Annotated in this window: 181 protein-coding genes and 7 pseudogenes (2 of these 188 only partly in view); 90 read left to right on the forward strand and 98 right to left on the reverse strand. The window is 60.5% G+C overall.

The annotated features are described in order from the left end of the window. From JBE38_RS04555 to JBE38_RS04565, 3 genes are all read left to right on the forward strand, one after another. Positions 1-382: the 3' end of an ATP-binding protein gene (locus tag JBE38_RS04555; RefSeq protein WP_090371414.1), read on the forward strand. It extends 923 nt beyond the left edge of the window; 382 of the gene's 1,305 nt are visible here — the last part of the coding sequence; the start codon falls outside the window, past its left edge; it ends in the stop codon at positions 380-382. A 35-nt stretch (positions 383-417) separates the two neighbouring features. Beyond that, entirely contained in the window at positions 418-1,188 is a 771-nt protein-coding gene (locus JBE38_RS04560) for a class I SAM-dependent methyltransferase (RefSeq protein WP_205343676.1), read from the forward strand. Between the two features lie 91 nt (positions 1,189-1,279). Continuing rightward, positions 1,280-2,065: a sulfite exporter TauE/SafE family protein gene (locus tag JBE38_RS04565; RefSeq protein WP_060757067.1), complete on the forward strand. Its 786-nt coding sequence runs from the start codon at positions 1,280-1,282 to the stop codon at positions 2,063-2,065. Positions 2,066-2,275: 210 nt separating this feature from the next. On the opposite strand, the gene JBE38_RS04570 is transcribed toward JBE38_RS04565, so the two are convergent. Further along, positions 2,276-3,520, reverse strand: a complete 1,245-nt coding sequence (locus JBE38_RS04570; protein WP_205343677.1) for an acyl-CoA dehydrogenase family protein — start codon at positions 3,518-3,520, stop codon at positions 2,276-2,278. 266 nt (positions 3,521-3,786) lie between these two features. On the opposite strand from JBE38_RS04570, the gene sfnG reads away from it, so the two are divergent. Beyond that, positions 3,787-4,872, forward strand: a complete 1,086-nt coding sequence (sfnG, locus tag JBE38_RS04575; protein WP_060757065.1) for a dimethylsulfone monooxygenase SfnG — start codon at positions 3,787-3,789, stop codon at positions 4,870-4,872. On the opposite strand, the pseudogene JBE38_RS04580 reads toward sfnG, so the two are convergent. Next, positions 4,868-5,317: pseudogene (locus JBE38_RS04580) on the reverse strand (GNAT family N-acetyltransferase); the annotation flags it as partial. The gene sfnG and the pseudogene JBE38_RS04580 overlap by 5 nt on opposite strands. A gap of 94 nt (positions 5,318-5,411) precedes the next feature. Between JBE38_RS04580 and JBE38_RS04585 the strand changes: the two are divergent. Next, positions 5,412-6,998 carry a RimK family protein gene (locus JBE38_RS04585; protein ID WP_240202420.1) on the forward strand — a complete coding sequence of 529 codons (1,587 nt, stop codon included), beginning with the start codon at positions 5,412-5,414 and terminating at the stop codon, positions 6,996-6,998. 127 nt (positions 6,999-7,125) lie between these two features. On the opposite strand, the gene map is transcribed toward JBE38_RS04585, so the two are convergent. Further along, the gene (map, locus tag JBE38_RS04590) at positions 7,126-7,881 is read right to left on the reverse strand and encodes a type I methionyl aminopeptidase (protein WP_090371402.1); all 756 of its coding nucleotides are present in this window, start codon (positions 7,879-7,881) and stop codon (positions 7,126-7,128) included. Next, entirely contained in the window at positions 7,881-8,081 is a 201-nt protein-coding gene (locus JBE38_RS04595; protein ID WP_060757061.1) for a ParD-like family protein, read from the reverse strand. Before JBE38_RS04595 ends, map begins: the two co-directional genes overlap by 1 nt. 272 nt (positions 8,082-8,353) lie before the next feature. On the opposite strand from JBE38_RS04595, the gene ilvA reads away from it, so the two are divergent. After that, positions 8,354-9,376 (forward strand): threonine ammonia-lyase, biosynthetic, encoded by a 1,023-nt coding sequence (ilvA, locus tag JBE38_RS04600; protein WP_081087100.1) that lies wholly within the window; start codon positions 8,354-8,356, stop codon positions 9,374-9,376. A gap of 250 nt (positions 9,377-9,626) precedes the next feature. Then, positions 9,627-9,896 (forward strand): DUF1652 domain-containing protein, encoded by a 270-nt coding sequence (locus tag JBE38_RS04605; protein WP_205343680.1) that lies wholly within the window; start codon positions 9,627-9,629, stop codon positions 9,894-9,896. 123 nt (positions 9,897-10,019) lie between these two features. Here the strand turns inward: JBE38_RS04605 and JBE38_RS04610 are convergent, their stop codons facing one another. The 10 genes from JBE38_RS04610 to JBE38_RS04655 form a co-directional block, all read right to left on the reverse strand. Further along, a complete protein-coding gene (locus JBE38_RS04610) occupies positions 10,020-10,301 on the reverse strand; it encodes a DUF2790 domain-containing protein (protein WP_205343681.1) in 282 nt (93 codons plus the stop codon). Positions 10,302-10,384: 83 nt separating this feature from the next. Further along, a complete protein-coding gene (locus JBE38_RS04615; RefSeq protein WP_205343682.1) occupies positions 10,385-11,326 on the reverse strand; it encodes a carbohydrate kinase family protein in 942 nt (313 codons plus the stop codon). 12 nt (positions 11,327-11,338) lie between these two features. Beyond that, entirely contained in the window at positions 11,339-12,820 is a 1,482-nt protein-coding gene (gene xylB / locus JBE38_RS04620; protein WP_205343683.1) for a xylulokinase, read from the reverse strand. A 135-nt stretch (positions 12,821-12,955) separates the two neighbouring features. Beyond that, entirely contained in the window at positions 12,956-14,437 is a 1,482-nt protein-coding gene (locus JBE38_RS04625; protein WP_205343684.1) for a mannitol dehydrogenase family protein, read from the reverse strand. A 16-nt stretch (positions 14,438-14,453) separates the two neighbouring features. Beyond that, the gene (locus JBE38_RS04630; RefSeq protein WP_060757055.1) at positions 14,454-15,557 is read right to left on the reverse strand and encodes an ABC transporter ATP-binding protein; all 1,104 of its coding nucleotides are present in this window, start codon (positions 15,555-15,557) and stop codon (positions 14,454-14,456) included. Between the two features lie 37 nt (positions 15,558-15,594). Then, entirely contained in the window at positions 15,595-16,425 is an 831-nt protein-coding gene (locus tag JBE38_RS04635; RefSeq protein ID WP_060757054.1) for a carbohydrate ABC transporter permease, read from the reverse strand. A 10-nt stretch (positions 16,426-16,435) separates the two neighbouring features. Then, on the reverse strand, positions 16,436-17,326 hold the full coding sequence (locus tag JBE38_RS04640; RefSeq protein ID WP_060757053.1) for a carbohydrate ABC transporter permease: 891 nt from the start codon (positions 17,324-17,326) through the stop codon (positions 16,436-16,438). A gap of 91 nt (positions 17,327-17,417) precedes the next feature. Then, entirely contained in the window at positions 17,418-18,701 is a 1,284-nt protein-coding gene (locus JBE38_RS04645) for an ABC transporter substrate-binding protein (RefSeq protein WP_446731243.1), read from the reverse strand. Between the two features lie 216 nt (positions 18,702-18,917). Continuing rightward, positions 18,918-19,823 carry an AraC family transcriptional regulator gene (locus JBE38_RS04650; RefSeq protein ID WP_060757051.1) on the reverse strand — a complete coding sequence of 302 codons (906 nt, stop codon included), beginning with the start codon at positions 19,821-19,823 and terminating at the stop codon, positions 18,918-18,920. 72 nt (positions 19,824-19,895) lie between these two features. Next, positions 19,896-21,185: a glycosyltransferase gene (locus JBE38_RS04655; protein WP_090371394.1), complete on the reverse strand. Its 1,290-nt coding sequence runs from the start codon at positions 21,183-21,185 to the stop codon at positions 19,896-19,898. Positions 21,186-21,341: 156 nt separating this feature from the next. On the opposite strand from JBE38_RS04655, the gene tpx reads away from it, so the two are divergent. The 7 genes from tpx (at position 21,342) to JBE38_RS04690 (ending at position 34,239) form a co-directional block, all read left to right on the forward strand. Further along, positions 21,342-21,842, forward strand: coding sequence for a thiol peroxidase (gene tpx / locus JBE38_RS04660; protein ID WP_205343686.1), 501 nt, complete (start codon positions 21,342-21,344; stop codon positions 21,840-21,842). A gap of 231 nt (positions 21,843-22,073) precedes the next feature. Next, complete coding sequence (locus JBE38_RS04665; RefSeq protein WP_090371390.1) at positions 22,074-23,381, forward strand: MdtA/MuxA family multidrug efflux RND transporter periplasmic adaptor subunit; 1,308 nt, start codon at positions 22,074-22,076, stop codon at positions 23,379-23,381. Further along, on the forward strand, positions 23,378-26,479 hold the full coding sequence (locus JBE38_RS04670) for an MdtB/MuxB family multidrug efflux RND transporter permease subunit (RefSeq protein ID WP_090371387.1): 3,102 nt from the start codon (positions 23,378-23,380) through the stop codon (positions 26,477-26,479). Before JBE38_RS04665 ends, JBE38_RS04670 begins: the two co-directional genes overlap by 4 nt. Continuing rightward, a complete protein-coding gene (locus JBE38_RS04675) occupies positions 26,476-29,583 on the forward strand; it encodes an efflux RND transporter permease subunit (protein ID WP_060757046.1) in 3,108 nt (1,035 codons plus the stop codon). Before JBE38_RS04670 ends, JBE38_RS04675 begins: the two co-directional genes overlap by 4 nt. Continuing rightward, on the forward strand, positions 29,580-31,055 hold the full coding sequence (locus tag JBE38_RS04680) for an efflux transporter outer membrane subunit (RefSeq protein WP_090371384.1): 1,476 nt from the start codon (positions 29,580-29,582) through the stop codon (positions 31,053-31,055). Before JBE38_RS04675 ends, JBE38_RS04680 begins: the two co-directional genes overlap by 4 nt. Positions 31,056-31,342: 287 nt before the next feature. Next, the gene (locus tag JBE38_RS04685) at positions 31,343-33,439 is read left to right on the forward strand and encodes a putative bifunctional diguanylate cyclase/phosphodiesterase (RefSeq protein WP_090371382.1); all 2,097 of its coding nucleotides are present in this window, start codon (positions 31,343-31,345) and stop codon (positions 33,437-33,439) included. A 53-nt stretch (positions 33,440-33,492) separates the two neighbouring features. Next, positions 33,493-34,239: an SDR family oxidoreductase gene (locus JBE38_RS04690; RefSeq protein ID WP_060757043.1), complete on the forward strand. Its 747-nt coding sequence runs from the start codon at positions 33,493-33,495 to the stop codon at positions 34,237-34,239. Positions 34,240-34,251: 12 nt separating this feature from the next. Here JBE38_RS04690 and JBE38_RS04695 read toward each other — a convergent pair whose 3' ends face one another. The 4 genes from JBE38_RS04695 to JBE38_RS04710 all read right to left on the reverse strand — a co-directional run bounded on the left by JBE38_RS04695 (position 34,252) and on the right by JBE38_RS04710 (position 38,526). Further along, positions 34,252-34,716, reverse strand: a complete 465-nt coding sequence (locus JBE38_RS04695) for a hypothetical protein (protein ID WP_235863271.1) — start codon at positions 34,714-34,716, stop codon at positions 34,252-34,254. 93 nt (positions 34,717-34,809) lie between these two features. After that, entirely contained in the window at positions 34,810-36,219 is a 1,410-nt protein-coding gene (gene mapR / locus JBE38_RS04700) for a GntR family transcriptional regulator MpaR (RefSeq protein WP_205343687.1), read from the reverse strand. A gap of 472 nt (positions 36,220-36,691) precedes the next feature. Then, a complete protein-coding gene (gene ccoG / locus JBE38_RS04705) occupies positions 36,692-38,101 on the reverse strand; it encodes a cytochrome c oxidase accessory protein CcoG (RefSeq protein WP_060757041.1) in 1,410 nt (469 codons plus the stop codon). 185 nt (positions 38,102-38,286) lie between these two features. Further along, positions 38,287-38,526 (reverse strand): DUF3203 family protein, encoded by a 240-nt coding sequence (locus JBE38_RS04710; protein WP_205343688.1) that lies wholly within the window; start codon positions 38,524-38,526, stop codon positions 38,287-38,289. A 123-nt stretch (positions 38,527-38,649) separates the two neighbouring features. Here JBE38_RS04710 and JBE38_RS04715 point away from each other — a divergent pair, with 123 nt between their 5' ends. Beyond that, the gene (locus JBE38_RS04715; RefSeq protein ID WP_205343689.1) at positions 38,650-39,144 is read left to right on the forward strand and encodes an MgtC/SapB family protein; all 495 of its coding nucleotides are present in this window, start codon (positions 38,650-38,652) and stop codon (positions 39,142-39,144) included. Here JBE38_RS04715 and JBE38_RS04720 read toward each other — a convergent pair. Further along, positions 39,122-39,298, reverse strand: a complete 177-nt coding sequence (locus JBE38_RS04720) for a hypothetical protein (protein WP_205343690.1) — start codon at positions 39,296-39,298, stop codon at positions 39,122-39,124. The genes JBE38_RS04715 and JBE38_RS04720 overlap by 23 nt on opposite strands. 208 nt (positions 39,299-39,506) lie before the next feature. On the opposite strand from JBE38_RS04720, the gene JBE38_RS04725 reads away from it, so the two are divergent. From JBE38_RS04725 to JBE38_RS04740, 4 genes are read left to right on the forward strand one after another with little or no spacing between them, the layout of a single operon-like run. After that, a complete protein-coding gene (locus JBE38_RS04725; RefSeq protein WP_090371368.1) occupies positions 39,507-41,495 on the forward strand; it encodes an alpha-1,4-glucan--maltose-1-phosphate maltosyltransferase in 1,989 nt (662 codons plus the stop codon). A gap of 47 nt (positions 41,496-41,542) precedes the next feature. Then, a complete protein-coding gene (gene treS / locus JBE38_RS04730; protein ID WP_205343691.1) occupies positions 41,543-44,896 on the forward strand; it encodes a maltose alpha-D-glucosyltransferase in 3,354 nt (1,117 codons plus the stop codon). After that, complete coding sequence (gene glgB / locus JBE38_RS04735) at positions 44,893-47,130, forward strand: 1,4-alpha-glucan branching protein GlgB (protein WP_205343692.1); 2,238 nt, start codon at positions 44,893-44,895, stop codon at positions 47,128-47,130. The genes treS and glgB overlap by 4 nt, the downstream gene beginning before the upstream one ends. Positions 47,131-47,181: 51 nt before the next feature. Beyond that, positions 47,182-48,363, forward strand: a complete 1,182-nt coding sequence (locus tag JBE38_RS04740) for a GGDEF domain-containing protein (RefSeq protein ID WP_205343693.1) — start codon at positions 47,182-47,184, stop codon at positions 48,361-48,363. Between the two features lie 3 nt (positions 48,364-48,366). Here JBE38_RS04740 and JBE38_RS04745 read toward each other — a convergent pair whose 3' ends face one another. The 6 genes from JBE38_RS04745 to JBE38_RS04770 form a co-directional block, all read right to left on the reverse strand. After that, entirely contained in the window at positions 48,367-50,553 is a 2,187-nt protein-coding gene (locus JBE38_RS04745) for an ATP-binding protein (protein WP_205343694.1), read from the reverse strand. 167 nt (positions 50,554-50,720) lie between these two features. Then, positions 50,721-51,575, reverse strand: a complete 855-nt coding sequence (locus JBE38_RS04750; protein WP_060757033.1) for a CAP domain-containing protein — start codon at positions 51,573-51,575, stop codon at positions 50,721-50,723. Between the two features lie 81 nt (positions 51,576-51,656). Next, complete coding sequence (locus tag JBE38_RS04755) at positions 51,657-52,982, reverse strand: MFS transporter (RefSeq protein WP_205343695.1); 1,326 nt, start codon at positions 52,980-52,982, stop codon at positions 51,657-51,659. A 58-nt stretch (positions 52,983-53,040) separates the two neighbouring features. Continuing rightward, complete coding sequence (lhgO, locus tag JBE38_RS04760; RefSeq protein WP_205343696.1) at positions 53,041-54,234, reverse strand: L-2-hydroxyglutarate oxidase; 1,194 nt, start codon at positions 54,232-54,234, stop codon at positions 53,041-53,043. Positions 54,235-54,337: 103 nt separating this feature from the next. Continuing rightward, positions 54,338-55,048, reverse strand: coding sequence for a FadR/GntR family transcriptional regulator (locus tag JBE38_RS04765; protein WP_090371356.1), 711 nt, complete (start codon positions 55,046-55,048; stop codon positions 54,338-54,340). A 54-nt stretch (positions 55,049-55,102) separates the two neighbouring features. Continuing rightward, positions 55,103-56,284 carry an MFS transporter gene (locus JBE38_RS04770; protein WP_205343697.1) on the reverse strand — a complete coding sequence of 394 codons (1,182 nt, stop codon included), beginning with the start codon at positions 56,282-56,284 and terminating at the stop codon, positions 55,103-55,105. 113 nt (positions 56,285-56,397) lie between these two features. Between JBE38_RS04770 and JBE38_RS04775 the strand changes: the two genes are divergently transcribed. After that, positions 56,398-57,303 carry a LysR family transcriptional regulator gene (locus tag JBE38_RS04775; protein ID WP_205343698.1) on the forward strand — a complete coding sequence of 302 codons (906 nt, stop codon included), beginning with the start codon at positions 56,398-56,400 and terminating at the stop codon, positions 57,301-57,303. A 21-nt stretch (positions 57,304-57,324) separates the two neighbouring features. Continuing rightward, complete coding sequence (locus JBE38_RS04780; protein ID WP_205343699.1) at positions 57,325-57,993, forward strand: GNAT family N-acetyltransferase; 669 nt, start codon at positions 57,325-57,327, stop codon at positions 57,991-57,993. A 28-nt stretch (positions 57,994-58,021) separates the two neighbouring features. On the opposite strand, the gene JBE38_RS04785 is transcribed toward JBE38_RS04780, so the two are convergent. After that, positions 58,022-58,618 carry a TetR/AcrR family transcriptional regulator gene (locus tag JBE38_RS04785; protein ID WP_198761676.1) on the reverse strand — a complete coding sequence of 199 codons (597 nt, stop codon included), beginning with the start codon at positions 58,616-58,618 and terminating at the stop codon, positions 58,022-58,024. Positions 58,619-58,701: 83 nt separating this feature from the next. On the opposite strand from JBE38_RS04785, the gene JBE38_RS04790 reads away from it, so the two are divergent. Next, positions 58,702-59,301 carry an NAD(P)H-dependent oxidoreductase gene (locus JBE38_RS04790; RefSeq protein WP_205343700.1) on the forward strand — a complete coding sequence of 200 codons (600 nt, stop codon included), beginning with the start codon at positions 58,702-58,704 and terminating at the stop codon, positions 59,299-59,301. Position 59,302: 1 nt separating this feature from the next. Here the strand turns inward: JBE38_RS04790 and JBE38_RS04795 are convergent, their stop codons facing one another. Next, on the reverse strand, positions 59,303-59,692 hold the full coding sequence (locus JBE38_RS04795) for a hypothetical protein (RefSeq protein ID WP_060757024.1): 390 nt from the start codon (positions 59,690-59,692) through the stop codon (positions 59,303-59,305). A gap of 33 nt (positions 59,693-59,725) precedes the next feature. Then, positions 59,726-60,982, reverse strand: a complete 1,257-nt coding sequence (locus JBE38_RS04800) for a 3-phosphoshikimate 1-carboxyvinyltransferase (protein ID WP_205343701.1) — start codon at positions 60,980-60,982, stop codon at positions 59,726-59,728. Between the two features lie 358 nt (positions 60,983-61,340). Between JBE38_RS04800 and JBE38_RS04805 the strand changes: the two genes are divergently transcribed. Continuing rightward, entirely contained in the window at positions 61,341-61,970 is a 630-nt protein-coding gene (locus JBE38_RS04805) for a lytic polysaccharide monooxygenase auxiliary activity family 9 protein (protein WP_205343702.1), read from the forward strand. Between the two features lie 6 nt (positions 61,971-61,976). Here the strand turns inward: JBE38_RS04805 and JBE38_RS04810 are convergent, their stop codons facing one another. Further along, entirely contained in the window at positions 61,977-62,531 is a 555-nt protein-coding gene (locus JBE38_RS04810; protein ID WP_060757021.1) for a UPF0149 family protein, read from the reverse strand. Between the two features lie 61 nt (positions 62,532-62,592). Further along, positions 62,593-63,861, reverse strand: a complete 1,269-nt coding sequence (locus tag JBE38_RS04815; RefSeq protein WP_205343703.1) for a chloride channel protein — start codon at positions 63,859-63,861, stop codon at positions 62,593-62,595. Between the two features lie 192 nt (positions 63,862-64,053). Between JBE38_RS04815 and JBE38_RS04820 the strand changes: the two genes are divergently transcribed. Together JBE38_RS04820 and nudC are read left to right on the forward strand one after the other, a co-directional pair. Next, positions 64,054-64,866 (forward strand): crotonase/enoyl-CoA hydratase family protein, encoded by an 813-nt coding sequence (locus tag JBE38_RS04820; RefSeq protein ID WP_060757019.1) that lies wholly within the window; start codon positions 64,054-64,056, stop codon positions 64,864-64,866. Positions 64,867-64,871: 5 nt separating this feature from the next. Next, positions 64,872-65,705, forward strand: coding sequence for an NAD(+) diphosphatase (gene nudC / locus JBE38_RS04825; RefSeq protein ID WP_060757018.1), 834 nt, complete (start codon positions 64,872-64,874; stop codon positions 65,703-65,705). Here nudC and JBE38_RS04830 read toward each other — a convergent pair. From JBE38_RS04830 to JBE38_RS04840, 3 genes are all read right to left on the reverse strand, one after another. After that, positions 65,673-66,452, reverse strand: coding sequence for a TSUP family transporter (locus JBE38_RS04830; RefSeq protein WP_060757017.1), 780 nt, complete (start codon positions 66,450-66,452; stop codon positions 65,673-65,675). The genes nudC and JBE38_RS04830 overlap by 33 nt on opposite strands. Positions 66,453-66,566: 114 nt before the next feature. Next, positions 66,567-67,286 (reverse strand): phosphatidylcholine synthase, encoded by a 720-nt coding sequence (gene pcsA, locus JBE38_RS04835; protein WP_060757016.1) that lies wholly within the window; start codon positions 67,284-67,286, stop codon positions 66,567-66,569. A gap of 149 nt (positions 67,287-67,435) precedes the next feature. After that, positions 67,436-68,350 (reverse strand): class I SAM-dependent methyltransferase, encoded by a 915-nt coding sequence (locus tag JBE38_RS04840; RefSeq protein WP_205343704.1) that lies wholly within the window; start codon positions 68,348-68,350, stop codon positions 67,436-67,438. Positions 68,351-68,541: 191 nt separating this feature from the next. Here JBE38_RS04840 and mdeB point away from each other — a divergent pair, with 191 nt between their 5' ends. Next, complete coding sequence (gene mdeB / locus JBE38_RS04845) at positions 68,542-71,220, forward strand: alpha-ketoglutarate dehydrogenase (RefSeq protein ID WP_205343705.1); 2,679 nt, start codon at positions 68,542-68,544, stop codon at positions 71,218-71,220. A gap of 114 nt (positions 71,221-71,334) precedes the next feature. On the opposite strand, the gene JBE38_RS04850 is transcribed toward mdeB, so the two are convergent. Both JBE38_RS04850 and JBE38_RS04855 read right to left on the reverse strand, forming a co-directional pair. Continuing rightward, positions 71,335-71,823, reverse strand: coding sequence for a DUF1289 domain-containing protein (locus tag JBE38_RS04850; protein ID WP_090371333.1), 489 nt, complete (start codon positions 71,821-71,823; stop codon positions 71,335-71,337). Between the two features lie 9 nt (positions 71,824-71,832). Further along, complete coding sequence (locus JBE38_RS04855) at positions 71,833-73,083, reverse strand: ribonucleotide-diphosphate reductase subunit beta (protein ID WP_205343706.1); 1,251 nt, start codon at positions 73,081-73,083, stop codon at positions 71,833-71,835. 301 nt (positions 73,084-73,384) lie between these two features. Between JBE38_RS04855 and fae the strand changes: the two genes are divergently transcribed. From fae to JBE38_RS04875, 4 genes are all read left to right on the forward strand, one after another. Then, positions 73,385-73,897 carry a formaldehyde-activating enzyme gene (fae, locus tag JBE38_RS04860; protein WP_060752763.1) on the forward strand — a complete coding sequence of 171 codons (513 nt, stop codon included), beginning with the start codon at positions 73,385-73,387 and terminating at the stop codon, positions 73,895-73,897. Positions 73,898-73,907: 10 nt separating this feature from the next. Next, positions 73,908-74,942, forward strand: a complete 1,035-nt coding sequence (locus JBE38_RS04865; protein WP_060752764.1) for an aldo/keto reductase — start codon at positions 73,908-73,910, stop codon at positions 74,940-74,942. Next, positions 74,939-76,372, forward strand: coding sequence for an NAD-dependent succinate-semialdehyde dehydrogenase (locus JBE38_RS04870; RefSeq protein ID WP_090371327.1), 1,434 nt, complete (start codon positions 74,939-74,941; stop codon positions 76,370-76,372). Before JBE38_RS04865 ends, JBE38_RS04870 begins: the two co-directional genes overlap by 4 nt. A gap of 72 nt (positions 76,373-76,444) precedes the next feature. Beyond that, positions 76,445-77,815 (forward strand): MFS transporter, encoded by a 1,371-nt coding sequence (locus JBE38_RS04875; RefSeq protein ID WP_205343707.1) that lies wholly within the window; start codon positions 76,445-76,447, stop codon positions 77,813-77,815. A gap of 26 nt (positions 77,816-77,841) precedes the next feature. Here the strand turns inward: JBE38_RS04875 and JBE38_RS04880 are convergent, their stop codons facing one another. The 8 genes from JBE38_RS04880 to JBE38_RS04915 form a co-directional block, all read right to left on the reverse strand. Continuing rightward, positions 77,842-78,717, reverse strand: a complete 876-nt coding sequence (locus JBE38_RS04880; protein WP_090371324.1) for a LysR substrate-binding domain-containing protein — start codon at positions 78,715-78,717, stop codon at positions 77,842-77,844. Positions 78,718-78,857: 140 nt separating this feature from the next. Beyond that, positions 78,858-80,027, reverse strand: a complete 1,170-nt coding sequence (locus JBE38_RS04885; RefSeq protein WP_205343708.1) for a hypothetical protein — start codon at positions 80,025-80,027, stop codon at positions 78,858-78,860. An 85-nt stretch (positions 80,028-80,112) separates the two neighbouring features. Further along, entirely contained in the window at positions 80,113-81,750 is a 1,638-nt protein-coding gene (locus JBE38_RS04890; protein ID WP_205343709.1) for a dipeptide ABC transporter ATP-binding protein, read from the reverse strand. 2 nt (positions 81,751-81,752) lie between these two features. Beyond that, on the reverse strand, positions 81,753-82,589 hold the full coding sequence (locus tag JBE38_RS04895) for an ABC transporter permease (protein ID WP_060752770.1): 837 nt from the start codon (positions 82,587-82,589) through the stop codon (positions 81,753-81,755). Beyond that, positions 82,586-83,539 carry an ABC transporter permease gene (locus tag JBE38_RS04900; RefSeq protein ID WP_060752771.1) on the reverse strand — a complete coding sequence of 318 codons (954 nt, stop codon included), beginning with the start codon at positions 83,537-83,539 and terminating at the stop codon, positions 82,586-82,588. The genes JBE38_RS04895 and JBE38_RS04900 overlap by 4 nt, the downstream gene beginning before the upstream one ends. A gap of 57 nt (positions 83,540-83,596) precedes the next feature. After that, positions 83,597-85,231, reverse strand: a complete 1,635-nt coding sequence (locus tag JBE38_RS04905) for an ABC transporter substrate-binding protein (RefSeq protein ID WP_205343710.1) — start codon at positions 85,229-85,231, stop codon at positions 83,597-83,599. A 293-nt stretch (positions 85,232-85,524) separates the two neighbouring features. Then, positions 85,525-86,751, reverse strand: a complete 1,227-nt coding sequence (locus JBE38_RS04910; protein ID WP_090371311.1) for a M24 family metallopeptidase — start codon at positions 86,749-86,751, stop codon at positions 85,525-85,527. Between the two features lie 51 nt (positions 86,752-86,802). Continuing rightward, positions 86,803-87,684, reverse strand: a complete 882-nt coding sequence (locus JBE38_RS04915) for a HalD/BesD family halogenase (RefSeq protein WP_205343711.1) — start codon at positions 87,682-87,684, stop codon at positions 86,803-86,805. Positions 87,685-87,789: 105 nt separating this feature from the next. Between JBE38_RS04915 and JBE38_RS04920 the strand changes: the two genes are divergently transcribed. Continuing rightward, entirely contained in the window at positions 87,790-88,704 is a 915-nt protein-coding gene (locus tag JBE38_RS04920) for a LysR family transcriptional regulator (RefSeq protein ID WP_205343712.1), read from the forward strand. Here JBE38_RS04920 and JBE38_RS04925 read toward each other — a convergent pair. Further along, a complete protein-coding gene (locus tag JBE38_RS04925; RefSeq protein ID WP_205343713.1) occupies positions 88,642-89,874 on the reverse strand; it encodes an MFS transporter in 1,233 nt (410 codons plus the stop codon). The two genes, JBE38_RS04920 and JBE38_RS04925, sit on opposite strands and share 63 nt — an antisense overlap. 284 nt (positions 89,875-90,158) lie before the next feature. On the opposite strand from JBE38_RS04925, the gene JBE38_RS04930 reads away from it, so the two are divergent. The 5 genes from JBE38_RS04930 (at position 90,159) to JBE38_RS04950 (ending at position 96,869) form a co-directional block, all read left to right on the forward strand. Next, positions 90,159-91,088: a LysR substrate-binding domain-containing protein gene (locus tag JBE38_RS04930; protein ID WP_081086943.1), complete on the forward strand. Its 930-nt coding sequence runs from the start codon at positions 90,159-90,161 to the stop codon at positions 91,086-91,088. Positions 91,089-91,203: 115 nt separating this feature from the next. Continuing rightward, positions 91,204-92,628, forward strand: a complete 1,425-nt coding sequence (aldA, locus tag JBE38_RS04935) for an aldehyde dehydrogenase (protein ID WP_205344004.1) — start codon at positions 91,204-91,206, stop codon at positions 92,626-92,628. Positions 92,629-92,703: 75 nt separating this feature from the next. Beyond that, positions 92,704-94,014 carry an MFS transporter gene (locus JBE38_RS04940; RefSeq protein ID WP_205343714.1) on the forward strand — a complete coding sequence of 437 codons (1,311 nt, stop codon included), beginning with the start codon at positions 92,704-92,706 and terminating at the stop codon, positions 94,012-94,014. A gap of 1 nt (position 94,015) precedes the next feature. Further along, entirely contained in the window at positions 94,016-95,233 is a 1,218-nt protein-coding gene (locus JBE38_RS04945) for a mandelate racemase/muconate lactonizing enzyme family protein (protein ID WP_205343715.1), read from the forward strand. A gap of 25 nt (positions 95,234-95,258) precedes the next feature. Beyond that, entirely contained in the window at positions 95,259-96,869 is a 1,611-nt protein-coding gene (locus JBE38_RS04950; protein WP_205343716.1) for a GMC family oxidoreductase, read from the forward strand. A 66-nt stretch (positions 96,870-96,935) separates the two neighbouring features. Here JBE38_RS04950 and JBE38_RS04955 read toward each other — a convergent pair whose 3' ends face one another. Genes JBE38_RS04955 through JBE38_RS04965 form a run of 3 tightly spaced genes read right to left on the reverse strand, consistent with a single transcriptional unit; the run spans position 96,936 to position 99,443 of the window. Beyond that, on the reverse strand, positions 96,936-97,628 hold the full coding sequence (locus JBE38_RS04955) for an ABC transporter ATP-binding protein (protein ID WP_240202437.1): 693 nt from the start codon (positions 97,626-97,628) through the stop codon (positions 96,936-96,938). A 20-nt stretch (positions 97,629-97,648) separates the two neighbouring features. Then, positions 97,649-98,476 carry an ABC transporter permease gene (locus JBE38_RS04960; protein WP_205343718.1) on the reverse strand — a complete coding sequence of 276 codons (828 nt, stop codon included), beginning with the start codon at positions 98,474-98,476 and terminating at the stop codon, positions 97,649-97,651. Positions 98,477-98,486: 10 nt separating this feature from the next. Further along, positions 98,487-99,443: an aliphatic sulfonate ABC transporter substrate-binding protein gene (locus JBE38_RS04965; protein ID WP_205343719.1), complete on the reverse strand. Its 957-nt coding sequence runs from the start codon at positions 99,441-99,443 to the stop codon at positions 98,487-98,489. 314 nt (positions 99,444-99,757) lie between these two features. Between JBE38_RS04965 and JBE38_RS04970 the strand changes: the two genes are divergently transcribed. Further along, positions 99,758-99,973, forward strand: a complete 216-nt coding sequence (locus JBE38_RS04970) for a TOBE domain-containing protein (RefSeq protein ID WP_060752785.1) — start codon at positions 99,758-99,760, stop codon at positions 99,971-99,973. A gap of 50 nt (positions 99,974-100,023) precedes the next feature. Here the strand turns inward: JBE38_RS04970 and JBE38_RS04975 are convergent, their stop codons facing one another. Genes JBE38_RS04975 through JBE38_RS04990 form a run of 4 tightly spaced genes read right to left on the reverse strand, consistent with a single transcriptional unit; the run spans position 100,024 to position 102,727 of the window. Then, a complete protein-coding gene (locus JBE38_RS04975) occupies positions 100,024-101,169 on the reverse strand; it encodes a MalY/PatB family protein (protein WP_205343720.1) in 1,146 nt (381 codons plus the stop codon). 58 nt (positions 101,170-101,227) lie between these two features. Beyond that, positions 101,228-101,821 carry an FMN-dependent NADH-azoreductase gene (locus JBE38_RS04980; RefSeq protein ID WP_104993536.1) on the reverse strand — a complete coding sequence of 198 codons (594 nt, stop codon included), beginning with the start codon at positions 101,819-101,821 and terminating at the stop codon, positions 101,228-101,230. After that, a complete protein-coding gene (locus JBE38_RS04985) occupies positions 101,818-102,258 on the reverse strand; it encodes a GNAT family N-acetyltransferase (protein ID WP_205343721.1) in 441 nt (146 codons plus the stop codon). Before JBE38_RS04985 ends, JBE38_RS04980 begins: the two co-directional genes overlap by 4 nt. After that, positions 102,251-102,727 carry a carboxymuconolactone decarboxylase family protein gene (locus JBE38_RS04990; protein ID WP_126844935.1) on the reverse strand — a complete coding sequence of 159 codons (477 nt, stop codon included), beginning with the start codon at positions 102,725-102,727 and terminating at the stop codon, positions 102,251-102,253. Before JBE38_RS04990 ends, JBE38_RS04985 begins: the two co-directional genes overlap by 8 nt. 131 nt (positions 102,728-102,858) lie before the next feature. Between JBE38_RS04990 and pdxR the strand changes: the two genes are divergently transcribed. Continuing rightward, positions 102,859-104,244, forward strand: coding sequence for a MocR-like pyridoxine biosynthesis transcription factor PdxR (gene pdxR / locus JBE38_RS04995; protein WP_205344005.1), 1,386 nt, complete (start codon positions 102,859-102,861; stop codon positions 104,242-104,244). A 76-nt stretch (positions 104,245-104,320) separates the two neighbouring features. Further along, complete coding sequence (gene ggt / locus JBE38_RS05000; protein ID WP_198762963.1) at positions 104,321-106,045, forward strand: gamma-glutamyltransferase; 1,725 nt, start codon at positions 104,321-104,323, stop codon at positions 106,043-106,045. Positions 106,046-106,432: 387 nt separating this feature from the next. On the opposite strand, the gene JBE38_RS05005 is transcribed toward ggt, so the two are convergent. From JBE38_RS05005 to JBE38_RS05015, 3 genes are all read right to left on the reverse strand, one after another. Continuing rightward, positions 106,433-106,951, reverse strand: a complete 519-nt coding sequence (locus JBE38_RS05005; RefSeq protein ID WP_205344006.1) for an AAA family ATPase — start codon at positions 106,949-106,951, stop codon at positions 106,433-106,435. Next, entirely contained in the window at positions 106,948-107,511 is a 564-nt protein-coding gene (pnuC, locus tag JBE38_RS05010; protein ID WP_060752793.1) for a nicotinamide riboside transporter PnuC, read from the reverse strand. The genes JBE38_RS05005 and pnuC overlap by 4 nt, the downstream gene beginning before the upstream one ends. Before the next feature lie 159 nt (positions 107,512-107,670). Beyond that, positions 107,671-109,305 (reverse strand): methyl-accepting chemotaxis protein, encoded by a 1,635-nt coding sequence (locus tag JBE38_RS05015; RefSeq protein ID WP_205343722.1) that lies wholly within the window; start codon positions 109,303-109,305, stop codon positions 107,671-107,673. Between the two features lie 228 nt (positions 109,306-109,533). Here JBE38_RS05015 and JBE38_RS05020 point away from each other — a divergent pair, with 228 nt between their 5' ends. Continuing rightward, the gene (locus JBE38_RS05020; protein ID WP_060752795.1) at positions 109,534-110,364 is read left to right on the forward strand and encodes an undecaprenyl-diphosphate phosphatase; all 831 of its coding nucleotides are present in this window, start codon (positions 109,534-109,536) and stop codon (positions 110,362-110,364) included. Beyond that, positions 110,361-110,744: a DUF1294 domain-containing protein gene (locus JBE38_RS05025; protein ID WP_060752796.1), complete on the forward strand. Its 384-nt coding sequence runs from the start codon at positions 110,361-110,363 to the stop codon at positions 110,742-110,744. Before JBE38_RS05020 ends, JBE38_RS05025 begins: the two co-directional genes overlap by 4 nt. Here the strand turns inward: JBE38_RS05025 and JBE38_RS05030 are convergent. The 3 genes from JBE38_RS05030 to JBE38_RS05040 are packed head-to-tail and all read right to left on the reverse strand — an operon-like array spanning position 110,733 to position 113,433. Continuing rightward, on the reverse strand, positions 110,733-111,089 hold the full coding sequence (locus JBE38_RS05030) for an MmcQ/YjbR family DNA-binding protein (RefSeq protein ID WP_205343723.1): 357 nt from the start codon (positions 111,087-111,089) through the stop codon (positions 110,733-110,735). The two genes, JBE38_RS05025 and JBE38_RS05030, sit on opposite strands and share 12 nt — an antisense overlap. Continuing rightward, positions 111,086-111,994, reverse strand: coding sequence for a LysR substrate-binding domain-containing protein (locus tag JBE38_RS05035; protein ID WP_060752900.1), 909 nt, complete (start codon positions 111,992-111,994; stop codon positions 111,086-111,088). The genes JBE38_RS05030 and JBE38_RS05035 overlap by 4 nt, the downstream gene beginning before the upstream one ends. A 59-nt stretch (positions 111,995-112,053) precedes the next feature. After that, positions 112,054-113,433 carry an NAD-dependent succinate-semialdehyde dehydrogenase gene (locus JBE38_RS05040; protein ID WP_205343724.1) on the reverse strand — a complete coding sequence of 460 codons (1,380 nt, stop codon included), beginning with the start codon at positions 113,431-113,433 and terminating at the stop codon, positions 112,054-112,056. 159 nt (positions 113,434-113,592) lie between these two features. Here JBE38_RS05040 and JBE38_RS05045 point away from each other — a divergent pair, with 159 nt between their 5' ends. The 3 genes from JBE38_RS05045 to JBE38_RS05055 all read left to right on the forward strand — a co-directional run bounded on the left by JBE38_RS05045 (position 113,593) and on the right by JBE38_RS05055 (position 116,491). After that, positions 113,593-114,519: an AraC family transcriptional regulator gene (locus JBE38_RS05045; RefSeq protein ID WP_205343725.1), complete on the forward strand. Its 927-nt coding sequence runs from the start codon at positions 113,593-113,595 to the stop codon at positions 114,517-114,519. Positions 114,520-114,623: 104 nt separating this feature from the next. Next, positions 114,624-115,235: an FMN-dependent NADH-azoreductase gene (locus JBE38_RS05050; RefSeq protein ID WP_090371274.1), complete on the forward strand. Its 612-nt coding sequence runs from the start codon at positions 114,624-114,626 to the stop codon at positions 115,233-115,235. Between the two features lie 206 nt (positions 115,236-115,441). Beyond that, the gene (locus tag JBE38_RS05055; protein WP_205343726.1) at positions 115,442-116,491 is read left to right on the forward strand and encodes an alpha/beta hydrolase family protein; all 1,050 of its coding nucleotides are present in this window, start codon (positions 115,442-115,444) and stop codon (positions 116,489-116,491) included. Here the strand turns inward: JBE38_RS05055 and JBE38_RS05060 are convergent. The 3 genes from JBE38_RS05060 to JBE38_RS05070 all read right to left on the reverse strand — a co-directional run bounded on the left by JBE38_RS05060 (position 116,485) and on the right by JBE38_RS05070 (position 120,915). Next, on the reverse strand, positions 116,485-117,660 hold the full coding sequence (locus tag JBE38_RS05060) for an MFS transporter (RefSeq protein WP_205343727.1): 1,176 nt from the start codon (positions 117,658-117,660) through the stop codon (positions 116,485-116,487). The genes JBE38_RS05055 and JBE38_RS05060 overlap by 7 nt on opposite strands. Positions 117,661-117,947: 287 nt before the next feature. Then, positions 117,948-119,534 carry an ABC-F family ATPase gene (locus tag JBE38_RS05065; protein ID WP_205343728.1) on the reverse strand — a complete coding sequence of 529 codons (1,587 nt, stop codon included), beginning with the start codon at positions 119,532-119,534 and terminating at the stop codon, positions 117,948-117,950. Positions 119,535-119,676: 142 nt separating this feature from the next. Beyond that, positions 119,677-120,915, reverse strand: a complete 1,239-nt coding sequence (locus JBE38_RS05070; protein ID WP_205344007.1) for an MFS transporter — start codon at positions 120,913-120,915, stop codon at positions 119,677-119,679. A 152-nt stretch (positions 120,916-121,067) separates the two neighbouring features. On the opposite strand from JBE38_RS05070, the gene JBE38_RS05075 reads away from it, so the two are divergent. Beyond that, on the forward strand, positions 121,068-121,880 hold the full coding sequence (locus tag JBE38_RS05075) for a class I SAM-dependent methyltransferase (protein ID WP_205343729.1): 813 nt from the start codon (positions 121,068-121,070) through the stop codon (positions 121,878-121,880). A 135-nt stretch (positions 121,881-122,015) separates the two neighbouring features. On the opposite strand, the gene JBE38_RS05080 is transcribed toward JBE38_RS05075, so the two are convergent. Next, positions 122,016-122,402 (reverse strand): TIGR03067 domain-containing protein, encoded by a 387-nt coding sequence (locus JBE38_RS05080; RefSeq protein ID WP_205343730.1) that lies wholly within the window; start codon positions 122,400-122,402, stop codon positions 122,016-122,018. 336 nt (positions 122,403-122,738) lie between these two features. Between JBE38_RS05080 and JBE38_RS05085 the strand changes: the two genes are divergently transcribed. Both JBE38_RS05085 and lpxO read left to right on the forward strand, forming a co-directional pair. Next, positions 122,739-124,082: a Wzz/FepE/Etk N-terminal domain-containing protein gene (locus tag JBE38_RS05085; protein ID WP_205343731.1), complete on the forward strand. Its 1,344-nt coding sequence runs from the start codon at positions 122,739-122,741 to the stop codon at positions 124,080-124,082. A gap of 256 nt (positions 124,083-124,338) precedes the next feature. After that, positions 124,339-125,238, forward strand: a complete 900-nt coding sequence (lpxO, locus tag JBE38_RS05090) for a lipid A hydroxylase LpxO (RefSeq protein ID WP_060752807.1) — start codon at positions 124,339-124,341, stop codon at positions 125,236-125,238. Positions 125,239-125,257: 19 nt separating this feature from the next. Here the strand turns inward: lpxO and ligD are convergent, their stop codons facing one another. Together ligD and ku are read right to left on the reverse strand one after the other, a co-directional pair. After that, positions 125,258-126,793, reverse strand: a complete 1,536-nt coding sequence (gene ligD / locus JBE38_RS05095) for a DNA ligase D (protein WP_205343732.1) — start codon at positions 126,791-126,793, stop codon at positions 125,258-125,260. 23 nt (positions 126,794-126,816) lie between these two features. Next, entirely contained in the window at positions 126,817-127,650 is an 834-nt protein-coding gene (gene ku, locus JBE38_RS05100) for a non-homologous end joining protein Ku (protein WP_060752809.1), read from the reverse strand. A 184-nt stretch (positions 127,651-127,834) separates the two neighbouring features. Here ku and JBE38_RS05105 point away from each other — a divergent pair, with 184 nt between their 5' ends. Beyond that, entirely contained in the window at positions 127,835-128,149 is a 315-nt protein-coding gene (locus JBE38_RS05105; protein ID WP_205343733.1) for a hypothetical protein, read from the forward strand. A gap of 12 nt (positions 128,150-128,161) precedes the next feature. Then, on the forward strand, positions 128,162-129,319 hold the full coding sequence (locus tag JBE38_RS05110; RefSeq protein WP_205343734.1) for a PQQ-dependent sugar dehydrogenase: 1,158 nt from the start codon (positions 128,162-128,164) through the stop codon (positions 129,317-129,319). A gap of 179 nt (positions 129,320-129,498) precedes the next feature. On the opposite strand, the gene JBE38_RS05115 is transcribed toward JBE38_RS05110, so the two are convergent. Both JBE38_RS05115 and JBE38_RS05120 read right to left on the reverse strand, forming a co-directional pair. Beyond that, a complete protein-coding gene (locus tag JBE38_RS05115; protein WP_205343735.1) occupies positions 129,499-129,978 on the reverse strand; it encodes a nuclear transport factor 2 family protein in 480 nt (159 codons plus the stop codon). 45 nt (positions 129,979-130,023) lie between these two features. Continuing rightward, positions 130,024-130,596 (reverse strand): TetR/AcrR family transcriptional regulator, encoded by a 573-nt coding sequence (locus tag JBE38_RS05120; protein WP_060752813.1) that lies wholly within the window; start codon positions 130,594-130,596, stop codon positions 130,024-130,026. A 124-nt stretch (positions 130,597-130,720) separates the two neighbouring features. On the opposite strand from JBE38_RS05120, the gene pssA reads away from it, so the two are divergent. Together pssA and JBE38_RS05130 are read left to right on the forward strand one after the other, a co-directional pair. Continuing rightward, on the forward strand, positions 130,721-132,064 hold the full coding sequence (gene pssA / locus JBE38_RS05125) for a CDP-diacylglycerol--serine O-phosphatidyltransferase (protein WP_205343736.1): 1,344 nt from the start codon (positions 130,721-130,723) through the stop codon (positions 132,062-132,064). Positions 132,065-132,216: 152 nt separating this feature from the next. Beyond that, complete coding sequence (locus JBE38_RS05130; protein WP_240202422.1) at positions 132,217-135,888, forward strand: hypothetical protein; 3,672 nt, start codon at positions 132,217-132,219, stop codon at positions 135,886-135,888. 47 nt (positions 135,889-135,935) lie between these two features. Here the strand turns inward: JBE38_RS05130 and efeO (JBE38_RS05135) are convergent, their stop codons facing one another. Genes efeO (JBE38_RS05135) through efeU form a run of 4 tightly spaced genes read right to left on the reverse strand, consistent with a single transcriptional unit; the run spans position 135,936 to position 140,157 of the window. Further along, positions 135,936-136,754, reverse strand: a complete 819-nt coding sequence (gene efeO, locus JBE38_RS05135; RefSeq protein WP_104993549.1) for an iron uptake system protein EfeO — start codon at positions 136,752-136,754, stop codon at positions 135,936-135,938. 25 nt (positions 136,755-136,779) lie between these two features. Beyond that, a complete protein-coding gene (gene efeB, locus JBE38_RS05140; RefSeq protein WP_205343737.1) occupies positions 136,780-138,084 on the reverse strand; it encodes an iron uptake transporter deferrochelatase/peroxidase subunit in 1,305 nt (434 codons plus the stop codon). A 14-nt stretch (positions 138,085-138,098) separates the two neighbouring features. After that, complete coding sequence (gene efeO / locus JBE38_RS05145; RefSeq protein ID WP_205343738.1) at positions 138,099-139,301, reverse strand: iron uptake system protein EfeO; 1,203 nt, start codon at positions 139,299-139,301, stop codon at positions 138,099-138,101. Positions 139,302-139,311: 10 nt separating this feature from the next. Further along, the gene (gene efeU / locus JBE38_RS05150) at positions 139,312-140,157 is read right to left on the reverse strand and encodes an iron uptake transporter permease EfeU (protein ID WP_198763115.1); all 846 of its coding nucleotides are present in this window, start codon (positions 140,155-140,157) and stop codon (positions 139,312-139,314) included. Between the two features lie 169 nt (positions 140,158-140,326). Here efeU and JBE38_RS05155 point away from each other — a divergent pair, with 169 nt between their 5' ends. Then, positions 140,327-141,349: an AraC family transcriptional regulator gene (locus tag JBE38_RS05155; RefSeq protein ID WP_205343739.1), complete on the forward strand. Its 1,023-nt coding sequence runs from the start codon at positions 140,327-140,329 to the stop codon at positions 141,347-141,349. A gap of 212 nt (positions 141,350-141,561) precedes the next feature. Further along, positions 141,562-141,942, forward strand: a complete 381-nt coding sequence (locus tag JBE38_RS05160; protein ID WP_205343740.1) for a hypothetical protein — start codon at positions 141,562-141,564, stop codon at positions 141,940-141,942. A gap of 60 nt (positions 141,943-142,002) precedes the next feature. On the opposite strand, the gene JBE38_RS05165 is transcribed toward JBE38_RS05160, so the two are convergent. The 7 genes from JBE38_RS05165 to JBE38_RS27795 all read right to left on the reverse strand — a co-directional run bounded on the left by JBE38_RS05165 (position 142,003) and on the right by JBE38_RS27795 (position 151,073). Continuing rightward, positions 142,003-142,527 (reverse strand): hypothetical protein, encoded by a 525-nt coding sequence (locus JBE38_RS05165; RefSeq protein ID WP_126870620.1) that lies wholly within the window; start codon positions 142,525-142,527, stop codon positions 142,003-142,005. Between the two features lie 204 nt (positions 142,528-142,731). After that, positions 142,732-143,919 carry an MFS transporter gene (locus JBE38_RS05170; RefSeq protein WP_205343741.1) on the reverse strand — a complete coding sequence of 396 codons (1,188 nt, stop codon included), beginning with the start codon at positions 143,917-143,919 and terminating at the stop codon, positions 142,732-142,734. Between the two features lie 373 nt (positions 143,920-144,292). Then, complete coding sequence (locus JBE38_RS05175) at positions 144,293-145,708, reverse strand: efflux transporter outer membrane subunit (RefSeq protein ID WP_060752820.1); 1,416 nt, start codon at positions 145,706-145,708, stop codon at positions 144,293-144,295. Further along, positions 145,705-148,884, reverse strand: a complete 3,180-nt coding sequence (locus JBE38_RS05180) for an efflux RND transporter permease subunit (protein WP_205343742.1) — start codon at positions 148,882-148,884, stop codon at positions 145,705-145,707. Before JBE38_RS05180 ends, JBE38_RS05175 begins: the two co-directional genes overlap by 4 nt. Positions 148,885-148,899: 15 nt before the next feature. Further along, a complete protein-coding gene (mexE, locus tag JBE38_RS05185) occupies positions 148,900-150,141 on the reverse strand; it encodes a multidrug efflux RND transporter periplasmic adaptor subunit MexE (protein WP_205343743.1) in 1,242 nt (413 codons plus the stop codon). Between the two features lie 238 nt (positions 150,142-150,379). Continuing rightward, a complete protein-coding gene (locus JBE38_RS05190) occupies positions 150,380-150,907 on the reverse strand; it encodes an ester cyclase (RefSeq protein WP_205343744.1) in 528 nt (175 codons plus the stop codon). Positions 150,908-150,941: 34 nt separating this feature from the next. Then, the gene (locus JBE38_RS27795; protein ID WP_268876211.1) at positions 150,942-151,073 is read right to left on the reverse strand and encodes a hypothetical protein; all 132 of its coding nucleotides are present in this window, start codon (positions 151,071-151,073) and stop codon (positions 150,942-150,944) included. A 382-nt stretch (positions 151,074-151,455) separates the two neighbouring features. On the opposite strand from JBE38_RS27795, the gene JBE38_RS05195 reads away from it, so the two are divergent. Then, complete coding sequence (locus tag JBE38_RS05195; protein WP_205343745.1) at positions 151,456-152,358, forward strand: LysR family transcriptional regulator; 903 nt, start codon at positions 151,456-151,458, stop codon at positions 152,356-152,358. A 42-nt stretch (positions 152,359-152,400) separates the two neighbouring features. Here the strand turns inward: JBE38_RS05195 and JBE38_RS05200 are convergent, their stop codons facing one another. After that, complete coding sequence (locus JBE38_RS05200) at positions 152,401-152,928, reverse strand: sterol desaturase family protein (protein ID WP_205343746.1); 528 nt, start codon at positions 152,926-152,928, stop codon at positions 152,401-152,403. A 421-nt stretch (positions 152,929-153,349) separates the two neighbouring features. Here JBE38_RS05200 and JBE38_RS05205 point away from each other — a divergent pair, with 421 nt between their 5' ends. Next, a complete protein-coding gene (locus tag JBE38_RS05205; RefSeq protein WP_162843554.1) occupies positions 153,350-153,667 on the forward strand; it encodes a hypothetical protein in 318 nt (105 codons plus the stop codon). 91 nt (positions 153,668-153,758) lie between these two features. Here JBE38_RS05205 and JBE38_RS05210 read toward each other — a convergent pair whose 3' ends face one another. The 8 genes from JBE38_RS05210 to JBE38_RS05245 form a co-directional block, all read right to left on the reverse strand. Further along, positions 153,759-155,171, reverse strand: a complete 1,413-nt coding sequence (locus JBE38_RS05210; RefSeq protein WP_205343747.1) for an aldehyde dehydrogenase family protein — start codon at positions 155,169-155,171, stop codon at positions 153,759-153,761. A gap of 4 nt (positions 155,172-155,175) precedes the next feature. After that, the gene (locus JBE38_RS05215) at positions 155,176-156,225 is read right to left on the reverse strand and encodes a homoserine dehydrogenase (protein WP_090371236.1); all 1,050 of its coding nucleotides are present in this window, start codon (positions 156,223-156,225) and stop codon (positions 155,176-155,178) included. Between the two features lie 177 nt (positions 156,226-156,402). After that, positions 156,403-156,840, reverse strand: coding sequence for an Lrp/AsnC family transcriptional regulator (locus tag JBE38_RS05220; protein ID WP_060752834.1), 438 nt, complete (start codon positions 156,838-156,840; stop codon positions 156,403-156,405). Between the two features lie 22 nt (positions 156,841-156,862). Continuing rightward, entirely contained in the window at positions 156,863-158,242 is a 1,380-nt protein-coding gene (gene thrC / locus JBE38_RS05225; protein WP_161548924.1) for a threonine synthase, read from the reverse strand. Positions 158,243-158,258: 16 nt separating this feature from the next. Further along, positions 158,259-159,149 carry a LysR substrate-binding domain-containing protein gene (locus tag JBE38_RS05230; RefSeq protein WP_060752836.1) on the reverse strand — a complete coding sequence of 297 codons (891 nt, stop codon included), beginning with the start codon at positions 159,147-159,149 and terminating at the stop codon, positions 158,259-158,261. 56 nt (positions 159,150-159,205) lie between these two features. Then, positions 159,206-160,636, reverse strand: coding sequence for an amino acid permease (locus JBE38_RS05235; RefSeq protein ID WP_060752837.1), 1,431 nt, complete (start codon positions 160,634-160,636; stop codon positions 159,206-159,208). 111 nt (positions 160,637-160,747) lie between these two features. Further along, positions 160,748-162,004, reverse strand: a complete 1,257-nt coding sequence (locus tag JBE38_RS05240; protein WP_205343748.1) for a cystathionine gamma-synthase family protein — start codon at positions 162,002-162,004, stop codon at positions 160,748-160,750. A gap of 168 nt (positions 162,005-162,172) precedes the next feature. Then, a complete protein-coding gene (locus tag JBE38_RS05245) occupies positions 162,173-163,930 on the reverse strand; it encodes a sigma-54-dependent Fis family transcriptional regulator (protein WP_205343749.1) in 1,758 nt (585 codons plus the stop codon). Between the two features lie 269 nt (positions 163,931-164,199). On the opposite strand from JBE38_RS05245, the gene JBE38_RS05250 reads away from it, so the two are divergent. The 3 genes from JBE38_RS05250 to JBE38_RS05260 all read left to right on the forward strand — a co-directional run bounded on the left by JBE38_RS05250 (position 164,200) and on the right by JBE38_RS05260 (position 167,516). Then, positions 164,200-165,675, forward strand: coding sequence for a benzaldehyde dehydrogenase (locus JBE38_RS05250; RefSeq protein WP_205343750.1), 1,476 nt, complete (start codon positions 164,200-164,202; stop codon positions 165,673-165,675). A gap of 44 nt (positions 165,676-165,719) precedes the next feature. Beyond that, a complete protein-coding gene (locus JBE38_RS05255) occupies positions 165,720-166,487 on the forward strand; it encodes a coniferyl-alcohol dehydrogenase (RefSeq protein WP_060752841.1) in 768 nt (255 codons plus the stop codon). An 81-nt stretch (positions 166,488-166,568) separates the two neighbouring features. Continuing rightward, on the forward strand, positions 166,569-167,516 hold the full coding sequence (locus JBE38_RS05260) for a SphA family protein (RefSeq protein ID WP_060752842.1): 948 nt from the start codon (positions 166,569-166,571) through the stop codon (positions 167,514-167,516). Here the strand turns inward: JBE38_RS05260 and mhpT are convergent. Continuing rightward, entirely contained in the window at positions 167,494-168,726 is a 1,233-nt protein-coding gene (gene mhpT / locus JBE38_RS05265) for a 3-(3-hydroxy-phenyl)propionate transporter MhpT (RefSeq protein ID WP_205343751.1), read from the reverse strand. The two genes, JBE38_RS05260 and mhpT, sit on opposite strands and share 23 nt — an antisense overlap. A gap of 305 nt (positions 168,727-169,031) precedes the next feature. Here mhpT and JBE38_RS05270 point away from each other — a divergent pair, with 305 nt between their 5' ends. Beyond that, complete coding sequence (locus JBE38_RS05270; protein WP_104993568.1) at positions 169,032-170,348, forward strand: OprD family porin; 1,317 nt, start codon at positions 169,032-169,034, stop codon at positions 170,346-170,348. 1 nt (position 170,349) lies between these two features. Here the strand turns inward: JBE38_RS05270 and JBE38_RS05275 are convergent, their stop codons facing one another. After that, on the reverse strand, positions 170,350-170,841 hold the full coding sequence (locus JBE38_RS05275; RefSeq protein WP_126870718.1) for a MarR family winged helix-turn-helix transcriptional regulator: 492 nt from the start codon (positions 170,839-170,841) through the stop codon (positions 170,350-170,352). 213 nt (positions 170,842-171,054) lie between these two features. Here JBE38_RS05275 and JBE38_RS05280 point away from each other — a divergent pair, with 213 nt between their 5' ends. From JBE38_RS05280 to JBE38_RS05300, 5 genes are all read left to right on the forward strand, one after another. After that, a complete protein-coding gene (locus tag JBE38_RS05280; protein WP_060752846.1) occupies positions 171,055-171,885 on the forward strand; it encodes a p-hydroxycinnamoyl CoA hydratase/lyase in 831 nt (276 codons plus the stop codon). 77 nt (positions 171,886-171,962) lie between these two features. Beyond that, positions 171,963-173,411, forward strand: a complete 1,449-nt coding sequence (locus JBE38_RS05285; protein WP_205343752.1) for an aldehyde dehydrogenase — start codon at positions 171,963-171,965, stop codon at positions 173,409-173,411. 62 nt (positions 173,412-173,473) lie between these two features. Next, the gene (locus JBE38_RS05290; RefSeq protein ID WP_205343753.1) at positions 173,474-175,357 is read left to right on the forward strand and encodes an AMP-binding protein; all 1,884 of its coding nucleotides are present in this window, start codon (positions 173,474-173,476) and stop codon (positions 175,355-175,357) included. A gap of 9 nt (positions 175,358-175,366) precedes the next feature. Then, positions 175,367-177,109 (forward strand): acyl-CoA dehydrogenase, encoded by a 1,743-nt coding sequence (locus JBE38_RS05295; protein ID WP_205343754.1) that lies wholly within the window; start codon positions 175,367-175,369, stop codon positions 177,107-177,109. A gap of 99 nt (positions 177,110-177,208) precedes the next feature. Next, complete coding sequence (locus JBE38_RS05300; protein WP_104993573.1) at positions 177,209-177,922, forward strand: GntR family transcriptional regulator; 714 nt, start codon at positions 177,209-177,211, stop codon at positions 177,920-177,922. 6 nt (positions 177,923-177,928) lie between these two features. Here the strand turns inward: JBE38_RS05300 and JBE38_RS05305 are convergent, their stop codons facing one another. Both JBE38_RS05305 and JBE38_RS05310 read right to left on the reverse strand, forming a co-directional pair. Next, complete coding sequence (locus tag JBE38_RS05305; RefSeq protein ID WP_205343755.1) at positions 177,929-178,879, reverse strand: PDR/VanB family oxidoreductase; 951 nt, start codon at positions 178,877-178,879, stop codon at positions 177,929-177,931. Positions 178,880-178,906: 27 nt separating this feature from the next. Then, a complete protein-coding gene (locus tag JBE38_RS05310) occupies positions 178,907-179,968 on the reverse strand; it encodes an aromatic ring-hydroxylating oxygenase subunit alpha (RefSeq protein ID WP_205343756.1) in 1,062 nt (353 codons plus the stop codon). Positions 179,969-180,241: 273 nt separating this feature from the next. On the opposite strand from JBE38_RS05310, the gene JBE38_RS05315 reads away from it, so the two are divergent. The 3 genes from JBE38_RS05315 to JBE38_RS05325 are packed head-to-tail and all read left to right on the forward strand — an operon-like array spanning position 180,242 to position 199,332. Further along, a complete protein-coding gene (locus tag JBE38_RS05315; protein WP_090371204.1) occupies positions 180,242-181,963 on the forward strand; it encodes a ShlB/FhaC/HecB family hemolysin secretion/activation protein in 1,722 nt (573 codons plus the stop codon). A gap of 33 nt (positions 181,964-181,996) precedes the next feature. Further along, positions 181,997-198,898 carry a two-partner secretion domain-containing protein gene (locus tag JBE38_RS05320; RefSeq protein ID WP_205343757.1) on the forward strand — a complete coding sequence of 5,634 codons (16,902 nt, stop codon included), beginning with the start codon at positions 181,997-181,999 and terminating at the stop codon, positions 198,896-198,898. Continuing rightward, positions 198,898-199,332: a hypothetical protein gene (locus JBE38_RS05325; protein WP_205343758.1), complete on the forward strand. Its 435-nt coding sequence runs from the start codon at positions 198,898-198,900 to the stop codon at positions 199,330-199,332. Before JBE38_RS05320 ends, JBE38_RS05325 begins: the two co-directional genes overlap by 1 nt. Before the next feature lie 462 nt (positions 199,333-199,794). On the opposite strand, the gene JBE38_RS05330 is transcribed toward JBE38_RS05325, so the two are convergent. Then, a complete protein-coding gene (locus tag JBE38_RS05330; RefSeq protein WP_060752854.1) occupies positions 199,795-200,127 on the reverse strand; it encodes a DUF6124 family protein in 333 nt (110 codons plus the stop codon). Positions 200,128-200,490: 363 nt separating this feature from the next. Here JBE38_RS05330 and JBE38_RS05335 point away from each other — a divergent pair. From JBE38_RS05335 to JBE38_RS05360, 8 genes and pseudogenes are all read left to right on the forward strand, one after another. After that, positions 200,491-202,541, forward strand: a pseudogene (locus tag JBE38_RS05335) (DUF637 domain-containing protein); the annotation flags it as partial. Between the two features lie 324 nt (positions 202,542-202,865). Beyond that, positions 202,866-203,147 carry an HNH/endonuclease VII fold putative polymorphic toxin gene (locus JBE38_RS27620; protein ID WP_240202438.1) on the forward strand — a complete coding sequence of 94 codons (282 nt, stop codon included), beginning with the start codon at positions 202,866-202,868 and terminating at the stop codon, positions 203,145-203,147. Continuing rightward, positions 203,137-203,772 carry a hypothetical protein gene (locus JBE38_RS05340; protein WP_126870616.1) on the forward strand — a complete coding sequence of 212 codons (636 nt, stop codon included), beginning with the start codon at positions 203,137-203,139 and terminating at the stop codon, positions 203,770-203,772. The genes JBE38_RS27620 and JBE38_RS05340 overlap by 11 nt, the downstream gene beginning before the upstream one ends. Before the next feature lie 114 nt (positions 203,773-203,886). After that, a complete protein-coding gene (locus JBE38_RS27910; protein ID WP_435530825.1) occupies positions 203,887-203,964 on the forward strand; it encodes a hypothetical protein in 78 nt (25 codons plus the stop codon). A 353-nt stretch (positions 203,965-204,317) separates the two neighbouring features. Continuing rightward, on the forward strand, positions 204,318-204,782 hold the full coding sequence (locus JBE38_RS05345; protein WP_205343759.1) for a hypothetical protein: 465 nt from the start codon (positions 204,318-204,320) through the stop codon (positions 204,780-204,782). 154 nt (positions 204,783-204,936) lie between these two features. Beyond that, entirely contained in the window at positions 204,937-205,230 is a 294-nt protein-coding gene (locus tag JBE38_RS05350; RefSeq protein WP_060752858.1) for a hypothetical protein, read from the forward strand. 28 nt (positions 205,231-205,258) lie between these two features. Next, positions 205,259-205,543, forward strand: coding sequence for a hypothetical protein (locus JBE38_RS27625; RefSeq protein WP_240202424.1), 285 nt, complete (start codon positions 205,259-205,261; stop codon positions 205,541-205,543). A 197-nt stretch (positions 205,544-205,740) separates the two neighbouring features. Then, on the forward strand, positions 205,741-206,373 hold the full coding sequence (locus JBE38_RS05360) for a hypothetical protein (protein WP_205343760.1): 633 nt from the start codon (positions 205,741-205,743) through the stop codon (positions 206,371-206,373). A 29-nt stretch (positions 206,374-206,402) separates the two neighbouring features. On the opposite strand, the gene JBE38_RS05365 is transcribed toward JBE38_RS05360, so the two are convergent. Further along, positions 206,403-207,593 (reverse strand): IS4 family transposase, encoded by a 1,191-nt coding sequence (locus JBE38_RS05365; protein WP_205343761.1) that lies wholly within the window; start codon positions 207,591-207,593, stop codon positions 206,403-206,405. Between the two features lie 268 nt (positions 207,594-207,861). Here JBE38_RS05365 and JBE38_RS05370 point away from each other — a divergent pair, with 268 nt between their 5' ends. Further along, a complete protein-coding gene (locus tag JBE38_RS05370; RefSeq protein ID WP_090371194.1) occupies positions 207,862-208,218 on the forward strand; it encodes a hypothetical protein in 357 nt (118 codons plus the stop codon). 94 nt (positions 208,219-208,312) lie between these two features. Here the strand turns inward: JBE38_RS05370 and JBE38_RS05375 are convergent, their stop codons facing one another. Together JBE38_RS05375 and JBE38_RS05380 are read right to left on the reverse strand one after the other, a co-directional pair. Beyond that, positions 208,313-208,702, reverse strand: a complete 390-nt coding sequence (locus JBE38_RS05375) for a RidA family protein (RefSeq protein WP_205343762.1) — start codon at positions 208,700-208,702, stop codon at positions 208,313-208,315. Then, positions 208,692-209,828, reverse strand: a complete 1,137-nt coding sequence (locus tag JBE38_RS05380) for a DSD1 family PLP-dependent enzyme (RefSeq protein ID WP_205343763.1) — start codon at positions 209,826-209,828, stop codon at positions 208,692-208,694. Before JBE38_RS05380 ends, JBE38_RS05375 begins: the two co-directional genes overlap by 11 nt. A 94-nt stretch (positions 209,829-209,922) precedes the next feature. Here JBE38_RS05380 and JBE38_RS05385 point away from each other — a divergent pair, with 94 nt between their 5' ends. Beyond that, a complete protein-coding gene (locus tag JBE38_RS05385) occupies positions 209,923-210,807 on the forward strand; it encodes a LysR family transcriptional regulator (RefSeq protein WP_205343764.1) in 885 nt (294 codons plus the stop codon). Positions 210,808-210,866: 59 nt separating this feature from the next. Here JBE38_RS05385 and JBE38_RS05390 read toward each other — a convergent pair whose 3' ends face one another. Continuing rightward, positions 210,867-211,808 carry a cupin gene (locus JBE38_RS05390; RefSeq protein WP_205343765.1) on the reverse strand — a complete coding sequence of 314 codons (942 nt, stop codon included), beginning with the start codon at positions 211,806-211,808 and terminating at the stop codon, positions 210,867-210,869. Between the two features lie 271 nt (positions 211,809-212,079). Between JBE38_RS05390 and JBE38_RS27915 the strand changes: the two are divergent. The 9 genes and pseudogenes from JBE38_RS27915 to JBE38_RS05425 form a co-directional block, all read left to right on the forward strand. Next, a pseudogene (locus JBE38_RS27915) lies at positions 212,080-212,355 on the forward strand (PAS domain-containing protein); the annotation flags it as partial. Between the two features lie 300 nt (positions 212,356-212,655). Continuing rightward, a pseudogene (locus JBE38_RS27920) lies at positions 212,656-213,645 on the forward strand (methyl-accepting chemotaxis protein); the annotation flags it as partial. A gap of 378 nt (positions 213,646-214,023) precedes the next feature. Next, positions 214,024-215,106: pseudogene (locus JBE38_RS27925) on the forward strand (cache domain-containing protein); the annotation flags it as partial. A gap of 345 nt (positions 215,107-215,451) precedes the next feature. After that, positions 215,452-215,967: pseudogene (locus JBE38_RS27930) on the forward strand (methyl-accepting chemotaxis protein); the annotation flags it as partial. A gap of 217 nt (positions 215,968-216,184) precedes the next feature. Next, a complete protein-coding gene (gene gcvA / locus JBE38_RS05405) occupies positions 216,185-217,090 on the forward strand; it encodes a transcriptional regulator GcvA (protein WP_090371181.1) in 906 nt (301 codons plus the stop codon). Between the two features lie 74 nt (positions 217,091-217,164). Then, a complete protein-coding gene (locus JBE38_RS05410) occupies positions 217,165-217,992 on the forward strand; it encodes a DMT family transporter (RefSeq protein WP_060752867.1) in 828 nt (275 codons plus the stop codon). Positions 217,993-218,020: 28 nt separating this feature from the next. Then, positions 218,021-218,782: an SDR family oxidoreductase gene (locus tag JBE38_RS05415; protein ID WP_205343768.1), complete on the forward strand. Its 762-nt coding sequence runs from the start codon at positions 218,021-218,023 to the stop codon at positions 218,780-218,782. Between the two features lie 894 nt (positions 218,783-219,676). After that, positions 219,677-219,997 (forward strand): hypothetical protein, encoded by a 321-nt coding sequence (locus tag JBE38_RS05420; protein ID WP_205343769.1) that lies wholly within the window; start codon positions 219,677-219,679, stop codon positions 219,995-219,997. A 314-nt stretch (positions 219,998-220,311) separates the two neighbouring features. Next, positions 220,312-220,524 (forward strand): annotated as a pseudogene (locus JBE38_RS05425) (IS3 family transposase); the annotation flags it as partial. Positions 220,525-220,621: 97 nt separating this feature from the next. Here JBE38_RS05425 and JBE38_RS05430 read toward each other — a convergent pair. The 4 genes from JBE38_RS05430 to JBE38_RS05445 form a co-directional block, all read right to left on the reverse strand. Next, positions 220,622-222,091 (reverse strand): P-loop NTPase fold protein, encoded by a 1,470-nt coding sequence (locus tag JBE38_RS05430; RefSeq protein ID WP_205344009.1) that lies wholly within the window; start codon positions 222,089-222,091, stop codon positions 220,622-220,624. Further along, a complete protein-coding gene (locus JBE38_RS05435; RefSeq protein ID WP_205343770.1) occupies positions 222,039-222,518 on the reverse strand; it encodes a P-loop NTPase fold protein in 480 nt (159 codons plus the stop codon). Before JBE38_RS05435 ends, JBE38_RS05430 begins: the two co-directional genes overlap by 53 nt. A 56-nt stretch (positions 222,519-222,574) precedes the next feature. Further along, on the reverse strand, positions 222,575-222,868 hold the full coding sequence (locus JBE38_RS05440) for a DNA/RNA non-specific endonuclease (RefSeq protein ID WP_342592903.1): 294 nt from the start codon (positions 222,866-222,868) through the stop codon (positions 222,575-222,577). Positions 222,869-223,355: 487 nt separating this feature from the next. Continuing rightward, entirely contained in the window at positions 223,356-224,270 is a 915-nt protein-coding gene (locus tag JBE38_RS05445; protein WP_104993745.1) for a LysR family transcriptional regulator, read from the reverse strand. Positions 224,271-224,538: 268 nt separating this feature from the next. On the opposite strand from JBE38_RS05445, the gene JBE38_RS05450 reads away from it, so the two are divergent. From JBE38_RS05450 to pgm, 4 genes are all read left to right on the forward strand, one after another. Further along, positions 224,539-225,561, forward strand: a complete 1,023-nt coding sequence (locus tag JBE38_RS05450) for a zinc-dependent alcohol dehydrogenase family protein (protein WP_060752890.1) — start codon at positions 224,539-224,541, stop codon at positions 225,559-225,561. Positions 225,562-226,266: 705 nt separating this feature from the next. Continuing rightward, complete coding sequence (locus tag JBE38_RS05455; protein WP_205343771.1) at positions 226,267-227,685, forward strand: hypothetical protein; 1,419 nt, start codon at positions 226,267-226,269, stop codon at positions 227,683-227,685. 36 nt (positions 227,686-227,721) lie between these two features. Then, positions 227,722-229,128: an aminotransferase-like domain-containing protein gene (locus tag JBE38_RS05460; RefSeq protein ID WP_205343772.1), complete on the forward strand. Its 1,407-nt coding sequence runs from the start codon at positions 227,722-227,724 to the stop codon at positions 229,126-229,128. A gap of 104 nt (positions 229,129-229,232) precedes the next feature. Further along, positions 229,233-230,686, forward strand: the 5' portion of a protein-coding gene (pgm, locus tag JBE38_RS05465; protein WP_205343773.1) for a phosphoglucomutase (alpha-D-glucose-1,6-bisphosphate-dependent). It continues 190 nt past the right edge of the window; only the first 1,454 of its 1,644 coding nucleotides appear in the window; its start codon is at positions 229,233-229,235; its stop codon lies beyond the right edge, outside the window.

Here is a 230,686-nt window from a genome sequence, read left to right on the forward strand (position 1 = left end):
CGTCATCGATGTAGCGCTCGACTGTGCTGTCGAGCGTTTCGCCCTCGACCCACGCCTCACCGCCCGCGCGTTGCAGAACCTGCTGCGCAACGCCACGCGTTATTGTGAAAAGCGCATTCAGGTGGGGGTGAAGGTGTGCCCCAAGGGCTGTGAGATCTGCGTGGACGATGACGGTATCGGCATCCCGCTGGACCAGCGCGAGCGCATTTTCGAACCGTTCTATCGCCTGGACCGCAGCCGCGATCGCGCCACCGGCGGCTTCGGCCTGGGGTTGGCCATCAGCCGGCGCGCCGTTGAAGCCCAGGGCGGAACATTGACCGCGTTGGCCTCACCCTTGGGCGGCGCACGGTTCAGGTTGTGGTTGCCGGCGGCAGGCGCATAATCAGGCTCCCCGATTCGACTGAGGAGCGTTCGACAATGACCGATGTTCACGCGTCTGCCCAGCAGGGCTTCTCGACCCAGGCCGCCACCTACGTCCAGGGCAGGCCCGACTACCCACGGCAACTCATCGGCTGGCTCGGCGAGGCGCTGGGGGTTGAGCCGCAGTCGACGGTGATCGACCTGGGCGCCGGTACCGGCAAGTTCACCCGCTTGCTCAGCACCTTGACGCCTGCGCTGATCGCCGTCGAGCCGATTGCGGCGATGGCGGCGCAGTTGGCCAAGTCGCTACCCGATGTGCGCCTGGTGGAAGGCACCGCCGAATCGATCCCGCTGGGGGACGCCACCGCCGACGCAGTGGTCTGCGCCCAAGCGTTTCATTGGTTCGCCACGCAAGCGGCACTCGCGCAGATCCACCGTGTACTTAAACCCGGAGGGCGCCTGGGGTTGGTGTGGAATGTGCGTGATGAGTCGGTGGACTGGGTCGCCGCCATCACTGCAATCATCACGCCTTATGAAGGTGACACGCCGCGCTTTCATACCGGGCGTTGGCGCGAAGCGTTCAACGGCAAGTATTTTTCCGCGCCTGAACTTACCTGTTTTCCCTACCAGCATGTGGGCAGCCCGCAGGAAGTGATCATGGATCGTTTCCTGTCGGTGAGCTTTATCGCCGCGCTGCCCGATGCCGAAAAGGCCAAGGTCAGGGCGCAGTTGCAGGCGCTGATCGACACTCACCCCGCATTGCAAGGGCGAGATAGCGTGGCGTTCCCGTACCAGACTCAAGCGTACGTGTGCCACCGACTAAGCTAAAAGGCATAAAGTCAGATCATATTGGTATAAGTCGTTATAAGAAAAATCGCTATCCTGCCGCCAGAAATTTATAAGGCCATGGGTAGCTGTAATGGATGTGGGTAATCTGGGGTTTGTCGTCGCTGGCCTGATCGTCGGTTTTATCGTGGGCATGACCGGTGTCGGCGGTGGTTCGTTGATGACGCCGATCCTGCTGTGGTTCGGCATCAACCCGGCGACGGCCGTGGGCACTGACCTGTTGTACGCCGCCATTACCAAATCCGGTGGGGTGTTGGTCCACAGCAAGAACCGCAATATCGACTGGAGCATCACTGGCTGGCTGACCCTGGGCAGCGTACCGGCGGTGTTGCTGACCCTGTGGTTCCTTGCCAGCCTGCACACCGATCCCAGTGCGATGAACGCGGTGATCAAACAGGCTCTCGGCGTGGTGTTGCTGCTGACGGCCCTGGCGATTCTGTTCAAGAAAAGCCTGTTGGCCTTCGCTCAACGTCATGCCGGCGATGATTACCACATGAGCCCGCGCAACCTGAACGGGCTCACGGTGGTGACCGGCGCCATCCTCGGCACCATGGTTGCCCTGACCTCCATCGGCGCCGGCGCCCTGGGCACCGTTGCGCTGTTTATCCTCTATCCCTTTCTGGCCACCCGTCGCCTGGTGGGCACCGAGATTGCCCACGCCGTGCCGCTGACCCTGGTGGCGGGCCTGGGCCACGCCAGCATGGGCAACATGGACTGGCACCTGCTGGGTTTCCTGCTGATGGGCTCGCTGCCCGGCATTTACCTGGGCAGCCACATGACCGGCAAAGTCCCGGACGGCGTGCTGCGCCCGTGCCTGGCGATCATGTTGATGAGCATCGGCTACAAGCTGGCTTTTTAAGATAAGCACCGGTCAATGTGGGAGGGGGCTTGCCCTAATGCCTGTCAGTTAAGCGATAAAGCGGACGATGAATAAATTGTGGGAGGGGGCTTGCTCCCGATAGCGGTGTGTCAGGTTCAGAAACCGTGACTGACACACCGCCATCGGGAGCAAGCCCCCTCCCACAGTGACAGCGTTAAGCCTTAACTGACTGGCATTAGGGCTTGCCCCTTACTTTTTAAGCCCCGCCGGGCCATTGCCGATCTGCCACACAAACGGCGGCTCGGTGCCATTGATCACCCAATCGCCGACAATCCGCGCCTTGTAGATCACCGGGTTGTGGGACGACACGGTGCGCGCATTGCGCCAATGCCGATCAAGGGCTTTGCCCTGGCGTACGTCCGACGCGCCCAGCGCGTTGAACAATTCAGTGGTGGCGCGCTGGATCAATGCCGACACCACCACCTGCGCCGTCGCCGATTCAATTTCAGCCGCCACATTGGCTTCGCGTTCTGCCGCATCGTCTCCCGCAAAGCGCGCCAGGTAGGCCCGTTGCGCCGGTACGGCAGCTTTCAAGGCACTGGCTTTGGCGGCATACACCCACGCGGCGACTTCACCCACCACCTGCTGAACCTGCGCGTCCTGGCTGACATGTTCGGCATTGCCATGGCTGTAGATACGCTTGCGGCTACGCACTTGATGGGCCACGTCATTGAGTGCCGCCTGGCCAATCCCGGCCAGGCTCGCCAGCAACACCAACTGGTAGAACGCCGTCTGGTATTTGAAGCGGGTGGAAAAGTCGATGACGTTTTCGGCTTCCACCTGCGCCTCGATAAACCGTGTGGTGCCACTGCCGGTGGTGCGCTGGCCAAAGCCGTCCCAGTCGTCGCTTTGCACCACGCCGGGCTGGTGCGTGCGGGTGGCGGCGATCACATCGGCGCCGGTGTCGCTGCGCTGGGCGTAGACGTCGATCCAGTCCGAAAACAGGCTGCCGGTGCTGTAGAACTTTTCACCGTTGAGCCGCCATTTATCACCGTCGGGGCTGACCTGCGTGACCACCTCACCGATGGCGACATTGCCGATTTCGGTCCAGGCACAGCCGACGAGGTCGCCGTCGACAAAACGCTTGAACCACAGGTCGCGCCCGGCACTCGGTGCTGCATTCAAGCGGTCTTCGGCAAAGGCAAAATGCCCGCGCAGGGCTTGGGGGACGTTTGAATCGGCTGCGGCGAGCTCGATCAACAGCTCGAACAACTGGGGCAACGAGGCACCGCCACCGCCGTATTCCACTGGGACCCGCACGGCGCCAAAACCGGCTTGCTTGAGCCACTCGATCGGCTCGTGGGGCAGGGTGCGGGTATGTTCGCGTGCAACCGCGCCCTCGGCGATACGCTGGAAGATCGGCCGGAACCGTGCGGCCAAGGTGGCGTAGTCAACGCCGACGGACAGCGGGTTGATGATGTGTTGCTCAGTCATGGGGAACAGCTCCTCGGCAGTGATCAAGTCCTGAGGCAATTGCACAGTCCGTGCCGGGCTTGCGGGCCAGTGTTTACGGGGCAAGCGCGGCGGCGCACTGTTGCTCCAGCAACAGCGGATCGACAAATAGACAGGTTGCGCGCCAGCCGCCGCCCGGCGTGCCAACCTGCTTTATTCGCCGCAGCGCCTGTAGTACGGGCCTTTGCCTGAGCCTGGCATGCTTGCTGCTCAAGCCCTCGTACATCCCTTGTGTGAGGTACAGCCAGATGAGTCAGCAAGCCGTGAAATTCGCCTATTGGGTGCCCAACGTCAGCGGTGGGCTGGTGGTCAGCAAAATCGAACAACGCACCCATTGGGGCATCGACTACAACCGCAAACTGGCGCAATTGGCCGAAGCGGCGGGCTTTGAATACGGCCTGACGCAAATTCGCTTTACCGCAGGTTACGGTGCGGAAAACCAGCATGAATCCGTGGCGTTCAGCCATGCGCTATTGGCGGCGACCACCAAGCTCAAGGTCATCGCCGCGATCCTGCCGGGGCCCTGGCAACCGGCGCTGGCGGCCAAGCAGTTGGCGACCATCGACCAGCTCACCAACGGCCGTATCGCGGTGAACATCGTCAGCGGCTGGTTCAAGGGCGAATTCCAGGCCATTGGCGAGCCCTGGTTGGAGCACGATGAGCGCTACCGCCGTTCCGAGGAGTTTATCCGCGCCCTCAAAGGCATCTGGAGCCAGGACGACTTCACCTTCAAGGGCGACTTCTACCGTTTCAACAACTACACGCTCAAACCCAAGCCCCTCGGCCAGCCGGAAGTGTTCCAGGGCGGCAGCTCGCGGGCCGCGCGGGACATGGCGGCGCGGGTGTCGGACTGGTACTTCACCAACGGTAATACTCCCGAAGGCATCAAGGCCCAGGTCGATGATATTCGCGCCAAGGCCGCAGCCAATCACCATGCGGTGAAAATCGGCGTGAATGCCTTTGTGATCGCCCGCGACACCGAAGAAGAAGCCCAGGCCGTGCTGGCGGAGATTATCGACAAGGCCGATGCACAAGCGGTGAATGCCTTTGGCGATGCAGCCCGACAGGCCGGCCAAGCGTCACCGGAAGGCGAGGGCAACTGGGCCAAGTCCAGCTTCGAGGACCTGGTGCAGTACAACGACGGCTTCAAGACCAACCTGATCGGCACGCCGCAGCAAATCGCCGAGCGCATTGTTGCGCTCAAGGCCGTGGGAGTGGACCTGGTGCTGGCCGGCTTCCTGCACTTCCAGGAGGAAGTCGAGTACTTCGGCCAGCGCGTATTGCCGCTTGTACGCGAGCTGGAGGCCAGGGCCGGCGTCAAACAGGTGGCCTGAGCAGCGGTTTTTCCAGGCGCAGGGCGGCGGTGTGGTCGGCATAGTAGTCGTTGATCAGGGCGAAGCGCCGATAACCGTTGCGCTCATACAAGGCGAGGGCAACCGGGTTGTCGGTGCGCACTTCCAGGCGCAGGGCGGCGCAGCCCTGCTCCCGTGCGCGGGCCTCCATATGCGCCAGCAATTGCACACCCAGGCCGCAGCCGCGCGCAGCCTGGGTGATCGCAATCGAATACAGGCGGGCCAGGGCGCTGCCGCGCCGCAACAGCAGCAGCGCATAGCCGAGCAACTGCCCGTCACGTTCAGCGACCCACAACTGCCCATGCGCTCGGCTGATCATCCACTGAAAACTGCGTAACGAAAGCCGATCGCTGGTGAAACACTGCTGTTCCAGTGCCATCAATTCGGGCACGTCCGCCAAGGTTGCAATGCGCAAAGAAAGAGCCATATGACCGCCGTAAAAGTTGCGTAACGAAACGGGACTTCTCTAAAAGATCGTGCTTAATAGAAAAGGTCGAGTTCTCTAAAGCGGATCAAATATTATGTCGGCGGTAAACAGTCATTGGCGTGAAGTATCCGAGCAAACTGTCGCGGCGACAATAACCTCCGAGGGTTATTTTTCCAGCGTGGCCAGACGTCCAAGCCAAGTTGTGATCATTGTCGAACGCAAGGAAGACTGGGCTTCCTACTTTCCCAGCGAAGACATCGTCACTGCCCAGGAATACCTGGAACAAACCCGCGAAAGCGAGCCGGGCAAGCGCGTGCAGGTCATCAACCTGTGTCGCAGCTACAAGTACCTGGGGCACGGTTACTATTGCTCGTTGCTGGCCGAGGCGCGCGGGCACAAGGTGATTCCGTCGGTGCGCACCATCAGTGAATTGACCCGGAAGTCGCTGTATGGTTTGTCCCTGGATAACTTGGATAAAACCCTCGATAAAGCCTTGAGTCATCATCTTTACAGCAATACCGAAGGGTTTACCCTGACCCTTTACTTTGGCCGAACGCATATAGACGCGTTGCAGGAATTGGCCCGCCAGTTATTTGAAACGTTCCCCTGTCCGATTTTGTTAGTTGAGTTTCGCAAACATAACGGTTGGCATATCGAAGGGGTCAAGTCCGGCGTATTGCATAAGTTGCGCGATGATCAGGAAGACCAGTTCGCCCATGCCCTCGACAACTACAGCCGCAAGATCTGGCGCCAACCGCGCTCCCGTCGATTGGCGCGTTATGACTTGGCCATCCTGCATGATCCCCAGGAGCAACTGCCACCGTCCAACGCCCGCGCACTGGAGAATTTCGTGCGGGTCGGCAGGGGCCTGGGGATTGATGTGGAACTCATCGAGCGCAAGGATTACTCACGCCTCGCCGAATATGACGCCTTGCTGATCCGCGAGACCACCAGCGTCGACAACCACACGTATCGCTTCGCCAAAAAGGCCGAGAGCGAAGGGCTGGTGGTGATGGACGATCCGGCATCGATCCTGCGCTGCACCAACAAGGTCTACCTCACCGACCTGCTCAACAGCCATCAACTGGGCATGCCCGCCACCGAGATCCTCTATAAGGAACGCCCGCAGGATTTCGAGCGAGTCGGCGAACGCCTGGGCTTCCCGCTGGTGTTGAAGATCCCCGACGGTTGTTTCTCCCGTGGCGTGATCAAGGTGGAAAGCCAGGCGGCCTTGCTCAAGGCCACTGCCGAGTTGTTCGAACATTCCGTACTGTTATTGGCCCAGGAGTTTTTCTACACCGAGTACGACTGGCGCATCGGCGTCCTCAACCGCAAGCCGATTTTTGCCTGCCAGTACTTCATGTCCAAGGGCCATTGGCAGATCTATAACCACAAAGCCATCGGCCAGGACATCAACGGCGAGTGCCGCACCCTGGCCGTCCACGAAGCGCCCAAGGCGGTGGTAGAGCTGGCGGTGAAAACCGCCAACCTGATCGGCGACGGCCTCTACGGCGTGGACCTCAAGCAATCCGGCGACAAGGTGGTGGTGATCGAGGTGAACGACAACCCCAACCTTGATGCAGGCATCGAAGATGCCTACCTGCAAGATGACCTGTACGGCCTGGTGCTGGAGGAGTTTGTCCGGCGCCTGGAGTTGAAGCGCCAGGGGCAGGTCTGGTAATACCCGGTGTTTGCCGCCTGTAGGAGCGAGCTTGCTCGCGAAAAACGTCAACGATAACGCGTGCTGCCTGAATGAACGCGGCGCCTGCGGGGTTTTCGCGAGCAAGCTTGCTCCTACAGGAGCTAGGTCAAACGGCGGGCTGCAACGTCAACACCTCGAACCCGTCCGCCGTCACCGCCACGGTATGCTCCCATTGTGCCGACAAGCTATTGTCCCGGGTCACCACGGTCCATCCATCCTTCAGGCTGCGCACTTTCGAGCTGCCCTGATTGAGCATCGGCTCCACCGTGAACACCATCCCTTCACGCAACTCCATCCCGGTGCCGGGCCGGCCGAAGTGCAGGATCTGCGGTTCTTCGTGCATCTGGCGCCCAATCCCGTGGCCGCAATACTCACGCACCACACTGTACCCATTGGCCTGCGCATGGCTCTGGATCGCATGCCCGATATCCCCCAACCGTGCGCCGGGCCTGACCTGGCGGATGCCGGCCCACATCGCCTCAAAGGTCTTTTCCACCAGCCGCTGGGCTTTGGGGGCCACGTTTCCGATCATGTACATCTTGCTGGAGTCAGCGATAAAGCCGCCTTTTTCCAGGGTGATGTCGATATTGATGATGTCGCCGTCCTTGAGGATATCCTTGGCGCTGGGCATGCCATGGCACACCACTTCATTGATCGAGGTGTTGATGCAGAACGGGTAGTCGTATTGCCCCAGGCTCGCCGGGCGGGCCTTGAGGTCGTTGCGGATGAATGCCTCGACGGCACTGTCCAGCTCCAGGGTTGAGCGGCCGGCGGCGACAAGGCCGTCGAGCAGGGTAAACACCTGGGCCAGCAGGCGCCCGGCTTCACGCATCACGGCCAGTTGTGCGGGGGTCTTGATCATCAACTGCGGCCTCGGATCAGGTCGGGTTTGTCCAGCAACAGCTTATTGATCAGTTCGTTATAGGGCAGGTGCGGGTTGAGTTCGGCGAGCAGGCCGATCTTGATCCAGAATTCGGCCTGGGCGTTGATGGAGCGGTCCATGGCGGCGCTGGCCAGGCGTAGTTGTTCGTGCAACGGGTCGGTGATCTTGATGATGCCCATAGGGTTCACTGCGTAAATGGAATATACAAAGCGTATATGTTTCATATATCGCTCGTAAAGCCCGGCGGATAAATCGAGCGTGAGCATTGACTTGCCCGCGGGTCGCCGGTTAATTTCGTTGCATGACATTTCAAGCCTTCCGCAGCCAGCCAAGCATTATTACCGTCATTCCTCATTTGGCGGGATAGCACACGGCTGCACCCAAACCCGCCCTAGAGGCGGGTTTTGTTTTTCCGACTCCTGGGCGCCTCACACAGCACCAGGAGCCACCCATGACTACCCGCCGCGCCGTCCAGGCCACCGACACGAGCCTGCTTGAGCACTACGTGAAAAAGATCCTCGCCGCGCCGGTTTATGACCTGGCGGTGCGCACGCCTCTGCAAGCCGCGCCGGCGCTGTCGGCGTTGCTGGGCAACCAGGTGTTGCTCAAGCGCGAAGACCTGCAACCGACGTTCTCCTTCAAGATCAGAGGGGCCTACAACCGCCTGGTGCAACTGACGGCCGAACAAAAGGCCCGAGGCGTAGTGACGGCGTCGGCGGGCAATCATGCCCAGGGGGTGGCGCTGGCGGCGCGTGAGCTGGGGATCCGCGCGCGCATTGTCATGCCGTGTACCACGCCGGAGTTGAAGGTGTTGGGCGTACGCTCGCGTGGCGCCGACGCGGTACTGCATGGGGAAAGCTTCCCGTTGGCCCTGGCCCACGCGCTGCAACTGGTCGAGACCTCGGGTTGCACGTTTGTCTCGCCCTTTGATGACCCGGATGTGATTGCCGGCCAAGGCACGGTTGCCATGGAAATACTGCGTCAGCAGCAGGGGCCGTTGGACGCGATCTTCGTGCCGGTGGGGGGGGGTGGGTTGATCGCCGGCATCGCGGCGTATGTGAAATACCTGCGGCCGCAAGTGCGTATCGTTGGGGTCGAATCCGAAGGCTCCAGTTGCCTGTTGGCCGCCCTGCAAGCGGGCGAGCGGGTGGTGCTGCCCAGTGTCGACGGGTTTGCCGATGGCACGGCGGTGGCGCAGATCGGTGCGTACGGATTTGAGATCTGCCGCAACTGGGTGGATGAAGTCATCACCGTGAGCAACGACGAATTGTGCAGTGCCATCAAGTTGATCTACGACGATACCCGCGCCATCACCGAACCTTCCGGTGCACTGGCGGTGGCTGGGCTACGCCGTTATGTGGCGCAACGTGATGTGCGTGGGCAAACGTTGGTAGCGGTTAACTCAGGGGCCAATATCAACTTTGATAGTTTACGACATGTTGCTGAAAGGGTCGCCGCACAAGGTCCGGTTTAATACAAGTGCGTAAGTTAAACGTTTAATCAGCGGGTTTCGACGAAAGTTTACTCGGTATAAACGGGGCATGCGTCAAGTTATATGAATCAGCCGTGTGCTTATGAGGAATGGTTACAACGCACCTTGAGTTTGCCGAGTAGGCTGATGGAGGTAAGCGTCTTCCAGGGTCGGCAAGACGTGGCAGGGCACATGCCTGCCGGACACACCATGATGTAGTTGGCAGTCTCATAAATATAAGGAGAGGTTGGTCATGCTTTCGGAATTAGAACTTCGCAGCATTATTGAAGGAAGTTTCCTGCCCAAACGGTGCGAATGCACCAAAGCCGAAGACGCTTCGCTGACGATCAAAGTCTTTGACGGCCAGGATCGTGACCGGGTGGATTTGGAAGTCAAAGGAATAAACGCGGACACACTCGACAGCAGTCGAGCGATTTGCAACCTGATCACCGGGTTGCGTGAAGACCTCCGGCAAGCCCATGCACCCGTCCTGCAAAGAGTCGGCGGACGCGGCTATTACTAGGCCGACGCCTGAGGTTGAATGATTGACGGTCGGTGGGCCTGGATAAGTCCCAGGCCCAGTGCCGTTACCGTGGCCGCTGCGAGCAGGCGGGCGGGGTGTGCATTTTCCTGGTGCTTCAACGCTTCAATTCTGGAAGTCGCAGGCTTCGGACATCTTCCGGTAGCCCACGTCTTCCACCTTGCCTGCCTTGTCCACGAATTTGATATCCGCATTGATGACCTTGCACTCGTTGGTATCGGGTTCGTGCATGGCGATCACTCTGTCGATGTTCAATGGCATCCCGTATTGATATTGCACGGGTTTGGCCGCAGCCGGCGAGGTATCGGCCTGGGCCATGCCCGAGCCTGCCGCCAGAGCCAATGTGCCGGTGAACAGGCCGGTAAACAGTAAGGTACGCAGTTTCATGATGGTGCTCCGCAAAGGGTTCGACTTCACTGTCGACCGGCGGGATTAACCATCGATTAATTTTTTCCTGGCTGACGAAACCTTCATGAACCCAACTGGTGGCGATACGGCAGGTCCGGTCCGGTCTTGCTGCAGGTCATGGCGGCGGCGCGGATGGCAAAGCCAAGCATGCTGTCCACCTGCGCGCGGGTCAGCTGTTGCAAGCCCTCCACCGAATCCAGCTGTTGCTCGGTCAACCAGGCAATCAGCGCGGCCTGGAAGGTGTCACCGGCCCCCACGGTGTCGGCCATCACCACCTTGACTGCCGGTTGCGACCACGTGCCGTGCTGGCGGCTGAACACGCTGGCGCCATCGCCGCCGCGGGTGAGGAATACCAGCTGGCAACGGTGCTGCAGCCAACCTTGCAGCACGCTTTCCGGCGATTGCTCGGGGTAGAGCAGGTGCAGGTCTTCATCGCTGACCTTGATCAGGTCGGCATGCTTGACCAGCTCGGCCACGCGGTTGCGCCATAGCTGGATGTCCGGCTGCGGGTTGAGGCGCACGTTGGGGTCGAGGCTGATCAAACGCTTGCCGCTTTCGCGCTTGACCAGGCTCAGCAGGGTGTCGCCCACCGGCTGTACCACCAGTGAAAATGAGCCGATATGCAAGCCACGAATGTCTGCGCCCAGCTCGGGTAGATGGGCGATTTCCAGCAGTCGGTCGGCACAGCCTTCACCACGGAAGTTGTACTGCGGCGAGCCATTGGCACCCACGGCAACCATCGACAACGTGGTGGGCGCGGCAAACTCCACCAGGAATTGTTCATCTACGCCCTCGTCCTTGAGCACCTGCAGCAGGCGTCGCCCCAGGAAGTCGGTCGACAACCCGCCGAACAGACCGGCCGCGATACCGAGACGGCGCAGGCCCACCGCCACGTTGAACGGCGATCCCCCGGCAATCGCCTTGTAATTGACCTTGGAAGCCTGCCCGCTGGCATCTTCTTCGCTGAAAAAATCGAACAGCGCTTCGCCACACACCAGATACATAGTCGTTCGCTCTTAAAGGGTTGCCACGAGCTGCTGGTAGCGCTCGTAAGCCTGTTGATAGGCACTGACATTGCTTGCCACCGGCAGGGTACGGCTGGTGGGGTCGACACTCACACATTTGTCGCAGAGGCTGGCCAGGGATTCGCCGGACTGGCTCCACGCGGCCTGGATCGCCGCGCCCAGGGCGGCGGCTTCGCTTTGTTCGGTGCACACCACTTCGGTGTTCATGATATCGGCGACCATCTGCCGCCACACCGGGCTTTTCGAGCCACCGCCGATCAGTCGGATACTCTGGCTTTGCAGGCCGGTCTGGCGCAGCAGATCCAGGCCGTAGCGCAGGCCGAAGGTGGTGCCTTCGACCACGGCGCGGCACAGGTTGGCGCGAGTCAGGTTGGTCATGGTCAAGCCGTGCAGGCTGCCGGTGGCGTGGGGCAGGGCGGGCACGCGTTCGCCGTTGAGGAACGGCAGCATGCTCACGCCCTCGGCGCCGACCGGGGCTTGCGCGACCAGGCTGTTGAATGCCGCCAGGTCGAGCTCGAACAACTCGCGAACCACCCCGGTGGCATTGGTCAGGTTCATGGTGCAGATCAGCGGCAGCCAGCCGCCGCTGGATGAGCAGAAGGTCGCCACCGATGCCTGCGGGCTGACGCTGGGTTGGTCGGCAAAGGCATACACGGTGCCCGATGAGCCCAGGCTCATGGTGATGACGCCCGGGGCAATATTGCCGGTACCGATGGCGCCCATCATATTGTCGCCGCCACCGCTGGAAACCACCGCGCCGGGATTGATGCCCAGGCGTTCGGCGATGGCCGGCAGCACGCTGCCCACCGTCTGGTTCGCCTCGATCAGCTGCGGCAACGCGGCCTCCAGGCGGCCGCTGGGGTCGATGTGCTGGAGCAGGTCCAGATCCCACCTGCGGGTGCGCACATTGAAGTAACCGGTGCCTGAAGCATCGCCGTATTCCGCGACGGCGCGGCCGGTCAGCCAGTAGTTCAGGTAGTCGTGGGGCAACAGGATATGGGCGATGCGGGCGAATACATGCGGGTGTTGTTCGCGGGTCCAGAGCAGTTTCGACACGGTGTAGCCCGGTGCGATCGCCACACCGAGACGTTCCAGCGAGCCTTGTTCGCCCCCCAGATACGCGAGCAGGCGCTCGTTTTCAGGCGTGGTTTCGGTGTCACACCACAGTTTGGCCGGGCGCAGTACCTGGCCCTGGTCATCGAGCAAGACCAGCCCGTGCTGTTGGCCGGAAACACCGATGCCGAGGATGTCCTGGCCATCCACACCAGCCTGTTGCAGGGCGCGGTGAGTGGCTTCGGTAAAGGCGTCGAGCCACTCCTGAGTGTGCTGCTCGCGCCGGCCGTTGGCACCGCTGATCAGTGTATGCGCGGCGGCGCCCAGGCCCAGGACTTTGCCGCTGGAAGCATCAAGGACGATGGCCTTGGTGCCCTGGGTGCCACAGTCGATGCCGAGGAACAGGTTTTGCCGGGTCATGGTGGGGTGCTCAGCATTATTGTTTGATGGTAAATGCGGTCAATGTGGGAGGGGGCTTGCTCCCGATAGCGGTGCACCAGTCAATACAGACTTAACTGACCCACCGCTATCGGGAGCAAGCCCCCTCCCACAGTTTCAAGCCGGTTTCTTCAGCAGGTGCTCCAGGGTTCGGGTGACGCCGTGATCGCGCAAGCTGGAAAAGCACCGCTCAAACGCTGCCACAAACTCAGGCGAATTGGGAATAGCCGTGCCGAAAATCTCTTCAACCGCGAGCAGGCGTCGGCTGATCAAGGCGTCATCGCTCACCAGCCCCTGGCAGAATTCGGCACGCGGGTCGGGGATCTTGTAGCTCACGCCATTCTCATCCACACCCTTCAAATACAGCGCCCAGGCGGCGACTACCAGTGCTGCGCGTTCAGTCTCCCGGCCGTCGGCAATCAGGCGATTGATCGTCGGCACGGTGAACTTGGGAAACTTCGACGAGCCGTCGGAACACACGCGCTCCAACTGGTCGGCAATCGCCCGGTTGGAAAAGCGCTCCACCAGGCTCTGTTTATAGTCGCTCAGGTTGATGCCCGGCACCGGTGCCAGGTTCGGCGTGACGTCCAGGTCCATGTAGGCACGCATATAGGCCACAAACAGCGGGTCGTTCATGGTCTCGTGCACAAACCGGTAGCCCTTGAGAAAACCCAGGTAGGTCAGCGCCAGGTGGCTGCCATTGAGCAGGCCGATCTTCATTTCTTCATACGGCGTCACGTCGTCGGTGAACTGCACGCCGACCTTCTCCCACGCCGGGCGGCCGTTGACGAAGCGGTCTTCGAGTACCCACTGCACAAAGGGTTCGCACACCACTGGCCAGGCATCGTCGATGCCATGCTCATCATGCAGTTGCAGGCGATGGGCGGTGCTGGTCATCGGGGTGATGCGGTCGACCATGGCGTTGGGAAAACTCACGTTGGCCTTGATCCAGTCGTGCAGCTCGGCGTTGTGCAGGGCGGCAAATGCCAGCAGCGCTTTGCGGGTGACCGCGCCGTTGTGCGGCAGGTTATCGCAGGACATCACGGTAAATGCCGGAGTGCCCGCCGCACGGCGTTGGGTCAACGCCGCGCAGATGAACCCGAACACCGTTTTAGGTGCGTTCGGGTGGGCCAGGTCGTGCTGGATCTGCGGCAGATGGGCCATGAACTCGCCGGTGCTGTCGTCGATGCAGTAACCGCCTTCGGTGATGGTCAGCGAAACAATGCGAATCTCGGGGCTGGCCAGTTTGTCGATCAGCGCCCGGGCACCGTCTTCGGCCAGCAGCATGTCGCTGATCGAGCCGATCACGCGCACTTCGGTGTCGTCGGTATCGCCCAGTTCATACAGGGTGAACAGGTAGTCCTGGCCGGCCAGGTCGTCGCGGGCCTTGCGATCCTCGCTGCGCAGGCCGACGCCGCAGATGCTCCAGTCCAGGCCCTCGCCGGTATTCATCAGGGCATCGGTGTAATACGCCTGATGCGCACGGTGGAAACCGCCGACGCCAATATGGGCGATGCCTTGGGTGGTGTCGGCAATCGCATAGGCCGGCAGTTTCACCTGCGGCGCCAGTTGAGTGAGGTGCTGTTTATTCAGTTTCATCACAAGTCTCGCGAAATCAGGCGGCGGCGCGCAGTGGGCGGGCCACGGCGACACCCTCGGTATCGAATAGATGGCAGTGCGCCGGGTCCAGGTGCAGGTGCAGCGTTTCGCCGTACTGGCTGGCCATGTCGCCGCGAATGCGCAGGGTCAAAGGCTCGCCGCTGGCGGTCACGACATGGCAGAAGGTGTCACTGCCCAGGCGTTCGCCGACGTCGGCGGTGACGGTCAGCGTGGTCTGGCCGGGTGCGGCGATTTCCAGGTGCTCCGGGCGAATCCCCAGGGTCACGGCACTGCCTACGCTCAAGCTGGCGCTGCTCAAGGGCAGGTTGATCAGGGTGCCGGCGTCCAGCTGCACGGCGCAGCCTTGGCTGTCGACGCGGGTGACCTGGCCTTTGAGGAAGCCCATTTTCGGCGTGCCGAGAAACCCTGCCACAAACAGGTTGGCCGGCCGGTGATACAGCTCCAGCGGCGAGCCGACTTGCTCGATGCGGCCACTGTTGAGCACCACCACCTTGTCGGCCAGGGTCATGGCTTCGACCTGGTCATGGGTCACGTAGATCATGGTCGCTTGCAGTTCCTTGTGCAGGCGTGCCAGTTCCAGGCGCATCTGCACGCGCAGCGCGGCGTCGAGGTTGGACAGCGGCTCGTCGAACAGGAAGATCTTCGGGTTGCGCACAATCGCGCGTCCAATCGCCACGCGTTGGCGTTGGCCGCCGGACAGTTGCTTGGGCTTGCGCTCCAGCAACGGACCCAGTTCGAGAATGCGAGCCGCTTCGCTGACTTTGCTTTCAACCAGTTTTTTGTCGACACCGGCCAGGTCCAGGGCAAACGACATGTTCTTGCGCACACTCATGTGCGGGTACAGCGCATAGGTCTGGAACACCATCGCCAGGTCGCGCTTGGCCGGGGTCACTTCGGTGATGTCGCGGCCATCCAGTTCGATGGTGCCTTCGGTCACCTCTTCCAGGCCGGCGATCAGGCGCAGCAGGGTCGATTTACCGCAGCCCGATGGGCCGACGAACACCACGAACTCCTTGTCGTTCACTTCCAGGTCGACGCCCTTTATGATCGAGAAGCCTTCGAAGCCTTTTTGCAGATTGTTGATTTTCAGGTTGGCCATGATGGGCCTCCATCTTCAAATTATTATCAGGAAACCGTTACTTCACGGCGCCGAAGGACAAACCGCGCACCAGCTGTTTCTGGCTGATCCAGCCAAAGATCAGGATCGGCGCACAGGCCAGCGTCGACACGGCCGACAACTTGGCCCAGAACAAGCCTTCGGGGCTGGAGTACGAGGCGATCAGCGCGGTCAGCGGGGCGGCGCTGGACGAGGTCAGGTTCAGCGACCAGAACGCCTCGTTCCAGCACAGGATCAGCGACAGCAACACGGTGGAGGCCAGGCCGCCCTTGGCGATCGGCAGCAGCACGCGGACCATTTCCTGCCACAGGGTGGCGCCATCCAGGCGGGCGGCTTCGAGGATGTCCTTGGGGATGTCCTTGAAGTAGGTGTAAACCATCCAGACCACGATCGGCAGGTTGATCAGGGTGTAGATGATGATCAGCGCAATCCGCGTATCCAACAGGCCAAAGCTCTTGGCCAGCAGGTAGATCGGCATCAATACCCCCACCGGCGGCAGCATCTTGGTGGACAGCATCCACAGCAGCGTGCCTTTGGTGCGCTGTGTTTCGTAGAACGCCATGGAGTAGGCGGCCGGCACCGAGATCAGCAGGCACAGGGCGGTAGCGCTGAAGGAAATCACCACGGAGTTCCAGGCGTACGCAAAGTAATTGCTGCGCTCGTTGATGTGCAGGTAGTTCTCCAGCGTCGGCGTGAAGATGAACTGCGGCGGCGTGGCAAAGGCATCGATTTCAGTCTTGAAGCTGGTCAGCACCATCCAGAAGATCGGGAAGAAAATCAGGATCGCGATGGCCCAGGCCAGCGTGCCGAGCAACACACTTTGCAGGCGGCGGGATTGTTGAAGCGTCATGGCGCGGCCCTCAAGGCTTGTCAGTCAGGTTTTTGCCGATCATCCGCACCAGGATGATCGCCGCGATATTGGCGATGACCACGGCGATCAAGCCGCCGGCCGAGGCCATGCCCACGTCGAACTGCACCAGCGCCTGGTTGTAGATCAGGTAGGCGAGGTTGGTCGAGGCGTAGCCCGGGCCACCGTTGGTGGTGGTGAAGATTTCGGCGAACACCGAGAGCAGGAAGATGGTTTCGATCATCACCACCACGGCAATCGGGCGCGCCAGGTGGGGCAGGGTCAGGTGCCAGAAGATCGCGATGGCGCCGGCACCGTCCAGGCGCGCCGCCTCCTTTTGTTCCTGGTCGAGGGATTGCATGGCGGTCATCAGCAGCAAAATGGCGAAGGGCAGCCATTGCCACGACACGATGATGATGATCGACAGCAACGGGTAGTGCGCCAGCCAGTCCACCGGCTCGGCCCCGAACAGCTTCCACACGGCGGCGAGAATCCCCGAGACCGGGTGGAAAATCAGGTTCTTCCAGATCAGTGCTCCGACGGTGGGCATGATGAAGAACGGCGAGATCAGCATCACCCGCACCAGGCCGCGGCCGAAGAACTCACTGGCTTCCAGCAGGGCACTGATCAGCACGCCGAACACCACGCTGATCAGCAGTACGCTGCCCACCAGTAGCAGGGTATTGGTCGCGCCGGGCAGGAAGCCCGAGTCGGTGATGAAGTAAGTGAAGTTTTCCAACCCCACGAATGAGTTTTCGCCGGGGTAGAGCAGGTTGTAGCGGATCAGCGAAAAGTACAGGGTCATGCCCAGCGGTACGATCATCCACAACAGCAGCAAGGCTACTGAAGGGCTGACAAGGAACCAGCCAGGGTTGGCCAGGCGGTTTTTGGCGGGTGTATTCATGGTATTCAAGGCCAGTACAGAGCGAGAATCGGAGTGCGGTCAGGGTGGGAGGGGGCAAACCCCCTCCCACATTGACGGTGAGATGCCTGGGTTACTTGGGGTAACCGGCCCGCTTCATTTCACGCTCGGTGGTGGTTTGCGCGGCGCTCAAGGCCTGGTCCACCGTCTGCTGGCCCGTCAGCGCACCGGAGAAGAACTTGCCAACCTGGGTACCAATCGCCTGGAACTCAGGAATGGTCACCAACTGGATACCGATATACGGCACCGGCTTGAGCGTCGGTTTGGTCGGGTCGGCGACTTTCAGCGATTCCAGCGTCACCTTGGCGAACGGCGCGGCCTTCATGTATTCGTCGCTGTAGGTCGACTTGCGCGTGCCTGGCGGCACATTGGCGATGCCGTCGGTCTTGGCCACCAGTTGGCTGTATTCCTTGGAGGTGGCCCAACTGGTGAACACCTTGGCGGCGTCCTTGGCTTTGGAGCTGGTCGGGATCGCCAGGCTCCACGAGTACAGCCAGGACGTGCCCTTATCGGTTTTCTCGTGGGGGGCGAAGGTGAAGCCGACGTGGTCAGCCACCTTGCTCTGGGTTTTGTCGGTGACAAATGAGCCGGCCACGCTGGCGTCGACCCAGATCGCGCATTTGCCGCTGTTGAACAGCGCCAGGTTTTCGTTGAAACCATTGCTGGACGCACCGGGCGGACCGGATTTCTTCATGTTGTCGACGTAGAAGGTCAGCGCGTCCTTCCACTCAGGCCCATTGAATTCCGGCTGCCACTTCTCATCGAACCAGCGTGCGCCGTAGCCGTTGGCCAGGGTGGTGATCAGCGCCATGTTCTCGCCCCAACCGGCTTTGCCACGCAGGCACAGGCCGTACTGCTCTTTGGTCTTGTCGGTGAGTTTGGCGGCGAATTCGCCGATCTGGGTCCAGGTGGGATGTTCGGGCATCGTCAGCCCGGCGTCCTTGAACAGGTCGGTGCGGTAATAGGTGATCGAGCTTTCGGCGTAGAAAGGCAACGCGTACAGCGAGCCTTTGACCGACAGGCCGTCACGCACCGAAGGGAATACGTCGTCGAGGTCGTAGGACGCCGGCAGATCCTTCATCGGCTCCAGCCAGCCTTTGGCGCCCCAGAGTGCAGCTTCGTACATGCCGATGGTCAACACGTCGAACTGCCCGCCCTGGGTGGCGATGTCGGTGGTCAAGCGTTGGCGCAATACGTTTTCTTCGAGCACCACCCAGTTCAGCTTGATCTCCGGATGCTCGGTCTCGAAGGTTTTCGAGAGCTTTTGCATGCGGATCATGTCGCTGTTGTTCACGGTGGCGATGGTCAGGGTTTGCGCGCCAAGGCTGACGGCGCTGAGGGTCATGCAGGTGGTCATGCAAGTAAAGGCAAGCAGAGATTTTGCTGTGAACTTCATCGCGCACTCCATTTCCGCGCCCAGAGGGCTACAGAAGGACAGTTATTGTTGTTGTGTCTTCCCACAGAGAGTCAGGAAGAGTGTGCGTTGATTACAGCCTTGAAATGGGGAGGTGACAAATCCTTGGGAGCACTTCGGCTGATACTTTTTTGCACTCGCGGCCGGTAACTGAAAGCTTCAGGCCAGGTTCTGCTCAGTCAACCGCTGCACCGCCAAACGCCGATAGTGGGATGGGGTCATGCCCTTGAGCTGCTGAAAGCGTCGGTTGAAGTTGGAGATGTTGTTGAAGCCGGATTCAAAACATACATCCGTCACCGCTTTATCGCCGTCGGCCAGCAGTTCGCAGGATTTGCTGATGCGCAGTCGATTGACGAATTCGATAAACGTGCGCCCGGTGGCCTGTTTGAAGACCCTTGAAAAATAGGTCGGCTTCATCCCCAGGTAGTCCGCCACTTCTTCCAGCGGCAGCTCGCGTGCGTAGTGAGCAAAGATATAGTCCACCGCGCGGTTGGTGCGGTCGATGCTGTGTTCATCCGCCAGTTGCGGGGTGGTGACGCCCGAGAGCAACTGGTAGTCCTCGCAGGCGCTGAGCACCTCCAGCAGGATGAAGAAGTGCCCCAGGCGCGCCATGCCCTGGGCGTCTTCGATACGTTGCATCAAGGTCATGGCTTGGGCGATGGTCTTTTTGCAGCGAAATTCGATGCCGTACTGTGCCCGCTCCAACAGCGGCGCCAAGGTCTTGAGTTCGGTAAAGATCTGGCTGCCGTTCTCCAGCAACTCATCGGTGAAATTCACCAGCATGTCGCGCTTGGGCACCACCTCGTCTTCCTCCACCTGGCTGATCCAGTTGTGGGGCAGGTTAGGGCCGGTGAGGAACAGGCTTTCCGGGTAGAAATTGCCGATATAGTCCCCGATAAACACCTTGCCGGAGCTGGCGACGATCAGGTGCAGCTCGTATTCCTTGTGGAAGTGCCAGCGCACCAGGGGGCAGGGGAAACCATGCTGGCGATAGATGATGGACAGGCCGTTGTGGTCGTCCATCAGCTCGTAGGAAGGGTCGGTGATTCGCGTTGCTCGGGTCATGCTGCCGTCGCTTTATTGTGGTTGCTGCGTAGGATAATGCCCCGTTGCATGCAACCTCGCCAGCCTCGGCGTTTAAGGCAGGCGGTTTTTTGCCTCAATCCACTGGGACATGTACTGGGTGCTTTTATGGGCATGGTGACGCAGCATGCTGCCGGTGAAGTTATCCCGTCGATGGGCCGCAAGCCGGCTGCGGCACTCCTCCAGGCACGCCACCAACGCCGGGCCGTGGACGTTCTGATCATAGCGCCGGGCCAGTAGCTGGCGGCCGTTTTCCTGGGCCTGGGTCCAGCGCTCGCGGTCTTGATACAACGCCACGGCCGCCGCAGCCAGGGCGGATGCACTCTGCTCGATCATGCCGGGCCAGGGTTGCTCGTCGCCCATGGCTTCGGCGCCGATCGGCGTGGTGATGTTCGGGGTGCCGCAAAGCATGGCATCCGCCAGTTTGCCTTTGATGCCGGCACCGAAGCGCAAGGGCGCCAGGCAGATACGCGCTGCGGTCATCACCTGCAAGGCGTCTTCGGCCCAGTTCATCACATGGAAACCCTGGGCTGGGTTGTGCAGGGCCGTGGCTTTGGGCGGGGTGTAGGCGCCGTAGATATGCAGCTGGACGCCGGGCAATTGCTGGCGGATCAGCGGCCAGAGGCTGTTTTTCATCCAGAGCACCGCATCCCAGTTCGGGGCGTGGCGGAAGTTGCCGATGCTGAGGAAGTGCGCACGGTCTTCAAAGGGCGCAAAGGGCTCGGTAGGGGGCGCCATCATCAGCGGGCACCAATGGAGCAGGGCCGCCGGCACCTTGAACTGCTCGGTGAGCAGGCGGATTTCCAGGTCGGAGATCATCAGGCTGATGTCACAGCGGTAAATCGCGGCGATCTCGCGCTTGGCCAGGTCGGTGTCGGCCATGCATTGGAATGCCGGTTGCAAATCGGCGCAGAACAGGGCGCTGAAGTCATCACCGTCGGGGTCAGCCTTGAGATGCTCCTTGAGGCGCTGATGGCGCGCATCGCGCAGGCTTTGCAGGTCTGAGGTTTCCAGTACGCGCAGGGCATCCGGGCAGCATTTTTCCACGCGCCAGCCGAACTGTTCTTCCATCATGAAACGGTCGAACAGCACGATATCCGGGGCCAGTTCGCGGATAAAGTCATCGAAACTGCTGTTATTGAGTTCGATGGCGCGTTCGGCAATGCCCAGTGCCGGCAGGTCGGCCTTATGTTCGCCAATGGTGGCGGGGCTACTGAAGGTAATGTCCCAACCTTGTGTAAGAAAGCTCTCCAGGATCTGCATCATATGCCCGCCTGCGGCAGAAGAACGGGGTTCCGGCCAGACGTAACCAATGACCAGGACTTTGGTGGCGGGCTGATTCATCAACGACGAGTTCCTTGAGGGGCGGGCGAAAGCGCGCAATTAAACCACAACGGCACGACATGACAATTTGTGTACGGCGGTAGGTAGCGACGGGACTTTGTGGTTAACTTCCGCCTCTCGAATTCGTTTCAATAAACCAGCATAAGGATTCTGTTCATGGCTCAAGTCACCCTTCGTGGTAACCCTGTGAAAGTTGAAGGCGAACTGCCGCAAGTCGGCTCCCAGGCCCCAGACTTCACCCTGACTGCCGCTGACCTGTCGGACGCCACCCTGGCGACCTTCGCCGGCAAGCGCAAAGTGCTGAATATCTTCCCAAGCGTCGACACGCCGACCTGCGCGACTTCGGTGCGCAAGTTCAACGCCCAGGCCAATGACCTGAGCAACGCTGTCGTGCTGTGCATCTCCTCGGACCTGCCATTCGCCCAAGCGCGTTTTTGCGGTTCCGAAGGCCTGGAAAACGTGAAGAACCTGTCGGACTTCCGCAGCGCTGCGTTCTCCGAAGACTACGGCGTAAACATCGTTGATGGCCCGCTGCGCAGCCTGACCGCGCGTGCCGTGGTGGTACTGGACGAAAACAACAACGTGCTGCACAGCGAGCTGGTTTCCGAAATCGGCCAGGAACCGAACTACGAAGCAGCCCTGGCTGTTTTGAAGTAACTGTTTCTGCGCGTGACTGTCGTTTTGCAGTAACACGCGTGATGCATGCTTGCGGCCTGGCCTAGTCCAGGCCGTTTTTATTTGCGTCTCAGATGCTTAGCGAAATAGCGGGCCGACTAAGCTCAGAAGTTAAAACTTGTAAGTCCAAGGTAAATAGCCGGTAAAGGCGCTTTTCTTAATGCGCCCCAGTGCTTATCTTTCAGCCTCCCAAAGAAGAAGCTCTCGCGCCCAATGGTTGATCAATCCATGCAATCCTCCCCCCGTAAGTCCCGCCGTTGGTTGTTCGGCCTGTTTGTGCTGCTGGTCATCGCCGGCCTGTGCTGGAAGTTCTGGCCTGGCAGCAGCCACAAGGACGCCGCCGCACCGAAGTCGGAAGGCCGCGCCGGCAAGTCGGGGATGATGCGGCCGGGCTTTGGCGGCTCCACCGGCCCGATCCCGGTGCGCGTGGCACCGGCGGTGCAAGGGGAGTTCCCGGTGTACTACAAGGCATTGGGCACGGTCACCGCCCTCAATACCATCAATGTACGCAGCCGGGTGGGCGGTGAGTTGGTGAAGATCGCCTTTGAAGAAGGGCAGATGGTCAAGGCCGGCGACCTTTTGGCGGAAATCGACCCGCGCAGTTACCAGAACGCCTTGCTCCAGGCCCAGGGCACGCTGTTGCAGAACCAGGCCCAGTTGAAAAACGCCCAGGTCGATGTGCAGCGTTATCGCGACTTGTATGCCCAGGACAGTATTGCCAAGCAAACCCTGGACACTGCCGAAGCGCTGGTCCTGCAATACCAGGGCACGGTCAAGACCAACCAGGGCGCGGTAGACGACGCCAAACTCAACCTCGAATTCACCAAGATCCGCGCCCCCATCAGTGGGCGAGTGGGCTTGCGTCAGGTCGACGTGGGCAACCTGGTGTCCGCCAATGACACCACCTTCCTTGCAGTGATCACTCAAACCCAGCCGATCAGCGTGGTCTTCACCCTGCCGGAAAACACCCTCGACACCGTGCTCGCCCGCTTTCACGCCGGCAACAAGTTGCCCGTGGAAGCCTGGGACCGTGGCGACGTAAAGAAACAGGCCGTCGGTGTGTTGCAGAGCCTCGACAACCAGATCGACGTCACCACCGGCACCCTGAAGTTCAAGGCGCGCTTCGATAACAAGGATCAGGCGCTGTTCCCCAACCAGTTCGTCAATGTGCACCTGCTGGCCGACACCCTGCACAATGTGGTGTTGGCACCGTCCGCCGCGATCCAGTTCGGCAATAACGGCACCTTTGTCTACAAGCTCGACGGCGACAAGAAGGTCAAGATGCAGCCGTTGGTGGTCGGTGATTCCGATGGCGACAACACGGTGATCAAGGAAGGTCTGGTCGCCGGTGACCGTGTGGTGCTGGAAGGCACCGACCGCTTGAAGGATGGCAGCGAAATCGAAGTGGTCAACGACAGCAGCGAAGTGCCGACCACCCCGACCGAGCACCTGCAAGGCAAACCCGCAGCAAAAGAGAAGACCGGTGCTGACGCCGGCAAGGCGCAAAAGGTCGGTTCATGAACCTGTCGCGGCTGTTTATCCTTCGCCCGGTCGCCACCACCCTGAGCATGCTGGCCATTGTCCTGGCCGGCATCATCGCTTATCGCTTGCTGCCGGTATCGGCACTGCCCCAGGTGGACTACCCGACCATCCGGGTGATGACCCTGTACCCCGGCGCCAGCCCGGACGTGATGACCAGCGCCGTCACCGCGCCCCTGGAGCGCCAGTTCGGCCAGATGCCCGGCCTGACCCAGATGGCATCCACCAGCTCCGGCGGCGCGTCGGTGCTGACCCTGCGTTTCAACCTCGACATCAACATGGATGTCGCCGAGCAACAGGTACAGGCCGCGATCAACGCCGCCACCAACCTGCTGCCCAAGGATCTGCCGGCACCGCCGGTGTACAACAAGGTCAACCCGGCGGACACTCCGGTACTGACCCTGGCCATCACCTCCAAGACCATGTTGCTGCCCAAGCTCAATGACCTGGTCGATACACGCATGGCGCAGAAAATCGCGCAGATCAGCGGTGTCGGCATGGTCAGCATCGCCGGTGGCCAGCGCCAGGCCGTGCGCATCAAGGTCAACCCTGAAGCGCTGGCGGCCAACGGGTTGAACCTGTCGGACGTGCGCACCCTGATCGCCGCGTCCAACGTCAACCAGCCCAAGGGTAACTTCGACGGGCCGACCCGTGTGTCGATGCTCGACGCCAACGACCAGTTGGTCTCACCGCAGCAATATGCCGAACTGATCCTGGCCTACAACAAGGGCGCGCCGCTGCGCCTGAAAGACGTGGCACAGATCGTCGACGGCGCCGAAAACGAGCGTCTGGCCGCCTGGGCCAACGAAAACCAGGCCGTGCTGTTGAATATCCAGCGCCAGCCGGGCGCCAACGTGATCGAAGTGGTGGACCGCATCAAGGCGCTGTTGCCGAGCATCACCGACAACCTGCCGGCCGGCCTCGATGTGACGGTGCTGACCGACCGCACCCAGACCATCCGTGCCTCCGTCACCGACGTGCAACATGAACTGCTCATCGCCATTGCCTTGGTGGTAATGGTGACCTTCCTGTTCCTGCGTCGTTTCAGCGCCACGATCATTCCGTCGATCGCCGTGCCGCTGTCGCTGGTCGGCACCTTTGGCGTGATGTACCTGGCGGGTTTCTCCATCAACAACCTGACGCTGATGGCCCTGACCATCGCCACCGGTTTCGTGGTGGATGATGCGATCGTGATGCTGGAGAACATTTCGCGTTATATCGAGGAGGGCGAGACGCCACTGGCGGCGGCACTCAAGGGTGCCAAGCAGATCGGCTTCACCCTGGTCTCCCTGACCCTGTCGCTGATCGCGGTACTGATTCCGCTGCTGTTCATGGCCGATGTGGTCGGGCGGCTGTTCCGTGAATTCGCCATTACCCTGGCGGTGGCGATCCTGATTTCCCTGGTGGTGTCCCTGACCCTCACGCCGATGATGTGCGCACGTCTGCTCAAGCGCGAACCCAAGGAAGCCGAGCAGGGCCGCTTCTACAAGGCCAGCGGCGCCTGGATCGACTGGCTGATCGAAGCCTATGGGCGCAAATTGCAGTGGGTGCTCAAGCATCAACCGCTGACCTTGCTGGTGGCCGTCGCCACCCTGGGCTTGACGGTATTCCTGTACCTGGTGGTGCCCAAGGGTTTCTTCCCGGTGCAGGACACCGGCGTGATCCAGGGGATTTCCGAGGCGCCGCAGTCGATTTCCTTTGCGGCCATGAGCCAGCGCCAGCAGGAGTTGGCCAAGATCATCCTGGCTGACCCGGCGGTGCAAAGCCTTTCGTCCTACATTGGCGTAGATGGCGACAACGCCACCCTCAACAGCGGCCGCTTGCTGATCAATCTCAAGCCCCATGGGCAGCGCAACTTGAGCGCGGCCCAGGTGATTACCCGCCTGCAACCGCAAATCGACAAGCTGGTGGGGATCCGCCTGTTCATGCAGCCGGTGCAGGATCTGACTATCGAAGACCGCGTCAGCCGCACGCAATACCAGTTCAGCATGTCCTCACCGGACGCCGAGCTGCTGGCGCTGTGGAGTGACAAACTAGTGCACGCTCTCAGCCAGCTGCCGGAGCTTACCGACGTCGCCAGTGACCTGCAGGATAAGGGCTTGCAGGTGTTCCTGGTGATCGACCGCGATGCGGCCTCGCGCCTGGGCGTCAGCGTGTCGACCATCACCGATGCGCTGTACGATGCGTTCGGCCAGCGGCAGATTTCCACCATCTACACCCAGGCCAGCCAATACCGCGTGGTCCTGCAGGCCCAATCCGGTGAAACCCTGGGCCCGGCGGCGCTGAACCAGATCCACGTGAAAACCACCGACGGCGGCCAGGTGCGGCTGTCGAGCCTGGCCCATGTGGAACAGCGCCAGGCCCAACTGGCGATAGCCCACATCGGCCAGTTCCCGGCGGTGATGATGTCGTTCAACCTGGCCCCTGGCGTCGCGTTGGGCAAAGGCGTGGAGCTGATCAACCAGACCCAGAAGGACATCGGCATGCCGATCGGCGTGCAGACCCAGTTCCAGGGGGCGGCCCAGGCCTTCGAAGCGTCACTGTCGAGCACCTTGCTGCTGATCCTGGCGGCGGTGGTCACCATGTATATCGTGCTGGGCGTGCTGTACGAGAGCTACATTCACCCGATCACCATCCTGTCGACCTTGCCGTCCGCCGCCGTGGGGGCTTTGCTGGCGTTGCTGCTCAGCGGCAATGACCTGGGCATGATCGCGATCATCGGCATCATCCTGCTGATCGGTATCGTGAAAAAGAACGCGATCATGATGATCGACTTCGCCCTCGACGCCGAACGCAACCAGGGCCTGGACCCGCAGACGGCGATCTATCAGGCGGCGCTCTTGCGTTTCCGGCCGATCCTGATGACCACCCTGGCCGCGTTGTTCGGCGCGGTGCCGCTGATGCTGGCCACCGGCTCCGGTGCGGAGTTGCGCCAGCCGCTCGGGCTGGTGATGGTCGGTGGTTTGCTGGTGAGCCAGGTCCTGACCCTGTTCACCACGCCGGTGATCTACCTGTACTTCGACCGCCTTGGCCGTCGTTGGCGCAAAGAGCCGCAAAGCCTGGAGCCGGTTGAGTCATGAACCTGTCCGGACCTTTCATCCTCAGGCCGGTCGCTACCATGCTGCTGAGCCTGGCGATCCTGTTGCTGGGCGGCGTGAGTTTCAACCTGTTACCGGTGTCGCCGCTGCCGCAGATCGATTTCCCGGTGATCGTGGTGTCGGCCAGCTTGCCCGGTGCCAGCCCCGAGGTGATGGCATCGACCGTGGCGACGCCGCTGGAGCGTTCGTTCGGCGCGATTGCCGGCATTACCACTATGAGCAGTTCGTCGAGCCAGGGCTCTACGCGGGTGATCCTCGCATTCGACTCCGGGCGTGATATCAACGGCGCCGCACGGGAAGTCCAGGCGGCGATCAACGCCTCGCGCAATCTGCTGCCCAGCGGCATGCGCAGCATGCCGACCTACAAGAAGATCAACCCGTCGCAGGCACCGATCATGGTGCTGTCGCTGACCTCCGATGTGCTGCAAAAGGGCGAGCTGTACGACCTGGCTTCGACCATCCTGTCCCAGAGCCTGTCCCAGGTGCCGGGTGTGGGCGAAGTGCAGATCGGTGGCAGCTCCCTGCCTGCGGTGCGTATCGAGCTTGAGCCCAAGGCCCTCGACCAGTATGGCGTGGCCCTGGATGACGTGCGCAACACCATCGCCAATGCCAACCAGCGCCGGCCCAAGGGCTCCCTGGAAGACAGCGAACGCAACTGGCAGATCCAGGCCAATGACCAGTTGGAAAAGGCCAAGGACTACGAGCCGCTGCTGATCCGCTACCAGAACGGTGCTGCCTTGCGCCTGGGCGATGTGGCCAAGATCAGCGATGGCGTGGAAGACCGCTACAACAGCGGCTTCTTCAACAATGATGCGGCGGTGCTGCTGGTGATCAACCGCCAGTCCGGCGCGAACATCATCGAGACGGTGCGCCAGATCAAGGCCCAGTTGCCGGCCTTGCAAGCGGTGCTGCCGTCCAGCGTCAAGCTCAACCTGGCCATGGACCGCTCGCCGGTGATCACCGCCACCCTGCATGAAGCCGAGATGACCTTGCTGATTGCGGTGGCCCTGGTGGTGCTGGTGGTGTACCTGTTCCTGGGTAACTTCCGCGCCTCGCTGATCCCGACCCTGGCGGTGCCGGTGTCGTTGGTGGGGACCTTTGCGGTGATGTACCTGTTCGGCTTTTCGCTGAACAATTTCTCGCTGATGGCGTTGATCCTGGCCACCGGGCTGGTGGTGGACGATGCCATTGTGGTGCTGGAGAACATCTCCCGGCATATCGACGACGGCGTGCCGCCGATGAAGGCGGCCTACCTGGGCGCCCAGGAAGTCGGCTTTACGTTATTGTCGATGAACGTGTCGCTGGTGGCGGTGTTCCTGTCCATCCTGTTTATGGGCGGTATCGTCACCAGCCTGTTCCGTGAGTTTTCCATCACCTTGTCCTCGGCGATCATTGTCTCGCTGGTTGTGTCGCTGACCTTGACCCCGATGCTCTGCGCCCGTTGGCTCAAGCCCCATGTCAAAGGGCACATGACCGGTTTGCAGCGCTGGAGCCAGCGGGTCAACGACCGCATGGTCGCGGCGTATGCCACCAGCCTGGACTGGGTGTTGCGTCATCGGCGCCTCACACTGCTGAGCCTGTTGATCACCGTGGGGGTCAACATTGCGCTGTACGTGGTCGTGCCCAAGACCTTCATGCCGCAGCAGGACACCGGCCAGTTGATCGGGTTTGTGCGCGGTGACGACGGGCTTTCGTTCGGCGTGATGCAGCCGAAGATGGAAACCTTCCGCAAGGCCATCCTCAAGGACCCGGCCGTGCTCAGCGTGGCCGGGTTTATCGGCGGCAACAACGGTACCAATAACGCGGTGATGCTGGTGCGCCTCAAGCCCATTGCCGAGCGCAAGATCTCGGCCCAGGCGGTCATCGAGCGTTTGCGCAAGGATGTACCGTTGGTGCCGGGCGGGCGCCTGTTCCTGATGGCCGACCAGGACCTGCAATTTGGCGGCAGCCGTGACCAGAGCAGTGCGCAGTATTCCTACATCCTGCAAAGCGGGGATCTGGCCGCGTTGCGCACGTGGTTTCCGAAAGTGGTGGCGGCGTTCCACTCACTGCCGGAACTGACGGCCATCGACGCCCGTGAAGGCCGTGGCGCCGCACAGGTGACATTGATCGTCGACCGCGACCAGGCCAAGCGCCTGGGCATCGACATGAGCATGGTCACGGCGGTGCTGAATAACGCTTACAGCCAGCGGCAGATTTCCACCATCTACGACAGCCTCAACCAGTATCAGGTGGTGATGGAGGTCAACCCGAAATATGCCCAGGACCCGATCACCCTCAATCAGATGCAGGTGATCACCTCCACGGGTGCGCGGGTGCCGTTGTCCACCATCGCTCATTACGAAAACAGCCTGGCCGCCGATACCGTGCGGCACGAGGGCCAGTTCGCCTCGGAAAACATCGCCTTCGACCTGGCGCCTGGCGTGACGGTGGAGCAGGGCACTGCCGCCATCGAACGAGCGGTGGCCAAGGTCGGTTTGCCGGAAGATGTGATCGCCAAGATGGCCGGCACGGCCGATGCGTTTGCGGCGACCCAGAAGGGCCAGCCGTTCATGATCCTCGGCGCGTTGGTGGCGGTGTACCTGGTGTTGGGCATTCTGTATGAAAGCTACATTCACCCTCTGACGATCCTGTCGACCTTGCCGTCGGCGGGGGTGGGCGCATTGCTCTCCATCTACCTGCTGGGCGGCGAGTTCAGCCTGATCTCCTTGCTGGGGCTGTTCCTGTTGATCGGGGTGGTGAAGAAAAACGCGATCCTGATGATCGACCTGGCCCTGCAACTGGAACGTCATGACGGCATGAGCCCGCTGGAATCGATTCGCAGCGCCTGCCTGTTGCGCCTGCGGCCGATCCTGATGACCACGCTGGCCGCCATCCTCGGTGCCTTGCCGTTGCTGCTCGGCGCCGGCGATGGTGCGGAAATGCGCCAGCCTCTGGGCCTGACGATCATCGGCGGGCTGGTGTTCAGCCAGATCCTGACCCTTTACACCACTCCGGTGGTCTACCTCTATCTCGACCGCGCGCGCCACCGTTTCAACGCCTGGCGCGGCGTGCGTACCGATGCTGCCTTGGACACTGCGCTATGACCGATTCAACCTTTGCCCAATTGGCCATGAGCATGCCCCGTGGTTCCCGCCTGGCCGGCCTGGTGCTCTGCGGCGCTTTGCTCAGCGCCTGTGCCATCGGCCCGGACTACAAGCGCCCGGACGTTGCCGAGCCCGCGCAATTCAAGCAAGCCCAGGGCTGGCGCCAGGCGACCCCCAGCGACGCCCTGGCCCGTGGGGCCTGGTGGGAGTTGTACGGTGATCGCCAACTGAATGAACTGGTGGAACGCCTGAATAATTCCAACCAGACCGTAGCCCAGGCCGAAGCGCGCTTTCGCCAGGCCCAGGCCCAGGTGCGCAGCGCCCGTGGGGCGTTTTTCCCCACGGTTGACTTGAGCGTCGGGAAAACCCGCGCCAGCCAGGGCACCGGCAGCAGCAGCGCCAGCCTCAGCAGCTCCAGCAGCGGCATCCGCGACACCCTCAACGCCCAACTGGGGGTGAGCTGGGAGGCGGATGTGTGGGGCAAGCTGCGCCGTGGCCTGGAGGCCAACGAAGCCACCGCCGAGGCCAGCTCGGCGGACCTGGCGGCGATGCGTTTGAGCCAGCAGTCAGAGCTGGTGCAGGACTACCTGCAACTGCGCGTCATGGATGAACAGACCCGCCTGTTGCAAGCCACGCTGGAGACTTACCAGCGCTCGCTGAAAATGACCGAAAACCAATACCGCGCCGGTGTGTCGGACAAGGCGGCCATCGCCCAGGCGCAAACCCAGCTCAAGACCACCCAGGCCAGCCTGATCGATCTGATCTGGCAGCGCGCGCAGCTGGAAAATGCCATCGCCGTATTGATCGGCGAAGCTCCGGCCAACTTCAACCTGGCGGTGAGCAAGAGCATTCCGACGCTGCCGCAGGTGCCGGTCAGCGTGCCTTCACAGTTGCTTGAGCGTCGCCCGGACATTGCCTCCGCCGAACGTTCGGTAATCGCTGCCAACGCCAATATCGGTGTGGCCAAAGCCGCTTATTACCCGGATTTGACGTTAAGTCTGGCGGGCGGTTATTCCAGCAGCACCTATGCTGACTGGATCAGCCTGCCGAACCGCTTCTGGTCGGTGGGGCCGAAACTGGCCATGACTCTGTTGGATGGCGGCCAGCGCTCGGCGGAAGTCGACCGTACCATGGCCTCTTATGATGAGACCGTGGCCAAGTATCGCCAGACGGTGCTCGATGGTTTCCGTGAAGTTGAAAACTACATGGTGCAGTTGAAGGTGCTGGAAGATGAGGCGGTAGTCAGCAACGAAGCGCTGCAATCGGCCCGCGAATCGCTGCGCTTGACCGAGAACCAGTACAAGGCGGGGCTGATTGGTTATCTGGATGTGGTCACGGTGCAGGCGACAGCCTTGAGTAATGAACGCACCGTGTTGACCTTGCTGCAGACTCGGCTGGTGGCGAGTGTGCAGTTGATAGCGGCGTTGGGCGGGGGATGGGATGGGCATACGTCGGCAGAGGGCAAGGACTGATAGGGGGCGAACCGTTGTTGCGGTGCCGGGGCCCCGGCGGCCGGCTTTTTGGAGCGACTGGAATGTAGAAGCGAGCTTGCTCGCGAAAAACCTCAACGATAACGCGTGTTGCCTGAATGAACGCGGTGCCTGTGAATTCTTCGCGAGCAAGCTCGCGCCTACAGGGGCAAATGCCACTAGTGGCATTTTGACGATTAAGCGAGCCGCCGATAATTTTTCTCGCTACAATCGCCGCCTTTTCCATCTGGTACGGGTTTTTTTCAGCCCCGTCGGTTCTGAGAAAACCCATGCTCATCGGTAGTTATTCTCCCTCTCTGGTGGTGATTTCCCTGTTCGTGGCGATCCTGGCGTCCTATACCGCGCTGGACATGGCCGGCCGCATCGCGACCACCCAGGGTCGTGCGGTGTATTTATGGATGACCGGCGGCGCATTGGCGATGGGCGTGGGGGTGTGGTCCATGCACTTTATCGGCATGCTGGCTTTGCGCCTGCCGTTTGCATTGGGATTCGACGTCGAGATCACCGCGCTATCGTTGCTGATTGCGGTCTTGTCCAGCGGCTTTGCCCTGTGGCTGGTCAGCCAGCAACGCCTGCCTGTTTGGCAACTGGGGTTCGGTGCGTTGGTGATGGGCGCGGGTATCAGCAGCATGCACTACACCGGGATGGCGGCGATGCGCATGACCCCGGGCATCGACTACGACCCCAGCCTGTTTGGCGCATCTTTGCTGATCGCCGTGGTGGCCTCGGGCGCTGCGTTGTGGATCGCCTTCAACCTGCGGCGTAATACGCCGTATGTCCGCTTGGCCCGCGCAGGCGCGGCAGTGGTCATGGGGGTGGCCATCGTCGGCATGCACTACACCGGAATGGCGGCCGCCCAGTTTGCCGAAGACAGTTATTGCGGCGCCGCATTGTCGGGGTTGAGTGGCAAAGGCCTGGATAATCTGGTGCTGGTCACCAGCCTCTCCGTACTGATCATCGCCTTGTTGACCTCGTTGCTGGATGCTCGCCTGGAGGCGCGTACCGCCGTGCTGGCCGACTCCCTGACGCTGGCCAACCAGGAACTGACCCACCTGGCCTTGCACGACATGCTCACCGGGTTGCCCAACCGCATGTTGCTTTCCGACCGCATCCAGCAAGCGATGCAGACGGTGAACGAGCAGGGTGGCTGCTTCGCGTTGATGTTTATTGACCTGGACGGTTTCAAACCGGTCAACGATGCCTTCGGCCACCACATGGGTGACCAACTGCTGCGCGAAGTGGGTGTACGCTTGCGCGAAGACCTGCGCAGCCAGGACACCCTGGCTCGTATCGGTGGCGATGAGTTCGTGCTGCTGGTGCAACTGATGCAACCAGACGACGCCATGAGCCTGGCCGCGCGCCAGGTCGACCTGATCAACCGGACGTTCAGGGTGGCCGAGCATGACCTGCAGATCTCCGCCAGCGTCGGTATCGCGTTGTTCCCAGGCAATGGCAATAGCCCCGAAGACCTGTTGATGAACGCCGATGCCGCCATGTATCACGCCAAGGGCATGGGCAAGAATGGCTACAGCTTCTTCGATGTCTCGATGAACACCAATGCGCGCAAACAACTGCAGTTGTTGCAGGACCTGCGCAACGCAATCGAACAGCAGCAGTTGCGCCTGCATTACCAGCCCAAATTCGATGCGCTCAGTGGTCGGGCGGTGGGTGCCGAAGCCTTGCTGCGTTGGGAGCATCCGCAACAGGGCTTGTTGTTGCCTGCCACTTTTATCGAATTGGCGGAAAAGACCGGCTTGATCATTGCCATCGGTGACTGGGTGCTCAATGAAGCCTGTCGGCAGATGGCCCTCTGGCGCGCCGAGGGCTATCAGGATTGGCGGATCGCGGTGAACCTGTCGGCATTGCAGTTCTGCCATGCCGGGTTGGTCAAGAGTGTGGCCGCCGCCCTGGCCCGTCACCAATTGCCGGCCAATAGCCTGACCCTGGAAATCACCGAGACCACCGCGATGAGCGACGCCGATGCCAGTATGGCGGTATTGCAGCAGCTCTCGGACATGGGCGTCGACCTGTCCATCGATGACTTCGGCACCGGCTATTCCAGCCTGATGTACCTCAAGCGCCTGCCGGCCAACGAGTTGAAGATCGACCGGGGGTTCGTGCGTGACCTGGAACACGACAGCGACGATGCGGCGATCGTTTCGGCGATCGTCGCGCTGGGTCAGGCCCTGGGCTTGCGCATCGTTGCCGAAGGCGTGGAAACGGATGTTCAGCAAAGCTTTCTGACGCGCCTGGGCTGCAACGCTCTGCAGGGCTACTTTTTGGGCCACCCGTTACCCGCCGACAGGTTCATGGCGGATATCCGGCGGGCCGAAGACGCGGCAGCGCCTGACAAGAACGAGGTGTGACAGGTATTCTGGATTCAACCCTAAACGTTTGGTTGAATCAGGAGGCAGCACCCATGGATAAAGTCGTCATTATCACCGGAGGTAGCCGAGGGATTGGCGCCGAGACGGCACTGCTGGCTGCCCGGCAGGGTTATCGCATCTGCATCAACTATCAGTCGGATGAAGCCGCGGCCCTGCGCGTGCTGGAACAGGTCCGCGCGCTAGGGGCGCAGGCGATCGCCGTGCGGGCGGATGTCAGCATTGAAGATGAGGTGATCGCGCTGTTTCATCGCGTGGATACCGAGCTGGGCCGTGTCACCGCGCTGGTCAACAACGCCGGTACGGTGGGGCACAAGTCGCGGGTCGATGAGATGTCCGAATTCCGTATCCTGAAAATCATGAAAACCAACGTGCTGGGCCCGATCCTGTGTGCCAAGCACGCGCTGCTGCGCATGTCGCCAAGGCACGGAGGGCAGGGCGGCAGTATCGTCAACGTGTCGTCGGTGGCGGCGCGGCTGGGTTCACCGGGTGAGTATGTCGACTATGCGGCGTCCAAGGGCGCTCTGGATACCTTCACCATTGGCCTGTCAAAGGAAGTGGCGGGCGAGGGCATTCGCGTCAATGCGGTGCGCCCCGGCTACATTTTCACTGACTTCCATGCCCTCAGTGGCGACCCGGACCGCGTCAGCAAGCTGGAGTCCGGTATCCCGATGGCCCGTGGCGGGCGCCCGGATGAGGTGGCGGAGGCGATTATCTGGCTTTTGTCGGATAAAGCGTCCTACACCACCGGTACGTTTCTCGATTTAGGCGGTGGCCGGTAAGGCCGCTCAACCTCAGGAGTGCAAAGACTTCAATGCTGAATAGCCTTTGGTGGAAAACTCTTTCAGTACGCTGGCTTCCGAGTTATCCACGGTGTTGAAACCATTGCTGGAAAAGCCATCAATCTGCCCGTTGCGGCTATGGCTTTTGTTCAGTTGGCGGTCGTCCAGGTTATCGATGAACCGCAATACCTTGTCCAGGTCGTACGCCGCGTTAGCTCTGGCCTCAGGATCGGTGTTGGCGGCTGTCCAGTCGCCGACCTGCTGTTTCAGGTCATCGAGCAAGTGATAATTGTCGCGGTTGTCCAGAAAGTTCCTCAGTACAGGACTGCGATCGATGATTGTGTCCGCCGAGCGATGATCACCGTCGGGGCGTCCCATCGGGCCGTTCATTTCACGGACTTGTTTCTGTTCCTCTGCGCGCATGTAGTTGGGAGGAATCGGAAGTGACCTGAGGTAGGTAGGAGAAGAAACAGTCATGGGAAGTCTCAGCTTTCAGTGAAGGATTGCCCACCCTTTGATGTGGGATGGGCGTGCTTCCTTATGTGGTTCATTTCGCAATGTGGTTCCCGTTCAAAACGACCGCACAATCTTTCCCAACGTCTCCATGGCCTTCTCTGAAGCCTCGGTCCAGGGGCTGCCGTAATTCAAGCGGATACAATTTCTGAAGCGCTGGGTTGCCGAAAAAATCGGCCCCGGCGCGATGCTGATGCCTTGGGCCAAGGCCATCTGGAACAGCTTGAGCGAATCGGTCTGCTCCGGCAGTTCCAGCCACAGGAAATACCCGCCGGCCGGTTGGCTGACCCGCGTCTGTGCGGGGAAGTAACGGGCGATGGCGGCCAGCATGGCACTCTGCTGTTCTTCCAGGGCGTAGCGCAATTTACGTAAGTGCCGGTCATAGCCGCCGTGTTGCAGGTAGTCGGCAATCGCCGCCTGCGCCGGCATGGAGGGGCACAGCGAGGTCATCAGCTTCAAGCGCTCGACCTTCTGTGCAAAGCGCCCGGCCGCCACCCAGCCGACGCGGTAGCCCGGCGCCAGGCTCTTGGCAAACGAGCCGCAGTGCATCACCAAGCCTTCGGTGTCGAAGGCTTTCGCCGGTTTGGGCGGCTGTTGCCCGTAGTACAACTCGGCGTAGACATCGTCTTCGATCAACGGCACCTGGTGGCTGCGCAACAGTTCCACCAACGCCTGTTTCTTGGCTTGCGGCAGTATCGCGCCCATGGGGTTCTGAAAGCTGGTCATGGTCCAGCAGGCTTTGATCGGGTAGCGCTCAAGGGTTTGTGACAAGGCATTGAGGTCGATGCCGTCACGCGGGTGCACGGGGATTTCCACGGCCTTGAGTTTCAAGCGTTCCAGCACTTGCAGGCAGGCATAGAACGCGGGCGCCTCGATGGCTACCAGGTCGCCCGGTTCGGTCACGGCTTGCAGGCAGAGGTTCAGGGCTTCGAGGGCGCCGTTGGTGATCAGCAACTCCTCCATGGGCAGCATCAGGCCGCCGACCATGTAGCGCAGGGCAATTTGCCGACGCAGTTGCGGGTTGCCCGGCGACATGTCGGTGACCACCAGGCGCGGGTCCATCGCACGGCTGGCGCTGGTCAGGGAGCGCGCCAGGCGTGGCAATGGGAACAGCATGGGGCTGGGGAAGGCCGAGCCGAAGGGCACGGTGTTCGGGTCCTTGATGGAGTCGAGTACCGAAAATACCAGTTCGCTCACATCCACTTCGGTGGACTCGTGCACGTGTTCGCTCACGACCGGTTCGGAAAATGGGCGGGGGGCGTGGGTGTTGACGAAGTAGCCCGAACGCGGTCGTGCGCGGATCAGCCCGCGGCGCTCCAACAGGTAGTAGGCCTGGAACACGGTGGATGGGCTGACGCCGTAGGTCTGGCTGGCATAGCGCACCGATGGGACGCGCTGGCCGGGGCCGAGGACGCCGGTGCGGATCAGTTCTGCGATGTCGTCGGCGAATTTTTCGTAGCGTTTCATGGGGGCCTTGGTGATTTTTTAGAATGAACACGGCTAAAAGTGTGGGAGGGGGCTTGCTCCCGGTGCCAAGTTGAAACCTGTGGCGAGGGAGCTTGCTCCCGTGGCGGTCTGTCAGCCGACCGGGATGTGGGTCGTGTACATATCCATTGCTGCGGTAACGGCGGCTTTTGGTTCCGCCCTTACGGCGGGTCACTTTTGGAAGAGCGCCAAAAGTAACCAAAAACGCTTTGCCCCACCACTCGGCACCTCGCTCAGGCTCGGTGTGCCCGAACACAGGCTTGAATCCGTGGGCCGCCGCCACGCGCCATCCATGGCGCGGGGCGGCTAACCCGGCGTCCTGCCGGGTTACCCACGGATTCAAGCCTGTGTTCGGCCAGCGTGGTTTAACGGGGCGCCTAAGATCAAGATCAAAAGCAGATCAAAAGCAGATCAAAAGCGCAGCAGTCAGTGCCATCGTTTCAACACTGGGTTTTCATCGGTTCATCGGCGCCACAAAGCGGCTATCGGCGGCGCTATGGATCCAGGGCTCGTCGATGTCCGTCACCTTGAAGCGCAGGGTCTGCGAGCTGGTGGTCGGTTTGTCCGCCAGCAGGACCACCGACACCGGTATATCGCTGATTTCCCCCGGTGCCAGGCTGATCTCGGTCTTGCCTTGCAGCTGGAAGCCTGCGGCGTCTTCCAGTTCCAGGCGGTAGTCCTGGCGCTGTTGGGTCTTGTTGATGACCTTGAGGCTGTAGATGTTCTCGATCAAGCCCTGGCTGTTCTCGCGGAACATGCCACGGTCCTTGGTGACGTCCAGCGACACCATCGGCCGCCCCACCAGGGCCACCACCAGTGCGGCGATCATCACCAGCAGCACGGCACTGTAGCCGATCAGGCGCGGCCTGAGCAGGTGGGTTTTGCCGCCTTGCAGTTGATGTTCAGAGGTGTAGCTGACCAGGCCACGGGCATAGCCCATTTTGTCCATGATCGAGTCGCAGGCGTCGATGCACGCCGCGCAGCCGATGCATTCCATTTGCAAGCCGTCGCGGATGTCGATGCCGGTGGGGCAGACCTGTACGCACAGCTGGCAGTCGATGCAATCGCCCAGCCCGACGTCGGAGGGTTTGACCTCGCGTTTGCGCGGGCCACGGTGTTCGCCACGGGCCGCATCGTAGGAAATGGTCAGGGTGTCCTTATCGAACATCACACTCTGGAACCGCGCATAGGGGCACATGTGCATGCACACCGCTTCGCGCAGCCAGCCCGCGTTGAGGTAGGTCGCGCCGGTAAAGAACAACACCCAGAACAGACTGACCCCGCCCATCTGCAGACTCAGCAGTTCGGCGGCCAGGGGGCGGATCGGTGTGAAATAGCCGACAAAGGTCAACCCGGTCAGCACACTGATGCCCAGCCATAAGGTGTGCTTGGCCGAGCGCCGCGCCAGTTTGTTGAGACTCCAGGGCGCCGCCTGCAGCTTGATGCGCTGGTTGCGTTCGCCTTCGGTGACCTTCTCGCACCACATGAACAGCCAGGTGAACGAACTCTGTGGGCAGGTATAGCCGCACCACACACGACCGGCGAATACGGTGATGGCAAACAGCCCAAAGGCGCAGATGATCAGCAACGCCGACAGCAGGATGAAGTCCTGGGGCCAGAAGGTCGCACCAAAAATGTGGAATTTACTCTCCGCCAAGTCCCACAGCACCGCCTGGCGCCCGCCCCAGTTCAGCCACACGGTGCCGAAAAACGCCAGGAACAGAAAGCCTGCACCGGCCATGCGCAAGGTGCGGAACAGGCCGGTGAAGCTGCGGGTATGGATCAGGTTGTCGCTGGATTTGGCCTTCACCTTCTTTGGGTGGATGGGCTCAAAGGTTTCCACGGTAGGGATTCTTTCGCTCATGGTCGTTCGCTCATCAGCCTCCATCAGGCCAATGAACTATGCGCGTGGCGCTGTTTGCATAACAGACTCAGCTGTGGCGATAAAAAGCGGATCAGATGGGCTGTGACGCAACGTCTGCGACAATCTGCTGCACCCAGTGCCATGCACAGTGCAGCGGTGATTCAGCCCAGCTGGATACAGATCAGTCAAATCACCGAATCATCATCCGTCGCCTTCACATGCTTGCGACCATCCTGGGCGCCTGCGACGGTCAAGGCATCCGCCTCAGCTTCGGTGATGTAGAGGCGCCGGTCATGGAGTTGCACATAGGACATGGACTTTGCGCTGTCTGTGCTCACGGTCACGTCGGTGGCGTCGAGACGTTGCTCCTGGCCGCTTTCGTCGATCTTGAAGTAACAGGTCTGGTGCTCGATACGGACGGGCATGCTGATTTCCTTTTTTTTACCCCGGATAACCTTTAGGGCTAGCGGTTTGCCTGGGGTTCAAGGCAACTGACTGGCGGTCGCTGCTGTCCATCCGGTAACCATCATAAAAAAAGGACAAGCTTCATGGACACGTGGTTGCACGAAGTGTGGCGCACCCTGTTGGCCGAGTTTGCCGATATCGGCGACGCCAGGCAGCTCACCCAGGTCACTGTACGGCTGGTGATTGCCGCGATCCTGGGGGGCATCCTCGGTTTTGAACGAGAACAAAAAGGCAAGGCGGCCGGGGTCCGCACTCACATGCTGGTGGCCTTGGGCGCGGCCTTGTTCGTGCTGGTGCCGCAGATGTCCGGCAGCCAGGCGGACGCCATGAGCCGGGTACTGCAGGGGGTCATTGCGGGGATTGGCTTTCTGGGGGCCGGCACCATCCTCAAGGGCAAGGAAGATGAGGAGGGCCAGCACGTCAAAGGGCTGACCACCGCCGCGGGCCTGTGGATGACCGCCGCGATTGGCGTGGCGGCGGGGATGGGGCGTGAGTCCACGGCGGTGCTCAGTACGCTGTTGGCCCTGGCGGTGTTCAGCATCATGCCGCGGATCGTCAAGCTGCTGGACAAGGGCTGACGATTACCGGCGGCAGGGTGGTCGGCGGTTCTTCCACCGGCGGTGGTTGGGTTTCCGGTGGTTCTTTCTCCGGGATCGGCTCCGGCTCTGTCGGCGGCAGGGTCGGTTTGTCGATATTCGGGTCCGGGGTTTGCGCCGGGATCGGGATAGTCATCGGTGTGGCCTCCTTTGTGCTTTGCTCTATCGGTGGACAGCCACCCGGGCGAATTGATTCCCCGCCCGATGGCGGCATATCCGCCTGAACTTTTAACCCAGGCCCAGGCTCGGACCTATGACGGCCCGATCCAGGCTGAGCACTGGGCGTCTGGCCATTAGGATCAAGCACACAAGCGCGTCCACAGGGCGTTAGGGGGAGAGGCTCGATGACTGCTGAAACACAGGCTCCAGAAGATTCCCGATTACCGCTGTCCCAGGCGCTGTTATTGCCCCGGATCGCGATTGAGAGCACCACACCTGTGATCGACGGCGGCGAGTTTGCCGTGAAAGCCGTGGTCGGGCAGCGCGTCAACGTCACCAGCAAGGTGTTTGCCGACGGCCATGACCAGCTTGCGGTGCTGATCCGCTGGCGCGCCCTGGATGAGCAGAGTTGGCACAGCGTGGTGATGACGGATGTCGGCAACAACGGCTGGGAAGGCGCGTTCACCGTCACGACCCAAGGCCCCCACGAATTTTGCATCGAAGCCTGGATCGATACCTTCGCCAGCTTTTGCTATGAGCTGCGCAAGAAGCATGAGGCCGGGGTGCCGGTCAGCCTCGAGTTGCAGGAGGGCCGCAGCCTGGTGCTGCAGGCCGCCGAACGCAGTGACAATGAGCTGCGCGACCGCCTGATGCTGCTGCATCACGAACTCTCCGGCTTGCTGGAAACCGAGCAGGTCGCGCAGTTCCTGCACGAAGACAGTGCACACCTGATGACCCAGGCCGACCATCGTGCCTACCTGAGCATCAGTAAGATCTATCCGATCGACGTGGAGCGCGAGCGCGCGCAGTTCGCCAGCTGGTACGAGCTGTTTCCCCGCTCGATCACCGACGACCCCGCGCGTCACGGCACCTTCAACGATGTGCACTCACGCCTGGCGATGATCCAGGACATGGGCTTTGACGTGCTGTACTTCCCGCCGATTCACCCGATTGGTCGCAGCCACCGCAAGGGTCGGAACAACGCGTTGACGGCAGGCCCCGATGACCCTGGCAGCCCCTACGCGATTGGCAGCGAAGACGGCGGCCACGAGGCGATTCACCCGCAATTGGGCAGCCGCGACGACTTCCGCCGCCTGGTCCAGGCAGCTGCCGAGCATGGGCTGGAGATTGCGCTGGACTTCGCCATCCAGTGCTCCCAGGACCATCCGTGGCTCAAGCAGCACCCGGGCTGGTTCAACTGGCGCCCGGACGGCACGATCAAATATGCCGAGAACCCACCGAAAAAATACCAGGACATCGTTAACGTCGACTTCTATGCCGCCGATGCGATCCCTAGCCTCTGGACCGAGCTGCGCGACATTGTCGTGGGCTGGGTGGAAGAGGGCGTGAAGACCTTTCGCGTGGATAACCCGCACACCAAGCCGCTGCCGTTCTGGCAATGGTTGATCAGCGACGTGCGCGCCCAGTACCCCGAGGTGATCTTCCTGGCTGAAGCGTTCACCACGCCGGCGATGATGGCGCGCCTGGGCAAGGTCGGTTATTCCCAGAGCTATACCTATTTCACATGGCGTAATACCAAGGCCGAGCTGAGCGAATACTTCACGCAGTTGGGTCAATCGCCATGGCGCGAGTGCTATCGGCCGAACTTCTTCGTCAACACGCCTGACATCAACCCCGGCTTCCTGCATGAGTCCGGCCGCCCCGGCTTTTTGATCCGCGCCGCGCTGGCCACCATGGGCTCGGGGTTGTGGGGCATGTATTCGGGCTTTGAGCTGTGTGAAGCCGCGCCGGTGCCGGGCAAGGAAGAATACCTGGACTCCGAGAAGTACGAGATCCGCCCACGGGACTTCACCGCGCCCGGCAACATCATCGCCGAGATCGCCCAGCTCAACCGCATCCGTCGCCAGAACCCGGCATTGCATACGCACTTGGGGTTGAAGCTGTACAACGCCTGGAACGACAACATCCTCTACTTCGGCAAGCGCACTGAGGAGGGCGACAACTTCATCCTGGTGGCGGTCAACCTTGACCCCTATAACGCCCAGGAAGCGCACTTCGAACTGCCGTTGTGGGAGCTGGGCCTGCCGGACGACGCCCAGACCCAGGGCGAAGACCTGATGAGCGGCCATCGCTGGACCTGGTATGGCAAGACCCAGTGGACGCGGCTTGAACCGCATATGCCGTTCGGCATCTGGCGCATCAGCGTTGCTTGAGTCCTGTGGGATCCGGCCTGCACAAATAGCCTATTCAGGAGTTTCCAATGGCGAAGAGACCCAGTTCCGCGACGTTCATCAAAGACCCACTGTGGTACAAGGACGCGGTGATCTATCAGGTTCACGTCAAATCCTTTTTCGACGCCAATAACGACGGCATCGGCGACTTTGCCGGGCTGATCGACAAGCTTGACTACATTGCCGACCTGGGCGTCAACACAATCTGGCTGCTGCCGTTCTACCCCTCGCCACGCCGCGACGATGGCTACGATATCGCCGAGTACCAAGGCGTGCACAGTGACTACGGCACCCTGGCCGACGCCAAGCGTTTTATCGCTCAAGCGCATCAACGCGGGTTGCGGGTCATCACCGAACTGGTGATCAACCACACCTCCGACCAGCACCCCTGGTTCCAGCGCGCGCGCAAGGCCAAGCCGGGTTCGGCGGCGCGGGATTTCTATGTGTGGTCCGACGACGACCAGAAATACGATGGCACCCGGATCATTTTCCTCGACACCGAAAAGTCCAACTGGACCTGGGACCCGGTCGCCGGCCAGTATTTCTGGCACCGTTTTTACTCCCATCAGCCCGACCTGAACTTCGATAACCCGCAAGTCATGAAGGCGGTGCTGTCGGTGATGCGGTACTGGCTCGACATGGGTATCGATGGCTTGCGCTTGGACGCCATTCCCTACCTGATCGAGCGTGATGGCACCAACAATGAGAACCTCCCCGAAACCCACGCGGTGCTCAAGCAGATCCGTGCGGAAATCGACGCCCATTACCCTGACCGCATGCTGCTGGCGGAGGCCAACCAGTGGCCGGAAGACACGCAGCTTTACTTCGGCGAACAGACCGGCGATGACGGCGATGAATGCCATATGGCCTTTCACTTCCCACTGATGCCGCGCATGTACATGGCACTGGCCCAGGAAGACCGTTTCCCCATCACCGATATTCTGCGCCAGACCCCGGAGATCCCCGCCAATTGCCAATGGGCGATTTTCCTGCGCAATCATGATGAGCTGACTCTGGAAATGGTCACCGACAAAGAGCGTGACTACCTGTGGAATTACTACGCGGCCGACCGTCGTGCACGGATCAACCTGGGGATCCGTCGGCGCCTGGCGCCGCTGATGGAGCGCGACCGCCGCCGGATCGAGTTGCTCAACAGCCTGCTGCTGTCGATGCCCGGCACGCCGACCCTGTATTACGGCGACGAAATTGGCATGGGTGACAACATCTACCTCGGCGACCGCGACGGCGTACGTACGCCCATGCAGTGGTCCATCGACCGTAACGGCGGGTTCTCGCGTGCCGACCCGGCCAGCCTGGTGTTGCCGCCGATCATGGACCCGCAATACGGCTACCTGTCGGTCAACGTCGAAACCCAGACCCAAGACCCGCATTCATTGCTGAACTGGACCCGGCGCATGTTGGCGGTGCGCAAGCAGTCCAAGGCGTTCGGCCGGGGCAGCTTGAAAATGCTCTCGCCGAGCAACCGCCGCATTCTGGCTTACACCCGCGAATACACGGGGGAAGACGGAAGTACCGAAATCATCCTGTGTGTGGCCAACGTGTCACGCAGCGCCCAGGCCGCCGAGCTGGACCTGTCGGCGTTCGCCGGCATGGTGCCGGTGGAGATGCTCGGGGGCAACGCGTTCCCGCCCATCGGCCAACTGCATTTCCTGCTGACCTTGGCGCCCTATGGTTTCTATTGGTTCGTGCTGGCGGCGCAGAACCAGATGCCCAGTTGGCATGTGGAACCTGCGCAAAGCATGCCCGACTTCACCACCCTGGTACTGAAAAAACGCATGGAAGAATTACTCGAAGAACCGTGTCGCACCACCCTGGAACAGACCGCGCTGCCGACCTGGTTGCCCAAGCGGCGTTGGTTCGCCGGCAAGGACGCGACCATCGACCGTGTGCATATTGCCTATGGCGTACGTTTCGGCGATCCCGCGCACCCTGTACTCCTCAGCGAAATCGACGTGACCAGTGGCGGCCAGGTCAGCCGTTACCAGTTGCCGTTCGGCTTCTTGCCCGAAGACCAGTTCACCAGCGCCTTGCCCCAGCAACTGGCCATGGCCCGCGTACGCCGGGCGCGTCAGGTTGGGCTGGTGACCGACGCGTTCAGCCTTGAGCACTTTGTGCGCGCCGTGATCCAGGGGTTGCAGGCCGGTTCGGTGCTGAATACCGCAGAAGGCGATCTGCGGTTCGAAGCCACCGAGCATCTGGGCAGCCTGGGGCTGACGCAGAGCGCCGAGGTGCGCTATCTCTCGGCCGAGCAGTCCAACAGCTCGGTGGTGGTGGGTGAACACCTGGTGCTCAAGCTGATCCGCAAGGTCAGCAGCGGCGTGCACCCGGAACTGGAGATGAGTGCTTACCTGACGGCCGCCAACTACCCCAATATCTCGCCGCTGTTGGGCTCGGTGATCCGCCGCGATAGCCAAGGCCAGGACAACCTGTTGATGATCGCCCAAGGCTATTTGAGTAACCAGGGCGATGCCTGGGCCTGGACGCAAAACAACCTGGAGCGGGCGCTTCGCGATGAGCTGGTTCAGGCCGTGTCCGAGCAGGAGCAGCATTACAACGCCCTCGGCGAACTCAAGGACTTCGCCGGTTTGCTGGGGCAACGCCTGGGTGAAATGCACCAGGTACTGGCCAAGCCGACCGCCAACCCAGACTTCAAGCCTGAAGCCACCACGCTCAAGCACACCCAGGCCTGGGCCAAGGATGTCGGCGCACAAATCGAGCGTGCGCTGCAATTGCTCAAGCTTCATCAACAACAGTTGAACCCCGCCGACCAGGCGTTGGTCAGTGAACTGCTGGCGCAGAAAAAGGCCATTGCCGGGCATGTCCAGGCGCTGGCGAAAGCCACGGCGGGCGGGCTGCGGATTCGCGTGCATGGCGATTTGCATCTGGGCCAGGTGCTGGTGGTCAAGGGGGATGCGTTCCTGATCGATTTTGAAGGGGAACCCGCGCGGCCGTTGCATGAACGGCGTGGCAAGCACAGCCCCTACAAAGATGTGAGCGGCGTGTTGCGCTCCTTTGATTACGCGGCGGCGATGGCCCTGAATGTGCAGGGGCAAGGCGTGGATAACTCGCCTGAAGCCGAGCAGGCGCGCAAACGCGTGACCGATCGCTACCTCAAGGAGGCCAGGCAAGCGTTCACCGAGGCTTATCAGGTGGCGACGTCTACACTGGCGCATGACTGGCAGGATGCCGGTGGCCAGGACGCAGCGCTGACGTTGTTCAGCCTGGAGAAGGCCGCGTACGAAGTAGCCTACGAAGCGGAAAACCGCCCGAGCTGGTTGCCGGTGCCCTTGCAGGGGCTGCACAGCTTGCTCAATGGGCTTGTACCTATATCGAAAAATGCACGCGGTGGAGAGATGTCATGAGTTATACGCACAAAGAACCGCTGCAGCCCAAGTTGACTGCAATGCCGGCGTCCAGGGACGTCGAAGCGCTGGTGCGCGCCGAGCACCCGGACCCGTTCTCGATCCTGGGGCCGCACGATGACGAGCAAGGGGGCCAATTTATCCGCGCATTTTTGCCGCAGGCCCTGAGTGTCCAGGTACTGAGCCGTGATAGCGGCGAGCCGATCGGCAGCCTGGACCAGACCCAGGTGCCGGGGCTGTTTGTCGGGCAGTTCGGCACGCGCCAGGCCTACCTGCTGAAAATCCACTGGGCCGGTGGTGAACAGATCACCGAAGACCCTTACAGTTTCAGCCAGTTGCTCCTCGGGGAAATGGACCTGTACCTGTTTGCCGAAGGCAATCATCGTGACCTGGGCAGTTGCCTGGGCGCCCAGGTGACCACGGTCGATGGTGTGCAGGGCGTGCGTTTTGCCGTGTGGGCACCGAATGCCCGGCGCGTATCGGTGGTGGGCGATTTCAACATCTGGGACGGCCGCCGCCACCCGATGCGCCTGCGCCATCCTTCGGGCGTATGGGAAATCTTTATTCCACGCCTGCAACCGGGCGCGGCGTACAAGTTCGAGATACTCGGCGCCCACGGGATTCTGCCGCTCAAGGCCGACCCCGTGGCCCTGGCCACCCAGCTGCCGCCGGACACGGCATCCAAAGTCGCCGCCCCCTTGCAGGTGGACTGGCAGGACCAGGCGTGGATGCAGTCACGCAGCGAACGGCAGAAGAGCAGCGCCCCGTTGTCGATCTACGAACTGCATGTGGGCTCCTGGCAATGCGAGCTGGACGAGGCGGGCGAAGTAGCCCGCCAATACGGCTGGCGTGAACTGGCCGAGCGGTTGATTCCCTATGTGCAGTCACTGGGCTTCACCCATGTCGAGTTGATGCCGATCATGGAGCATCCATTCGGCGGCTCCTGGGGCTATCAGGCGTTGTCGCAGTTCGCGCCGAGTGCCCGATTCGGTTCGCCGGAGGATTTCGCCTATTTCGTCAATGCCCTGCACCAGGCGGATATCGGGGTGATCCTGGATTGGGTGCCGGCGCATTTTCCTACCGATGCCCATGGCTTGGCGCAATTCGACGGCACGGCGCTGTACGAATACGCCAACCCCCTGGAAGGCTTTCACCAGGACTGGGACACCCTGATCTACAACCTGGGGCGTACCGAGGTCCATGGTTTCATGCTGGCTTCGGCCTTGCACTGGCTCAAGCACTTTCATGTCGATGGGCTGCGAGTGGATGCGGTGGCGTCGATGCTGTACCGCGACTATTCCCGCAAGGCCGGCGAATGGGTGCCCAACCGCCACGGCGGTCGGGAGAACCTGGAAGCCATCGACTTCCTGCGCCACTTGAACGATGTGGTCGCACTGGAGGCGCCAGGGGCGCTGGTGATCGCCGAGGAGTCCACCGCCTGGCCGGGCGTCAGCCAGCCCACCCAACAGGGCGGCCTGGGTTTCAGCTACAAATGGAACATGGGCTGGATGCACGATTCGCTGCATTACATCCAGCAAGACCCGGTGTACCGCGCTCACCATCACAACGAACTGAGTTTCGGCCTGGTGTATGCCTGGTCCGAGCGCTTTATCCTGCCGATCTCCCACGACGAAGTGGTGCACGGTAAACACTCGCTGATCGACAAGATGCCCGGTGATCGCTGGCAGAAGTTCGCCAACCTGCGGGCCTACCTGAGTTTCATGTGGATGCACCCGGGCAAGAAACTGCTGTTCATGGGCTGCGAGTTCGGCCAGTGGCGCGAGTGGAACCACGACCAGCAACTGGACTGGTACTTGTTGCAGTACGCCGAGCACAAAGGTGTGCAGAAGCTGGTGGGTGACCTGAACCGCCTGTACCGCGAGGAGCCGGCGCTGCACGAACAGGACGATGTACCCCAGGGCTTCCAGTGGCTGATCGGCGACGACGCGATCAACAGCGTCTATGCCTGGCTGCGCTGGAGCAAGGAGGGCCGGCCGGTTCTGGTAGTTGCTAACTTCACCCCCGTGCCGCGCGAAGCTTATAGCGTTGGCGTACCGTTTGCCGGGCGTTGGAGCGAGGTGATCAACAGTGACGCCGACACCTACGCCGGCTCCAACTATGGCAATGGGGGCGCCGTGTTCACCCAGGAGGAACCACGCCATGGGCAACCGGTGTCGCTGTCGTTGAATTTGCCGCCGCTGGGGGTGTTGATTTTGCGTCCTGAAGGGCTTTGAGGGCTCTGGCATCGGAGAGACGGTTGTCCCAGCTGCTGGCCGGATGCCACAATGCTGGCTTTATCATGGCAATCGAAGCAGGCTGACTTCATGAGCAACCTTGGGCATGGGCTGGACCCGGATTGCGTGATCGAAGAGCAGGTGCGAACGGACCGTTTGCACCAGCTGTTTCGCCAATCGTTCGCCGCGATCTTCGGCAGTTTCCTCGGCGCCGCCATGCTCTGCTGGTTGTGTTGGGACCGCTTCAACCACCAGGTCATGCTGATCTGGTTGGTGGCGTTGTCGGCGTCCTCGCTGTTGCGCCTGAAAATGTTCATGGACTGGTTTCGTTGCCCTGATATCGACCGCACACCCGCACGCTGGGAACGACGTTATGCGGTCACGTTGATGTTGTCGGCCGGGATCTGGGGCATGGGCGCGTTGGCGGTCATGCCCCCCGACGACCGTGTGTCCCAGGTGCTGGTGATGTTGTTCACGGTGGGCATGTCGGTCAGTGCGGTTTCGTGTTATTCGGCCTATCGCTACATGACCCTGGGCGCCATGGCCCTGGTGTTATTGCCATGTACGCTGTGGTTGCTGTTTCAGCCGACCCTGATGCAGGTGGGGGTGGCAATCGCAGTGCTGGTGTTTTCGACCTTCGTGGTCAGTGCTACGCGTAAATTTTCCGATGCCCTGGAAAAGGCCTTTCGCCTGACCCGGCAAATGGAACGCGCCCATAACGCCTCCACACGTGCCGCCCAGACTGATGAACTGACCGGGCTGATGAATCGTCGTGCGTTCTTCGAACACGCGCAGCAGCGGTATGCGCAATGTCGCGATAACCAGCAGCCGGTGTGCGCATTGATGATGGACATGGACCATTTCAAGAGCGTCAACGACACCTACGGCCACCAGGCCGGTGATCACGTGCTGCGGCAGATTGGTGGGGTGATCAGTGCATCGTTTCGCCATTCGGATGTGTATGGTCGCCTCGGCGGCGAAGAGTTTGCGGTGTTGCTGCCCAATACGTCGCTGGAAACCGCGCGCGATATCGCCGAGCAATTGGTCAAGACAATTTCAGGCCTGACGGTCGAGCCGGTGCAGGGCCTGACGGCCAGTCTCGGCGTGGCCCTTGTACGCAGCCCCGATCAGGATCTGCACAGCTTGATGAACAGTGCAGACAAGGCGCTGTATCGCGCCAAGGCCATGGGGCGTAACCAAGTGGCTGTGGCGGAGTGGGGCGCGGCGGAGTAGGGCTCAGTCCCGGCGCATCGATTTGGCCAGCGTCCATGCCACCTGATCGGCGGAATAGGGCTTGGCCAGGAATTCGAAGCCCTCATAGCCACTGTCGGCCAGCTCTTCGCTGTAGCCTGAGGTGAGCACCACCGGCAGGTCCGGCCGTCGCTGACGCAGCAGCTTGGCCATGGCCACGCCGGTCATGCCGGGCATCACCACATCCGAAAAGATGCCGTCGAAGGCCATCGCGTCCTCACCCGCCAGCGCCAGTGCCTGTTCGGCATCGGTAGCCCAGGTGGTCCGGTAGCCCAGGTCCTGGAGGATCTGGTTGGCGAAACGGCCGACTTCGAGGTTGTCTTCGACGATCAGGATATGCCCCATGGCCATGTCCCGCAGTGGGCTGTGTGCCGGGTCCGGCGCCGTGTGCTGGGCGACCGGCGCTTCCACCTCGGGCAGGTAAAGGGTAAACACCGTACCTTGGCCCAGGGTGCTGGCCACGTCGATGTTACCGCCGGACTGCTTGGCAAACCCGAACACCTGGGACAGGCCCAAACCTGTGCCTTTGCCGACGGCCTTGGTGGTAAAGAACGGTTCGAAAATACGCTCGAACGTCTCACGCGGGATGCCCGTGCCCGTGTCGGTGAGGGACACCGTCACGAACGGCTGTTGGACTGGGGCATCGCCACGGATGCGCGGCAGCGCTGAGACGCGCGCGACGCGCAGGGTCAGGGTGCCTTGGCCACCCATGGCATCGCGTGCGTTGAGGGCAATGTTGATCAGCGCGGTCTCGAACTGGCTGGCGTCGACACACACATGGCATGGACGCGCAGGCACTTCGACCTGCACATGAATGCGTGAACCGGTGACGCTTTCGAGCATCTCGCCGATATTTTGCACGCGCCGGCTCAGGTCGAAGGCTTCCGGGTTCAGCGGCTGACGGCGGGCGAACGCAAGCAACTGGCTGGTGAGCTTGCTGGCTCGCTCGACGGTGTCGGAGACGGCGCCGAGGTAGCGCCGGCGGCGTTCCTCGGACAGCCCTGGCTGGCGCAGAAAATCCACGGACGAGCGAATGATCGTCAGCAAATTGTTGAAGTCGTGAGCCACGCCACCGGTCAATTGGCCGATGGCTTCGAGCTTTTGCGATTGGTGCAGCGCGGCTTCAGCCTGGGTGAGTGCGAGGGTGCGCTCTTGCACCCGTTGTTCCAGGGTGGCGTTCAGTTCGGTGATGGCCGCCAACCCTTCGCGCACGGCAGCGTCGGCGCGTACGCGTTCGATATGTGCCCAGGAGCGTTCGGTGACTTCACCCACCAGCGCCAGGTCATATGGCGACCAGACGCGCTGGGTTTTGTGATGCACCGCCATCAGGGCCGTCAGGCGACCCTGCTTGATCAGCGGGAAGCACACCGTCGCCGTGGCGCCCAGGGCCTGGTAGCGGGCCGACTCCTCGGGTGTGAACTCTAGCCGGTTGTCGCGAATCATCAGGGGTTCGCCCGAGCGCAGTTTGCGCACTGCGCGTGCCCCAAACGAGGCCAGGCGATAGCGCCCGACAATGCTGGGCGAACCGGGCGCGGCCCAGTTGCCGCGAATGGTGAAACCGTCTTCATCGGCATCCATATCGGCATAGGCGCAATTGGAGACCTGCAAGTGCTCGGCCAGCAGGCGCGTGGTGAGGCTCATGATCGCCTGCGCGTCGGTGGCGCCGGCCACGGCATTGCCGATGGCATCCAGCGCGGCGAGGCGGCGGGCGAGGAAAACGGTGGTGGTGGTTTCGGTGACGGTGTCGAGCAGGCCCACGACCTTGCCTTGGGAGTCGCGGATCGGGCTGTAGCAAAAGGTGAAATACGCCTGCTCAGGGCCGGCGCCACGCTCGATCACCAGGGGATAGTTTTCGATGTAGGTGGCATGGCCTTGATAGGCCGCGTCGGCGATCGGGCTGATTTCGTGCCAGGCCTCTTGCCATATCTCACTGAACGGGCGTCCGAGGGCAAACGGCTTGTCGCCCAGAATCGGCACAAAGGCGTCATTGTACAGCGTCGTCAGGGACGGCCCCCAGACGATGGCCTGCGGGAAGCTTGAAGCAAAGCACAGCGCGACCGTGGTCTTGAGCACGTCCGGCCATTGCTCCAGCGGCCCCAGTGGGGTATTGGCCCAATCATGGCGGCGCACCTGCTCGGCCATGTCGCTGCTGCTTTGCAGCCAATTCATCATTGCACTAACACCTTGTTTGCCACGTACTGTCGATGCCTGAAAGGCAGCCTGACAAGCAACAGACCGGAATCAACGCGGCCAGTTCAGCGCGATTATCCAGGAGATGGCAATTTGATGTCGTCTTTATTTGAGTCGACACCCGCCCAGCATGCCGGGCGGGTGTGCCGCTACTGTTGTGCGCCGAAATCCGCCGTCCAGTAGATCCCCGCATCACTCTTCGGGTCCATGGCGTAGGCCGCACCCAGCTCGCGGAATTGCGGGTTCATCAGGTTCGCGCAATGCCCTGGGCTGGCGAGCCAACCGTCTACCACCTTGCGTGGCGTATCGAGGCCGGCGGCGATGTTTTCGCCGATGTTCTTCGCGCTGTACCCGGCCAGTTCGGCCCGATCGCCCGGAGTGCGGCCGTCGTGGTCCAGGTGGTCGAAGAAGTTGCCGTTGGCCATGTTGCGGGTGTGGCTGTTGGCAGCTCCCGCGAGGTCGTCATTCCACGTCAGTGGCGTGGTCGCGTTGAAGGCCTGGGTGCCGCACTGGCGCGCCTGGGCGCGGGCGGCATTGATCAGGTTAAGCAGTTGCTTGCCTTCGGTCGACCAGTCACCCAGGCCGCTGGTCAGCAGCGGTCGGGCTAGCACGATGCGCCAGTCCTGGCCGCTGTTGCTCACGCCGATGTCGACGAATTGCGGGTCCAGCACTACGCGGCAGAAGCTCTCGCGCACGGCTTTCATCGCCGCTTGCGCATCCTTGGGCCCGGACAGGCTGATGGCTTGCACGTTGACCATCGGATACGCCGCCCGCGCCAGCGATTGCTGCAAATCGCCGACATTGGTCGCCGGCAGTACCAGCCGTGTGTCGCTGGTCAGCGGCGGCAGTTCCTGGGAACCCTGGTCACCACAGCGTTGCACCTGGCTGCGGTACTGGTTGATCTGTTGTACCAACTGACTTTCTTCATTCGCCATCGCGCTGGCGCAGAACACCGTAGTGGCGGCCAGCGTCGTCAGGCCCATCATCAATGACAGAACGCGCATGGACGTTACCCTTGAGCTTGAAAGTGCCCATGATGCGCGATCCGGGTGCATCCATGCACCCATTGATCTGAACTTTTTGCCTCAGTTCTTGAATGTCGAGTGTTTGCGACCCTGGTCGCACAAGGCGAACACCACTACCAGCAACGCCGAAACAGCGAGGATGATCACCACGCCATCGGTGGAGTGGGTGGCCGACGCCGCCACCATTGACAGCGCACCCAAGGGTGCCAGGCCGCCGGCGATGGCGGTGCCGATTTCACGTCCGGTGCCGAAGCCCGAGGAGCGCGTCTGGGTCGGGAACTGGCGGCTCAGGAACGAGCCCTGCGGGGCAAACATCATCGGTGCGAGAATGCCGGTGCCAACGCCGATGGCGAGGTAGATCATCAGGCTTTCGCCACTGTTGAGCAGGGCCAGGAACGGGTAGGCGAACAGCAGCGAAAACACCCCGCCGAGCATCAGTACGGTCTTGCTGCTCCACTGGTCGCACAGCCAGCCGAAGCAGGGCACCGCGACGATGGCGATCAGGCTGGCGATCGTCACCGACAATGAAGTGACATGCACATCGACACCTTTGAACTGGGTCAGGTAGGCCAGGGAGAAGGTCTTGAAGATGTAGCTCAGGGCGTTATAGCCAACGGCCACAAAGAACACCACCGCCAGCCCCTTCAGGTCGTTCTTGAACAAGGCCTTGAGCGGCGAAGCCTTGACCTTGGCGGCCTCTTGGCTCAGTTCCTTGAACTGCGGGGTTTCCGGAATGCTGTTACGCACCCACAGGCCGATCCCCACCAGCCCGATGCTGCACACGAACGGAATGCGCCAGCCTCCGGCCAGCAGGAACTCATTGCCGTTCATGGTGAGCAAGTACACGGTGAGTGACGACAGCAACAGGCCCAGGTTCAGGCCCAGCGCCGGCCACGCCCCCTGGCTGCCGCGTTTGCCCTGGGAGGCGTGTTCATAGGACGTCACTGCGGCACCCGACAGCTCGGCACCGGCGCCCAGGCCTTGAATGATGCGGATAAACACCAGCACGATCGGCGCCCAGATACCGATGGAGGCGTAACTGGGGATCAGGCCGATCAGTGTGGTACACACGCCCATCAGGCAGAAGGTCAGCACCAACACTTGCTTGCGGCCGAACTTGTCGCCCAGGTAACCAAACAGGATGCCGCCGAACGGGCGGGCGATAAAACCGATGGCAAAGGTGGAGAACGCCATCAGCGAAGCGGTCTTCGGGTCGCTGTTATCGAAGAAAATCTTCGAGAACACAATAGCCGCCATGGTGGCGTACAGGTAGAAGTCATACCACTCCAGCATGGAGCCGAAGATGGTCGCGGCGGCGACTTTGCGCAGGCGTTTGCGGGTTTGCTCGGGCGTTTCGTGGGTGGCGATAGAGACGGGGGCCGTCATGCTGTACTTCCTTCTGAGTCTTTATAGTTATTGTCAAATGGACGCGTATTGCCGGGTGCTACTGGGGAGTGAACAGGCGGTCGGCGATCATTGCGCCGATGGGCATGGCTGACGTGGCGGCCGGCGAGGGCGCGTTGCAGACGTGCAGCATTCGTGGGGTTTGGGCGAACAGGAAGTCGTGCACCAGGCTACCGTCGCGCATCACCGCCTGGGCGCGAATACCGGCTTCGCAGGGCAACAGGTCGTCGAGGGTCAGCGATGGGCAGTATTTGCGGCACTGCTCCAGATAGCCGGACTTGAACAGTGAGTTCTTCATCTCGGTGGTGCCCGAGCCGAGGTTTTGCCAGAGGGTTTTCCAGAAGCCGGGGAAACTGGCGTACTGCGCCACGTCGCGCCAGTTCACCGAGAACTTGCGGTAGTTCTCGCGGCCCAGGCCCAGCACCGCGTTCGGGCCGACGGTCACGCTGCCGTCGATCATGCGGGTCAGGTGCACGCCGAGAAACGGCAACTCCGGGTCAGGAATCGGGTAGATCAGATGGTTGACGAGGGTGTTTTTCGACGCGGGCAGGCGGAAGTACTCGCCACGGAATGGGATGATCTGGTGATTGATCGCTACCCCGGCCAGGGTGGCCAGGCGGTCCGACTGCAAGCCGGCGCAGACCACCAGGTGCCGAGCCTGCCAGGTTTCGCCGAGGGTGCTGACGCTGACTTTGTCGGTGTCCTCGTGGATCGCGGTGACGGTGCGTTCCAGGCAGATCTCGCCGCCGCCGCGACGGATCACTTGGGCCATGGTTTCGCACACCTGGCGGTAGTCGACGATGCCGGTGGCGTCGAGAAACAGCGCGCCCAGGCCGACGATGTTCGGTTCGCGCTGACGCAACTGGTCGGCGTCCAGGCGTTCGACGTGCATGCCGTTGAGCTGGGCGCGGGCGTACAGCGCTTCCATCCGCTGCATTTCCAGGGCGCTTGAGGCCACCAGCATCTTACCGCACACCTCGAACTTGATGCCGTGCTCGGTGCAGAACTGTTTGGTAGCTGCGGCGCCGCGCTTGCACAGGTCTGCCTTGAGGCTGCCTGGTGCGTAGTAGATGCCGGCGTGGATGACACCACTGTTGTGACCGGTCTGGTGCCTGGCCAGCACCGGTTCTTTTTCCAGGATCACCACCGAAGCGCCCGGTTGGCGCTTGAGCAGCTCCATCGCGGTGGCCAGGCCGACGATGCCGCCACCGATAATGCAAAAGTCGTGAATCATTGCGTGAAATACCTACCGTTATACATTTTGGTCTGCTTATCAGGTTGTCAGACTAATGTTTTTGTTAAAAAAAGGGCGTGTCCAGGACACGCTATTCATAGGATCAGGCGGTAGTCGGCAGTTCCAGGCTCAGGCGCCGGGCTGCGGCTCGCAAATGCGCCTCGGCACTGGCGGCGGCGCGTTGCGCATCACCGTCGGCAATCGCCTGGTAGAGCCGTTGGTGTTCCTGCGTCGCATCAGCGGAGCCGGTGGCAAAACGCGACGCCGAGTTTTCCCAGGCGGTTTTGCGGGCGCTGGCCAACTGGCTACGCAGGAAGTCGTGGAAGGCCACGAAGTAGTCATTTTTACTGGCGTCGGCAATGGCGCGATGGAATTCCACATCGGCGATGGCGGCGGCTTCGAAGTTATCGCGGTTGTCCTGCATGGCTTGCAAGGCGCCTTTCATGCGCTGCAGGTCGGCCTCATCGCGGCGCCGGGCAGCGATTGAAGCGGCTTGGGTTTCGATCCACAGACGCACCTCGAACATTTGCGCCAGGTCCGGACGGCGGCCATCTTGCTGTGGAAAACGGAACACTGTGCCGGCCGGCGTCTGTGAAATGAACGAACCCAGGCCCCGTCGTGCGGTGATGACGCCATCGGCCTTGAGCTGTGCGATGGCTTCGCGCACCACGGAACGGCTGACGTTGAGCTGCTCGGCCAGTTGTTGCTCTGTGGGCATGCGGGACTCCGGCGGCAGTCGGCCGGAATCGATTTCTGCGCGAATTGCGCTGACAACCCGTACGACCAGCGAGTCGGGGCGTTGGAGCTCAAGCATGGGACAGCCTTGTTGATCAGGTTGTCAGACAATAGTCGTTACGATTTTACCTTGTCAATATTTGTGTCGTATTACGACCGCCAACAGGATCAGCCCCAGTGCGACGCTGAAGGTCGCATGCAGGCCGTTGACGACCGATTGTGCGGGGGCATTCGTGACATCCGGCGTGGCCCAGGCAAACACTGCGCCGAGGGCCGAAGTGCCGATAATCAGGCCCAGGTTGCGCGACAGGTTCAGCAGGCCCGAGACCGTGCCTCGGTGGGTCGCGTGCACGTCGCTCATCACCGCGGTGTTGTTGGCCGCCTGGAACAGGCTGTAGCCGCAGGTCAAAACCACCAGTGCCGTCAGGTACGCCGGCAGGCCGCTGGCGCATGACAACAGCAGGGCGCCACAGAACAACAAGCCCAGGCCGGCAAGGGTCATGCGGCGGCTGCCGAAGTGGTCGGTGAGACGGCCCGCCGGTACGCCGGCGCAGGCCGCCACGCAGGGGCCAACGGCCATGACCAGGCCCATCCAGGTCGCATCGAGCCCCAGGCCACGGGACAGATAAAACGGGCCGACGACAAAGGTCGCCATGATCACGGCGGCAATCAGTGCACTCATCGCCAGGCCGGCGCGCAACGGCCCGTCGGCCAGCGCGACACGCCAGCGCAGGCCGGTGGCATCCGATCTGCGCAGCCGATCAGCCGGCAGGTAGCGATAGGCGAGGGTGGTCGCCAGCAAGCCCAGTGGCAGGCCGACCAGAAACAGCGCCCGCCAACCCCACAGGCTGAGCAGTACTCCGCCGACGCTCGGACCCAGGGCGGTACCCAGCGCCGACATTGTGCCAAGCAACCCCATGACACGGCCCGTGTGCGCTTTGGTGACGGTGTCGCCGACCAGCGCCAAGGTCATTGCCATCATGCTCGCCGCCCCCAGCCCCTGCAGTCCCCGTGCGACCACCAGCCATGGCAGCGACGGCGCGGCCGCACACAACCCGCAGGCCAGCGCAAACAGCAGCAGCCCGATCAGCAATAAGCGTCGGCGCCCCACGCGATCACCCAGGCTGCCGGCCGCCACAATCACCGCCGTGATTGCCAGCAGATACACCAGTACCACCCACTGCACGGCATGAAATGACGTCTCGAACACCTGCGCCAACGAGGGTAAGCCGACATTGGCAATGCTGGTGCCGAGCGAGGCCAGCAACATGGACAAACACAGGCTCCAAAGAGCGCCTCGGGAGGAGGTCTGCATGGACGATTCCTTGAATGAATGCGGATGTCACCAATCTACGACCTCGTTTAACATGGCGGAAGACGCATGCCTTGCAGTTAATACGTGCGTATAACGCCTTGTCAGGAGTGCCGATGCCCGATCTCAATCTGCTGATTACCCTGGACGTCTTGTTGAGCGAAGGCAGCGTCGCCGGTGCCGCCAAGCGCTTGGGCTTGAGCCCGTCGGCCATGAGCCGGGCACTGGCGCGTCTGCGCGAAACCACCGGCGACCCGTTGCTGGTCCGCGCCGGTCGCCGACTGGTGCCCACGCCACGTGCCCAGGCATTGCGCGAACAGGTCGGCAGCCTGGTGCAGCAGGCCCAAGGCGTGCTGCGCCCCGCACAATCCCTGGATATGCGCCGCGTGACGCGCAGCTTTACCCTGCGCACCAGCGAGGAGTTCGTCGAAAGCTTCGGCCCGGCGCTGCTCGCGCGCATCGGCCGGGACGCGCCGGGCGTGCGGCTGCGCTTCATCAATAAAACCGACAAACACACGGACTGGCTCCGCGACGGCAGTGTCGACCTGGAAACCGGCGTGGTCGACGCCGGCGCCGGCCCTGAGGTGCTGACCCAGGCGCTGTTTCGCGACCGGCTGATCGGGGTGGTGCGCAGCGGCCATCCGCTGAGCCAGGGTGAAATCAGCGCTGCGCGTTTTGCCGAAGGCGGCCACGTGTATGTCTCGCGGCGCGGCCAGGACCGTGGCCAGATTGACGATGCCCTTGAAGCGCAGGGCTTGAGCCGGCAGATCTGCACGGTGGTGGCGGGGTTCTCCACCGCTGTCGCCCTGGCCCGCGCCAGCGATCTGATCGCCAGCGTGCCCGAACGCTACACGGCCAATCAGCCCGAGGGGCTGTTCCGGTTTACCTTGCCGGTTGCGCTACCGCCTTTCACCGTGGCGATGCTCTGGCACCCACGCCAGGACGCCGACCTGGCCCATCGCTGGCTGCGCGGCTGTTTGCGTGAGGTGTGCCTGCAACAGGTACAATCGCCGTTGCCTTGACGCGAAACCCCAGGAATTTGCATGTTCAGCCTTACCCGTTACACCACGCCGTGCCCCGAAGCCATCAATGGCCAGATCCTGCAGATGGTGGTGGACAACCTCACCGACATCAGCAGTGTAGCGCTGCCGCCGAGCAACTTGCTCTACAACATCTACCAATACGCCATCGGTTTTGAGGTGCACCTGTACCTGGAGGCCTTGGATGGGGCCAAGGGCATTGCCGTCGAACTGGTCGTGGCGATGGAAGAGGAACAGGTGGTGGGCTTTTGCCTCTATCTGCCGGTGAAGGATGATCCGCACGCCTGCGGCATTGCCTTCATGGCCGTGCAAGCCGGGTATCGGCGCCAGGGGATCGCGGGGGCGATGCTGCAGGACGTACTCGCACGCTACCCCCATGCCGAGCTGGCGTGCGCCGTGGAAAAGGTCGCGACCTTCGAGGCCATGGGGTTTCAAGTGCGCGGTGCGCGTGGCACGCAGGTGCTGATGAATACTCGCGACTACGGCACCGACGGCCTGATGGGCGTGCTGGATGTCGCGGCCATCTACCGCTCGTTGGAAGTGCGGCAGATTCACACCTACCTGCTGCAAAAACACGGCAAGCGCGCCATGGTCGATGCCGAGAAGCAGCGCGATCGCCATCTGGATCAATTGGCGCGCAAGGTGCAGTTGTTTCTACAGGCTCGCAGCTGAAACACACGCCCTTGCGGCAGATGTGCGTTTAACTGCGACTGACCATCGCCAGAATCGTCGCCAGCAGTTCCTGTTGCGCCTCTTCACGGCTGAGTTCGCCGCTGGCGGCGGCCTGGGACAGGGCTTCCGCTGCCCCCAGCATGGCCCGCAGCCCGGCTTGGGAGACCTGCTTGCCAGGAGCGAATGGTGACAGCGCCTCACGGCATTTATCGAGGAAGATCGCCTCGTATCGTCGCTTGAGCGCCTCCAGTTCCGGCGAGCTGCTGAGTGCGGCGATCACCCCGGGAATCTCCCGCCCCTGCAATAACACGCAATCGACGTAACACGCGGCGATCACACCGGCCCGATCTTCCAGGGTAGCCGCGCTGGCTTCGATGGCCTCGGCAAAGAGCTGATTCTGCCGCCCGTCAAAATCTTCATACAGCGCAGCCAACAACCCCGCCCGCGTGACGAAATGGTCATACACCACCGGCTTGGTGACACCTGCCAGTTCCGCCAGGCGACCCAGCGTGAGCGCGTCGGTGCCTTCTTCGCGCACCAGTTGCCAGGCCACGTCGAGCAATTGGCGAAAGCGATCTTCGCGAGACAAGCGTCGACGTGGGGCAGGGGATTCATGACTTGACATGCTTATATACCAAACGTAACTTACTAGAGGTAACTTACTAAAAGTAATTTAGATGCAGCCTAAACCGAAAGGGAGTCATTGTCATGCACGCTTTGATCGTTGTTGCTCACCACGACCCGGCATCGCTCACCCACAGCCTGGCGGCGCAGGTCGCTGCTGGCCTCACTGCGTCCGGGCACAGCTATGAAATCGCTGACCTTGCGGGCGAAGGCTTCGATCCGCGCTATACCCTGGCCGATCACCGGGTACATCGCGCCCGTGCCACCCCACCGGCTGACGTGCTTGCCGAACAGGCGCGTATCGACCGCGCGGATGCGTTGGTGCTGGTGTTTCCGATTTATTGGTGGTCGTTGCCGGCTTTGCTCAAGGGCTGGGTGGACCGCGTGTTCGTCAACGGTTGGGCGATCGATTACGGCCCGGATTTGTCGGTGGTGAAAAAGCTGCGCCATGTGCAGGTGCACTTGCTCGCAGTCGGTGCGGCGGATGAGGGGGCGTTTGAGCGGCACGGTTACGCCCAGGCCATGCGCACGCAAATCGACTACGGCATCTTTGATTACTGCGGGGCGCAGGTGGTGACATCGCAGCTGTTGCTGGAATCGGAAAGTGGCACTGCGCAGGCGCATTTGCAGACGGCGAAGGCCATCGGGCAGAGGGTGTTTGAGGACGAGCCGGTCGCCAGCTGATTCAGCCTTCGCGAAACAGGTCGTGGGCATCCAGCAAGCGGTAGGCAATTTCCGGGCGTTTCTCCATGCCGCGACGAATCGCCGCCGGGATTGCCTGCCGGGTCTTGCGACACATACCCGGCAGTTCATCGATGACGATCTGGATCCCGCGCATGCTCTTGACCTCGGTATGCCCCGGCGCGATATGCAGGCGGATGCCCAATAACTCGTACATCCGCTGTTGCATGTGTTCCAGGTCTTGCAGGCTCTTGAGGTCTTCGAGGCGTTCGATCAGGCGTTTCTCTTCCTGGCGCGTCAGATGCAGGATACGTAAGTCGGCACCGGGCACGTCCAGCAATTGTTCGCGATCGCAAACGCAGGCGCCGGGTGGGCAGGGTTGGCGAATTGTCATGTGCACGACCTCCCCATTCCGACGCCGCCGGCTTCAGTAGCTCAGCGTAACCCCAAGGCTACCCAGGGCCTTCCAGTATTCAGGATAGGTCTTGGCCACGCAGTCGGGGTCTTGGATGCGGATACCCGAGACTTTCAGCCCGGCCAGGGCAAAGCACATGGCGATGCGGTGGTCGGCGTGGGTGTCGATCAGCGCCGTGCATGCGGTGCCGGCGAGTGCCGGGTCGCTTGCCACCAACAGATCGTCGCCTTCGATGGTCGCCAGGCCCGGGCGGATTTCGTTGAGGCCGTCGTGCAGGGCCTGTACGCGGTCGCATTCTTTCACGCGCAGGTTGGCCAGTTCCGTGAAGCGGACCGGCGTGTTGTTGAAGGCGGCGAGCACCGCCAGGGTCGGGATCGCGTCCTGCATCTGCGAGCCGACCACCTCGGCCTGCATGTTCGGGAATTGCGCGATCACGGCCTGGGCCTTGGCGTCCGGCTGGGTGAAGTCCTGCGCCGCCACGCCGATATCGATGCGACCACCGGTCAACACTTCAGCGGCCCACAGATAGGTGGCGGCGGAGGCGTCGGGTTCGATCAGGTAGTCATGCGCGGCATAGCCGGTCGGAGCCACGCGCCAGGTGCTGTCGTCAACCACCTCGACCTGCGCGCCGAAGGCCCGCATGCAGTCCAGGGTCAGGTCCACGTAGCCACGGGCGCCGATGTCCTTGCCGGTCAACGCCACGTCTATCGGTGCTTCGCCGCAGGCCGCGAGCATCAGCAGGGCCGACACGTACTGGCTGGACAAACCGCCATCGATCTCGAAACGCTTGGCTTGCACCTTGCCCACGCCGTGTACCGTCACCGGTGGGCAGCCGGTGGGGCTGTCGACGCGGATACCGTTCTGGCCAAGGGTCGCCAGCAGCGGGCCGATCGGGCGTTTTTGCATATAGTCGTCGCCGGTCAGTACCACGGTGCCTTGCACGGTGGCCACGGCGGCGGTGAGAAAACGCATGGCGGTGCCGGCATTGCCGAGGAACAACGGTTGTGCAGGCAGCTGCAATTTGCCCGTGCTGGTGACGACAAAGGTGGTGTCGTCCGGCTCATCGATGGTCACGCCCATCTGGCGCAGCGCCACCGACATATGGCGGGTGTCATCGCTCTTCAGCGCACCACTCAGGCGGCTGGTGCCCCTGGCCAGGGCCGCCAGCAACAGGGCGCGGTTGGTAATGGACTTGGAGCCGGGGGGCGCGACCTTGCCGTTCAGGGGGAAGTTGGGCGGTGTCACGGTCACGGTTTTCTGCGAACTCAAGGTACAAGGCTCCTGGTCAAGGCAAGGTGGCTGGCGCGGCCAACGGGCGGACCCGAATAATCGGGTATAGGCGCAGTGCTTGTCGAGCGGGGATCACCGCCCAGCGGCATTTTCCGCAGTGCGCTCGGTGCTCGGGTGGTTCGAGCAGCTACCGGTCCCAGGACAAGACCTGTAGGTGGATGCCCCCTTGCAAGGTAGGCACATACCCAAATCCGACGCAGGACAAATGCGTCTGCTCAATGGGACGTGCGTGCCATGTAACTTTTCTTACGCTGTGGCTCGGTGGACAAGCGCGGGTGGTGGGGTAAGTTCAGGTCGCTCCCCATCCCGGGGAGTTTTCAATCAAGGAGTGACTGAAATGAACAAATCCCAGACTCAACTCAAGCATGGTCGCGTCGTGAACCCGGCCAGCCGTGGCTCGGTCGCGGTAGAACGCGGGCTGCTGGGCAACTGGCAAGTCAACGAGATGGAAGGTGGCAAGAACTTCCCGGCACTCAACGCCGGGCCGTTCCCCACGCCCTATCAAACCGATGACCAGAGCGTCACGCCGCCTGCCGATGGGCACATCCTGAGCGGCGGCAAGACAGACGATCGCGACTGCCTCAACTTCACCGATGAAGAGATGAGCAAGAAGCTCAATACGCCGTTTACCTGGCCGTTGTTGAACGTCGAGGCCGGCCAGGTGTTCAAGGTGCAGTGGGAATACACCGCGCCCCACGTCACCCGGGGCTACCGCTGGCTTATCACCAAGGATGGCTGGGACCCGAAACAGCGCATCAGCCGCGCTCAGTTGGAAGCCAAGCCGTTTTTCGAGGATTTCTACACCCAAGTGCCGTACTACCAACATGCCGACGCGCTCAAAGCCAAGGTCGAGCATCAGGTGACGCTGCCCAAGGGCAAGAAGGGCCGGCACGTGGTGGTGCTGATGTGGATCGTGGCCAACACCGGCAATGCGTTCTACCAGGCGTTTGATCTGGACTTCAAATAGGCCGGCTTAACGCTTGGCCAACCAGTAATCATGTAGCGCCCGCGCAGCCGGTTCGATTTCGCTGACCCGCTGTTGATGGGCGCCTACATCAAGGTCTGCCGGCAACTCGAAGTTATCCTGCTCGGCGCACCAGGAGATCTTCTCCAGCGCCGCGGCTTCGGCAGCCGGCAACTCTGGCCAGTTGCCGATGGCCGCACCACGGATGTAACCAAAGCACCACTCTTCGGCGAGCGTGACGGCTTGGCCCTGATGTTCGGTGTCATCGAAACGTGCCTTGAACGCCTGGGCGTCGGTCGCCAACTGCGCCGCCAGTGTATTCATATGCCGTACGCACAGTTCCAGGAAGCGCTGGGCCTCGTCCACGCTTTCCCAGTCGGGATTTTGCCCACCCCAGATCGCCGGAAACCATTCGCCGACTTCCACCTGCGCGGGGCTGGAGACCAACGCCGTGAAATAGCCGTCGAGTTCGGCCAGGTTCAGCACCGAATGATCGTCGCCGTACTTGAGCAGGGTGTCTTCGACGAATTCGAAATCGGCGGGGGCGAGGGGTTGGGCGTGCATGGGCATATCCTTTAAGCGTCGAGCGCTGCGGGTGGGCAGCTTAGAGCGCGAAGGATGGCGCTTAGGCGGGCTTTTTTCCAGTGTTTTCCCCGCGTTGGCACAGCTTGCTCACGCACACCGAGCCGATGACGGCCAGGATGATCGGCACCAGAAAGTCATGCTCGATACGGGTGAATTCCGCCACCAGCACAATGGCGGTCAACGGCATGCTCATGCTGGCCGCCAGGAAGGCCGCCGCGCCGATGATTGCAAAGGCACCCAGCGGTACGCCGGGGAGCACCAGGCTCCAGGCACCGCCCAGGATGATCGCCAGTAATGCGCCATTGGCCAGGCCGGGTGTCAGCAGGCCGCCCTCGGCGCCGGCGCGCAAGCTGGCAGCGGTGACCAGCACCTTGGCGACCAGCAACACGGCGGCCAGGCCTATGCCCAGTTCATTATCGAAGCCCAGTTGCGCCGGGCCTTTGCCGTTGCCGAGGATCTGCGGCAGCAGCATGGCCAACCCGCCAATCAGGCTGAAGTTGAGCAGCGCCAGCACCGGCAGGCGCCACCCACGTGCCGCATGGGCCCTGGCGGCGCCGGTCAGGCGGGTAAAGGCGTAGGCGGCCACGCCGAACACCGGTCCGCACACCACGGCCCAGGCGATCAGCGCCGGGCTCAGCACAAAGTGCGGCACGACGTATTGCGCTTCCGCCCCCAGCCCGAGCCATGCCACCGCTGCGCCGATAGCCGACGTGGCCAACGCCATCAGTGCGGCCGGCCAGCTGAATGCGCCCACCAGCACTTCCAGCACAAACACCGCGCCGCCCAACGGTACGTTATACACCGCCGCCAGCCCGGCGCCCGCACCACAGGCGACGAGCAGCCGGTGCATCTCCGGCGTTAGTCGTGCGCGTTGGGACAGCCACGTGGCGGCCAGCGCGCCAACCTCACGGGGCGCCACTTCACGGCCCAGGGGCGAGCCGAGCGCCACCGTGATGATCTGCAAGACGGCGTGGGCGAGGGTGGTCTTGGCCGGCATGATCGGCAGGCTTGCCGACACGGCCTGCTTGACGCTCACCAGCGGGCGGCCATAGCGATAGAGCGTCCACCAGCCCAGCCCGGCCACCACCCCGCACACCATCAGCACGTGCAGGCGGCGTTCGGGTGTCGCGGCGGTCACGCCCCACAAAAAGGTTTGATGGCTGACCAGGCTGTCGAGGCTGTAGCCGTACGCCAGGTGTTGAATGCCGTGCAGCAACAGCGCCAGGCACATCCCGCCCAAACCCGCGCCGATACCGGTCAACACGACCACCAGGGCCAGCGTCAGCGACGAACGAAACGTGGGCGGCATAAGGTTGCTCCAGGCGAGGGCCCTGATGGTATAACCGATCAGTCGCGTCTGCGGGATGAAATGTATCGGTACTGCATGCAGGGCGCGCCTGCAACATTGCATTACTTTGCCAGTCCCGTTTTTGGCCGATGCGCCGTCGCGCACCCTTGTTATAGTTCGAGCCTTATCACTCGCCAGTCAGGGATCACTGCCATGTCCGAATACCAAGCTTTCGTCGTCGAACTCACCGGCAACGTTGCCCATGTGCAGATCAACCGCCCGGAAAAGATCAACGCGATGAACGCGGCGTTCTGGACCGAAATCATCGACATCTTCCAATGGATCGAAGACACCGATGCCGTACGTGCGGTGGTGCTCAGCGGCGCAGGCAAGCATTTCTCGTCGGGCATCGACTTGATGATGCTCGCCTCGGTGGCCAACGAGTTCGGCAAGGATGTCGGGCGCAACGCACGTCTGCTGCGGCGCAAGATTCTCGAACTGCAAGCCTCGTTCAATGCCGTCGACAATTGCCGTAAACCGGTATTGGCGGCGATCCAGGGTTATTGCATCGGCGGTGCCATCGACCTGATCAGCGCCTGTGACATGCGCTATGCCGCCGAAGGGGCGCAGTTCTCGATCAAGGAAATCGACATCGGCATGGCCGCCGACGTCGGCACCTTGCAGCGCCTGCCGCGCATTATCGGTGACGGCATGCTGCGCGAGTTGGCCTACACCGGCCGCCAGTTCGGAGCCGAAGAAGCGCGTGACATCGGCCTGGTCAATCGTGTGTATGCCGACCCGGAAAGCCTGCTGGCCGGGGTGATGGAAATCGCCCATGAGATCGCCGCCAAGTCGCCGATTGCCGTGACCGGCACCAAGGCCATGATCAGCTACATGCGTGATCACACGATCAATGATGGTCTGGAATACGTTGCCACCTGGAACGCGGCTATGTTGCAATCCAACGACCTGCGCGTGGCCATTGCGGCCCACATGAGTAAGCAGAAACCCGAATTCGTGGATTGACTGACATGACCCCAGGCTGGATTACCACAACCCTGCTCGACAACGACACGCCAGGCGGCTGGGCCGTCGCCCGCAGCCGTGACGGCTTTTTGCATGACAGCAATGGCCCGCTGTTTCCCAGGGAGTGGCTCAAGCGCCAGGACCTGTCGGTGTTCGCCGAGCATGGCATCGGCCACCTCGACGGTGAACCGGTGTACTTGCTGGAACTCAACTCGGCCGCCCAGGTGCCGGGTTGCAGTTGGCAGGGCTTGCGCGGCTTTATGCTGCAAGGTGATCACACGCTGTACAAAGTGCTGGGCTACGCCGCGCAGATCGGCACCTGGGCGCGGGAGCACCGGTTTTGCGGCAGCTGCGGCCAGGCCATGGTCCAGGTGCCACGCGAGCGTGCGATGTATTGCCAGGCCTGCGACCTGCGCAGCTACCCACGGATCTCGCCGAGCATGATCGTGCTGGTGACCCGTGGCGACGAGATTCTACTGGCGCGTTCGCCGCGCTTTGTCACGGGCGTCTACAGTACCCTGGCCGGGTTTGCCGAGCCGGGCGAGTCGGCCGAAGACTGCCTGATCCGCGAGGTGCGCGAAGAGGTGCAGGTGGAGGTCAAGAACATCCAGTACATGGGCAGCCAATGCTGGCCGTTCCCGCATTCGATGATGCTGGGGTTCCATGCCGAATACGCCGGGGGCGATATCGTGCCCCAGGCCGACGAAATCGAAGATGCGCAGTGGTTCAACATCCATGAGCTACCGCCGTTGCCGGCCTCACGCTCGATTGCGCGTTACCTGATCGACCTCTACCTGGCGCGTCGTCTAGGCCACGCTGAACCAGTGCTGCCAGGCTAGGCGTACCGTCAGGCCGAGCACCACGGTGATAAACACCGGCCGAATGAATTTGGCGCCGCCGCTGATCGCGCTGCGCGCGCCAAAGAACGCGCCGCACATCACCGAAAGGCCCATGGCCAGGCCGACGATCCAGTCCACCGAGCCATTGATGATAAACACCGTCAACGCCGCCGCATTGCTCACGAAGTTCATGCTGCGCGCCACGCCGCTGGCCTTCACCAGGTCGATCGGGTGCAGCAGCATGGTGCTCACCGTCCAGAACGCACCGGTGCCGGGGCCGGCCACGCCGTCGTAGAAGCCCAGGCCGAAACCTTGGGTGGCTTGCCATTTCTTCTTGATCGGTGCATCGGCATCCAGCGGTGCCTTGGGGGTGCCGCCGAACAGCAGGTACACGCCACAGGCGAACACGATCACCGGGAGCATTTTGTTCAGGGTTTCGGCAGGCAGGTAGTGGGCGACCACGGCACCGGTCAGCGCGCCGACCAGCGTACCGATGATGGCGTGCACCCACTGGCGCGGGTTGAACAGCTTGCGTCGATAGAAGGTGAAGCTTGCCGTGGCGGAGCCGAAGGTCGAGCTGAGTTTGTTGGTGCCCAACACCAGGTGCGGCGGCATGCCGGCGGTGAGCAGGGCCGGCGTGGTGAGCAGCCCGCCGCCGCCGGCGATGGCGTCGATGAAACCGGCAATGAAGGCTACGACGGCGAGAATAGCTAGGGTGGTGAGGTCAACGCTGAGTTCGAAGGGCATGGGCAGGGCTTATTATTGGCAGGGCGCTAAGCGAGAGGCGGTCATCTTACCCGTGTGATGCACCCAGATCCAAATGTGGGAGGGAGCAAGCCCCTCCCACTTTTTCGAGCGTGATCAGCTGTGGCGTTTGTCGAGCCATTCCAGCGCGGTGCGCCACACGCAGATCCCGAGGAAATAAGCCGACATCAGCGACCACAACCCGAACGTCCACGGGTTGGTATTCGGGTAATCCACCACCATCAGAAAGCTGCACAACAGCCAGATCGTGGTCACCGCGATATTCAGCGGCATGAAACGCTTCACTCGAAACGGATGCAGAAACTTCATCGGCGTCACGGTCAGCAGCGCCAGGCCAATCACCGTCAACAAGGTGACCCAGGCTTCGGGCTGGATGATATACACGCACAACGCCACCACGTTCCACGCAGCCGGGAAGCCGACGAAGTAGTTGTCCTTGCTCTTCATGTTCACATTGCAGAAGCAGAACAGCGACGACACCAGGATCACCGACACCGTAAACAGATGGGTAAAGTCTGGCAGGTCGATATAGCGGTAGATAAACAAGGCCGGAATGAACACATAGGTCAGGTAATCAATCACCAGGTCCAGCACCGAGCCATCAAAGCTGGGCAACACCGTGCTCACATTGACCCGTCGCGCCAGCGAGCCGTCGACGCCATCGACTACCAGCGCCAGGCCCAGCCACAGCAGACAGGCCTTGGGCGAGTTTTCCAGCAGTGCCAGGGTCGCCAGGAAAGCCAGCACCACACCGGTGGCGGTAAAGCCGTGGGCGCCCCAGGCTTTGAGTCTGGCTACATGCAGGGTCGATATCACGGGCGGATCTCCAAAAGGTGAAACAGGGCAGCCGACAACGTGACGCCGTCGAGTCTGGCCAGGGAATGCAGTTATCGACCGGGAAGGGGGGGATAAGGTTCACCACCCCGGCGTATCCCTTAGCGTAGCAAGCGTAAGACGTTTCGGCATCAGCCCTGACGGAACACCAGGGCCTTTAAACCGCTTTGAGGGTCGACGTCGGGGAATTCCGGCGGGTTTGCCAGGCGTTCCACAAAGCGCAGGCCCGGCGCTTCGCGAGTTACGCCCTCAATCAGGAAGTCTTCGCCGAAGGCCGGGTCGTTCATGCAGGCCAGCACCGTGCCCTGTGCTGTAAGCAGATCCGGCAGGCGGCGCAACACGCGCTGATAGTCCTTGGTCAATAAAAAGCTGCCTTTCTGGAACGACGGTGGGTCGATGATCACCAGGTCGTAGGGGCCGCCGTTGATGACCTTGGCCCAGGATTTGAACAGGTCGTGGCCCAGAAACGTGACTTTGCTCAGGTCATGTCCATTCAGGCGATGGTTGTCGCGGCCACGGCTGAGGGCGCCACGGGCCATGTCCAGGTTCACCACATGTTCGGCGCCGCCTTCGATCGCCGCCACCGAGAACCCGCAGGTATAGGCAAACAGGTTGAGTACCCGCTGGCCCGTGGCCTGTTCGCGTACCCAGTTGCGGCCGTAGCGCATATCGAGGAACAGCCCGCTGTTCTGTTTTTTACCCAGGTCGATCAGGTAGCGCAGGCCACCTTCGGTAATCGTCAGCTCATCTACCGCGTCGCCCACCAGCCATTCGGTGGTGCTTTGCGGCAGATAACGGTGTTGCAGGGCGATGGTGTAAGCACCCAAGTGCGTCTGCAGCAACTGTTTCAAGGCTTCCAGCTGGGCAGGCTCCGGCTCCTTGAACAACGCGACCAGCACCACGCCTTGCAACCAGTCCACGGTCAGTTGCTCCAGGCCCGGCCAGCAGCGGCCACGGCCGTGAAACAGGCGGCGGGTCTCCGCCGGTGGGCTGGCCAGGGCGGTGAGCAGGTGAGCGTGCAGGGTGGCGAGTGCGTCTGGGGTCATCGTCGAGCGTCGGTCATTGAGCGGGCGGCATTTTAAACACAGTTGGGTGGTTTCGGGGGGCTTGAGCACGATGTGCTGGTAAAAAGCCGATTGGCAGTGATTCATGCTCAAACCGCTGCAAACCGCGCCTGATAACAGGCAAAAAATCCTCAAGCACCCACATAAACTGGAAAAAAAGCCCGGAGGTGCTCATGAACGGTTTCGCAAGTGCAGTCAATCACACGGCGTTGGATCAGCAAGAGCTGGACGAATGGCGTGACGCCCTGGCTTCACTGGCCTCCCACGCCGGGCCTGCGCGGGCGCGGCAGATCCTCGACCTGCTCGCGCGCGAGGGCAGTGCGCCGCACATCGACTGGAAGCCGCGCCACGGCACGCCGTATATCAACAGCATCAGCGTCGAGCAGCAGCCGGCCTTTCCCGGCGACCTGGCCACCGAAGAGCGCCTGGCCTCGTGGGTGCGCTGGAATGCCTTGGCCATGGTGGTGCGGGCCAACCAGGCCTACGGTGAACTGGGTGGCCATATCGCCAGCTACGCCAGTGCCGCGGATTTGTTCGAAGTGGGCTTCAATCACTTTTTCCGTGCCCGCAACGAGCATTTTGGCGGTGATCTGGTGTTCTACCAGCCGCATTCCGCGCCAGGCATCTATGCCCGGGCCTTCCTTGAGGGGCGCTTGAGCGAAAACGACCTGGCACACTATCGCCAGGAACTGGGCGGCGCAAAATCCGGCGCACGCGGCCTTTGCAGCTATCCGCACCCTTGGTTGATGCCGGACTTCTGGCAGTTCCCCACCGGCTCCATGGGCATCGGCCCCATCAGTTCGATTTTCCAGGCGCGTTTCATGCGCTACCTGCAGCACCGCGGCCTGCAGGACACCACCGACCGCCACGTGTGGGGCGTGTTCGGTGACGGTGAAATGGACGAGCCGGAAAGCATGTCGGCGCTGACCCTGGCCGCCCGTGAAGGGCTGGACAACCTGACCTGGGTCGTCAACTGCAACCTGCAACGCCTCGACGGCCCGGTGCGGGGCAACGGGCGGATCATCGACGAACTGGAGGCGTTATTCGCCGGCGCCGGCTGGAACGTGATCAAGCTGGTGTGGGGCTCGGACTGGGACGCTTTGCTCGCCCAAGACACCGACGGCTCGCTGGTCGATACCTTGTCGAACACCGTCGACGGCCAATTTCAGACGTTCGCCGCCAAGGACGGTGCCTACAACCGCGAACACTTCTTCGGCCAAAGCGCGGCCATGGCCAAGCGGGTCGAAGGCATGAGCGATGAACAGATCGACGGCCTCAAGCGGGGTGGCCACGATATGCTCAAGATCCACGCGGCCTACCACGCCGCGCGCCGGGTCAAAGGCAAGCCCACGGTGATCCTGGCCCAGACCAAAAAGGGCTTTGGCATGGGTGAGGCCGGGCAGGGCAAGATGACCACTCACCAGCAGAAAAAGCTCGATCGTGAGGCATTGATCGCCTTTCGTGACCGCTTTCGCTTGCCGTTGACGGATGAGCAGACCGAATCCCTGAGCTTCTATAAACCTGGCGATGACAGCCTGGAAATGCGCTACCTGCACCAGCGCCGCGCAGCCTTGGGCGGTTATGTGCCGAGCCGTGCCCAGCAGGCAGCGCCGGTCAGTGTGCCGCCGCTGACGGGTTACGCCGGTTTCGCCACTGGCGCCGACGGTAAGGAAATGTCCACGACCATGGCCTTTGTGCGCATGCTCACCAACCTGCTCAAGGACAAGGCGCTCGGCCCGCGCATCGTGCCCATCGTGGCGGACGAGGCGCGTACCTTCGGCATGGCCAATCTGTTCAAGCAGATCGGTATTTATTCCAGCGTCGGCCAGCGTTACGAGCCGGAAGACATCGGGTCGATCCTCAGCTACCGCGAAGCCACCGACGGGCAAATCCTTGAAGAAGGCATCAGCGAAGCCAGCGCCATCAGCTCCTGGGTCGCGGCGGCCACCAGCTATTCGGTGCACGGTCTGCGCATGCTGCCGTTCTACATCTATTACTCGATGTTCGGCTTCCAGCGCGTCGGCGACCTGATCTGGGCCGCCGCCGATCAACGCGCCCGGGGCTTTCTGCTGGGGGCTACCGCCGGGCGCACCACCCTGGGGGGCGAAGGCTTGCAGCATCAGGACGGCAGCAGCCACCTCACGGCGGCCACCGTGCCCAATTGTCGCGCCTACGATCCGGCGTTTGCCGGCGAGTTCGCAGTGATCCTCGACCACGGCATGCGGCAAATGCTCGAGCAGGATGTGGATGAGTTCTACTACGTGACCCTGATGAACGAAAGCTACCCTCAGCCCAGCCTGCCGGTGGGCGTGCAAGCGGCGATCATCAAGGGTATGTATCGCCTGGAAGGCGCTGCCGAGGCACAAGTGCGCCTGCTCGGGGCTGGTACGCTGGTGCGCGAGGTCCAGGCGGCGGCACAACTGCTGGCGGACGATTGGCAGGTGGCGAGCGAAGTGTTCAGCGTGACCAGTTTCAGCGAGTTGGCCCGGGATGCACGGGAGGTGGAACGGTGGAATCGCTTGCATCCGCAGGGCGTCAAACGTGTCAGTCACCTGGCCGAATGCTTGCCCAAAGGCGCGCCGGTGATCGCGGTGTCCGACTATGTACGGGCCGTGCCGCAGATGGTGGGCTCGTATCTGGACTCCAGCTACACCGTGCTCGGCACCGACGGCTTTGGGCGCAGTGATACACGGGCGGCGCTACGGGATTTCTTTGAGGTGGACCGCCATCACCTCGTGCTGGCGGCGCTGACGGCGTTGGTGGAGCAGGGCAGTTTGCAGCGCGAAGTGTGCCGGCAGGCGATTGAGCGATATGGCTTGCAGGCGGAGCGTGACCCGTCCTGGATCGCCTGAAAACCCATGTGGGAGGGGGCTTGCTCCCGATGGCGGTGTATCAGTCACAAATATATCGACTGACACACCGCCATCGGGAGCAAGCCCCCTCCCACATTTTATTTGTGTTGCGGGTCAGACTGTGGCGATCAACGCCGGCTCGAATGCGTCCTGCAGAAATCGTGGCGCGATATACCGCTCGTAATGCGCTTCGGACAGCAGGAAAAACTCCCGGTCAATCGCATCCCGCAGATCGGCCAGGCTGCGCTCACGAAATTCCGGCAGCAACGCCAGGCCATAGGCCTCCAACTTGGAAATCACCCGCGCCCCCCGGGCAATCAGCTGGTATGCCCAGCAATAGGGCGACTGGTGCGGCACGAAGCGGATCTTGCGGGTTTCCAGTTGCTGACGCAGAACAGACGCGTCAAATACCTCCAGCTTGCTGGCCATTACCTGCACCAGCAGTTGCTCCAGGCGCAGCCAGACTGCCTGCTTCTCCTCGGCGTTGTAGCCGTTCCACTGGATCACTTCATGGTGATATCGCTTGCAGCCCCGGCAGACCAGGTCCCCGTAAACGGTGGAGCAGAGGCCGACGCAGGGCGTCTTGATGGTTTGATTGGGCATCCGTCTTGATCAATCCCAGCTCAGCGCGCCGCCGGTCTGGTACTCGATCACCCGAGTCTCGAAGAAATTCTTCTCTTTCTTCAAGTCCATGATCTCGCTCATCCACGGGAACGGGTTGGTGGTGCCTGGGTACTCTTCCTTAAGACCAATCTGCGACAACCGACGGTTAGCGATGAACTTCAAATAGTCTTCCATCATCGCTGCGTTCATCCCCAGCACGCCGCGAGGCATGGTGTCGCGAGCGTATTCGATCTCCAGCTGCGTCCCTTGCAGGATCATCTGGGTCGCTTCTTCCTTCATCTCGGCATCCCACAGGTGTGGGTTTTCGATTTTGATCTGGTTGATCACGTCGATACCGAAGTTCAGGTGCATCGACTCGTCGCGCAGGATGTACTGGAACTGCTCGGCGACGCCGGTCATTTTGTTGCGGCGGCCCATGGACAGGATCTGGGTGAAGCCGCAGTAGAAGAAGATGCCTTCCAGCACGCAATAGTAGGCGACCAGGTTGCGCAGCAGTTCCTTGTCGGTCTCGACGGTGCCGGTTTCGAACTTCGGATCGGAGATCGAGCGGGTGTATTTCAGGCCCCAGGCGGCTTTTTTGGCGACCGATGGGATCTCGTGGTACATGTTGAAGATCTCACCTTCATCCATGGCCAGCGATTCGATGCAGTACTGGTAGGCGTGGGTGTGGATCGCTTCTTCGAAGGCCTGGCGCAGGATGTACTGGCGGCACTCCGGGTTGGTGATCAGGCGGTACACGGCCAGCACCAGGTTGTTGGCGACCAGCGAGTCGGCGGTGGAGAAGAAGCCGAGGTTGCGCATGACGATGCGGCGTTCGTCGTCGGTCAGGCCCTCGGGGTTTTTCCACAGGGCGATGTCGGCGGTCATGTTGACCTCTTGCGGCATCCAGTGGTTGGCGCAGCCGTCGAGGTACTTCTGCCAGGCCCAGTCGTACTTGAAAGGCACGAGCTGGTTGAGGTCGGCGCGGCAGTTGATCATGCGTTTTTCGTCAACGGCGACGCGGGCGGAGGCGCCTTCGAGTTCGGCGAGGCCTTCGGCGATGTCGAGTTTGTCGAGGGCGGCCTTGGCGCGCACGATGGCGGCGGAGTCACTGGCGGTGACGGCGCGGGCTTCAACTGCGGCGGCAGCGCCGGCGCCGTCGAGGCGGTCCATGTTGGCTTCGGTGGCGTGGCCGGCGTTGGCGCCCCTGATCACCGCTGCACCGGTGTCTTCGTTGTCGACTTCATCCCAACTCAGCATTGAAATTCTCCTTCCTGGTGCTCGAAAAAATAGGGGGTTGCAGGCTTCATGGCATTGAAATACTGCGCAGAGTGTGGTGGGGAAATTCCAATTCTGCACACTATATAGTGGTCTGTTCTGTTTGTGGGCACACTATATGGTGTGTAGCAGGCGGGGTCAACGCGCAGGAATGCGCGCAGGGGTCGCAGGGCTATGAGAAAAACTCACACCCCCATGACTTTTAATGGTTACGGCCGCTTCCAAGCTCAATGCTAAAAATTCGCCAACAAGCTCCCCATAACAACAATGAGCGTTTGCGAAAATGAAAGCACTTGATCTGTACATCGGCGAAGGCTTCGAAGGCCCAGGCGTCAATGCTGCCCATATCAACATTCTCATCGGCCCACGCAATGGCCCGGCCGGCCAGGCGTTCGCCAACAGCCTCGCGTCGCCAAGCCAGGGCCATTGCCCGTTCATGGTGATCGCCCAGCCGAACATCCCGGTCAAACCCATGACCCTCTACGTCAACAAAGCCGCCATCGGCAGCGACCTGCACGGCAATGCCACCTGGGGTGCGTCCCAGGCCGGGATCGCCAAAGCGGTGCTTGAGGCGTTGCTGGACGGCACCTTGCCGGCCGAGGCCGAAGACGAATGGGCGATTGTCACCGCCAACTGGGTCAACCCGGCCTGCGATGATCTGGACGCCGTCTACCTGAACAACTACAACGCCTGTCGCACCGCGATCCGCGCCGCCCTGAATGGCACGCCGTACACCGCGCAGTTGGCCGATGTGGTCAATCACATCAGCAATCCTTTCTACACGCCGAAAGCCTGAGGAGACTGCCATGCAATACATCCGTTTGGGCAACTCCGGCCTGCAAGTCTCACGCCTGTGCCTGGGCACCATGAACATGGGCACCCCGGACTGGAAACCGTGGATTTTCGACGAAAAGCAAAGCGAGCCGATCGTCGCCCATGCCCTGGCCAACGGCGTCAACTTCATTGACCTGGCCGACTTCTACTCCGCCGGTGTCGGCGAAGAAGTGGTTGGGCGCATCCTCAAGCGCGTGGCGCGACGTGACGAGATCGTGGTCACCACCAAGGTCGGCTACGGCACCCGCAGCGGTATCAACGCCAGTGGCCACTCGCGCAAGCACATCATGGACAGCATCGACGCGTCGCTGAGCCGTCTGGGCATGGATTACGTCGATGTGTTCATGCTGCATTACTTTGACGTGAACACCCCGGTGGAAGAGACGATGTGTGCGCTCAACGACATCGTGCGCTCCGGCAAGGCCCGCTACATTGGCGTGTCGACCATGCTCACGGGGCAGCTTGCCAAAATACTGATGGCCTGCGAGCGCAACGGTTGGGTCAAGCCGATCAACATGCAGTTGCAACTGAACTGCGCCTACCGTGAAGAAGAGCGCGAGATGATCCCGTTCTGCCGAGACCAGGGCCTGGGCGTCTCGGTGTTCAGCCCGCTGGCGCGTGGTTTGCTCACGGGTGAGGTGCAATCGACGCGCAACCAGACCGATTTCTTTACCCAGCAGATGTACAGCGACCAGGCCTCGTTCGATATCGCCCATTCGGTACAGCGTGTGGCCCGTGCCCGTGGCGTGTCCAACGCGCAGATCGCCCAGGCGTGGGTCGCCAACCATCCTGGCGTCGACGTCATGCTGGTCGGCGCCGATACCACCGCGCAATTCGACAGTGCGCTGGCGGCCCTCGACACCCGCCTGGATGCCGAAGAACTGCACGAACTGGAGCGCAACTACACCCCGTGCGATGTGATCAATGACTACACCGCCGGCAAGCGCATCCTGCGTGAGGCCCGCCCGGGCCTGGACCGTTTCAACCTGACCGAGGCCGTGGCATGAACCCGCTGATCCGTACTGGCAACTACATCGATGGCCAATGGTCCAGCGGTGGCCCCACCTATCCGGTACTCAACCCGGCCAATGGCGCGCTGATCGTTGATGTGCAGCGCGCCGCCGCTGAAGAAACCCAGCTGGCCATCGATGCTGCCCACCGTGCCTTGCCGGCCTGGCGCAAGCTCACCGCCAAGGAGCGCAGCCAGCGCCTCAAGCGCTGGAGCGAGCTGATGCTGGGCAACCAGAAAGACCTGGCTCAGCTGCTCAGCCTGGAACAGGGCAAACCCCTGGCCGAAGCCATGGGCGAAGTGGTCTATGCGGCAAGCTTTCTGGAGTGGTTCGCCGAAGAAGCCAAGCGCGCCTATGGCGATGTGATCCCGACCCACAAGGCTGATGCACGCATCATCGTGACCAAGGAAGCGATTGGTGTCGTGGCTGCGATCACGCCGTGGAATTTTCCCCTGGCGATGGTCACCCGCAAAGTCGGCCCGGCACTGGCGGCCGGTTGCACGATGATCCTCAAACCGTCGGAAGAAACGCCGTTGTCGGCTTTTGCCTTGGCGGTGCTGGCCGAGCAGGCGGGTATTCCAGCCGGTGTATTCAACATCGTTTCGGGTGACGCCGTCGCCATTGGTGGTGCGCTGCAAGCGTCTGGCGTTGTGCGCAAGCTGTCGTTCACCGGGTCCACTCGCACCGGCAAACTGCTGATGCGCCAGGCCGCCGACACGCTGAAAAAAGTCTCGCTGGAACTGGGCGGCAATGCGCCGTTTATCGTGTTCGACGATGCTGACCTGGACGCCGCCGTCAAAGGTGCCATGGCCTCCAAGTTCCGTAACACCGGGCAGACCTGCGTGTGCGTCAACCGCTTCTATATCCAGGACGGCGTGTACGAGGCCTTTACCCGTAAATTGGCCGAAGCGGTCAGCGCCATGCGTGTGGGCAGTGCGTTGGACGGCGACACCGAGCAAGGCCCGCTGATCAACGCAGCCGCCTTGGCCAAGGTCGAAGCCCACGTGGGCGACGCGTTGGAGAAGGGCGCCAAGCTGCTCTGCGGCGGCCGTCGCCATGCACTGGGCGGCACCTTCTTTGAGCCGACGATTCTCACTGAAGCCAATGGCGACATGTTGATCGCTCAGGAAGAAACCTTCGGCCCCGTGGCGGCGTGCTTTCGTTTCACGGACGAAGCCGAGGTGCTGCAACGGGCCAATGACACGCCGTTCGGCTTGTCCGCCTACTTCTACAGCCGCGATATCGGCCGCGTCTGGCGCATGGCCGAGGGCTTGGAGGCGGGCATGGTCGGCATCAACGAAGGGATCATTTCCACTGAAGTCGCGCCGTTTGGCGGTATCAAGGAGTCGGGCCTCGGCCGTGAGGGTTCCAAGTACGGCCTGGAGGATTATCTGGAGATCAAATACCTGTTGATGGGAGGCCTGTAGCCTCTGATTTGAACCGGTGCCCGCAGGGGCACCGGCTGTTACTCCGTCAAAAACAACAATATGGAGAACACCATGACTGTACAACCCGTCAAAATCGACGATCTGCCGATCGGTCGGTTTCACCTCAAGATTGCCGGCCTGACCTTCGGCGCGCATTTCACCGACGGCTATATTCTTGGCCTGATCGGTATCGCTTTCACCTTGCTCAGCCCACAAATGCAACTCGACGCCTTCTGGCAAGGCTTGATCGGTGCTTCGGCCCTGATCGGTCTGTTTTTGGGCAGCCTGTTTTTCGGCTGGATCTCCGACACCCTCGGCCGGCAGAAAATCTTCCTGGTCAGCTTCGTACTGATCACCGTAGCGTCGGTGATGCAGTTCTTTGTTGAAACGGCCATAAGCCTGTTGCTGTGTCGTATCTTGATCGGCATCGGCCTGGGCGGCGATTTCAGCGTGGGCCACGCCATGCTTGCCGAGTTTTCACCGAAGAAACATCGCGGTGTGCTGCTCGGCTCGTTCAGTGTGATCTGGACCTTCGGCTATGTGGCCGCGACCTTTGTCGGCACCGCCATGCTCAGCCTCGGCGACGACGCCTGGCGCTGGATGCTGGCGTCTTCGGCGATCCCCGCCGGGTTGATCCTGCTTGCCCGCATCGGCACCCCGGAATCGCCGCGCTGGCTGGTCAACCGTGGGCGCATCGCCGAAGCCCGCGCCATTGTCAAAAAACACCTGGGCGAGCACGTGCTGCTGGATGAAGAACCGTCCGCGCAGACCCGCTCCGGCTATGGCGTGTTGTTCAGCCGTGAATACCGCAAGCGCACGGCGTTCAACTGCCTGTTCTTCGTGTGCATCGTGATGCCGTACTTTGCGATCTACACGTTCTTGCCATCGATCCTGCAGAAGATGGGGTTGTCCCAAGGGTTCGGCACTGAGTTGCTGCTCAACTTGTTGCTGATTGTCGGCGCGCTGCTCGGTATCTGGTGCACGGTGAAGTTCTCGCGCCGTGGCTTTCTGATCAACTCGTTCATCATCCTCGCGGCGGCACTATTCCTGCTGGCGGTATTGCCGGGTAGCCTGGCGTGGTTGATGGTGCTGACGTTTGGCGTGTTTACGCTGGTGTTGTCGGCGGTCAGCAATCTGGTGGGTGTGTTTCCGGCGGAAAGCTTTCCCACCGAGGTACGTGCCAGCGGCATCGGTCTGGCGACTGCGGTCAGCCGTTTGGGCTCGGCGATCAGTACGTTCCTGTTGCCGGTCAGCGTGGCCGGGATCGGCTTGAGCCCGACCATGGGCATTCTGGCGGCGATCCTGGTGTTCGGCGCAATCATTTCCTGGGCCTGGGCCCCGGAAACCAAAGCGCTGACGCTGAGCCAGGCGTGCAAGGCGCAGAGCCCGGTCGATCAGCACGCGGTGGTCGGCGTGAAAAGGGCGAATGCTGTCAGGGTGTAGGTGTATCCGGGGTGGGTGAGTGCCTGTCAGGGATTGCTCACACGCCCCAACCACTCAGTAAACAGACCAACCTTGGATAACCCCTGCTTGTCCGCTGCCACATCCAGCCAATAGCCATACGGCCCGATCACCTCCACCGGGGTGATCGGCAGCAAACTGCCGTTGGCGAGTTCGCGCTCGATCATTTGCCGGTCGATCACCGCCAGCCCACCGCCGGCCAGGGCGGTGTGGATCACTTGGTCCAGGGTGCTGAATTCCAGGCCCCGGCCCGCATCGATATCGTCTCGGCCCATCGCCGCCAGCCAGTTTTCCCAGACTTTCAAACGCTTGCCGTCGTGCAGGATATGCAGCAGCGGGAAGCGTCGCAGGTCGGGCGGTTGGCCGTCGATAAACAGCTCCGGGCTGGCTACGGCGATATGGCGCTCCATCACCAATAACTCACTGTGCCAATGCGGGTCTGCGTCCAGACCGAAGCGAATGCGGCAGTCGATCTCGGCCAGGCTCTCCTGGTGGCTCTGGTGGGTGACGCTGAGGTTGATATCCGGATAGTGCTCACAGAACCCGCGCAAGCGCGCCGACAGCCAGCGTGTGGCCCAGGTCGGTGGTGCAACGACACGCAGGCGCTGGCGCAGGTTGGGTACGCGCACGGCCTGCAGGGCGCGTTCGATATGGTCGAAGGCGTCGCTCAGGTGTGGCGACAAGGCGAAGCCGGCCTCGGTCAGGGACAGGCCCTGGGGCGTGCGGACGAACAGGGCTACGCCCAGGTAGTCTTCCAGCTGCTTGATCTGGCGGCTGACTGCGCCTTGGGTGACATTGAGGCCCACGGCGGCCTGGCTGAAGCTGCGGTGGCGAGCGACTTCTTCGAAGACGCGAAGCATGTTGAGTGCAGGGAGGTGGCGCATGGTTCGGGTTCCACACATTGTTTTTATAGTGTTTTCACTAGCCTCATCGCAGGCAAGCCAGCTCCCACATTTTTGACCGCGCCGCCGATCAAATGTGGGAGGGGGCTTGCCCCCGATGGCGTCAGTGCTGACGCCGCCTATTAGAAGTAGTAACCGATGTTCATGTACAGCTGATTTTCCCACTGGTTACTGCCCCCTGCGCCCAGGCTCTGGGTGTAGCTGCTGCCACCGATGTAGGGGTCGTTCTTGCCGATCAACCACTCCGTGGCGATCCACAACTTGCTGAACGAAAACGAGGTACCGAGGATCACTCGTTGCGAGGTCTTGAAGGCATCGTCGGATTTGTCGAAAGCGCTGTAGTTGGCATACAGCTTCACGCCGCTGATCTGGTCGAACAGGTATTTGCCGGCCACGTCATAACTCAGGTCCGCTACATACAGATTGCCGCGGCTGGCGACGTTGAAGGTGCCGTCATAACCGCCCAGTGTGACCACGCCATTGGTGCCCTCGTTGCGCGGTGACATCTGTTGGCGCGCCGCCTGCAACTGCAGGCCCCATGGACCGTTTTTGCCCAGGTAGTGGATGGCTACGGCGTTGCGTCGGCCGTCATTGCCGGTGTCCTTGTTTTCCAGGGTCGAGGTCAGGCCCGACAGGCCGACTTCGGATTTCCAGCCGCCCAGGTCCATGGCTTTGGCGACGCGCACCACCACGGTGTTGCGCTCCTGGTTATTGCTGCCGTCGGCGACATAACTGTCGGCTTCGGAAATCACACTGGAATAGGTCACGCCCTTGCTGGTGCCTTTGCCTTGCCACGCCGGGCGCAGGTAATAACCGGCCTGGATGTTCCAGTCGCCACTTTGCTGGATGTACTTGGTGCCGACCTGTTGCACATCTTCCAGGCCGATCACGTTGCCCAGGGTTTCATAGAAGGTACTGCCGAAATACGGCTGCAAGCCGAACGGCACGGTGTTCAAGCCCACTTGCACTTGCTGGTCCGGGTTGAACTTGTAACCTACCCAGGCGAATTTGGCGAACTGGATGTCGCCGTAATTCTTGGTGTACTGGTAAGGGTAAGAGCGCCCATAAAATCGGTACTGTGCCTCACCAATCCAGGTGTCGGAGTTGTACTTGGCGCTGAGAAACACGGTGTCGAGCCCGAACTTTTGAATATCGCGGTCCGGATCGTAGTCCCAGCGCGCACGCACGGCGCCGCCAAGGTCGAGGTTGTCGGTGACCTGATAGGCCATGGCCGGTACCGCCAGGGCGCCGAGTACCGGGATGAGGGTGAAGTAGCGTGTCGTTGGTCGCATGTTTTTACTCTCGTTTTTAGTTTTTTTTGGGCAACAGCAGCCCGTTGCCGCAGCAAATGCTGCGACGCAGGGAAAAGGCTTGGACTCAGTGCGCGTTGGGGTGGATCAGCCTCAAGGGCGGCCCGGCGGCGGGTAACTCGCAGGCGCCGGGTGCCGCCGCGAGAAGGGCCTGGGTGTAGCTGTTCCGTGGCCTGAGCAAGACCTGTTCGGCGCTGCCGTATTCCACCACTTCGCCTTGCCGCATCACCGCAATGTGGTCGCTGATCTGCGCCGCCACGCGCAGGTCGTGGGTGATAAACAGGATGCTCAGGTTCAACTGCTTCTGCAGTTCGGCCAGCAACTCCAGCACTTGCTTTTGCACTGACACATCCAGTGCCGACACACTTTCGTCGGCGATCAGCACTTCCGGGCGCATGGCCAGGGCCCGGGCGATGCCGATGCGCTGGCGCTGGCCCCCGGAAAACTGCCGGGGCTTGCGCTTGAGGGCGTCACGCTTGAGGCCGACCTGTTCGAGCAAGTCACCGGCTTCGGTCCACGCATCTTTGGCGGACAACCCTCGCAGTCGCGCGGCGCGGGCAATGATGTCGCCCACCCGGTGGCGCGGGTTGAGCGAGCCGTACGGGTCCTGGAAAATCATCTGGATGCGGCGCCGATTGGCCGCCAGGGCCGAGCCGCGCAAGCCCAGGAAGTCGCTATCGCCGACCCACACATGCCCACTGTCGCTGTCTACCAGGCGGATTGCCGCCTTGACCAGGGTGCTTTTGCCTGAGCCGGACTCACCGACGAGCGCCAGTGTCTTGCCCTTTGGCAGGTTCAGCGACACATTGCGCAGCGCCGCCACTGAGCTGCCGCCGACGTTATAGGTTTTGGTCAGGCGCTCGATACGCAGCGCCATTTCGCCGTCGGCACAAGGTGTGCGCAGTTCGGGATGCAGCGCCGGTACCGCGGCAATCAGCTTGCGTGTATAGGCGTGGGCGGGGGCATTCAACACTTGGTCCCGTTCGCCGATTTCCACCAGACGGCCACCTTCCATGACGGCGATGCGATCGGCAATCTGCGCGACGACCCCGAAGTCGTGGGTGATAAACAGAATGCCGTGTTGACCGCGCCCTCGCAGGTCGCGCACCAATTTCAACACTTGGGCCTGGGTGGTCACGTCGAGGGCCGTCGTCGGTTCGTCAGCGATCAACAAGTCCGGGTTCATTGCCAGGGCCATGGCGATCACGACCCGTTGGCATTGGCCGCCGGACAGCTGGTGGGGGAAACTGTTGGCGATGCGCGGCGGGTCGGGCAGTTGGGTGGATTCGAGCAGCGCGAGCATGCGTTCCTGGCGTTCGCGCTGAGGCATCTGTGGCGCATGGATATCAAAGATTTCCTCGACTTGTTTGCCGATGCGAATCGCGGGGTTCAACGCAGCCATGGGTTCCTGGAAAATCATTGCGATGCGGTTACCGCGCAGTGCGCGCAAACGGCTTTCATCCAGGCTGCAGATGTCGTCACCGAGAAAGTCGATCACCCCACCGGCATGCCGCAGACCCTTGGCGTAGTCGCCCATGATCGCCGCCGACAGGACCGACTTGCCTGAACCGGACTCGCCTATTACGCAGAGGATTTCGCCCTTGCGCACCTCCAGGCTGATGCCGTGCACGGCGTGGCGGCGGTCGGCGCCGGTGGGCAGTTCAATCGTCAGGTCTTGCACACGCAATACGGGTTCTGGGTTCATGTTCAACTCCTTGCGCCTTGCTGGGCGTGTTCATCCAGGCCGTCCGCGAGCAGGCTCAGGCCCAGCATCAGCGTGGAGATGGCGATGCACGGAAAGATCACCAGGTGCGGAAAGGCGATGGCCATGGCGCGGCCGTCGTTGATCATGCCGCCCCAGTCCGGGGTCGGTGGCGGCAGGCCGAGGCCGAGAAAACCCAAGGCGCCGATCATGATCGCGGTGTAGCCGATGCGCAGGCAGAAATCGACTATCAAGGGCCCGCCGCAATTGGGCAGGATCTCCACCAACATGATGCGCAATGAACCTTCGCCTTGGGTGATGGCGCTGAGTACGTAGTCGCGCGAACGAATGTCGATGGTCAATGCGCGCATGATCCGGAAGATGGCCGGGGCACTGGTGAAGGTCACCGCAATCAGGATGTTCACGGCCGAGGCGCCGAGGGCGATGATGATCACGATGTACAGCACCAGTACCGGGAACGACAGCACGGTGTCGGCCACATACGACAGCACCGCGTCGACCCAGCCATTGAAGTAACCGGCACACAGGCCCATGGCAATGCCGACGGCGAACGCGGTGAGGGTGGCGAGGATCGACCAGAACAGCACCGTGCGCGTGCCCCAGATCAACCGCGAGAGAATGTCTCGGCCGATCATGTCGGTGCCCAGCAGGAAGCTCTGGCCGTTGTCGCCGGCCGTCATTGGCGTGAGCAGTGGCGTGAAGCTTTCCAGTGGATCATGGGGCGCGAGCCACGGCGCCAGCAACGCGGTCACCACCCAACTGCCGACCAACAGCAGGCCGAGCAACGCCAAGGGGTGCTTGAAGGCTTGAAGACGGTTCATCGGGTACCTCCGCCGAGACTGCGCAGGGTGATGCGCGGGTTGAGCCAGGTGTAGGCCAGGTCCGAGAAGATCTTGGTGATGCCCACGACCACCGCACTGACCATCGCGCAGGCTTCGATCAGGTACACGTCATGGTTCAGCGATGCGGTGTAGAGCAGCGAGCCGAAGCCCTTGTAGGCGAAGAACACCTCGACCACGATGACGTTGGACAGCAGCCACGGGATGTACAACATGATCACGGTGATGGGGGCGATCAGCACATTACGCAGCGCATGGCGCATCACGATGCGTGCGGTCGAGGCGCCTTTGAGGCGGGCCGTGCGGATGTACGGTGACTGCATCACTTCGACCATCGACGCCCGGGTAATGCGCGCCAGGTAGCCGATGCCGAACAGGCACAGCACCATCAACGGCAGGACCAGTTGCACCGCGCTGAAGCCCTCGCTCATGCTGCTGACGCCGGGCAGCCAGTTGAGCCAGAACACAAAGAGTGCCGAGACGAACACCGCGCTGGCAAAGTCGGGAATCGACGTGGTGACGATCGACAGGAACGACACCAACCGGTCAAGCAGCGAGCCCTGGCGAATGCCGGCCAGCACGCCCAGGGTCAGCGCCACGGGCACCATCACCAGCAGGGCCAGCCCGGCGAGGGTCAGAGTCTGTGCCAGGTTGGGCAGCAACAGTTTGATCACCGACTCACGAAAGTACACCGAGGTGCCCCAGTCGCCGCTGACAAAATCCTTGAGCCACAGCAGGTAGCGCCACACAAAGGGTTGGTTGTAGCCGTGTTCCACCAGCCACGCCGTACGTTGGTCGGCGGCGGAGTAGGGGCCGAGGACGTTGATCGCGACGTCTTCGATGTTCAGTTCCAGGGCCAGGAACACGATCAGTGACACCGATAACAGGGTTGCCACCAGCGCCAATAATTTACGCAACAGAAAATGAGCCATGGGTGCATGCTCCGACGAATGATGGGAGACCTGCCCGCCTGTGCGGGCAGTGTTGACTCAAGCGCTCAGCCAGACGTTACCCATGGGATAGAAGTCAGAGGGGTGTACCTGGAAACCCTGGACCTTTTTGCTCACCGCCGTGAACTTGTCACCCCAGAACGGCTGCACGATCACGCAGGCGTCTTGCAGGATCTGCTCGACGCTTTGCATGGCCACCGCGCGTTGCTGCGGGTCGATGATGCCCATGGCCTTATCCAGCGCGGCATCGAAAGCCGGGTCGCTGTAGTGGCTTTCGTTCCAGGCGCCGCCGCCGCGATAAGCCAGTTCCAATGACATCACTCCGAGCGGGCGATGGGCCCAGTAGGTGAGGCTGAACGCGGCCTTGTCCCAGATCGGCCAGTATTGAGCGGCGGGCACCACTTTGAGGTTGATGCGTATCCCGGCTTCCAGGCAATTCTGCTGCAGGATCTGTGCGCAGTCCTGCTCATAGCGTCCCTGGGTATTGCCGACGATCAGGTCGATGTCCAGGCCATTGGGAAAGCCGGCTTCGGCGAGCAATTTCCTGGCTTGCGCCACGTCGCGGTTGCGCTTGGGCAGCGGGAAATATTCAGGATGGGAGGGCGCTACATGGTGGTCCTCGCCCAGGGTGCCCATGCCACGGTAGGCGATCTTCAGCATCTGCGCGTTGTCGGCGCACAGCACCACGGCTTTGCGGATGCGCAGGTCGGTGAACGGTTTCTGGTCGCAGGCCATGCGCATCACGACGGTTTGCGCGGATTTGCAACTGAGCAACTGTGCGCCGGGCAGGCGCTTGGCCAGGTCCAGTTCGGCCACGGTCACCCGGTACAACACGTCAACCTGGCCGGCCTGCAAGGCCGCAAGGTGAGTGGACACGTCGGTGCCCATGTCGATGTAGCGCAGTTCGTCGAGGTTGGCGGGCTTGCCCCAGTAATCGGCACGCTTGGCGAAGGTGGCCTGCTTGTTCACCGCGAATGAGACCAGCTTGAACGGCCCGGTGGCCAGCGGATTTTTCGCCCAGTCATCACCCGCCTTGAAGCTGCGGTGCACAATGGCGCAGGTGAAGGCGTTGAGCATCTCCGGGATCGCCAGAATGGGCCGTTTGAGGTGCAGGCGGAACTGGTAGTCCCCGACTTTTTCGAAGGCTTTGATGTCCTGGAACGCAGTGCGGTTGACCGACTTGGAGTCGGCGGCAATCCAACGTTCGATGTTGTGTTGCACGTCGTCGACGTTGAAACGCTCGCCGTTGCTCCACGTCACGTCCTGGCGCAGGTTGAAGGTCCAGGTGGTGAGGTCTTCGGACGGGCTCCAGCTTTCGGCGAGGTAAGGGTGGGTGATGTTGTCGGCGTCGACCCAGGTCAGGTATTCCAGGGAATTGCGCAGCAGGTTCGAAGCTTCGATCCAGGTGATCAGCATCGGGTCCTGGATTTCCTGGATCGCACAGGCAAAGCGCAGGCTGCCGCCTTGGCGCGCGGGCGTGGCATCAGCGGCCTGAGCCTCGTTGCCCAACAGGGCCGAGCCCAGGAAGGTGCTGGCGCTGGCGACGGTAACGCCCAGCAGTGCGGCGGTACGCAAAAATTGGCGGCGGTTTATCTCACCGCTTTTGACTTGGGCACACAGGTTGTCAACGGCTGGATGCGGCAGGGTGCCGCCCAGGGTAGTCAGGTCTTTCATAAGCCTCTCCGGTACTTGCGAATATGCGTTTTTGTTGAACCGCAAGGGTCAGTGGCAGGCGCAGCAACGGCGCAGCACGGACCTCTGTGAAGCCGGCAGAAGAACAAGGCAAAACGAAGTCAGGAGGCGGGCAATGGGATAGGACATAGGGCAGCTCTCATGTTGTTTTTATTAGAGATGCCCGCAGTTTTGTCATTTGCGCAACGATGGACAAACGACAAATTCTGCGCAGTAACCTTCTATAAATGCATGTTACAGATCCGTCCCAGGGCCGCCTGTATGGCTGGATCGGTTCAGCGTGGCAACAGGCGCGCATCGAATGGGTAATCGGAGAGCAGCTCGATGCCGTGCTCGTGAATGTAGATCTGTTCTTCGAGCTTCACGCCTTCGCCGCCGTCGTCGTGGCCAATGTAACTCTCCACGCAGATGGTCATGCCGGCTTCGAACACACCGTCGTAACCCAGCGCATCGATGTCCTCACGGTGCACCACATAAGGGTATTCACCGGTCATGCCAACCCCGTGCACCAGCGCGAAATAACGATTGTTCTTGTAATGCTCGGGAATCTTCCAGGCCATCTCTGCGTATTCCTTGAAGCTGCGTCCGGCCTTGAGCATTTCAACGTTGGTTTGCACCTGCTCATAGGCGAGTTTGTACAGCTCCTGCTGTTTGGCGGTGGCCGCCTGGTCGCCGCACAGGAAGGTGCGGGAAAAGTCCGCGTAATAACCGAAGCGCCCAACCACATCGGTGTCCAGCGCCACCAGGTCACCGGCTTCGATCGGCCGCGTGCTGCATTCCTGAAACCATGGGTTGGTTCGTGGGCCGGATGACAGCAGGCGTGTTTCCACATAGTCGCCGTCGGTGGCGATGACATGCTGGTGCAGGTGCGACCACAGCTGGTTTTCGGTGATGCCGGGCACCAATCGGCTTTCCATCAGGCGCACTCCGGCTTCGGTGGCGCGCAGGCTGGCGCGGATCATCTTCAGCTCATTGGGCACCTTGATGCAGCGTGCTCGCTCCAGCGGCTCCTGGGCGTCGAACACTTGATAGCCGAGGCGTTGCAGCTCGAATGCGGCGGCCGAAGTGGCACTTTCAATCGCAATGCGTTTACCGCCACCGCACTGTCGCACCAGCTCATCAATCTCGGCGGCCCAGTCGGCGGTGACGTTGCTCAGGAAGCTGTCGCAAAAATAGTAGGAAATCGCTTTGGCCGGGCGGACTTCATCGACGGTGTTCAGGTTTTCGGCCAAGTGCAGGCAGCCGCCGAACTCGAAGACCACCACCGGGCCTTCCGCCGGGATAAACGCATAGCGTGCCGGGTTGCGGGCCGAGTACACCTGCATGTTGCGCGAGCCGGTGGCGTAGCGCATGTGGGTCGGGTCGAACAGCACACAGGCGGCGTAGTCGCGTTTTTTCAGTTCGTTGCGTACCCGTTGCAGGCGGTCCAGCTGGATCTGCTGGATCTCGTCATAGGTGGGTTCACAGTCGGCGGGGTTGCGGTTCGGGCCGGACAGACTCATGGGGATTCCTCGCAGGGCAAATACGGTTTTTTGAGTTTTTGGAGAGGTCAATCAATCGAGCAACTGGTCGCTGCGTACCAGGTTGCGTTCGGCTTGCAGATGCGCTTCGGACAGGCGTCCGTAAAGCTGTTTGGTACGTTGGGCGCGGCCGATGATCCCGGGCTTTTCCGAGTAGGCGAAAATCGCCGTGTTGCGTTCGATGCTGCCTTCCACGCGGGTCACGCGGTGCACCGAGAAGCGGCCCTTGAAGATCTGCAAGTCGCCGGGGTTGAGCTCCAGTTCCTGCACGCGCGAGCGGTCTTCACCGCGCACCACTTTGCCGACGGCACCCAGGTTTTCCTGGCTGCGCGAGCGGATCATCGGCGCGTACTCGAACCGGCCGCCGGCCTCGGGCTTCTGGGTCATCATGCTGACGATGAATTCGTTGGTGTCGAAGTGCCAAGGCTGTTCGGTGCCCTCGGGCATGACGTTGATCACCAGCCCGGCGAAGGGGTCGGCGTATTCGAAAATCTCCGGTTCATCCAGGCAGGCGCCGATAAAGCGTTTCATCATGGGGGAGACGTACAGCCGGTGAATGATCGCGTCAGGAGCGATCATGTCGCGGGTCACAAAGCCGCTGGTGCGCTCCATGAATGTGCGACGCGGATCATCCTGGGGCAGGCTGGGGTCATCCTCGGTGAAGTAGGCGTTGACTTTGCGCACCGAATAAAAGGTCTTGCCCGACAGCGCCTGGCCTTCCTGGCGCGCCTGCTCCAGTACTTGTGGGCGCAGGAAGTTCTTCAGCAGGCAGCAACCGTCCTCAGCCAGTTCGGCGCGGGCGTGTTCAATGAGTGTGCGTAATTGAACATGGCCCGAATCATGTATGGGATAGAGTTCGGTATTAACGATGTCGCTGATATCGCCGGTTTCGGCATCGGCAAGTTTAAGACTCATACACGGCTCCTGAAGTCGGTGGTGGTGTTGAGTCGATAGTTGCGTAAAGCGGTTTGAAGTGGAAATTACAAGTTGTGATCGAATCCATCGGCAGGGGCGATAGTTATGTCAGGCGAACTGGATGGCAGCTTACTTAAAGTGTTTGTGGCAATTATCGAGTGCCAGGGTTTTTCGGCTGCCGCCGAGCGCCTGCATAAAACTCAGTCCACCGTCAGCCAGAGCTTGCAACGACTCGAAGAGATTGTCGGCGCGCCACTGATCCATCGCACCAGCCGCTCCATTGGCCTCACGCCAAGCGGGGAAACCTTTCTGATCTATGCCCGGCAAATCCTCAAGCTGCACGTCGAGGCGATCAGTGCCGCGCAATTGCCCAACGAGCAGGTGTGTATCCACTTGGGCATGCCCGAGGATTACGCCGAATACTGCCTGGGCGGGATGCTCAAGGATTTCCAGGCACAGTTTGCCCAGGTGCGTCCGGATGTCTGCTGCGAAATGTCGACTGCGCTGGTCGGCCGCTTGCTGCGCGGCGAGCTGGACCTGGTGTTAGGCGTTGAGCATGCTGGCTTGCAGCCCGGGGAGTACCTGTGCGATGAGCCGCTGGCGTGGGTCGCGGCACCGAGCTGGAGTGCGGTGGGGCGCCAGTCGGTGCCGCTCGCGGTATACGCCGAGGGCTGCGCATTCAGGGCCAATGCCGTGCAGGCGCTGGCCCACGCGGGGCGCTCTTGGCAAGTGGTCTACACCAGCCAGAGCCCGCGCGGGATTGCGATTGCCATCGAGCAAGGATTGTCCGTGGGCGTCATGGCGCGGCGTTTAGTGCCGCAGGGCTGGCAGATTCTGGACGAGCGCCAGGGCTTTCCGCCGATTGCCCCGGCGCGCCTGATGTTCTGGCGCTCAACCGGTTGCCAGGTACCGGAAGTGGACGCACTGGTGCAGATTCTACAACGTCAGTTAGGCGATTCAGGGAGTCGGCAACACCGGCACTTCGACAGCCTTCGCACGAGCCATACGCTTGAGCAATAGCAGGCTGGCCAGCACCCAGCCGGTGATCCAGGCATGCACCACGGCAAACTCGCCGCTGACCTGCAACAACCCGCCGCACAGTGCATTAGCCGCGGCGCTGGCCAGGCCATAGCTGACCATGCTCAGGCTCACCACCTGCAGGCTGTGCACCGGGTTCAGGCGGGCACTGAGGTAGGCCGCCATCAAGCCCCAGGACGGGAAATAAAACAGAGCGAACAAGGCGGCTGCCCACACACTGAGCAGCAGGCTGGGATGGCTCAGCAGGCCGAGCATGGCCAGGCCGAAGGCACCGATACTCAGCGCCATGACCCTCAGCGCGCCCCAGCGATCGGCCAGCGCCCCGAGCAGCAGCCCGCCGACGGCGCCTCCGATGCCGATCAGCGTCCACAGCGTACCGGTCACGGTGGCGCTGGCCTGCAATTGATCGCTGGCAAACGCCGATAGAAAATTGAGAAACGGCCCACTGATCGCGCCGATAAACCCGCTGAGCAGCACAATCTGCAGGGCCACCGGTTGCTCAAGGCACAGGCGCAGCCATTGCCTGGCGACCTCGCTGAAGGTGGGCGGCGTCGCGGAGCGGGGCGCCTGCTCTGCGTGGGGCGCCAAGGCCCAGAGCGTCAGCAGGGTGACCAGCAGCGTTAAACCTGCGCAAATCAACCAGAATTGGCGCAAGGTCAAGCCCTGCAAGCCTGCAATCAGCAGCCCGTTCAAGCAGATTGCAAAGGCCGCTCCCGACGATGCCAACCCTAATACACGACTACGGTGGCTGGCGGGGATCACCTCACGGGCCAAGGCTGCAATCGCGTTCCAGTTCGACACCGCGCACGCCGACACCAGTGCCAGGCACAGCGCAAACGGCAGCACCCACGGCGTGGCGACGGCCAGCGCCAGCAGGACCGGGCTCAATACGATCGTCAGGCGCACCATGGTGCGCGGGTTTACCCACGCGGCGGCGATGCCGCTGGCAATCGAAGCGCCCATGTAGAACAGTTGCAGCAGCGCGGCAATCAGCGCGGCCTGGCTGTAGCTCAACTCAAATAACTCACGGATCTGCGGCAATAACGCCGAATACAGGAAAATACTGAAACCGTGGGTGGTTGCATTGCAGGCGGTGAACACAAGTGCCAGCAGCCCGATACTTCGTCGCGATGAGAAAGTTGTTGTCGACATGCTGCGGCCCGAAGTTAATAAGTGAGTAAGTTTTCAGCCAGACTAACTTTTGTGGCAGGTCAGTCACCAATGCTTAATTGTCTTAGTGTGCATGCGTAATACGCGTGCTATTTATTCGATAACGACGCTAACCGTCGAAAAACGACGCGGGAGATTAAAACCGAGTGTTTTTCAGCGATGCTGGGTGCTACCGCTGAACTGATACAAAAAGGTATGTTGTGTGAAAATTTTCCTGCGGTGCCGTGGGAATTCGCTTCCTTGTCAGTTGCTGTCGAGTGCCCTCCATGAAACGTAAAATGCCCGGTCTCAATGCCCTCAAAGCCTTCGAAGTCGCCGGCAGCACCGGCAGCTTTACCCGGGCAGCGGAATTGTTGAACGTGACCCAGAGCGCAGTCAGCCGCCAGGTGCGCCAGCTTGAAGAACAATTGGGCGAGAGTCTGTTGGAGCGCCGCCATCATCACCTCGAACTCACCAGCGCCGGGCGCGTGCTGCTGCGCGCGCTGCACCAGTCCTTCGACAAGATCGAGCTGACGGTGCGTAGCATCCAGCAGAAAACCCACTCCAACCGCCTGCACATCAACGCACCGCCGACGTTCACCAGTCGCTGGTTGATGCCGCGCCTGGGGCGCTTGCGTGAGGCGCACCCTGAGTTGGAACTGAGCATTACCACGTGCTTGCAAGACAGCCTGGCACAGACCAGTACGCTCGATTGCGCGATTCGGTTTGGCAATGGTGAGTGGGACGGGCTGGACAGTTCCTTGTTGATCCAGGAGCGGCATATCGCGGTGTGTGCGCCCTCGCTGTATGCCCGCGAATGCAGCGATGGCGTGGATCTGAATCGCATGACCTTGCTGCATGTGCTGGCCAATGAGGACCAGCGTTACCTGACCTGGAAGCACTGGCTGGATGCGGCGCGGATTCATGGGGTGGATACGCAGGGCGGGTATGAATTCGACCTGCTGGACCTGGCGATCCGGGCGGCGACGGATGGGTTGGGGATTACCATCGCGGATTGGCATATGGTCGCGGCGGAACTGGCCAGTGGGCAGTTGACGCAGGTGTTGAATGTGCATGTGGAGGGGCATCAGTCGTATTGGCTGGTGACCCGACCCGAGCAGACGGATATGCCGCAGTTGCAGGTGTTCGAGCGATGGTTGCAGGAGGAGATCTGGTTGGCACAGCGGCAGTTGGAGCCGTCTACGGCGGCGGGTTGATTACCCCTAACCTGCATTTTTCGCATGTTACCCCACCCAATAAGTCGTTTGCCCGCCCTCCATACAACGACAAAACTGCATGTCACTCGCAAAACAACAACGTTGGGCAAACCACATGCAATTCGAGCGCAATTTCTACAACGGCCAGTTCGTCGAACCGGCCAGCGATGCCCTGATCGCCGTCTACAACCCTGCCGATGAAACCCTCGCCGGTCACGTCAGTGCCGCCAGCGCCGACGAGGCCATCGCTGCCGTCGACGCGGCTGCCGTCGCCCAGAAAACCTGGGGCAAGCTCACCAGCATCGAGCGCGCCGAGCACCTTCGCGCCTTGGCCGATGCCCTGGACAGCCACGCCGTAGCCATCGGCACGGCCCTGGCCAGGGAGTCCGGTAAAAGCCTCAGTGACGCGAGCAACGAAGCACGCTACGCCGCGCAGATCACCCGTTACCATGCCGAATGGGCGCGCCGTATCGAAGGCGAGATCATCCCCAGCGACACGCCGGACGAAAACCTGTTCCTGCAACGCGAACCGATTGGCGTGGTGGCTTGCCTGATTCCGTTCAACTATCCGGTGTATACCTTGCTGCGCAAGATCGCTCCGGCGTTGATCGCCGGTAACACGGTGGTGGTGCGCCCGAGCAACAACACGCCGCTGTCGGCGTTTGAAATCGCCAGAGCGGTGGTCAATGCCGGGATTCCAGCCGGTGTGATCAACATCCTGACCATGGATCACGCCACCGCAGCCAGCGTCTGCACGCACAAGGCGGTCGGCCTGATTACCCTAACCGGCAGCGTGAATGCCGGGCGTATCGTGCTCGATTACTGCAAGGCCAACATCGCCAAGCCGTCCCTGGAACTGGGCGGCAAGACGCCGGCGATCATCGAAGCCGATGCCGACCTGGAAAAGGCCGCCAGCGCCATCGTCGCGTCCAAGACCACGCACTGCGGCCAGCTGTGTACGGCGGTGGAGCGGGTGTATGTGCACGAGGCGGTCCATGACGCGTTCCTCGCACTGCTGAAAACCAAAATCAGCGCAGTGAAATTCGGCGACCGTGCCAACGACGAAAGCCTGATGGGCCCGCTGGCCAACGCCAGTTCCCGCAAGAATATTCACGCCATGGTCGAGCGCGCCGTTGCCGCCGGTGCTGTACTGGAAACAGGCGGCGTGCTGCCCGACGGCCCTGGGCATTTCTATCCGCCGACCTTGCTCAGCCATTGCCGCCAGGACATGGAAATCATCCAGGAAGAAATCTTCGGCCCGGTGCTGCCGGTGCTCAAGTACCGCGACATCGATGAGGCGCTGGCGATGGCCAACGACCACCAGTTCGGTCTGTCGTCGGTGCTTTACACCGAGAACTACCGCACGGCAATGAAGGTGGCGAACGCGATCGAGGCCGGCGAGTTGTATGTCAATCGGACCCCGGCGGACCCCTACCAGGGTTTTCACGCCGGATGGAAACGCTCAGGGCTGGGCGGCGACGACGGCAAGCACGGGATGCTGGAGTTCACCCAGACCCGCTTGGTGGTCATGAAGTACTGAGCCAAGCACACCGCTGCACCTTTAATAAAAACAATTATCAGGGCACCCGCGCATCGGGCGCCCGAGGTCTACACGATGTCCAAGCCTGCACCTGTTGCCCAGGGTTCCGTTGCCGTGTCCGTGGCAAGCAGCGACAAAGCCAGTCGCTATTTCCAACTGCTATTACTGGTACTGGCGGCGGGGGCGATCTACCCGATCCTCTACCTGCGCCAGGTCTACCAGACCACCATGCTCGATGTGTTCCAGATCAACCACAGCGAGCTGGGTTATCTGTACTCCATGCTCGGCACGGTTTTTTTGCTCAGCTACTTGCCCAGCGGTTGGCTGGCCGACCGTCTGCCGCCGCGCTTTTTGATCTTTTTCTCGCTGGTCGCGACCGGTGCATTGGGCTTGTGGTACGCCAGCGTGCCGTCGATGACCGGCTTGATGATCATCTTCGCTTGCTGGGGGCTGACCACCGGCCTGACTTTTTGGGCCTCGGTGCTCAAGCGCGTGAAGATGATTGCGCACCCCTCTGAACAGGGCCGTTTCTTCGGCATTCTCGACGGCGGGCGCGGCCTGGTGGAAGCCTTGTTGGCGACCGTGGCCCTGGGGCTGTTTGCCTATGCAACCGAAACGCAAAGCCGGTCGGCGGCTGAAGGTTTCAAGCAGGTGGTGTACCTGTACTCGTTTATCTGCATCGCCATCGGCTGCGGATTGGTCTTGCTCAAAGACCCCAAGTCCCTGGCCGAAACGGCAGCGGTGGAGAAGGGCAAGTTCAACCTGATCACCGACCTGACGACATTGGTGACGATCCCTGAACTGTGGCTGGTGACCGCCATCGTGTTCTGCGGTTACCACATGTTCTGGGCCACCTACAGTTTTTCCGACTACCTGCAAGGCAGCGGCATGACCGCCGTGATGGCCGGCACCATCACGACCATCAAGCTGTGGATGCGCCCCATCGGCGGCATCGGTGGCGGTTGGCTGGGGGACAAGTTCTCGAACATTTCGGTGCTGATTGTCGCGTTGGTGCTGGTGACCCTGGCCATGCTCGGGCTGATCGTCTTCCCTGCGTTCAACAGCCTGGGCCTGCTGATCGGCACGGTGATCTTTATCGGACTGATGACCTACGCGATTCGCGGCCTGTACTGGGCGATCCTCGACAGCTGCGACATTCCGCTACGCATCACCGGCCTGGCCATCGGCATTGTGTCGGTGGTGGGTTACTTGCCCGACACCTTTATCCCCTTGATCAACGGCTACTTGACCGAGACCTACCCGGGCAAAGCCGGCTACACCCTGTATTTCGGCTACATCGCCTTTATCGGCGTGCTCGGGACCCTGGCGGCCCTGACCTTGCGCGCCCGGATCAACCGTAAAAAATTCAACCGGACAGGTGCCTGAGATGAAAATCGTCGCCCTTGAAACCCATATCGTTGCCGTACCACCGCCGCACATTGGCGGGATGTACTGGCTGTTCGTCAAGCTCAAGACCGACTGTGGCATTGAAGGCGTCGGCGAGATTTACGCCGCCACCTTCGGCCCCAAGGCCATGCTGCCGATCATTGAGGATGTGTTCGAGCGCTACCTGCTCAACCATGACCCGCACCACATCGAGCGGTTTTTCCGTCAGGCCTATTCCAGCGGTTTCACCCAGCGCCCGGACCTGACCATGATGGGCGTGGTCAGCGGCCTGGAAATGGCCTGCTGGGACATCATCGGCAAGGCCGCCAACAAGCCGGTCTACGAGTTGCTGGGTGGCAAGGTCAACGAGCGCTTGCGTTCCTACACCTACCTGTACCCGGTCAACAGCAAGGGCGAGTATGACTATGACGACCCGGACCTGGCGGCCGAATGCGCCATCGAGAACATGAACAAAGGCTTTACCGCGCTGAAGTTCGACCCGGCCGGACCGTACACCGCTTATTCCGGTCACCAGGTCTCGCTGCAAGTGCTGGAGCGTTGCGAGACCTTCTGCCGCAAGATCCGTGAAGCGGTGGGTGACCGGTGCGACCTGCTGTTCGGCACCCACGGGCAGATGGTGCCGTCGTCGGCCATCCGCCTGGCCAAGCGTCTGGAGAAATACGACCCGCTGTGGTTCGAAGAACCGGTGCCGCCAGGCCAGGAAGACGCGATGGCCCAGGTTGCGGCCAAGACCAGCATCCCCATTGCCACGGGGGAGCGCCTGACCACCAAGTACGAATTTTTCAAGCTGCTGCAAGCCGGCGGCGCTTCGATTCTGCAAATGAACGTGGCGCGCTGTGGCGGGCTGTTGGAAGCCAAGAAGATCGCGAGCATGGCCGAGGCTTATTACGCGCAGATCGCGCCTCACCTCTACAACGGGCCGATTGGCGCGGCGGCGAGTTTCCAGCTGGCGACCTGTACGCCGAACTTCCTGATCCAGGAAAGCATCATGACCTGGGGTGGTTTCCACGCCGAGGTGCTGACCAGGCCGCTGCAATGGGAAGACGGCTACATCATCCCGTCCACCGAACCCGGGCTTGGCGTGGAGCTGAATATGGACGTGGTGCGCAAGCATACGCCGTATACCGGCGAACGCCTGCACCTGCAAATGGCGCCAACCCCGGCTGACGTCAAAGACACTTCGCCCGCCAAGGGCTAAAAAACGACTTACGCGGTAACCGTGAATGACATATGACTACATCATCGCCGGTGCTGGCGCCGCAGGCTGCGTCCTGGCCAACCGGCTGTCCGCTTCGGGCAAATACTCCGTGTTGCTGCTCGAAGCCGGCGGCAAGGACAGTTCCTGGTGGTTCAAGATCCCGGTCGGTTTCGCCAAGATGTATTACAACCCGACCTTCAACTGGATGTACTACAGCCAGCCGCAAAAGCAGTTGGCCGATCGGGCTATCTATGCGCCTCGCGGCAAGGTACAGGGTGGCTCGGGCTCGATCAACGCAATGATCTACGTGCGCGGCCAGGCCCATGACTTCAATGACTGGGCGGCGAATGGCAACGACGGCTGGAGTTTTGCGGACGTGCTGCCGTACTTTCGCAAGCTGGAAAACCACCCCTTGGGTGACACCGAGTATCACGGTGGCAGTGGCCCCATCAGCATCACACCGATGAAGGGCCATACCCACCCGATTTGCAACGTGTTTCTCAAAGGCTGCGAGCAACTCGGTTATGGCTTGAGCGATGACTTCAACGGCCCGAACTTTGAAGGCGCGGGCCTGTATGACGTCAACACGCGCAATGGCGAGCGCTGCTCCAGCAGTTTTGCGCACCTGCATCCGGCGCTGGGCCGTACCAATTTGACGGTGGAACTGCACGCATTGGTCGACCGCGTGCTGTTCGACGACCAGCAGCGCGCCACGGGCATCAGCGTGACTCAGCACGGCGTGGCTCGCACCTTTACCGCACGCAAGGAGGTCATCCTGTGTGCCGGTGCGGTGGACACGCCGAAAATCCTGCAATTGTCCGGTGTGGCGGATCAACAACTGCTCGCTGAACACAATATCCCGCTGGTCAAGCACCTGCCGGCCGTGGGCGAAAACCTGCAGGACCACCTGTGCGTCAGCTACTACTACAAGGCCAATATCCCGACGCTGAACGACCAACTTGGCTCGCTGTTCGGCCAACTGAAGCTGGGCCTCAAGTACCTGTTCACGCGAAAGGGCGCGCTGGCGATGAGCGTCAACCAGGCCGGTGGGTTCTTCCGTGGAAACGCCGAGCAGACTGACCCGAACCTGCAGCTGTACTTCAACCCGCTGTCCTACCAGATTCCGAAAAACAACAAGGCCAGCCTCAAGCCCGAGCCGTACTCCGGATTCCTGCTGTGCTTCAATCCGTGTCGGCCCACCAGCCGCGGCACCATCCGCATAGCCTCGAAAAACCCGCGTGATGCAGCGCTGATCGACCCCAACTACCTGAGCACCCAGAAGGACATCGATGAGGTGATCCAGGGCAGTCGATTGATGCGCAAGATCATGCAGGCGCCTGCGCTCAAGGGCATCACGGTGGCCGAGGTTCTACCCGGCGCGGCGGTGCAGAGCGATGAGCAGATGCTGCAATACTTTCGCGAAAACAGCGGCTCGATCTACCACCTCTGCGGCTCCTGCGCCATGGGCTCGGACCCGCGTACATCGGTGGTGGACAAGCGCTTGAAGGTGCATGGACTGGACGGATTACGCATTGTCGATGCGTCGATCTTCCCGAATGTGACTTCGGGCAATACCCATGCGGCGGTGTTGATGGTGGCGGAGAAGGGCGCGGATCTGATTTTGCAGGATGCTTGAGGCAGCCACAGTGACAGCGTTGCGCCTCGCCTGGCTGGCATTAGGGTCCGACCGCCCGCTACTGGATCAGATCACGTGCGCTCGCTGCAATTGCGTCAGGGACAACGCTTTGAGCTGCGCCAGCATTGGATCACGGCGGTCTCTGGGGTGCGGCAGGTCCACCGCCAAGGCCTTGCGAATGCTGCTTGGCCGGTTGCCCATCACCAGCACCCGATCACTCAAGTACAGCGCCTCGTCCACGTCGTGGGTGACCAACAGCAACGCGATGGCGTGGTGCTCGGCCAGTTGCAGCAGCAAGTCCTGCAGCTTCATGCGGGTAAACGCATCCACCGCGCTGAACGGTTCATCCAGCAGCAAGACCTGCGGTCGCGAATACAGGCCACGGGCGATGGCCACTCGTTGCGCCATGCCCCCGGACAATGCCTTGGGCAGCGCCTGGGCAAAGCCCTTGAGGCCGACTTCCTCGATCAATTGCGTGACCCAGGCTTTATCGTAGTGGTTGTCGTCGCTGAAACCGATGTTCTGCTCCACCGTCAGCCAGGGCATCAGGCGCGGTTCCTGGAACACAAATGCGACTTCTCCATCCGGGCTGCGCAGTTCTCCCTGATAGTCCTTGTCCAGCCCGGCGACGATACGCAACAGCGTACTTTTGCCACAGCCGCTTGGCCCCAGCAGGCTCACGGTTTCGCGAGGTTGCAAGACCAGACTCACGTCGCTCAACACCACGGTGTCGCTGAAGCTCTTTCGCTCCACGCGCATATCCAATAACGGCGATACAGTCACTGCTCCGCTCCTTGACCGTTGAAGGTATCGCGCCACGCCAGGCAGCGCTTTTCCAGCGCCGCGAGCAGGCCATCGCTGACCTTCCCCAACAGCGCCAATACGATGATCGCCGCCAGCACGATGTCCGGCCGTGAGGTTTCGCGCCCATCGCTGAGCAGGTAGCCCAAGCCCTTGGTGGCTGCGATCAGTTCAGCCGCCACCAGGAACATCCACGCCAGGCTCAAGCCGCTGCGCAAACCGGTAAACAAGCCGGGCAGGGCGGCGGGCAGGAGGATGCGGCGTACCAATCGGCGTCGACTGAAGCCATACATTTGGCCCACTTCCACCAGCTTGCGATCGATATCGCGAATGGCCGCGACGCCATTGAGGTACACCGGGAAGAACGCGCCAATCGCGATCAGCACAATCTTCGAGGTTTCATCGATACCTAGCCACAACAGCAACAGCGGTACCCAGGCCAAGCTCGGGATCGAACGCAACCCGGCGAACGTCGGCTCCAGGTAAGCTTCGGCCTCACGGCTCAACCCTACCCAGGCGGCAAATACCAGGGCCAGCCCGGCGCCGATGGCAAAGCCCAGCAGCACCCGGCCCAGGCTGGCGCTGATGTGCTTCCACAGCGCGCCCTCGGCCAGCTGCGTCAGGGTCACGGCAATTTCGCTGGGCGCCGGCATCTGGTACGACGGCAACCAACCCACCCGGACTACCCCTTCCAGGATCAGCAGGATCAGCACCGGCAACACCAGGCCCTTGAGCCTGCGTGGCCAGGCGCTGCGGTTGATCACCTGCGGTGGCGTCAGCGGCAAAATCTGGGTCTTGCTGGTCATCCCGCGCCCCTTATTGACTGAACGAGGTGTCGATCAACTGGTCGATCACCTGGTCCACGTTCACCCCGCGCCGCACCAGTTCTTCAGACACCAGGATCGGCGCCGCGGCCTTGGATGACACGACATCCTTGCTGCTCAGGAACGGTGTGCTCAAGTCGGTGCACGACAGTTGCAACTTGGCCACTTCCAACGGCAAGCCCGACTCGTCGGCCAGCAGCTTGGCGAATTCATCCGGGTGCTTCACGGCCCAGTCGCGGGCTTTCTCGTAGGCGCCGAGCACTTTGGTGATGGTTTGCGGATGCTCCTTGGCGAACGTCTCGGTAACGCTGACCACGCCATAACTGTTGAAGTCCTTGTTGCGATAGAGCAGGCGCGAACCGGCCTGGATTTCACTGGCGGCCATATGCGGATCGAGACCGGCCCAGGCGTCGACGTCGCCTTTCTCCAGGGCGGTGCGGCCATCCGGGTGTTGCAGGTGCACCAATTCCACATCGTCCTTGTTCAGCCCGGCCTTTTGCAGGCTGCGCAGGGTGAACAGGTACGGGTCGGTACCCTTGGTGGCGGCGATTTTCTTGCCCTTGAGGTCGGTGAGATTTTTAAGCGGCGAGTCCTTGCGCACCACCAGGGCCGTCCATTCGGCGCGACTGTATACGTACACCGATTTGATCGGGCTGCCATTGGCGCGGCTCAACACCGCAGACAGGCTGGCGGAAGACGCGAAGTCGACGCCGCCGCTGTTGAGGTACTCCAGTGACCGGTTGCTACCCTGGCTCAATACCCAGCCGACCTTGGAGTTCGGCAAGGCCTGCTCCAGCCAGCCGAAATGCTTGAGCACCAGGCTGACGGGCGAATAGTAGGCGTAGTCGAGGTTGACTTGGGCCGGATCTGTCTCGGCGGCAAACGCCTTTGGTTGCAGGCACAGCGCGAGGGCGAAGACGCCCAATAAGCGTTGGGTAATGGGTTTCATGGAACCGCTCCGAAAGGCATGGGAAGGAAATTTTCTTATGCTTAGAAAATTAGTCGGCATGTTCCATCATGCTTTTCGGGAATATGCAGTCTCTGTGCCAGCGGGTTCGGCAGCGTATTGGCGGGGGGTGGCGGGATGATTACTGTGCTGAGAGGGGCAGATTGTTGAATCACTGTTTGCTGGGCAACACTTCTAAATATATCCATAAGGAATAAATAAATAGTTATATATTCCTTTTGTGTTTTTCTCCGTTGCTGCATCTTGAGGGCCTGCGCATTCGTGCGGATTGACCCAACAGCTAAAGGAAAGCCGACATGACCATTAAAGCGATCAACGTGCGCAACCAGTTCAAGGGCGTGATCAAGGAAATACTGCAGGGTGAAGTGGTGTCCGAAATCGACGTGCAGACTGCATCCGGCATCGTCACTTCGGTGATCACCACCCGTTCGGTGCGTGATCTGGAATTGAAGGTCGGCAGTGAGGTCATCGCTTTTGTGAAGTCGACGGAAGTGTCGATCGCCAAGCTCTGACCGCGCGTTCCCACGCCTTGTGTGGGAACACCGCCCAGGCGCTCTGCGTGTCAGCGATGACGCAGGGCGCGCTCCATGCGTTGCACGCCTTCTTCCAGCATCGACCGTGGGCAACCGAAGTTAAGGCGCACGAATTGTTGGCTGTCATCGCCGAATTCGATCCCCGCACTCAAGCCGACCTTGGCCTGTTCCAGGAAGAATTGCTGCGGGTCGTCCAGGCCCAGGGCGCTGCAATCCAGCCAGGCCAGGAAGGTGCCTTGCGGGGCATGCATCACCACGCCCGGCAGGCGGGTTTGCACGGCGTCGAGCAGGTAGTCACGGTTGGCTTGCAGGTACTTGACCAAGGTCTCCAGCCATTCTGCGCATTCGCTGTAGGCGGAGCGGGTGGCTTCCAGGCCCAGGGGGCTGACGCTGTCGACCATGCCGCAACGCGCGTTGTTGAAGCGTTCGCGGACCTCGGCGTTCTGCACCACGGCAAAACAAGTCTTCAGGCCGGCCACGTTGTAGGCTTTGCTCGCCGACATCAACGTGATGGTGCGCTGGGCAATCTCAGGGCTGAGGCTGGCGGTGGGGATGTGGCGGCGGCCGTCGAAGCACAGCTCGGCGTGGATTTCATCGCTGATGATCAACGCGCCATTTTCCAGGCAGGCGTTGGCCACGGCCAGCAGTTCTTCGCGGGGGAAGACTTTGCCGATCGGGTTATGCGGGTTGCTCAACAGCAGCGCGCCGGCACCGTTCAGTGCCTTTTGCAGGGTCGCCAGCGGGGTGAGGTATTCAGCGCCGACCCGTTCAAACGGTACTTCGATGCGTGGCAGGTTCCAGTGGCCGGGTGCCAGGCGAATCGGGCGGTAGTTCGGGGTCTGCAGCACCACCGCCTGGCCCGGTTGCACAAAGGCGTGCAGCGCCATATTGAAGCCGGGTTCGACGCCGGGCAGGAACAGCAACTCGTCCGGCTGCACCCGCCAGGCGTACTTGGCCCACAGGTCGGCCACGATGGCTTCGCGCACATCCGGGCCGGCCACGCTGTAGCCCAGAACCTGCTGGTCCAGGCGCTCGTGCAAGGCATGCAGCACGGCCGGTGGTGCGGCAATATCCATGTCGGCGATCCACATCGGCAACACGTCAGGCGGGTAACGGTTCCACTTGGTGCTGCCGGTGCCGAGGCGTGGGTGGATCGTGTCGAAATCAAAGCTCATGGGCGGCTCGTATCAGGAAGGCGGGCAAACAATGGCGCCGATTCTAGCGCCATTAATTTTATAGGCCAGTGCTGATTGCCGCAGACAGTTGTTGGTGGGCCTGTTCCAGGGCGTGATTGACCGCTGCTTCACCGCGCACCATGGCCGGCAGGTAGGCAAAGTCCACCGAGCGAATGCCGATCGTCGCCAGGACGGTGGTCAGGTACGGCGTGAGAAAGTCCGGCTCGTGGCCTTTGCGCGCATTGCCGGAGCTGACCAGCACAAAGGTGCGCCGGTCGTGCAACAGGCCGACCTTTTCAAACTGCGGGCTGACCGTGAAGCTGCGATGGATGCGCACCACATGGTCGATCCAGGCCTTGAGCGCTGCCGGCACGGTGAAGTTGTGTACCGGGGTGCACAGGATCAGCAGGTCGCAGGCTTCCAGTTCAACAATCAGCTGTTCCGACATTGCCGTCGCGTCGCCATTCAGGCCGCCAGGCGTGGTCAGGGCATCGGCGTATTCGCGGGTCAGCGGCGGCAACGCCTGGCCGCCGTAGTCGCGTTCGGTGACCTCGGCCTGCGGCAGCAGGTCGCGCAGCAGGGCGCGGCCCAGTTTGAAGCCGTGTGCGGCTTTGCCATGGGGGCTGAAGCTGAGTAACAGGGCACGGGTCATGGGTTCAGATCCTGGGAGAAGTGCATGCCAAGCGGTAACAGGCCCTGGCGGAAGTAGAAGCGCTGGGCCAGGGCCATGTGCATACCGGTGTCCAATACCAGGTAACGATAACCGCGTGCGCGGGTTTCTTCGCGCACGCGGTCCAGCAATTGTTCGCCGAGGCGACGACGTTGCAAGGCCGCATCGACGACCAGATCGTCGACATAGATGAAGCGGCCATACAAGGTGTTTTCCGTCAGCCGGTAACCGATCAGGCCGATCACCGTACCTTGTTCTCGGGCGGCCAGCAGGTGGTAGCCGTTCTGCTGTTGGCGTTGGACCTGCTCGGCAAAGGTGACGGCATCCTTCAGGTGCGGGCGCAGTTGCTGCATTACCGCAAAGCTTGCGATGCAGTCGGCTTCAGTCTGCATCGGCACAAATTCGACCTGTTCATGCATGATCTTGATTCACCCGATGGGCTTTGACGGCGGCCGGCACCTTGCGAAAGCTGATGGCGACGCGGTTCAAGGCGTTCATCAGGGCGATCGCCAGGGTCAGGTCGGCCACTTCCTTGTCATTGAACAGCGCCGAGACCCTGGTGTAATCGGCGTCCGGCACCTGGGTCTGCGCCACCTGGGTGACCACCTCGGCCCAGGCCAGGGCCGCACATTCACGCGGCGTGAACAGCGGTGAGGCCTCATGCCAGGCGGCGACCAGCATCAGCTTCTCCAGATCGATGCCCTGTTTGAGCAGGTCGCGGGAGTGGGAGTCCAGGCAATAGGCACAGCCGTTGAGTTGGGAAACCCGCAGGTACACCAGGTCAATCAACTCTTTCTCCAGGCCGCAGCCGTGGATGTAGCGGTGCACTGAACCGAGGGCACTGTAGCCCGCAGGAGCGGCTTGGGCGTAATCGAGTCGGTGTTTCATGGGCGATCCTGTGTGGAGTAAGTGATGCGTCATTTTCAGTGGCTGACGGATCGCTCGACAGGGGCATGATTGGACAAGTGGGTTGGGACATGATCAGACTTCGCCGTGTATCCCTGTCGAGCCCGCCCGTGATGTCAGCCTTGCCCAAGTACCAGGAAATCTACCGGCGTTTTCGCTTGGCCATTGACCAGGGCCAGTTCGGCCCCGGTGACCGCGTGCCGTCCGTGCGCAGCTTGGCGCTGGAGCTCAAGGTGGCGCGGGGCACGGTGGAGACGGCCTATCAACTGCTGGTCAGCGAAGGTTTTTTTGAGGCCCGCGGTCAGGCGGGCACGGTGATAGCCGCGTCGCTGCCGACGGTGTCGGTCAAGCCGTTGCCGGTGGTTGAGCCTGTGGTACGCAGCCCCCTGGCCTTGCAGATGGGCCTGCCGGCCCTCGATGCCTTCCCGCGTAAGCTGTGGGCGCGGCTGGTGACCCAACAAGTGCGCCGCACCGATGCCGACAGCCTGGCGATGGGTGACGTGCGCGGCGCCCAGGCGCTGCGTGTGGCCATCGCCAACTACCTGGCGTTGTACCGCGGCGTGCAGTGCGCGCCACAGCAGGTATTTGTCTGCGCCGGTTATGCCGGATGCCTGACGCTGCTGTGCGATGCGCTGCAGATGGCAGGGCAACGCTGCTGGTTCGAAGACCCTGGCTACTTGCATGGGCGCCAACTGTTGACCCATTGCGGCGTGGATTTGGTGCCGGTGCCGGTCGATCGTGATGGCCTGGACGTAGCGCAGGGCATTCGACGCGACATGCAGGCGCGGCTGGCAGTGGTCACCCCGGCGCATCAAAGCCCGTTGGGTGTGGCTTTGAGCCGGGAGCGGCGGCAGGCCTTGCTGGCATGGGCCGGGGAGCAGGGCAGTTGGGTGGTCGAGGATGATTACGACAGTGAGTTTCGCTACCGGGGCCAACCGCTGGCGGCGCTCAAGAGCCAGGATCACGATGACCGGGTCATCCATGCCGGGAGTTTCAGCAAGATGCTGTTTCCCGGGCTGCGCCTTGGCTACCTGGTGGTGCCCACCGCCCTGGTGGCGGCATTTGAGTGCAGTGCCCAGGCGTTGCAGCAGCGCAGCGCGCAGTTATTGCAACTGACCACGGCAGACTTCCTGGAGCAGGGACATTTCACCCGGCATCTGAAGAAGATGCGCCAGTTATATGCGCAGCGGCATGGGTTGCTGGTCAACGCGTTGGCAGTGCATTGCGCGGGTCTTTTGCGGGTGGATGAGCAAGCAGGAGGGATTAATCTGCTGGTGCGCCTGGAGGTGGCGGTATCGGACCAGGCCGTGGCTGAGGCGGCGAACGCGGCGGGCCTGGCGGTACAGGCGCTGTCGGTGTGGACCCTGGGGGCACATCGCGAGCAGGGCTTGTTGATGGGGTTCACGAATGTCGCCACGGCGCAACAAGCGTCGGAGCTGGCCTTGTTGCTGCGCGGCGTGATCGAGTCGTCATCGTTCTGTGACCGACAAGTTCTGTAATAAAAACGCCATTGCGCTGGGGATTAAAACCGGGAAGGGCTATTTTGGTGCACCTCAATAACTAGAGTAGCCATGGATGAAATACCAACCCTTCAGCCGTACTTTGATTGCTACTGCACTGGTGTTGACCGTCAGCGGTGTGCAAGCTGCGTCCCAGGCTCCGGTGGCCGGTGAAAATGGCATGGTGGTCACCGCCCAGCATTTGGCCACTCATGTGGGCGTGGATGTGCTCAAGGCCGGCGGCAACGCGGTGGATGCGGCCGTTGCGGTCGGCTATGCGCTGGCGGTGGTGTACCCGGCGGCGGGCAATCTCGGCGGCGGCGGTTTCATGACCGTGCAACTGGCCGACGGGCGCAAGACCTTCCTCGACTTCCGCGAAAAAGCCCCCCTGGCGGCGACCGCCGACATGTACCTGGACAAAGATGGCAAGGTCATCGACGGCCTCAGTGCCAAGGGCCATTTGGCGGTCGGGGTCCCCGGCACCGTGTCCGGCATGGAACTGGCGCTGAGCAAATACGGCACCCTCAAGCGCGCCCAGGTGATTGCCCCGGCGATCAAACTGGCCGAAAACGGCTTCGAACTGGAGCAGGGGGATATCGACCTGCTGCACACGGCCACCGGTGAATTCGAAAAAGACCCGGACCTGCGCGGGATCTTCCTGCACAACGGCCAACCGATGCAGGTCGGCCAGAAGCTGGTGCAGAAAGACCTGGCCAAGACCCTCAAGGAAATTTCCGCCAAGGGCAGCGACGGTTTCTATAAAGGCTGGGTCGCCAAGGCGCTGGTGGATTCCAGCCAAGCCGGTAAAGGCATCATCACCCAGGCCGACCTGGACAAATACAAGACCCGTGAACTGGCGCCCATCGAGTGCGATTACCGGGGTTACCACGTCGTCTCGGCGCCGCCGCCAAGCTCGGGGGGCGTGGTGATCTGCCAGATCATGAACATCCTCGAAGGCTACCCGATGGCCGACCTCGGCTATCACTCGGCCCAGGGCCTGCATTACCAGATTGAAGCCATGCGCCACGCCTACGTGGACCGTAACAGCTACCTGGGCGACCCGGACTTCGTGAAGAACCCGATCGCCCACCTGCTGGACAAGGACTATGCCGCCAAGCTGCGTGCCGCCATCGACCCGCAGAAAGCCGGCGACTCCCAGGCGATCAAGCCAGGCGTATCGCCCCATGAAGGCAACAACACCACGCACTATTCGATTGTCGACAAGTGGGGCAACGCGGTCTCGGTGACCTATACCCTCAACGACTGGTTTGGTGCCGGCGTGATGGCGAGCAAAACCGGGGTGATCCTCAACGATGAAATGGACGACTTCACCGTCAAGGTCGGCGTGCCGAACATGTACGGCCTGGTCCAGGGCGAAGCCAACGCCATCGCACCGGGCAAGGCGCCGCTGTCGTCGATGAGCCCGACCATCGTGACCAAGGATGGCAAGGCGGTGATGGTGGTGGGCACGCCGGGTGGCAGCCGTATCATCACGGCCACCTTGCTGACCATTCTCAATGTCATCGACTACAAGATGAACATTCAGGAGGCGGTGGATGCGCCACGTTTCCACCAGCAGTGGATGCCGCCAGCCACCAACCTGGAACGGTTTGCCGTAAGCCCCGATACCCAGAAGATCCTGGAAAGCTGGGGCCATCAGTTTGCGGGCCCTCAGGATGCCAACCACTTGGCGGCGATTCTGGTCGGCGCGCCGTCACTGGAGGGTAAGCCGGTGGGTAATAACCGCTTCTATGGGGCGAATGATCCGCGTCGCAATACTGGCCTTTCACTGGGCTACTGATCACATCGCAACACCTGCCTGTTAGTGGGCTGTAGTGAGCGGGCTTGCCCCGCGCCGGGCGGCACAGCCGCCCCAACAGGGACGCCTCGGTTTTTCAGGAAGACTGCGGTGCCTGGATTGGGGCGGCTGCGCCGCCCAGCGCGGGGCAAGCCCTAATGCCAGTCAGTTAAGGCTTAACGCGGTCATTGTGGGAGGGGGCTTGCTCCCGATAGGCCGCGCAGCGGCCTCTGAAGGGCGCCCAAAAGTTGGACACCCATCCGACCTTTGGGGCGCACTTCACTAAAAAATGGGCCTGCTACGCAGTCCATCGGGAGCAAGCCCCCTCCCACAGGTTATCTATCGTCTGCTCTATCGCTTAACTGACAGGCATTAGGGCAAGCCCGCTCACTACAAGAGCTGTTTGACGGCTTTGAACGCGGCGAGTCGGCGTTCTTGCCAATTTCCCTGGATGACGACGAAGGGCTGTTGATGCGCTTGCATCCATACCAGGCTGTCCTGGAAAAATACCCGTCGATCCGCCAGCTCGGGTTGGCAGCGTTGCCCGTCGGCGGTCCATTCCACATGCTCGGGTGAGAGCAGCAGGTGCAAGTCGTAGTGCCGGGCCAGCAGCTCAGTGTCGAGCCATGCCGGGTAGTCGCCGAACAGGGTCTGGCTCCACAACCGATTGGTCAGCAAGTGGGTGTCGAGGATCAGCAAGTCGGGCTGTCGGGCGCGGGCGGCGTCTTCCCAGGCCAGTTGGCCGCGGGCAATGGCGGGAATATCGGCCAGGGTCGTGTCGCGCTGGTGATGGTCGATGAAGTCGCGCACATATTCGCCCACCATCAGCCCACCAAAATGCGCTTGCAGCTCGGCGGCCAGCCAGCTTTTGCCACTGGATTCGGGGCCTGCCAATACCACCACCTTCATGCGTGCAACGCCGGGTCGGCGCGCCATTCACGCCAGCCTTGCACGGCGATCACGGTGAACAGCGCATAAAGCGCGGCGGTGAGGTACAGGCCTTTGTAGAGGAACAGGCCGACAAAGATCACGTCCACGGCGATCCACAAGGGCCAGCATTGCACGCGTTTCTGTGCCATCCACATTTGCGCCACCAGGCTGAAGCCGGTGAGGGCCGCGTCGAGCCAGGGTTGGGCGGCGTCTGTCCAGTGGGCCATGGCGGCGCCCAGCAACAGGCTGAACAGCGCACCGACCGCCAGGCTGGTCATGATCGCGGGCCAGCCCAGGCTGGTCACCTGGCGGCCTTGCTTGACCTCGCCGGCGCGGGTCCATTGCCACCAGCCGTAGAGTTGCAGGGCGGCGTAGACCACCTGCAGCAGCATGTCGGAATAGAGCTTCACATCGAAGAATACCCAGGTGTAGAGCAGCACCATCACCAAGCCGATGGGCCAGCACCAGGGGTTTTGCTTGACCGTCAGCCAGACAGCGATCACCCCCAGGGCGGCGGCGAACAATTCAAGCCCGGACATGGCGGTTCCTTGGGAGAGTCGAAGAGGGCGGGGATTGTAACGTCAAAATGAACACCGACCAATGTGGGGGCTTGCTCCCAATAGCGGTTCACCGGTCACTGACCTTTCAGCTGACCCACCGCCATCGGGAGCAAGCCCCCTCCCACAGGTTGAAACGAGCTAGACCTTGAACTGGCGCAGCAGGCCGTCGAGTTGTTCGCTCAAGGCGCGCAAATGTTCGCTGGCCGCGCTGGACTGTTGCGCCGCCAATGCGGTGCTGTGGGACAAGCCGGCCGCCTCGGTGACGTTCTGGTTGATGTCTTCCACGACATGCGCCTGTTGCAGGGTGGCGCTGGCGATTGAAGCGTTCAGCCCGTTGAGGTTGTGCAGTGCCTGGCCGATCGCCGTGAGGCTGGCCCCGGCCTGGCCGGCTTGTTCAATTGTCAGTTGCGAGGCGCTGTGGCTGTCGCTGATGACCTTGACCGCCGCTTCCGAATGGCCTTGCAGACGCTCGATCATGACCTGGATTTCAGCAGTGGATTTCTGCGTACGCTGGGCCAGCAGGCGGACTTCATCGGCCACCACCGCAAAGCCTCGGCCTTGCTCGCCGGCGCGCGCGGCTTCAATGGCCGCGTTGAGTGCCAGCAGGTTGGTCTGGTCGGCGATGGAACGGATCACCTCAAGCACGCTACCGATCTGCGTGCTTTCGCTGGACAGCGTGCGGATCACTTCGACGGCCTGGCCGATGGTGCCGGAGAGTTGGTCGATCTGTTGCAGGCTGCCGTCGATATTCACCTGGCCCTGTTGTGCCTGCGCCTGCGCGTCGCGCATTTCGCTGGCGGCGTGCTCGGCGTTTTTCGCCACATCCTGCACGCCATAGGTGACTTCGTTGATGGCGGTCGCCACCAGTTCCATCTGCTGCGACTGTTGCTGGCTGCGGTCATGGGCCTGGCTGGCATTGGTGCCAAGCTCTATGGACGACTGGCCCAGGGCATTGGCGCACGTTTGCAGCTGGCCGACCACCTGGCTCAGTTTTCGCGTGAAAGCATTGAAGTGCTGGGACAGTTGTGTGACTTCGTCGCGCCCGTGGGTGTCGAGGCTGCGGGTCAGGTCGCTTTCGCCACTGGCGATATTGGCCATGGCGTTCACGGCCTGTTGCAACGGGTTCACGATGCTGCGGGCGATCAGCAGCACCAGCAGCGCCATCACCAGGGCGATCGCCAAGCAGATGAACGAGGCTTTCCACACCTGCACCTTGAATTCGGCCTGGACGTCATCCACGTAGACGCCGGAGCCAATGATCCAGCCCCACGGCTCGAACAGTTGGATATACGAGGTTTTCTCCACCGGGGCTTCGGCGCCGGGCTTCGGCCAGCGATAACTGACGATACCCGCACCCTTGGCCTTGGCCAGGCTCACGAACTCGTTGAACACCGCAAACCCGTCCGGGTCGCGAATCGCCGACAGGTTCTGGCCATCCAGCTTGGGGTTGGCCGGGTGCATGATCATCACGGGCGTGAGGTCGTTGATCCAGAAATAATCATCGTGGTCATAACGCAACCCGCGCACCGCGCTCAGGGCTTGCTGCTGCGCCGCTTCGCGGGTCAGCACGCCGGTTTTTTCAAGATTCTGGTAATACGCCAGTACGCCGCTGGCGGTCTGGACCACATGCTCGGTCTGTTGGCGCTTGGCCTGGTAGAGATCGCCATGGATCTGCTTGAGCATCAGCAGGCCCAAGGTCAGCAGCATCAGCACGGCGACTATCAGGATCAGCCAGAGACGGCGGCTGATCGACATGTTGCGCAAACTGTTCATCGTCCTGTCACTCCATGCTTTTTATAGTTGTAGCGCTGCTTCGCCATTTCCGGCGTGTCTGATAGGCTTTCGGCGCGTAATCGGAAAACCTGAGTACTGCCTGATTTTTCACGCAATTTTTGCAGCCCGGCGTGGATGATCCAACGCCTGGCCGCAAGCTCACTCAACATCATTGAATCACTGGAAAAAACAACGGGGTGTGCCTCGCGCATGACCTTTGGGGGAAATATGGATTTTTGGACCGCCATACAGGCATTGATACTGGGCGTGGTGGAGGGGCTGACGGAGTTCCTGCCGATCTCCAGCACCGGTCACCAGATTATCGTAGCCGACCTGATCGGTTTTGGTGGCGAGCGTTTTGAAGCGTTCAACATCATCATTCAGTTGGGCGCGATCCTGGCGGTGGTGTGGGAGTTCCGGCGCAAGATCCTGGACGTGGTGATCGGTTTGCCGACGCAGCGCAATGCCCAGCGCTTTACCGTCAACCTGATGATCGCCGTGCTGCCGGCCGTGGTGTTGGGGGTGATTTTCGCCGACCTGATCAAGCACTACCTGTTCAACCCGATCACCGTGGCCACCGCGCTGGTGATCGGCGGCGTGATCATGTTGTGGGCCGAACGTCGCCAGCATGCCGTGCATGCGCACAGTGTGGATGACATCACCTGGAAGGAAGCGCTCAAGGTGGGCCTGGCCCAATGCCTGGCGATGATCCCGGGCACGTCGCGTTCCGGTGCGACCATCATCGGCGGCCTGTTGTTCGGTTTGTCGCGCAAGACCGCTACCGAGTTCTCGTTCTTCCTGGCCATGCCGACCATGGTCGGTGCGGCGGTGTATTCGGGCTACAAGTACCGTCACCTGTTCCAGCCGGATGACCTGCCGGTATTCGCGATTGGTTTCGTCACCTCGTTCATCTTCGCGATGATCGCGGTCAAGGCGTTGCTCAAGTTCATCGCCAGCCACAGCTATGCGGCTTTTGCCTGGTACCGGATCGCATTCGGCCTGGTGATCCTGGCGACCTGGCAGTTCGGTTGGATCGACTGGTCCGCGGTCAAGCCATGAGCCTGCAGCACCCACGCTTGAAGGCGGCGATCTTTGCACTGCTGTGCGCCGCGCCGTTGTTGGGAGCGGCGCTGCTGGGGTATCGCGGCGAGACCCTGATCCCGCTGGTCGCCTATGGGGTGGTCAGCGTGGTGGCGTTTTTCCTGTACTGGAGCGACAAGCGCAAGGCGCAAACCGATGCGCGCCGCATCCCGGAAAACATCCTGCACGCTGTCGAGCTGGCAGGCGGTTGGCCGGGCGCGTTGATCGCTCAGCAGGTGTTTCGCCACAAAACCCGCAAAGTGTCCTATCAGGTGCTGTTCTGGGTGATCGTGCTGTTGCACCAGGTGTTCTGGCTGGACCAGCTGTTCCTGGGCGGTACCTTGTTGTCAGTCCTCTAGCCGCAGCCCGACCTGCGTGCGCTTGGGCAGTTTGCTGACCACCAGTTGGTGGGAACGCTGCAACAAGCCACGCAGTTCATCAGCGCCCAGCGGGTAGGGCGTGTCCATGATGATCCACTGCGCGCGGGCCAGGTACGGCGCCGGGTGGATACCCGGGCGATCGACATGGCCCAGGAACAATTCCTTGTCGACCTTGAAGGCCAGCGACGCACCCCGCAGGTTTTGCACGGCGAACATCTTGTTGCCGGCGATCGAGAACACCCGCACGCCACCCCATTTGTAGTCTTCCCGTGCTCCGGGCAGGCCCAGGCAAAACCTCGCGACTTGTTCTTCGTTCATCTTCATAGCAGTCGGTCTCCGCAACCTCTGAAGCCTTCTTCGAGGTAATCAATCCAGGCCCGAATGGCCGGCAGTACGCCACGCCGATGCGGGTACACCGCCTGCAACCAGCCCCCCGGCAGCGACCACTCGGGCAGCAGTTGCACCAGGCGGCCGCTGGCCAGCTCCTCCTCGCAATACATCATCGGCAATACGGTAAAACCCAGGCCCATGATGGCACTGGCCTTGCGCACGACGAAGTCGTCGATGCCCAATCGGGCTTCCATCACCAGCTCGTGGGGTTGCCCTTGTGGGTCAAGAATGCGCTGATGCACCATGCGGTCCGCCTCGAGGGCGCCCAGTATCGGCAGTTGCTTGAGGTCTTCAAGGGTGTTGATCTGCCTGCCCTGGATAAACGCCGGGCTGGCCACCAGCACCGTCTGGGCCTGGCGCAGGCGCTTGGTGACCAGCAGCGGGTCTTCATCGCCGTGTTCGCGCACGCGCAGAGCTACGTCGATACCTTCAGCCACCAGGTCGACACGGCGATTGACCAGGGTCATTTCCAGTTGTACCAGTGGGTGGGCGGCGAGAAATCCGGCGACCATGTCCGGCAGCATGTGCTGGGCCATGCCCACCGGGCAACTGACGCGCAGGCGGCCACGGGGTTCGCTGGACATGCTGGCCACGGCCTCATCGGCCATTTCCGCTTCGAGGAGCATGGCCTGGCAATGGCGCAGGTAGCGCTCACCCACGGCAGTGAGGGTCAGTTGCCGGGTGGTGCGCTGCAGCAGGCGGGCGCCCAGGCGTTCTTCCAGCTCGGCGATGCGCCGCGACAGGCGTGATTTGGGAATGCCCAGCACACGGCCTGCCGCCGCGAAACCGCCGGATTCGACGACTTTGGCGAAATAGTAAAGGTCGTTGAGGTCTTGCATGATCAACCTGTTGTCCTGTCAGTGGGACGAACTATCCGCGTCTGGTGCAGGCAAATCCACTAAAAATGTGCGCCTGCCATCAGCACATACTTCACATGCACATACTCTTCGATCCCGTAATAGCTGCCTTCGCGCCCGTAACCGGATTGCTTGATGCCGCCAAATGGCACCGACGCGGTGCCCACCGAACCGGAGTTCAAGATGACCATGCCGGCCTCAAGCCCGCTTGATAGTCGCAGTGAGCGACCCAATGCGCGGGTGTAGGCGTATGCCACCAGGCCGAATTCGGTCTGGTTGGCGCGCCTGATGGCTTCCTCTTCATCCTCGAACGCATAGATGGCGAAGACCGGGCCGAAAATTTCCTCGGTGGCCAGCGGTGAATCATCCTGCAACCCCGTCAAGATCGTGGGTTCGTAGAACAGGCCGCCCTTGGCGTGGGGCTTGCCACCCATCAGTACATCGGCGCCGGCGGCCTTGGCCTGCTCCACCAGGCGCACCACTTTGTCGAACCCCGCCTGGTTGACCAGCGGCCCGACCACAAACCCCTCGCGCAGGCCCTGATCCACTTCGATATCGGCCACCGCCGCCTGCACCCGCCGCAGGAACGTTTGCAGGATGCTGCGTTGCACAAAAATCCGGTTCGGCGAAATACACACCTGGCCGCAGTTGCGCAGTTTGGCGCTGACTAGACCTTTGACCGCCTCATCCAGATTGGCGTCGTCGAACACGATAAACGGCGCGTTGCCGCCCAGTTCCAGGGTCATTTTCTTGACCGTCGCGGCGCATTGCGCGGCGAGCAGTTTGCCGACCGCAGTAGAGCCGGTGAACGAGATCTTGCGGATGCGCGGGTCGCCGGTGAGGATCAGGCCGATGGCCTTGGGATCGCCGACCACCACTTCCAGCACGCCTTCAGGGATGCCGGCCTTGCGCGCGTACTCCAGCAGTTTCAGCGCCGTCAGCGGGGTGTCTTCAGCGGGCTTGATCACCATGGTGCAGCCGGCGGCCAGGGCCGTGGCCACCTTGCGGGTGATCATCATGAACGGGAAGTTCCAAGGGGTAATGGCGGCGACCGGGCCGACGGCTTCCTTGGTCACCACCACCTGGGCGTTGCGATCGTGGGTGGGCAGGGTGTCGCCGTAGACGCGTTTGGCTTCTTCGGCATACCACTCGATAAAGCCCAGGCCGTAGTCGATTTCACCACGGGCTTCGCTCAGGCATTTGCCGTTTTCGCGGCACAGCAGTTCGGCGAAGGCTTCCTTGTCGGCTTTAACGCTGTCATGCCAACGGCGCAGGATGTCGCTGCGTTCGCTCGCAAGCCTGGCTGACCAGGCAGGGAAGGCCGCGCAGACGCGGTCGAGCGCAGCCTTGACTTCGTCCGTGGAATGCGTGGCGACGCGACCGATTTCTTCTGCGGTGGCAGGGTTGTAGACGATGAGCATGGGGCAATCTCCGAGGGCTGAAAGGGCTGTTTCAGGCTACGCAAGGGAGTGCGTTGGGCGAATATCCATTCCAATGTGCTGATTGCCTATTCCTATGAGCGTGTAGCCAGGCTGCCGTTTGCGCAGTACCGTGCGGTTTTCCCCCAGGAGCCTCAGCCCATGGGCCGTACACAGAAAATCATCGAGCTGATGGGCCGCCTGGCGCCTGTCGAAGGCTATAACCTCAGCGTGCTGGATGACGTGCGCTTCCTGCGCTCCAACCGGCCGCTGCATCGGGTGCCGGTGCTGTATGACCCCGGCATCGTGATCGTTTGCCAGGGCTCCAAGCGCGGTTATCTGGGCAATGAGATTTACCGGTATGACGCCCAGCACTATCTGGTGGTCTCGGTGCCGGTGCCGTTCACCATGGAAACCGAGGCCAGTGAAGAAGAACCGATGCTGGCGGTGTACCTGAGGCTGGACTTCACCCTGGCGGCACAATTGATGCTGGCGTTGGCGGACTTTCCCGCACTGCTGGAGGCCGAGCCCCGGGGCATGTACTCATCGCCCATGGATGACCCGCTGAGCGATTCATTACTGCGTTTTCTCGAAGCGATGAGCGCGCCGATGGACGCGAAAATCCTCGGCCCCATGCTGATGCGCGAGATCTACTACCGGATCCTCACCGGCGAGCAGGGCGGTTCGATGCGTGCGGCGCTCAATCGTCAGGGCCAGTTCGGCAAGGTGGCGCGGGCGATCCGCAAGATCCATGGGGGTTATCACCAGCACCTGGACGTGGCGGCGCTGGCGCAAGAGGCGATGATGAGCGTGCCGAGTTTTCACGCGCACTTTCGCACCGTGACCGACACGTCGCCGATGCAGTACCTCAAGTCCACGCGCCTGCACCAGGCGCGGTTGTTGATGCTGCGCAGCGACATCACCGCCGCCACGGCCTGCGCCCAGGTCGGCTACGAAAGCGCCTCGCAATTCAGTCGTGAGTTCAAGCGCTTCTTCGGGCGCACGCCCCAGGAAGAGATCCAATGGATGAAGCGCACCTATGCATTGCCGGCGCCCACCTCGGCTTCGATTTACGTATCGTCCCATTAATAGGACGAACAATCGCATTTGTACCATCTAATCGAGTATTGGCTTCATGTGTAGGATTAACCTCACTTGGTCGCCCCACCGCGATCCTCACTTGGAGATTCCGCATGAAACTGTTGCATATCGATTCCAGCATCCTCGGCGACAACTCGGCCTCCCGTCAGCTCAGTGCTGCCGTGGTCAAGGCGTGGCAAGCGGCTGAACCCGGTGTGGAAGTGACTTACCGTGACCTGGCCAGCGAAGGGATCAACCATTTTTCCGGCGCCACCCTGGGTGCACTGGGCACACCTGACGATCAGCGCAGTGCCGCACAAAAGCAGGAAGCCGACCTCAGTGCTTCCACCCTGGCCGAGTTCCTGGCAGCCGATGCCATTGTCCTGGCGGCGCCGATGTACAACTTCACTATTCCGACCCAGTTGAAAGCCTGGATCGACCGTATCGCGGTGGCCGGCCAGACTTTCCGCTACACCGAAGCCGGCCCTGAAGGCCTGTGCGGCAACAAGAAAGTCATCATCGTGTCCACCTCGGGCGGCCTGCATGTCGGCCAGGCCACGGGTGTTGCTCACGAAGACTATCTGAAAGTGCTGCTGGGCTTCCTGGGCATCACTGACATTGAATTCGTCCGCGCCCACGGCCTGGCCTACGGTGACGAGTTCCGGACTAAGTCCCTGAACGACGCCAACGTAGTCATCAACGAACAATTGTTCGCTGCCGCGTAAGACTTGTGTAAATTTGCGCCTGCCTCGGTTTCAATCTGAATCCGGGCGCCTAAACTCTGTACTCTGATCGTGCGAGAACGATGGAGTACGGAGTTTTTTCGTTTTGCCGATGTCACTCATTTGGCCCAGGTTATGCATTCGTGGGTTTATCACCTGGACTTTTAATTCGACATGTCGGTTCTCATGCAGCAAAGGTGGACATCCCCATGATGCGTCTTTGTGCTGTTTTGGTTCTTTCTCTGCTCGGCGGCCTGGTTTCAGTGCACGCCGCGCCTGCACCGCACCCGCATTGGAGTGTGGGCTTTCATCGCATGACGTTTCTCGATCCGCTGGATTCGCAGCCGATGAAGGCTATCGCGTTCTATCCCTCCAGCGGCCCAGCCCTGGGCGTTGAACATATCACTCGGCTGGGGCCGTATGACGTTGCCGCCACTGAGGACGCGCGGGTTGCCATCGGCCGTTTCCCGATGCTGATGCTGTCCCATGGCAATACCGGCACACCGCTGGCCCTGCATGACCTCGCCACGTCTCTGGCGCGCAAAGGTTTTGTGGTGGTAGCGGTGCTGCATCCCGGCGACAACTACAAGGATCACAGCCGGCTGGGCACCGTGAGCAATTTGTATGGCCGGCCTATCCAGATTTCTGCGGCGATTACGGCGACCTTGAACGAACCGATGCTGTCGCCGTTCGTCAATGTCGATCAGGTGGGTGTCATCGGGTACTCGGCCGGGGGCGAGACGGCGTTGATCCTTGCCGGTGCCAAGCCCGACTTCGATCGCCTGCGCCGCTATTGCCAGGAGCGTCCGGAGGACCGTGATGCCTGCACCACCAAAGGTGAGCTGGTGGTGGACCGTGACGACCTGCAACCGCAAGCCGACCCGCGTATCCATGCGTTAATGCTGATGGCCCCGCTGAGCCTGATGTTTGGCCGCCACACGCTGGCGGACGTGCATGTGCCGGTGCTGCTCTATAGCGGCGATGGCGACAAACTGGTGGCCGTGGACAAGAATGCTGCCGCCCTGGCGCGCAAACTGCCGCAACCACCGGATTTCAAACTATTGGCCGGGGCAGGGCACTTCGTCTTCATGGCGCCGTGCGACAGCGATCAACAGATGGCGATGCCGGCCATCTGCACCGATGCGGATGGCGTCGACCGCGAAGGGATTCACCGCAACCTGATTTCCGAGGCGGGGCGCTTTTTCACGAACACCCTTGGCCAGGCGACCCGCGCCGGTTTGCAGACCGCCGATCAGTAGGCGCGGCGCTTGAGCTGCAAGGTCACGGCCAATGCCGTGATCGATAGCAGCGCGGCGCAGAAGAAGATCCAGCCGTAGCCAAGATTCAGCGCTACGGCCCCCATCAGCGGGCCGGCAATCGCCAGGGCCAGGTCAAAAAATACCGCATACGCGCTCAAGCCTGCGCCACGGCTGCTGTTGGGCACTTGCTTGATGGCTTCCACGCCCAGCGCCGGGTACACCAGCGACAAACCGAAACCGGTCAGCCCTGCGCCAATCAAGGCGGCACCGGTGGACGGCGCGAGCCACAGCAGTGTCAGCCCCAGCGTCTCGATGGTCATGCAGGCGATGGCCGCCCTAAAGCCGCCGAAGCGGCTGATGGCGGAGATAAACACCAGGCGCGACAGGATAAAGCACACGCCAAACACGGTGAGACAGTAGGCCGCGCCCGCCCAGCCGCGGTTGAGGTAATACAGGGTGATAAAGGTGGTGAGCGTGCCGTAGCCGATTGACGCCAGGCACAGGCTCGCCCCAAACGGTGCGATACGACCGAACACCGCCCAGAACGGCAATCGCTCGCCGCGCACCACGGGCACTGAAGGTTTATTGCGAATCAGCCAAAGCCCCAGCGCCGCCAGCACCGACAAGGCGACGCCCAGGCTGGCATAGCCATAATCGGCCACCATCACCACACCCAACGGCGCACCGATGGCAATTGCGCCATAGGACGCGATCCCGTTCCAGGAAATCGAACGGGCCGTATGCTCGGCGCCTACTGCCCCCATGCACCAGCTGATGGTGCCCACGCCGATCAGACCTTGGGCCACGCCCAGCAACAGCCGGCCGGTGATCAGAATGCCCAGGCTCAGGGCGGGCATGCTCTGTACCCATGTGGCAACAAGCGTCAACACGCCACTGACGAAAATGCCGGCCAGCCCCAGCACAATGGCGCGTTTGGTGCCCACGTTATCCGACATACGCCCGGCCATGGGGCGGCTGAGCAGGGTGGCCAGGTACTGCGAGCCGATGGTGATACCGGCGACGACTGCGCTGAAGCCCAGTTGTTCATGCACATAGCCTGGGATCACCGCGATCGGCAGGCCGATGCAGATAAACGCGATAAAGGTGTAGAAGACGATGGAGACGATCTGCAAGGTGATCGACAGGGAGGAAGGGGCAGTGTCGGACATGGGCACTCGTTCGCGGGCGGGCGGTGAATGCATCATGGCAAGGGCCCGGGACAAAAGAAAGCACCCTATCTATTCTTCAGCCCTGCGATGAGCGGGCTCACCCCAATAAAAAAAACGCCGCATTCTGTCTGAAAGAATACGGCGCCTGTTGTAGTGAGCGGGCTTGCCCCGCGCTGGGTGGCGAAGCCGCCCTAAATCCAGACACCTCGGTCTTCCTGAAAGACCGAGGCGTCCCAGTTGGGGCGGCTTCGCCACCCAGCGCGGGGCAAGCCCGCTCACTACGGGGGTTAAAACACCACGCCCTGGCTGCGCAGGTAGTCGTCATAGGTGCCGCTGAAGTCGATGACGCCAGTGGCGCTCAACTCGATGATGCGGGTGGCCAGGGACGATACGAATTCACGGTCGTGGCTGACGAAGATCAGCGTGCCCGGGTAGTTTTCCAGCGCCAGGTTCAGCGCTTCGATGGATTCCATGTCCAGGTGGTTGGTCGGTTCGTCCATGATCAACACGTTCGGCTTTTGCAGGATCAGCTTGCCGAACAGCATGCGACCTTGCTCACCACCGGAAATCACCTTCACCGACTTCTGGATCTCGTCGTTGGAGAACAGCATGCGGCCCAAGGTTCCACGGATCATTTGCTCGCCCTGAGTCCACTGGCCCATCCAGTCGAACAGCGTGACGTCGTCTTCGAAATCATAGGCATGGTCCTGGGCGTAGTAGCCCAGTTCCGCTGCGTCGGTCCACTTGATGCTGCCGGCATCCGGCGTCAGTTCGTTGACCAGGGTACGCAGCAGGGTGGTCTTGCCGATACCGTTCGGGCCGATGATCGCGACGCGCTCGCCCGCTTCAACCTGGAAGCTGAAGTCCTTGAACAGCGGCTTGCCGTCGAAGCCTTTGGCCATGTTTTCGACGATGACCGCCTGGCGGTGCAGCTTTTTGTTTTGCTCGAAACGAATGAACGGGCTCACACGGCTCGACGGCTTGACCTCGGCCAGTTGGATCTTGTCGATCGCCTTGGCGCGGGACGTGGCCTGCTTGGCTTTCGAGGCGTTGGCCGAGAAGCGGCTGACGAAAGATTGCAGCTCGGAGATCTGCGCCTTCTTCTTGGCGTTATCCGACAGCAGCTGCTCGCGGGACTGGGTGGCCACCGTCATGTACTCGTCGTAGTTGCCCGGGAACAGGCGCAGCTCGCCGTAGTCCAGGTCAGCCATGTGCGTGCACACGCTGTTCAGGAAGTGACGGTCGTGAGAGATGATGATCATCAGGCTGGAGCGCTGGGTCAGGATGTTCTCCAGCCAGCGGATGGTGTTGATGTCCAGGTGGTTGGTCGGTTCGTCGAGCAGCAGCACTTCCGGATCGGAAAACAGCGCCTGGGCCAGCAACACCCGCAGTTTCCAGCCTGGTGATACTTCGCTCATCGGGCCGAAGTGCTGTTCCAGGGGAATCCCCAGGCCCAGCAGCAGTTCACCGGCGCGGGATTCGGCGGTGTAGCCGTCCATCTCGGCGAATTCGGTTTCCAGCTCGGCCACGGCCATGCCGTCTTCTTCGCTCATTTCCGGCAGCGAGTAGATGCGGTCACGTTCGGCCTTGACCTTCCACAGTTCCTCGTGGCCCATGATCACGGTGTCGAGCACGGTGAATTCTTCATAGGCGAACTGGTCCTGGCGCAGCTTGCCCAGGCGTACGTTCGGCTCCAGCATGACCTGGCCACCGGACGGATCGAGGTCGCCGCCGAGGATTTTCATGAAGGTCGACTTGCCGCAACCGTTGGCACCGATCAAACCATAACGGTTGCCGGCGCCGAATTTGACCGAGACGTTCTCGAAGAGCGGCTTGGCGCCGAACTGCATGGTGATGTTAGCTGTGGAGATCAATTACTTTACCTATCAATGAGTTGCAAGCATTGCGGCAGGAGCCTTCAGGCATGCATCAACAGCGACATCAAGGCGCGAAACCCGGTCGCTGAGCAGAAAATGGGGGATGTGTGTTGGAATTTGGCGCGCATTGTCGCATATGTCAGGCGACAGTTGTATGGCACTCGAAAGATGGTTTTGCCAGGGTCTCCGGCATCGCCAGCCAGAGCAGCACCAGTGCAACTGCGGCGACAAACGCCAGGGTCAGGAACGCAGCATTGTAGCCGGCCTGCTGGACCACGAAGCCGGCAAGGCTGCTGCTTAACGCCGCGCCCAGGCCGAATACTGTGGACAGTGCGCCCAGGCTGAAGTTGAAGCGCCCGGTGCCTTGGGTCAGGTCTTTGACGATCACCGGGAACAGCGCACCGAAAATACCTGCGCCGATGCCGTCGAGCATTTGTACCGCCACCAGCCAATAGGGATCGTTGGACAGTGTGTACAGCACACCGCGCAACGGCAGGATCAGGAACCCCGCCAGCAGTAACGGCTTGCGGCCCCATATATCGGCTTTCAGGCCCACCAGCCAGGCCATTGGTACCATCACCAATTGTGCGGCGACGATACAGGCCGAGGTCAGGGGCGTCGCCATTTGCAGGTTGATCTGGGCCAGCTTCTGGCTGACGAGTGGCAGCATGGCGGCATTGGCCAAGTGAAACAGCGCGCAGCAAACGGCGAACAGCAACAGCGGACGGTTGGCCAGTAATACTTTCCAGCCGGATGGCGCTTCGTGGTCCTGCGCGTGGGCTGGGTCGAAACCCCGGGCCACCTCGTGATCGATCGCCGTGGGTGATACGCAACTCACGGCTACCAGGCTGGCTATCGCCATAAAAGCCATCAGGTAGAACACCACGACAGGGCCGAACAGGTAGGCCAGGCCGCCCGCCAGCATGGCCGCGACGGCATTGCCGGCATGGTTGAACGTTTCGTTGCGCCCGGTGCGACGGGTAAAGGCGCGTGGCCCGGTGATCCCCAGGGAAATCGCGGAAATCGCCGGGGCGAATACGGAGGCCGCCACCGCGCTGGCCGCCTGAGTCAGCGCCACCCAGCCGAACGAGCTGACAAAAGGCAATATCAGGCAACTCGCGGTCACGAGGATGGCGGCGATCGCAATCACAGCGCGTTTGCTATGCGTGCGGTCAACCAGGGCACCCGCCGGGCCTTGGGTGATCAGAGCGGCGATACCCGCCAGGGTCATGACGATACCGATACTGGCCGGGTCCCATTTATGCACCGCTAACAGATAGATCGCCAGATACGGCCCAAGCCCATCACGCACGTCTGCCAGGAAGAAGTTCAGGCTGTCCAGAGAGAGGGTGGTACGCAGGTCGGTGTGATGAGCCACGATGAATTCTTCAGCGGCAGTGCGCAGGGGTTGAGCACTCATTGGGCTAATGACCTGTAGCCGTCGAGATTAGTTCGGCATGTCCAGGGGTTTTATCTGACATGAAACTGGCTTACTTTCCGAACCTCGCCGCACTGACTTCTGGAGACGCAATGGATATGCCCTCGGCCGAGCAGGCTATCAAGAGCAATAGGCACGCCTGGGATGAATCCGCCCGGCTGCATAAAGACACCGCCACCTGGAAGGCGACGCTGGCAGCGGTTGCTCGCGCCGACTTTTCCTGCCTTGACCCGACGATCACCCAACTGCTGCAAGAGGTCGGCGTTGTCGGCAAGGACGTGGTGCAGCTTTGCTGTAACAATGGCCGCGAGTGCCTGTCGTTATTTGGCCTGGGGGCTCGTTCGGTGGTGGGGGTCGATCAATCCCGTGAGTTTCTCCAGCAGGCCCGGGAACTGGCCGATGTTTCGCCCCACTGTCCGCAGTTCATTGAGAGCGACATCCACCATTTGCCTGAAGCGCTGATGGGGCAGTTCGATGTAGCGCTGGTGACCATCGGTGTATTGGGCTGGATGCCGGATGTGGCGCTGTTCATGCGCCATGCTGCGAGTGTACTCAAGCCAGGCGGTGTTCTGGTGATGTATGAAACCCATCCGTTCCTTGAAGTATTCGATCCCGCGGCCGTCAACCCAATGTTGCCGGCCAGTTCGTATTTCCAGCGTGATCCCTTTGTATTGCAGGAATCCATCGTTTATGAGGGGCGAGGCGCCCTTGATGGTCCGACGTCGTACTGGTTTGTGCATACATTGGGAAGCGTGGTGAGCGGCGCGATTGCGGCGCAGCTGCAGATAGGCCATTTGCAGGAGTACCCGCACTCCAATCGTGAAGAGCTGTACGATCAATACGAGAATCAACGCGCGCAATTGCCGCTGTGCTTCACCCTGACCGCGACCCGGCGTTCCGCCTGAGCCGGTTTGCCGAAGGCAAAAAAAAGCCCGCGCGAGGCGGGCCAAGGGATTCACTGGAGTAGGTAAGCGTCAACGTATCGCTTGGGAAGTGAAGGCTATGTGAAAAAGCTGTCGAGCATTCGGATGTACGCCCATTCAACCGCGCCGCACAAACGTTCGCATGGTTTGCCCCGGGCCGGTGCTGAACACCGTCGGCCTGGGCATACCCTCATCAGCTGCGATAAAGACGAAATGATCGCCGTCGAGCCGGTAGCTGGCGGATAGCTGTTTGCCTGCATCCGCACCGACGGAGTCCACCCAGGTAATGCTTTTGGGGTGGGTGCTGGCGTCCAGGGAAAACCGGCCGGCCAGCAGGACATCGCCATCGACCGTCGTCACTTGGAAGCTGTCCCCTGCAATAGTGGTAATGGCACCTGGCGCACTGTGGGCGTCGGCGGGGTTGAGCACGCCGCTGTCTTCAAGGGCAGTCTGTTCCCAAGTACCTTGGAGGGCCTGATAGTCGGAGTGGGGATGGGAGGGCATGCAAATTCCTTTTCTGCGCGTTGAAGAGCTAGTTATATCGGATGAAAAACGATAATCCAGACGACGTGTGGGAATTTTTCTTTAGAAGACAGCGATTTGACAGCTTTTTCATGTTGTATTGGCTACGCTTCCAAGGGCATTGACCCTACATGAATGTTGTAGTTGATGTTTGCTTATATAAGACAGAAATAAACGCCAGCTTCGTAGGATCTTTCATCGGACTCAGTGGTCACATTGCCATCGGTCTGTTGTGCCAGGGCGTTGTCCCTGATTTTTAAAGTCATAGGGCTTTGAAGAGTGATGGCATTTTAGTGTCAATTTTGAGGTGTTCTTATTTTGAATCGTACTTCCCAGCTTCCGCCCGCTGTCGCTTCCGATGAAATCGATCTATTTGAATTGTTCCAGGGTATTTGGCGGCAAAAAAAGCTGATCGTGGGTTGTACGCTTCTGGTGGGTGTTTTGGGAGCGGGTTATGCCTTCCTGGCGCCGAAGACTTATGAAGTCAGCAGTGTGCTTCGGCCTGCGGCGATCAACGAGCTGGATGCCTTGAACCGCTCTGAGGTCTACAAACTCCCGCCCGCCGACGCTCTATTGAAAGTCGGGGCTCAGTTGGATTCGTACGAAGCCCGCCTGGGTTTTTTCAAGGAACATGAAGAGTTGTTCAAGGCTTTCAAGAAGCCTGGGCAAACCCTGGAACAGAGCTTTGAAGATTTCAACCGCAACTCTGTCAACTTGATCCTGCCGGACCCGAAGAAGTCCGACTCGCTGAGCAACTATATTCGCCTGGAGTTGCAGTACCCGACGGACGTTGACGGTGTGAGCATTCTCAACGGCTTCGTCGATTACGCCATCGCAGCCGAGCGTGAGCAAGTCGGCGCAGACCTCAAGGTCATTGTTAATAACCGTTTGACTGAACTCAAGGGCAAGATCGACGCAGCCCGCGCCAACTACGATACCGATAAGGAATCCAAGATCGCCAAGCTGCTTGAGGCTGATCGACTCAAGCGTGCGCAATTGCAGGATGAGCTAGGTGCCTTGCGTCTGCAGTTGAAGATGGAGCGCACCAATCGCCTGGCCGAACTGGCCGAGGCCATCTCCATTGCCAAGTCCATGGGGATCAAGACACCGACCACGCCGTCCTCCATGGCCGATGACTCGCGTGGCGGTTCGAGTCAGGTCATGCGTACCGAGGTCAACAATCAGAAGATCCCGCTGTACTTCATGGGTACCGAAGCCTTGGAAGCAGAGCGCTCCGCATTGCAGCAGCGAACCAGTGATGATTTCACCAACCCACGTATTGCGGAAATCGGTAAGGAACTGCAACTGCTCGAGTCCAACCGGGAAGTCGAGATCCTGAAAAAGCGTGCGAATGAAGATATTTTCCTGAAGGATGTCGAGCCGCTACGCGCTGAAGTTGCGCGTTTGCGTGGTCTTAACATCGATATGAGCAACCTCAAGTTGGTCACGGTCGACCGCCGCGCCCAGGAGCCATTGGCACCGGTCAAGCCCAAAAAAGCCTTGGTCATTGCGTTTAGCCTGGTGGGTGGCCTGTTGCTAGGGTTGGTGATTGCGCTGATCCGCTACCTCATGCTCAGCCGTCAAGGCGCCATTGCCTACGCGGCACTGGAAGACAGCAGTTTTTCCCGCCGCGAACGCAAAGACGATCAACCCTTGGCGTAAAGACCTGCGTGAGTGGGTGGGCGCGAGCGCCTGCCCACAAATTCTCCAGCACATTCAGTCGACAGCTTTTCACAATTCTTAGTTAACCTTTGGTTACAAACTGTGGCTAAATACCGGCCAATGGTCACACGTCGCAGGAGCTTGCGTGCCGTGTGCCACTTGTACGTGAATTGTGATTTCAGGTGCTGCCTTTTCATCCTTGGCTGATATGGGCCACAGGAGCAGCCTGTTCTCTCCCTGACTTGTGACGAATCCCTTGAAACTCATCATTGTTCTTCTCTACGTTGCCTCTATTGCGTATGTCCACCTGCGTGGCCGGGTGCGGCACAAGCTGGGCCGCCAACTCAGCGATCACTCGACGTTCCTGGCGCCGATCAACTGCTTTCTTTATCTGTTCTCCAAGCAGCCAAGCCGTCCTTTTCTGTCAGCCAGTGACTTTCCGGACCTGAGCCCTTTGCAGGAGCATTGGGAGGAGATCCGCAAGGAAGGTCAGAACCTGATGCAGGCAGGGGCGATCAAACGCTCGGATCAATACAACGACGTGGGTTTCAACTCGTTCTTCAAGTCGGGTTGGAAGCGCTTCTACCTCAAGTGGTACGGCGACAGCCACCCATCGGCGATGAAGCTGTGCCCGCGTACCACGGAGCTGGTGCAGAGCATCGGCTCGATTAAGGCCGCCATGTTCGCCGAGCTGCCACCGGGGTCCAAGCTGGTGCGTCACCGCGACCCCTACGCGGGTTCCTACCGCTACCACCTGGGCCTGGATACACCCAATGATCCGGCGTGCTACATCAATGTGGACGGTGAAAGCTATTACTGGCGCGATGGCGAGCCAGTCATGTTTGACGAGACTTATATTCACTACGCGGAAAACGCTACGCAGCAGAACCGCATCATTCTGTTCTGTGATATCGAGCGCCCGATGAAGTATCGCTGGGCGGCCGCGTTCAACCGTTGGTTCAGCCGCAATGTGATGGCCGCTGCAGGTTCGCCCAATGACGACGGCGACAAGACCGGTGGCTTGAACCGTGCCTTTACCCGCCTGTACAAGATTCGCCTGCGCGGCAAAGAGCTTAAAAAGCGCAATCGTGCGCGTTACTACCTGGAAAAGTGGGCAATTTTTGCAGGTTTGGCGCTGATCTTCATTCTCATCTGAAACCTGGCGGCGGCGCGAATCACTGCGGTGGTTGCGCGCCCAGCCTGTCCCACATCTTTTTGCTGATCCGCTGCCGGTTGGCATAACCGGCCCATGGGTCGTTCTTCAAACCTTGCAGGCGTTCCTGCAGGTTCGCCACCGTCCACTGCTGGGCGCCTTGCAATCCCTTCAATTCATCCCGACTGATCGGCACCGACACGGGCAGGCCAGGTCGTGCGCGGGCTGAATAGGCGGCAACGGTACTGGCGCCACGGGCGTTGCGCAGGTAATCGACAAAGATCTTGCCGACCCGGTTTTTCGGGCCGCTGGTGGCCGTGAAGCGTTCAGGCAGTGACCGGGTCATGAACTGTGCGATGGCCTTGGCGAACGCTTTGACGGTGTCCCAGCCGTCCCTGCGTGCCAATGGCACGATCAGGTGCAAACCTTTGCCGCCGCTGGTCTTGACGAATGCGTCGAGCCCCAGCTCATCGAGTACCGACAGCGTCAGTTGCGCCGCCTCCAGCATGTTTTTCCAAGGCAGCGCCGGGTCCGGGTCAAGGTCGAGTACGAATTGGTCCGGTGTTTCGATCTTGTCCGTGGTGGCGCCCCAGGTGTGCAGTTCGATCGTGCCCATCTGCACGGCGCCGATCAGCGCGTCGGTGGTGCGGATCTCCATCAGGCGCGCATGGCCTGGGTCCAGCGCAGGTTCCAGGTGCTTGATATGTGGAATGGCCAGGCGCTCTGAGTGCTTCTGGAAGAACTGTTCGCCCTCAATGCCTTCTGGCGCCCTGAGCAGCGACACCGGCCGGTGCCGCAGGAACGGCAGAATCCAATCACTGATCTGTGCATAGAACTGCGCCAATTGCTGCTTTTGCGTGCCGCTCTGCGGGTCTATGACGCGGTCGGCATGGGTGATGTTCAGCTGACTACGCGGGGCGCGCTTTTGCGCGGAGCGTTGTGCCGGGACGGCGACAGGCGCGTGAGAAGGCTGGGTTCGCGCTGTGTGTTTACCCACCGAAGCGTTGCTGATAACGCTGTTCGGTTCGGCCTCGACGATATCGTAGTCGGTGGCCGGGCGTGCCTGCGGGTCCTTTTCCTTGATCAGCAGCCATTGTTCCTTGGCGCCACTGCCCTGGAGGCGGGTACGCACCAAGGCCCAGTCGCCGGAGAGCTTTTCACCGACCAGGGTGAATTTCAGCCTGCCGGCGCGATAGGCTTTGTGCGGGTCATCGTGGGGCTGCCAGATGCCCCGGTCCCAGACGATCACATCGCCGGCACCGTATTGACCGGCCGGGATACTGCCTTCGAAGGTCCCGTAGCTCAGCGGATGGTCTTCGACATGCACCGCCAGGCGTTTCTGGCTCGGGTCCAGGCTGGGGCCTTTGGGCACAGCCCAGCTTATGAGTACGCCGTCCAACTCCAGGCGAAAGTCATAGTGCAGGTTGCGTGCGGCGTGCTTCTGGATGACAAACGACAGGGCGCCTGCCTCTCGCGTGTTGCCTGGCGCTCTGCCGGAGGGCTCTGCGGTGATCTCGAAGTCGCGTTTACGGTTGTATTCGCTCAGGGGCTTGGGCATGGCAAGGGGCTCCTTTGGTCGGCTCAGGAAGCTTTGCGCGGTTTTTTGGGGGCGGCTTTTTTCGCCGGTTTGCCGGCCAGGCTGCGTTTGAGCAATTCCGTGAGGTCAATCACGTCGGCGGTCTTACGTTCCTCGCTGCCTTCGCTGGATTCCACGTCTTCGATCTTGCCGGCCTTGGCCTTCTTCGCGACCAGCGCCATGATCTTGTCCTGGAAGCTGTCGCGATAATCGTCCGGTTGCCAGTCGGCGCTCATGTCCTCCACCAAGCGCTTGGCCATTTCCAGCTCGCCCTTGGCCAGGCTTGGCTTGGTGACGTCGCTGGGCAATTCCAGTTCGTCCAGGCTGCGCACTTCGGCGGGCCAACGCAGCATGACCAGCACCAGGGCCGATTCCAGTGGCATCAGCGCCGCCAGGTGCTGCTTGGTGTGCAGCACGACATTGGCCAGGGCGACCTTGCCGGTTTTCTTCAGGGTTTCGCGCAGCAGCGCATAGACTTTGCCGCCGCGTTTGTCAGGGGCCAGGAAGTAGGGCGTGTCAATGTTTTGCAGGGGGATCTGGTCGCTGGCGACAAAGGCGATGATTTCGATGGTCTGGGTCGACTTGGGGTGAGCTGAGCGGATTTCTTCTTCGCTGAGCACCACGTAGCGACCCTTTTCATAGGCCACTCCCTTGACGATGTTCTCTTTGGTGACCTCCTTGCCGGTGGTCTTGTTGATGCGTTTGTAACCCACCGGGTCCATGCTGCGTTTGTCCAGCCAATCAAAATCGACGCCTTGTGAAGACGTCGCCGAGACCAGGGAGACAGGGATGTGGACCAGTCCGAAACTGATGGCGCCTTTCCAGATTGCTCGTGGCATAAGTGCGATTCCTTGAGAAGTGCCGGTCTTCTGGTGACTGGCCGGCTCGGGAAAAAGTTTCGACGGAGGGATGCACGGACAGATCGTGTTACACCTGATCAGAAAGTATTTAGTTACGAATGCCGAACCCTAGGCGTAGCGTGTTATCGAAAGCACGTGTTGTCCGCTTCAGAGAGGCATAGTCATGAACCGTTGTGTACGTCATTTCGCTGCATTGGCGTTGGGCCTGGCGCTGGTGCCCTTGGCCCAGGCGCAAAATCTGCCCGGCCACTTTGATACCAACAACAGCCCTATTCATCGGGCCAACCCCAACAGCATGCAGGGCACGGTGCCCAATACGCCGCCCACTCGGGGTATCCCGGCCGTTCCCAGCGGCCCCGCGCCGACCCTGGAAAACGGCGGTATCGGCAATCGCTATCCCCAGCGCGACAGCGCCCCCAGCCGGCCCGCGACCGAAACCAAAGCACCCACCTATGATGCCAACGGCAATCGCCGGTAAGGACGACGTCTTATGTTTCTACGCAAAACCCTGCTAGCCGCGATGTGTGCAACCACGCTACTTCCATTGACGGCCGTGTTTGCGGCGCAGGCTCAACAGTTTCCCAGCGAGCAGGGCAGCATCAGCGTCACGCCCGTCGCCAAAGGGCTGGAGCATCCATGGGCCGTGGCATTCCTGCCGGATAAACAAGGTTTCCTGGTGACTGAGCGTCCTGGCCACCTGCGGTTCGTCAGCCCGGACGGCAAACTGTCGGCACCGCTGACCGGCGTACCTCAGGTGTGGGCCAAAGGGCAGGGCGGCTTGCTTGACGTCGTGCTGTCACCGGACTTCAAGCAGGACCGCCTGGTGTATCTGTCCTACGCCGAAGGCGGTGGCGAGGGGGGCAAGGCCGGTACCGCCGTCGGGCGTGGGCGCCTGGCCGATGACTTGAGCGGCTTGAAGGACTTCAAGGTCATCCTGCGCCAGGAACCCAAGTTGTCGACCGGTAACCACTTCGGCTCGCGCCTGGCTTTCGACCGTGATGGCTACCTGTTTGTGACCTTGGGTGAAAACAACGATCGCCCGACGGCCCAGGACCTGGACAAGTTGCAAGGCAAGGTGGTGCGCATCTTCCCGGATGGCCGGGTGCCGGAGGACAACCCCTTTGTCGGCCAGCAGGGCGTACGCCCCGAAATCTGGTCGTATGGCCAGCGTAACCCGCAGGGTCTGGCAATGAACCCGTGGAGCGGCACGATCTGGGAAAACGAACATGGGCCTCGCGGTGGTGATGAAATCAACCTCATTGAGCGTGGCAAGAATTACGGTTGGCCGCTGGCGACTCACGGCATCGACTATTCGCTGACGCCGATCCCGGAGGCCAAGGGCAAGGAAGTGGAAGGCACCGTGGCGCCCCATCACGTCTGGGAGAAATCACCGGGCATCAGTGGCATGGCGTTTTACGATGCTGATCGTTTCAAACCCTGGCAGCACAACGTGTTCATTGGTGCCTTGGCCAGCCAGGAACTGATACGCCTGCAGTTCGATGGCGACAAGGTGATCCATGAGGAGCGTTTGCTCGGCGGCTTGAAAGCCCGCATCCGCGATGTACGGCAGGGCCCGGATGGCTATCTGTATGTGCTCACGGATGAGGATGACGGCGTGTTGTACAGGGTTGGCCTGAACCAGGACTGAGTGTGTTGCCGTGCAATGCCAGTCAGTCAGGGCTTGCTGCTGTCACTGTGGCGAGGGAGCTTGCTCCCGTTGGGCCGCGAAGCGGCCCCAGTTTTTGGTTTGAAAAGACTGGGCCTGCTACGCAGTCCAACGGGAGCAAGCTCCCTGGCCACAGGTTAACCGTCGTCCGCTCTAAATGTTTAGAGCCCTAGTTCGGACAGCCCCGGATGATCATCCGGACGTCGGCCCAGCGGCCAGTGGAATTTGCGCTCGCTTTCCTGGATCGGCAGGTCATTGATGCAGGCAAAGCGGTTCGCCATCAGGCCGTTTTCGTCGAACTCCCAGTTCTCGTTACCGTAGGAACGGAACCAGTTGCCGGAGTCATCGTGCCATTCATAGGCATACCGCACCGCAATCCGGTTATCGGTAAACGCCCATAATTCCTTGATCAGCCGATAGTCCAGCTCCTTGGCCCATTTACGGGTGAGGAAGCCCTTGGCTTCTTCGCGGTTGTGGGCAAATTCGGCGCGGTTACGCCATTGCGTATCCAGGGTGTAGGCCAGGGATACTCGCTGTGGATCGCGGGAGTTCCAGCCGTCTTCGGCCAGGCGAATTTTTTCGATCGCCGACTCGCGGGTAAAGGGCGGCAAAGGCGGGCGTGTTTCCGGGAGAGATGACATTGGGCAGTTCCTTGACACAATAAGGGTTATCGAGAGTTGCCGGATTTACGCGTTCTCAAGTCCTAATAACGTTCGCGCCATGCATTGCGCATTATCAGCGGCTGTTGAATCGCCCATCACCAAGGCAACGGTTATCGCACCATCGATCAATATCAGCAGTTGCGCGGCCTGCTGTTGCGGGTCGGGGGTGCCATGTGCTTCACACAGTTCAAGTGCGTACTCGAACAGTTTCTGTTTATGGGCTTTGGCCAACAGCCGCACCGGGTCTTGCGCGTCACCGGTTTCGCCGCTGGTGTTGATGAAGGCGCAGCCACGAAAGTCCGCGGACGCAAACCAGGTTTTCAGCGCACTGAACAGCGCCAGCAGGCGCTCGCCGCTGCTTTCGCTGCGTTCCACTTCTGCGCGCAGCCACTGCATCCAGCGCTCATCGCGGCGTTGCAGGGCGGCGATCACCAACTCGTCCTTGTTGGCGAAGTAGCGATAAATGCTTTTTCTCGACACACCGGCGGTTTTCACCAAGAAATCCATGCCGGTGGCGGCGATGCCGTGGCGATAGATCAACTTCTCGGTGACGTCGAGGATAATGTCGCGGGTTTCACTGGGAGTCATGTCGTTCATGTGGCTAACAGTAGAACGATCGTTCTTCTTGGTCAATAAACTTTTTCAATGCCTGACTGCGAGACCTGAGCGCACCCATGGTGTAAGCTCGTGGCCTCTTCGGATTCGACCCATTGCGAGCCTTATGCCGTCGTTCTTCAAACGCTCCCTGTTGCCCAAACTTCGCGGTTTTCCAATCACCCCCGGGGCCATTGACGTGCTGTCCGGCGCCGAGGCGTTCCGGCGTTGCCTGCTGGAAAAGATTCCCCAGGCCACTCGGCGTATCTACATCGTTGCGCTGTATTTGCAGCACGACGAAGCGGGGCAGGAGATTTACGACGCGTTACATGCCGCCAAGGCCGCACGGCCGGAGCTGGACATTGTGGTCGTGGTCGACTCGCTGCGTGCACAACGGGGCCTGATCGGCGCCGGCAAGCAACCCGGCAACAGCGCCTGGTACCAGGCCATGACCCAAAGCCATGCCAGCGAGGTGCCGGTTTACGGCGTGCCGGTGCAAACCCGCGAACTGTTCGGCGTGTTGCATCTCAAGGGCTTCGTGATCGACGACAGCGTGTTGTATAGCGGCGCGAGCCTGAACAACGTGTACCTGCACAAGTTCGACAAATACCGTTATGACCGCTACCACTTGATCCACAGCCAGCCGCTGGCCGACTCCATGCAGCATCTGGTGGAGCATGGCCTGGTCGCTTCCAAGGCGGTGCATCGCCTGGACCTGCCCAACCCGCCCACCACCCGCAGCCTGCGCAACGACATCGGCGACCTGCGCAGCCGCCTGAAACATGCGGCCTACGACACCACCGCCGGGCAGTTGCCCAATAACCACCTGGCCGTCAGCCCGTTGCTGGGCGTGGGCAAGAACAACCCGCTGAACCGGGTCGTCCTAGAACTGATCGCCAGCGCCCAGCATCAGCTGACCATCTGCACCCCGTATTTCAACCTGCCACTGCCTGTGACTCGGGAGCTCAACCGTGCCCTGGCGCGAGGCGTGAAGGTCGACATCATCGTCGGTGACAAAACCGCCAACGATTTCTACATCCCGCCCAGCGAGCCGTTCAAGGTGATCGCGGCGTTGCCGTACCTCTACGAAATCAGCCTGCGCCGCTTCGCCAAGCGGCATCAGCCGGTGATCGACAGTGGCCAGTTGAACCTGCACCTGTGGCGCGACGGCGACAACACCTACCACCTCAAGGGCATGTGGGTCGACCAACGCTACACCTTGCTCACGGGCAATAACCTCAACCCGCGAGCGTTCCGCCTCGACCTGGAAAACGGTTTGCTGATCGATGACCCCCAGGGCCAATGGCTGGCGCCGCGACGTGCGGAGCTGGCGCAAATTTTCCAGCACACCACGCGGATTGCCGGCTATCAACAGTTGCAGTCGCTGGTGGACTACCCCCCGGCCGTAGGCAAGTTTTTACGGCGGGTCAGTCGGGTGCGGATTGAGCGGTTGTTGTACCGGATTCTGTAAGCGCTGAGCGTCACAAGATAATTCCCGGTTTCTGCCTGCATCTTTTTGGGACTTGGCTTACGAAAGAGCCCAATTGCGACTTGTAGATTTCCTCTCGACAGTTCTTACGGACGAGAACTCTCACCATTCTGACTGGTAGAGAGGAAATAGAAATGTCGCTTATCCAGGTAAACCCTTACAACCGGTTCTCCCACCTGCCTCCTGCGTCGGATGGGGCGGTGCCGAATCCGTCAACGCGAGACAAACGTGGCGCCACGGCTGCCGTAGCTGAAGCGCCACGCCGATTCCCCTCCGAAGAAAACGCGCCCAAAGGCGATGCAACCCTGCAGACCAAGGTGGGGCGCTGGCTGAGTTCAGGGGTTGCCCCTGAGCCGCTTATCCCGCGAAATGCCTCGATTGGGCCGTTTATCAGTCAATACCAACAGGCACTCAGCGAGCCGCCAGTGCAGGACTGGTTTCGCGCCAAGGGCTTGAAGATCTCTACGGTGCGCGTGTTCAGCGACAGTGTGGTGGGCGTGGTCAGTCGCGATGGAAAAGACACCTTCGTACGGTTTACCACCACCGATGGTTCCGGCTGGTGGGAGGCCAGTGGCAAGCTTCGCAAGGTGCAAAAAATACTCTCGCCGAGTGACTTGGGGATTCCCGCCAACATGCCCTCCGAGCCGATCCCGCGGGATATCATCCTGGATTTTTATGGGGTGCAACCTGCGAAGAACGAGCAGGCGGCACCCGCGCTGGGGGCACAGCTCAAGCGTAATGGCTGGCCGCCCATCAGCGTTGAGAAGCGCCAGCAGTGGCGCGACGCTTTTACCCGCACAGTGACGGCGAACAGCGATGCAACCGCTCGCAGCGGTTTGGCCGAACAACTTCGCCAGCGCTTGCGAGGCCTGAAGGAGGGCGAGGCTCTGCGGTTGGATGAGCAAGCCTATGTGGCGCCACCGGGCTCTTCTCTGGAGCGCAACAGCCAATTGCCACGCCAAGCCTTTGTCGAGCTGCTCGCCTCACCAGCGTTTCGGGACTTTCTTGAGAAAATCGGCCTGGACAGCGTCGGTGACCGTTTCAGAATCAGTCAGGGCGAGCTTCAACAGTGTGATGCGAAGGGCACGTGGCGGTCCCTGCAAGCCTACTTCGATGACGAAGTTGGCAAGAATCCCGACCCTGGCGTGCAGGCAATGAAGAGCCGGTTACAAGCCTTGGTCGAGCAAAGTCAGAAAACCGGCAACGCCCTGTACTCCACCGATACTTGGGATATGCGCCAGGCACTGGATTTCTTTGGCCTGAGTTCGCCCACGACGCTCGAGCAAGGCCGCGACGTGCAGGCTTGGCTCGACACGCGATGGCCTGAGCCGCCGCTCACCGCTGACTACGCAGCTTTGACCCCCTACACCTGGACACCGGGCGCATTGACGGAGGCTGACTGTGAAGTGCTAACGACTGGCGCGGCGAGCGTCGCCGGTTTGTTCGATAGCTTCCTGGCCACCCCGGACCCCTGGCAGGCGTTGTCTGCAGACCCTGACCGGCGGTTGACCGCTTTTTTTGATTCGCCCGCTGCCGTGACCCAGGCCGAAGCCTTGGCCAAGGAACTCAAGCTTTTCGACGTGGCTGATGGTCAGCCGTTACCCAGGGCGCAGCGTCATGCGTTGCTCGCTACGGCGCTCAAGCTCAACCTTCAGGGCAGCCTGCCGGGCAAACCAGGAGAAGTAGCCGGCTACGCGATTTATCAGCCTGCCAATTTCGGGCGCACGCAAAAAGAGGTGCGTGCCGACATCGAGCGGCACCTGCGGGAAAAAGGCGCCAGCGCTGAAAGTGCGCCGTTTCTGGCGCATATGTTCCTGGCACAGGCTGCGCCGGAAATGTTGCTCAAGCCCGACCCACAACTGCCTGCCTCAATACCCCAAGTACTCAAGCAAAACCCCGATGACGTGCGGATGGGTTCCCCGGCATGGCTCGCCATGCGTCTGGGCTGTGGGATCGCCGAAGCGCTCGCCGGGCCAGGCAGTTCGCGGGCGATGAACGCAACGCAAGTCAATGCCCTGGCACGCTTGCAACCGCAAAACCCGGAGCAGGAGGCGTTGATCAAAGGTGTGGGCACCCTGCCTTTGTTGGAGTGGGCCGTGATGGCCGGCGTGTTTCCCAAGCCGTTGGACGGCAAATACACCGCGCAAAACTACCAGGCGGCTGCACAAGCCTTCACCGAGCAGCAAAACAGCCTCCGCGACGCCTTCCAGACGCTGACGGCCGAGCCGCCCTCGATGACCCGCCTGCTTGTCGAGCAATTGACGCTACTGTTTCCCGAGATGAGCGAAGATGAAATCCGTGGCTTCACCTTGCGGCGGGTGGCGGATCCCAGGCAGCACGGCCAACCCCATGAGGTTTTGTTGACTGAGTTTCTTCTGGCGGAACAAGACTCGCCGGGTGCGCTGGTCGCGTTCAACACGTGGCTGAACGAATACCGCGCCGGTAAAGCGAAGTACAAGTTCGAACATCCACGCATTTCCCAGGCGGATTTTGATGAGCGGATCAAAAAACTGCCGAAAATCGCACCGCTGGTAGCGCCCGCCATCGAGCGCTACGTGGCTGATTGCCGTGCGGCCCAGGCCACGGTACTCAAACTCATGTTTGCGCAGTTGCCGCTGGAAGACCGTAAGGCCCTTGAAGTGGGGCAAATCGAATTCTTCAGTTTGCGCGAGGAGACCGGCGAGGCCATTGAGGACGACGAAGGCGCCGATTCCAAGGTGGCCGAACACAAGGGCACGCATGGCACGTTGATCCGTTACGAGACCGGCGCCGTCGAGCCTCGGTTCGGGTATTTCGAGGTGTTCCCCGGCGCCATGCGTATCGTCAAGCGCACCGACTTGAACTACACGCTGCCGCTGGGCGGGCAGGTCGAACTGGGACAGAAACCCTATGGCCCCTTTGCCTATGTGCGGCAGGAGTTCCGACACACAAGACCTGCCAGCTTTGATTTCGCGGCGTATAAAACCGGCAGCGAGCCGAAAGCCGGCGTGCAGTCATCGGTCATCATCGAAAAGGCCGCGACCGACCTGCCTGCCACGTTGATACCCGGACATCCAAAGCACGCACAGCTGCCGGTGCCCACGACGTTCAGCAGCGCAAAGATCGGCCGCATTGTCGAGGGCGTACTGAGTAACAGCTTTGCCATGCCGCGTGAGCCTTTGCTCCGCTATGCCAACCAGCCCACCGACTATCAACGTCGCCGGGCATTCCCGTTTGGCTCCGAGGACGTTTTCGGCCCTGAAAACCTGCGGATGGTCTTGGGCCTGCTGCCGTTTGTCGGCGCCTTCGCCGATGTCGCGGAGGGCAAGACGGCGCAAGGGGTACGCGGCATATTGATCGATTTCGCCTCGTTCGCAGTGACCGGTGGGTTAGCGGGTGTGAAGAGCTTTTACAGAGGGCTGAAAGTGGTATTGCCATTTAATGGCAGGGCATTTTCCATGCAGGGGTTCGCGGGGGCCTCGCCGTTTTTTCGCAGCGTGCTCAACCCGTTGGATGGCGCCATTGGGGTATTGAAAACGGGGCAGAAGGTGGCGGCTTTCGGTAAAAACTTCATGCGCGGAGAGTTGCGCGCCCTGGGGGCGGATATCTACCTGCCTGCAACCGTGTTTGAAAAGTGTCGCTGGGGAGCAGGCGTGTACTCCAGCGTCAACGCAGAATCCGGCCAACCGGCTGGCAGCCGCGCCGGCACCTGTGCCGGACGCCCGTTGTACGCCGTGCAGAAAAACAACCTGTGGTATGCGATCAACCCGCACACCTTCAAGCCTGAAGGGGCGCCCCTGCAGGGCTTTCAGCCGTCGGCCGCCTGACCTCACAGACGCCTTCGCCGCGACAGTGGCGAAGGCGTGCGCAAAGGTCAGTTCAAGCCCAACTTGCCGCGCAGGGTCGACAGGTCTTCGGCCAAGGTATTGACCGGGCCGACCAGGGCCTTGCGGTCGTTTTCCTTGACCTTGTCGTAGGTCTCAAAACCGCCATCCTTGGTTTTGTACTTGGCCAGGATCTTGTCCACGGTGGCGAAGTTCTTGTCGACTTTGGCCAGGAAGGCCTTGTCCTGCTTCTCGATCTGGCCACGGAACAGATCGACGATTTTCTTCGCGCCGTCGACGTTGCCCTGGAAGTCATACAGGTCCGTGTGACTGTAGCGGTCCTCTTCGCCGGAGATCTTGGTGGCCGCGACCTCTTCGAGCAGCGCAGCAGCGCCGCCGACGACTTTCTCGGGCGGGAAGGTCAGGCCTTCGACGCGGGTCTGCAGGTCCTTGACGTCGCCGTTCAGCTTATCGGCCAGGGCGCCCAGGCCCTCGGTGGTGTTTTTGGAGAACAGCGCGTATTCGATACGGTGGAAGCCGGTGAAGTCTTCGGCTTCAACGCCTTTCTCGTGATCGTCGACACGCGAGTCGATAGACGCGTCGAGGTCGCTGAACAATTCGGCGATCGGCTCAATCGACTCGTAGTGCACGCGGGTCGGCGCATAGAGTTTCTTGGCGGTGGCCAGGTCGCCTTTCTTCACGGCGTCGGTGAACGCCTGGGTCTGGGTGACCAGTTCACCGATTTCTTCGGTGACGTAGATCTTGTAGTCCGACACCGGGCCTACCAGGTCCAGCGGCGCAGTGGCGGCGAAAGCGGCCAGCGGCGAAAGGCTCATTAACAACGACAACGCGATAGACGACTTCTTCATGGGACGTATCCGCTCTGGGTTTGTTTTAGGTATTGGCAGTGGTTTGAGGGTGCGAGGCCGCGAGCAGCGTACGCCCGAGGAAGTCCTTGGGCCCCGTGACGCCCGGCAAGGTGAAGAAGTACCCGCCGCCGACCGGCTTGAGGTATTCCTCCAGGGGCTCGCCGTTGAGCCGGGTTTGCACGCTGATAAAGCCTTTCTCCAGGTCAGCCTGGTAGCAGATGAACAACAGCCCCATGTCCAGCTGACCGTTTTTATTGACGCCGTTGGAGTAGTTGAACGGCCGACGCAGGATCAGGTTGGCCTGGGTCTGCGGCGTACGCGGGTTGGCCAGGCGGATGTGGGCATCGAGCTTGGTCAACTTGCCTTCCGGGTCTTTGCTGTAGTCCGGCACCTGGCTTTCGTGCTGGCCATCCATGGGCGCGCCCGTGGGTTTGACCCGACCGATAATGCTTTCCTGTTCCTGCAGCGGGGTACGGTCCCAGCGCTCGACGAAATTGCGGATGATCCGCACCGCCTGATAGCTGCCGTTGGCGGCCCAGGCCGGTTCATCGCTGCTCGGTTGCACCCAGACGATCTGGTCCATGGCTTTGTCGTCGTTGGAATTCGGGTTGGCCGAACCATCGCGAAAACCGAGGAAGTTGCGCGCGCTCTGGGCCGGTTCGCCGGGTTTGGCCGGGGCCTGGGGCGGAACGCTGCCTTCCTGTTTCCAGCGCACCAGCAGCAGGTCCGGCAGGTTTTTCACGATGTCGCGCAGGGCGTGGATATTGGTGTCGGTGGTGTTGGAGGAAAACTGCAGGCTCAAGTCGCCATGGCACTGCGCCGGCTCCAATGCATCATTGGGAAAGCCGACCATGCGGATCAGGCGCTTGGGCTTGACCGCCGCCAGGCCGAAGCGCTCATCGAACAGCGATTCACCCACCGATACGGTGATGGTCAGGTTGTCCGGTGTCACCACCGGGCCGAGAATGCCGGAGTCGGTCGGCGGCAGTTTCGGGTCGACTTGCGGCACGGGGCCGCCGGTCATCAGGAAGTGGATGCGTTCGTTCAGGGTACGGAACAGACGCTCCAGGTCTTCGCGGTCGCCGGCCAGTACATCGAACGCCACTACCATGCCGCAGGCCGGGCGCGGGGTGACGATGCCGGTTTGGTGTTTGCCGAAGAAATCCTGGTGGTCCTGGGTCTTGTCGCTGCGCGGTGCGGTGGTGACTTGCTCGGCTGCGGCGGCCATGGCCGGGCAGGTCAGGGCACTGCCGGCAATCGCCGCGCCGGTGGCCGCCATGCCCAACAGGACACGACGACGTTGGAGGTTGGTGTGTTCAGAATCACTCATGTGTGCGGTCGTCTTCACTGCAGGCCGGAAAGGCCAAGGGCGGGGTCGATTCCATCGAGTGCAACGGCCAGAGCCTTGGCCTTGTCGGCGATCTGCTTGCGCTGATCGGCCGTAACGCTGTCGTAGCGGCTGAATTGACCGTCGACTTTGAAACCATTGAGTTCGGCATCGAACGCGTCGAGCGCGCTGTCGACCTTGGGCAACAGGTCGGCAGCGGATTGGGTCAACAGTGGGCGCATCAGGTCGACCACCTTGCGTGCCACCGCAAGGTTGGCGGCAAAGCCGTTCAAGTCGACGTGGCTGTAGCGTTCTTCTTCACCGCTGATCGCACGCGTGTCCGCCAGGCTGTTGAGGTTGCGTACCACGATGCCGACCAGTTGTTCCGGTGGCAGCGACTGCGTCAGCAATTGTTGCTTGAGCTGGGTGACATCGCTGACCAGGCGTTGGGCAACCGGTGCCAGGCCGTCCAGGTTGTGCTGCTGGAACAGGCTGTATTCCAGGCGGTGGAAGCCACTGAACGCGGGGTCTTGCTCGCGCTTTTCAAAGTAGTCGGCACGCGCGTTGATGGCGTTCTCCAGTTCGGCCAGGCGCTGGGAGGCGGGCGCCAGCCGTTGGTAGGCTTCGCGGGCCGGCACATACAGCGCCTGCGCCTGGGCCAGGTCACCGGCGTCAATGGCTTGCTGCAGGGCGGTCACGGCCTTGACCAGCGTGCTGCCCTGGCTGCTCAGATACACGCGAAACTCCGACAGTGGGCCGATAAACGCCACCATCGACGGCTTGGCCTTGGCCTGTGCGTCGGACTCGGCAGTCGGCGTCACATGCAGGGTGCCGCGTGGGTTGCTCAGCAGCCCGCAGGTGATGGCGTAGTCGCCGGGCAACAGGTTGGCGTTGATCACCTGGCTCAAGCCGGGCGCGATGTTTTCGCGCTCTTCGACCACCAGCACACCGTCGAGGATTTCCCATTCCACCGCACGGTCGGAGCGGTTGATGATACGAAAGCTGGCACGCCCGGCGGGCACGGTCAGCGCGTTGGGTTCACAGGCGTGGCTGTGGATGGTCACGGCGATTTCATTGTGGTTGCTCTGGCGTTTGGCCGCGGCCAACTGCGAGGCGTAGTAGAACAGGCCACCGGCGGCGATCATCACGACCACCGAGCCGGCCACGGCCCAGCGCAGGGCGCGGGACGGTGGGGCCGGTTGAGGGGTTGGGTTGGACAAGAGGCGGTCCTTACTGGCTGGAAGCGGAGGAAGGTTTGGTAATGGGTTTGGCGGGCGCCGAAGGCAGGAAGAACATCACCAGGGCCACCACCAGATAAATCAGATAAGCGCCCAGGGTGCTGACGGTCGGCGCTTCCTGGTAACCGAACATACCGGCCAGCACCGAGCCCAGCGGGCTGTCCATGGGCAGCGCGGCGCTGAAGTCAAACAGCACGGTTTGCAGGTGATTCCACACGCCGGCTTCATGCAAGGCCTGCACTGAGTTGGCGAGGATGCCGGCGGCGACCACCAGAATGAACAGGCCGGTCCAGCGGAAGAACGCGCCGAGGTTCAAACGCATGCTGCCGGAATAGATCAGCAAGCCGACCACAATCGCCAGGATCAAGCCGAGCAGGGCACCGATCGGCGCGCCGGGGCCTTCGCTCTGTTGGAACACGGCCAGCAGGAAGAACACCGTCTCCAACCCCTCACGGGCCACGGCGAAAAACACCATGGCGATCAGCGCGAACACTTGGTGTTTTGAACCAGCGAGGGCGTGGTCGAGGGACTCATGCAGGCTGTGCTTGATGGAGCGTGCGACCTTGCGCATCCAGAACACCATGGAACTGAGGATGCCCACGGCGATCAACCCTACGACGCCTTCGAAGAGCTCCTGTTGTTTCTGCGGGAACTCAGCGCTGACCAGCTCCAGGCCACCGCCTACCAGCAGGGCCAGGGCGGCGGCGAGAAATACGCCGATCCACACGGCGGGCATCCATTGGCCACGGCCGGTCTGTTGCAGGTAACTGGCGATGATGCCAACGATCAATGCGGCTTCAATGCCTTCGCGCAGCATGATTAAAAAAGGAACAAGCATTCGGCACCGCAATCATGACTGGATGGGATGGCAATTTGTAACATAATGATACTCATTGCTAAACAAGAAATATTGACTTTCGCTGAACCGAGGCTGAACGGTGGTGGCGAATCGCAAGCGCCTTTATGATGCAGGCCTTGCTTATGCGCCGTTGAAAAGCCCATTCCCCATGGCGGAAAAAGACACCATCTCCATCCATCTTGTGCGTGAGGCGCTGCTGCAGAGCTGTGCGTGCGACATGGCGATTGCCGAAGTACTGAGTAAGGCCGGTATCGACCCGGCGGCGTTGGAGCAGGGCGACGCCCGTGTGCCGGCGACGGCGTATGCGCGGTTGTGGCGTTTGTTGGCGCGGCGCATGGACGATGAATTTTTCGGAATGGACCCGCGCAAGCTCAAATCCGGCAGCCTGGCGTTTCTCTGCCGCGCCGCCATCGCGCAACCGACCCTGGCCGACGGCCTGGAAACCGCGCTGGGGTTTCTGTCGCTGATGCTCGAGCGGTTGCCCGCGCAACTGGTCCGCCAGCAGAGTCTGGCGGAAATCGTGTTGGTGGAACCCGAGGCGCAACCCAATCGGGCATTTACCTATTTTACCTATTGGATGATTGTCCACGGGGTGGCGTGTTGGCTGGCGGGGCGCCGGATTCCGATCCTGGCCATCGAGTTGCGTTGCGCGCAGCCGGACTTTTGCGACGATTACCAAGTGATGTTTTCCGACAACCTGCGTTTTGATCGGCCACGCACGCGCATGATCTTTTCCGCAGACTGCCTCGACCTGCCGATCAAGCGCAGTGACGAGGAACTCAAGCGCTTCCTGGCCCACGCGCCGGCCAACATCCTGGTCAAATACCGCGACCCTGATAGCCTCGCCAATCGCCTCAAACACGACCTGCGCCAAATGCCCCCCGAGACCTGGCCGGAAACCGAGGGTCTGGCGACCCGCCTATGTATTTCCGCCTCCACCCTGCGCCGCCGTCTGGCGGAAGAAGGGCAGACCTACCAGGGCCTCAAGGACAGCGTGCGCAAGGAACTGGCGATTGTCTGGCTGGCCGAACCGCAGATCAGCTTCGCTGAAATCGCAGCGCGGCTGGGGTTTGCCGATGCAAGTTCATTTTATAAGGCATTTCGTAAGTGGTCGGGGTCCAATCCTGGGCATTATCGAAGTTTGATTCTGAATGAACACAGCCGGTTTTAGTTGCCGCCCTGCGGGACTAGGAAATAACTGACCAAGACTTTCTCCTGGGTATGACAGCGTTGGCTTATTTGATGATAGGACGCGTCTGGCATATTCAGGGTTATAAAACGTGCATTGTAGGTAGGTGATTCCTACCTGTAGTTCTGTCTGAGGGGTTGGGGGATAGGTAGGTCACTTGATCAACCTGTCGTTCAACTGTGAGGATGGAAATCATGAAAAGGTTTTTTGCCTTTGCCGTTTTGATGTTGGCTTTTATGTCCTTTCAAGCGTTTGCTGGGTGTTGGTCTATTACGGACACCTATACGGGAATACTGGAAGGAGAAAGCGAAAAAGTGGCCTACGGACCCTTTACCATAACCTCCGCGAATGGGTGCCTGAATGCGAACATTGATGCAACCATTACTGCGGTAGACCGCGGAAGGCCACCTCAGCTATCGATACATAAGGAAATAGGTTCGTCGTGGGCCCAGGTGGCAGGAAATACGGGTAGTAATGTTTTGTATAGCGGTTCATTTGGTACTTATCGGGTGATGATAAAAAATCCTGATGCTGCACCTAAAGTCTACTTGGGAACTGTCAAGTACGGTCGCTGAAGAGCGTGTCAGCAGTGAGCCCAAGCTGTTGATGGGCTCACTGCTGGCTAAGTGTCGCAATCATGCCTGATCATCCACAGAAAGCTTAGGGTTGGATGAGTTGGCGAAGTGCATGAGGGCACCGATAGCATGATTGGCTGCGACCATTGCCTGTTTCCATCTCAGATTATCCTGTGTAGCGTGACCGGGGAATTCCTCGAGAAATTTAGCATACTCTTCTAACTTCTCATTGAATAACGCGATGGCGTTAAATTTAACGTGCGTATTTGCCTGATTGCCATTGGCATCGAACTCTCCATTTCCGCTTATGAACATTCCAAATGTCATTACGTCAATCGCTCCGCTATCGTAAAGTTCTCTGCCTACTTTCTTTAGTTCGCGTGTACTGATCGATGCCATATCGTAAGTTTTCAAAAAATCCTTTAACTCGGCAACCTTCTTGTTGTCGCTAGTTTTCAGTATCTCGGTTGCCTTGGCATCGTCCGTTATAGAAAATGCGTTTTTGACTTCTTTAGGGTTTTTGATGAGATAAGGGCTGGTGGCCTTTGACCGTTGTGCGAGTTCAATCGTGGGTACAATTGCCATGGTGATGACCTCCGTTATCACTTGCCAATATTTACTGCGCAGCCTGATACTAGAATCAATCGCCTCAATAGTCATAGCTTAAGTAGGCTGTGAAGAATATTTAGAAGTTGCCTACAGAACCCTACAATCGGTTCTGACAGCTTGATCCGTCACCGGCTTTCCGGGTCAGAAGCAGCGCCAACTGAGCCTCCTGAGAATTCGGGCCTACCCAAGACTCTTGTTCTCTAAATCAATCTTTTGTGTACCCGCCAGTAACGTTAAACCCACACCGAACAAACCAATAAAACAGGCGATTGCAACTATAATTAAAGTTAACGAAAAACCATATTTTTCGAGTAATCCACCGAAAACAGTATAGGAAAATCCAATAATAACTGAGTTGACTAGGTTCGCAACGGAGAGACAGGATGCTCGGATTCGCGATTCGACATTATCGTGGATATAGGTTTCATATGATGTCTCATAAATAGCGGGAAGCGACATGATCAACAGAAAGATCGCAATTGAAGCGGTTGTTCCGATATCCATTGATAGGACCAAAAGAAGAGGTGTAACAATAATGGTTGTAGTGAAAGCAATTATCCCGAGAGAAAATCTGGAGCAAATAAACCCAGCAAACATGAACATGATTGCCGAGATGCCTTCAATGGCAGCATAAATGCCTGCAATGAAAGGTATCGCTAAACCCTGCAAGGAGAAAAATGGCTGCCCATAGATAAATAAAGGAATCGTTGAAAGTTCGAGTAAAGCGAATCCAATAAATAAGGGGATGAGGAAGGCGCCGTTTTTAGAGCGAAAAAATTTAACGAGCGAGGTAAAAATTCCTTCTGCTTTTTCATGAGTGACGTCGATCTCTTTATCGTGGGATAAAGAAATGGACGGGAATTTTATTTCGGGAATGAACGTTACGACAATAGCCCCCATAAGCTTTGAGATCGCAAAGGAAACATAAACACCATTCCAGGACCATGTGTCTTGTAATACACCACCAACCAGCATGGACAAACCTAACGATATCGCACCAATAGCACGCGCACGCGATAATATTTTAGGGTAATCTTCAGCCCGATTTTCAGCCAATAAGTTATCGTATAATAGCGCCCGATCCGAGCCCGAGCCCATGGCAATGCTCGCGCCGAACAGGCAAAAGATAATTGCGAAAGGAATGAAGTCTGAAAATAGTAAAAAGCCAACCCCGCTTGTAAACAACCCTAAAAAGCCGATTATAAGCGAACATTTGCGACCATATCGATCTGCTAGCAAACCAGAGGGGATTTCTAACGCCACTGAAGAAAAGAATAAAAAGGATTGAAGGATGCCTATTTCTCCCTGGTTGATTCCAAGTTGAAGCAGGTAAAGTACAAATAGACTTCTCTGAACATCCATATTCATTAATATCGACAACGAATAATACAGGTTGTCGTTCTTGTTTTTTTGAAGTTTGTACGCGAACATTTTCTGTGGGTTCAAAAGGGCTGGGGCTTAAGTTTAAGGCTAATGCATCTGGTTTTGAGTCATCAAATTTTGTAGTTCTATGTGTCAACACATATGAGTCATAAAAAATAGCAGCCGCAATAAGCACTCTCTAAGCCTCAACACCAGACACAGCGCGGTATTAGGACCTTACTTACAAAAGACTTCTCATCTGACTTACAGTAACAACCTTCAACATTTTAGGCCCCCCAAAACAAAAAAAGCCCCGCGACCGAATGGACCGCAGGGCTAAAAATTGGCTGGATGCGACCAACCAAAGGAGCGCTTTACATCATTTGGCGCTGGCGACCACCGTGTCCGGCTGCCAGCCGCCACCCAGGGCCTTGTAGATCGCGACAATCCCGCGATACAAGTCAACTTCGGCCTGGGCCTGGGCGTCTTCGGCGGCCAGGCGTTCGCGTTGGGCGTCGAGCAGGACCAGGAAGTCCACGGTGCCTTCGCGGTAGCGGATCGCTGCGAGGTCGGCGGCGGCGCGGCTGGATTCGCTTTGACGGATCAGCGAAACCAGGCGCTGCTGGCGTTTGCCGTAGTCACTGAAAGCATTTTCCGACTCTTCCAGCGCCAGCAGCACTTGCTGCTCATACGTTGCCAGGGCGCCATCGGCTTCGGCGTTGGCGCCGCGCAAGCGGGCACGCACGCTGCCGAGGTCAAAGGCGGCCCAGGTAATGCTCGGGCCGAGGGACCAGGCGTTGGCGGCCGCTGAACCAATCTGCGAACCGCGCCCGGCGGTAAAGCCGAGAAAGCCGCTGAGGCTGACCCGTGGGAACAGGTCGGCCTTGGCCACGCCGATACGTGCGGTGGCGGCGGCCAGTTTGCGTTCGGCACTGAGGATGTCCGGGCGACGTTGCAGCAACTGCCCCGGATCGCCGATCGGCAATGCCTTGGCGATCGCCGGCAGGTCTTTCGGGCTCAGGTCCACGCTCAGCTTGTCGGGGCGCTGGCCGAGGAGGGTGGCGATGCGGTTGCGCTCGCGCACTTGTTCGGCCTGCAATTGCGGCACGCTGGCTTCAACCGCCGCCAGGCGGGCGTCTGCGCGTTCCACATCGAGCTGATCGCCCACACCGGCATCACGCAGGCTGACGGTGATGGCGCGCGATTCCTGCTGGTTCTTCAGGTTGTCCAGGGCAATGCGTTCACGCAATTGAGCGCCGCGCAGTTGGCCGTAGGCGTCCACCAGTTCGGCAATCATGGTGACTTGCAGTTGGTACAGGTCGGCTTCGGCCACTTGCTGGTCGGCGTCGCTGGCCTCCAGGTTGCGGCGGATGCGGCCGAACAAGTCGACTTCCCAGGCCATGTCCAGCCCCAGGTCGTAGCGCTCGCTGTTGACGCGCTTGGTAGTCTGACCCGGGATCTGGCCTTTACCCACGTCACTGCTGGCCCGCGAGGTCACCACCGGCATGATGTCGGTGGCCACGTCATCGCGAATGGCCCGCGCCGCCCGCAGACGGGCGAAGGCGACGCGCAAGTCACGGTTACCGCTCAGTGACTGGGTGACCAGTTGGTTGAGGGTCGGATCGTCGAACTGCTGCCACCAGATGCCTTCGTATTTGGCATGGTCATAGCTTTTGGTGTCGGCGGCGGCCGTGATATTGGCCGCCTCCAGCTTCTCGGTTTTGTAGTCCGGGCCGACCGCACACGCGCTCAGTGCGAGTACCAGCAGGCTCGGCAAAAATACTTTCACACTCATTGCTGTGTCTCCAGCTTCAAGGCCTTGGCCGCTTTGCGCGTTTCGCTGCGCTCCACATAGCGACGGATCAGTACGTAGAACACTGGCGTCAGCAACAGCCCGAAGAAGGTCACCCCGATCATCCCGGAGAACACCGCCACGCCCATGGCATGACGCATCTCGGCACCGGCACCGCTGGACAACACCAGGGGCACCACACCCATGATGAAGGCGAACGAGGTCATCAGGATCGGCCGCAGACGCAGACGGCAGGCTTCCAGTACCGCAGCGAGCGGGTCGAGGCCTTCCTGCTGTTTATCCTTGGCGAACTCGACGATCAGAATCGCGTTCTTACAGGCCAGGCCCACCAGTACGATCAAGCCGATCTGGGTGAAGATGTTGTTGTCGCCGCCCGAGATAATCACCCCGGTAATGGCCGACAGCAGCGTCATCGGTACGATCAGGATCACCGCCAGCGGCAGGCTCCAGCTTTCGTATTGGGCGGCCAGTACCAGGAACGCCAACAGTACGCAGAGCGGGAATACGAACAGCGCGGTATTGCCCGAGAGGATTTGCTGATAAGTCAGGTCGGTCCACTCGTAGGTCATGCCGTTGGGCAGTTCTTCTTTCAGCAGTTTTTCAATCGCCGCCTGAGCCTGGCCGGAGCTGTAGCCCGGTGCGGCGTTGCCGTTGATTTCGGCGGTGATAAAGCCGTTGTAGTGCATTACACGGTCCGGGCCCGAGGTGTCGCTGACCTTGATGAAGGTCGCCAGCGGGATCATCTCGCCTTTGTTGTTACGCACTTTCAACTGGCCGATCTGGTCTTCATCCAGGCGGAACTGCTGGTCAGCCTGCACGTTGACCTGGTAGGTACGGCCAAAGCGGTTGAAGTCGTTGGCATACAACGAACCCAGGTAGATCTGCAGGGTGTCGAAGATGTCGCTGATCGCCACGCCGTGGGTCTTGGCTTTTTCGCGATCGATGGCGGCATCGACCTGCGGTACGTTGACGGTGTAGCTGGTGAACAGGCCAAACAGCTCCGGCACGTTATGGCTCTTGGCAATGATGTTCTGGGTTTCTTTGTACAGCTCGTCATAACCCAGGTTGCCACGGTCTTCAATCTGCAGGCGGAAGCCGCCAATCGTCCCCAGGCCCTGTACCGGCGGCGGTGGGAAGATCGCCATGTAGGCTTCCTGGATGCTGCTGTACTTGCCGTTCAGCGCACCGGCAATCGCACCGGCCGACATGCTCGGGTCTTTACGCTCGTCGAACGGCTTCAAGGTCACGAACACGATGCCGCTGTTCGGGCTGTTAGTGAAACCGTTGATCGACAGGCCCGGGAACGCCACCGCCGCTTCCACGCCCGGTTGTTTCAGGGCGATATCGGACATGCGCTTGATCACGTCTTCGGTGCGGTCCAGGCTCGCGGCGTCCGGCAATTGCGCGAAGGCCACCAGGTATTGCTTGTCCTGGGCCGGTACGAAACCGGTTGGGGTGTGGGCAAAGCCCAGCCAGGTCAGGACGATCAAACCGGCGTACAGGAACAGCGCGATAGCACTGCCACGAATCACGCGGCGCACGGTGCCGACATAACCATGGCTGGCCTTGTCGAAGAAACGGTTGAACGGTTTGAACAACCAGCCGCCGAGCAATTTGTCGAGGAACCGGGAGAAGCCGTCTTTCGGAGCGTCATGCCCTTTGAGCAGTACCGCAGCCAGCGCCGGCGACAAGGTCAGCGAGTTGAACGCCGAGATCACCGTGGAGATCGCAATGGTCAGCGCGAACTGCTTGTAGAACTGCCCGGTCAAGCCGCTGATAAAGGCCGCCGGCACGAATACCGCGCACAGTACCAACGCGGTCGCGATGATCGGGCCGGTCACTTCGCTCATGGCTTTTTCGGTCGCCGGGAACGGGTCCAGGCCCAGCTCGATGTTCCGTTCGACGTTTTCCACCACCACGATGGCGTCGTCCACCACGATACCGATGGCCAATACCAGGCCGAACAGCGACAACGCGTTAAGCGAGAAGCCGAACAGGTGCATCACCGCAAAGGTACCGATCAAGGAGACCGGCACGGCCACCAACGGGATGATCGAGGCGCGCCAGGTCTGCAGGAACAGGATCACCACCAGCACCACCAGAATCAGTGCTTCGAACAGCGTGTGTACCACCGCTTCAATCGAGCCGCGCACGAAGATGGTCGGGTCATAGACGATGCTGAAGTCCATGCCTTGCGGGAAGTTCTGCTTGAGTTCCGCCATCTTGGCGCGGACTTCGTTGGAGATTTCGATCGCGTTCGAGCCCGGACGCTGGAAGATCGGGATCGCCACCGCCGGCTGGTTGTCGAGCAACGAGCGCAGGGCATATTGGCTGGAACCCAGTTCCACCCGTGCGATGTCTTTCAGGCGCGTGATTTCACCGTTTTCGCCCGAGCGAATGACGATGTTCTCGAACTCTTCCTCGGTTACCAGGCGGCCCTGAGTGTTCACCGACAACTGGAAGCTGGTGGCATTCGGAGCCGGTTGCGCACCCAGTGCACCCGCGGCCACTTGGCGGTTCTGTTCGCGAATCGCGGTGACCACATCGGTCGCGGTCAGGTTGCGCGAAGCGGTCTTGTTCGGGTCCAGCCAGACGCGCAGGGAATAGTCGCCCATGCCGAACAACTGCACGTCACCCACGCCGCCCAGGCGTGCCAGCTCATCCTTCACATTGAGCAAGGCGTAGTTGGACAGGTAGAGCATGTCGTAACGCTTGTCCGGGGAGGTCAAGTGCACAACCATGGTCAGGTCGGGAGAGGCCTTGTCCACGGTGATACCGATGCGCGTCACTTCCTCAGGCAGCTTCGGCTGAGTCCGGGTCACACGGTTCTGTACCTGTACCTGCGCGTTGTCCAGGTCGGTGCCCAGGGCAAAGGTGATGGTCAGGGTCAGCTTGCCGTCGGCGGTCGACTGCGAGGACATGTACAGCATGTTCTCGACGCCGGTGATGGCTTGCTCCAACGGAGCGGCCACGGTTTCACCGATGACTTTGGGGTTGGCGCCGGGGAAGTTGGCGCGTACCACGACGGTCGGCGGCACCACTTCCGGGTATTCGCTGATCGGCAGTTGGAACAGCGAGATCGCACCGGCGATCAGGATCAACAGCGAGAGCACCGCTGCGAAGATCGGCCGCGAAATGAAGAACTTGGAAAAATTCATCTTGAGTCGTATCCCTTAACCGCGTGGAGTCGCGACGGCTGCGAGCTTGGGCGCGGCTTTATCCGGCGCCACTTGCTCCAAGTTGCTGGCTTCAAGCGCTTGTCGTTGTTGTGCCAAGGCGGCGAGGGTTTCCTTGCTGGCCATCGGGATGGTTTCCGGCGCTACCGGCGACCCCGGGCGAATGCGCTGCAAGCCCTTCACGACGATGGTGTCGTCCTTGTTCAGGCCGCTGCGCACGATGCGCAAGCCTTCGATCTTCGGCCCCAGTTCCACCGCACGATAGGCCGGCTTGTCGCCGTCCATCACCAGCACGAACTTCTTGCCCAGGTCGGTGCCGACCGCCTCGTCGTTGATCAACACGGCGGAGTAGGTGCCGCTGCCGACCAGCTTCAGGCGGGCATACAGGCCAGGGGTGTATTCGCCCTTGCTGTTATCGAACACGGCGCGACCGCGGATGGTGCCGGTGGCCGGGTTGACCTGGTTGTCGACAAAGTTCATCTGGCCCAGGTGCGGGTTGCCGGCTTCGTTGGACAGGCCCAGGTACACCGGGGTGGTTGCGCCACGACGGCCTTCGCGGGCCAATTCGGTGTACTTGAGGTACACGCGTTCATCGGCGTCGAAGTAGGCATAGACCTTGTCGGTGGAGACCACGCTGGTCAGTGCGGTGACATCGGCAGTCACCAGGTTGCCGGCGGTGATTTCGGCACGGCTGACGCGGCCGCTGATCGGTGCGGTCACGCGGGTGAAGCTCAGGTTCAACTTGGCCAGGTCCAACTGCGCCTGGATGCCGGCCACGGCGGCGCGAGCTTCCTGGGCGGCGGTGGTGCGCGAGTCGGCCAGTTCGGCGGAAATCGCATTGCTCTGACGCAGGCGTTCGCCACGTTGCGCTTCATTATCGCTGCGGGTGGCGGCGGCTTTGGTTTGGGCCAACTGGGCTTCAAGGCGGCGCACTTCGGCCTGGAACGGACGCGGGTCGATCTGGAACAGCAGGTCGCCTTTCTTCACCAAGGCGCCTTCGGTGAACGCCACCTGATCGATCTGGCCCGAGACTCGCGGACGAATCTGCACGGTTTCCGGGGCTTCCAAGCGGCCGGTGAACTCGTCCCACTCGTTGACCGGTTGTTCCAGCACCTTGGCCACGCTGATTTTGGCAGGGGGCATGGCGGCCGCTTGTTCCGGGATTTTGCCGCATGCGCTCATCACCACCACGGCCAGGATCGCCAAGGGGAAGCGCAAATGTTTGAGTGACTGTTCCATGAGGTGCATCCGCCAATGTATTTGAGATGGGCGGATCATGCGCGGCGATGTGCTATGTCACGAATCGAATGAAGCAAAGGTAACTATCATTCGGAATGATATAAGCGCGAGATTAGCCCTCTAGCATGGGGGTTTCGTTAGGGTGCTATCAATAGGCGTGATGACAAAAGACTTTTGCACGCTGCGCAATCAGTCTACGCAGCGCACATGTCTGGCGGTGTGGCAGGGTGTGTTTTGGCTAAAGTGCGCCCAACTGCTTCATCAGTGTGAGGTTGTCTTCGATGTGCCAGTTGGCGGCGATCTTGCCGTCTTCGATCTGGTAGATATCGGTGGCGATGAAATCCACCGACTGGCCCGTGCCCTTGATCTCGCCAAAGGTGCCGGTGAAGTGCCCGCGAAAATGCAGGTGCACCACGACCCGGTCACCGGCGATGATCATTTGTTCGATCTCACAGCTCAGGTCGGGCACCGCGCCACGAAAAGCCCGGGAAGCCAGCAGGGGGCCTTGGAGCCCTTGTTTGCGCCCTGGCGGTGGGGTCTTGTCGATGAAGTGATCGGCCAACGCTGCGCGGGCCAGGGTTTCATCGCCGGTATGCCAGAACGTGTCGTAGCGCCGGGCGACGTTTTCCATGGTCTCGCGTTGGCTGGTGGTGAGGCTTTTGTCGACCACAAGTGTTCCGGGTTTGACCAGCTCGATGTTTGCGGCGACGGCCGCACCCGACAGGGCCAAACCCAAGGCCAGGGCAGTGATTCGATAGTGTTTCATTGGGCTGTTTCCTTGAATGCAAAAGGGGGAGGCTTCAAATCGTCTCGGTTTCCCGCAGGCTGAGCGGACTCTTGAGGGTGTAGTCGGCGATGGCGTCCTTGCGCATGAAGGCCACGCCCGGATGACTGCTGGCGTAGCGCAGGAACTCGTCTGAGCGGTTGGCCACCGGCTTCGAACTGCATCGAGATCGACACCACCAGCCGCGTGTCGCCGGGCCAGAACCGGCCGTTTGGCGGGCTTTGGGCCGGGGCAGGCGAGGAGGCTGGCGCCGTATGGGCGCTGGCCGGATTGAGTAATGCGCCTGCGGCAAGTACGGCTGCGCCTGCACCGGCCTGGGCCAGGAAGGTGCGCCGCTGAGGGTCAGGTGGCGCAAGTGGGTTGCGGGGGGCATTCATCGGGGCCATCCCGGATTGAATGATGGGCACTGTCGGGTCACTGGAAGGCATCGCTTCACTCCACGCTGTAAACGGATGGATGCAACCCTATGCCTTTAGGTTTATTTTGATAATCAGGCAAAAATCAAAAACCATCTTCGGAAATACCGAACAATGCTGCTAAAGAACCTTGAACTGTTTTTGCTGATCGTCGAGAAAGGCGGGTTATCGGCGGCCGGCAGGGAGCTGGGGCTTTCGCCCGCGTCCGTCTCCGAGCGGCTGGCGCAGTTGGAAGGTTTCTACGGTGCCAGCCTGCTGAACCGCACCACGCGGGCAATCAACCTGACCGACGAGGGCCGACTGCTGGTCGAGGGCGCGCGCCAGTTGCTGGCGCAAGCCGATGAACTGCACAGCAGTATTCGCCTGGGGGTGCACCAGATCTGCGGGCCGATCCGCCTCAGCGCTCCCGTAGACCTCGGGCGCCAACTCATTGAGCCGATCCTGGCGCAGTTCATGGAGGAGCATCCGCAAGTCAGCATCGACCTCAACCTGAGCGACGGCTACGTCGATCTCGTCAGCCAGGGCATCGACTTTGCCGTGCGTTATGGGGCGTTGGCCGACAGCACGTTGCACGCCAGGTCGATGGGTGAGAACCGCCGCGTCGTATGCGCCTCGCCACAGTACCTGGAACGCAATGGCACGCCGCTGCACCCCGAAGACCTGACCCGCCACGAATGCCTGGTGATGCGCTTTGGTAGCAATATTTCGCGCGAGTGGACCTTCAAGCGTCACGGGCACACCCATCGGGTCCTGGTGCGCGGCCGCAGGGTGGCCAACGACGGCGCGTTGGTGCGGCAGTGGTGCCTGGCCGGTCATGGCATCTGCCTGAAATCGGTATGGGACGTCAGCGCCGACCTCGCTGCCGGACGCCTGGTTGAGCTGCTCAAGGACTACGACCTGGGCAGTACCGCGTTGAACATCGTCTATCCGCCGACCCGGGTTCAGCCGCAGCGGGTGCGGATGTTGATCGAACGGATCGTGGCGCGCTTGTCGAGCGTCGATGCGACGGTGGTTTGAGGCTGAGAGGTACCGAAGGCCATGCGGATGTACCGCCCGTGCCTACTCGTACCGGTTGAGGGTTTCAGCCCGCACATAGGTGCGCAACACGTGATCCCACAGCGGCGACGACACCCCGAAGTTCTTTTCGACACCCTGGCGATGGTGCAGATCATGATTGGCCACCAGCCCCGGAATAAAACGGTAGGCCCAATGCTCGGGGCGGTGCATCACGTAGTGCACCGAGATGTAAATGAAGTATCCGCTCACCGCCCCCACAAAAACCGAGGTCAGGCCAGTGAACCAGGCCAGCAGCAACAGCGCGGCAAAGGTTGCGCTGGTTTTCCAGCTCGACACGCCGATGTAGGCGAGTACGTCGACATGGTGGGTCCAGTGCTCGCGGCGGTACAGCGAATGGAACAGGAAGCGGTGGGCCGAGTACTCCACGAGTGTCCAGGCCAACCAGCCGGCCAGTGCCAGGCCGAGGTCAAAAGGCGCGAGGTAGAGGGCAAGGAGGATGAAGAGGGGAACGGTGAAGAAGTCGAGGTAATAAGCGACTGACGACATCAGCCATTTATTGGAAGCAGCCATGTGCAGAATATCCCTGTAGTGCCGATGGTCGGGAGCGCGATTCTCAGGGATCGCACCGTCGCCGACAACTGTTTCGCGTGGCACTGCGACGCAAGTCTCAGCCTGCGCTCGCCGTGACCTGCCGACCGGGTACCGCTGCAATCGATTCACGCGTGTCGCGAACGTCGGTTGTTTATAGGGTTTCACGAAACGTATGATCAGTACACGCGACCTGAGCGGGTCGCGCCGCACCAACTCCTCCAAAGGACAATCGCATGCAAAAGCACTTCGGTAATTCGGGCCTGTTCAAGCTTGTTTCGTATCGCTGCAACGCGTCCCTGGCGAACGGTATCGCCGCCTGGGAACTGAAAAACAGTGCGCTGAATACGAAGGAGTTTTTGATATGTCCAAAGAATTACTCGGAGTTTTTGCTCTAGGGTTGATGGTAATCGGTGAGTTTTGTGCCATTTACAGTGAGGTCGTCACGGCCCGGCTTGCCCAGACGGGCAACGGTTCACTGGATGCGTTTGTACTGCCTGTCGTACTGATGTGTTTTGCCGGTTTATGCCTGCTGGGCGCCTATTGGCTGGGGTACGTCGCGGTGGGCGATATCTGGATCGTCACCGTGGTCTCGGTCACGTCGTTGTTGCTGCTTGAACCCATCGTGGTGTGGGCCTTGTTTCACGAGGCACCGGGGCGAGGCGCACTGATCGGGTTCTGCCTGGGGGCATTGGGCATGCTGTCCACGGTATTGCTTTGACGGGGTAGGCGGGCAGGCATAAAAACCGCATTGGGCGGGCGACCAGCCCCGCCCAATGCCTCACCCCCCGATTGGGCCGTGCTTGAAGCGATCAAGCCAGCGTGTTCAAGCACACCACCTTGGGCTGGGTCATTTCTTCATAGGCGAAACGCACCCCCTCGCGGCCCAGGCTGCCGTATTTGGAGCCGCCAAACGGCATCGCATCGAAGCGATAGTCGGACGAGTCATTGATCATCACGCCACCGGCTTCGATCCGACGTGCGGCGCTCATGGCCGTGGCCAGGTCGCGGGTAAAGATCCCGGCGTGGAGGCTGTACTCGGGTTCGTTGGCCAGCGCGATGGCTTCATCGAAGGATTCAAAACTCTGCAACACCACCACCGGCGCGAAGACCTCGTTGCGCCAGAGCTGGCTGGCGTGATCGACGTTTTCCAGGACGGTGGCGGCGTAGCAGGCGCCCTGGCGTCGATGCCCGCAAAGCAACGTAGCGCCTTGGGCCAATGCTTCAGCGACCACACGCTCGGCATTCTGCGCGGCTTGTTGAGTGATCATCGGGCCGATATCGGTGTTGGCGAGCATTGGGTCGCCGACCACCAAGGCTTCGGTTTGGCTGACGAAACGCGCGCGGAACGCTGCGTAAATGGACGCATGCACCAACAGCCGCTGGGTGCCGATGCAGTTCTGTCCCGCGGCCCAGAACGCGCCGGACACGCAACTCGCCACGGTGGCCTCAAGGTCGCAGTCGGCCATGACGATCACCGGTGCATTGCCGCCAAGGTCCATCGCGAGTTTCTTCAAGCCTGCAGTGCGGGCAATCTGCTCGCCGGTGACAAAGCCTCCGGTAAAGGAAATCATGCGCACCTCTCGCGCCGCCACCAGCGCCTTGCCCAGCTCCGCGCCGCCGGTGGCCAGCGTGACCACGGATTCGGGCAAACCGGCTTCGACCAGGTACGACACCAGTTTGATCGCCGATAACGGCGCCAGCTCCGAGGGTTTGAGAATCACCGCATTGCCGCCGGCAATGGCCGGGCCGAGCTTATGCGCCACGAGATTCAATGGGTCGTTGTACGGCGTGATTGCGACGATTAAACCGAGCGGCTCACGGGAGAACCAGCCCTGGCGCGACGCCGAGCCTTCATAGGCATCAAAGGGGATCACCTCGCCGGCATTACGCTTGGCCTCTTCGGCGGACAGCTTGAGGGTGTTGACGCAGCGCTTGACCTCTTTTTCGGCCTGCTTGAGGGTCTTGCCGGCTTCCTCGACGATCAGTCGGGCAAATGCCTGGGCATCGCGCTCCACGTGCAAGGCGGCCTGTTCGAGAATCTGCGCCCGGCGATGACGCGGCAACCCCGCGCACGCCTGCACGCCGTCGCGGCCCTGCGCCAGCAACTGCGGTACCTGCGAGGCACACACCTCGGCGACGCTGTCGATCAGCGTACCGTTGTAAGGGTTGAGGACTTGGATCTGCGGTGCCACGACGGCCCGGGCCAGGTTCGATACGTTCATGCGCTTACTCCCGGTTCTGTGCCGCAGCCTGATGCAGGCTGATGATGTCTGACAGCAGCGCGAAGGCGGTTTCCGTACGCCCGGCGCCAGGCCCCGACACTGTCACCGTGCCGATCAGGTCGGTGTTGAACGACACCGCGTTGGTGGCTCCGCCGATGCTGGCCAACGGATGCGCGTTGTCCAGCAGGCGCGGTTCGACGCTGGCACTGACCGAACCGTCGGCCTGGCGTGTGGCGGCGCCGATCAACTTCCAGCGTGCATTGTTCTGGCGGGCCTGGTCGATGTCGTCCAGCGTGAGGGTACTGATACCGCGGCAGCGCACATCGCTGACATTGAGCTTTGCATCCAGCAGTTCGTTGGCCAGGATCACCACTTTGAGGCGCACGTCATGGCCCTCGACATCCGCCGTCGGGTCGGCTTCGGCATACCCCAGCGCCTGGGCCTGCTCGACCGCTTCGGTAAAACCCAGGCCACTCTCCATGCGGGTCAGGACGAAGTTGGACGTGCCGTTGAGAATGCCCTCGAAACCGTTGATCGTGCTGCCCGCCAGCAACTGCCTGGCCAGGCGGATCACCGGGGTGCCACTCATGACCGAACCTTCATATTCAAAGGCTACGTGATTGCGCTGGGCCAGGGCTTTCAATTGAGCACCGTGCAGGGCAATCGGCCCTTTGTTGGTGGTCACTACGTGCTTGGCGCTTTCCAGCGCCCAGCGACAGAAGGACGTCGCCGGTTCGCCATCCACCGGGTTGGTGAATGTCGCCTCCGCGATGATGTCCGCGCCGGAGTCCTTGATCACCACCTCGTTGAGCGCCAAGGCGTTGCCACCCGGCAGTTGCGCCAGGGCGCCCTTGACCGCCGGCAGACCTGCCAACGAGGCCGCGTCCAGCCCTTGACGATTGATCAGCGAACCGAGGAACAGGTCGGTGACACCGACGATTTTCAGGCTGAAGCCCAGTTCGGTTTTCCAGCGTTCATTGCGCTCGGCAATCAATTGCGCCAGGGCACGATTGACGCCGCCAAAGCCGACCAGCGCGAGTTTATATTCAGTCATTTTTTTATTGCCCTTGATCTGGGTGAGGTGGGGTAGGGCTCTAGATTAGGGGCGCGCCCAGGGCAGTGAAATATGCCGATTTGCTCTATTTCATGGGCGTTTTGACCAAGGGAGGGCGTGCACGACCGGCATAAAAAAAGCCAACCGCAGTTGACTTTTTTCCAAGCAAAAAACGGCTCAGACGACTGAGGATAAAACGAACGAAGTCACTGTGTTTTCCACGCCTGCCAGTGCTGAAATCTGATTCCACACCTGATGCACCCGCTGCGGGCTGGTTGCGCTGACGCGCAACATCAGGTCGAACTCGCCGCTCATGACATCGCACTGGGTCACTTCAGGGATCGCGCGCAGGGCCTGCAAGACGTCTTCCCCGCGCATACGGTCATAGCGATAGACGAAAATCACTGCGTTGATCTGTGAGGCGGCGTGTCGTCCATCGCCCGTTAGGACGGTATAGCCGAGGATCGCACCGTCGCGTTCCAACCGTTCGATCCGTTGGCGCACGGCGTTGCGCGACAGGTTGACCTTGGCCGCCAGCTCGGCGTGGGCCGCCCGTGCGTTAAGCCGCAGCTCGGCGATGATGCGCTCATCGAGAGGGTCCAGGATGCGCTTCATGGGGCCTCCACTGGCCACGCGTTCAAAGCGTGTCGAGCACGTTAAGAAGGGGGGTGATGTCATCAGGGGCGACCCGATGGCACGGTGGGTGTACCGGTGGCTCGCCCTGGCTGGCCGACTGCGGGAGGCCGATCCCCAGTTCGGCGAGCAACGCCGCCGATTTGACCGGGGAAATTTCCCCCAGCGTGACCATCGGCGCCACCAGGCTGCGACGGTACAGGCGAGCGGCAATCACGCCGGTGGCCGTGTGCGGGTCGACAACGTAGCCGGTGTCGCGATGCAGTGCGGTCATCTCATTCAGGGTTTCCTCATCGCTGACGGCGTAGGAGTCAATGATCATCCGTGCACGTAACCAGCATTCGTTGGCGAGGGTGATCTCGCCGTGGGTTTCCAGCTCGAGCATCAACGCGCTGACCGCCTGATGGTCATGCTCATACACTTCCCAGAGGAACCGCTCCAGGTTGGAGAACGTCGACAGGTCCATCGCCGGTGACCGGGTCTTGTTGGCGCGCAGCCTGGAATAATGGTTCTTCAGGAACAACTGGTGCAGGGCATCGTTGGTATTGGTGGCGACGATAATCTGAGTGATGGGCAAGCCCATTTTCTGCGCCACGTAGCCTGCATAAACTTCGGCGAAACTCGCCGCCGGCACGCTGAAACCGATCGGCCGCTGACCGCCGCCCAATTGCAGCACCGCGTGGAAATACATCACCAGTTGCGCCAGCACATTGACCCAGTTGCTGGAGTTGAAACTGATCGCCTCGTACTGGGGGCACGGCCACTGGCTGAACAGCCGGCTCACAATGCCCTGGCACTCGTCGAAGCTGCCGTCGACCGCAAACAGATGCACATCGGGCCGTGCCGCCGCCCACAGTGCGTGCAACTGATGCGGCGGCACCCCGCGCTCCGGGTAAAGCACTACCAGATGGGCCTCGTCACAATCGTTGAACGCCTCGATCGCCGCCAGGCCGGTATCGCCGTTGGTGGCGCCGAGCACCACTGCACGTCGGGCGCGGCGTTGCAGAAAGTACTGCACCAATTGCGCCTGCAATTGCGCGGCAAAATCCTTCGAGGAGCGGGTCGGGCCGTGGAACAGCTCCAATACCCATTCATTGCGGTCGACCTGATGCAAAGGCGCGACGGCCCGGTGCTGGAAACGGCGGCTGGCGTGTTTGAGCAGGCGCTTGAGATCCGGCTCGGGAATGGCGTCCCCAATGAACGGACGCAAGATCCGATACGCCAATTCGTCATAGGGCAAGGTTGACCAGTTCGCGATGTCCTGGGTTTCGAATTGCGGCAGGTCCAGGGGGACGAACAGCCCGCCGTCGTCGGCAATACCGGACAATACGACCCTTTCGAAGTCGACCCGCACGGCGGCATTTCGGGTACTCACATAGTGCATGCTTGGGCTCCGGCCACTATTTGTATCGGTGTGCCTGCTCGACCAGCCAGGTGGAAAACATCACGGCGTCGGGATGCTCGTCGGCGCCTGAACCGCGTACCAGGTAAAACGATTCGCTGGCTTCGATACGCTGGTCGAAGGGTGCGACCAGGCGCCCGTCCTCAAGCATTTCGTCGACCATCGAGGAGCGTGCCAGGGCGATCCCTTGCCCCAGCTCCGCCATGCGCAAGGTCGAGATCAGCGTGTCGAACTGCAGGCCGCACGACGAATCGACGGCGTCCGCGCCGACCATCTTCAACCAGTAGCCCCAACCTTCTTCGTAGCCCAGCACATGCAGCAGTGTGTGCTGGGCCACGTCCTCGGCCGCATTCAGCGGTGAACGTGCGATCAGGGCGGGCGAGCACACTGGAAACAAGGTGTCCCAGGTCAGGCGCTGCGAAACCAGGCCGGGCCATTGACCATGGCCCCAGCGAATCTCCATATCGTCCTCGCCATCCAGCTCCTTGACCCAGATATTGCTGATGTAGCGGATATCCACCTGCGGATGGTCCTGACGAAAACCCACCAGCTTGGGCGCCAGCCAGTGCACGAAAAACGCCAGGCTGCCGCGCACTTTGATTGGCCGGCGTTTGTGCTGGCCAAAAATCTCATTGGTGCCGACGGCCAGGCGGGTGATCGCATCCTGTACCACCGGCAGGTAGGCCTGGCCTTCTTCGGTCAGGCCCAGGCCACGTGGTAACCGCTTGAACAGCGCCACCCCCAGATGGCTTTCCAACTGCCGGATCTGCTGGCTGACCGCACCCTGGGTCAAGCACAGTTCGTCAGCGGCGTGAGTGAAGTTCAGGCATCGAGCGGACACCTCGAAGGCCCGCAGCCAATTCAACGGCGGGAGTGGCTTTTGCTTCATGATCTGTCCCTTATCGACGCTGTGCCGAGCACGCTGGACCACACCGTCGAGCGTGCCTAGAACGCATCGGACGGTCGAACCGTGGAGGCGAGCGACAGGCGTCGCTCGCGGCTGTTGCGGGTAATGTAATACACGAAGTAGCACCAGGCGATGAAGGGCACGCCGAAGTACAGCGCGACCCGCTGCTCGGGGTCGAACGCGATGCCCACACACGCCAGCGCGCAGCACACCAACGCGCCCAGCGGAACCCAGGGGTAACCGCGCACCCGGAACTTGAGGTCGCGCACATCGCCGCCGTTGGCCACATACTGGCGGCGAAAGGCGATCTGGCTCGCGGCAATGCTCATCCACACCACCACAACCGCCAACCCGGAGATGGAAACCAGCGCCAAGTACACGGTGTCGGCTGCGAACACGCTGCTGAGCAGGGAGGCGCCGCCACCGACCATGCTCAACACAATCGCATTCAAGGGCGTGCCCATGCGGGTCAGCTGGGAGAACTGCTTGGGCAGATGGCCCTGGTCGCTCAAGGTCCAGAGCATCCGCGATGCGGCGTACAGCCCGGAGTTGGCGGCCGACAACAGCGCAGTGATGATCACAAAGTTCATGATGTCGGCGGAGTAGGGGATGCCGATATAGGTGAATACGGTCACGAAGGGGCTTTCCACCAAACCGGCCTGTTCGCGCGGCAGCAGGGTCGCCAGGACGAAAATCGTGCCGACGAAAAAGATCGCCAGGCGCAGCACGGTGGTGCGGATGGCCCGTGGCACATTGCGTTGGGGGTCTTTGGTTTCACCGGCGGCGATACCGATCAGCTCGGTGCCCGAGAAGGCGAACGACACGGCCAGCAAGGTCATGGCAATCGACATGAAACCGGTCGGGAACAGACCCTCGCGGGTGAAGTTACCCAGGCCGATGCTGTGGGCCTGATCGATATTGAGCAGGCCGAGAATGGCGCCGCCGCCGATCACAAGAAACACCACCACCGTCACGACTTTGATCAGCGACAACCAGAACTCGGTTTCGGCAAACAAACGCACCGACACCACGTTGGTGAAAAACACCGCACCGGCGAACAGCGCACTCCAGATCCATACCGGCGTGTCGGGGAACCAGCGCGTCATCAGGATACCGGCAGCGGTGAATTCCGAACCGATGGCCACGGTCCATGTCAGCCAATACAGCCATGCCACGGTATAGCCGGTGCCCGGGCCGAGAAACCGCGTCGAGTAACTGCTGAACGAGCCGGTTTCAGGCATCTGCACCGCCAATTCGCCCAGGCACATCATCACCATGTAGACCATGAGCGCGCCAATGACGTAGGCGATGACCGCGCCGAGGGGACCTGCCTGGTTGACGGTATAGCCAGAGGTCAGGAACAGCCCGGTGCCGATCACGCCACCGAGTGCGAGCATGACGATATGGCGGGTCTGCATTTCCTGTTTGAAGCCGGCACGCGTGTTGAGTTTTTCTTCTTTTGTGGACATGGTTGTTCTCATGAAAGTTGTTAGGGCAGGTCGGAACGTTGCCGCTAAGTCTTATTATTATTCCTCTTCATGAAACGCCTCACAGACGGCCCTGTCGTGAGGTTTGAAACGTCAGTTCGCGACTTCGGCGCAGTTGCTCTGTGGGCTGTTTTTCTCGCGCAGGCCGCGCACAAAGGCGAACGCCTGCTTCAAATCATCCAGCAGATCGTCGGTGTCCTCGATACCGACCGAGACCCGCACCAACCCTTCCGAGATCCCCAGCGCCAGCCGTTCCTCCAGCGTGTTTTCCACATGACTGGTGGTGCGGGCCGGGCCGTAAATGGTTTCCACCGCACCGAGGTTGCCGGCGCAATGCGCAAAGCGCAGGCGTGGCAATAGCAGCTTGACCGTGTCCATGCCGCCGACCAGTACAAAACTGACGATGGCGCCGAAGCCAGCCATTTGCGCGCAGGCCACTGCGTGGTTCGGGTGCCCGGGCAGGCCGGGATAATTGACGGATGACACCAAGGGTTCGGTGCACAAGAATTCCGCCAGGGCACGAGCGCTGCGCTGCTGTTGGCGCATGCGCAGTACCAGGGTTTTCATGCCGCGAATGATCAGGTAGGCCGAGAACGGGTCGAGTGACGCACCGTTGATTTCGCGGTAATGCCGAACCTTGGCCATCAACGATTCCTGGCCGCAGACCAGGCCGCCCAGCACATCACCGTGACCGCTTAGGAACTTGGTGGCGCTGTGAACGACCACGTCCACCCCCAGCGCCAGCGGGCTCTGATTCAGTGGCGTGGCGAAGGTGTTGTCGGCCACGACCAAGGCGCCGACGCGTTTGGCCGCCGCGACCAGCCGTTGGATATCGAGGATTTTCAGGGTCGGGTTGGTGGGCGTTTCAAGGTACACCACCTGACAGCCTTTGGCGATTTCGCGCTCGATCTGCTCATGATCGAACGTCTCGCACAGCGTGACCGCCACGCCCATGCGCGGCAGGAACTCTTCGAAAATCTTGTTGGTGCCGCCATAGCTGTCCTTGGTGGAGACCACGCGGTCGCCATGAGCCAGGAAGGTGTAAAGCACGCTGCTGATCGCCGCCATGCCGCTGCTGAAGGCAACGGCGGATTCGGCCATTTCCAACTCGCCGATCTTGGCTTCGAGGGTCTCGACCGTCGGGTTGCTCATGCGGCTGTATATGAAGCCCTGGGCTTTGCCCAATGCCACGTCATACCACACATCGATGTCGTCGTAGCCATACGCGGCGCTGGCCACGATCGGGGTTTGGGTAGCGTTGTAGGGGTGCCTGACTTGCTCCCCGCCCCAGACCGCCCGGGTCCCGGCGCCCGCATTATCAAGTCCTGTGCTGTCAGGTTTTTTGTTCATTGAGATACTCGCACTGAGGGGTGAACGTTGAGTCATTCACACAGATAGTGCGGGCCAATATAGGGATTGGCGGCGTCCCCGAGAAACGATGTTATCGGTGCCAAAGGGCTGCTTTTTTTAATGGGTGTGGCTGGAGCAGTTCGATAATTCTGAGGTTGGCCTGCGGGCTCACGGGGTTTGCCGCTGATGTTTCTTCAACCGGTAGGCAAATTGGGCACGGCTGAGCCCTACGCGTCTGGCCGCCGCGGCCAGGTTGCCGGCGTTCTGCTGCAGCGCCTCCTGGATCAGGCGTGCTTCGAGCCCTTCGATGGAAAACCCCTGGTCGAGTTGGCCCAGGGTGTCCAGCAGTGCAGGGGGGCTGGCCGGCGCGGTGTTTGACAGGCTGCCGTGGTGGTCCAGGCCATAGGCATCCGCCGGCAGCGGTTCGTTGCGAAACAGATGCACCAGATCAATCGCTTGGCCCTCGTCACTGGCGATCAGGCCGCGCTCGATCAGGTTTTGCAGCTCACGCACATTGCCCGCGAAATCGTAACGCAGCAGCACCTTCAGCGCGCGCATGGTCAGGCCGGCGGGTGTCCGCGCGTATTCCTGGCAGAAGCGCGTCAGGAACGCATTGATCAACAGCGGAATGTCATCCCGGCGCTCACGCAGCGGCGGCAGGGCGATGGGGTAGACATTCAGGCGGTAGAACAGGTCTTCACGAAACGAGCCGTCGGCGACCGCCTTGCGCAAGTCGATATTGGTCGCGGCCACCACCCGCACGTCCACCGTGATGCCGCGCACGCCGCCGACCCGTTCGATCTCTCGCTCCTGCAACGCCCGCAGCAGTTTGCTTTGCCCCGCCAGGCTGAGGCTGGTGATTTCATCCAGGAACAGGGTGCCGCCCTGGGCCCGCTCGAAACGCCCGGGACGCGAGTGGGTGGCGCCGGTGTAGGCGCCACGCTCGACGCCGAAGAGTTCGGCTTCGATCAGGTTGTCGGGGATGGCCGCGCAATTGAGCGCGACGAATGGGCTGTCACGGCGGCCGCTGAGTTGGTGCAGCTGGCGTGCGAACATCTCCTTGCCGACGCCGGACTCACCGCTGATCAGCACCGTGGCGGGGGTCAGCGCGACGCGTTGCAAGGCTTGCATCGCGGCGTTGAACGCTGCACTGGCACCCACCAGCGGTTGTGCCTGGCTGACCCCGGCAGGGCTGCCTGCCGGGCTATGACGCAGCGGGGCGGCGGCGGGGCTGGTGACGGCCTGGGACACATTCAGGTAGCGCAGGTCCTGCTCGGCATCGCCCCATTGCTCGACCGTCTTGCCGAGCACCCTGCAACTGCGGTGGCCCATGCCACGGCACTCGACTTCACGGAAAATCACCAGTTGCCCGAACAGGCCACTGACGAAGCCCGTGGCATACCCGGTCTCCGTCCAGCACACCGGATCCTGGCCGACACCGTAGGCGCGCAAATGCTCGTCGGCCTCGCAGGAGTGGTGCCAGAGAAACTCGCCTTCATAGAACCCCGAGTCGGCGTCGAACTTGAAGTACAGGGGTTCGACCTTGGTCATGCCCTCCAGGGTGTGCAAGTGCGTCCCGGCCCGGAACACGGCGGCGGCATCGGCCTGTGGCCAGCGCTCGCGTATCAGGCGCGCATCGCGCGCGCCGCAGGCATAACCGGTGCGGGTAAACAGGCCGCGCGCCTGCTCCAGCCCCAGGCGCTCGATGACTTCCCCACGCAGGGCGCCGAAGGCGGAGCTGTGCAGCAGCAACATGCGTTGGTCGTTGAGCCAGATCCGCCCGTCTTCGGGAGAGAAAAACAGGCAATCGGTCAGTTCCGCAGGCGTGGGTGAACTGCTGTCGCTGAGTTGGCGACTGTCGCCGCGCGGATGATAGTGCGCAGCGCTCGCGCGGTCGTCGGGCTGCGCGCTTTGGGGATTAGTCATTGTTATGCCCCTGCAAGGCGAGTGATCGATATGAGTCACTGCTCAGATAGTTATTAAACATAACCTTATCAATTGAACAAGTAGCGCGATGGTGGATTTTGCAGTTGAGCGGTGGAGCACCGCAACGCGGCGCGTGAAAGGCCCCGATCCAGAGCCTTCGACGGTTTATGTCAGCGGGGTCTCGTGCAAGCGGCACAGCCTTTGCTCAAGGCTTGATGCGGCGTCTGCACCCGTGCAGGCGATGACAATTACAAGAACCGGGAGTTGCCATGTCAGTGTCTGAAACCACCCACCTGTTACAACGGGCCATCAAGTCCGAATGCCTGTTCAACGGCGATTGGGAGCCCGCTTCGGGAGCCGTGATCCCCGTGATCGAACCTGCCACCGGCGAACCCCTGATGCACTGCGCCATGGCCAGCCCGGCCGACATCGCCGTGGCCAGCCGCAGCGCGGCCCTGGCCCAGCCGGCATGGGCCGCGCTCGGCCCACGGGAGCGCGCCGAGGTGTTTCGCAAGGCGGCTGAGGTGGCCCGACAGTCATTCGCCGAACTGGCGCTGTATGTCGCCCGGGAAACCGGCGCCGCGCTGTTCAAGGGCGAGCACGAAGTGCGCGAAGCGATCGTGCTGCTGCATCAGGCGGCGGGCTTGCTGTCCCAACCTCACGGCGTGGTGCTGCCCAGCGCGGCGGGGCGCTTGTCCTATGCTCGGCGCCAGCCCCATGGCGTGGTCGGGGTGATTTCCCCGTTCAACTTTCCTTTGGTGCTGTCGCTGCGTTCGGTGGCACCGGCCCTGGCGGCGGGCAATGCGGTGGTGCTCAAGCCCGATCCGCAGACCCCGGTCAGCGGTGGTTTTCTGATCGCCCGGCTGTTCGAAGAAGCGGGCTTGCCCAAGGGTTTGCTGCATGTGTTGCCCGGCGCCGCAGCGGCAGGTGAGGCGCTGTGCCGCGACCCCAACGTGCGGATGATCGCGTTTACCGGCTCCACGGCAGCGGGGCGCAAAGTCGCCGAGGTGGCTGGCCGGCACCTGAAAAAAGTCGCGCTGGAACTGGGCGGCAAGAACCCGTTGATCATTCTCGAAGACGCCGACCTCGACCTGGCCGCCAGCAACGCCGCCTGGGGAGCATGGCTGCACCAGGGGCAAATCTGCATGGCGACGGGGTTGGTGCTGGTGCATGAGTCCATCGCCGCCAGCCTGACACGCAAGTTGGTGGACAAGGCCCGTGCGCTGACCGTGGGCAACGCTGCGCGCGGTGAAGCCGCGCTCGGCCCCTTGATCAACCTGCGCCAATTGCAGCGCGTGCGCGAGATCGTCAACGACAGCCTGCAGGCGGGCGCAAAGCTGGAGGCGGGCGGCGATTATGACCAGCTGTTTTACCAGCCGACGGTGCTCAGTGGCGTACGGCCGGGCATGCGCGCCTTTGAAGACGAAATTTTCGGCCCGGTGGCGACGGTGGTCAGCTTTGCCACGGATGAGGAGGCCATCGAGCTGGCCAACCGCACCGAGTACGGGCTTTCGGCGGCCATCCTCTCGCCCTCGGTGGGGCGCGCCATGGCCATCGGCGAGCGGCTGGACTGCGGCCTGCTGCATATCAACGACCAGACCGTGGCGGATGAGTGCATCAACCCTTTCGGTGGGCGCGGCGCATCGGGCAATGGCGGCAGCGTTGGCGGGCCGGCTGACTGGGACGAATACAGCCAATGGCAATGGGTCACCGTGCAAAACACGCCGCCGGCCTATCCCTTCTGAGCCTTGGCTCGCACCTGCCTACACAACAATAAGAGGGCTTGAACATGCACCTGTACAACAAAACCTTGATCGTCACCGGCGTCGCGTCGGGCATTGGAGCGGAAGTGGCGCGATTGGCGCGCTTCCAGGGCGCCACGGTACTGGGCGTCGATCGCCATGAACCCCAATTGACGCTGGCTGGATTTTTTCATGCCGACCTGAGTGATCCCGCGAGCATCGACGCGCTGGTGGCGCGCTTGCCGACGCGGGTTGACGCGCTGTGCAATATTGCCGGTGTGCCCGGTACGGCGCCGGTGCAAACGGTGGCGGAGGTCAACTACCTGGGGTTGCGCCATCTCACCCAAGCGCTGCTGCCACGCATGCCGGCGGGCGGCAGCATCGTCAACGTCGCCTCGGTGCTCGGCGCGCAGTGGCCGCAGCGCTTGGCGCTGCACAAAGCGCTGGCCGCGACTGAGAGCTTCAGGGCCGGGCAGCAGTGGCTGGCGGCCAATCCGGTGGAGCAGGGCAGCTGCTATCAGTACTTCAAGGAAGCGCTGATCGTCTGGAGCGCACAGCAATCCCAAGCCTGGTTTCGCGATCACGCGGTGCGTATCAACTGCGTCGCGCCAGGGCCGGTGTTCACCCCGATTCTGGGGGATTTCGTCAGCATGCTCGGGCCAGAGCGGGTGGCCGAGGACAGCCAGCGCATGACCCGCCCGGCCTTGGCTGATGAGGTGGCCTCAGTGATCGCGTTCCTTTGCTCGGATGCGGCGCGTTGGGTCAACGGGGTCAATCTGCCGGTGGATGGCGGGTTGGCCGCCACTTACCTGTAGGCATTGCCACAGCGTTGCACCCCGGTGCGGCAGCGCCGTGCCGGGGGTCTTGAACAACAACAAAAATACAGGACATACAAGATGCTCAAGCCTATCTTGCGGCCGGTTGCGGCCGTGACATGGGTCGCGTTGTCAGCGACCGCTCATGCTTACGACTTACCCGGCCTGAACCTTGGGACCACCAGCTTCTATGACGGCTCACCCGCGCCTGCCGGACCTGGTTGGTACCTGGAGGAATACCTCACGTACTCGCGTGCGAGCCGCTTCAATGATGCCCATGGCAACAAGCTCGCATTGCCCCGGCAGGATCTGGAAGTGGTGGCGCCCACCACGCAGATCATCTACGTCGGCCAGCCCCTGGCCAATGGCGCGATGCCAGGATTTACCCTGATCAATACCTCCCTGGCCCATGTGTCGGTGGAGGATGGCTTGAACAACGCGGCACTCAGTTCCCGGGCCGGGTTTGGCGATGTCACGCTGGGCGCGTTCCTGCAACTGCCGACAGTGACCCGAGCCGATGGCAGCCCGTGGTTGACCCAGCGGGTCGAGGCGGATGTGACGGTGCCGGTGGGCGCTTACGACCGCAATCGCTCGATCAACCCCGGCAGCCATTTCTGGTCATTCAACCCCTACTACGCGGCGACATACTGGTTCAGCCCCAAGTGGTCGGCGAGTGGGCGTTTCATGTACCTGTGGAATGGCAAGAATGATCAGCCGCAGGCAGGCTTTGGAGATGCCTCCAGCACCCAGGCCGGGCAGGCACTGCATGCCAACCTGACGCTGCAGTACGCCATCGACGCGCAATTGAGCCTGGGCTTGAATGGCTACTGGTTGAAGCAGATCACCGACACCGAGGTGGATGGGCATGCGGTGAGTGGGCGTCGAGAAAAGGTCTGGGCCATCGGTCCAGGCATGATGTACGCGTTCAACAAGGAAAATATCCTGTCGGTGAACGCGTACTTCGAGCAACAGGCGCAAAACCGCACCCAGGGCAACAAGCTGGTGTTTAACTGGCTGCACCGGTTTTAGCGGCGGGGGTGCCAGGCAGGCCCTGTGGCGCCGCACGTAGCATCACGCTGATGATGGTAAGTGCGGCGATCACCACGCCGGGGGACGTCGCCAGCAGCACGCCGGGAGTGCCGGCGCCTGCCGCGAGGAGTTGACCGGCCGCCAGCGGCCCGGCCACCGAGCCCAGCCGGCCGATGGCCACGGCCGCCCCCACGCCGGTCGCACGCACGGCGGTGGGGTAGGCGGGTGGGGCGCTGGCATACAGCACCAATTGGGCGGCCATCACGAACAACCCGGCGGCAAAGCCGGCAATGGCCATGGGCACAATCCCCACCGACAGGCCGACCCCGGCCAGTGCGGCGAGCAACCCGGTGTACACGCACACCACCACTTTCAGCGCGTTGCAGCGGTCCAGCAGCACCCCGCCCAGCAACGAGCCGAGGGCGCCGCCGATATTGAAGAGCATCTGCACCAAGCCCGCCTGGGGTTTGCTGAAGCCCTGTTCCATCAGCAACGAAGGCAGCCAGTTGAGCAGCATGTACATCACGGTCAGGGTGAAGAAGTAACTGAGCCATAACGCCAGGGTCGTGCGTGCGCGCCCTTCGCCGAACAGTGCCTCGCCGGTGGAGGGGCGCAGGCTGCGGGCTTGCCCGGACTGTTGGCGAAAGGCATTGGATTCAGGCAGCAGCCAGATCATCAGCGGCACGGCCAGCAAGGGCGCCAGGCCGCCGATGATAAACGTGGTTTGCCAGTGTTCACTGGAAAACATCGCCACCACGGCGGCCAGTGCGCCGCCCAGTGGCACGCCGCAGTACATGACGCTGATCGCAGTGCCACGCTTGCCTTCGCTGACCGCCTCGGCACACAGCGCGATCAGGTTGGGCAGCGCGGCGCCCAGGCCCAGGCCGGTAAGAAAGCGCACCAGCAACAGGCTCCAATAGCTTTCGACAAACGCAGTACTCAGGGAAAACAGCCCGAACAGCAGTACGGCACTGACCAGGATTTTCTTGCGGCCGATGCGGTCGGCGACCCAGCCACCGAAGAACGCCCCCGGCAGCAAGCCAATGATGCCGACGCTGAAGACCCAGCCGAGCATTTTCGGGTCCAGCGCAAAACTCTGCCGCAACCCGGCGGCAGCGGTGCCGGCGGCCTGCAGATCGAAACCCTCGATCAGCGCAACGATAAAGCACAACGCGATAGTCAGCGTCGAACGACGCGATGGACTGTCCATGGGCAAACCTCATTGTTGTTTTTGTTGTGGTGCGAGCCGGTAGGCTGCTGGTAATCAAGATAACAAATATAACTAAAAAAACTACGACGGCGAGCTTGCCACGGGTATCGACAAGCAAGCCCTCTATCTCAATCGTTTGCGCTGAGAACGCGTGGGGAGAATGAAATTAGATAGTTTTATTAACGTTCGATTATCGGTCAGTCGCGGTTGACGAGTGCTGCCAGCTGTTTCCATTCTCTGTTGGCGAAGCCGGTTGGCCGAGCGCGTGTCACCCCAAAAACAACAACAAAAAATGGACATCGAACATGCAAAAACTCCCCACGGGCGCTGTCGCGGCGGCCTGCCGTGTGTCGAACCGCACGCCACGCCTGATCAGTGCGCTGCTGCTGTTGAGTGTTCTGCCCACCTCGTCGTGGGCGGCGGGGTTTATCGACGACAGTCATGGCACCCTGACGCTACGCAACTACTACCTGGACCGTGACTACAAGGACGACGGCGCCAAGACCGCCGCCCGCGAATGGGCCCAGGCGTTTATCCTCAACCTGGAATCGGGATACACCCCAGGTATCGTGGGCTTTGGCCTGGATATGCGCGGGCTGATGGGGGTCAAGCTCGACTCTTCGCCAGACCGCAGCGGTACCGAATTATTGCCGGTATCGGCCAGCGACAAGCGTGCCGCCGATGAGTATTCGCGGCTGGCGCCGACCGCCAAGTTGCGGTTTGCCCAAACCACGGTGAAGGCCGGCGACGTGTCGATCTTTCTGCCATTCGCCTTTGCCAGCCCCTCGCGCCTGCTGCCGCAGACCTTTCGCGGCACGACCTTGAGTTCCAAGGATATCGACGGGCTGACCCTGAATACCGGCTACATCGACCGTATCAACAAGCGCGATTCCACCGACTACCAGGCCATGACGATCGCCTCGCCCAACCGCCGGTTCAACGCCACCGCAACCACCTCGCACCTGGCGTACCTGGGCGGCGATTACCAGGTCAATAAAGACCTCAGCCTGCGGATTTATCACGCGCAAGTGGCGGACCTCTACCAGCAGGACACCTTCGCGCTGCTGCATAACCTGCCAGTGGGCGACGGGGTACTGACCAGCGATCTGCGCAGTTTTTTCAGCCGCGAGGACGGCAGCGCCAAGGCCGGCAAGGTGGACAACCGCAACCTCTCGGCGCTGTTCGGCTATCGCCTCGGCGGGCATCGTTTCAGCCTGGGCTACATGCACTCCAGCGGCGACACGGCCACGCCCTATATCTCGGGTACCGAGCTGATGGGCATGAGCGAACTGACCATGAGTTCGGACTTTCTCAACGCCAAGGAACGCACCTGGCAGGCGATCTACGACTATGACTTTGCGGCCTCGGGCTTACCGGGCTTGAAGAGCCGGTTGCGGTATGTGCGTGGCGACAATATCGAATTGACGGCCTTCAACGCCCAGGACCGCAAGGAGCGTGAGTTCCAGATGGAACTGGGCTACGTGATCCAGAGTGGCCCGCTGAAGAACGTCGGGCTGATGGCGCGCAAGTCGATCTACCGCAACGACTTCCCCGGTGGCGCCGCGTTTCGCGATGAAAACCAGACACGCTTCCTGGTGCTCTACACCGTGGCGCTCTGGTAGGTCAGCCGTCCTGGTACACCTTCTTGAGCAGGCGCAGCAGCTCTGCACGCTCTTCGGCGTCGAGGGCGGCGGTGGCGTCCAGGTCGCTCTGGGCGGCGATGTCCTTGAGTTCCTTGAGCAGGACTTCGCCAGGCTTGCTCAAGAAAATCCCATAGGAGCGCTTGTCCGGTTTGCAGCGCACGCGCACGGCAAGGGCGCGGCTTTCCAGCTTGTTCAGCAAGGGCACCACCTGCGGTGGTTCGATGGCCAGGGCGCGTGCCAGGTCGGCCTGCATCAGCCCGGGGTTCTGCTCGATGATCGCCAGGGCCGAGAACTGCGCTGGGCGCAGGTCATGCTCGGACAGCCGGCCGATCAGGTTCTGGAACAGCTTGAGCTGGGCGCGGCGCAGGGCATAACCGATCAGATCGTCCAGCGCTGAATCCAGCGGAGGCCGTGCCTCGTCGTTGTCGGGCGGGGCCTGGCGGGCGGCGGCGAGGGTGGAGGGCTTGGCCATTGGCAGTGCAATCCTCAGGAAAGGGAGGTTAAGAAGTCTATCTAGTTTGCCGGGGTTGACGCGCCCTGGCTACGACAGCTTTTCAAGTCGTAGGAAAAAACGCTGGTCACACCTTGAGAAATATTGGTTATTCAAATTAATAGTTAATTGACATAACCATATTTGCGGTTTAATTTCGAATCCATCTTCACACCAGAACAAGAGCATACCGCCATGAGCAATTACGAAGGCCGTTGGACCACTGTCAAGGTTGAGATCGAGCAAGGCATCGCCTGGGTCATTCTCAATCGCCCGGAAAAACGCAACGCGATGAGCCCGACCCTCAACCGGGAAATGATCGACGTGCTGGAAACCCTGGAACAGGACCCGGCCGCCGGTGTGCTGGTGCTGACGGGCGCCGGTGAAGCCTGGACCGCAGGCATGGACCTCAAGGAATACTTTCGCGAAGTGGATGCCGGCCCGGAAATCCTCCAGGAAAAAATCCGCCGTGAAGCCTCGCAATGGCAATGGAAGCTGCTGCGCATGTACGCCAAACCGACCATCGCCATGGTCAACGGCTGGTGCTTCGGCGGTGGCTTCAGCCCGCTGGTGGCCTGCGATCTGGCGATCTGCGCCGATGAAGCGACCTTCGGTCTCTCGGAAATCAACTGGGGCATCCCACCGGGCAACCTGGTCAGCAAGGCCATGGCCGACACCGTGGGCCATCGTCAATCGCTGTACTACATCATGACCGGCAAGACCTTCGGCGGGCAGAAGGCCGCTGAAATGGGCCTGGTCAACGAGAGCGTACCGTTGGCGCAACTGCGCGAAGTCACCATTGAACTGGCGCGCAACCTGTTGGAGAAAAACCCGGTGGTGCTGCGCGCGGCCAAGCATGGTTTCAAGCGTTGCCGCGAACTGACCTGGGAGCAGAACGAAGATTACCTCTACGCCAAGCTGGATCAGTCACGCTTGCTCGACACCGAAGGCGGACGCGAGCAGGGCATGAAGCAATTCCTCGACGACAAGAGCATCAAGCCGGGCCTGCAGGCGTATAAACGCTGAGGTGTGCGGCCTGCGGGCCGCATCGTCGTCACCCTGCTTGAACGTATTCCCGATAAAGATAATAAAGAGGAATCACCATGCTGGACGTGCCCCTATTGATTGGCGGCCAGTCGTGCCCCGCCGGCGACGGTCGAACCTTCGAGCGTTGCAACCCGGTGACCGGTGCCGTGGTTTCGCGGGTGGCCGCCGCCACCCTGGAAGATGCCGACGCCGCCGTGGCGGCGGCCCAGGCCGCGTTTCCCGTCTGGGCCGCGCTGGCGCCCAACGAACGTCGCACCCGCCTGCTCAAGGCCGCCGAGCAATTGCAGGCGCGTAGCGCTGAATTTATCGCCGCGGCCGGTGAGACCGGCGCCATGGCCAACTGGTACGGCTTTAACGTGCGCCTGGCGGCCAATATCCTGCGCGAAGCTGCGTCGATGACCACCCAGATCACCGGCGAAGTCATCCCCTCCGATGTGCCTGGCAGCTTTGCCATGGCCCTGCGCCAACCGTGCGGCGTGGTACTGGGCATCGCGCCCTGGAATGCTCCGGTTATTCTCGCCACCCGTGCCATTGCCATGCCGTTGGCGTGCGGCAACAGCGTGGTGCTCAAGGCTTCCGAGTTAAGCCCGGCGGTACACCGGCTGATCGGCCAGGTGTTGCAGGACGCCGGCCTGGGCGATGGCGTGGTCAATGTCATCAGCAATGCGCCGGCGGATGCGGGCGCGATTGTCGAGCGGCTGATCGCCAACCCGGCGGTGCGGCGAGTCAATTTCACCGGTTCGACCCATGTCGGGCGGATTGTCGGCGAACTCTGCGCTCGCCATCTCAAGCCGGCGCTGCTGGAACTGGGCGGCAAGGCGCCGTTGCTGGTGCTCGATGACGCCGACCTGGACGCTGCGGTAGCGGCCGCGGCCTTCGGCGCGTATTTCAATCAGGGGCAGATCTGCATGTCCACCGAACGCCTGATTGTCGATGCCAAGGTCGCCGATGCCTTTACCGCCAAGCTGGCGGCCAAGCTCGCAACCCTGCGCGCCGGTGACCCTGCCGCGCCGGATTCGGTGCTGGGTTCGCTGGTGGATGCCGGCGCCGGCACGCGCATCAAGGCGCTGATCGACGATGCCCTGAGCCAGGGCGCACGCCTGGTGGCCGGCGGGCAATTGGACGGCAGCATCCTGCAGCCGACCCTGATCGAGGGTGTCACCGAACACATGCGGCTCTACCGCGAAGAGTCCTTTGGCCCGGTGGCGGTGTTGCTGCGCGCTGACGGTGACGAAGCGCTGCTGCGCCTGGCCAACGATTCCGAGTTCGGTTTGTCGGCGGCGATCTTCAGCCGCGACACCGGACGTGCCCTGGCGCTTGCGCAACGGGTGGAATCCGGCATTTGCCATATCAACGGCCCGACGGTGCATGACGAGGCGCAGATGCCCTTTGGCGGCGTCAAGTCCAGCGGTTATGGCAGCTTTGGCGGCAAAGCCTCCATCGAACACTTCACGCAATTGCGCTGGGTGACGTTGCAGAACGGGCCACGGCACTACCCGATCTGAGTCCGTTGCGCGACATAACAATAAAGGCGGGCGTTTGACCCGCCTTGATGGAGGGCATCCTTGTGAGTTCCGAATTCAGACCGCAACCCCAGTCCGAGCCGCACCCGCCGCGGTACCGCGCGGTGTCCATCGGCCATGCGCCGGTCGAGGTCACTGAAGAACAGGGCGTGCTGCATATGCGTTCCCTGGAGCCATTGGCCGAGCTGCCGAGGCGCTTGCTGGATCGTCTGGTGCATTGGGCCGAGGTACGGCCTGAGCAGACGTTTATCGCCGCGCGCCAGGCCGACGGTGAATGGCGCCGAGTCAGCTACGTGCAGATGCTCGACAGCGTGCGAGCCATCGCCCAGAGCCTGCTGGGCTTCGGGTTGTCGGCGCACAAGCCCTTGGCGCTGCTGTCGGGCAACGATATCGAACATTTGCAGATGGCCCTCGGCGCGATGTACGCCGGCATTCCCTACTGCCCGATTTCGCCGGCGTACTCATTGTTGTCCCAGGATTTCGCCAAGCTGCGGCATGTATGCGACCTGCTGCAACCGGGGCTGCTGTTTGTCAGCGATGCGCCGGCGTATCAGCGTGCGATCGATGCGGTAGTGCCGGCCGACACACCGCTGATCAGTGTGCGCGGCGAGGTGCCGGGGCGTACCCACGTCAGCTTTACGCACCTGTTGCAGACACCGGGCGGTGCCGAGGCCGAGGCGGCGTTCAACGCCACCGGCCCCGACACCATCGCCAAATTCCTCTTCACCTCGGGCTCGACCAAGTTGCCCAAGGCGGTGATCACCACCCAGCGCATGCTGTGCGCCAACCAGCAGATGCTGTTGCAGACGTTTCCGGTGTTTGGCGAGGAGCCGCCGGTGCTGGTGGACTGGCTGCCGTGGAACCACACCTTTGGCGGCAGCCACAACGTGGGCATCGTGCTTTACAACGGCGGCACCTTTTACCTGGACGACGGCAAACCCACGGCCCAAGGCTTCGCCCAGACCCTGCGCAACCTCAAGGAGATCTCACCCACGGCGTACCTGACGGTGCCCAAGGGCTGGGAAGAACTGGTCAATGCGCTGGAACAGGACGCCGAGTTGCGCGAGTGCTTTTTTGCCCGCATGAAGCTGTTCTTCTTCGCTGCCGCCGGCCTGTCGCAAAGTGTCTGGGATCGGCTTGACCGCGTGGCCGAGCGGCACTGCGGCGAGCGCATCCGCATGATGGCGGGGCTGGGCATGACCGAAGCCGCGCCATCCTGCACCTTCACCACCGGTCCATTGTCGATGGCCGGTTACATCGGCTTGCCCGCGCCGGGTTGCGAGGTGCGGCTGGTACCGGTGGATGGTAAGTTCGAAGGGCGCTTTCGCGGGCCGCACATCATGCCCGGGTACTGGCGGGCGCCTGAGCAAACCGCCGAGGCGTTCGATGAGCAGGGTTATTACTGTTCCGGGGATGCGCTCAAGCTCGCTGACCCCCAGCAACCGCAATGGGGGTTGATGTTCGACGGGCGGATCGCCGAAGACTTCAAGCTGTCTTCCGGGGTATTTGTCAGCGTCGGCCCGCTGCGCAATCGCGCCGTGCTTGAAGGCTCGCCCTATGTGCAGGATGTGGTGATTGCCGCACCGGACCGTGAGTGCCTGGGTGCGCTGGTGTTCGCCAGGCTCTACGAATGCCGCAGGCTGGCGGGCCTGAGCGCCGAGGCCAGCGACACCGAAGTATTGGCCTCGGCGCCGGTGCGCCAGTGGTTCGGCGACTGGTTGCAGCGTCTCAATCGCGAAGCCACCGGCAATGCCAGTCGCCTGGAATGGATTGCGCTGCTCGATGAGCCGGCGTCCATCGATCGCGGGGAAATCACCGACAAGGGCTCGATCAACCAGCGTGTGGTATTGCAGTGGCGTGCGGCGAAAGTCGAGGCGCTGTATCGCGGTGAAGACCCCACGCTGCTGCGTGCAGGGCACACACGATGAGGTCCGCCGATGCCCAGCTATGAGGCGCCCCTGCGCGATATGCAATTTGTGCTCGAGCATTGGCTGCAGGCGCCTGATGCGTGGCGCCGCAACCCGACGTTCGAGGCGTTGGACCTGCCGCTGGCGCTGCAAGTGCTGGAGGAAGCCGCGCGCTTCAGCCAGGGCGTGCTGGCGCCTTTGAACGCCCCGGGTGATCGTCAGGGTTGCCGCTGGCAGGCGGGCCAGGTGAGCACCCCGGACGGTTTTGCCCAGGCGTATCAAGCCTATGTCGACGGCGGCTGGCCGGCGCTGGCCTGTGCTGAGGCGCTGGGCGGGCAGGGCTTGCCGCAGGTGCTCGACGCCGCCGTGCAAGAGATGCTCTATGCCAGCAACCACGCCTGGGCCATGTACACCGGCATTGCCCACGGCGCCTACCTGTGCCTCAAGACCCATGCGGCGCCGTGGTTGCAGGCGCGTTATCTGCCCGAGATCATCAGCGGCCATAGCTTGCCGACCATGTGCCTGACCGAGCCGCAGGCCGGCAGCGACGTCGGTTTGCTGCGCTGTCGCGCCGAACCCCAGGGAGATGGCAGCTATCGCCTGAACGGCAGCAAACTGTTTATTTCCGGCGGTGAGCACGACTTCACCGCCAATATCCTGCACCTGGTGTTGGCGCGCCTGCCCGATGCGCCGCCCGGCAGCCGCGGTATTTCGTTGTTCCTGGTGCCCAAGTGCCTGGACGATGGCCAGGCCAATGGCGTGCGCTGTGAGGGCATCGAGCACAAGATGGGCATCCAGGGCAGTGCCACCTGCTCGCTGGTGTTCGACGCCGCCCAGGGCTGGTTGATCGGCGAGCCCCATCGGGGCCTGGCAGCGATGTTCGTGATGATGAATTCGGCACGCCTGCATGTCGGCCTGCAAGGCTTGGGGCATGTCGACGCGGCTTGGCAGCACGCTCGGCAGTACGCCGCTGAACGCGTGCAAATGCGTGCACCGTCAAGGCCCGCGACAGTGGCCGCGCAAGGCGCTGATCCGATCCGTTATCACCCGGCCATGCGCCGCGTGTTGCTCGAGTTGCGCACCACCAGCGAGGGCCTGCGCGCCATCGGTTACTGGGCCGCGCACTTGCTCGATCAGGCTGAGCAGGGGCCGGACCCGGCGGCGGCCGCGTTGGCGTCGTTGCTGACCCCGATCATCAAGGCGTTTTTCACCGAACAGGGGTTTCGCCAGGCCAGCAACGCGTTGCAGGTCTTCGGCGGCTACGGTTATGTCACCGAGTTCGGTATCGAGCAAACCCTGCGTGACAGTCGCATCGCGATGATTTATGAGGGCAGCAATGAGATCCAGGCCAATGACCTGCTGCTGCGCAAAGTGCTGGGCGATGAGGGCCAGGCGTTTGGCTTGTTGCTGGCCGAGCTGCGCGCTGAAGCCGGGCAGGGCCGGCAGCATGCCGAGTGCGCAGGGATTGCCGACGCGTTGGACAGCCTCTGCGATGCCTTGGCCGGTGCGGTGAGCGCCATACGCGAGCGGTCTGGCGAAGACCGCGAATACCCGTATCGGGCCGCGCCGGACTTCCTCCAGTTGTGTGGCGTAGCGTTGTTGGCCTTTGCCTGGGCACGGGCTGCGCGGGTCTCCAGGGTATTACCCGAAAGCGATCCGTTGCGTGACGCCAAGCTGCAAAGCGCCGGGTTCTTTTTCGATTACCTGCCGTCGCGGCTGGCCCAGCACCTGGGTGCAATCGAGGGGGCACGCGCGGCGCTGGCGTTCGTCTGATTGCACTGACTTGCAGCACGACGACTTGCGATCCGACGACTTGCGATCCGACGACTTGCGATACTATGGGGCGACCCACGTTTTCTGGAAGTTGCCTGGATGAGCAAGCCCGGCCAATTGGTGCTGATTGCACTGCGCAAGATGATTGCCAGCGGAGAGTTGGCGGCGGGTGAGCGCCTGATGGAAATTCCCACGGCGCAGCGCTTCGGCGTTTCGCGCATGCCCGTACGCATGGCATTCCGTACCCTTGAGCAGGAAGGCTTGCTGGTACCGTTCGGCGGGCGTGGCTATCAGGTGCGGTCGGTCAGCCCCAGCGATATTGCCGGCGCGGTCGAAGTGCGCGGTGTGCTTGAAGGCCTGGCGGCGCGCCAAGCCGCCGAGCGCGGTTTGTCCGATGACGCGCGCAGGGCGCTTGAGCGCTGCCTGGTCGAAGGCGATCAACTGTTCGACAAGGGGTATGTCACCGAGGACGACCTTGAGGTCTATCACGACCTGAACATGCGCTTTCACCAGGTCATCGTTGAAGGCAGCCATAACCCGGCGATTGCCGATGCCCTGGCACGCAATGACCACCTTCCATTCGCCTCTGTGACGGCACTGGCGGTGGATCGCGAGGACATGGTCCGCGAGTACCGCCGCTTCAACTATGCGCACATGCAACACCACTCGGTGTTCGACGCCCTGGTCAATCGCCAGGGCGCACGGGCCGAAGCGCTGATGCGCGAACACGCCAATGCGACGTTGCGCTATGCCGACACCTTCAGCTCAGCCACTGCCGACGCGCGCATGAAGGTGATTTTGCCCGCCTCGTGACACGCCTCAGAGATCGAGCACCAGGATTGGGGTTTTCGAGCGCGAGCAGCACGGCGTGAATTGATCATTAAGCGCCTGTTCCTGCTCGGTGAGGAACAGATCACGGTGCTCTGGTACGCCGTCCAGCACGCGAGTCAGGCAGGTGCCGCACACCCCCTGTTCACACGACACGGCAATCGTGATGCCGTGGCTCTCCAGCACCTGCACCACACTCTGGTCGACCGGTATCTCAAAGACCTTGCCAGAGCTGCCGATTTGCACCGAAAACCGCCCATCGAGGCGGCTGTCCAGCGGCGCCGCCGAGAAGTATTCGCGATGCAGGCAACTGTCCTGCCAGCCCAGGGCACGGGCACTGTCGAGCACATGCTGCATGAACCCGCCCGGGCCGCACACATACAGGTGGACGTCGTCTGCGGGGGCCGCCAGCACCTGGCCAATATCCAGGGCCGTGTCGGGCTGTTCGTCAAAATGCAGGAACACCCGCTCGGCAAACGGCGACGTCTTAAGGCGCTGCACAAACGCTGCGCGTTCGCTGGCACGGGCGCAGTAATGCAATTCGAAGTCGGCACCCGCCTGGGCGAGGTGTTCGGCCATGCACAGGATCGGGGTGATACCGATACCCCCGGCAAACAACACACTGCGTCGAGCGTCGTGCACCAGCGGGAACAGGTTGCGCGGTGCGCTGATGCTCAGGCGGGCGCCTGGTTGCATCTGTTCGTGCAGGCTGCGCGAACCGCCTCGTGACGCAGGGTCCTTGAGCACGCCGATCAGGTAGCGATGACGTTCTTCAGGGTGATTGCACAACGAGTATTGACGGATCAGCCCGTCCGGCAAGTGCACATCAATGTGCGCGCCGGCACTGAACGCCGGCAATGGGTTGCCATCGACACTGGCCAGTTCAAAGCTGCAAATGTCCTGGGCTTCATTGTTACGCGATACCACCACCACATCGATCATGTTCAGTCCTTCCTGCGTTGGGGTTATTCAGGCGGTGGTTGTGTTGATCAGGTGAGGTTCGACCGTGCGTTCCCTGGCAATCAGGCGTTCGAGGATTTTGCGTGACTGCACGCCGCCGGCATCGATATTCAGCTTGAGCAAATTGCGCGTCGGGTGGGCAAGCAGGTTCTGTTGCTGGCGCTCGAGCATCTCCAGGTCTTCGCTGAAAATCTTGCCCTGACCTTCGCGGATGCTCGCGGTCAGTGCCTCATCGTCGGGCTTGAAGTTGCGTGCCATGCCCCAGAAGTACCAGATCGAGGTGTCGGTCTGCGGGGTGATGAAGTCCACCACAATACTCGCCGCCTTGTGCTCGGCGGCCGCGTGGTAGCCGCCTTTGCCGGCATGGGCCACGCCGACTTCGATCAACACATGGCTGGGCGGGGTGAAGCGGCAGATCTGCCAGCGGTCTACCGGCACATCATCGGCGAGGTTGTTGCCGCGCAGGGCCATGCGCCAGAACGGCGGGGCCATGATGTTTTCCATGTGCCGGGCGGTGATGACTTCGTCGCCTTCAACGCTGGTCACGGGCGCTGCTTCGTCGATTTCCTTCTGGCCGATACTGGAGGCATGCACGTAGGTTTCGTGGGTCAGGTCCATCAGGTTGTCGATCATCAGGCGGTAGTCACACTGGATCTCGAACAACCCGCCGCCATAGGCCCATTCATCACTCACGGCCCATTCCAGATGTGGGATCAGCGCGGGATCGGCCAGGGCCTGATCGCCCGGCCAGACCCAGATGAAACCGTAGCGCTCGACGGCCGCAAACGTCTTGTTGCAGGGAAACCCGCGTACGCGCTGCCCCGGCATTTCCACAGTCTTGCCATCACCGCCCATCACCAGCCCGTGATAGCCGCAGACCAGGTTGCCGTTCTCGACATACCCCAGCGAAAGCGGGGCACCGCGATGCGGGCAGAAATCCTCGACCGCTATTACGGCGCCATCCAGGCCACGATAAAACACCATTTTTTCAGCGCAGATCTGTCGGCCCAAAGGCTTTTGCGCAATTTCATCAGGGGTGCAGGCGACGTACCAAGTGTTCTTGGGGTACATGACGACTCTCCAGGCGATGCGTTATTTTTATTTAATGGATCCATTAAATGGGCGACAGGCTGAATAGGTCAACGCTAATGCCGTTATATATTGGGCGATTATCGGTCAATTGGGTTTCAGTGGATCCAATGATCCGTTCTTTAAAAGGACTCAAGGACGGGCATTGGATCTGTGGCCGTGAAGCGGGGATGCACATTTAATTGACGCCACTATATCGCCACCCTATTATCGCCGCCGAATGATGGCACTAAGCCATGTAGAGGGATCTAATCGATGTGGCGTTTTGCACGCCGGACCAGGCTCAGCCTGCTGTCCGCTTTTTTTTGCCTGGGCGCGGGCGGGTGGGCGCAAGCCGCCACACAGCAGGCTGCTCCAGGTATCACCGACCTGATTCGTGATCGCCAGGACCGCCTGCTCGAAGAGCAGCAGCGGCGGCTTGAGGATCTCAAGGAATTGCCGGGTAAATCCGCTACGCCTACGACGCCCACAGGGCCTGCCGACACTCGTTGCTTCCCGATCAAAGCCATTGAGCTCTCCGGCGCTGAAGCGTTGTCCGAAGGCGAACGCAACCGCCTGATCAAGCCTTACATCGACCAATGCCTCGGCGTACCACAGCTTAACGAGGTGCTCAAAGTCATCACTGACCGCTACCTGGCCAAAGGCCTGGTGACCAGTCGCGCCTACCTGCCGCAGCAAGATCTCTCCAGCGGGCACCTCAAGATCCAGGTGGTCGAAGGCAAATTGGAAAGCTTGAAGGGCGCTGAAGGCAGTGGCATCACCGACCGCCAACTGGCGATGAGTTTTCCCGGCAAGCAGGGCGAATTGCTCAACCTGCGCGAAGTCGAGCAGATGGTCGACCAGCTCAACCGTCTGCCCTCGAACCAGGCGCAGATGGAACTGGCGCCGGGCAAGGCGGTGGGCGGTAGCGATGTGTTGGTCAAAAACACCCCGCAGAAGCCGTGGCGCGTGGGCCTGTCGCGCCACAACGGCGGCCAGCGCAGTACCGGCGAGCAGCAGTGGGGCGCGAGCCTGGATTGGGACAATCCATTGGGCCTGGCTGACCAACTGTCGTTGCGCGGCGGGCACGATGCCGTCAGCGACCACCAGAAAACCTCGCGCAATTCGATGCTCAACTACAGCTTGCCGTTCGGCTGGTGGAACCTGACCTACAGCTACACCGAGAGCGAATACCGCTCCCGGGCCGAGGCAAACAATTTCACGTTCAAGCAGACCGGCGACAGTCAGAACCATCAATTGCGGCTGGAGCGCGTGATCCACCGCGATGCCCTCAGCAAAACCTCCCTGAGCACCGGCGTGGCCTACCTGCGCACGAACAATTTCATTGAAGACAGCAAGCTCGCCGTGAGCAGCAACCGTCTCAGTGAAGCCCAGTTCGGCATCAATCACGGGCGACGTATCGGTGAGTCGTTTCTCAACATCGACCTGGGCATGCAAGACGGCATTGGTGCATTCGATGCCCAGGCCAATCATCATCCAAAACCCGGCCAGGCCGATGCGCGTTACCGCAAATACACCGCCACGCTGAGCTACCTGTACCCCTTCAAGTTGTGGGGCGAGTCATTGAGCTTCAGCAGCCTGATGACCGGCCAGCACAGCGAAGACGTGCTGTTCAGCCCACAACGCATGAGCCTGGGCGGGCAGTCGTCGATTCGCGGCTACAAAGACCAGATGCTCGCCGGCGACAGTGGCGGTTACTGGCGCAATGACCTGCGCTGGAGCCGCCCGGTGACCTGGGCCTGGCTGCAGCCGGTGCTCAGTGAGTACGGCACCAGCCTGGGTTACGACCAGGGCGTGATCAGCCGCGACCGCTACAACGCCGAGCAGCATGGGCGCATGAGCAGTAACTCGGTGGAGCTGTTTGCCCGTGGCAAGAACGTCGCCGCCAGCGTGACCTTTGCCCACTCTCTGGAACGACCGGCCGCCATCACTGAGCGTGAAGCGCCGATCTATTTCCGACTGGATTTCTTTCTTTAAATTTTTGACCGCCTTCGGGCAACGAGACATGACATGGACGTTCGTCAGTTCGCCTTCCTCGCGCGCCAGCCTTCTGCTGCCGTAAAAAGCCGTACCCACTTCCTGGGGCTGCCTAAACGAGGGTTGGCGTTGATCCTGGCCAACGCCATGTTCTGGCAACCGCTGCTGGCTCAGGCGGACGGTATCGTGGTCAGTGCGCCGGGCACCACGCTCGGGCAAGCGGGCAATGGCGTGCCGATCGTCAACATTGCCGCCCCCAACGCCAACGGCCTGTCGCACAACCAGTTTCATGACTACAACGTCGGTGCCAACGGGGTGATCCTCAACAACGCCACCGACCGCACCCAGTCCACCCAGTTGGGTGGCATCATCGTCGGCAACCCGAATTTCCACGGCAGCGCCGCCAACGTCATCCTCAATGAGGTCAACGGCGGCAGCCCCAGCCAGCTGCGCGGTTACACTGAAGTGGCGGGGCAGTCGGCCCATGTGATTGTCGCCAACCCCTACGGCATCAGCTGCAATGGCTGCGGTTTCATCAACACCCCGCAAGCCACGCTGACCACCGGCAAGGCCGTGATCGAAAACGGCCAGATCAACCGCTATCAGGTTGACCAAGGCACTGTTGCCATCGATGGCGCCGGCCTGAATGCGAGCAATGTCGATCAGTTCGAAATCATCACCCGCGCCACCACGATCAATGCGCAGATCCAGGCGAAAAAACTCACCATCGTCGCCGGTCGCAATGACGTTGATGCACGCACCCTGAATGCCAGCGTGCGTGCAGCGGATGGCAGCCAGGCACCGGACCTGGCCATCGACTCGTCGGCGCTGGGCGGGATGTATGTGGGCGCGGTCAAGCTGATCGGCACCGAGGCCGGTGTTGGCGTGCGGTTGTCGGGTGACATGGTGGCCGGTGGCGATATTCGGATTGACGCCGCAGGCAACGTGATCATGGGGCAGGCCTCGGCCGGTACGGCGCTGGCGGTCAATGCGGCCAGTGTGCAAGCCAAGGGCGCAGTGTATGCCGGTACCGATTTGTCGGTGAAAACCCAAGGCGCACTGACCAACCAACTAACCCTGGCCGCCAAGGACAGCCTCACGCTGGACGCGGGCGGGCGATTGACCAACAGCGGGATTATCGAAGCCGGCGTCAACCCCGACAACAGCCGCAATGCCCAGGGTGATGTGCGCCTGACAGCCCAAGGCATCGATAATACCGGCAAGACCATCATTGCCAGTCGCGACCTCAGCCTCGATACCGGCGAACTCACCAACCAGGGCGGCACCCTGAGTGCTCAGCGCAATGCGCAGTTGAGCGCCACGAGCCTGGACAACCAGAACCAGGGCCGAATCTTGAGCGCCGGCAGCCTCGGCGTGAACGCGGGGCAGTTGCTCAACAGCCAGGGCGGCCTGTTGACCAGCAGCGCAGCACTGACGGCAACGGTCGGCCAGTTGATCAACCGCAACGGCGAACTGTCGAGCCTCGGCCAGGCCAGCTTGCAGGTGGCGATGCTGGATAACGTGGCAGGCCTGGTGTCGGCCGGGCAAACCTTGAACCTGAATGCCAGCTCCGCCATCAACAACCAGGCCGGGCGGATCGCTGCGCACCAGGCCGTGCAGTTGAATGCCGCTTCCCTGGACAACAGCCAACAGGGATCGCTGACCAGCCAAGGCACGCTCGCTGTTGAACTCAGTGGCAGCCTGGCCAACCAACAGCAGGGCCGTATCGAGTCCAGCGGCAACGCGACGGTCAAGGTCGGTGCGCTGGATAACCAGCAGGGTGGGGCGCTCACCAGCGGCCAGGCCCTGGACCTGACGGCGGGTGCGGTGAATAACAGCGGCGCTGGTCGGATCGCCAGCGCTCAAGGCTTGAACGCGAATCTCGGCAGCCTCGATCAACACGACGGCGGGCGTTTATACAGCAACACCGACTTGAGCCTGAACCTCAACCAGGGTCACCTGGACAACCGCAACGGGCTGATCAACGCCGCTGGGCAGTTGACCCTTGGCAACCTCGACAGCGTGGATAACCGCCAAGGTGAGATTTCCAGTGCGCGGGCGTTTACCGTCGCCGCACGCACGGTCGATAACGCGGCCGGCAAGCTGCTCAGCGACCAGGGGCTGACCCTGCAGATTGCCCAGGTCTTGAATAACGGTGCGGGGCTGATTGCGGCGGCCGGCTTGCAAATCGATGCTGCCGGCCTGGTCAATGACCAGAACGGCAGCCTGAACAGTCGCGCTGCGCTGAACGCTCGGGTCACGGGGATGCTGGATAACCGTGGCGGCAGCGTCAGTGCTGTCGGCGCGAGCCAGGTCAATGTGGGCAGCTTGAACAACGGCGGCGGCAAGGTCTTGAGCGAGCAGTCGCTGATGCTGGCCGTTGCCCAGGCGTTGAATAACGCTGCAGGCCGGGTGAGCGCCGCATCGTTGCAGGTGCACGCCGGCAATCTCGACAACAGCGACGGTCATCTGGTGGCGCAGAACGGCCTGACCCAGGACGTCGACGCCACACTGCTCAACCGCAATGGCGAAATCCTGGGCCGCGATGTGCGGCTCACGGCGGGCGTGCTGGACAACGCCCAAGGTCGGATACAGGGCGACACTCTGCTGAAGATCAACAGCGGCGACCTGAGCAATCGCAATGGCGCCCTGGCAAGCAGCCAGACCCTGCAACTCACTGCGGCCAGCCTCGACAACACCCTTGGCAAGCTCACCAGCAATGCCGCGCTGACCGCCGCCATTGCCGGTCACCTGCTTAACCAGAGCGGGTTGTTCAGCGCAGGCACCGACCTGCAACTGAGCAGCGCCGACCTGAACAACCAGGGCGGCCAGCTCAGCGCCGGCGGCCCCCTGCAATTGCACGCCGGGTTGCTGGATAACAGCAGCGGCGGGCGCATCAACGGCCAGCGCCTCAGCGCGAATGTGACCGGCCTGGACCAGCACAACGACGGTCGTCTCTACAGCCAGGGCGACTTGAGCCTGGACCTCAATCGCGGTTACCTGAACAACCAGGGTGGGTTGATCAACGCTCCGGGGTCGCTGCTGTTGAATAACCTCAACAACGTCGACAACCAGGGCGGGGAAATTTCCAGCGCCACCGGCTTCAGCCTGCAAGCGGACAGCCTGGATAACACCCTGGGCAAGGTCTTGAGCGAACAGGCCCTGACCGTGCGTATCGCCCGTGCGCTGGCGAACGCCAAAGGCCTGGTGTCGGCCACAAGCCTCGACGCCCGAGCTGGGAGCTTGAGCAATCAGGGCGGTAAATTGACTGCGCGTACCGCGTTGAACCTCGGCGTCGATGGGCTGTTGGATAACCGCAGCGGCGAGTTGCTGGCCAATGACCTGGCGTTGACCGCCGGTTCACTCGACAACAGTGCAGGGCGCGCCCAAGGCGATCGCAGTGTGGCCCTCAGCAGCGCTGCCCTGATCAACCAGCACGGCACCCTGGCGGCCGGCGAGACCTTCATCCTCAATGCCGCCAGCCTGGATAACAGCGAAGGCACACTGACCAGCGACGGCGCCCTGACCGCCGTGATCGCCGGGCAGTTGCTCAACCAGGCTGGCTTGCTGGCTTCCACCGGTAACCTACGCCTGAACCTGGGCAGTCTGGATAATCAACGCCAGGGACGCATCAGCAGCAAAGCCGACCTGACCCTCGCCGGCACCACGCTCGATAACCGCAACGGCAACCTTGCAGCGGTCGGCGTCTTGAAAATCAACGCGGCCAGCCTGGATAACCGCCAGGGCAGCGTGTATGCCAACCAGAATCTCGACCTGGCGTTGGACGGTGCCCTGAACAACAGCCAGCAGGGACGCTTGCGTGGTGATGCCCAATTGAGCCTGAAGGCAGGCCAGGTGGATAACAGCGACGGTGGGCGCGTCAGCGGTGGGCAGTCGCTCAGCGCCAGCGTGACGGGGTTGGACCAGCACAACGATGGTCGCCTGTTCGGCCAGGGCGACGTCAGCCTGGATCTCAATCGCGGCCATCTGAACAATCAGGGCGGCGCCATCACCGCACCGGGTCAATTGCGGCTGAGCAACCTCAACAGCGTCGCCAACCAGGGCGGGGAAATCTCCAGTAGCCGGGCGTTTACCCTGGCCGCCGATACGCTGGACAACCGCAACGCCAAGGTTCTCAGTGAACAGGCGCTGACCCTGCGAATTGCGCGCGCCCTGGACAACACCCTGGGCCTGCTGTCCGCCCAGGCGCTGGACCTGCGTGCCGGCAGCCTGGACAACCTCGGCGGCACACTCAGTGCGACTGACGGCCTGGCGGTGCAGGTCGACGCTGCGCTGGACAACCGCAACGGTAAACTGTTGGCGCGCACCGCCTCGGTCAATACCGGCTCCCTGGATAACCGCGAGGGCTTGCTCCAGGGCGATGCCACGCTGACCCTCACCAGCCTTGGCGCCCTGGATAACCGCCAGGGCCTGGTGTTTGGCGCCCAGGCGCTGGACATCACGGCGGCCAGCCTGGATAACAGCAGCGGCAAACTCTATTCCAAGCAACAACTGGCCGTCTCGGCCAAGGGCGCGTTGGGCAACGCTCAAGGTACGCTCAACAGCGATGGCACCCTGGTGCTCACGGCCGGGCCGGTAGACAACAGTGCCGGCGGACGCATCACCAGCCAGCAGCAACTCACGGCCTCCGTCACGGGCCTTGACCAACACAACGATGGTCGCCTCTACAGCCAGGCGGGTGTGAGCCTGGACCTCAACCACGGCCACCTGAACAACCAGGGCGGCTTGATTCATGCCCCCGGTGCGCTGCTGCTGAACAACCTGGCCAGCGTGGATAACCAGGGCGGCGAAATCTCCAGCACCCAGGCGCTGACGTTCAGCGCCGACAGCCTGGATAACCGCGCCGGCAAGTTGCTCAGCGAACAAGGGCTGATCGTGCGCATTGCCAAGGCCCTGGACAATACCAAGGGCCTGGTTTCCGCCACTGGCCTGGACTTGCGCGCTGATCGCCTGGTGAATGCTGAGGGCTCGCTCAAGGTCCGTGACAACCTGACGGCGCAGGTCGACGCGGCACTCGACAACCGCCAGGGCGAAATCCTCGGCGCAAGTACCGCCCTCACGGGGGCGTCGCTGGACAACAGCCAAGGGCTGATCCAGGGCGACAACCGCCTCACCCTTAAGCACTCGGGCGCGGTCGCCAACCGCAACGGCCGCCTTGTCACGGGCCAGGTCCTGAACCTGAGCGCCGGCAGCCTCGACAACAGCCAGGGCAAACTGACCAGCGACGGTGTCCTGAATGCCTTGATCAGCGGTCAGTTGCTCAACCAGGCGGGGCTGTTGGCCGCCAATACCCAGCTGCAATTGACGGCTGCCAGCCTGGATAACCAGGCCAAAGGCCGTATTACCGGCAAGAACCACCTGAACCTGAGCGTCGGCCAATTCGACAACCGTGGCGGCAGCGTCGCGGCGGTGGGGCAATTGCAGGTCAACGGCACCACGCTGGATAACCGTGACGGCGGCTTGCTCAACTCAGGCCAGGCCATGACCCTGGCGGTGGACACGCTGGATAACCGCGCCGGGGAAGTCTCCAGCGTCACCGACCTGACGCTCACCGGCCAGCAGTTCGACAACAGCGCCGGCGGGCGCCTGTTGGCCAACGGCGACATGCAGTTGACCCTGCAGCGCTTGAACAACCAGCTCAAGGGCATCATCTCCGGGCAGCAGTCGATCAACCTGAACGCCGCGCAATGGGACAACAGCGCCCAGGGCAGCCTGTACGCCAGGCGCGGCCTCGGCATCACCTTGAGCGATCACCTGAACAACCAGCAAGGTGCGCTGCGCAGCGATGGCGGCCTGAACCTGCTCGCGGCCAGCCTGGCCAATGACAGCGGGCGTATCAGCAGCGCCGCACCGCTGGTACTGACCACCTCGGGCGCGATCAGCAACCAGAAAGGCGAGTTGCTCAGCGCGGTCGCCTTGACCTTGGCCAGCGCCAGCCTCGACAACCTGGGCGGGAAAATCATCGGTGACGGGGCCGTGCAGGTCACCACCGGTGCTTTCAACAACCAGCAGGGCGGGCGGCTGACCAGCGCCGAGCGCCTCAACCTGACGGCAGGGCAGGTGGACAACCGTGGACAGGGTCGCATCGCCAGCGCCAACGCCCTCACCGCCAGCATCACCGGGCTTGACCAGCGCGGCGGGGGCCAGCTTTACAGCACGGGTGCGCTGACCCTGGACCTGAACAAAGGCCACCTGAACAACGCCGCAGGCTTGATCAGTGCGCCAGGCCAGCTGTTGCTCAAGAACCTGGCGACGGTCGCCAACCAAAGCGGCGAGATCTCCAGCAAACAAGCGTTCAGCCTGGCCGCGCAAAGCCTGGATAACACCGACGGCAAAGTGCTGAGCGACCAGGCGTTGAACCTCAAGATCGATCAGGCGTTGATCAACCGCAACGGCCAGGTTTCTGCGGCCGGGCTCACGGCTCAAGCGGCAAGCCTGGACAACAGCGAGGGCGTTTTCAGCAGCTCGAAAGACCTGAGCCTGACGTTGGCCGGTGACCTGCTCAATGTCGACGGCGAAGTCTCGAGTGCCGGCGCCAGCGTGGTCAACGCCATGACCTTGAACAACCACAACGGTCAGGTGATGGGCGATGTCAGCCTCGACCTGGCGATCCAGGGCGCACTGGTTAACCAGGCGGGCACCCTCGGTGCCGCCCAGCGCCTGCAAGTCACGTCGGCGAGCCTGGACAACAGCCAGGCCGGCAGCCTGGTCAGCGATGGCAGCCTGCGCGTGAAAGTCGACGGTTTGCTGGACAACCAGGCCAAGGGCAGTGTGATGGCCAAAGGGCTCATGGACATTCAGGCGGTGAGCCTGGACAACCGTGGCGGGCGTGTTTCCGGGCAGAACCTGCTGACCCTGCGCGGCAATAGCCTGGATAACCGCGCCGGCGCGATCCGCGCCAACCAGGACCTGAACCTGTACCTCGGCCAGTTGGACAACCGCGAGGGCGTGCTCAACAGCAAGCAGGCCCTGGGCATCACGGGCCAGTCGCTGAGCAATCAGGGTGGCTTGCTCAGCGCCGCAGGCCCGGTACGTCTGGCGCTGGAAAACGCCAATAACGACAAGGGGCGCATCGCCAGCCAGGCCGACCTGGACGCTACCATCGGCACCTTGACGCAACAAGGTGGCGAGCTGGTTGCCCAAGGCAATCTGGCCCTCACCGGCACCACCCTCGAGAACCGCGACGGTGCTTTGGTCGGGGCCACAAAAGCGCTGAAACTGAAAGTCGACAGCGTCGATAACCGGGCCGGCGAAATCTCCAGCCAGATAGACGCCGAGCTCAGCGGCCAGCGCCTGGACAACAGCGGCGGCAAGCTGCTGGCCGGGACGGCGCTGCAATTGGCCGTGGCCCAGGTGATCAACCAGGCCAAGGGGCTGGTGTTCGCCCAGGATGCACGCTTGACCGGCACGCGCCTGGATAACGCCCAAGGCACCTTTGCCGGCCAGCGCTCGCTGGCGATTCAACTGGCAGCGGGGCTGGATAACAGCCACGGCAAGATCAGCAGTGAAGGGACGTTGCAACTGCTCGGCCAACGCATCGATAACACCGGCGGCAGTGTTTCCAGCGCCGGTACGCTGGATATCAGCAGCGCCAATGAGCTGCTCAACCAGGGCGGTATCCTCGAGACCGCCCAAACCCTCGCCCTGACCAGCGCGAGCCTCGACAACAGCCAGCAGGGCCTGATCAAAAGCCAGGGCGCCGCGACCCTGGACACCGGCCTGTTCAACAACACCGTGGGCGGGCGCCTGATCAGCGCCGACAGCCTCGACCTCAAGGCCGCCCAGGTCAGCAACGCCGGCCGCATAGCCAGCGCCGGCAGCCTGAACGCCAGCCTCACCGGCCTCACCCAGCAGGGTGGGGAATTGTTCAGTAACACCCAACTGAACCTGGATTTGAACCACGGTGACTTGAACAACGCCGGTTTGATCAACGCACCGACCCTGGTGCTGAAAAACCTCGGCAACCTCAACAACCAGAACGGTGAGATCTCCAGCCAGAACGCCTTCACCCTGGCGGCGCGCAACCTCGACAACAGCAACGGCAAGCTGATCAGCAACCAGGCGCTGACCCTGCGCATCGACCAGGCCCTGGCCAACCTCAAAGGCCGTATCAGCAGCGCCGGCCTCTACAGCCGCAGTCTCAGCCTGGACAACACTGAGGGGCTGGTCAGCAGCCGGGGCGTCCTGGACCTCAGTGCCGGCGAGCTGATCGATAACCAGCGCGGCACCCTGATGGGCGACGGCAAGGTGTTACTGGCCAGCGCCAACCTGGACAACCGTGGCGGCGAAATCGCCGGCAAGGCTGAACTGACGGTCAACGCGAACCGCCTCGACAACCAGCAAGGCCAGTTGATCGGCACCGACACCCTGCACCTCAGCGGTGCCAGCCTCGATAACCGTGGCGGCCTGGTCGGCGCCACAAAAGCGCTGACACTCGATGTGGCCGGCATCGGCAACCGCGCCGGTGAATTGACCAGTAACGCCGACGTCAACGTCACCGGCCAACGACTGGATAACAGCGACAACGGCCAAGTCTTCGCCGGCAGTGGCTTGAGCCTCAGCGTCGATCAACTGCTCAATCGCCACGGCGGTCAACTCAGCGGCCAGCGCCTGATGCTGGCGGGCACCGGCCTGGATAACAGCGGCGGCAAGCTCCTCAGCCAACAACCAATGCAAGTGGAACTGGCCGGCGACCTGGACAACAGCCAGGGCTTGCTGAGCAGTGAAGGGACCCTCGACGTCAAGGCGCGCAGCCTCAACAACACCCAGGGCAGCCTCTCCAGCGCACAGGGCTTGAGTGTCGAAGTCACCGGCCAACTGAACAACCAGAGCGGTGAACTGGTCACCGACGGCGCCCTGGTGCTGCGCAGCGCCGGCCTGGGCAACCAGCAAGGCAGCCTGAGCGGTAAAGGGCCGGTCGCGGTCACCACCGGCGTGCTGAATAACCAGGGCGGGCGCCTCAACAGCGGCGACACGCTGAACCTGAGCGCCGGCCAACTCAACAACGGTGGCAGCATCGGCAGCGCCAAGGCGCTTACGGCCAGCGTCACGGGCCTGGACCAGCAGGGCGGCAAACTCTTCAGCAACACCCGCCTGAGCCTCGACCTGAACAACGGCCAGCTGAACAACCAGGGCGGTCTGATCAATACCCTCGGCCCGCTGCTGCTCGACAACCTCAATGCCGTCAACAACCAGAACGGTGAAATCTCCAGCGCCCAAGCCTTCACCCTGGCCGCGCAAAGCCTGGACAACAGCAACGGTAAACTGCTGAGCAACCAGGGCCTGACGCTGCGCCTCGCCCAGGCACTGGCCAACGTCAAGGGCCTGATCGGTGCGGCTAGCCTCAGCGCACAGGCAGGCTCCGTGGACAACCGCGGCGGCACCCTGACCAGCCGTAGCGACCTGCAACTGACCAGCGAGGGGCTGCTCAACAACCAGGACCAGGGCTTGATCAGTGCCAAGCAGGCGCTGACCCTGACCAGCGCCAACCTGAACAACCAGAACGGCAGCCTGCTCGGTACGGCAGGCGTCACCCTCAGCGCCATGGCGCTGGACAACCGTGCCGCCGGCCTGATCAACAGCCAGGGCACCCTCAACCTGAGCGCCGCCAGCCTGGACACCGGCAGCGGCGGTGAGGTCTCCGCCAAAGGCGCGATGGACCTGAACCTGAGCGTCCTGAGCCTGGCGGGTGGCCGTGTCATGGGTGAACAACGCGTCACCCTGGACCTGAACAACAACGACCTGGATAACCGCAACGGCTTGATCCTCGCTAAAGGCCCGTTGACCCTCAACCGACTGCGCACCTTCAACAACCAGAGCGGCGAACTGTCCAGCCAGCAAAACCTGGCCCTGAGTACCGGCACCCTGGATAACAGCGGCGGCAAGCTGATCAGCAGCCAGGTGCTGACCGTCAACGCGACCAACCTGCTCAACCAGAATGGCCTGGTTTCCGGTTGGCAGGGCCTGAACGTCTACGGCGGGCGCCTCGACAACCGCAACAACGGCACCCTGTCCAGCCGCAGCGGGGCAGTCGACGTGGGCCTTTCCGGCGAACTGCTCAATGGCGGTGCCGGTGCCCTGGTCAGCCAAGGGCAACTGAGCGTACGGGCGGCCAGCCTCGACAACAGCGGCGGCATCCTGTCCAGCGGCGCCGGGCAAAGCCTGGTGATCAGCGCCGGGCTGAGCAACGCCAACGACGGCCTGATCGACAGCGGCGCCGACCTCGACCTGCAAGCCGCCACCCTCGACAACCAGGCCGGCACCGTCAACGCACAGCAGGCGCTCACCCTGACCGGCACCGACCTGCACAACCAGGGCGGCACGCTCGCCAGCAATGGCCGCTTGACCCTCAACCTGCTGAGCATCCTCGACAACACCAACGGCAAGCTGGCCAGCGCCGGCCCGTTGCTGTTGCAGCGCGCTGTCCAGGTCAACAACCAGGGCGGCCAGATTGCCAGCCAGGGCCTGCTGACGCTGCTCACCGGCGGCCTCGACAACCGCCAGCACGGCACCATCGCCGGCAAGGACCGCGTGGCAATCACCAGCACCGGCGTCCTGCAAAACGACGCCGACGGTTTGATCTACAGCCAGGGTGCAGACCTGCAAGTCAAGGCTGTCAGCCTGAGTAACCGTGCGGGCGTGGTACAGGGCCAAAGTGGCTTGAGCCTGGATGTCAGCGGTGAGCTGGATAACCAGGATGGCAAGCTTCTGGCGCAAAGCGGTGATGTCAGTGCCAAGGCCAATACCCTGAACAACCAGGGCGGCACACTCGCCAGCCTCAAGGGCCTGTTGGATGCCCGCGTGGCTGACAGGCTGCTGAACGGCTATAGCCAGGTCGACAAGGCCGGCGTGATTCAGGGCCAGCGCTTGAACCTGATCGCCGGCAGCGTGGATAACCAACACGGGCGTATCGCCGCGCAAAATGGCGACGCCGTGGTCAACGCCAATTATTTCGCCAACGCCTACGGCGGCCTGTACGCCAAGGACCTGCTGCGGGTCGGCGGTGCGGGGCTGGACAACAGCTTCGGGCAAATGGCGGCGAACCGGGTTGAACTGGGGCTCAGCGGCCAACTTAGCAACCACTTGGGGATTATCGAGAGCGACACCCTGCTGAACGTGCAAGCCGGCAGCCTCGACAACCAGGGCGGCCAATTGCGCGCCATGGGCAGCGGCGGCAAGACCGACTTCCAGGTCGGCGGCGTATTCGACAACCGCAACGGCCGCCTGGAAACGCGCACCAGCGACCTCACCCTCAATGCCGCAAGCTTCCAGAACCAGGGCGGCAGCCTGCTGCACAGCGGCAGCGGCACGTTTGATATTGCCACCGCGAACCTGACCAATGCCGGGGGCACTGTCGTCACCCAAGGGGGCTTGACCCTGGCCGCTGATACCTGGACCAACAGCAGTGTGATCCAGGCTGGGCGTTTGACGGTGAGCGTCAATACCTTGAATCAAGCCGCAGGCGGCCAGTTGTTGGCGTCTGACAGCTTCGTAGGCAGTGGTGGTAACTGGAACAATGATGGCCTGATCGCCAGCGATGGCACGGCCCAATTGACGCTGGCCGGCAGCTATGGCGGCAATGGGCGTTACAGCAGCGTGGGTAACCTGGGCCTGAGTGCCGGGCAAGTGAACCTGAGCACGGCGGCGAGTATTGCCGGCGGACAGGACAGCACGATCAACGTGGGCGGCCAGTTGACTAACGCCGGGCGTCTGACCTCGGCCAACACCATGACCGTCACGGCAGCAGGTGTCAGCAACACCGGCACACTGGCGACCGGCGCCAATCTGACCCTCAGCAGCAACACCCTGCTCAACAGCAATGGGTTGATCACCAGCGGCGGCGACATGCAGTTGTTGGCCACCCGCTTTACCAACACCTATGCCGATGTTTACGGGCTGGGTAATGTCCTGATCGCCAAAGATGCCAGCCAAACCAAAGCCGATTTGCTGGATAACCGTTCGGGCACCATCGAGAGTGCGAAAAACCTGACCGTCAGTGCCATGACCGTCAATAACGTCAGGGACGTGTTGGAGTATTCGGGGCATGAAAAAAGTTCGGTCAAGATCACCGAACTCGACTGCAACCTGATCCCAGGTGCGGGATGTGACTTCCGCAGCAAAGGCCGTCGAAATGGTCTGTGGCAAATCGATGAAATCGATCGCTTGAACGTTACCCGCAGCAGCGTGGCCTCGGCGCTCAGCAGCGGCGCTGACATGCAGATCGACGCCCAGACGCTCAACAACCTGAGCAGCACCATTGCCGCCACGGGCAACCTCACCGCCAACGCGACCACTATCAATAACCAGGGTGTGCAAGCCCAGGAAATCAAGACCACCCGCACGTATTGGAATTTTGTCACGCAAATCTTCCAGGCGCTGCCGGCGGCCGCCAACTTCAATGCAAAAAACAGCCCTACGCCCTCGGCGACCGTCGAGGCAGACCTCAGCTATTTCCTCAGCCTGATGGGGGGCGGCAAGCTTTCCGAAAAAACCACCACGCTCAATAGCGATGGCCAATCCTACGATGCGGTCATCCAGGCGGGGGGCAACGTCGCACTGAACGCTGCCCAGAACATCAACAACAGCGTGGTGCGTCCTTACTACGCCTATGTAGCAGCCGGCCGCACGAAAACCGACACAGGCGCAGGGAGTGGCTATTCGACGGCGATCTCCATCAATTCGCAGTTGCCTCCCAACCTGGCCCAACAGCAAGTGAACCCCCTCGCGCTCCCGGGCTTCAGCCTGCCCACCGGCCAGAATGGTTTGTTCCGCCTGAGCGGGCAGGGCGCCAGCAGCGGGCAAGCGGCTCAAGCTAATGCCGGGCCTCAGAGCTGGACCCTTGGCGCCGCCAGCGTCGGTTTGGCGCAACGCCAACAGACCCTTCCTGAAACCCAGGGGCGGACGATTCAGTTGGAAGAGGTCACCCAGCTCTCCGCCAACAGCCGACAGGTATCGGTTACGGCCCGCGAGGCCAGCGGAATCAACGCCAGGGCCAGTGCCGTTAACATCGCCGGCATAGGCAATGCCGATGCGGTCACGCTGCAACCTGGCCGTACCAGCGGCGGCGATATCACCCAGGTCGATGGCATCAACACCCAAAACCCTGTTGAAGGCTCGCGGCCGACGGTTGATGTCTCTCGTCCGAATGTCGACCTGTCAGGCCTGACGCCCGCTGAGCGCGACGCCCGTATCGTGCTGACCACACCCGATGGAACGTCGTCTGGCGGCACCCGCCCTGACCAGAACGTCCCAAGCCTCTCAACTGCTGATCGCGCAACCAGCGTTGTAGCCGTTGCGCCGAGTAGCACGCGCCCCGACCTTGACCTGCCGGGCCTGATCCCACAGGCCCCTGTTACACCGGTTAGTGTCGTTGCGCCGCAGCCATCCGTGGTGGTTCCGGTGGCGCCTCTGCCACGAGAGACCCCGTCGGTCACGCCGCCAGTCGATCAGCCTGGCGCAAGCGTCAGCAGCCGACCTGCCGTGGTCGCAGTTGTGCCATCTGCGGCTGAACCGACTCCGGTTGCCAGCCAGACCGTCAACCGGGTGCAGGGTCTTCCAGACAAGAGCGCGGTGTCGCAGCCGCACAAATACTTGGTCGAAACCAACCCGGTGCTCACCGGCATGAAGCAATTCATGAGCTCGGACTACCTGCTGTCCGGGCTGGGCTACAACCCGGACGAGAGTGCCAAGCGCCTGGGCGATGGTTTCTACGAACAACGCCTGGTTCAGCAAGCCGTCGTCGCACGTACCGGCCAGCGTTTCCTCGATGGGCAAACCAGCGACGAAAAGCTGTTCAAATACTTGATGGACAATGCCATCGCCAGCAAGCAAACGCTGAACCTGGCGGTAGGGGTCAGCCTGAGCTCCGAGCAAGTCGCGGCGCTGACCCACGACATCGTCTGGCTGGAAAAAAGCGTGGTCAACGGCGAAGAGGTGCTGGTGCCGGTGCTGTACCTGGCCAACGCCAACAACCGCCTGGGGCCCAACGGCGCGCTGATTGCGGGCAATGACGTCAGCCTGATCGCCGGCCAGAACCTGAACAACGTCGGCACCTTGCGTGCCGGCAACAACCTGTCGGCCAAGGCCGGCAACGACCTGGTCAACAGTGGCTTGATCGAAGCGGGTAACCGACTGGACCTGCTGGCGGGCAACAACATCGTCAACAAGGCCGGCGGCATCATTTCCGGACGCGACGTCACCATGACCGCCGTAAATGGCGACGTGATCAACGAACGCACCGTCACCGGCCACGACAGCAGCGATGGTGTCATCAGCGAACACAGCGACTTTCTCGACAGCGCCGCACGTATCGAAGCGGCCAACGACATGAGCATCAGGGCCGGCCGCGACTTCTCCAACCAGGGCAGCGTGCTGCAAAGCGGGCGCGACACGACCATCCAGGCCGGCCGCGACCTGAGCTTCGGCTCAGTGGAGCAGGCCAACAGCAACGCGAACCTCAGCGCCCGCAACAACAGCCGCTCCGTCACCCAGAACGGTTCGTCGGTGACGGCGGGTCGCGACCTATCAGCGATTGCTGGCCGCGATCTGACAGCAATTGCCAGCCAGATGGATGCCAAGCGGGATGTGGCGATGTCGGCGGTGGGCGACCTGACGATGGCTTCGGCGGCGGACGAGCAGCATTCGGCGTTGAACCTGAAGAAGGTGAAGGCGCAGGAAGACCATGTGAGCCAGGTGGGCACGTCGGTCAAGGCTGGCGGGGATGTTTCGCTGAGTGCTGGCAAGGACCTGGCGATGATTGCCAGCCGCGTCAGTGCGGGGGATGAAGCGTATTTGGTGGCGGGTGGAAAGCTGGGGTTGCTGGCGGCGGAAGACAGCGATTATTCGCTGTATGACATGAAGAAGAAGGGGAGCTTCGGGAGCAAGAAGACTCAGCGGGATGAGGTCACGCAGGTCACCAACATCGGGAGTGAGATCACGACCGGGGGGGATTTGACGCTCAAGAGTGGTAGTGATCAGGTGTATCAGGCGGCCAAGCTTGAGAGTGGGCAGGACATTACGTTGGATAGTGGTGGTGGTATTACTTTTGAGGCGGTTAAGGACAAGCATCAAGAGAGCCACGAGAAGAGCAGCAATAGCTTGGCGTGGACAAGTGCAAAAGGTAAGGGCAATACCGATGAAACGTTACGCCAAACTGAGATGGCAGCTCAGGGACAACTAGCTATTCGAGCGGCTGGCAAGATCAATATTGATATTAAACAAATTGATCAGAAAACAGTCAGTCAAACGATTGATGCGATGGTCCAAGCGGAGCCTCAACTGGCGTGGATCAAGCAAGCTGAAGCCAACGGCCAAGTGGATTGGCGAGTCGTGAAGGAGATCCATGAAAGTTGGGATTACAAACATTCAGGATTAGGTGCCGCACCTGCTCTGATTATTTCAATTGTCGCCAGCTTCTACCTTGGACCTCTCGCTGGAGCTATGGCCAGCAACTTTGCCGTGGGCACTATCAATGGCGGCGGAGATATTGGTGCAGGTCTGAAAGCGGCAACCAATAAAAACGCTATTAAAGGCTACGCCACACAGATGGTGACAAGCGGGATTCTGAGTGGGATAGACACAGCAGTCGCTGGTTGGAACCCCGATGGACCGCTGATTCTAAATACCAGTGGCGTCAGCAATCCAGGGTATAGGGCAGGTCTGCTGGATTGGAATACGGTCAGTGAGAATGTGCTTCGAAGCACCACGCATGCTTTAGTTGTAGGAAGCGTCAACACGGCGATCAATGGGGGGAGCTTAAAAGATAATCTCGGTAGTGCGGCTCTTTCCGAGGGACTTGATCTAACTGCAGCCTTTGGCAATAAACAGGTCGGTGACTTGGCCAATTACTTGAAAGTGAGCCCGGGAACTGCCTCCAAGGTTTTAATGCATGCTGTATTAGGGGGAGCCCTTTCCGCTGCTAAAGGCGGTGACTTTAAAACAGGTGCACTTGCAGGCGCTGCGGCGGAGGGGTTGACGGCCGTTGCAACTGAGAACCTAGGTAAATACTTGGATTCGCGGTTTGCCGCAGACGAGCAATTTAAGGTGGGGACTGCTCAGGTCATTGGGGTCCTAGCGGGCGCTTTGGGCAAAGGCGATCCTGAAACTGGCAGTTGGGTAGCGGGAAATGCTCAGCGTTACAACGATTTTCTGCATAGCATAGGCGGGGATTGGGGAGGTGCTGCGGCCAGTCTCGGCGCTCAAATGGTCGAACAAGGTAAGACTCCTGATGAAGTGTCTGACGCGCTTAGATCGCTGGTCAGAGGTGATGGATATCAAGGCCCTGGACATGATTATGTTGCTGGCTGGGCCATAATACCGGGCGCCCTGGGTCTGGCAGTCGCTACGCCGGAACTCATAATGGGATGTGCGCTCGCGCCTTTGATGTGTAACCAGGCTGCAATAGCTGCCGCAGAAGTAGCTGGAGGTGACGCAGCTCTTGGTGGTACCGCGCTAGGCGTGTTTGGTGGTGGCGCTATAGCTGTAGCTGGTGATATAAAAACGGGGTTAGGAGGCGCGGGTTCGAAGGAGGGAGGGAAGACCTCCAAGCTAATTGAAGATGCCAGCCGGCAGTTACAAGCGTACATTGGGACTTTTGGTAAATATAAGCCCCCAACAGTTATTGGTGCTGTGGATCCACTAACGGGGAAAATAGTAACTGCATCCAGTGGAGCGGTGCCGGATGTGATTGCACCTGAATTAAAGGCGTATGCTGAAAGTTTAGGTGGGTTGGGAGTCAAAACTACGTGTGGTAATACGTTGGGTCGCTGTGCTGAGTTCAGGGCTGCTAATGAGCTACTTTTGAGTAATCCTAGACTTAAATTGGGCGACGTTAAATTTACCCCAGCAATTCGTCCTAGGACCGGTCAAGAGGTTCCTCGCTGTGAAAATTGCACTAATATATTTGGAGCTGAATAATGGAAATGGATGAAGAATTTTTAGAAACCAATGACTTGGATTGGTTCGCATCTTGTCAAGATGGCCTGCTTGCACATTTTGCGACTGGGGGGCGAGGTTTTGTACCAATGACAGTAAGAGAGTCAATCTCTGTGTATGAAAGTGTTTATGATTATTTTTTTTCTATAGAAGACAGTGTCGCTGTTGAAGTTATTTATGAGAATCTGCCTGTTTTTAGTGATGACATTCAGCGTGAGCGCTATTTAAAGTCATTTGTTGATATGGCTAGAAGAGGTGTGCTTAGTTATGATGTTGGGGGTGGTGGGGGGTATAATTTAATAGCTAGGCCACGGGAAAGTAGAGTGGTTGATAGTTTGCCTTTGGTTGTTAAAAGGAATATTCCTATTTTGCCTTTAAACTTTTCTTTGAAAATAGACGTAAATGATCTGCTCTGATATCTTTGGTGCAAGAGGAGAAAGGGGATGGATTTATTTAATTTTGTGAGAGTGCTCATCTATTAAATAAATCTATCCACTTTTCTCTAGGTAGCTGACCCAGCCAGTCCGGGAGGAAATAGAATGAAATAGGAAAATAGGGGGCAGACCACGTTTTTGCAATTTTTAGAGTTCAGCAGAGTTTCTCTTTAAAAATATAAAGAATGGTGGTCTGGCCCCTATTTCCCTCTGGGCGGAGGTGGCTCCTCTAATGCTTGCTTGACCAAAACCCCTATTAAGCCAAAATGGTAATCCCCCACGCCGAATACAACAGTGCTTTCTTTGTTTTTTTGACACGTCATCGTTTCTTTTACGCAGGTCTAAAAGTTCGGCACCAGGCTATATGTTGACACGGCACAGCCCAATAGCAAAAACACCGAGCCGCCGTTGGGCATTACGACGGCTCGGTACTGCGTTAAAGGCTTAGCTGCCCGCTACTGCTGCCTCCCGCTCCATCAGCTTATCCATCAGCAACACCCCCAACTCACTCAACTGGTGTATTGCCAGCGCTACATCGCGTGGTTTCCCGGTCAGGTCCTCGGACAGGTCAAGCAGCAAGGCGCTGACTGAGGAAAAGGTTTCGTAGCTGTTGGTGATCAGGGTTTCTGAGCTGGTGTCGGGTGCGACACTGAATAAGCCCGGCGGCGGCAGAGGTGCAGCCGTTTCTGGATTGAGGTAGTGATCTATGGCGCGATGCGCCGCCTGATTGAGTTTCAGGTCGGGCTTACTTGGAGGATTAGGCGTGACTTTGAACATACTTGGAATTTCCCACTTTAGGGCCGCCACCTCTGGGCTACTAAACCAAGGGGTGGCAGCTGTGCGCAGGTTAGTAGACCGGGGAATTCCAAGAAAGCCGGCGCGCCCGAGGACGCCCTGCACACAGCCACCATAAAGCACGGACGTTGTCGCCCGACAGATGAAGCTTATGCACTGATTGGAATAACCCCGGGCTACTAAACCCGATCACTGAGTTCTCAGCGACCGAGCAACCTTAGAGACGCCCACTCAAGCGCACAAGCCGGCGGATTCTGACGCAAGCGTAGGCAAGGGAGCAAGGCGCTGTCGCCTCGGACTTTCCTGTTTCAGGGCTTGTTGTAGGACATCTACTCATTCGGCAACGCCGTAAATGGCGACGTGATCAACGAACGCACCGTCACCGGCCACGACAGCAGTGATGGTGTCATCAGCGAACACAGCGACTTTCTCGACAGCGCCGCACGTATCGAGGCGGCCAACGACATGAGCATCAGGGCCGGCCGCGACTTCTCCAACCAGGGCAGCGTGCTGCAAAGCGGGCGCGACACCACCATCCAGGCCGGCCGCGACCTGAGCTTCGGCTCAGTGGAGCAGGCCAACAGCAACGCGAACCTCAGCGCCCGCAACAACAGCCGCTCCGTCACCCAGAACGGTTCGTCGGTGACGGCGGGTCGCGACCTATCAGCGATTGCTGGCCGCGATCTGACAGCAATTGCCAGCCAGATGGATGCCAAGCGGGATGTGGCGATGTCGGCGGTGGGCGACCTGACGATGGCTTCGGCGGCGGACGAGCAGCATTCGGCGTTGAACCTGAAGAAGGTGAAGGCGCAGGAAGACCATGTGAGCCAGGTGGGCACGTCGGTCAAGGCTGGCGGGGATGTTTCGCTGAGTGCTGGCAAGGACCTGGCGATGATTGCCAGCCGCGTCAGTGCGGGGGATGAAGCGTATTTGGTGGCGGGTGGAAAGCTGGGGTTGCTGGCGGCGGAAGACAGCGATTATTCGCTGTATGACATGAAAAAGAAGGGGAGCTTCGGGAGCAAGAAGACTCAGCGGGATGAGGTCACGCAGGTCACCAACATCGGGAGTGAGATCACGACCGGGGGGATCTGACGCTCAAGAGTGGTAGTGATCAGGTGTATCAGGCGGCTAAGCTTGAGAGTGGGCGGGACATTACGTTGGATAGTGGTGGTGGTATCACATTTGAGGCCGCCAAGGATCTGCATCAAGAGAGCCACGAAAAATCCAACAACAACGCATTCTGGGTATCGGCAAAGGGCAAGGGCAACACCGACGAGACCGTACGCCAGACCCAAATGGTGGCTGAGGGCAACATTGCGATCAAAGCCGTTGAGGGCCTGAAGATCGACGTCTTGCAGGTCAACCAGCAAACCGTCAGCCAATCCATTGATGCGATGGTCAAGGCAGACCCGCAGTTGGCTTGGCTTAAAGACGCCGAAAAACGCGGTGACGTGGACTGGCGCCAGGTCAAGGAAATTCACGATAGCTTCAAATACAGCAACTCGGGGCTTGGGCCGGCGTCGCAGATCATTATTGCGATTGTGATGTCGGCAGTACTGGGGCCGATGGCAGCTACGGCTGCGGGAGGAAGCGTAACGGGGGCTGCTGTGGGGGCCGTTGCGTCCGGGGCTGCTACCAACGCCACCGTGAGCGTCATCAATAATCGGGGCAATTTGGGGGCGGTACTCAAGGATGTGACTTCTTCGGATGCGATGAAGGGGTATGTGATATCGGGAGTAACCGCGGGGCTGACTGTTGGGGTTTTCGATGGATGGACCGGCACGCAGACGAATCCCAGCACAGGCGCGGTTATCACTTCGCCGGCCCTCAACACCTGGACAGGTGCTGGGCAGTTTGCGGCCAACCAGGTGCTGCAGAACGGCACTTCGACGCTGCTGAGCAAAGCGTTAGGACAAGGAGGGGACTTTGGTGATGCGCTCAAAGGCGCTTTGTTTAACACGTTGGCCGCTGCGAGCTTTAATGCCGTCGGGGATTACACCCAAGGCAAGCTGACTGATGGTTACCCGCCGAAAATACTGGTGCATGCGATGGTGGGTGGGCTGCTGTCTCAAGCTACCGGTGGGGATTTCAAGACAGGTGCGTTGGCGGCGGGGATTAATGAAGCTGCCGTCGTTCACTTGGACTCTTTGGTTCGCGGCGATAAGAACTTGCTGTCCATGAGCTCCCAGATAGTCGGGGTTTTGGCAGCGGCTTCGCAGAAGGACGCGGATGCGAAGTCTATCGAGAAGGGTGGTTGGGTCGCGAAGAATGCTACGCAGTACAACTACCTGCTTCATCACGAAGTGGAGAAGATGCTTGAGGAGGTTGATAGCAAGCAGACGGACGCTGAAAAAAATGAGGTTCGCGAACGTTATGCGCAATTGGACGAGGCGCGAAATCAAGAGCTAGCTTCAGTGTGTAAAGCCGCGCCTAACGCGTGCGATGCCCTATCAAGTCAGCTAATTGAAGATGAGCCTAAGCTACGTGAACTGGCCAAGTCTTTGGCTGCTCAAGGCCATTTAAAGGAAGCAGCGACGATTGCTGCGCTTACCATAAACAACAACGTAACTGCTGGTTTGACTGTAGCTACGGAGCTGGCTGCACAGCGCGATGGGGAAGGGTCTTCGTTTTGGACCGGTGCGGCTGGTACATTACTGGGTGCGGCAATCGGAGGGATGAGGCCTGGGGGAGATGGTGCAAAGGGCACAATTCCTGAGAATATGAGCCCTACAGGCGCCGGACGAAGTGGAGCTTTTAATGAAGCTAAACGTCAATCAGGCATTCCCACAAGCCAGCAACCTAGCCGGACCCTACCAAATGTCGATAAACGGGGTAATCCTCAGCCGGGGAAAATCTATGAGTTCGAGGTTCCAGCATCAGGTGGGGGGCTCAAAACGGTAAGGATCCGTGATGATGCAGGAGGTCACGATTTCGGTTCAGGTAATTCCCAAAATCGTGGGTCCCACTTTAACGATGAAACTGGAAATCACTATGACTATTGATATTCAAGTCGGGCGTGCGCCTGATATTTCAATTACTAACGATGTGATTAATCCCCATTGGGCTGGAGATTATTTTAGATCGGAATTGTCAGCGGCTAGTTTTTTGGCCGCAGATGCATCAAATACTTCACTTGCAGGTGTGCTGAGGTTTATTTGCAATTTGATTGATAAAAAGCTACCTGGGTATGATGTTTGGTTACTCCTAGGTAACTCTGCTTGGCAACCAGATACTCGAATTGTACGCTATCGAAAATTGTGGGGAGCACTGAAGTTTCGAGGAAGTGAAATTTCGGGTGCTAGTGACTCACAAGAATCTATCGTAGAGGCTGATGAAAAGTTAAAATTTTTCGGCGCTTTACGTCTTTCAGAAAAGTCTATTGCGAATGTAATTGACGTAATTATTGAAGAGCGCTGTTCATATATTGCCGCGATACCTAGAGCTTTTGAATTTAAACGCATTCTTGATGTTGGGTGGTCTGGACGTGTGGCTGAGGATTTTAGTCTTTGTTGTCACGTATGCGAAGAAAATGGATTGCTTTTTAAGCAGGTCGGTGAGTTTGACGATCATGAATGGGGTTTTATATCTATTGGGTTGCCAGAAATTATGGATAAATTATTGAGTTAAAATGGTGCAAAAGCAACAGTCAGCTCTCCGCTAAAACTTGGCGAAACCAAGGCAATCGACGATGTCAGCACGACTCGTGTAGGAAGGTGGATGTCTCCTGATGAGCTGGCGCAGATGCAAAATACAAATAAAGTGGTGCAAGGCGGTGGAGGACAAACCTTTATTTGCCAGCGTGGAGTGGCTGTGAGGTAACCTTGGACTTAGTTAAAGTTAAAATTAGTATAGACTTTATTTATCCTTGAGAACCAAGCGGCAAGTTTAGATATAGAGGCTTAGGCTGAATGTGGGGGGAATAACGGTCAGACCACGTTTTTGCGTTTTTTAGAGTTCAGAAAAATTGCTCTTTATAAGTATAAAGAATGGTGGTTTGACAGCTATTTTCCTATTTTTCCCAAAAAAGCGGCTAATGCCGACGGGATTATCAAATATATACCTTTTGTTGAGACTTAGCGTAAAGAAGGTGGCGTTGATATTTTGGAGTATAGTTCAAAAGTGAAGTATGGGTGTAAGTTGCTCGGCTATTCGTTGCATCAGGGGTGTACGCCATGAGTATTGAAAAATATCCAGTAGTTAAATTATTTTTGATGTTTTTATTAGGGCCTTTTTTTGGGGGGGTGATCTTAGGGTCTGCCTCTTTAATTGTTATGTTTATAGGCTTATTTAGTGATGCTCGTTTGCTAGGGCAGGCCAGAGGCAGGGAAGCGCTTTCTGTACTAGTAAGTGCACCTATTCTTGCGGAATTGATTTTCTTTATTCCTGCCTTTATATTTGCATGTTGTATCGCCATCTTAAGGCCAAGAAATAGTTTTCGAGTTTGCGTGTTTACATCGATTTGTGGTGGGGGTGTTGCGTCGTTTTGGATGTTTTTGGTTGACCGCTATTTTCTTCATAATAGCTATAATTACAGTTTTTTGGATAGTTTGTTGCCTGTGGTTATATCTTTCTTTGTTGGGGGGTTAGTTAATGGGGTGTTGGCATGGTGGTCGTTGCCAAAGGATCTAAAAAGGTAAAGGGAATAGGAGGCAGACCACGTTTTGCATTTTTTAGAGTTCAGCAGAGTTTCTCTTTAAAATATGAAGAATGGTGACCTGCCCCCCCGTTTTCCTACGCCGCAACAGCTGCCCCCTATGCTGCAGCCCGGTAGGACTATTGAGTGACGTGGATATGATTATTCGAGAAATTGGGCGAGAAGAGCCTGTAAAGGTGTTTGGGATTTACTGGATAGAGAACGAACGGTTTTACTGGGTCATTCCTTATGATGGCTACGGTGGCCTGATGGCACTCAGCGATAGAGAAGTCAACGTTGTTGACTCTTCTTTGTCAAGTGATCTCATCCTCTGCAAGGATGGGGGGGGAGGGGACATGATTCTGCATTGGGCAGCGGAAGATTTGATTGAAGAACTTGTGGAGCGTGATCCGCTAGCAATGGTTGAGTTCTTAGAACGCATAAAAGGCTGATGGTGAAAAAGGGACACGTGAGATTGTTGTGCGCAGCGACGATGACTTCAGCGCAGCGGTCAACGGAAACGGTAGGGCTAAAGCATATATTAATGAAAACGGCGAATTGGTTCCACCTAACGCCAACGGGACCGGCAGCGTCCAAACGCACGTGCGCGGTGGCAATCCTGAGAATTCGCCCTATATATCTGTTACTGATCCAAGTGTAGCGTCGACCCCGAAAGACTATGGTTCTGATAAAATTGAGATCGATGTGAAGCGCTTAAAGCAGGACATTGATTCTGGTAATCTGCCAGGTACCAAATTTTTGTAAAATCAGCAAGTGACAGCGGAGTTGCAATCGAAAGTGGATGCGGCCCGGGCAAGGTACACAAAAAATCCGTCTGAAAATAACAATGATTCGTTGATTAATGCTGAGAGAGATCTTAAGAACGCTACGCGCGATGGGGAATATTTGATTAAGGGCTGTGTACCGGCTGACTATATTAAGAAGTAAAAAAATAGGTTTATATGGACCCGAAAACATACGAACTATTGAATAGCGTTCCTGAGCATTCAGATTATGCTGTGACTGCAGGAGATTTGGATCCAGAGGATATTCCACCGGAAAGAATTGGCGCTGTGCTAAATTTGCTCCGTCATACGAATAATAAAGAAGAGCACTTTTTGGCTGCGAAACTGCTGACCAGTTGGGGGCTCTGTGAAGGTCTAGTCGCCTTAGAAGGGGATATGGAAAAAAACGAATGCATCGAAGGAGCATACCCCCACCGACTATATGGTTACGACGACACTTATCACCAGCTAATCTTAGCTGTAACTCGATATTTTGCCAACGTGGCTGATCGCGGGGGAATTGAAGCGGCTAGAACGCAAATTTACTCTCCTCTATCGAAAATTATTTCGTTGGCGAGTAGTAAGCCGTTCGAAATAGCCAAAATTTTTGACTTTGTGAAAAGAAAGAACTATTTGGAATATGTGCCGCTTATTGAAGTTCACCTTGTTGCTATAATCGATCATCCGGAATTACATCGTTGGAAAATTTTTGATGCTATTGAATTCTTGATGGATTTTAGACCCGATTTCGTTTTGTCTCTGCTTCAAGAAAAGAAAAAGTCAATTGATGTTTTTAGGCATGTGAAATAGGGTACAGACCCTGAGGGATCCCCACAAATCTATCCCAGGCTCTGCGCTTGATGGTGCACCTCATCACGCAGAGAATGCTCCAGTATTTTCAGGTGTTCTCGGTCGCCGAAACCTGTGCAACTGCGCCAATACTCCAGGCCTAAACGCCATAATGAAAGTACTCTCCGCTCCTTGAGGCTATTGCTTTGAAAGCGCCTTTCCAGTTGGTTCTCACGTGCCTGTAACCCTGTTAAGAAGATGAGGTAGTTGGCCAAAGCGGCAATCAACAACACTTCGATGCGTTTTGGACAATAGCTACGATGCAGATTCAGGCCCAATCCCAGATGCTCGCTTTTTAAATCTCGGAAACCTTCTTCGATCTGCATGCGCCGCTTATAAATCGCTACGATTTTTGCTGGGCTCCACTCACCCCGCGCCAGGTTGCTGGCAAGCAACCACGGCTCACGCTCACGCCTGGCGGACTGTCGGCTGAGCTTACTTCTGGCGATTGAACCCGTGATTCGTTGGTGTTTGCGGCCCTTGGCTGAATGCCGAACACAGTACAAATCGATAAAGTGAGGGGCGCTTCGCGTCATCTCGACGCGGCCCAACGACTTAGGCGATGAAGTGGCCAGAGCGTATAAATTCTTTACGGGTTGCCAGTCATTCTCTTCGCGACGATAAAGCTCACGATTTCTGATCCGAGCCACGTAATACCAGCCTTGCGCTGCTAAGGCCTTCATCCACGGGCGCCGGAAACCCGCATTAGTGACCAGGATTGGAACGCATCCATCAGGCAGTAATTCAGCTAGTGTTTTGAGTAGGCGGCTTTGATATTTTGGGCAACTCTCGCGTTCATGGACACTTTCATAAATAGGAAACGAGCGCCCTGCAAACGGGATCGCGGCTCTCAATAAGAACGCGTCGCCTGGAGCATCAATTCGAGACCAGTCCACCAAGATTAAAGGATGCTTCAAGGAACCCAACAATGCCCGCAGTATCACCCAATAGAACAGCGGGCGTTCTGCTCTCAGGTGTTGATTACCCAACAATCGGTCCACTCGCTTGATCGCATGTTTGGGGTACGCCCGACCTGGCATAAAACGTCCAAGAGCAGTCAGCGTCAGGCGGCGACCTTGCAGTAAAGAACTGACACAACTCATCAGCGTTGTCAGGCGGCGAGAATGGATTGAGGGCAGTGCTTGAGCGAGCGCTCTGTGCAAAAATCGGATGGTCTGCATGGGTCCGGATCTTAGTTTTGTGTGGTGCAAACCAAGTTGCCGACCCATGCAGGCCTCTTCAATATTCCAACTTCTTGATTTTCGGTAAGAAAAATCGGGGATCCCTCAGGGTCTGACCTCTATTTTCTCGGTTTAGAAAATGGTTATTGGATTTCTGTGAAAAATGGACAGCCGATAAACCCAGCAACCGGTGGTACTGGCGCAAGGGGAGATACACATGTGCCATTGCCGCCTAATACTGTGCCGCCTAAGCGATGAGAGTGTATTTATGATTATTGACGCCGATTTGGCAGAACTGGATTCAACAGTGCTTACAGGTGTGACAGTCGGGGTTGGCTCGCAGGTTTTGATATTCGGGAATGGTGCTACCGTGCTAATACAGTGTCCCTTTACAAGTGAAATACATGGACGGAAACAACAGGGGCACGGTGAGGATGTGAGCACCAGTGAGTTGCTTTTTGATTATCTGAATTGCCAGGTGACAAGTGCTTCGCTTGAAGAGGAGGGGATTCTGGTGTTGAAGTTTGAGGGGGAAAAGTCATTGAGAGTCATCCCTGAGTGTAACGGGCTTGAGTCCTATGTGATCTCTACTCGGCTTGGTATTTGTCCTGTTGCAGTAGTTTAATGTGGAAATAGGGGGCAGCCCCTGAGGGAGCCCCAGCCAACCAGCAGACATGACCACAAAAAGTTAAAAAACCGTCCTTGGCCCACGCTGACACTTACAACCCACCAACCACCGCCTCAATTTCTATCAAATAACCATGATGCAACCCCGCCACCGGAACCACCGCACGAGTCGGCCGATGCTCTCCCAGATAACGCGCATAAACCCGGTCAAAAGCGGCCCAGTGTTCTACCCCCACGACATACACCGTCACCTTCAACAGGTCACTCGCACTCCGGCCCGCTGCGCTGAGGATTGCCATCAGGTTGTCGAGCACGATCGAGGCTTGCACCTCAAACGGTTGGTCGGCGCTGTGCTCGCCGTTTGCGCGCACCGGCAACTGCCCGGACACGTATAAAACGCCCTGGTGCAGTACCGCCTGGGAGTAGTGCCCGCCCGGAGCGGCCGCGTTGGTCGTGTGGATCAGCTCGATCTTACCAGCCATGCAGGCGACTCCAGGTGTGCACGGCGCCTTCGGCGTCGCAGGCGTGGTAGTGCGGGAATTGCGCGCCAGTAGCGCACGCGTGGTTGGGCAGGATGCGCAGGCGGCTGCCGATGGGGAAGCGCGCCACGATGTCGGTGCCCTGGGCCGCTCCAAGGGTGATGATGCCGTGCTCCTGGTTGGCGCCAGTCACTCGCGCGTCCTCGATCCAGTCGCCAGCTTCGGTACACACCTGCCCGTAGCCGAAATCCTGGCGCTGGCGTTGGGTGCCGCGATCACGGCTCATGGCCATCCAGCCGGCGTCGGTGATGATCCAGCCTTTGTCTTGCTGATGGCCGATGACGGTGGTCAGCACGCTCAGGGCCAACTCGTCCGCCTGGCAAACGCCGATGTTGTGCATGACCAGGTCGAAGAATACGTAGACACCTGCACGTACCTCCGTCACGCCTTCCAGGTTCAGCGCCGACAGGGCGGTGGGTGTGGAACCGATGCTGACCTCCGGGCAGGCCATCCCGGCTTGGCGGATTTTTTCAGCGGCGCTGACGCAGAGCTGGCGTTCCTGTTCGGCAAGGGCCTGCAATGCTGGAAGAGTGTCGAGTTCATAGCTGGAGCCGGCGTGGGTCATCACGCCGCGCAATTGCTGGCCGCCCTCGACAAGGACACGGGCAACCGCTAGCAGCGCAGGGTCTTCAACGGCCAAGCCTGAGCGGTGGCCGTCGCAATCTATCTCGATCCACACGTCGAAACGTTCGTCGTGTTGCCGTGCGAAGGTGACAATCGCTTGGGCCCCGACAACGCTGTCGGTGAGCACACTCAAGTTGCAGCCCTGGCGCCTGAGTGCAAGGGCCTGAGCCAACTTGCCGGGCGCTATGGCCACGGCATAGAACACATCGTTGATGCCCTCGGCAAAGCAATACTCCGCTTCTTTCAGGGTGGACACCGTGACGCCGCTCGCGCCGGCGGCTATCTGCGCCTTGATCACGGGCAGGCATTTGCTGGTTTTGATATGCGGGCGCAAGCGCACACCCAAGCTGTGCATGCGTTGCTGCATGCGCTGAATATTGCGCTGCATTCGCGAGACATCGATTAGCGCGACGGGGGTATCGAGAGAGGCAATCGGGGCTGACATGACAGAACTCAGGTGGCTGGAGACGCGGCCACTCTACTCAGCGTTCGTAAAGTTGTGGTTCAATCAATGGTCATCAATCATTAAGTAAAATTGAATGATCTCTGTCGAAGATCTACGCCTGGCTGCAACACTGGCGCGCTCTGAGTCTTTGAGCGCTGCGGCCAGAATGCTCAACGTCTCGCCACCCGCACTGTCCATGCGCCTACGTAAGCTCGAGACGCTGCTGGGGCTGACCCTGGCCAATCGTGATGCCCGGCGCTTGAGCCTGACCGCCGACGGTGAGCGTTTCTCCCGTGAATGTGCGCTGTTGCTGGAGCAACTGGAGGCGCTGCCGGAGTCGTTCAGGCAACAGGACCAGCGGCTGACCGGCACGCTCAGGCTGGCGGCGCCGTTCGGCTATGGACGCCAGCGGATTGCGCCGCTGCTGGCCCGCTTCGCCAGGTTGCATCCACAGCTGCGCCTGCAGCTGGATTTGCGTGAAACGCCATGGCCTGATCGTCACGACAGCGACGCGGTTATTCACATTGGTCACCTGAACGACAGCCTGTGGATCGCCAGGCCCCTTACGCAAAACCACCGATGGTTGTGCGCAAGCGCAGCCTATCTGGAGCAGTACGGGGTGCCATCTTCACCGGAGCAACTGGCCGAGCATCGCTGCATTTGCATTCGTGAAAATGATGAAGATGTCACGCTATGGCATCTGCGTAAGGGGCAGGGGCGCAAAACACTGCGCATCGAACCCGCGCTGTTGAGTAACGATGGAAGCGTCGCGCGGCGTTGGGCCGAGCAAGGCTTGGGCTTGGTACTGCGTTCGCAGTGGGATGTCAGTGATGCAATCGCCAACGGTAGCCTGGTCCGGGTGTTGGCGGATTGGCAATTCGACAGTGCGCCGATCAACCTGTTGGTGCCCTCACGCAAGCTGCGTAGCCCGCGGGTGGAGGCATTGGTGGCGTTTCTGGAGGATGCTTTGAAAGCCTGATCAGCTGAAAGGGCGGCGCAAGCATACTTCATGCGAGTGCGCCGCTTGCCCGACTGCTATCAACTGAAGCGGATATCCAGCGAGCGAAGGTAGGTCTGCAGCCCCGCGTCCTGGATCGGGATCAGGAACGCTTCCTGGCCGGACTCGTTGAAGTGGGCGTGCCAGTAGCCGGGCGGCGTGACAAACGCCAGCCCCGGTGCCCAATCCACGCGAACCGGGTGACGTATCTGGCCATCGGCGTCCAGGTCGGTGCCGACCAGGGTGTAGCAACCTGTCGGGCAATCGACGATGAAATCCAGCGCAATGGACTGATACCGATGAGGCTTCTGGACCGAACCGGCCGGCAGAATTCCATACATGGCCCAGAGCACATGGGTCACGGTTCGGGTTTGCGGGAAATTGCGGTTGCCCAACAAGATGCTGATACGGCTGCGGTCTTGCGCACGCGGGTCATCGGCCGCTTCACGCAACTTCGCGTTGGCGGTCTGCGCCGGGTACAACGTCGGCAAGAACCGGTCAGTGCTGCGGGTCACGCCGAGATAGCGCAACAGGGGCTCGTCATGCACGTAATAGAGCCGGGCGTCCTCGGTCGCGCTGAAACAGGCGCCCAGCAGACCTGGCAGTGCCATGAAGCAGCCTTTGGACCATTCCAGGGTGTGCTCGCCCTGGGTCACTTTACCTGCGCCGGCAATCACATAAAAAACCTGCGAGGTGGCGTTGGGCTGGAGCGTCAGGCTGTCGCCCGCATTGAGGCGGATAAAGTTGGCACAAAGCCCGGGGCCGGTGGCCGGCCCTTCGCAGCCCAATGCTTCGCTCAGGTCCAGCGGCACGACCCGCGAGGGGCCTGAGTCGCAGAGCGAGGCTGGAAAGTTGTGGTAGGGCACGCCTGTAATGAGCTTGGCGCTGATCGGATTTGCCGCTTTGCTGTACTCGAAATATTCCGCTTCGCGCTCGTTTGGCGGCACGGCGTCTACTGCATCGATCCTGAATGTGCTGTTCACGATTATCACCTCGCTCGCTGATCCGTGGATGCAGCGTAGGCCGGATCAGGCCCTTCTGCAACGCGCTGATATATATAGAAACTGCGACCGTTGTGGCGGCAAAGCTATTTGTTTATTTCTTCTTAGTTGGTACTTTCGTTCAGGTTTATAAAACTTTGTTTATTGTTCGATTTCGGTAAAAAGTCTGTATGTATAAGAAAAATTTCAAAAAAAAGTATTAACTTTTCCTGACGCATGCCGATGGCTTTACACGTCACAGAAGGTAGTTGTTATGCGAAATAATCAACCCGTTACTCAGCGCGAAGTTTCACTTGACCCACAGCAGAAACTTATCTCTACAACAGATGCCCGAGGCGTTATCAGTTATTGCAATGACGCGTTTGTCGAGATCAGCGGTTTTAATCGAGAAGATCTGATAGGGGCTCCGCAAAACATCGTTCGTCATCCGGACGTGCCCCCAGCCGTATTCGCGCACATGTGGAGTGCGCTTAAACAAGGCCGGCCATGGATGGGGATCGTCAAGAACCGCTCCAAAAGTGGCGATCACTATTGGGTCAACGCGTACGTCACACCGATATTCGAAGGCAGCCAGGTGGTGGGCTTCGAGTCGGTCAGGGTCAAGCCGACGGCGGATCAGGTCCGTCGGGCGCAAGCGCTCTATCAGCGTATCAGCCAAGGAAAGTCGGCCATCCCTCGCTGGGACAACTGGGTGTGTGCTGCGCAGGATTGCCTGCCATATCTGGCCACCGGGCTGGCGGGTGCGGTGAGCGGTGTGTTCTTCAGTGCGCCGTTGGCATTCGGTGTGGCGGCAGCCGTGGCGTTACCGGTCGGCTGGGTCTTTTCACGTTGGCAAAAGCGCGGAACGCAGCACCTGTTACAGATGACCGAACCCTCGACCTCCGATGCGTTGATTGCGCAGATGTACAGCGATGCCCGTGGCCCGCAAGCCCGCCTGGAAACGGCTTTCGTCAGTCAGACTGCGCGTCTGAAGACTTGCCTTACCCGTTTGCAGGACACCGCCGAGCAGCTCAGCCGACTTGCGGGGCAATCCGAGGCGCTGGCCGCTGAGGGCTCGAAAGGCCTGGAGCGCCAGCGTGTCGAGACTGAGCAGGTGTCGGCCGCAGTCAACCAGATGGCGACGACGACCCAGGAAGTTGCCCGGCATGTGCAACGCACCGCTGATGCCACCCAGCAGGCCAACCAGCTGACGGGGCGTGGCCGCGATGTAACCCGGGAAACTCGCGAAGCCATTGAGCGTCTGTCGAATGTGGTGAGCGAAACCGGCCTGACTGTGGCGCAGTTGGCGCGGGACAGTGATGAAATCGGCACGGTCGTGGATGTGATCAAAGGCATCGCCGATCAGACCAACCTGCTGGCACTGAATGCCGCCATTGAAGCTGCCCGTGCCGGCGACATGGGCCGAGGCTTTGCCGTGGTGGCCGATGAGGTCCGCCAGCTGGCACAGCGCACCTCGCAATCGACCACGCAGATCCATCAACTGATCACCACGCTTCAGGTCTCGTCCGGCAAAGCCGTGCAAACCATGGAGAGCGGTTGCCGCCAGGCCGAAGAGGGCGTACTCCAAGTGCTCGAGGCGGACAAGGCGTTGCTGGGCATCAGTGAAGCCGTCGCCAACATCACCGACATGACCACCCAGATTGCGAGCGCTACGGAAGAGCAAAGCGCGGTGGCCGAGGAAATCAGCCAGAACATCGCTACTATCGCCCAGCTGGCTGATCAGACTTCGGAGCAGGCGAACCAATCGGCAGGGCTGAACACCGAGCTGACCCGCACGGCTTCCACGCAATACTCCCTGGTCGAGCGCTTTAATCGATAAAGCCTGCCCTTAGCATAATGCTGGTCAGTTAATAACCTGTGGGAGGGGGCTTGCTCCCGATGGACTGCGCAGCAGGCCCAGCCTTTTCAAACCCAAAGCTGGTGCCGCTTCGCGGCCATCGGGAGCAAGTCGAATCGTCGCACCGCCCCTCCCACAATGACCGCGTCAAGCTTTAACTGACTGGTATTACGCCTTGCGCAGGCCTTTTTTATTGGGTGCAGCCTGGATATTCGCCGTACAAAAGCTCCCGGTATCTTCCTAAAGTGCGCTTCAACGCGGCCGATAATTCAGTCTAAGCATGGCTTCCGATAACAACACATGCGACGTCAGCTCTAGCGTTTCTCCTTGCCAAAACTATAAATACCCGCAGGTGAAGTCATGAATATCAAGCAGAAGCTGACCTGGGCGTTCGCGGCTATCGCGTGCATCCCGGTCATCCTGGTCGCCGTTTTGGTAGTGCTGAATGTGCGGGAGGGGGCCCAGGCCAATTTTCTCGACAGCAGCGGTCGCGAGATCCGCCAGATCGACAATGGCATGAAGCAGTTTTTCGACGGCATCAGCCAAAACGTCGACTACGTCGCCAAGGACCCGCGTGTGGTCGCGGCCAAGGACCTCAAGAGCTACGCCGGCGCCGATGCCGCACAAATTCCGCTGACCCCGACCAACAAAGAGCTGCTGGCGATATTCGACCAGTTCGCCAAAAGCCATCCGAGTACCGCCTACCTGTCACTGGGCTTGAGCGACGGCGGCTACGCCAGCTGGCCGGACGATACCAAACTGAACAACTATGACCCCCGCGTGCGTCCCTGGTACAAAGCGGCCATCGCCGCGCCAGGCACCACCGTGCGCACCGGTGCCTACTACTGGGCGCCGGACGATGTGACGCTGATCGGCACCGTGCACACCGTCGCCGATGCTGCCGGCAATATCCTCGGCGTGGTGGGCCTGGACGTGTCGCTCAAACAGCTCACGGAACTGGTGCGCAACATCAAGCTGGGCCACAGCGGCTACCTGATGCTGGTGGAAGCCAACGGTAACGTGCTGGTAGACCCCAGCGACGCCAAGCACAACTTCAAACCCCTGGCTGACCTTGGCCCCAACTACGCCGAACTGGCCAAGCGCGTCGACGGCGTGACCCAGATCGAGATTGATGGCGTGCCCTACATGGCTAACGTGGTCAGTTCCAAGGACCTGGGCTGGCGCTTTATCGGCCTGATCAAGCGTGATGAAGTGATGGCCGACGCCACCCGCCTGACCTGGTTGATCGCCGCCATTGCAGCAGTATTGGCCTTGGTGTTCGCGCTTGTCGGCGCCAGCTTTGCCCGCGTCATCGTGCGTCCGATTCGCGGCGTGGCCGACGGGCTGCAGGAAATCGCCGAAGGAGAGGGCGACCTGACACGCCAACTCAAGGTGCAGGGCAAGGACGAAACCGCCGGCCTGGCGGGCTGGTTCAACCAGTTCCTGGGCATGATCGCCCAATTGGTGCAGCGCATCGGCAACGCATCATCGGACCTGCAGACCGCCGCCGTCGACACCAGCGAAGTGGCCAACAACATGAACCAGGCCGCAGGTCGCCAGCGTGAAGCCGTGGAGCTGGTGAGCACGGCGTTCAACGAAATGGTGGCGACCGCCAACGAGGTCGCACGCTCATGCAGCGCCGCCGCGTCGAGTGCCGACGAAGGCTACCGCGACGTCCATGACGGTCAGCAGCACATCGGCGAAGCCACCGGCAGCGTGCTCAAGCTCAGCGAAGACCTTCAGAAATCGACCCAGACCATGCAGTTGCTGGAGCAGGACAGCCAGAACATCAACACCATTCTCGACACCATCCGCTCGATCGCCGAGCAGACCAACCTGCTCGCGCTCAACGCCGCGATTGAAGCGGCGCGTGCCGGTGACCAGGGCCGTGGTTTCGCCGTGGTCGCCGACGAAGTGCGTGCCCTGGCGCGTCGCACAGCCGACTCCACGGGTGAGATCGACAGCCTGCTGGGCAATCTCGCCCGCCGCACCCAGGAAGTCACGCAACAGATGCAAGGCAGCCTGCAGGTGTCCCACGCCAGCGTGGAACGCATCCAGCAGGCCCGTGACAGCTTCGACAAGATCCGCGGCTCGGTGGACTCGATCCGCGACCAGAACACTCAGATCGCCACCGCCGCCGAGCAGCAGCACCAGGTGGCTGAAGAGATCAACCGGCACATCGCACAGATCCATGCCGATGCCCAGTTGGTCGAAGGCTTTGCCCAGTCGTCACAGACTGGCTCGGGGCGGTTGATAGAGATTTCCGGGGAGCTTAAAGGCCTGGTAGGGCGTTTTAAATATTAGTCTCTCAGGCCGAATGAAAACGGTGAGCTTTCATCGTTTTCATTCGGGCGGTCAATGCAGTCTTTTCCCTGGGCGTGCCCGCAGGTTATGTCTCAGGCTTGGCCGACGCCGTCGGCGCGGGGGATTGATGGAGAACACAGCGTCCCGAGTGAGTTTATGCCTATCATGAGCGAACGTTCATGCATGCACTTTTCTGATAGCTCGCTGGATACTGCCCATGAGAGACCTGCCGCCCACCGCGACCTTGCGCGCATTTGAAGTTGCCACCCGGCACTTGACCTTTACGTCGGCCGCACAGGAACTACATGTGACTCAAAGCGCGGTCAGCCACCAGCTCAGGCATCTTGAGGCCCTTTGGGGCGTGCAGTTGTTTGAACGTGGCAAGGCGTTACGCCTCACGGCAGCGGGGGCTGCGCTGGCGCCCATCGTGCGCGAGTTTTTCATCAGCCTGGAGGCGACTCTGGGTGATTTGCGCGAGCAGAAAGACAGGGTTCGACTCAGCGTCAGTACCACCTATTCCTTCGCGCTCAAATGGCTGCTGCCACGCTTGCCGCGTCTCTCTCGTCAGCACCCGGAGCTTTTGGTCTCGCTGGATACCACGGATAAAATAATTCACTTCTCTCACGGCCAGGCTGATGTTGCGATCAGGCTCGGCAAGGGCAATTACCCCGGTCTGCATTCTGAGTTCCTGTTTGGGGAGCAGGTATTTCCTGTGGCCAGCCCAGAACTGTTGCGGCGCGTCGGCACTCCGCAGAACCCCGCGGAATTGTTACATTTTCCGCTTCTGACGCGGGACGGTGCCGAGTTGGTACCCAAGTGGGAAGTGTGGTTTCAAGCCGTCGGGCTGGCCTATTTGCCGCTTCAGGAAAGCGTCAGGTTTGGCGATACCAACATGACGGTGGAAGCGGCCCTGCTCGGCCAAGGCGTTGCATTGGTGCGCAGCGGGCATGTCGAGAGCGAAATCGGCGATGGCCGCTTGGTTCGGCTGTTCGATGTGCCGTTCCCATCGCCGCTCGCTTATTACTTCGTCTGCCCCAAGGGCATTGAATCACAGCCGCACATCGCCAGCTTTCGTCAATGGTTGGTCGATGAGGCGCTGAAGGTAAAACACGTAGAACCTTAATGTATGAGCATTCATTCATGCTGCGATGAGGAGCCTTCGCTTTAGTCCCGGCGCCGAATTGCCTAGAGTGGCGCATGCCTATCCATCTCATCTTCCTCGTGCTTTTCGCCGCGCTCCTGCATGCCAGCTGGAACGCGCTGCTGCGCAGTGGCGCTGATCGGCTATGGTCGATGACAGTGATGTGCATTGCCATCGCCGTCACCAGTCTCGTTGCCGCAGCATTCATGCTGCCCCCCGCTATTGAAAGCTGGGGCTATGCGGTGCTTTCGGGGTTGCTGCATGTGGGCTACAACCTGTTTCTGGTGCGCAGTTATCGAGTCGGCGACCTGGGGCAGATCTATCCGATTTCACGTGGGTCGTCTCCAGTGCTGATCACCTTGGGTGCAGCCGTTTTTGCCGGAGAAAGCATCACGCCTGGCGAGTTGCTCGGCGTTACGCTGGTGTCATGCGGGATTATTTCCCTGGCCTTCAGAGGGCGCAGTCTTTCGGTTCCCAGCCTGCCCTATGCGCTGGGAACGGGCGGCTTTATCGCGGCCTACAGCGTGGTCGACGGCATCGGTGCCAGGCTCTCCGGTGCGCCGCTGGCCTACACCGTGTGGATGTGCGCCCTGTGGGGCGTGTTGATGCCGGTGGTCTACATCGGTCTGCGTGATGCCCGCAGCTTATTCTCTGCCCGGCCCGGAACAGCGACTGCTGTGGTCGGCGGGCTGGTCTCTTTGCTCGCGTATGCAATGGTCATCTACGCGATGAACGAAGCGCCTTTGGGCGCGGTATCCGCATTGCGTGAAACCAGCGTGCTGTTTGCGGCGTTGATCGGCTATGTCTTCCTCGGCGAGACGTTAACCGCACGCCGGATACTGGCGTGCGTAGTGATCGCCAGCGGCACCTTACTCATCGGCTGATACAGCCACGGCTCAGGAGCAATATCTAATGGTCGACGTCTCGCAGGCACCGCTGATTCTAATCACGGGTGGAAGTCGTGGAGTAGGGGCAGCAACGGCCCGGCTGGCTGCTGCAAGAGGTTATGACGTCGCGATCAGCTACGTTACCAACGAGGCCGCAGCGCTGGCTGTGGTTGCGGATGTGGAAGCGTTGGGTCGCAGAGCGTTGGCGATGCGGGCCGACAGTGCAGACCCTCGGCAGGTGGCTGATTTGTTCGCGGCGATCGACCACTCGTTCGGACGCATTGACGTCTTGGTCAATAACGCCGGAATGCTGGCGACTCAGTCACGCCTGGAGGATCTCGGCTTCGAGCGGATGCAGCGCATTTTCGCGGTCAATTCCATCGGGCCAATCCTCTGCGCCCAGCAGGCGGTAAAGCGTATGGCTTACCGTCACAACGGCCCGGGCGGCGTGGTGGTCAATGTGTCTTCGGCGTCGGCGCGCCTTGGCAGCCCCAATGAGTATGTCGACTATGCGGCGTCAAAGGGAGCCTTGGAGACTTTCACCATTGGCTTTGCAAAGGAGGTCGCACGCGACGGCATACGCGTTAACTGTATTCGCCCCGGACATATCTATACCGAAATGCATGCCAGCGGCGGTGAGCCGGGGCGGGTCGATCGTGTCAAGGACTCGATCCCCATGGGGCGGGGCGGACAGCCTGAGGAAGTGGCCCGCGCGATTCTATGGTTGGCGAGTGCGGAGGCATCGTTTGTTACTGGTACATTCCTGGATGTGACGGGCGGTAAATGAGTCAGATTGTGGAAGCCCGCACGGAAAGTCTTTCCGGTCATGATTTATATAAGCAGCACAGCCCGAATCCATGTTCGGGCGCTTGTTTGGAGGGGGATAGCCCGGAAAGCCAGAAATAATCAGTTTAACGAGCTGTTTGGCGATGCTTAGAGATTGTCAGGATCCCCGAAAACATTTTGACTGGGCTCTAGGACGGTATTTTCAGGCAGAAAAATTTCAAATATGCCCCCAATGTTGCCCCCACTTTGACCGGGTGTGCGAGCGGTCGCGACTGGCGATTTTCTGACAGAGATCCAGTTGGATTCGGATGGCGGCATCAAGCTCGCAGCGGTCGCAGGCTTGGTAGCTGGTTTTCTACAAGCCGCGCCATTACTGAAAGGGGTCGAGGTTGCTGTCGGGCCCTTCGGCTGGTTGCTGGTCAGCGGTGGTTTCTATGTGCTCGCTGTGCTCTGGTTCGAGTGGAGGTGCCCCGTTCTGCTTAAGCGAACTCTGCAGGGAAACAGTAGTACCTGGGAATTGAAGGTCGACGCTGGTTGCTCGCGCTAGTCGAAGATGAATTGCGACGATGGAGGACATCAAAACTTATGACCTTAAGGCGGGGAGGCCGCGGGGAAGTGCTGATACCTACCAGGTTGCTCTCGGAATCGTTCAGTAAGGGAACGCTCCCGCTTACGGCGGTTTCTACGATTTCGCAGCAGCTCGGGAACACGCCCTTGATGAATATGCCCAACTGACGTCTACCATTATTTGGCGAGACGAGGGGCTGCCAGAGGAGTTGAACAGGTTCTCACCAAGTTACCGCCTATCCCCATTGAATATGCCTCTGCGTAGCCTGTATTTGTCGATCATTGATGAGAGTACGGTGAAGACAGCCAAGGTTGGAAAGGAGGGGATTTGGCGATCCGCTGGTTCGACACGCCTTTGACCTTCATCACAGAGCTGCCGACCCACCGAAACCTGACCGTATCAGCCTATACCGAAGGCTTGGTCTATCTTTTTCGCACCGACTCATCGGCGCTGACGTTCACTCGAATTGTCGCCCAGTGGCAGAACTCCATGCGCCCTTTGAGCCGTCGTCCAACTCGGGCTTTTTTCAGCCGGTGGGGCATGTTTTCTGTGTTTTGTCCTCCAGCAACTGAAGATACTCGCGCCGATCTTGCTTTGACGCGCACCGCTCGTCTCTTTGTCCCGCAGACGAATTCGAGCACATGCTAGATAGATGGGGCCACAGCAGCCCCAATAGGGGCGCCGCGGTCTGCTGTCCTATTACAGGAGCAGCTTCATTGCGGTTAGCAGAATGCCAACAATGCTTCGATTACGGCGGTTGCTTTGAGCTCCGGTACTGCCGCGTTCGGCGTTAATGCTTGTCATGTAGCTAGGCCTCCCAGGTATCTTCAGCGGCGAATTGTCGAGCAGGCTGTCTTTGTTTTTACGCAGTGCATGGCGATCGCCCACAGGATCCAGCAGTAGCGCGCCCTAGTCAGGGCGACATTCAGGCGGTTCGGGCTCTGCAAGAAGGTGGTCATGTGAACTGTCATGACAACGCCGTGGCTGGGAGCTTTTTTCAGTTTCTAGAGCGGGAACGGATCAAGCGGAAAATCTATTCCATGCGCGAAGATGCTCGTAGTGATGTGTTCAATTACATCGAGATGTTCTACAACGTAAAACGCCGCCATTGTTTCAATAATCAGTTGTCAGCGGTAGAGTTTGAAAAAATTTACGCAATGAACTTGCAAGGCGTCTTGAGGGTTTGGGGCAATTCAGGATGTGTAAAAGTTAGTGGCGTACGCGGATGCTATTTCCATCCGGTACGCTCTTTTCTGGCGCTTTGGAAAACTATTAGGTGTGCCTGGAAAGTTTAATTATTATTTCTTTGATAGTGCATTCGTTGAATTTGTTTAGTATATGGCATTTTAATTTGTCGGTGGTTTCTGTTGTTTTTTTGATATGTTTCTGAGCGGACTTCCAAAACTTTATCTCTGGGGCAAGATAGTAGTGATTTACTCTGGAGTTCAGCGATTTATTTTCGGTGTATCGTTGTCCCATTATTCTGGATATTTCCGCGATGGTGATGTTTTTTGCTTCGGCTAGGGTCTTTGCGAAAATCACAGGGCTTATATTTTGTAGGATGGGGTTGGTTTCATGTATCTTTGTTAATATAGATGAAAAATATTCAAGATTTCCATTTTTTATGCAATTTATTAAGTTTTCAGATAGTGCGCTTAGTGATTTTCTGTACTCTTCTTTTTGGTTTTTTTCATGGATTGCTTTAGCCTTGTCTGATATTTCTTTTTTTATTTCATTGAATTCTTTGTCGTTGTGGCTTAAATATAGATATCCCGCTCCGCTGGAGCCGAAATCATAGTTGCTGGGTTGGTCTTTCCAATGCTGGAGTAGGCTTTCATTCTTTGTTGCTTCTTTTATACTTAATCTGAATTTTTCCATGTCTAATTCAAGTAGATCGTGTTTTGAAAAGTAAATAGCCAAGCTGATTTTGTGTAAATAAATTGTGGCTGAATCAGTGGTATTGCTCTGGATGTCATTCTTTAAGATAGGTAGTAATTTTGAAAATTCTTCAAATTCTAGCTCTTCATATGTGCAAAGCTTTACCCAGTATGGGGCTTCTTTTTTGTTTTCCTTAAAAAAGAAAGCTAACTTTGATGTGGCTCTGTTTACTTCGCTCGAATGGCCTTTGAAGATTATGTCTGCCCAAATGTCTGAGGTATAGATTGAAAGCTTTTGATTGCGAAAGTACTTCTTGTATATGTCGCTAGGGTCAGTATTTGAGCTGAAAGGAATACCTTTCCTGATATCCTCCTCGCTAATGGAGCCCTTTTTGACCTCAATGCTCAAAGCAAAAAAGGTTAGGGCTAGTATTTCTAGAAATTTTTGGTTTTCAAGGTACTCGTCGTCGATTTCGCTCAGAAGATATTTGAAATCAAAAATTGACTGTTTAAGGCTTCTGAGGTTTTTGTGCTTTGAGGATTCATAGATTTGCTGTATGAGATTTTTTTGACCTATTATTATTTTATTTTTTGTTTCTTCCAAGAAGGAGCTTATAACTTTTTCGTGATCCTGCCGAATTTCAAATGTCTTATCAATTATCTTTTCTTTGAAGTCTCTATATATTTTTTTGTCGTCATTCTCCAGAAGGAATTTTTCATGAGCAACTAGGATTGTGTGGATTTTAGATATTTCTACGATGTGGTTTATATAGCCTAGTAGTTCTTTAGGATCGACGTTGGATCTTTCGAGGTCATCGAAAATTATAACCAGTTTTTGGCCTTTTCCGTCCCTTGAAAAAAAAATCCAAAAACTTTAATTGGTCAAGTTTTAGTGTGAGACTTGATTCTGTTTTTTTATCTTTCTGTGAGGCTATGTCAAATTTGAATCCGAAGCTCAATGCTCCTTTTAAAATATTTCCTGCTAGCTGTGTGTATTTTGAACCGAGTATGGGGTGTAGTGATTGGAATATTTTTAGATCGATCTCTGAGGTTTTTTGTACTCCGAATAAACTTATTTTTATTATTTTCTTTTGGTTGTTTTCAATTTTATTTTGCTCATCGGTTAACGTGTCTACGAAATATGTTTTTCCTGCGCCCCAGTCTCCTGAGATTAAAAGTGCGTGCGCGGGCTGGTTCTGGCCTAGGTAATGATTTATGTTTTTAATTATGTGGTGATTTGGATTTTCTATGTGATAGTCGTTCAGAGCTGATGTTGATTTCTTTTCTGTCATGTTTGTTTCGATATTTTTGTGAGTGAAATGGTTATTTGAGATTTTTAAATTTGCAGTTATCTGGTGGCAGTACTTCGACAGTCAATATATTTCGTCAGTTGCTCGCCAATGGGATTGAGCGCTGCCTGATCGGCCTCTGGCAACGTTGTCCAGACTTTCAAGCCGGACCGCTGCTCAATCTCCTCAAGGGTTGCCTGATAGTTGCGGAAACTGGCAGCACGCGGTGCGTCTTGATCCATGATGAAGGCGGCCAAGGTCCCCCGAGTCGGGGTGCTGTTGGTGAAGATGATCTTCCAGTAGCCGCTGGGGATAGTGTGATACTTGGAAGTGCACCGATGTACCGCTCGCACAGCGTACCGGTTAACACGTACACCGAATCAATCCGCGCCCGCTGAACCAGCGCCTATCGTGATCCTGGTATTTGAAACTCTGTCGAGCTGCTGGCTCGCCCTTATTTGAAGGGCTTGGAATACTCACCATGACGTCCTTGTATCGATAAAGTAGGTTGGCGGCCGGGCTTTCTGAAAAGCAAGCACAAGCTTACGGACACATCTTTTGATGGCTCCACGCTACCATCTTGGCGATCACTCGACTATCCCCACTTTTCCTCGTACGGAGGTTCAGCCATTAACTGAGGTGATCGAATAGCGCTCGACGGCGGTTGGGAACAGCAAAGGGTGACTTTTCGAGAAGGAACTGTTGGACCTCAGGCTGGGGGCATCCTTTCAAACCATCCAAAGCATGCCCTCAGATGTGCCCCCAATGTAGCAATCCACTGGAAGTGAATAGAACTCCATGGTTTGTTGAAAGGCAGAAATGATCAGATGAACAGCCCGCCTAAAGACTATCAGGATCCCCAAAAAACATCTGAATCCGCGACCGCAACCACCGTTCCCCCGGATCATTATCCTGCGAGCCACGCCACGCCATATGCAGTTCAAAGCTGCGCACCGGCAGGGGTGGGTCTTCGGCGCGCAGGCCGCCGGCGGAGGTCAGTGCGTCGGCCGCGTAGTCCGGCACGGTGGCCAGGATGTCGGTGCCGGCCAGCAGGGTGCCCAGCCCGTTGAACTGCGGCACGGCGAGGACGACGTGGCGTTTGCGGTCGAGTTTTTCCAATTCTTCATCGATAAAGCCGCTGAGGTCGCCTGCGAACGACACCAGCGCGTGGGGGCGGGCGCAGAAGTCGTCCAGGCTCAGGGAGCCGGGGACGCTGTCGGCGCGCAACAGCTTGGGCAGGCTGCGGCGCAGTACCTTGCGCTTGGCGTTGGCCGGCAAGTCGGCGGTGTAGCTGACGCCGATGGAGATTTCGCCGGAGGTCAGCAGGCCAGGCATCAGGATGTAGTTGACCCGGCGCACCACCAGCACGATGCCGGGGGCTTCGGCGCGCAGACGTTTGAGCAGTTGGGGCAGCAGGGCGAATTCGACGTCATCGGACAGTCCGATACGAAACACCGCGGTGCTGGTGGCCGGGTCGAACTCGGCGGCGCGGCTGACGGCGGTGGAAATCGAGTCCAGGGCCGGGGAGAGCAGTGCGAAGATTTCCACGGCGCGGGCCGAGGGTTCCATGCTGCGCCCGGTACGCACGAACAGCGGGTCATCGAACAACCCACGCAGGCGTGACAACGCCGCGCTGATGGCCGGCTGGCCAAGGAACAATTTCTCGGCGGCGCGGGTCACACTGCGCTCATGCATCAGGGTTTCGAATACAATCAAGAGGTTAAGGTCGACACGACGCAGGTCGTTACGGTTCATCTTGGGTCCTGGAAGAGTCAGCAAGCTTGACGAGAACGGCCATATTCAGAACCTTCAGATTCCATTCAAAAGTATGACCGGCATGAATCTTACGGGGAAAGACTGGTACTCTGCACCGGCTAATTGAGTTTTCCTACGAGTCTTGGGGTCTATTCCTCAGAAGCTGAATCAATGGCAGGCATGTTGACTATTAACGGCGACCGGTGGCCTTGCCCGGAAAGCCCAGATAGAGTTCATGGCATTAGAGGTTACTTTGGCGAGGTTTGCGATGTCCCGCACGATCCGTTTTCACAAGTTTGGTCCGGCCGAGGTGCTCAAGTGCGAAGAGCATGCAGCCGCACAGCCCGCACCGGGCGAAGTGCAGGTGCGCGTCGACGCGATTGGCATCAGTTGGTACGACATTCTCTGGCGTCAGAACCTGGCGTCTTCGCATGCCCGTTTGCCGTCGGGCCTTGGCCATGAGATGGCCGGCGTTGTTGTCGCCCTGGGCGACGGCGTGGACGACTTGGCAGTGGGTGATAAGGTGGCCAGTTTTCCGGCCGAGAGCCCCAATGACTACCCGGTATATGGCGAGCAGATCGTTCTGCCTCGCTCGGCCTTGACCCGTTACCCGGACGTCTTGAGCCCTATTGAAGCCAGCGTGCACTACACGCCGTTGTTGATCGCCTACTTTGCCTATGTGGACCTGGCGCGGGTCAAGCCGGGCCAGTTTGCCCTGGTGACTGACGCCAGCCACTGCGCGGGCCCCTCGTTCGTGCAACTGGGCAAGGCCCTGGGTGTGCGGGTGATTGCCGCGACCAAGGACAGCGCGGAGCGTGAGTATCTGCTGTCGCTTGGCGCAGAGAAGGTGATCGTGACTGAAGAGCAGGACCTGCTCATGCAAGTCAACAAATATACGGATAACCGCGGTGTGGATGTGGTGTTCGATGGCCTGGGCGGCCCGCAGATGTCGCTGCTCGGCGACGTGTTGGCGCCCCGTGGCAGCCTGGTGCTGTATGGCTTGCAGGGTGGCAACCAGACGCCTTTCCCGGCCTGTGCCGCGTTCCAGAAGAACATTCAGTTTTTTGTGCACTGCATCGGTAATTTTACCGGCAAGCCGGAGCTGGGCATCATCCAGGACCAGGTGGCACTGCAACGTGCGTTGCGCGACATCAACCAACTGACCGCCGACCGCGTGCTGGTGCCGTTGAAAACCACGGTGTTCCCGTTCAGCCAGTTCGTCGAAGCGCACCGCTACATGGACGAATGCCCGTGTCGCGAGCGGGTTGCCTTGCAGGTTGAGGCTGTTTGAGCTGTAGGAGTATTCGCAAATGAGCGCGCCTGGGTCCGAGCGGATGAGGCAAATACGCCATTTGTCAGGGCTTAACCCGCGCCTGGGTTAAGCCGCCACCGGGCTGTTCTGCCCCGCAAACAATACCTTTGCCCCTTGCGCCGCCCTGAATTCCAGCGCGGCGTTGTTGTGTGGGCGCGATTTACGTGCGGCCGGTTGATCATCTGAACGGGTTTCTGGCGCTGTTCTGTATCTGTTATTCATTATTTGAGTGCCGATAATTGTGCCTTCACTGTCATCTCAAGGACTGAGCAATGATTGACTATCTGAAACTACCGCGTCGTTTCGTCGAAACTAATTCGGCCCTGCCTATTTGTATTGAAAGTTTATTGGGAATGCCTGGGCGGTTTTTCAGGGTTCGGGTGAAAGAGGTAAGTAATGTCGGTCAGATATTTCTCTAATTTATTAGTTGGAGCTGTGTAGGACGCTGTCGGATTATTCCTAGGGCTATCCCTTCTTTCGCCGTAGGGCGCGCAGGATCGCGGCTCTCGTCAAAGGTGGTCATTTGGAATGCCACCGGTAACGCTCCGGTGGGTTTGTTGCAAGGTGCTAATGTTGATCCATCCTCGTACCCTGTAACGAGTAATAAACCTACAGATGTAATAGGTCAGGCAATTGCTCTTGGCAGTTGCTTGAAACTGATATTTCAACTCGGGTAGTAAAGCAATGAGCGCAATTCACGAGCAAGCCATGAACTATGTTTATCATCAAGTTCTGCAGCGGTTGATCGGGCACTTTACCCGTGCCGAACGTACGGCACTTCAATTGTTGATCCAGCGAATTGTGGTGGCTGCCGGCGGCATGGAACAAGTCGGTGACTACAAGGTGCTCGTCGCCCATGGCGGTGGTGCTGTCAGCAGCTACACCCTGGCGCTGCTGCGGGCGGCGCAATTGACCATTGCCGGGCGGGCGCCCAAGACCTTTCATCTGCGTGTAGCCACCTTGCGGCATGCGGGCATGACCCAGGCGACACTGGACACCCTGTACCAGGGCTACAGCGCGTTGTTTCTGCACGACGATCCCCGCGTAGACCTGCTCCTGGTGGAAAACCAGGAAGTGCTGCCATTCAATCACCAGCGCCCGCCGTCGAGTGCGGGGCGTGAGGTCAGCCAGCGCAATATGCTGATGATAGGGCACCTGACGTCCGGCGATATCCGGGCGACATTGTGTAACGACACCTACCTGCGCCTGGGGGATTTCTACCAACGGGTCACCACATGGGGTGGCGGGGTGCATGCGGTGGTCAGTGGCGATTCTGCGCGCACGCAAAGCCAATACCTGGCCTGGCTGAAAAAGACGGCCACTACGGCGGGCATCACTCTGCCGCCCGGCAAGTCGTCATCGCTCAGTGCGCTGTTTGCGCGCATGGAGGAGTGGAGCGCCGGTTGCTACCGTGACCTCTACGGCGAACATTATGTGGACATCGACAGCCCGGGCCGGGGCGGGCACCGGCATCTGGCGTATATCGGCATCGACGATCTGCTGGGGGAGGTGGACGTTGCCTCGACACCGCTGCTCACGCAGTTCCTGGCCCGTAAACCGGACCCCTTTGCGTTCCACTTCAGCCATTCGGCGTTCCCTAACCCATTGCTGATGGCGCATTTGCATGGGCTGCAGGCCCAATGCCTGCGGGAGCTGTCCTACGCAGAAGGGGTGGATAGCTTTGTCAGGCAAGCAATGGACGCCATGTACCGCCGGCACATTCCACACCACCTGATTGCCGAGGCAAGCTCAGATGACGGACGGATTCTGTCAGCGACCTATGCCCAGGAATTTTTCGGCCTGGATGAAGGGCAGTTGACCTGCCTGTTGTTCTCACCCTTCATTCACCATGGCGAGCGGCTGGAGGGTTACCTGCGCCAATGCCATCCGGGCATGCTGGTGGCGCTCCCTGAGCTGCACAACGTGTTGCAAGGCAAGCCGGCCGGCGATGTGTTGCAGCAATGGGCGGTCGATACCAGCGGGTTGTCGCTGCCGTTGTTGCAACACCTGTACCGCAAGCGGCCGGTACAGATCGAACGGGGTGCCCAACTGCGCAACCGCCGCCTGGCCCAGGCGCAGGCGGCGCAGTTGTCGGGGCGTTAGCCGCGTGCACCGGTTTGTCAGCCCAGGTCAGCGCCAATGACCCTGCGCGGGGAGCGACAGGCGGATTTCGCTTACCAGGCGGTGTACCGCTACATGATCAACCTGATCAACGAGGTCAGCCTGGACACGCCGGTCAAACTGCCGTCCCTGCGGCAGTTGTCGGCACGGCTGAACGTGTCGATCTCGACGATTCAGTACGCTTATTCTCTGTTGGAGAAGGAGGGACGGGTCTACTCAGTGGCCAAATCCGGCTATTTTGCCTGGCCGGCTGCGGTCAACCCGCAAATGATGGCGGGTGCCGATCTGCTCGAGCGCTTGTACGTGGCGGCGCGGCGTCCGGCAATGGCCGTGCTCAGTGGTGATGAGCCGGCGCTGCTGGGCTCACTCGACGGCGCTTTGCTGACGCTGGAGCGCCAACTGGTACGGCGCCATCCGCATCACCTGCAACCCTGGTCGCAACCCTGTGGCGTGTGGGAGTTGCGTACGGCGTTGGCGGCACGCTACACCTCATCGCCCACGCGTTGCTGGCAGGCCGATGAGGTGTACATCGGGGCAGACGTGCGAGGCGTGCTGGAGATCCTGATTGATGCATTGGGCCTCAAGGGCAGTATGGTGGTGGTCGAGTCCCCTTGTGATTATTTGATCTTGCGCCTGTTGCAGGCTGCCGGTGTGCGGGTCGTCGAGTTACCTTGGCAGGCCGACGGTTGCCTGGACCTGGCGATGCTCGAACAGCTGCTGCGTCACGAACCGGTGCCCCTGGTGTTGCTGTCATCGGTGGTCAGCCTGCCGTCAGGCAATGCACTGTCGACCGCAGAGCGGCTGCGCGTGGCCCAGTTGCTGGAGCACTATGGCGGCTGGTTGCTGGAGAACGATACATTCGGTGAGCTGAGTTTCGCATCCCCCCCGGTCCCGCTGCGCAACCTGGTCAACCCGGAGCGGTTGATCGTGTTCTCCTCGTTCGAAAAGGTACTCGGGCCGGAAGCGCCGTTTGGTTATGTCTTGTCGCGACACCTGAGCGGCGAGTTGCAGCGCCAATTTCTGCTGCGCTCATTCAGGCTGTCGTCGATCCGTCAACGCGCCATCGCCCAGCTTTACCAGAACGGGCGGTTCGACCAGCACCTGCAGACGTTGCGTGAGCACTTGTGCGAACAGGCAGAGGCCATGAGTGAGCGCCTGGATGCCCACCTGGAGGGGCGTGTGACCTATCGCATGCCCATCGCCGGGGCAAGTTTCTGGTTGGAATCGGTGGCAGCGGTGGATATGCGTCAGGTGTTCCAGCGCATGGTCGCGCAACACGTGGTGATTGCTCCGGGTGAGTTGTTCAGCCTCAGCGGCTTGCATTCTCAGCATCTGCGGCTCAGCCACACGTTCAGTGGGCAGTTGAACCTTGATATCACCCTGGATTGCCTGGCACAGGCATTACGCCAGGCACAGATCGACTAGCGTATGAAAAATCTCCAATCACTGTCGGATCGATATCGTCGCGAAGTAGTCCAACTCCCAGTAAACTGTCACTTTTTCCGAATCCTTCTTTTCGAGGTTTATGCATGACTATCAGTCCTTTTGCGGGCAAACCGGCGCCAGCTCAGTTGCTGGTGGATATCCCGCGACTGGTCACGGCCTATTACACCGGCCAGCCTGATGCAGCAATCTCCACTCAACGCGTGGCCTTCGGCACCTCTGGGCATCGTGGCAGCTCGTTCGAGCTGAGTTTCAACGAATGGCATGTGCTCGCCATCAGTCAGGCTATCTGCCTGTACCGTGAAGCCCAAGGGATCAACGGCCCGCTATTCGTGGGCCTGGATACCCACGCCCTGTCGACGCCGGCCGGCGCCAGCGCCCTGGAGGTCCTGGCCGCCAATGGCGTGCACGTGATGCTGGCCGAAGGGGATGAATACACCCCGACACCGGCGATTTCCCACGCCATTATCTGCTACAACCGTGGGCGCACCAGCGGCCTGGCGGACGGCATCGTCATCACGCCATCCCATAACCCGCCGCAAAGCGGTGGCTACAAGTACAACCCGCCCAATGGTGGCCCGGCCGACACCCACGTGACCAAGTGGATCGAAGCCAAGGCCAATGAACTGCTGGCCAATAAACTGGCCGGCGTCAAGCGCATCACCCATGCGCAGGCGCTCAAGGCCGACACCACTCATCGGCATGACTACCTCAACAGCTACGTGGCCGACCTGATCAACGTGATCGACATGGACGCCATCCGCAGCGCGGGCCTGCGCCTGGGCGTCGACCCATTGGGCGGAGCAGGGGTGCGCTACTGGTCGGCGATCGCTGAACACTACCGCTTGAACCTGGACGTGGTGAACACCGAAGTCGACGCCACCTTCCGCTTCATGAGCGTGGATTGGGACGGCCAGATCCGCATGGACCCGTCTTCGAGCTATGCCATGCAAGGGTTGATCGGCCTCAAGGAGCGTTTCGACGTCGCCTTCGCCTGCGACCCGGACCACGACCGCCATGGCATCGTCACCCCGTCCGGTGGCCTGCTGGCGCCGAACAACTACCTGGCCGTGTCGATTGACTACCTGTTCCAGAACCGCCCTGACTGGCGCGCCGATGCGGCCGTGGGCAAGACCGTGGTCAGCAGCGGCTTGATCGATCGCGTCGCTGCGCGCATCGGGCGTCGCCTCTACGAAGTGCCGGTGGGTTTCAAATGGTTTGCCGACGGGCTGTTCGAAGGCTCGCTGGGCTTTGGTGGCGAAGAAAGCGCCGGCGCCTCGTTCCTGCGTAAAGACGGCAGCGTGTGGAGCACTGACAAGGACGGTTTGATCCCGGCCTTGCTGGCCGCGGAAATGACCTCGCGCAAAGGCCAGGACCCGAGCCAGATCTATCGCGGCCTGACCGATGCCCTGGGCGAGCCGTTCGCGATTCGCGTCGACGCCAAGGCCACCCCGGCGCAAAAAGCGCTGCTGGGCAAGCTGTCGCCGGAGCAGGTCACGTCCACGCAGTTGGCCGGGGAAAGCATCCAGCAAATCCTCAG

This window comes from Pseudomonas sp. ICBG1301, from assembly GCF_016918385.1.
GTDB lineage: Bacteria > Pseudomonadota > Gammaproteobacteria > Pseudomonadales > Pseudomonadaceae > Aquipseudomonas > Aquipseudomonas palleroniana.

What these genes read in the sequence shown, in the direction of transcription:
- JBE38_RS05030 (WP_205343723.1), bottom strand. Translation starts at nt 111,089, where the DNA reads ATGAAGATGAACGAAGAACAAGTCGCGAGGTTTTGCCTGGGCCTGCCC.
- JBE38_RS05215 (WP_090371236.1), bottom strand. Translation starts at nt 156,225, where the DNA reads ATGACTGAATATAAACTCGCGCTGGTCGGCTTTGGCGGCGTCAATCGT.
- JBE38_RS05020 (WP_060752795.1), top strand. Translation starts at nt 109,534, where the DNA reads ATGGATTTTTGGACCGCCATACAGGCATTGATACTGGGCGTGGTGGAG.
- JBE38_RS04615 (WP_205343682.1), bottom strand. Translation starts at nt 11,326, where the DNA reads ATGTATCTGGTGTGTGGCGAAGCGCTGTTCGATTTTTTCAGCGAAGAA.
- JBE38_RS05105 (WP_205343733.1), top strand. Translation starts at nt 127,835, where the DNA reads ATGAACCGTTGTGTACGTCATTTCGCTGCATTGGCGTTGGGCCTGGCG.
- JBE38_RS04855 (WP_205343706.1), bottom strand. Translation starts at nt 73,083, where the DNA reads ATGCTGAGTTGGGATGAAGTCGACAACGAAGACACCGGTGCAGCGGTG.
- JBE38_RS04815 (WP_205343703.1), bottom strand. Translation starts at nt 63,861, where the DNA reads ATGCCGCCCACGTTTCGTTCGTCGCTGACGCTGGCCCTGGTGGTCGTG.
- JBE38_RS04770 (WP_205343697.1), bottom strand. Translation starts at nt 56,284, where the DNA reads ATGCAGACCTCCTCCCGAGGCGCTCTTTGGAGCCTGTGTTTGTCCATG.
- JBE38_RS04605 (WP_205343680.1), top strand. Translation starts at nt 9,627, where the DNA reads ATGCTTTCGGAATTAGAACTTCGCAGCATTATTGAAGGAAGTTTCCTG.
- JBE38_RS04745 (WP_205343694.1), bottom strand. Translation starts at nt 50,553, where the DNA reads ATGATGAATTGGCTGCAAAGCAGCAGCGACATGGCCGAGCAGGTGCGC.
- JBE38_RS05450 (WP_060752890.1), top strand. Translation starts at nt 224,539, where the DNA reads ATGTCCCGCACGATCCGTTTTCACAAGTTTGGTCCGGCCGAGGTGCTC.
- JBE38_RS04790 (WP_205343700.1), top strand. Translation starts at nt 58,702, where the DNA reads ATGCACGCTTTGATCGTTGTTGCTCACCACGACCCGGCATCGCTCACC.
- JBE38_RS05375 (WP_205343762.1), bottom strand. Translation starts at nt 208,702, where the DNA reads ATGGCTGGTAAGATCGAGCTGATCCACACGACCAACGCGGCCGCTCCG.
- JBE38_RS27910 (WP_435530825.1), top strand. Translation starts at nt 203,887, where the DNA reads ATGCAAAATACAAATAAAGTGGTGCAAGGCGGTGGAGGACAAACCTTT.
- JBE38_RS05035 (WP_060752900.1), bottom strand. Translation starts at nt 111,994, where the DNA reads ATGCAAGACCTCAACGACCTTTACTATTTCGCCAAAGTCGTCGAATCC.
- mexE (WP_205343743.1), bottom strand. Translation starts at nt 150,141, where the DNA reads ATGGAACAGTCACTCAAACATTTGCGCTTCCCCTTGGCGATCCTGGCC.
- JBE38_RS04910 (WP_090371311.1), bottom strand. Translation starts at nt 86,751, where the DNA reads ATGAGTCTGTCCGGCCCGAACCGCAACCCCGCCGACTGTGAACCCACC.
- JBE38_RS04795 (WP_060757024.1), bottom strand. Translation starts at nt 59,692, where the DNA reads ATGACAATTCGCCAACCCTGCCCACCCGGCGCCTGCGTTTGCGATCGC.
- JBE38_RS04750 (WP_060757033.1), bottom strand. Translation starts at nt 51,575, where the DNA reads ATGCGCGTTCTGTCATTGATGATGGGCCTGACGACGCTGGCCGCCACT.
- JBE38_RS05060 (WP_205343727.1), bottom strand. Translation starts at nt 117,660, where the DNA reads ATGTCCGACACTGCCCCTTCCTCCCTGTCGATCACCTTGCAGATCGTC.
- pnuC (WP_060752793.1), bottom strand. Translation starts at nt 107,511, where the DNA reads ATGTCCGGGCTTGAATTGTTCGCCGCCGCCCTGGGGGTGATCGCTGTC.
- JBE38_RS05190 (WP_205343744.1), bottom strand. Translation starts at nt 150,907, where the DNA reads ATGAAACACTATCGAATCACTGCCCTGGCCTTGGGTTTGGCCCTGTCG.
- JBE38_RS04905 (WP_205343710.1), bottom strand. Translation starts at nt 85,231, where the DNA reads ATGAAAGACCTGACTACCCTGGGCGGCACCCTGCCGCATCCAGCCGTT.
- lhgO (WP_205343696.1), bottom strand. Translation starts at nt 54,234, where the DNA reads ATGATTCACGACTTTTGCATTATCGGTGGCGGCATCGTCGGCCTGGCC.
- JBE38_RS05270 (WP_104993568.1), top strand. Translation starts at nt 169,032, where the DNA reads ATGCAAAAACTCCCCACGGGCGCTGTCGCGGCGGCCTGCCGTGTGTCG.
- JBE38_RS04990 (WP_126844935.1), bottom strand. Translation starts at nt 102,727, where the DNA reads ATGAAACACCGACTCGATTACGCCCAAGCCGCTCCTGCGGGCTACAGT.
- JBE38_RS05320 (WP_205343757.1), top strand. Translation starts at nt 181,997, where the DNA reads ATGGACGTTCGTCAGTTCGCCTTCCTCGCGCGCCAGCCTTCTGCTGCC.
- JBE38_RS04965 (WP_205343719.1), bottom strand. Translation starts at nt 99,443, where the DNA reads ATGAAACCCATTACCCAACGCTTATTGGGCGTCTTCGCCCTCGCGCTG.
- JBE38_RS04610 (WP_205343681.1), bottom strand. Translation starts at nt 10,301, where the DNA reads ATGAAACTGCGTACCTTACTGTTTACCGGCCTGTTCACCGGCACATTG.
- JBE38_RS04625 (WP_205343684.1), bottom strand. Translation starts at nt 14,437, where the DNA reads ATGAAACTGAATAAACAGCACCTCACTCAACTGGCGCCGCAGGTGAAA.
- sfnG (WP_060757065.1), top strand. Translation starts at nt 3,787, where the DNA reads ATGAGTCAGCAAGCCGTGAAATTCGCCTATTGGGTGCCCAACGTCAGC.
- JBE38_RS04830 (WP_060757017.1), bottom strand. Translation starts at nt 66,452, where the DNA reads ATGCCCTTCGAACTCAGCGTTGACCTCACCACCCTAGCTATTCTCGCC.
- JBE38_RS05110 (WP_205343734.1), top strand. Translation starts at nt 128,162, where the DNA reads ATGTTTCTACGCAAAACCCTGCTAGCCGCGATGTGTGCAACCACGCTA.
- JBE38_RS05115 (WP_205343735.1), bottom strand. Translation starts at nt 129,978, where the DNA reads ATGTCATCTCTCCCGGAAACACGCCCGCCTTTGCCGCCCTTTACCCGC.
- JBE38_RS05380 (WP_205343763.1), bottom strand. Translation starts at nt 209,828, where the DNA reads ATGTCAGCCCCGATTGCCTCTCTCGATACCCCCGTCGCGCTAATCGAT.
- fae (WP_060752763.1), top strand. Translation starts at nt 73,385, where the DNA reads ATGAAAGCACTTGATCTGTACATCGGCGAAGGCTTCGAAGGCCCAGGC.
- JBE38_RS04630 (WP_060757055.1), bottom strand. Translation starts at nt 15,557, where the DNA reads ATGGCCAACCTGAAAATCAACAATCTGCAAAAAGGCTTCGAAGGCTTC.
- JBE38_RS04900 (WP_060752771.1), bottom strand. Translation starts at nt 83,539, where the DNA reads ATGGCTCATTTTCTGTTGCGTAAATTATTGGCGCTGGTGGCAACCCTG.
- pdxR (WP_205344005.1), top strand. Translation starts at nt 102,859, where the DNA reads ATGTCAGCCTTGCCCAAGTACCAGGAAATCTACCGGCGTTTTCGCTTG.
- JBE38_RS04885 (WP_205343708.1), bottom strand. Translation starts at nt 80,027, where the DNA reads ATGCGACCAACGACACGCTACTTCACCCTCATCCCGGTACTCGGCGCC.
- JBE38_RS05345 (WP_205343759.1), top strand. Translation starts at nt 204,318, where the DNA reads ATGAGTATTGAAAAATATCCAGTAGTTAAATTATTTTTGATGTTTTTA.
- JBE38_RS05255 (WP_060752841.1), top strand. Translation starts at nt 165,720, where the DNA reads ATGCACCTGTACAACAAAACCTTGATCGTCACCGGCGTCGCGTCGGGC.
- JBE38_RS05195 (WP_205343745.1), top strand. Translation starts at nt 151,456, where the DNA reads ATGCTGCTAAAGAACCTTGAACTGTTTTTGCTGATCGTCGAGAAAGGC.
- JBE38_RS04650 (WP_060757051.1), bottom strand. Translation starts at nt 19,823, where the DNA reads ATGACCCGAGCAACGCGAATCACCGACCCTTCCTACGAGCTGATGGAC.
- JBE38_RS04635 (WP_060757054.1), bottom strand. Translation starts at nt 16,425, where the DNA reads ATGACGCTTCAACAATCCCGCCGCCTGCAAAGTGTGTTGCTCGGCACG.
- JBE38_RS05310 (WP_205343756.1), bottom strand. Translation starts at nt 179,968, where the DNA reads ATGTACCCCAAGAACACTTGGTACGTCGCCTGCACCCCTGATGAAATT.
- JBE38_RS04720 (WP_205343690.1), bottom strand. Translation starts at nt 39,298, where the DNA reads ATGACTATCCCGATCCCGGCGCAAACCCCGGACCCGAATATCGACAAA.
- JBE38_RS05460 (WP_205343772.1), top strand. Translation starts at nt 227,722, where the DNA reads ATGACCCTGCGCGGGGAGCGACAGGCGGATTTCGCTTACCAGGCGGTG.
- JBE38_RS04570 (WP_205343677.1), bottom strand. Translation starts at nt 3,520, where the DNA reads ATGACTGAGCAACACATCATCAACCCGCTGTCCGTCGGCGTTGACTAC.
- JBE38_RS05120 (WP_060752813.1), bottom strand. Translation starts at nt 130,596, where the DNA reads ATGAACGACATGACTCCCAGTGAAACCCGCGACATTATCCTCGACGTC.
- JBE38_RS04985 (WP_205343721.1), bottom strand. Translation starts at nt 102,258, where the DNA reads ATGCATGAACAGGTCGAATTTGTGCCGATGCAGACTGAAGCCGACTGC.
- JBE38_RS05210 (WP_205343747.1), bottom strand. Translation starts at nt 155,171, where the DNA reads ATGAACGTATCGAACCTGGCCCGGGCCGTCGTGGCACCGCAGATCCAA.
- ku (WP_060752809.1), bottom strand. Translation starts at nt 127,650, where the DNA reads ATGCCACGAGCAATCTGGAAAGGCGCCATCAGTTTCGGACTGGTCCAC.
- JBE38_RS04780 (WP_205343699.1), top strand. Translation starts at nt 57,325, where the DNA reads ATGTTCAGCCTTACCCGTTACACCACGCCGTGCCCCGAAGCCATCAAT.
- JBE38_RS04690 (WP_060757043.1), top strand. Translation starts at nt 33,493, where the DNA reads ATGGATAAAGTCGTCATTATCACCGGAGGTAGCCGAGGGATTGGCGCC.
- JBE38_RS05040 (WP_205343724.1), bottom strand. Translation starts at nt 113,433, where the DNA reads ATGCTCATCGTCTACAACCCTGCCACCGCAGAAGAAATCGGTCGCGTC.
- JBE38_RS04890 (WP_205343709.1), bottom strand. Translation starts at nt 81,750, where the DNA reads ATGAACCCAGAACCCGTATTGCGTGTGCAAGACCTGACGATTGAACTG.
- JBE38_RS04810 (WP_060757021.1), bottom strand. Translation starts at nt 62,531, where the DNA reads ATGCACGCCCAACCCCTCGCCCCCGCCGATTTCGAATTCGTCGAAGAC.
- JBE38_RS05385 (WP_205343764.1), top strand. Translation starts at nt 209,923, where the DNA reads ATGATCTCTGTCGAAGATCTACGCCTGGCTGCAACACTGGCGCGCTCT.
- JBE38_RS04565 (WP_060757067.1), top strand. Translation starts at nt 1,280, where the DNA reads ATGGATGTGGGTAATCTGGGGTTTGTCGTCGCTGGCCTGATCGTCGGT.
- JBE38_RS04850 (WP_090371333.1), bottom strand. Translation starts at nt 71,823, where the DNA reads ATGCCCAATCAAACCATCAAGACGCCCTGCGTCGGCCTCTGCTCCACC.
- JBE38_RS05155 (WP_205343739.1), top strand. Translation starts at nt 140,327, where the DNA reads ATGGCGGAAAAAGACACCATCTCCATCCATCTTGTGCGTGAGGCGCTG.
- JBE38_RS04880 (WP_090371324.1), bottom strand. Translation starts at nt 78,717, where the DNA reads ATGCGCCACCTCCCTGCACTCAACATGCTTCGCGTCTTCGAAGAAGTC.
- JBE38_RS04765 (WP_090371356.1), bottom strand. Translation starts at nt 55,048, where the DNA reads ATGCTTGAGCTCCAACGCCCCGACTCGCTGGTCGTACGGGTTGTCAGC.
- JBE38_RS05075 (WP_205343729.1), top strand. Translation starts at nt 121,068, where the DNA reads ATGGATATGCCCTCGGCCGAGCAGGCTATCAAGAGCAATAGGCACGCC.
- tpx (WP_205343686.1), top strand. Translation starts at nt 21,342, where the DNA reads ATGGCTCAAGTCACCCTTCGTGGTAACCCTGTGAAAGTTGAAGGCGAA.
- JBE38_RS04560 (WP_205343676.1), top strand. Translation starts at nt 418, where the DNA reads ATGACCGATGTTCACGCGTCTGCCCAGCAGGGCTTCTCGACCCAGGCC.
- JBE38_RS04595 (WP_060757061.1), bottom strand. Translation starts at nt 8,081, where the DNA reads ATGGGCATCATCAAGATCACCGACCCGTTGCACGAACAACTACGCCTG.
- JBE38_RS05260 (WP_060752842.1), top strand. Translation starts at nt 166,569, where the DNA reads ATGCTCAAGCCTATCTTGCGGCCGGTTGCGGCCGTGACATGGGTCGCG.
- mhpT (WP_205343751.1), bottom strand. Translation starts at nt 168,726, where the DNA reads ATGGACAGTCCATCGCGTCGTTCGACGCTGACTATCGCGTTGTGCTTT.
- JBE38_RS04820 (WP_060757019.1), top strand. Translation starts at nt 64,054, where the DNA reads ATGTCCGAATACCAAGCTTTCGTCGTCGAACTCACCGGCAACGTTGCC.
- efeU (WP_198763115.1), bottom strand. Translation starts at nt 140,157, where the DNA reads ATGCTTGTTCCTTTTTTAATCATGCTGCGCGAAGGCATTGAAGCCGCA.
- JBE38_RS05235 (WP_060752837.1), bottom strand. Translation starts at nt 160,636, where the DNA reads ATGTCCACAAAAGAAGAAAAACTCAACACGCGTGCCGGCTTCAAACAG.
- JBE38_RS05175 (WP_060752820.1), bottom strand. Translation starts at nt 145,708, where the DNA reads ATGAGTGTGAAAGTATTTTTGCCGAGCCTGCTGGTACTCGCACTGAGC.
- JBE38_RS05050 (WP_090371274.1), top strand. Translation starts at nt 114,624, where the DNA reads ATGAAACTGTTGCATATCGATTCCAGCATCCTCGGCGACAACTCGGCC.
- JBE38_RS04685 (WP_090371382.1), top strand. Translation starts at nt 31,343, where the DNA reads ATGCTCATCGGTAGTTATTCTCCCTCTCTGGTGGTGATTTCCCTGTTC.
- JBE38_RS04695 (WP_235863271.1), bottom strand. Translation starts at nt 34,716, where the DNA reads ATGACTGTTTCTTCTCCTACCTACCTCAGGTCACTTCCGATTCCTCCC.
- JBE38_RS04665 (WP_090371390.1), top strand. Translation starts at nt 22,074, where the DNA reads ATGGTTGATCAATCCATGCAATCCTCCCCCCGTAAGTCCCGCCGTTGG.
- JBE38_RS04955 (WP_240202437.1), bottom strand. Translation starts at nt 97,628, where the DNA reads ATGCGCGTGGAGCGAAAGAGCTTCAGCGACACCGTGGTGTTGAGCGAC.
- JBE38_RS05455 (WP_205343771.1), top strand. Translation starts at nt 226,267, where the DNA reads ATGAGCGCAATTCACGAGCAAGCCATGAACTATGTTTATCATCAAGTT.
- aldA (WP_205344004.1), top strand. Translation starts at nt 91,204, where the DNA reads ATGCAATTCGAGCGCAATTTCTACAACGGCCAGTTCGTCGAACCGGCC.
- JBE38_RS04645 (WP_446731243.1), bottom strand. Translation starts at nt 18,701, where the DNA reads ATGACCACCTGCATGACCCTCAGCGCCGTCAGCCTTGGCGCGCAAACC.
- JBE38_RS05285 (WP_205343752.1), top strand. Translation starts at nt 171,963, where the DNA reads ATGCTGGACGTGCCCCTATTGATTGGCGGCCAGTCGTGCCCCGCCGGC.
- ccoG (WP_060757041.1), bottom strand. Translation starts at nt 38,101, where the DNA reads ATGAGCGAAAGAATCCCTACCGTGGAAACCTTTGAGCCCATCCACCCA.
- JBE38_RS04675 (WP_060757046.1), top strand. Translation starts at nt 26,476, where the DNA reads ATGAACCTGTCCGGACCTTTCATCCTCAGGCCGGTCGCTACCATGCTG.
- JBE38_RS04725 (WP_090371368.1), top strand. Translation starts at nt 39,507, where the DNA reads ATGACTGCTGAAACACAGGCTCCAGAAGATTCCCGATTACCGCTGTCC.
- JBE38_RS04870 (WP_090371327.1), top strand. Translation starts at nt 74,939, where the DNA reads ATGAACCCGCTGATCCGTACTGGCAACTACATCGATGGCCAATGGTCC.
- JBE38_RS04715 (WP_205343689.1), top strand. Translation starts at nt 38,650, where the DNA reads ATGGACACGTGGTTGCACGAAGTGTGGCGCACCCTGTTGGCCGAGTTT.
- JBE38_RS05015 (WP_205343722.1), bottom strand. Translation starts at nt 109,305, where the DNA reads ATGAACAGTTTGCGCAACATGTCGATCAGCCGCCGTCTCTGGCTGATC.
- map (WP_090371402.1), bottom strand. Translation starts at nt 7,881, where the DNA reads ATGATCAAGACCCCCGCACAACTGGCCGTGATGCGTGAAGCCGGGCGC.
- JBE38_RS05005 (WP_205344006.1), bottom strand. Translation starts at nt 106,951, where the DNA reads ATGAAGGTGGTGGTATTGGCAGGCCCCGAATCCAGTGGCAAAAGCTGG.
- JBE38_RS05445 (WP_104993745.1), bottom strand. Translation starts at nt 224,270, where the DNA reads ATGAACCGTAACGACCTGCGTCGTGTCGACCTTAACCTCTTGATTGTA.
- JBE38_RS05130 (WP_240202422.1), top strand. Translation starts at nt 132,217, where the DNA reads ATGTCGCTTATCCAGGTAAACCCTTACAACCGGTTCTCCCACCTGCCT.
- thrC (WP_161548924.1), bottom strand. Translation starts at nt 158,242, where the DNA reads ATGCACTATGTGAGTACCCGAAATGCCGCCGTGCGGGTCGACTTCGAA.
- JBE38_RS04755 (WP_205343695.1), bottom strand. Translation starts at nt 52,982, where the DNA reads ATGACGGCCCCCGTCTCTATCGCCACCCACGAAACGCCCGAGCAAACC.
- JBE38_RS04975 (WP_205343720.1), bottom strand. Translation starts at nt 101,169, where the DNA reads ATGAGCTTTGATTTCGACACGATCCACCCACGCCTCGGCACCGGCAGC.
- JBE38_RS05415 (WP_205343768.1), top strand. Translation starts at nt 218,021, where the DNA reads ATGGTCGACGTCTCGCAGGCACCGCTGATTCTAATCACGGGTGGAAGT.
- JBE38_RS04740 (WP_205343693.1), top strand. Translation starts at nt 47,182, where the DNA reads ATGCTGGCTTTATCATGGCAATCGAAGCAGGCTGACTTCATGAGCAAC.
- JBE38_RS05160 (WP_205343740.1), top strand. Translation starts at nt 141,562, where the DNA reads ATGAAAAGGTTTTTTGCCTTTGCCGTTTTGATGTTGGCTTTTATGTCC.
- JBE38_RS05180 (WP_205343742.1), bottom strand. Translation starts at nt 148,884, where the DNA reads ATGAATTTTTCCAAGTTCTTCATTTCGCGGCCGATCTTCGCAGCGGTG.
- JBE38_RS04585 (WP_240202420.1), top strand. Translation starts at nt 5,412, where the DNA reads ATGTCGGCGGTAAACAGTCATTGGCGTGAAGTATCCGAGCAAACTGTC.
- JBE38_RS05330 (WP_060752854.1), bottom strand. Translation starts at nt 200,127, where the DNA reads ATGTTCAAAGTCACGCCTAATCCTCCAAGTAAGCCCGACCTGAAACTC.
- JBE38_RS05205 (WP_162843554.1), top strand. Translation starts at nt 153,350, where the DNA reads ATGGTAATCGGTGAGTTTTGTGCCATTTACAGTGAGGTCGTCACGGCC.
- JBE38_RS04970 (WP_060752785.1), top strand. Translation starts at nt 99,758, where the DNA reads ATGACCATTAAAGCGATCAACGTGCGCAACCAGTTCAAGGGCGTGATC.
- JBE38_RS04930 (WP_081086943.1), top strand. Translation starts at nt 90,159, where the DNA reads ATGAAACGTAAAATGCCCGGTCTCAATGCCCTCAAAGCCTTCGAAGTC.
- mdeB (WP_205343705.1), top strand. Translation starts at nt 68,542, where the DNA reads ATGAACGGTTTCGCAAGTGCAGTCAATCACACGGCGTTGGATCAGCAA.
- gcvA (WP_090371181.1), top strand. Translation starts at nt 216,185, where the DNA reads ATGAGAGACCTGCCGCCCACCGCGACCTTGCGCGCATTTGAAGTTGCC.
- JBE38_RS04655 (WP_090371394.1), bottom strand. Translation starts at nt 21,185, where the DNA reads ATGAATCAGCCCGCCACCAAAGTCCTGGTCATTGGTTACGTCTGGCCG.
- JBE38_RS05275 (WP_126870718.1), bottom strand. Translation starts at nt 170,841, where the DNA reads ATGGCCAAGCCCTCCACCCTCGCCGCCGCCCGCCAGGCCCCGCCCGAC.
- JBE38_RS04925 (WP_205343713.1), bottom strand. Translation starts at nt 89,874, where the DNA reads ATGTCGACAACAACTTTCTCATCGCGACGAAGTATCGGGCTGCTGGCA.
- ilvA (WP_081087100.1), top strand. Translation starts at nt 8,354, where the DNA reads ATGACTACCCGCCGCGCCGTCCAGGCCACCGACACGAGCCTGCTTGAG.
- ggt (WP_198762963.1), top strand. Translation starts at nt 104,321, where the DNA reads ATGAAATACCAACCCTTCAGCCGTACTTTGATTGCTACTGCACTGGTG.
- JBE38_RS04945 (WP_205343715.1), top strand. Translation starts at nt 94,016, where the DNA reads ATGAAAATCGTCGCCCTTGAAACCCATATCGTTGCCGTACCACCGCCG.
- JBE38_RS05350 (WP_060752858.1), top strand. Translation starts at nt 204,937, where the DNA reads ATGATTATTCGAGAAATTGGGCGAGAAGAGCCTGTAAAGGTGTTTGGG.
- JBE38_RS05410 (WP_060752867.1), top strand. Translation starts at nt 217,165, where the DNA reads ATGCCTATCCATCTCATCTTCCTCGTGCTTTTCGCCGCGCTCCTGCAT.
- pssA (WP_205343736.1), top strand. Translation starts at nt 130,721, where the DNA reads ATGCCGTCGTTCTTCAAACGCTCCCTGTTGCCCAAACTTCGCGGTTTT.
- JBE38_RS05360 (WP_205343760.1), top strand. Translation starts at nt 205,741, where the DNA reads ATGGACCCGAAAACATACGAACTATTGAATAGCGTTCCTGAGCATTCA.
- mapR (WP_205343687.1), bottom strand. Translation starts at nt 36,219, where the DNA reads ATGAAACGCTACGAAAAATTCGCCGACGACATCGCAGAACTGATCCGC.
- ligD (WP_205343732.1), bottom strand. Translation starts at nt 126,793, where the DNA reads ATGCCCAAGCCCCTGAGCGAATACAACCGTAAACGCGACTTCGAGATC.
- JBE38_RS04785 (WP_198761676.1), bottom strand. Translation starts at nt 58,618, where the DNA reads ATGTCAAGTCATGAATCCCCTGCCCCACGTCGACGCTTGTCTCGCGAA.
- JBE38_RS05315 (WP_090371204.1), top strand. Translation starts at nt 180,242, where the DNA reads ATGTGGCGTTTTGCACGCCGGACCAGGCTCAGCCTGCTGTCCGCTTTT.
- JBE38_RS27620 (WP_240202438.1), top strand. Translation starts at nt 202,866, where the DNA reads ATGAGCCCTACAGGCGCCGGACGAAGTGGAGCTTTTAATGAAGCTAAA.
- JBE38_RS05165 (WP_126870620.1), bottom strand. Translation starts at nt 142,527, where the DNA reads ATGGCAATTGTACCCACGATTGAACTCGCACAACGGTCAAAGGCCACC.
- xylB (WP_205343683.1), bottom strand. Translation starts at nt 12,820, where the DNA reads ATGACCCGGCAAAACCTGTTCCTCGGCATCGACTGTGGCACCCAGGGC.
- JBE38_RS04915 (WP_205343711.1), bottom strand. Translation starts at nt 87,684, where the DNA reads ATGAGTCTTAAACTTGCCGATGCCGAAACCGGCGATATCAGCGACATC.
- JBE38_RS04950 (WP_205343716.1), top strand. Translation starts at nt 95,259, where the DNA reads ATGACATATGACTACATCATCGCCGGTGCTGGCGCCGCAGGCTGCGTC.
- JBE38_RS05170 (WP_205343741.1), bottom strand. Translation starts at nt 143,919, where the DNA reads ATGAATATGGATGTTCAGAGAAGTCTATTTGTACTTTACCTGCTTCAA.
- JBE38_RS04710 (WP_205343688.1), bottom strand. Translation starts at nt 38,526, where the DNA reads ATGCCCGTCCGTATCGAGCACCAGACCTGTTACTTCAAGATCGACGAA.
- JBE38_RS05055 (WP_205343726.1), top strand. Translation starts at nt 115,442, where the DNA reads ATGATGCGTCTTTGTGCTGTTTTGGTTCTTTCTCTGCTCGGCGGCCTG.
- JBE38_RS05280 (WP_060752846.1), top strand. Translation starts at nt 171,055, where the DNA reads ATGAGCAATTACGAAGGCCGTTGGACCACTGTCAAGGTTGAGATCGAG.
- JBE38_RS05365 (WP_205343761.1), bottom strand. Translation starts at nt 207,593, where the DNA reads ATGCAGACCATCCGATTTTTGCACAGAGCGCTCGCTCAAGCACTGCCC.
- JBE38_RS05250 (WP_205343750.1), top strand. Translation starts at nt 164,200, where the DNA reads ATGTCAGTGTCTGAAACCACCCACCTGTTACAACGGGCCATCAAGTCC.
- JBE38_RS05220 (WP_060752834.1), bottom strand. Translation starts at nt 156,840, where the DNA reads ATGAAGCGCATCCTGGACCCTCTCGATGAGCGCATCATCGCCGAGCTG.
- JBE38_RS04960 (WP_205343718.1), bottom strand. Translation starts at nt 98,476, where the DNA reads ATGACCAGCAAGACCCAGATTTTGCCGCTGACGCCACCGCAGGTGATC.
- JBE38_RS04895 (WP_060752770.1), bottom strand. Translation starts at nt 82,589, where the DNA reads ATGAACCGTCTTCAAGCCTTCAAGCACCCCTTGGCGTTGCTCGGCCTG.
- JBE38_RS05325 (WP_205343758.1), top strand. Translation starts at nt 198,898, where the DNA reads ATGGAAATGGATGAAGAATTTTTAGAAACCAATGACTTGGATTGGTTC.
- nudC (WP_060757018.1), top strand. Translation starts at nt 64,872, where the DNA reads ATGACCCCAGGCTGGATTACCACAACCCTGCTCGACAACGACACGCCA.
- JBE38_RS04920 (WP_205343712.1), top strand. Translation starts at nt 87,790, where the DNA reads ATGTCAGGCGAACTGGATGGCAGCTTACTTAAAGTGTTTGTGGCAATT.
- JBE38_RS04865 (WP_060752764.1), top strand. Translation starts at nt 73,908, where the DNA reads ATGCAATACATCCGTTTGGGCAACTCCGGCCTGCAAGTCTCACGCCTG.
- JBE38_RS04805 (WP_205343702.1), top strand. Translation starts at nt 61,341, where the DNA reads ATGAACAAATCCCAGACTCAACTCAAGCATGGTCGCGTCGTGAACCCG.
- JBE38_RS05435 (WP_205343770.1), bottom strand. Translation starts at nt 222,518, where the DNA reads ATGACAGAAAAGAAATCAACATCAGCTCTGAACGACTATCACATAGAA.
- JBE38_RS04775 (WP_205343698.1), top strand. Translation starts at nt 56,398, where the DNA reads ATGCCCGATCTCAATCTGCTGATTACCCTGGACGTCTTGTTGAGCGAA.
- JBE38_RS05295 (WP_205343754.1), top strand. Translation starts at nt 175,367, where the DNA reads ATGCCCAGCTATGAGGCGCCCCTGCGCGATATGCAATTTGTGCTCGAG.
- JBE38_RS05025 (WP_060752796.1), top strand. Translation starts at nt 110,361, where the DNA reads ATGAGCCTGCAGCACCCACGCTTGAAGGCGGCGATCTTTGCACTGCTG.
- JBE38_RS04980 (WP_104993536.1), bottom strand. Translation starts at nt 101,821, where the DNA reads ATGACCCGTGCCCTGTTACTCAGCTTCAGCCCCCATGGCAAAGCCGCA.
- efeO (WP_104993549.1), bottom strand. Translation starts at nt 136,754, where the DNA reads ATGAAGAAGTCGTCTATCGCGTTGTCGTTGTTAATGAGCCTTTCGCCG.
- treS (WP_205343691.1), top strand. Translation starts at nt 41,543, where the DNA reads ATGGCGAAGAGACCCAGTTCCGCGACGTTCATCAAAGACCCACTGTGG.
- JBE38_RS05340 (WP_126870616.1), top strand. Translation starts at nt 203,137, where the DNA reads ATGACTATTGATATTCAAGTCGGGCGTGCGCCTGATATTTCAATTACT.
- JBE38_RS04940 (WP_205343714.1), top strand. Translation starts at nt 92,704, where the DNA reads ATGTCCAAGCCTGCACCTGTTGCCCAGGGTTCCGTTGCCGTGTCCGTG.
- JBE38_RS04640 (WP_060757053.1), bottom strand. Translation starts at nt 17,326, where the DNA reads ATGAATACACCCGCCAAAAACCGCCTGGCCAACCCTGGCTGGTTCCTT.
- JBE38_RS04670 (WP_090371387.1), top strand. Translation starts at nt 23,378, where the DNA reads ATGAACCTGTCGCGGCTGTTTATCCTTCGCCCGGTCGCCACCACCCTG.
- JBE38_RS05305 (WP_205343755.1), bottom strand. Translation starts at nt 178,879, where the DNA reads ATGATCGATGTGGTGGTGGTATCGCGTAACAATGAAGCCCAGGACATT.
- JBE38_RS05045 (WP_205343725.1), top strand. Translation starts at nt 113,593, where the DNA reads ATGGGCCGTACACAGAAAATCATCGAGCTGATGGGCCGCCTGGCGCCT.
- JBE38_RS05200 (WP_205343746.1), bottom strand. Translation starts at nt 152,928, where the DNA reads ATGGCTGCTTCCAATAAATGGCTGATGTCGTCAGTCGCTTATTACCTC.
- efeB (WP_205343737.1), bottom strand. Translation starts at nt 138,084, where the DNA reads ATGAGTGATTCTGAACACACCAACCTCCAACGTCGTCGTGTCCTGTTG.
- JBE38_RS04875 (WP_205343707.1), top strand. Translation starts at nt 76,445, where the DNA reads ATGACTGTACAACCCGTCAAAATCGACGATCTGCCGATCGGTCGGTTT.
- JBE38_RS04840 (WP_205343704.1), bottom strand. Translation starts at nt 68,350, where the DNA reads ATGACCCCAGACGCACTCGCCACCCTGCACGCTCACCTGCTCACCGCC.
- JBE38_RS05240 (WP_205343748.1), bottom strand. Translation starts at nt 162,004, where the DNA reads ATGAACAAAAAACCTGACAGCACAGGACTTGATAATGCGGGCGCCGGG.
- JBE38_RS05245 (WP_205343749.1), bottom strand. Translation starts at nt 163,930, where the DNA reads ATGACTAATCCCCAAAGCGCGCAGCCCGACGACCGCGCGAGCGCTGCG.
- JBE38_RS05300 (WP_104993573.1), top strand. Translation starts at nt 177,209, where the DNA reads ATGAGCAAGCCCGGCCAATTGGTGCTGATTGCACTGCGCAAGATGATT.
- JBE38_RS05080 (WP_205343730.1), bottom strand. Translation starts at nt 122,402, where the DNA reads ATGCCCTCCCATCCCCACTCCGACTATCAGGCCCTCCAAGGTACTTGG.
- JBE38_RS05230 (WP_060752836.1), bottom strand. Translation starts at nt 159,149, where the DNA reads ATGAAGCAAAAGCCACTCCCGCCGTTGAATTGGCTGCGGGCCTTCGAG.
- glgB (WP_205343692.1), top strand. Translation starts at nt 44,893, where the DNA reads ATGAGTTATACGCACAAAGAACCGCTGCAGCCCAAGTTGACTGCAATG.
- JBE38_RS05370 (WP_090371194.1), top strand. Translation starts at nt 207,862, where the DNA reads ATGATTATTGACGCCGATTTGGCAGAACTGGATTCAACAGTGCTTACA.
- JBE38_RS04680 (WP_090371384.1), top strand. Translation starts at nt 29,580, where the DNA reads ATGACCGATTCAACCTTTGCCCAATTGGCCATGAGCATGCCCCGTGGT.